Genomic DNA, 225,673 nt, shown 5'->3' on the forward strand with positions numbered 1-225,673 from the left:
ATCTACACCCAACGGGTTGGCAGTCACGGCCACGGGCGCTAATTGCAGCGTGGTGGAAGGTTTTGTGGTGTCATCTGCAGCATAAGCGTGGCTTGCAGACAGGGCTGGACTGAACGCCAAAGCGATAGCCATGAATAATTTTTTGCGTGCGCCAGGGCGCGCGGCAGGGGAGATCGGCAGCATGGGAAAACCTCAATTGCATAAACATGAGTGGAGTGTCGGCGACTAACCGGCACAGCGAACAATGGTTATGCAGCGGAGGGAGGAGCGCGCGCTGAGAAGTGGCTGGAAAATGCAGGATGGTACGGGGTGCTCTGGTCGTGCCAGGCCAACTCCGAAAACGGTACTACGGGGATAGCGTGGATAGCTGGCTGCAGGCCTGCTGCCAACTCGCCAAAGCTAAGGCATTTGTCACAGAAACCACCATGAGGCGAAGCATCCTGCTTTTGCGAAAGAATATCCGTGTAGTGCGATATTTCATGCACGGCGGCGCTCTGTTGGCCAAAGGCAAACAGGAACACGAGCGATACAGTGAGAAATATGCGACGCAACATAGTTGCAAGTTTAGCAGAAATTTACACAAGACGGACAGGGACCAAGCATCGCATACATTTGTGACACTAAAAATAACAAAAGGCCGCTATCGCGGCCTTTGTGTCTGCTAGCTTAATTGCTTAAGCGGCGAAGTTTGCCGAAGCAAAATCCCAGTTGGCCAGAGAAGCCAGGAAAGTCTCAACGAACTTGGGACGTGCATTGCGGTAGTCGATGTAGTAAGCGTGCTCCCATACGTCGATGGTCAGCAGCGCCTTGTCACCGGTGGTCAGAGGGGTGCCAGCAGCGCCCATGTTGACGATATCCACAGTACCGTCAGCCTTCTTGACCAGCCAGGTCCAGCCGGAACCGAAGTTGCCAACAGCAGAAGCCTGGAATGCCTTTTTGAACTCATCGAAAGAGCCCCATTTTGCATTGATGGCATCGGCCAGTGGGCCAGTAGGAGCGCCGCCACCATTTGGCTTCATGCTGCTCCAGAAGAAAGTGTGATTCCAGATTTGCGCGGAATTGTTATAAATGCCGGCTTTGGAATTCTTGATGATGTCTTCCAGGCTGCTGTTTTCGAATTCAGTACCTTTGATCAGGTTGTTCAGATTGGTGACATAGGCTTGGTGATGCTTGCCGTAGTGAAACTCAAGTGTTTCTTCAGAAATATATGGAGCAAGCGCGTTTTTGGCATAAGGTAAAGCAGGTAATTGATGTTCCATTGAGATTTCCTTTGAATAAATGAGGGGTGTGTGACGAAGCTTAGAGTTTTATTCTGCCATAAGAATTCGAGAATTCTCGTGCTGAGAATGATTCTCAAAAATAGAGAAACCGCCAAGCGCGAGCTGAGCAATGATGTGTAATCCGGGTTTGTCATTCTGAAAAACAGCTTGTCGAAACCTGTTTGGGAGATTCATGTAAGCAAGGCTGACGTGATGTCGTAGCCAAAATCCAGAGCCTTACTTTTTGCGTGCACGTGGATGAGCTGAATCGTAAACTTTGGCGAGATGGTGACAACAGGCAGGTTACTGCCTGTTGCGGTGGAGACTCATGCCAGCAAGGCTGGCGTGATGTCGTAGCCAAAATCCAGAGCCTTACTTTTTGCGGGCGCGTGGATGAGCCGAATCATAAACTTTGGCGAGATGGTGACAACAGGCAGGCTACTGCCTGTTGCGGTGGAGACTCATGTAAGCAAGGCTGGCGTGATGTCGTAGCCAAAATCCAGAGCCTTACTTTTTGCGGGCGCGTGGATGAGCCGAATCATAAACTTTGGCGAGATGGTGAAAATCCAGATGCGTATACACCTGCGTAGTACTGATGTTGGCATGCCCCAGCATCTCTTGCACGGCACGCAGATCGCCACTGGATTGCAGCACATGGCTGGCAAAGCTGTGTCTGAGCATGTGAGGATGCACGCGGATATTGATGCCTTGCCGGATCGCCCATTGCTGCAAGCGATATTGCACGGCGCGGCGACTCAGGCGTTTGCCGAGGCGCGACAGGAAAAGCGCCGAGGTATCCTGAATCGGCAAGCCGGATCGTATGGCTAGCCAGGCTTGCAAGGCATTCATGGCGTGTTGCCCTACGGGAACGATGCGCGTCTTGTTGCCTTTGCCGGTGACGGTAATAGTGCCTTCGCCCAGATTCAGGGCATCCAGATTTAGGTTAACCAGTTCGGCCAGGCGCAGACCGGAGGAGTAAAACAGCTCCAGCATGGCATGGTCGCGCTGGGCCAGGGTGTCTTCATCGTCTATGGAAACCAGTTGTACGGCCTGATCTGGTGACAAGGCGTGCGGTAATGATTTTGGCGATTTTGGCGCGCGTATACCTTGGCATGGATTGGCTGAAAAACCATGGCGCTGAATAAGGAACTCGAAAAATCCGCGCCATGCGGAAAGCATGCGGGCGATGGATCTGCCACCCAGATTGCGGCCATGCAGGGTGGCCACGTGGCGACGAATATGGGTGCCTGTCATATTCTGCAGCGGCACCTCACCATTCAACTCCAGCAGCACCTTCAGGTCGCGCTGGTAATTCTCGCGGGTCAGCGGACTTAAGCGCCGCTCATGGCTCAGATGGTCGAGATATTGGACAAGGTAATCGACCATCTGGCTTTAACTGTGCAAGCTAGCTGAGCGTGACATGGCGTAACAGAGCGGCGCTGACCAGCTCGCCAATACGCTTCAGGAAGAGGGTGCCCATTTCCGGATAAAAGCGATTGGCATCGTCGGAGGCTAATGCCAGCAGACCAAAGGCATGCTCGCTACGCAGGGCGATGAGGGCATAAGACTGCGGTGTCGCATCGGTGCCAAACCATTTGGCAAGCTCGAGTCCGGGCTGCTTGCCGCAATACGGTGTGAGCAGATTTTGGGTCCATTGGCTGAGCTCGGCATCCACTTGCTGATAGGCGTCATGTGCTGCGTGGGTGAGTTCCTGAGGCGTTGCCCACAGGCGAACCGCCACGTGCGGCACCTGAAAATCTTCACGCAGGCTGTGAATTAGCAGTTGCAGCAGAATATCAAACTCCTGCGCGGCGAGCAGGCCCAGGCTCAGGCGATGCACTTTCTCACTGATGGTGTCGTTTTCCTTGCCGTAGCTGAGAAGCTCCGCCATGCGTGACTCAAGCACGCGGATCTTGTCGCGTTGGGCAAGTTGCTGCCGCTCGGCCAGGGATACGGTCCCGATGCCATGCGGGCTGGGCAGATACATATCGGCCAGCAACATGGGGTGGCGTTCAAAAAACTGCGGGTTTTTTTGCAGATATTCAGCGACCTGATCGTCTGAAACTTGCAGTGTGACTTCCATGTAAATTCCTTGTGCTTGATGGAGAGGGCAGATGATATCCGCCCCGGATTTATAGATGAATGGCGCCGGTAAATACGGTGGCAGCAGGCCCCGTCATCCAGACCGTGCTATCGCCACCTGTCCAGGCAATGTTTAATTCCCCGCCGCGGGTGCTGACCCGGACCGGGGATACAAGATGACCTAACCGTATACCGGATACGACAGCCGCGCAAGCCCCGGTCCCGCAGGCCAGGGTTTCACCGCTGCCACGCTCAAATACGCGCAAGCGGATGTGATGCGGGTCGACAATCTGCATGAAGCCTGCATTTACCCGCTTTGGGAAACGTGGGTGTGATTCAATTTGTGGGCCTTGTTCGGCAACGGGGGCCGTGTCGACATTATCGACAAGCTGAACGGCATGCGGATTCCCCATGGACGCGATGGCTACTTCAACGGTTTCATGAGCCAGTTGCAGGGGATATAGCGATTGGATCGTTTCGGCTTCAAAGGGCAGGTCGGCGGGCAGGAAGCTGGGCGGCCCCATGTTGACCGTTACTTCCCCATTGTCTTCCAGGCGAGGATAAATCAGACCACGTGCTGTTTCGACGCAAATCTCGCGTTGCTTTGTCAGGCCCTGGTCATGCACGAATTTGACGAAACAGCGTGCACCATTGCCACATTGCTCGACTTCGCCGCCATCGGCATTGAATATCCGGTAGCGAAAGGCGGCTTCTGGCGTGGTGGCATGCTCAACAATCAATAGCTGGTCGCAGCCTACGCCAAAGTGGCGGTCGGAGATCGCGCGGATTTGATCCGGCGTCAGGGAGACGGGCTGGGAGTAAGCGTCAATGACGACAAAGTCGTTGCCGATGCCCTGCATCTTGGTAAATTCAAGTTTCATCATGGGTTGCCGTTGCTAAGTCTAAGCAGAGGAATACTCTGCATTATAAGTAGAGTCGCTGTTTGCCCCTAATTATGCAGCCGGTGTTGCGCTGGCCGGCTCTGCTTTACGGGACTGCGGTTGCTTGAAACGCCGATAGCTCCATAAATATTGTGCAGGATACTGCCGAACAAGTTGTTCAATTGCATCGTTAATATTTTGGGGTGATGCCTCGCCTTGCAAGGGCGTAATATGAATGGCAAATCCACGGCCCCATGACAAGCGCTCGCCAAAGGCCATGAGTACCACGGCGCCCGTGGCCTCCTGCAGCTTGCTGACGAGCGTCATGGTGTAGGCCGGATGATTAAAAAACTGTGCCCAGACGCCTTCACCATGCTCGGGCACCTGGTCGGGAAGTATGCCAACGGCTTCGCCTTTTTTAAGGGCTTTCAGCAGGCTGCGAACCCCGCTCAGGGTGGTGGGCGCCAGCTTCATCTGGTCATGCAGGCGACCTTGCTCCAGAACGCCGGATAGCCAGGACTTGCGGGCTGGGCGAAACAGGATGGTAATGGGATGCAAGGTGGCGTAAAAGCGGGCGGTGATCTCATAACAGCCCAGATGCGGCGTGAGAAAAATGATGCCTTTGCCGCTGGCAAGCGCCTGGTCGACGTGTTCCCAGCCGTGCCGGCGTTTGACCCAGCGCAGCATGGCGGGCCGTGAACGACCCCAGAGTGAGAGGGTCTCAAGGATTGACTTACCGGTCTCGGCCACATTGCGGCGTAACAGGCGACGAAAATGATAAGTGGTGTTGGTTAACCCGACCATGTTGAGATTTTTGCGGGTGCGACGAGAGAATTTCTTGTCCGTCCAGAAGGTGATCCAGCCTGCCACAACACCGACAAGATGCAGCAGTGGCAAGGGCCATGCAGCGAGGAAACGGAGTAGTACGTTGAGCATGTATTTCTTTTTGAACCAAGGGGATTTTGCTATTCTAGCAATCTTTTGCCGTCCGGCCCGTGACGACTTTAATCTTTAAAAATATCCACTACATAAAACCGAGAAGCGATGAGCGAATATCTTTTTACCTCCGAATCCGTATCTGAAGGTCACCCAGACAAGGTGGCTGACCAGATTTCAGACAGCATTCTGGATGCTATTCTCGAGCAAGACCCTACGGCACGTGTCGCGGCAGAAACGCTCACCAACACTGGCCTGGTGGTATTGGCCGGTGAAATCACCACATCTGCCAATGTGGATTACATCAAGGTAGCGCGTGAAACCATCAAGCGCATTGGTTACGACAATACTGACTATGGCATCGACTACAAAGGTTGTGCCGTGCTGGTGGCTTACGACAAGCAGTCTCCTGATATTGCCCAAGGTGTCGACAATGCCAATGATGATCCGCTGGATCAGGGTGCTGGCGACCAGGGGTTGATGTTCGGCTATGCCTGCGACGAAACCCCGCAATTGATGCCTTTGCCTATCTGGCTGTCTCACCGTCTCATGGAGCGCCAGTCGCAACTGCGCAAGGATGGCCGCCTGCCCTGGTTGCGTCCTGATGCCAAGAGCCAGGTCACGGTGCAATATGTGGATGGCAAGCCGCACAAGATTGATACCGTGCTGATCTCGACGCAGCACGCGCCAGAAAAGTCGCTGGACGAAATTCGTGAAGCCGTGATTGAAGAAATCATCAAGCCGACCTTGCCTGCGGAACTGATCAAAGGCGAAATCAAGTTTCTGGTAAATCCGACCGGTCGCTTTGTGATTGGCGGACCTCAGGGCGATTGCGGTCTGACTGGGCGCAAGATCATCGTGGATACCTATGGTGGCGCTGCGCCGCATGGTGGCGGTGCTTTCTCCGGCAAGGATCCTTCCAAGGTAGACCGTTCAGCAGCCTATGCCGGGCGCTATGTGGCCAAGAATATCGTAGCGGCGGGGCTTGCCTCGCGCTGTCTGGTGCAGGTTTCGTACGCAATTGGCGTGGCACGTCCGACCAGTGTCATGGTGGAAACCTACGGCACAGGCAAGGTGCCGAATGAAGTGCTGACACAACTGGTGCTGGATCATTTTGATCTGCGCCCCAAGGGCATTGTGAAGATGCTGGATCTGTTGCGGCCAATTTATGCCAAAACGGCTGCCTACGGTCATTTTGGTCGCGATGAACCAGAGTTCAGCTGGGAATCCGTAGACAAGGCTGCTGCCCTGCGAGCTGCTGTGTAATGTCCTTAACCGTATAAGAATAAACCGCGCTCAACATCTAGCCATCTAGTCGAAAGCCATTATGTTAAAGCGTATTGCTGTTACCCAGGTGCGCCTGGGTATGTACATCCAGGAGCTGGGAGGCTCCTGGATAGACCATCCATTCTGGCGCAAGTCTTTCAAACTGGAAGACCCCGCCATGCTGAAGGCCTTGCAGACAAGTCCGATCAAGGACCTTGTGATTGATGTCAGCAAGGGCCTGGATGTGTTGAATGAGTCGGGAAATGCCGAGGCCCATGAGGCGGAAGAGGCAGCGCCGCTTGCGCCATCAGCAGAAGCTGAAAGCCCACTCCCCGGTGCAGACGCTTCACCTGCGATCAAGCGCATCAGCGCGGAGCAGGAAAGGGCAAGGGCGAAAAAGCTCCTGAAGGCCTCCAAGCAGGCCATTACCTCCATGTTTAATGAAGTGCGCATGGGGCAAGCCGTTAATGCGGCCGATGCCATGCCGCTGGTCGAGGAGATCACCGCGTCTGTCTCGCGAAATGAAGGGGCGCTCATCAGTCTGGTGCGGCTCAAGCATAAAGACGATTACACCTACATGCACTCGGTGGCCGTCTGTGCACTGATGGTGGCCTTGTCCAGGCAACTTGGCATGGATGACAAGCAAACCAAGCAGGCGGGCCTTGCCGGCTTGCTGCATGACATCGGCAAGTCTGCCATCCCGCTGGACATACTCAACAAGCCAGGCAAACTGACCGATGAAGAGTTTGATATTGTGCGCGGTCATCCCAAGGCGGGTCATGAGATTCTGCTGGCCTCCAATGGGGTAGATGAGGTCGCGCTGGATGTCTGCCTGCATCACCATGAAAAAGTCGATGGCACGGGATATCCCCACAAGCTGCCAAACGATGAAATCAGCATCTTTGCCAAAATGGGTGCCGTATGTGATGTCTACGATGCCGTCACTTCCAATCGCCCCTATAAAGAGGGCTGGGAGCCGGGTGTGTCGCTGCAACGCATGGCGCAGTGGAGCAAAACGCATTTTGATGATCGGGTATTCAAGGCCTTTGTGAAAAGCGTGGGCATTTACCCCATCGGCTCCATGGTGATGTTGCAATCCGGGCGCCTGGGCGTGGTGGTGGATCAGAATCCGGTCTCACTGCTCAAGCCACTGGTGAAGGTGTTTTTTTCCACCAAATCTCGCACCCGCATTCCTGTAGAAGTATTGGACTTATCCAAACCAGCGGTGCAAGACAAGATCATGGGGCACGAAGACCCGATACTGTGGGGCATCGAGGATATCCACGAGCTATGGAGCCAGTAACTTGTTAACTACTGAATACCGCGTATAATCGCGAGAATTCCGAGGAGCGCTGCAAGTCCGCTTCGCCAGGCGAAGCCCTCCCAGGCTCGGAAAAATGCAGTAAACGGCGCTCACCTTACCAACCCGTGCCGGACACGGGATGAGGGTGAGCAGCGTCAACAGACCTCCCAACCCCCTTCCCTCCGGCCACAATTCAAAGGAATAGAAAATGAATTCTGTGGCTGATATCAAAGATTATGTTATTGCCGATATGAACCTTGCCGCCTGGGGCCGCAAGGAAATTGCCATCGCCGAGACCGAAATGCCTGGTCTGATGGCAATCCGCGAAGAGTACGCGTTAACCAAGCCTTTGCGTGGCGCCCGTATTACCGGCTCCCTGCACATGACCATCCAGACCGCCGTGCTGATCGAGACCCTGAAGGATCTGGGTGCTGAGGTACGCTGGGCTTCCTGCAATATTTACTCTACGCAGGATCATGCTGCGGCAGCGATTGCTGCGACGGGCACTCCTGTGTTTGCGGTCAAAGGCGAAACACTGGATGAATACTGGGATTACACCCATCGCATTTTTGAATGGACTGATGGTGGCTATTCCAACATGATTCTGGATGATGGTGGCGATGCCACTTTGCTGCTGCATCTTGGGACCAAGGCAGAAACCGATTCTTCTGTATTGAGCAGCCCAGGCAGTGAAGAAGAAATCTGCCTGTTCAATGCCATCAAGGCCAAGCTGGCCGTTGACCCTACCTGGTATTCCACCCGCCTCAAACATATCAAGGGCGTGACCGAAGAAACCACCACAGGTGTGCATCGTCTGTATCAAATGCACAAGGAAGGCCGTCTGGCGTTCCCTGCCATTAACGTGAACGACTCTGTCACCAAGTCAAAATTCGACAATCTTTATGGTTGCCGTGAATCGCTGGTGGATGGCATCAAGCGCGCTACCGATGTCATGATCGCTGGCAAAATTGCGGTGGTTGCCGGGTATGGCGATGTGGGTAAAGGCTCTGCGCAGGCACTGCGCGCCCTCTCTGCCCAGGTATGGGTAACCGAAATCGACCCTATCTGCGCTTTGCAAGCGGCGATGGAAGGTTATCGTGTGGTCACCATGGATTATGCTGCCGAGCATGGCGATATCTTTGTGACGGCGACCGGTAACTACCATGTGATTACCCATGAGCACATGCAAAAGATGAAGGATCAGGCCATCGTCTGCAATATCGGTCACTTCGATAACGAGATCGACGTCGCCTCGCTGGAAAAATATCAGTGGGATGAAATCAAGCCGCAAGTGGATCACGTGATTTTCCCGGACGGCAAGAAAATCATCCTGCTGGCCAAGGGGCGCCTGGTGAATCTGGGCTGTGGTACTGGCCATCCGAGCTATGTCATGAGCTCGTCATTTGCCAACCAGACCATTGCCCAGATTGAGCTGTTCACCCGTACCGAGCAATACCCGGTCGGCGTGTACACCTTGCCCAAGCATCTGGACGAGAAGGTGGCCGTATTGCAGTTGAAGAAGCTGAATGCCCAGCTGACCCGCCTTACCGATCAGCAAGCAGCTTATATCGGAGTATCGGTGGAAGGCCCATACAAGCCTGAGCACTACCGCTACTAAAAAACGCAAGGCCCGCGTTTCGTGGGCCTGTTTAAAGGAAATATGCCATGAAATTATTGCTGGTCTGGATAATGAACGCGCTGGCTTTGCTGGCGGTTACTTACCTGATGCCATCCATTCATGTGTCTGGCTTTGTCGCGGCCCTTATCGCGGCGGCGGTCATCGGGCTGGTCAATATGCTGATACGACCGATACTGGTATTGCTGACCTTGCCGGTTACCATCGTGACGCTGGGCCTGTTCATTCTCGTGATCAACGGTCTGTTGTTCTTGCTGGTTGGGCATGTGTTGCAAGGCTTTGAGGTGCATGGCCTGTGGGCAGGCATTGTCGGGGCATTCCTCTATAGCGTGATTTCATGGTTATTAAGCGCAATTGTGCTGCGCGATTGAGAAAGCGCAGACTGTGATGGATAAGCAAGAACTCATGATCAGTGTTGAATTTTTCCCTCCAAAAACTGAGGAGGGCATGGCCAAGCTGCGCGAAGCGCGTACACAACTGGCCAGGCTCAATCCCAAGTTTTTTTCGGTGACCTTTGGTGCCGGGGGCTCTACTCGCGACCGCACCCTGGATACGGTGCTGGATATTCAGGCGGCCGGATTTGAGGCGGCACCGCATATCTCGTGCATCTCGTCCAGCAAGCAGGAAATCCGTGATCTGCTGCAGCTCTACCAGCAGCACGACATCAAGCGGCTGGTGGCATTGCGTGGGGATATCCCTTCTGGCGAAGTCAGTGCTGGCGATTTTCGCTATGCCAATGAGCTGGTGGGGTTTATTCGCCAGGAGACCGGCGATCACTTCCATATTGAGGTGGCTGCTTACCCTGAATTTCATCCGGAAGCGGCATCGCCTGCAGCGGATCTCGCCAACTTCAAGCGCAAGGTGGATGCCGGCGCCAATTCCGCCATTACCCAGTATTTTTACAATCCGGACGCGTATTTCTATTTCCGGGATGAATGTACACGCCTGGGTATGGATATGCCGATTGTGCCGGGCATCATGCCTATCTATAACATTACCCAGCTGGCGCGTTTTTCCAGTGTGTGTGGCGCAGAAATTCCGCGCTGGCTACGCTTGCGCTTGCAGGATTACGGCGATGACCTCGCGTCCCTGCGGGCGCTGGGGCTGGATGTGGTAACGGGAGTGTGCGAGAAACTGCTGGCCGGAGGAGCCCCCGGCCTGCATTTTTATACATTGAATCAAAGCGGGATTATCACTACTCTGGCCGAGCGTCTTGGCCTTAAGACGGCCTGACGCTCAGCCTGTGCAACCCACCCTGCGTTGTTCAGTGCAGCGTAGGGTGGGCATCGCCGAAGACGGCGTCTTCCACAAACAGGTAATCCTTGGTTTTACCCTGTTTCCACAAGGCCATCAGCACGATCCAGCGTGTTTCATCAAGGCCGATGACCGGCTGTGGCAAGGCCAGCGCACGGTCCACGATCAGTTCGCGCTCGGTGGCGGTCAGCACTTTTGCCTGTTCAAGGAACATGATGAAGCTCAGGCTTTCACTGCTGATCTTGGTGGTTTCAGGTTCGCTGAAAATACGAAAACCCGAGGTGTTGAGTTCGGTGCCAGCCAGTTCCTTGGCAGTCATGGCCTCAAGGGCACTGAACCAGTCAAAGGCGTGATTAATGTCATCACTATCGAAACCTGCGGCGAATAATTCTTTGGCGAGAGTAGATTGGTCGGGACGGATATCTGCTTCAAAGTAATTCTCAAACATATATACCAGCACTTCGAACATATATATTCCCCTATGTGGATTCTTCTAAGAATTAAGCCTGACATCTTTATCTTTTAACGCCAGAATCAGGCCAAGCTTTAATTCTTAGAAGCAATCCCGCAAGCGCTGCAATCAGCTCATGCGCTGGTAGCGACCACCGGGAAGTGCCGCCACTTTATTTTCCAGCTCCAGTATCAACAGCATGGCCGAAAGGCTATCACTCGTCAAGCCACTTGATTGCTGTAATGCATCGATACTGATAGGGTCATAACCCATGCATGCGAGCAGTTGGGTGTGGGGCGTTTCCTCAGGATCGTGTCCTTCAAAAGCATCTTCCTGAGAGGCTTGCTGCTGTTGGGAATGCAGCGGTGCCATCTCCTGCACGATATCCTGTATGCAGTCGACCAGTTTTGCCCCTTGTTTGATCAACTCGTGGCAACCTTTTGAAACAGGAGAATGGATGGAGCCAGGAATGGCAAACACCTCGCGTCCTTGTTCTGCTGCCAGCCTTGCTGTGATGAGCGAGCCGCTTTTGGCATTGGCTTCCACCACCAGGCAGCCCTGGCTTAATCCGCTTATAAGGCGATTGCGCCGCGGGAAATTCTGCGGACGGGAGGGCGTGCCCAATGCAAACTCGGAAATGATCAGGCCCTGCTCCACTATCTGATGGGCCAGTGCGCGGTGTTTGGACGGATAAACAATATCAAGACCGGTGCCGACCACGGCGATCGTGATGCCTTTGGCTCGCAGGGCACCTTGATGCGCGGCGCCATCAATCCCGAGCGCCAGACCACTGATGACGCAATAGCCTTGCTCACACAGAGCCTGTGCAAAATCTGCCGCATTTTTTTCACCTTGGGGCGTTGCATTACGGCTACCGACAATCGCCATGCCTGGCAAATCAAACGCTGCCAATTGGCCTTTAGCGTAAAGCAAGGGAGGTGGGTCGGCAATTTCCAGCAGGGCGGGTGGGTAGCGGCTATCTGCCAATGTCAGCAGATGATTGTTTTCCTGCATCAGCCAATTGGCAGCGAAGTCGGTGGCTGCCAGATCAGGGCCAGCGGTAATGGCTTCGGCAACAGGTTCAGGGACAACTTGCCGCAGGGCATCATGAGGTGCTGCAAAAATCTGTTCCGGACTGCCGAATGCTTTGAGTAGCTGGCAGAACCGCTGACCGCCCAGGCCTGGAATCAGGCTCAGGGCCATCCAGAGGCGGGCTTCCTCTAAATCTGACGCACTAAGGGACATTCAGCTTCAGGGTGTATTGACGGTATCCAGCAGATTGACGGGCTCTGCTGCCTGCATGATCAAGCCGTAGGACACGCGATCAAACGTGCGGAATACCATCAGCAAGCCAATGCGCTCATCCGGTAGTTTGACCAGCGATTTGTCATTGGCGGGGTCTTTCTTCGGATCATATTTTTCGTCGGTTTTTGCCTGTGGCTTCTTGTTCTTCTCTTCGTTAGGGTCCACATCCTTGAAGCGGAACTCAGGCAGCTTGAATTTTTCTTCGGCCTTCTTCTCGGTGGGTTTACGGCTGACATAGGTGCCGGCGCGATTGATGCTCAATACATGGCCTTCTTCCAGGCCATCCAGCTTGCCCTTGTTGATCGAGATAATGGTGTTGGCACCTGCTTCCGCCACGCCGCCATAAATCGCCATGATGCGACCTTTGATATCGCTTTCCGGTGCATGCGGGATATAGTTGAATTGCAGTTTGTCCTCGACCTTTACCAGTCGGTCATCGCTGAAAATCTCTTCTTTGGCGCGGGTAATTTCACCGGTGGCAGGGTCGCCGAACTTGAGCACCTTGAGATCACCAAGGTACAGGGCTTCCAGGCCCAGTGGTTCTTTGGTTTCGGGGTCTACCATGATTTTACCGGGACGGTAGATATGCCAGACATTGCCTTGATCTTCCGGCAACTTGTCGATGTAGACCTTGTTGCCCGGGGCATAGGCCACGCGGTTTTGCGGGCCGGCGATAATGGTGGGGGAGTCTTTCAGCGAGTCAGCCTCGACGATCAGCGGGCGACTGAGGAAAGGCGCAATGGTGCTGGGCGAGATGCTGGGAACAGCTTCCCTATCCAGCGGCTCTTCACGTATTCCGGGTTGCAGGGTGACGGTTTCGCGCAGTAGGCGCAGCTGAGGTTCGCCACTGCTGGTATCCAGCACAACCACGTCGCCGGGATAGATCAGATGCGGATTCTTGATTTCCGCGCGGTTCATGTTCCACACCCTGGGCCACTTCCAGGGATCTTTGAGGAATTTGCCGGAAATAGCCCAGAGCGTATCGCCTTTCACCACAACGTAGCGTTCGGGTCGGTCAGGCTGTAGCTGCACATCATCCGCCGCGGCAGGTAAAGCCAGACAAGCCAATACGAGCGGCGTTATAATGTATCTCAACATATTCAAGACCTCGGCAATGATGCGGCATGAAATATCCGCGAACTTGCATTAAATTCTGCATGTAATTCATTCAACAATCAAGATTTATGGCAATTTTAGACATATTAAACTACCCCGATCCACGGCTTTATACGGTTGCCAAGCCGGTAAAGGAAGTGAACGCCAACATCCGTCGTCTGATCGATGACATGGCAGAGACCATGTACGCTGCTCCGGGCATAGGCTTGGCCGCTACACAGGTGGATGTGCATCAGCAGATTATTGTCATGGATCTGTCCGAAGCCAAGAACGAGCTGCGCGTGTTCATCAATCCCAAAATAACCGCGAAATGTGGCGCCCAGGATTACGAGGAAGGTTGCCTGTCGGTGCCGGGCATTTATGAAAATGTGACGCGCGCCGCCGAGGTCACCGTGGAGGCACTGGATCGCAATGGCGAGCCCTTTGTGCTGGAAGCACAAGGTCTGCTGGCTGTTTGCATCCAGCATGAAATGGATCATTTGCTGGGTAAGGTATTTGTTGATTACCTGTCGCCACTCAAGCAAAACCGCATCAAGACCAAACTCAAGAAACGTCAGCGGGATCGCTAACATGCCCGCACTCAAGATTATTTTCGCTGGCACGCCAGACTTCGCCGTGCCAGCACTAGCCGCCCTTGTGGCATCGCAGCACGAGGTTGTAATGGTGTTGACCCAGCCGGATCGCCCGGCGGGGCGGGGCATGAAGCTCAAAGCCAGTCCGGTCAAGGAGCTGGCCTTGCAGTACCAGATCCCGGTGTTGCAGCCCGAGACCCTGAAGGATGCCGACATACAGGCGCAGATTGCTGCGGTGGAAGCCGATGTCATGATCGTGGCGGCCTATGGCCTGATCATTCCGACCTCCGTGCTGAACATGCCTGCACTCGGTTGCTACAACATCCATGCCTCACTACTACCTCGCTGGCGCGGGGCTGCGCCCATACAGCGCGCGTTGCTGGCCGGGGATGCCGAAACGGGTGTGACGATTATGGAGGTGGTGCCCGCGCTGGATGCCGGCGCCATGGTTGAGAAAGGCGTGCTGCCTATTACTGAGCGCGATACCGCACAATCGCTGCATGATGGCTTATCTGCCATGGGCGCCCAACTGATGGTGAAGGCCATGGACACCCTGGCAACGCAGCGCAGTCTGCCTGCCGAGCCGCAAGACGAAACCTTGGTGACGTATGCCGCCAAGCTGCAAAAGGCCGAAGCCGGCATAGACTGGACGCAGAGCGCCGAGGCGATTTCACGCCAGGTGCGCGCGTTCAACCCTTTCCCTGTCGCGCAGGCCAAACTCAACGAGGATATCTGCCGTATCTGGATGGCGACGGCCATGGACGGTAACGCAGAGCCCGGTGTGGTGGTTTCTGTGGGGGATGCCATTGTGGTGGGCTGTGGTGAGGGTCTGCTGCGCATTGAAGAATTGCAGATGCCAGGCGGCAAGCGCTTGCAGGCGGCGCAGTTTATGGCAGGCCATGCACTCAAGCCGGGTGACCGCTTTCACTCGGTATTGCCCCAGGCTTGAATTTTTGCCGATCAGCCGCATCTAAGGGGCATCCTTCCCTTATTAATGAAAGACTTGAGGAATACACATGTTAGGTAACTGGTTGAAAACCTCCATTCTGATGGCGGGCATTGTGGTGCTGTTTGGTACCGTGGGCGCTGCGCTGGGTGGTGCCGGTGGCATGATGATCGCGCTGTTGCTCGCCGCGGCCATGAATGTTTACGCCTACTGGTTTTCCGACAAGGCCGTACTCAAGATGTACAACGCCCGCGAGGTGGACGCTGCCTCCGCTCCGCAGTTCTACAACATGGTGAAAGAGCTGGCGCAGAATGCCCAGTTGCCCATGCCCAAGGTCTACATCATTGACGAAGACCAGCCTAACGCATTTGCCACCGGGCGCGACCCGGAGCATGCAGCTGTCGCCGCGACCACGGGCATCATGCGTATCCTGACCGAGCGCGAATTGCGTGGCGTGATGGCGCATGAGCTGGCACACGTCAAACACCGTGACACACTGATCTCCACCATCTCGGCCACGATTGCCGGGGCTATCTCCTCGATTGCCCAGTTCGGCATGCTGTTTGCCGGTGGCCATGATCGCGAACGCAGTGTGCATCCTGCCGTAGCGATCCTGATCATGATTCTGGCACCGATTGCTGCCATGCTGATCCAGATGGCGATTTCACGTGCACGCGAGTTTGAAGCGGACCGTGGCGGCGCAGAAATCAGCGGCGACCCTACCGCGCTGGCTGCCGCGCTGAAAAAAATCCACGATTACGCCCATCAGATTCCGCTGGAAACGGCGGAGCAGCATCCCGAAACTGCCCAGATGATGATCATCAATCCATTGTCAGGCGAAGGGATCAAGGGACTGTTCAGCACACACCCGCAAACGCAGGAGCGGATTGCGCGCCTGATGGCTATGGCGTGACCCTCCGTCACAAGCGGCCGCAGACCTTAAGCTCTGCGGCTTTGTTTTTTTAGAATCCCCGAAAGGCCGTTTTGCAAATAGCTCAACAACTCGCCGCCGAAGCCGTGCATCAGGTGCTGACGGGCCGTAATCTTGGCGTCACTCTGGATGCCATGTTCAGCCGGCAACGCAGTCTGACCCCGCAACAGCGTGGCATGACGCAGGACCTCAGCTACGGCTGCCTGCGCCAGTATGGGCAACTGCAAGCGCTGCTGAATCAGCTTTTGCAAAAACCACTGCAGGATGAGCGCTTGCGTTGCCTGCTGCTGGTAGCGATCTATCAGTTGCAGCAGGCGCGTGCCGCCAGCCACACCATTGTGGATCAGGCCGTGCAGGCTTCGGCGCAATTCAAGAAGCCATGGGTCAAAGGCTTGACCAATGCGGTACTGCGTAATTTTCTGCGCCAGCAGGATGCGCTGGTAAAAAACATTGACCCCACTGACGATGTCGCCCGTTACTCCTATCCCCAGTGGTGGGTGAACAAGCTGCGGCATCAATATCCGCAAGAGTGGGAGGCCATGCTGCTGGCAGGCAACCAGCATCCGCCCATGACCTTGCGTGTCAATCGCCGCCACCTCAGCGTCGAAGCCTACAGCCAGCAACTGGCAGATGCCGGGATAGCCGCAAGTCTTCTTGGCGGCAGCGCGGTGACCTTGACCCAGCCTATCCCCGTCGAGCGTATCCCCGGATTTCTTGAGGGCGATGTTTCGGTGCAGGATGCAGGTGCGCAATGGGCGGCTCCCCTGCTTGATCTCGCCCCCGGCATGCGTGTGCTGGATGCCTGCTGCGCGCCGGGTGGCAAGACCAGCCATATTCTTGAGCTGGCTGATGTGGACCTGGTGGCCATGGATAGTGACGCTGGCCGATTGCGCCGTACGGAAGAAAACCTGCAACGCTTGAAATTGAAAGCCCAACTGGTGACGGGCGATGCGGCGGATGCTTCCGGATGGTGGGATGGCCGGCCGTTTGAGCGCATTCTGGCCGATGTGCCATGTACCGCGTCTGGCATAGTCCGGCGGCATGTGGATATCAAATGGCTGCGCCGCGAGGCGGATGTGGCGTCCTTCGTTCGCCAGCAGGCACTCATTCTGCCGCAACTGTGGCAGTGCCTGGCAAAGGGTGGTAAATTGCTTTACGCAACGTGCTCGGTTTTTCATGAGGAAAACCAACAGCAGATTGACCGGTTTCTGCAACAGCACGCCGATGCGAAGCAGTTGCCGCTGAGTCAGGATGCTTCGCCTCATGCTCGGCATGGACAACTTTATCCTTGTGCAGCACATGACGGCTTCTTTTATGCACTTCTACAAAAAAACTGATTTTCGTCGTTTATTTGCCACGCTGTTGACCGGCACTTTAGTTCTTTTCATGCTGACGATGGCATACGCTGCCGTTAGCAATCTCCATATCCGCAATGCCGAACTGGTGCCAACCGAAGATAGCTATCTGCTGAATGCCGATTTTGACGTCACGCTGAGCCCCACGGTAGAAGAAGCCCTGAACAAAGGCATTCCGCTGACCTTCCTGATTGAATTCCAGCTGACCTCGCCACGTCGCTACTGGTTTGACGATGAAATTGCCACGGTCAGTACCTATGTCACTCTGAGCTACCATGCCTTGTCACGGCAATATCTGGTCAATCTGAATAATCACCACCAGCGCTCCTTTGCTTCCTTGCAGGATGCCAAGCAGGAGCTTTCACGGCTGGAGCAGTGGCCAGTATTCGAGAAAGCGCTGCTGAAAAAAGGCGAAGCCTACAAGGCCGCCTTGCGCGTGCGTCTGGATCAAACCAAGCTGCCCAAGGCCTTGCAGGTCGATGTGATTGGCGGCTCCGAGGACTGGAATATGGTCTCCCAACGGTATCGTTGGGTACCCACGCTGTTTTAGCATGCCTTTGCATCAATGAAATACATCGTTTTTATCAGTGCCCTGCTAGGTGCGGTTTTGCTGTACCTGCTGTCGCATGCCAGCACCAATACAGCAGCATCAGGTAATTATTACACCTTGCTGCTGGTGCTGAATGGCGCCCTGGCGGTGGCCTTGATCGTCATGATCAGCATGCAGCTCTGGCGCCTGTTTCGCCAGATGCGCGCCCATGTCATGGGCAGTCGGCTTACCCTGCGCTTGCTGGGGGCCTTTGCGCTCATGGCGATTATTCCCGGTGTAATCGTATATGCGGTATCGGTCAATTTCCTGACGCGCTCGATTGAGTCGTGGTTTAACGTGAAAGTGGAAGCCGCGCTGGAAGGCGGTTTGCGTCTGGGGCAAAGTGCGCTCGACATCATGCTGTCCGATATTGAGGAAAAAGCCGAAAGCATGGCGGTGTCTCTGGCGTTTCAGCCATCGAATTCACACCTGAGCGTGTTGAATGACCTGCGCGAAAAAAGCGGGGTGGAAGATGCGGTGCTGTTGACCTTGCAGGGGCGCATTCTGGCGTTTTCCAGCAATAACCCGGCGACATTTCTGCCTGAGCTGCCCAGCATTCCCCAGCTGCGCCAGGCACGGCAACATGTGTATGGCACCATAGAACCTATTCCGGATAAAGGCCTCTATCTGCGGGTACTGGCCCCGATCGTGATGCCGGATCTGGCAGGGGAAACGCGTATTCTGCAGCTGTTGCAGCCGGTGCCCAAAAGCTTGTCCACCACCGCGGAATCCGTGCAGGATGTGTATCAGGATTATCAGGAGCTGTCGCTCAGCCGTGAATCACTGAAAGAAGTATTTGCGCTGACACTGACGCTGGTGCTGATGCTTGCCATGTTGTCAGCGGTGTCGATTGCCTTTGTGTTGAGCCGCCGCCTTTCTGCGCCGCTGGGCGTGCTGGCGGAAGGCACCCGCGCCATTGCCCGCGGCGATTACGGCACCATGTTGCCGGTGCATGGCAAGGATGAGCTGGGCATACTGGTGCAATCGTTTAACAGCATGACGAGACAGCTGGGCGATGCCACGCTGGCGGCCGAGCGCAACCGGGCACGCGTGGAAGCGGCGCGGGGTTATCTGGCAACCATTCTGGCGCACTTGTCGTCCGGCGTGCTGGCGCTGGATGATCGTGCGCAATTGCGTACCTGCAATATGGCGGCTTCCAACATTCTTGGCGTCAACCTGAGCAATTTTCTTGAGCAGCCTTTCCAGCAGCTGGGGCAGACCCATGTGGCGCTGGAGGCGTGGGTAGAGCTGATTCTTGCGCATTGTGGCGACGACGACACGGGCGAGTGGCAAGAGGAACTGGAGCTGGTGACCGCCCAGGGCAAGCGCATTCTGCTGGTGCGAGGCACGCGTTTGCCGCAAACGGCGGATAGTGGTTTCCTCATCGTGTTTGACGATATAACGGCCATGGTGCAAGCGCAGCGCGATGCGGCCTGGGGTGAAGTCGCACGACGACTGGCACATGAGATCAAGAATCCGCTCACGCCGATTCAGCTCTCGGCCGAGCGTCTGGAGCACAAGCTGGCGGCCAAGCTCGAAACCGACGATGCCGATATGCTACGGCGCGCCACCAATACCATCGTGACGCAGGTGGCTGCCATGAAAACCATGGTGAATGAGTTCAGCGAATATGCCCGCGCACCCGCGCTTAATCTGAGTGAGCTGGCGCTGAATGGACTGATCAATGATGTGCTGGCCCTGTATGAGCCAGCCGATATTCAGCTGGAAGTCAGCCTGACGGAAGGGTTGCCCTCCGTCATGGGCGACGCCACCATGTTGCGGCAAGTGCTGCACAATCTGCTGCAAAACGCCCAAGATGCGCTGGAAGGCAGAGCGGATGGCGTGATTCACATCATCACGACGGCTGAAACGGAAATGGTCAAACTGGAGGTACGAGACAATGGCACCGGTTTCCCGCTGGAAATTCTTAGCCGTGCGTTCGAGCCCTACATGACCAGCAAGCGCCATGGCACCGGTCTTGGCCTGGCGATCGTCAAGAAAATCATAGAAGAGCATAAAGGCCACATTCATATTGAAAACCTGGCAGAGGGGGGCGCAAGCATCACCGTGACTTTGCCAGCAAAAACGAAAAGGGTGGAGTAATCGTAATGACCGCAAGACATGTGCTAGTTGTCGATGATGAAATCGGCATACGTGAGCTACTGTATGACATTCTGCAGGACGAAGGCTATCAGGTGAAACTGGCCGAGAATGCGGCGGAGGCGCGTGTTTATCGTGAACAGATGCGTCCTGATCTGGTACTTCTGGATATCTGGATGCCAGATTGTGATGGCATAAGCCTGCTGAAAGAGTGGGGCAATAGTGGCCTGCTGACGATGCCGGTGGTCATGATGTCCGGCCACGGCACGATTGATACCGCAGTCGAGGCGACCCGCATCGGGGCGTTTGATTTTCTGGAAAAGCCGATTGCCCTGCAAAAACTGCTGAAGACCGTCAGCGCAGCGCTCAAGCATGGTGAGCAATTGCCACGTTCTGACATGACGCTGCTCAACCTGGGCAAAAGCCCGGTGATCAGCGAACTGCGTCAGCGCCTGGAACAGATTGCAGGTGTTAAGAGTCCGCTCTTGTTGATCGGCGAGCAAGGCAGTGGTGCCGAGCTGTGCGCCAAATTTTTGCATAATCCGGATACTCCATGGCTGAGCCTTACCGATTATGAACAGCTGGCGACAGCACCGCTAGATATTCTGGAGCAGGTGCAGGAGGGCATGCTGTTTATTCCTGAGGTGGCTGACCTCAGTAAAAACCAGCAGAAAGGCTTGCAGCTCTTATTGGCACGTGCCGACAAGTACGGCGCCCGCGTCGTCTGTGTCACGGCCAAAAGCCTGCCGCAGCTGGTGGTTGCCGGGCGATTTGATAACCTGTTACTGCAGTCTATCTCCGCTACCAGCCTGCGTATCCCCAACTTGTCAGATCACCGTGAAGACATCCCCGACCTGGCCCGTGCCATGGCCGCGCTGCTGGTCGACAGTGGCGAGGTGCTGTACCGGGAGTTTGACGTCGCGGCGCTGAATGCACTGCGCAATGCGGAATGGCCAGGCAATATTACCCAGCTGGATAGCGTGATACGTAATCTCATGCAGACCAGCCTGGGCGAGAAAATCACCCTGGCGGATGTGAATCGCGTGCTGGAGCAGTTTGCGGCATTCCAGGCGGCCTTGCCTATCGTCGAGACTTCTTCGGCCAGTGCAGGCCTGGCGGCCTTGAATATCGACAAGCCTTTGCGCGAAGCCCGCGATGATTTTGAGCGTCTGTATTTCGAGCACCATCTGGTCAAGGCCGGGCACAACATGAGCCGGGTGGCCGAAGCGGTGCAGCTGGAGCGCACCCATCTCTATCGCAAGCTGAAGCAGCTGGGTATCAAGGCGAAGTAAGCGAGGCAATCAGTCAGCCATGGCTGACTTTGCTTGCCCGTTTGCTGCTGCGTCGTGGTTTCAAAGGTTTGGTACGCAAGGCGGCTGCATAAGCCTTGCGTGCCCAGCTGGCTGCCAGGTCCCGATCTTCCAGGATAAAGTCTGGGGCTTGATAGTAGGGCAAGTCTATCCAGCGGCCCTGCTTTTCATAGCCAAAACGGGGCAAAGCCAGCGATTGAAAGTCCCCTGCATTTTCCGCATCGGCCTTGAGATACAAGGTCTCGTCAAATACCAGTCCAAAGGTCAGCCCCTGATGATAGAGCGCATGGCCGCCAAACATTCGCCGTATGCTGATGGGGCCTAACAGCGCAAATATATCGGGCAGATAGTCGGTGAATTCACTCATCGTTCACACATGCCATTCAGGTCTGAAGTCATACCATGCGGTTAGTTTGGCCAAGCTGTTCAATGCTATTCGGATAGCTCCAGTACCACCGGCGTATGATCCGATGGCCGTTCCAGCTTGCGTGGAGCCTTGTCTATCCAGCTGGCCTTGCAGGCGGCCAGCAATGGCGTGCTGACCAGTATGTGATCAATGCGCAGGCCAAGGTTGCGGCGGAACCCCGCCATGCGGTAATCCCACCAGCTAAAGCTGGCTTCTGGTTGCTCGAATAAACGGAACGTATCGTGCAGGCCCAAACCCACCAGCCCCTGAAACGCGGTGCGCTCGGGTTCGCTGACCAGCACCTGGCCTAACCAGGCTGCGGGGTCGTGTACATCGCGGTCCTCGGGAGCAATATTGTAATCCCCCAGCAAGGCCAGCTTGGGATGCGCTGCCAGCTCTGCCTGCAGGTGCGTGGTGAGCGAGGCCAGCCAGTTCAGCTTGTATTGATACTTGTCTGAATCCACGCTCTGCCCATTCGGAATATAGGCACAGACGATGCGTATGCCCTTGACTGTCGCGGCAATCAGCCTCTTTTGCTCATCGGCGAAGTCTGGAATGCCGTAGCTCGGCTGTTCCAGCACATGGCGACTGAGAATCGCCACTCCGTTATAGGTTTTCTGGCCGCTATGGATGGCGTTGTAGCCAATCGCGGTCAGTGCTTCATAGGGGAATTTGCTGTCCTCCTGCTTGGTCTCCTGCAGGCACAGCACATCGGGCTGATTGGCCGTGCACCAGTCCAGCACATGCGGCAGGCGTACATTGAGCGAGTTGACATTCCAGGTGGCGAGTTTCACGTAAAGCTCCTGTGGATGCGTGGGCGCATCTCTTGGTGGGTGCCGTTGACCGTGGTCGTGGCGTGGTTAAGTTAAGGGGATTTGGCTTCGGCAGCCGGTTGCTTGTCGGCGACCTTGGCCGCCTTGGACGGTTTCTTGAAGTCTGCCATGGGGTTGCTGCGCGGATAGCCGGCCTGATCCAGCGCGCTGTTCCAGGCGGACTCTTCAAACCCCAGGTGCGGGTTCTTGCCTACCATCAGGAAGGGCACTTGCAAGCGACCAGTCAGCTTTTGCAATTCCAGCTTGTCCTCGTCCTTGTTCTTCAGGGTATAGGGCGCGCCGCGCTTGTCCAGCAGGGCCTTGGCCTGATCACAGGGATTTCCGCATTCCTTGAAGACATACAGGGTGAGGGGATTTTTTTCGACAGCCACCTTGATTTCATAAGGCTCTTTGTCGGTTTCCACCACATTCAGGCTTTGCTTCAGTTTTTCTACCGAGCGGTTTTTCGTGGGGGGTGTATCGCCATAATTCACGCTTTCGGCATCGGTCCATTTGTATACATCCGCCAGACAGCTGGTGGCGCTACATAGGGCGATCAGGAGCAATGCACGAAAGCGCATCATGGTGGTGTTCCCTTTAGGTCGTCATGCCATTGTGGCGCAATAGCGCATCAATATCCGGTGCACGGCCACGGAATGCGACAAAGGATTCCAGTGCCGGGCGGGAGCCGCCCTGGGCCAGAATCTCATTCCAGAAACGGCGGCCCGTTTCTTCGGATAATACCCCGTTTTCTTCAAACAGGCTGTAGGCATCGGCAGACAGCACTTCGGCCCACTTGTAGCTGTAATAGCCAGCGCCATAGCCGCCCGCGAAGATATGCGAGAAGTTATTCGGGAAGCGATTCCATTTGGGTGGGCGCACCACGGCCACTTCATCGCGGACTTCCTCGATCAGGTCCAGCGAGGTCTTGCTGCCATTCGGGTCAAAGTCGCCATGCAGGCGCATGTCGAACAGAGAAAACTCGATCTGGCGCACGGTCTGCATGCCCGCCTGGAAATTCTTGGCGGCGATCATTTTGTCGAACAGCTCGCGCGGCAATTGCGCGCCGGTTTCCACATGCTTGGTCATGTGACGCAGCACATCCCACTCCCAGCAGAAGTTTTCCATGAACTGGCTCGGCAGTTCCACTGCATCCCATTCCACACCCTTGATGCCGGAAACGCCGTAATCATCCACCTGCGTCAGCATGTGGTGCAGGCCATGGCCGAACTCGTGGAACATGGTGATCACTTCGTCATGCGTAAACAGCGCAGGCTTGTCGCCGACCGGGGCAGAGAAATTGCAGGTGAGGAAAGCCACGGGCGTTTCAACACCATGCGACTTTTTACGGCGGGTAATCGCTTCGTCCATCCAGGCGCCGCCACGCTTGTTGTTGCGAGCGTACAGATCCAGGTAGAACTGGCCGACCAGTTTGCCCTGGTGGTCGGTGATTTCGTAAAACTCGGCATTGTCATGCCATACCGGCGCCTTTGACTTGCGCACATGCACACCGAAAATGGTCTCCGTGACCTTGAACAGGCCATGCAGCACTTGCTCTTCCGGGAAGTACTGTTTCACTTCCTGATCGGAGAAGGCATATTTTTCTTCGCGCAGTTTTTCCGACGCATAGGCAATATCCCATGCCTGCAGATCGGTGAGGCCGAGTTTGCTGGCGGCGTATTCACGCAGCTCCTGCATGTCGCGCTCGGCAAATGGTTTGGCGCGCTTGGCCAGGGTCTGCAGAAACTCTTCGACCTGTGCCGGGCTTTCCGCCATCTTGGTGGCCAGCGATTCTTCAGCGTAATTGCGATAGCCCAGCATCACAGCAGCCTCGTGCCGTAACTTGAGTATGCTGGAGATCAGCGCAGTGTTATCCCACTCTGGCTTGCCAAACTCCGATGCGCGCGTGGCATAGGCGCGATACAGCTGTTCACGCAAGGCGCGGTCGTCGGCATATTGCAGCACAGGCATGTAGGAAGGGAAATGCAGGGTGAATTTCCAGCCAGTCTTGCCGTCTTCACGGGCCGCATCCTGGGCGGCTTGCAAGGCATCTTGCGGAATGCCGCGCAGGGTATCGGCCTGATCGATATACATGCTGAAGTCGTTGGTGGTATCGAGCAGGTTTTCCTCGAACTTGGCAGACAGCGTGGATAGTTCTTCCTGTATGGCCTTGAAACGGGCTTTTTGCGCCTCTGGCAATTCGGCACCGCCCAGGCGGAAGTCGCGCAGCTCATTGTCGACAATCTTGCGTTGTGCCGGGCTTAAGCTTGTGTAGCCTGCACTCTCGCGCAAGGCGCGGAAACGGGCATACAAGCGTTCATCCTGCGAGAGGTCCGCATAAAACGCCGTCAGCTTGGGTAGGTTGTCGTTGTAGGCCTCGCGCAGTTCCGGGCTGTTGACCACGGCATTCATGTGCGACACCTGCGACCAGGCACGTGAAATCTGCTCTTCCATGTCTTCCATCGGCCGCACGAAGTTTTCCCAGGTGGGCGTTTCAGTGGCGCTCGCCAGTTGCTCCAGTATGGCGCGGCCCTGATCCAGCAAGCGGTCTATGGCCGGGGTGACATGGGCAGCTTTGACTTCATCAAAGCGGGGCAGGCCGGAAAAATCCAGCAGCGGGTTATCTTGCAAAGCCTTGTCGTTCACGTGAGCCATCCTTCTGGGTAATGCGGGTTAATCAAAAATTCCAGTAATAAAATTCAAGTTTCAAAATTCAAGTATCAGTTAATCAGGCGGAGCGTAAATGGGTAACGGTAAGTCTCTCCGCGGCTGGCCGTCACGGCAGCCAGAAAGCTGAACACAATATTCAGCAGCCAGACGATGCCCATGAGCAAAAACCCTACCAGGATGAAAATCAGCGCCGAGCTGATGGCCTGGGCAATCAGCACCGTGATCTGAAAATTCAATGCTTCACGCGATTGCTGGCTGATGTAGGGACTATCGTTGCGCTTCAGCAGCCAGACGATCAGGCTGGGGAAGACGGAAAACAGAATACCGCCCAGGTGTGTCAGCACCATGATATTTAGGTCGTCTGACGGAATCTCCTGGGGTTCACGCTCGTGTTCTAGGTCTGTCATATGGTTATCTCCTTTACTGGAGATTCAGTTTTTGCAGCAAAGGTTCAACCCGATCAATATCCTGGGTGCCCAGAATCTTGCGCGCTACCGGGGTGATCAAGGGTAAATCGCTCTGCAGGATTTGGCGTTTGACTGTCAGGATCTGCGATGGATGCATGGAGAATTGACGCAAGCCAAAGCCCAGCAACAACCGGGCAAGCTTGGCTTCGCCCGCCATTTCGCCGCAGACGGATACCGGCTTGCCCAGCTTGTTGCCCGCGCGTATGGTCATCTCCACCAGTTGCAGCACGGCAGGATGCAAGGGGTTGTAGAGATGCGAAACGGTATCGTCCGTGCGGTCAATCGCCAGCGAATACTGGATCAAGTCGTTGGTGCCGATGGAAAGGAAATCCAGCTCGCGGGCAAAGGCTTCGGCGCACAAGGCCGCTGCCGGGATCTCAATCATGCCGCCGACCTGGATGTCTTTGTCGTAATGCGCTTTTTCCGCATCCAGACTTTGCTTGGCGCGCTCAATCAGCGCGAGCGTTTGCCGCAGCTCGGTAATCGACGACAGCATGGGGATCAGAATCTTGATCTTGCCGTAATGCGAGGCGCGCAGGATGGCGCGCAGCTGCGTCAGGAAGATCGCCGGTTCTGACAGGCACAAACGAATGGCGCGCAGCCCCAGCGCCGGGTTGGTGCATGTGCGGGCGGTATCCGGATTCATTTCCTTGTCCGCGCCCAGGTCCAGTGTACGGATGGTGACCGGCAGGTCTTTCATGGCCTCGGCCACACTGCGATAGGCAGAAAACTGTTCTTCTTCGCCCGGCATCTCGCGCCGGTTCATAAATAGAAACTCGGTACGGTAGAGGCCGATGCCGGTGGCCCCCGCTGCTCTGGCATGGCTGACGTCTTCCGGCACTTCAATGTTGGCATGCAGTTCAATGCTGGTGCCATCCAGCGTCACCGCCTTGGTGAGCTTGAGGCGTTTCAGCTTTTGCTGCTCGATTTCCCATTGTTCCTGCCGCAGCTTGTATTCGGCCAGGGTGTCCTTGTCCGGATTGACAATGACCACGCCCTGGTTGCCATCGACGATGATCAGCTCGCCATCGCGTACCAGCGTGCGTGCCCGTTGCAAGGCAACGATGGAGGGGATATTGAGGCTGCGCGCTAGAATCGCTGTATGCGACGTAGCACCGCCGACATCGGTGATGAAGGCAGCAAACTGGTGCTGCTTGAACTGAATGGCATCGGCCGGGGAAAGATCATGCGCCACCAGAATGATGGCACTCTCCTGCGAGCGCAGGGGCACCTGGCTTGGATGGCCGAGCAGCACCTTGATAATCCGCTCGACGACCTGAATCACATCCTGTTTGCGCTCGCGCAGGTATTCGTCTTCAAATTTTTCGAACTGGGCAACCAGGTCTTCCATCTGCTGCTTCAGCGCCCATTCGGCATTGCAGCCTTCGGACTTGATCATCTGCTTGGGCGTTTCAGATAGCGCATGATCCTGCAGGATCATCAGATGCGTGCTGATAAAGGCGCTAAGCTCAGGCGGTGCTTTTTCCGGCAGCAGGCGGCGCACGGTTTCCAGGTCGTGCTTGACGGTTTTTACTGCTTTGTCAAAACGGGTGATCTCGTCGGCAATCAGGGCCTTGGGCACCTGAAAATGCACCACTTCAAGCAAGGCATGTGAGACGAGATGGGCATGACCGATGGCAATGCCGCTGGACACGCCAACGCCGTGGATGGAAAAACTGACTTTGGAAGCGGGGCTGGGGGCGGCCACGATGAATTTATTCCGGTTCGCCAAACTTGCCCGAGATCAGGGTCACCAGCGCCTGCATGGCGGCCTCTTCATCGGCACCATTGGTTTCCAGCACAATCTTGCTGCCTTTGCTGGCGGCCAGCATCATGACACCCATGATGCTCTTGGCATTGACTCTTCTACCGTTGCGCTCGATCCAGATTTCACTGCCAAACTGGCTGGCGGTTTGCGTCAGCTTGGTAGATGCGCGTGCGTGCAGGCCGAGCTTGTTGATGATTTCTATTTCTTGTTTAGTCATGATGCTTGCATGCTTCCTCAGTAAAATGGATAACGCCTTCGCTACCCCCGCTCAATGCTTTTTGTACCAATAGCTGAATATCCCCGTTGCGGTACGTCAGTGTGCGCACCAGCATGGGCAGGTTCACCCCGGCCACACCCTCCACCCGTCCCGGCTTCAGCAATTTGCCCACCATATTACATGGGGTTGCGCCGTAAATGTCCGAGAGGATGAGCACGCCATTGCCTTCATCCAGTTCATCCACCAGTTGCTGCGCCTGTGGCAGCATGGCGGCCGGATCATCGTGGGTGCCTATGCCCAGTTGCTTGAGCAGTGGCGGGCGTGTGCCCATCACATGGCTGGCGCAATGTATCAGGCTCTCACCCAATGTGCCGTGCGCAATAATCAGTATACCTATCATGAAAGCGTCCTGTTGCCGGGGCCCGGCATCGTGAATTTAAACAAGCCTGTCTACTCTAGCTCGCGGTGCCTGATCAGCACTTTTTGTTGTTTATCCTTGAAATACTGGCTCAGCTGCTCGACGAAAAACACCGAGCGATGCCGACCGCCAGTGCAGCCGATGGCGACGGTCAGGTAGCTGCGATGATCGCCATCAAAGCAGGGCAGCCAGCGCTCTACATAGCCGCGTATATCCTGCAGCATCTCCAGCGCCATGGGCTGTTGCCGCAAAAAGTCCTGTACCGGCGCATCTTTGCCGGTGAGCGGGCGCAATACCGGGTCGTAATGGGGGTTGGGCAGGCAGCGCACGTCAAACACAAAGTCGGCATCCAGCGGTATGCCATGCTTGAAGCCGAAGGAGACAAACAATAACGTCATGCCGGTGCTCTGCTGCACGACAAAATCGCGCACCCAGTTGCGCAGGGTGTTGGCGCTGAGGTTGCTGGTGTCGATGCGATGATCCAGATTTACCAGCCGGTTCAGTAGCTGCCGTTCGTATTCTATGCTTTCGGCCAGCGTGGTTTTTTCATCGCTGAGCGGGTGGCGGCGCCGTGTTTCGCTGAAGCGCTTGACCAAAGTTTCGGCGTTGGACTCCAGGTAAAGCACTTGCACCGAGATGCCTTTGTCGCGCAGTGCCTGGATGTTTTCCGGCAAGGTTTCCAGCGCTGCGCTGCGGGTGTCTATGCTGATCGCCACACGTTGCTGGGTGGCAGGTGCCAGATGTTCCGATATTTGCGGCAGCAGGGTGGCGGGCAGATTGTCTATGCAATAAAAACCGGCATCTTCCAGGGCGCGCAGCACAATGCTTTTGCCCGAGCCGGAAAGGCCAGTGACGATGATGAGCCGCATATTGCTGGTGGCCACGCTTAGCTCTCCACTTGCTGCTGGCGCTTCATGGCTTTGCTCATCTCGCGATGCTGGCGCTGCATGAACTGCTTGGTGCCATTAATACCGCGCAGTAATAGCATGTGGTTGCGCACGGCGACTTCGACCAGCACCGCAATATTGCGGCCGGCGGCCACGGGGATCATGACTTTGGGGATTTTCACGCCCAGTATTTTTTCGTGATGCGATTTGATCTTGAGCCTGTCCAGCAGTTGCGGCGCAAGAGTATCGGCCATCTCAAGCTGAATGATGAGGTCGAGCGGTTTGGTGGGCTTGACGGCGTTGTCACCAAACAGGGCACGGATGTTGAGGATGCCTAGGCCACGCACTTCAAGGAAGTCCTGCAGGATAGGGGGGCAGCGCCCTTCAAGCCGGTCCGGCGCAATGCGGTAGAAATCGACAATATCATCCGCCACCAGACGATGTCCGCGCGAAATCAGTTCCAGCGCGAGCTCGCTTTTACCAATGGCCGGGTTGCCCTTGATCAGAATGCCAAAGCCTTGTACTTCAATGAAAACACCATGGGAGCTCTCGGATTCGGCGACGGCTTGCGCCAGATAATGGCTCAGGACATCCATCAGCCCCGGGCTGCGCATGGGTGAAGTGAACAAGGGGGTTTGAAAATCATCCGAGGCGGCATTCAGCTCGGCGGGTGGTTTTTCACCATTGGCGACGACAACGGCGGCCAGGTCGGTGGAAAACAGATTGTGGATGGCTTTCTTGAGCTCTGGCTTGGGCAGGCTGCGCAAGTAATCCATCTCGGCACAGCCCAACACCTGCACGCGGTTGGGGTGTACAAAATTCAGGTGCCCGATCAGTGCCAGCGAGGGCTTGGTCACCGTTTCACTGGTGAGCAGGTTTTCACCGCCATTCAGCCCGGAAACCCAGGTGAGCTTGAGATTGCGGCGCATATCCCGGTAAAGCTGTGCAACACTGATGGTAGCCATATGATTACCTTATGTTCGGCAGGGACAAGGCAACTGGCGGTACGTAAGACAACACGCCTTTGCCTTGTCCCCGGTTTAGACCTTTATTCCGCAGCCGCCTGGTGCTTGAGGGCACCGTTGGCCTTGTGATGGTCGCTTACTTTTTCCTTGTGCTTCAGAACCTGGCGATCCAGCTTGTCAGCCAGCGCGTCAATCGCGCCGTACATATTTTCACCGCTGCTTTCGGCATGGATATCGTGACCCGGCACATGAATGGTGGCTTCCACTTTCTGCGCCAGCTTCTCTACGCTCATGGTGACTTTGACGTCAATCACATGGTCGAAGTGGTTACTCACGCGCTCAAGCTTGCTCTGCACATATTCGCGCAGGGCTGGGGTAACGTCGAGATGGTGTCCGGTGAGATGCAGGTTCATGATTTACTCCTTCAGGTAAAACGCAGATCAAAGCGATCTGCGCTGGTTGGCCGCGGGTATCTGCAAAGACTCGCGGTATTTGGCAATGGTGCGACGAGCAACCACGATGCCCTGTTTACCCAGGATATCCGTGATCTGGTTATCCGACAGCGGCTTTTTCGGGTTCTCTTCGCTGACCATTTGTTTGATCAGGGCGCGTATGGCAGTGGCGGAACAAGCGCCCCCGGATTCGGTAGCCACATGGCTGCCAAAGAAATATTTAAGCTCGTAAACACCGCGTGGGGTGAGCATGTACTTGCGCGTGGTGACGCGTGACACCGTGGATTCGTGCAGGCCCAGCTCATCGGCAATCTCGCGCAGCACCAGGGGGCGCATGGCGACCTCGCCGTGCTCAAAGAAATTGCGCTGGCGATCCACAATCGCCTGAGAAACGCGCAGGATGGTGGAGAAGCGCTGCTGGATGTTCTTGATCATCCACTTGGCTTCCTGCATCTGGCTCATCAGGTATTGGCTCGAGCTTTCGCGATTGCGCTTGAGGATGCCGGCATACAGCTGGTTGATGCGCAGCTTGGGCACGACTTCGTCGTTCAGATGGGCCAGCCAGACACCTTTGATTTTCTTCACCACGATTTCGTGCTGAATGTAATGATCAGACGTGATTTTGCTGAATTCACCACCTGGGCGGGGATTGAGTTGCAGCACCAGCTGTTGCACTTCGCGCAATACATCATCGTCGCAGGCCAGCAATTTTTTCAGTTTTGCGTAATCGCGGGCTGCCAGCAGGGGCAAGTGCGTTTCGGCAACCTTGATGGCGAGATCCACATAAGGCGTATCTGGTGGCAAGGCGCGCAATTGCAAGGACAGGCACTCTGCCAGATTGCGCGCGCCTATGCCGGGTGGGTCCAGGTTCTGGATATGCTTGAGCGCCGTCTGCAACTCCAGCATGTCGATTTCGAGTTCCGGCGGCAGCATGTCGGCCAGCTCTTCCAGCGACTGCTCCAGATAACCGTCGTCGGTAATGGTATCGACCAGCAGCATGGACAAGGTCTGGTCGCGCTCGGACAGTGGCAACAGCTTGAGCTGACCTAGCAGATGATCGCGCAGGCTGAGGCTGACCGCTTCCTGGTAGCTGAAATCATTGTCATCGTCATTGCCGGAGCTGCTGTCTTCCCAGCGGTTACTGCCGCTGCTGCTGCCGAATTCAAAATAGTCATCGCCACCAAATTCATCCTGGCGGGGAGCTTCCTCCGGTGTGGCGGCCACGCTGGGCTCAGGGGCTACTGGCGCTGCAATGAAGTTGTCGGGGATTTCCAGCGGTTCTTCGATCTTGTCAGCGCGTTCCAGCAATGGATTCGCCTGCAGCAGGGTTTCCAGCTCCTGATTGAGCTCCTGCGTGGATAGCTGCAACAAACGGATGGACTGCTGCAGTTGCGGAGTCAGCGCCAGGTGTTGCGAAAATTTGAGTTGTAAGCTTTGCTTCATACGTGGGGGCCGCCAAATGTGTGCTTAGAGGCGGAAGTCCTTACCAAGATACACTTCTCTTACGCTATCGTTGTGAATAATTTCGCTGGGCTTGCCTGCCGCGAAGACGCGTCCTTCATTGACGATATAGGCGCGGTCGCAAATACCTAATGTTTCCCGCACGTTGTGGTCGGTGATCAGCACGCCGATATTGCGTTCGGTCAAAAAGCGGATGATCTTCTGAATGTCCAGCACGGCGATGGGGTCGATGCCGGCAAATGGCTCATCCAGCAGAATGAAGCTGGGGTTGGTGGCCAGGCAGCGGGCGATTTCAACGCGGCGGCGTTCACCGCCGGACAGGCTGACCGCCATGCTGTTGCGGATATGCGTGATATGCAGTTCCTGCAGCAGCGATTCCAGCTGGTTCTCCATCTGTTCTGGCGCCAGTTTCTGCAACTCCAGAATCGCCATGATGTTTTCGGCCACCGTCATCTTGCGGAAAATCGAGGGCTCCTGCGGCAGATAGGCGAGGCCCAGGCGCGCACGACGGTGTATGGGCAGACGGCTCAGATCCTTGCCATCCAGCAGAATGCGCCCATCATCCAGGGCCACCAGACCTACCATCATGTAAAAGCTGGTGGTCTTGCCTGCGCCGTTGGGGCCCAGCAAGCCTACCACTTCGCCGCTATTGAGTTGCAGCGAAATATCCTGCACCACCGTGCGGGATTTATATTTCTTGCGCAGACCTTCTACGATTAATTGGCTCATGTTTACTCAGGTATATCGTGTTGCACGCCAGACTGACGGATTGTCAGCATGGCAGGTTAATTGGCCGTCGCGCCATCGGTGCCAGCCGGTTTTTTCTTGGGCTGAATAACGGCACGTACACGCCCGGTCGGCGTGGCAGGCGTTGCTGCCTGGCTACCACCGCCAATCACCTCGGCATATTCGGCATTGGCGTCATACATGATGTAGTCACCATGCACGATGTCATCGCCTTTTTTAACCCAGGCCTTGGTGTAGAGCTGTACCTTGTCCATACGTCCATCGTACTCGATACGTTGACCGCTGCCTTCCATATATTCGTTTTTACCTTCCATTTTTTGCTTGAAGGTGGAAGGCGTCTGCGGATTGCCGTAGGTCGTGCTGTGCTGAAAGCCTTCTTTGTCCTCGCGCACCACCAGCTTGTCGCCACGGATGATCAGCGTCCCCTGGGTGAGGATTACATTGCCGGTGTAGATGCTGGTCTTTTTGGCATCATTCACGGTGACGGCATCTGCTTCCAGATTGATGGGCTTGTCCTTGTCCGCCTTTTCGGCGTGTGCAGGCAGGCAGGCCATCATCAAAAGTAGCGGCAAAAAGCTACGGGGCAGGGTTGTCATATTTTCTCCGAATCCGGGCTTGGTTATTGGTACTGGTACTTCGTTTCGCCTGTGCTGCCTGTTTTTTAGCGGGGCTGGCGCTGGCCTTGGCATTTTTCTGTGGTGCCGCCTTGCTGGCTTTCGCTGACGAGCTGGCAGGAGCTTTGCCAGCGGCTTTTTTTGTCACGCTGGGCGAAAGGTAATGCGCCCGCACGCGGCCACGCAGGTTGACGGTCTGGTTTTTCTTGTTGAATACCATACCGTTGGCATGAATCACCGTTTCCGGTGCCTGAGTGATCACCACAGGTTTGTCTGTCACGGCCACTTCCTGCTTGGGGAACATCTTGAGGTACTGGGTACGTACCATCATTTCCCCTTTATCCTTGGATGCCTGCCGAATGACGATCACATTATCCATGAATTCCACGGTCTCGCCATCGCTGGAGACGTTGCCGCGCTGGCCTTCAATCTGCGTGTAAGGCTTGTTGACGGCATACTGCGTAAACCGGGGCCGTTCAAGTTCGGTGGTGTCATCATCCGGGTAATGCTTCATCTTTACCGCTGCCAGCACATAGGCCAGCGCACCGTTCACATTGGTCCGCGTCGTGACAAAGTTGTCCAGAATGTAATCCGGGTCATGGCGCAAATTGGCATCCGGCCGCCGTTCGGGAGGCTGAACACTGCGATCTATCCAGAACGTGAGCAGCGCCAGCAGGGCGAGCAGCACGAGCGGAAACACGACGGTTGGACGTCCCAATGTCAATCCTTACTTCAGGAACCGGGCCATCTGTGCGTCAAAGGTGCCTTGTGCTTTCATCAGCAGTTCGCACACTTCACGCACGGCACCGTGGCCCGCGGGGCGGCTGGTGATGTAATGCGCATACTCTTTCACCAGCGGCATGGCATGCGGCACGGTAATGCCGAGGCCACCATAACGAATCGGGGGGATATCAATGACATCATCGCCCATGAAGGCGCATTCTTCGCGGCTAAAGCCAAATTGCGCGCGGACTTCATCAAAGGAGGCCAGCTTGTCGTCCACCCCTTGATGAAAATGCAGAATGCCGACATTGGCGGCGCGCTTGACCACGACCTGGGATGTGCGGCCAGTGACGATCGCCATATGCACGCCGGTGGCTTTCAGCAATTTCATGCCTAGGCCATCATGCGAGTGGAAAAATTTGTATTCCTGACCGTCGTCGCCCAGTCCAAGGCCGCCGTCGGTCATGACGCCGTCGACATCGAATACCACGAGTTTGATGCGCTTGGCGCGTTCTTCTACGGACAACAATTCAAACCACCTTTGCAATAAGAAGATCGTGCATGTTCAATGCCCCGATCAGGGTTCCCTGCTGATCTGTGACCAACAGGCTGGTAATTTTTTTCTGCTCCATGACGGCAACCGCATCGACTGCCAGTTGCTCCGGGCGGATTTGCTGCGGCGATGTGTGCATCACATCCCGCATGTAGGTGCTGTTTATGTCCACGGCATTCTCGAATGCCCGGCGCAAATCGCCATCGGTAAATACCCCAACGGCATGCTGCTCCGCATCGACAATCGCTGTCATGCCGAGGCCTTTGCGCGACATTTCCAGCAAGCCTTCTTTCAGGCTGGCTTCAACTCCCACGCTGGGGATGGCATCGCCTGTGCGCATCACGTCGCGTACATGCAGCAACAATTTGCGGCCCAACGTACCACCCGGGTGCGACAAGGCGAATTCCTCGGCAGAAAATCCGCGCTGATCCATGACGGCAATCGCGAGGGCATCGCCCAGTGCCAGCGAGGCCGTGGTGCTGGCGGTAGGTGCCAGCGCCAGCGGGCATGCTTCTTCGGTAACGTGGGCATCCAGGCTCACATCTGCCGCTTTCGCCAGCGTTGATTGCGGATGGCCGGTGATGCTGATCAGCCGCGCGCCCATGCGCTTCAATGTGGGCAGTATCACGCGTAACTCATCTGCCTCGCCGGAGTTGGACAGGGCAATGACCACATCCTTGCCGGTAATCATGCCCAGGTCGCCATGGCTCGCCTCAGCGGGATGGACGAAAAAAGCAGGTGTACCTGTACTGGCAAACGTGGCGGCGATTTTGTTTCCGATATGACCGGATTTGCCCATGCCGGTCACCACAATGCGACCCTGGCATTGTAAAATGAGTTCGACGGCACGCGTGAAGCTGTCATCCAGCCTGCGGGCTAGTGCTTCCACCTCGCGTGCTTCAATTAACAGGACTTCCCTTGCCAGATCAATCGGCGTTTTGCTTGCACCGATTTTTCGTATTTTTGATGGTTCCATACCCGGCAAGTATAAAAGGGAATGTCCGACGAATAAAGGATTTATACGTAATCCGTGCCGACTTTTGATAAAGTCGGCATAAATTTTGCCTGTAGGTTTTTTCAAGGGGAGGCGTGCATGAAAAGGGTTGTGTCTGAGGATCAAGCCAGCTGCCGGAAGATATCGATTGACCGTCTATGCATGACGGTCGGCCTTGTCTGCTTTCTCTTGTCTTCCACTCCAGACAGACCTCTTTAAATGTTGAGTTCCTTCAAAGCTATTTTAATGCACGATACCTTACCCGCTATTCTGATCCTGCTTACCAGCTCGGTGCTGGCTGTTGCCCTGTTTCGTGCCTTGCGCCTGCCGGCCATGCTGGCTTACTTCCTGGTCGGGCTGGCCCTGGGGCCGCATACTTTCGGCATTTTGCCGGATACGGAAGCCAATCGTGAGCTGGCCGAGTTCGGTATTGTATTTCTGATGTTCAGTATCGGGCTGGAGTTCAGTCTGGCCCAGTTATATGCCATGCGCAAAACCGTGCTCGGCCTCGGCGGCATGCAGGTTTTGCTGACCATGCTTGCTGTCATGATGGCCTGCATTGCCTTTGGCCTCAGCTGGGAAACCGCATTTGTCATCGCCGGTGCCCTGTCCATGTCATCGACCGCGATTGTGTCGAAAATGCTGGTGGAAGGCCTGGAGCTGAATTCGCGCCACGGCCGTCTTTCCATTGGCGTGCTCTTATTCCAGGATATTGCCGTGGTGCCCATGCTGGTGCTGATTCCAGCGCTGGCCTCGCATGGTGGTGATCTCGGTCAGGTATTGCTGATCTCCCTGCTAAAAGCCGCGGTCATGCTGATCATCCTGTTTGTGTTTGGCAAGTCGCTGATCAACCCCTGGTTTGGTCTGGTGGCACGCCAGCGCTCGCGTGAGCTGTTTGTGATGAATGTACTCATGGTGACGCTGATGCTGGCCTTTGCCACCAAGCTCGCCGGGCTTTCCTATGCACTGGGTGCCTTTATCGCCGGCATGCTGATTTCTGAAACCCGCTATCGCTATCAGGTGGAATCCGATATCGCGGCATTCCGCGACATTCTGCTCGGCCTGTTTTTCATTACGGTGGGCATGCTGCTGGATGTGCATGAACTGGCAGCCAACCTGGGGCTGGTGTTGCTGGTCACGGCCGGATTCATTCTGTTCAAGGGCGTGCTGGTGGCGGTGCTGAGCCGGGCATTCGGTCACGAGCCGGGTGTCGCGATTCGTACCGGCATTACGCTGGCGCAAGCGGGCGAATTCAGTTTTGTTTTGCTGTCGCTGGGCCTGGGGCATGGCTTGATTGGCGGGCAGGCATTGCAGGTGGTACTGGCTGCTTCGCTGATCTCCATGGTAGTGGCGCCCTTTATCATTCAGCACAACGAGCGGCTGGGCGAGTTGCTGTCGCGCAGCTATGTGCGCAATCGTGAAAAGCAGATTCAGGATATCGAAAGCATAGGCAAGGAACTGGTCGACCACGTGATCATTTGCGGTTTCGGCCGCAGCGGGCAGTACCTGGCGCGCTTTCTCAGTGAGGAAAACATTCCGTTCATTGCGCTGGATATTGACCCTTCACGGGTGCGCGAAGCAGCTGCGGCCGGTGAAAACGTGATCTATGGCGATGCAGGCCGACGCGTGGTACTGGCGGCGGCGGGGGCGGCACAGGCCAAGGCGCTGATTATCAGTTATGACGATGCGCCATCTGCCATGAAGATTCTGCATGTGGTGGAAGACAATTACCCTAAGCTGCCGGTTATTGTGCGCACGGTGGACGATGCCAATATGGAAGGCTTCCGCAAGGCGGGCGCGGCAGAAGTGGTGCCCGAAGTGCTGGAAGGCAGCCTGATGCTGGCTTCGCATGCGCTGGTCTTGCTCGGTGTGCCGCTGAATCGGGTGGTGAAGCGTATCCGTTTGTTCCGCGAAGAGCGTTACAAGATGTTCCGCGGCTTTTTCCACGGTATGTCCGATCTGGACGAAGAAGCGCAGGAAACGCCACGCCTGAACTCGGTGCTGATTACATCGTCCGCCTATGCGCTTAACATGCGCCTGGGTGATATCAATTTCTCCGGACTCAATGTGGAGGTGAAGTTTATCCGTCGCCTCAACCTGAAGCCATGGGCTCCCACCTCGGAGTCCGTCTTTATCGAAGGCGATGTGGTCGTCCTGCTGGGCACGCCCAAGGATCTTGTCCTGGCGGAAAAAGCCTTGCTGCAAGGCCGCTAAAGTCCGACACTTTGTGATTTACATCCAATTTCAAATCTTATGAGCCGTAACATTATCGTAGCTGGGGGCGGCATACTCGGCTGTATGACCGCCATGTCCCTGATTCAACATGGCCATCAGGTCACCCTGGTGGAGCGCGGCCAGATTGGCGGACATGCGCAGGGCGAGGCTTCCTGGGCCGCGGCGGGTATTCTTTTTCCGCTGCTGCCGTGGGCCTATGTCGAGCCGGTGAACCGGCTGGCGGTGGCGAGCATGCGTGCCTATGGCGAGCTGTGCCAGCGCCTGCTGGAAGATACCGGCATAGACCCCGAATATCAGCAGGATGGCATGCTGCTGTTGCCGGATTACAAGCGCGAGCAGGCCTTGGCATGGGCAAGTCAGTATGGATTTGCCGAACATGCGGAGGCGCCTGCCCATAGTTTTGCAGCGGATCGTCAAAATGCGATGTGGCTGCCGGAAGTGGCGCATGTGCGGCCGCCCGTCTTGCTGGCGGCCTTGCGGCAATGGCTGCTGCAACAAGGAGCCACCATTCTTGATAACACGGAGCTGTTGCCGTTGGCTACCAATGAAGGGGCAGATCAGCTGACACGCTGGCCGACACGGGCAGGCGGCGAACTCGAAGCGGATGCGTTTGTACTGACGGCGGGCGCCTGGAGTGGTTTGTTACTGGGCAACCAGCAGCCACTGCCCATCAAGCCCATGCGTGGCCAGATGCTGCTGTATGCGCAACCTCAGCAGCAGAAGCTCACGCATATTGTTTTCCGTGAAGGCTTTTATATGGTGCCGCGGCGGGATGGCCTGATTCTGGCGGGCAGTTGTCTGGAAGATGTCGGGTTTGATCATGCGGTGACCGATAACATGGGCAGCCAGCTGGCTGCCAAAGCCGCAGCCCTGTTGCCCGAGCTGGCCGATGCGCCTGTGCTGGCACATTGGAGCGGTTTCCGTCCGGGGTCTCCGGATAATGTGCCTACCATTGCCGCGCACCCGCAGTATAAAAACCTCTATATCAATAGCGGTCATTTCCGTTACGGGCTGACGATGGCGCCTGCGAGCGCCGAACTGCTGGCGGCCCTGGTGCAAGGAAGTGCTTCTGAAAGTGACCTAACTGCTTACGCCTACCGCGCTGCCGAATAGGCGCGCGGGCAGGCGAGGTCAGGCTCGCGCTTATTTGAGCTGCTTGATGATCTTGTCGGTAATGTCGACGCGTTTACCGACATAAGCGGAGGTGTTGTAGAACACGATGTCGTAGCCTTCACTCTGCGCGACGGCGGTCACGGCTTTATTGATGCGATCCTGCAGACTGGCCAGCTCGTCTTTCTTGCGCTGCTCAAACTCTTCCTGCAAGGCACGCTGACGGCGCTCCAGGTCCACACGCTGGTTATTCAGATCGCGACGTTTGGTTCTCGCCACGCTCTCCGCCATGGTCAGCGAATCCTTGCTGAAAGCGGTTTCGCGGTCTTCCAGTTGCTTGTAGGCTTGCTGCAACTCAGCATTGCGCGGCTTGAATTCGGCTTGCAGCTTTTGACCCGTGGCCAGAAATTGCGGTGATTGCATGACAGTTTGCAGATGGACATAGCCGATCTTGATTTCGGCGCTGGCATGCATGGAGGCCAATGCCAGAGTGGCGGCGAGGGCAATGTGCTTTAATGTTTTCAAACGATCTCCTTGTGACGTGGCTCTTGAGCTGGCAATAGGATACCCCTTCATGCCGTCACCTCCAAATGGGCGCTTGGCCACGCTCTGATTTATGCCGGGGTTGTGGCCTGCCAGTGGCCGGATTTTCCACCCTGCTTTTCCAGTAGTTGCACATTGTCTATGATCATGCCGCGATCGACCGCCTTGCACATATCGTAAATCGTCAGCAAGGCGACTGTAGTCGCGGTCAGCGCTTCCATTTCCACCCCGGTACGGCCGACGGTTTCGGCAGTGACCGTGCAATGGATGACAGGCTGGCTGCTCTCAATCTCGAACTCCACCCCGACCTTGGTCAAGGCAATCGGATGGCAAAGCGGAATGAGATCAGCACAGCGCTTGCTGCCTTGAATCGCCGCAATCCGTGCAATGCCCAGTACATCACCTTTTTTGCTATTCCCCTCCTGAATCAGCGCCAGCGTGGCAGGCAGCATGCGGATGCTGCCTCGTGCCACAGCAATGCGCCTGGTTTCGGCTTTGTGGCCGACATCGACCATATGGGCCTGTCCGCTGGTGTCAAAATGGGTAAATTGCGTCATGGTGAAGCCTGCTCCGAAACGGTGAACTTGCTTGAGAATGCCGTTATCATAGCAACAATGAAGCTTGTTTATACCTCTGTCGTCGCCGTCATGGCGCTGTTTTTTGTACCCGTATCTCCTGCGGATGGCCTGCCCGATCTGGGCGATGTTTCCGCTACCGTGCTCTCCCCGCTGGATGAAAAGAAAATTGCCGATCAGATCATGCGCAGCGTGATGGCCAGTGATGATGTGGAGCGCGACCCTGAAATACAGGATTATGTGCAGCAACTGGGTATGCGCCTCGTCGCTGCCAGTTCGGACAAGCTCTTGCCCTTCCAGTTTTTTGTGGTGAAAGATAACTCCATCAATGCCTTTGCCATGCCCGGCGGTGTGGTCGGCGTGCATACCGGGCTCATCGTTGCTGCTGAAAACGAATCCGAGGTGGCCGGTGTGCTGGGCCACGAAATCGGCCATGTGGTGCAGCGCCATCTGGCGCGAATGATGGCGCAGCAGAAGCGCGACTCCATCATCAGCATGGCGACGATTGGGCTTGCGCTGCTGGCGGCGCGCGCCAATCCACAGCTTGCCAGCGGAGCTATGATGTCGGCCAGTGCCGGCTCCTTGCAGAAGCAGCTGGACTACACGCGCGAACACGAGCGTGAGGCCGATCGCGTGGGTTTGCAGATTATGGCTGATGCGGGATTTGATACGCGCGGTATGCCGGCTTTTTTTGAGATTCTGCAGCGGGGCACTCGGTTTATTGATGGCAGTGCGCCTTCCTTCCTGCGTACCCACCCGCTGACGACGGAGCGTATTGCCGATGTGCGCTCCCGCGTGGAGCAAGGGGCTTATCGGCAGGTGCAGGATAGTGCGGAATTTCAATATGTGCGGGCCAAGCTGCTCGCCAATCTGGGGCCTGCGCGGCAAGCCATGGAGCTGTTCAGGAATAACCTTGCCCAGCGCACTTATACCAACGAAGCTGCCCAGCATTACGGGCTGGCCATTGCCAGTTTGCGGGCCAATGATGTAGCGACGGCAGCCAGCGAGCTAATCTGGCTCAAGCAGAATGCCAGTCCGCACGCCATGTTTGCCAGCCTGGCAGCCAATATCGAAGTGGCGAAACAAAATACGGCCGCAGCCACACGCCTGTTCCAGCAAGGCTTGGAACATTATCCTCGATCCCGTGCTCTGATTTTTGGCTATGCCGAGCACTTGCTGCGGCTGGGGCAGACCGATGCAGCGCTTAATCTGGTGGCGGAAAACATCGACCTCTATCCGGATGATCCCTATTTTTATGAGTTGCGCTCAAAGGCGTATACCATGCAGGGCAAACGTTTGTTGCGGCATCAGGCACAAGGCGAAGCCTATGTGCGGAGCTATAACCTGCCGCGGGCGGTTGAGCAGATGGAGCTGGCAGCCAAGGCGGGCGATGGCGACTTTTACCAGCAATCGATTGTGGAGGCGCGTCTCAAGCAATTGCGCCTGCTGCTGAACGACCCCAAGGACAGGGGCTAGAGATAAAAGGACAGCCATGAAAAGACGCGGATTTATGATGATGACTGGTGCAGCATTGCTCAGTGGTTTGCTACTGCCACTGCGGGCGCTGGCGGCAGTGTGGAACAAAGCGGCATTTGAGGCGACGACGCTGGCTGGCGCCACTCAAGGGCTGCAGGTCGACAAGGAAACGCCCAGCGCCGACATCACGGTCAATGCGCCAGACCGCGCGGAAAACGGCGCTGTCGTGCAGGTGGAAGTCATCAGCCGCATTCCCGGTACGGAAGCGATTGCCATTGTGGTGGAGCATAACCCTACACCTTTGATTGCCAATTTCATGTTTGCCAAAGGGGCGGATCCTTATGTGGTCACCCGCATCAAAATGGCGGAAACCGCTGAAGTGAAGGCGATTGTGAAAGTGGGATCGCGCTATTTCACCGCGGGCAAGCAGGTTGAAGTGCTGGAAAACGGCTGCGGCTAGGAGGCAACATGGCAGATAACATCAAAATGCGGGCGCAACTCAAGGGCGACGTGACCGAACTGAAGGTGCTGATGACGCATCCGATGGAAACCGGGCGACGTAAAAACGATCTGGATGAGGTGGTGCCTGCGCATTTTATTCAGCTGGTGACTATCAGCCTGAATGGCAACGTGGTGACGGAAGCGCAATGGGGGACGGGTATTTCCAAGAATCCCTATTTGACCTTGCACTTGCGCGGTGCCAAGGTCGGCGACATGGTCGCCGTGGTCTGGCATGACAACAGGGGCCAGAGCGCCCGCCATGAAATTGCTGTCACGGCGGGCTAGCGGCTGGATTGATTTAGATCAACTGATTTAGAGATCAGCTTCCCAGGCATTGCCGTAGACTTTGCCATTCCGCGACAAAATCCACATCTGATACATGCTGGTAAACCACATGAAGGTCGAGGCAATGCTGTACCCCAGACCGCCGATGATGGTCAGCCAGGCAAAGCCAGGATTCAGCTTGGTCAGCCACCATGACAGCACATCCAGAATCAGGAAGGCGAATGGGAAGGCGATGGCCAGAATCTTCAGCTTGCGCGGCACATTGACCGCAAAGCTGAAAATCAGCGACATGAAGAAGAAGATGAACGCGATACCAAACAGGTGAATGTGCGAAACGCGCGTCAGGCTCTCGATGCTGGCGCCTTCATTCACCTTGGCCACTTTTTTGACTTCATCAAAATGCGTGAAGTTAGGGATGCCAGGCACGTTGCTGTGGCACATGACACAGTGCTGGGCGAACACTTGCTTGAAGTGGGGTTCCCATTCTGCCTCTGGGGCGCCTTCGCGCGCCCACTTGATGATGTCCAGGCGTACTTCAGGCGGTGCCTTGTCTTTCATGGCGCCATTCAGCATGCCTTCGAGGCGGCTGCCGCTGCGATCGCCATAGTAGCTGTAGACGATGTCGTCTTTTGACAAGCCGATTTTGCCGTCAGCCATGCCGTGGGTCAGCATGATCTGCAAACCTGCCATACAGAGGCCGACACCGATGACCAGCAAATAGCCGGAAAACAGAACCTTGACAGGGGTAGGGAGGTTGGGAAGGTTGAACCAGTCCATTGGTGATGTTGACTTCATTTGATTCTCATAAAGCAAGTTGAAAAAGCGGGATGACGGCTGCGTATTAACGTGGCGTTACATTGCTCGGCAAAGAGCTGTATCAGGCACAGCAGTTTCAACGAAAGAATACCTCAAACTTTGGCCCCTGCTACAAAATAAACAGCATTTTTATCCGGTGACAGGTTTTTTTGCATCGGTATCTTTCGGAAATGATGGAACAAATCGCGGCAGACAGGGTTTAATCAACATGCCGTTGCAAGTGCGGCATTATTACCACATCGATATGCAAAATATATCAAAAGTATTTAAACAATCAATTTTTATTATTATAAGACTTTCTCTATACTGAGCTTCGTTTCCAAACCAACCCAAAAGGAGATTTACATGAGCACCTTGATCAACACTGAAGTTAAGCCATTCAAAGCCCAGGCATTTCATAACGGCAAGTTTATTGAAGTGACCGATGCAGCTCTGAAGGGCAAATGGTCCGTGCTGATTTTCATGCCAGCCGCTTTCACCTTCAATTGCCCAACAGAAATTGAAGATGCTGCTGACAATTACGCTGAATTCCAGAAGGCGGGCGCCGAGGTGTATATCGTCACTACCGATACGCACTTCTCGCACAAGGTATGGCATGAAACATCGCCAGCCGTGGGCAAGGCACAGTTCCCGCTGGTAGGTGACCCGACTCACCAACTGACACGCGCTTTTGAAGTGCACATTGAAGAAGAAGGTCTGGCACTGCGCGGCACCTTCATCATCAACCCAGAAGGCGTGATCAAGACGGCTGAAATCCATGACAACGCCATTGCGCGTGATGTGAAGGAAACCGTACGCAAGCTGAAGGCAGCGCAATACGTGGCCAACAATCCTGGCCAGGTTTGCCCAGCCAAGTGGAAGGAAGGCGAAAAGACCCTGACGCCTTCTCTGGATCTGGTAGGCAAGATCTAAGGCGGGAATAGCGCCTTTAAACGTCCCTGCTGCGGCAGGGCGTTGAGCACAGGGCATGGAAGGCCAAACGCCAACCGTGTCCTGCCCTCGACGCGATCCCTGGAATAAACGTAACCAAGCCAGCGCCAAAAGCGCAAGGCGGGGGTGAACTCACCCCCAAACAACTGGAGAACACCATGCTTGACGATACACTCAAAACTCAACTTCAGACCTATTTGGGCATGCTGCGTCAGCCTATCCGGCTGATTGCTTCACTCGATGAGAGTGAAAAAGCCGCTGAAATGCGTGAGCTGCTGCAAGACATTGCCGCGCTGTCAGACAAGGTCAGCCTGGACCTGGCAGGCAGTGATGCCCGCAAGCCTTCGTTCGTGATTGCACGTGAAGGTGAGACCAGTGGCGTGCGCTTTGCTGCCATTCCGCTGGGCCATGAGTTTACGTCGCTGGTGCTGGCCTTGTTGTGGACCGGCGGTCACCCACCCAAGGTGGAAGCCGATGTGATTGAACAGATCAAGGCGCTGGATGGCGATTTCCGCTTTGAGGTGTACATGAGCCTGTCCTGCCATAACTGCCCGGACGTGGTGCAGGCAACGGCATTGATGGCCATTCTCAACCCCAAGGTGCAAACCACCGTGATTGATGGTGCCTTGTATCAGGATGAAGTAAATGGTCGCAACATCATGGCCGTCCCCACCACCTACATGAACGGTGAGCCATTTGGCTCGGGCCGCATGACGGTTGAAGAGATGCTGACCAAGCTCGATACCGGGGCTGAGGCACGCGAAGCGGCCAAACTGGACCAGAAGGCGCCTTATGATGTGCTGATCGTAGGCGGTGGACCTGCGGGCGCTTCGGCCGCTATCTATGCCGCGCGTAAAGGCATACGTACCGGTATCGTGGCCGAGCGTTTTGGTGGTCAGGTGATGGATACCCTGGGCATCGAAAACTTCATCTCGGTGAAGGAAACCGAAGGGCCCAAGCTGGTGGCCGCACTCGAAGAGCATGTGCGTAGCTACGATGTCGACATCATCAACCTGCAACGCGCCGAGTCGATTACGCGCGGCGAACTGGTTGAGGTGAAGCTGGCAGGTGGCGCAACGCTCAAGAGCAAGGCGGTGATTGCGGCGACCGGTGCCCGGTGGCGCGAGCTGAATGTGCCTGGCGAGAGGGAGTACCGCGGCAAGGGCGTGGCGTATTGCCCACACTGCGATGGTCCTTTGTTCAAGGGCAAGCGCGTCGCCGTGATTGGCGGCGGTAATTCAGGCGTAGAGGCAGCGATTGATCTGGCCGGTTTTGTTGGCCATGTCACCCTGATTGAATACGACACCAAGTTGCGTGCGGATGCCGTGTTGCAGAACAAGTTGTTCAGCTTGCCCAATGTGACTGTGATCATTAACGCGCAAACGACCGAAGTAACCGGCGATTCCCAAAAGGTCAATGGTTTGGTGTACAAGGACCGCGCCACAAGCGTGGATCATCATCTGGAACTGGAAGGTGTCTTTGTACAAATCGGTCTCTTGCCGAATACCGACTGGCTCAAGGGCAGTGATGTCGAACTGAGCAAGTTTGGTGAGATCAAGGTGGATGCGCATGGGCAGACATCAATGGCAGGTGTGTTTGCGGCGGGGGATGTGACGACCGTGCCTTACAAGCAGATCATCATTGCCATGGGTGAAGGTTCCAAGGCTGCGCTGGGCGCATTTGATTACCTGATACGCCAGTAAGCGTCACGCTGTACTTCCTTTTATGACAATCTCGGTTGCCATAAAAGGCCAGGGCCAGTGTTCTTTCCCGGGTAGGGGAGAACACTGGCCCTGAATTTTTTGGTTTTGCCGTTGTTACAGATCAAGCATTTTTGAGGTTTTTAAATGGCTTGAGAGATCACAAACGATGGGTATTGGTCAAAGAAGGTGACTCTGACGTTGAAACCCAGATCACGGGCCCGTTGTGCGAGCAGCGTGAAAATGTGCAGTTCATTCTTCAGCGGGATCAGGAACACATTGTCGGCAAATGCCTGGGTAGACTCCGACTTGTGCTGCTCCTTGTTCAGCTGAATGATGTTTTGACTGCTGGTGATGAAGGTTACCCAATTCTTGTTTTCATGATTGGGGTTCGGCCGGTCTACGATCAATAGTGCTGAGTGCATTTTATATCTCCTCGTTTTTATAAAAGACCTACAGTTTCCGTACTTAAAAAATCAAAAACCGTGAAACTAGCATTACAGGTCTCTACAAGAAAATCAATACTCGCAAGATGGATATAGCTTTAAATTTTTATGATTTTGCTGCCGAGGCCGTCATGACAGGCTTAGCAGCTGACGTAACAAAGGCAGTGTGACCGGGCGTTTGTAGCTGAGTGACCATTCATCCAGAGCATCCAGCGTGGAAACCAGGGTGGGCAGATCACGACGCAAGTGGCGCAGGCAATAATCCAGCACTTCATCCGGCAAGCGCATGCCACGGGCTGCTGCATGCTGGCGCAATGCCAGCGCTTTTTCTTCATCGCTAAGCGGATGCAGCTGGTAGCTGAGGCCCCACGCCAGGCGGGTGGCCAAGTCCTCCCGCAGCTGCATGGCGGTTGGCGCGGCGATGCCTGCCGCTACCAGCACGCCTTCGCCAGCGCGCAGGTGGTTATAGCTGTCAAACAAGGCAATCTGCTCTTCATTGCTGAGCAGGTGAACATCATCGGCGCAGATCACGTGCACGCCCAAGGCTTCGCCCGCACGGTTGCAGGCATGCAGCAGATGACTCTTGCCGCTGCCGGTTTCACCCCACAGGTAGATAAAGCGTTGCGCACTTTGCCCTTCCAGCGCGGCGCGCAGGCTATGCAGGGCCTCGGCATTGCGGCCTGGGACAAAATTGTCCAGGCTGGGCAAAGCCGATGGTTGAATGTCGAGCAGTAACTGTTTCATGGCATATAGCCGCAAAGCGGCAAGAGTGGGGCCTGCATTTTATGTGAACCTGATTAATGCAGGTAGATATCGCTATTGAGATAAGCGCGTTTGGCATGGCGCAGGCCAACGGCAATCGCGGCGCTGACAGGCAGCGCCAGCAAAATACCGGTAAAGCCGAACAGCTGGCCACCAGCCAGCAAGGCAAAAATCACCATGACCGGGTGCAGGCCGATACGGTCACCGACCAGCCAGGGCGTGAGCCACATGCTCTCCAGCATCTGGCCGATACCAAATACCGCGATGACAGGAACATACTGGGCGAAGGTGGTGAATTGCAATACCGAAGCCAGTGCCGCGAGCAGCATGCCAGTGCCGATGCCCAGGTAAGGCACAAAGCCAAGCAAGCCTGCAATCAAACCGATGGGCAGCGCGAGCTCCAGTCCGGAAAGCCAGAGGCCGGTGGCGTAAAATGCGCTCATCAACAGCATGACGGATAATTGCCCGCGTAAAAATTCTGCCAGCATCATGTCGACTTCACGGGCAATCTCTACGGTTTTGGCATACCAGCGACGTGGCAGCAATTGATCGAAGCGGTTGAGAATGTCGTGCCAGTCGCGCAGCAGGTAAAACAGCACAATCGGGATCAGCACCAGATTCGCCAGCCAGGCGAACAGCGCCAGCCCGTGATCGCTCAGTGCCAGCAAGAATTTGCCAACGAAATCACTGGCGGATTTCCAATTATTGGTAATCACCTGCTGCACCTTGGTGGCGTCAATATCGATCGCCACGCCGAAGTGCTGCAACAGCCAGGGCTCAATGCGCGTACGCAAGCCGGTAATGTAGGTCGGCAGCTTTTCCATGATCAGCATGAATTCTTTCTGCATCATGGGGATCACGATCAGCAGCAGGATGCAGATAATGGCGATCAGCATCAGCATGACCAGTAATGAGGCGACGGTCCGCCCCAAGGTGAACTGCCAGAGGCGCACCTGCGCCAGTCTGTCGACCAGCGGATTGCAGATATAGGCGAAAATGGCGGCAATCAGAAACGGCGCCATGATGGGCAGCAGCAGATATACCACCAGCAGGAACAGGCCGCCGAGCAGAATCACGCGGTAATCAGGCAACAGGTTTTCTCGTTTGGCGGTCATTTCGGGTAAAATTATATTTAATTACTGTAATTTATCTTGTGGAAAGCGAGAACTCAACTTGAATTCTGATCAAACCAACGGCGGTGCCGCACCAACTTCAATGAGCTATCGCGACGCCGGTGTCGATATCGAAGCCGGCGATGCGCTGGTCGAGGAGATCAAACCGTTTGCCAAGCGTACCATGCGCCCCGAGGTTTTGGGCGGAATTGGCGGATTCGGCTCGCTGTTCGAAGTCCCGAAAAAATTCAAAAACCCCGTGCTGGTTTCCGGTACGGATGGTGTGGGCACCAAGCTCAAGCTGGCATTTCAGCTGAACAAACACGACACCGTGGGTATTGATCTGGTGGCCATGAGCGTGAACGATATTCTGGTGCAGGGCGCTGAGCCCCTGTTTTTCCTGGATTACTTTGCCTGTGGCAAGCTCGAAGTTGGCGTGGCTGCCCAGGTGATCAAGGGCATCGCGCTGGGCTGTGAGCAGTCCGGCTGTGCGCTGGTTGGCGGCGAAACCGCTGAAATGCCTGGCATGTATCCCGCCGGTGAATATGACCTTGCCGGCTTTGCCGTCGGTGCAGTCGACAAGGAAGCCATTATTGACGGTACTACCATTGCGGCGGGTGACGTCGTGCTAGGTCTGGCATCCAGTGGTGCGCATTCCAACGGTTACTCGCTGATCCGCAAGCTGATCGAGAAATCCGGCATTGATATGGATAGCGATTTCCATGGCAAGCCCTTCCGCGATGTGGTGATGGCGCCTACCCGTATTTATGTCAAATCCCTGCTCAAGTTGCTGGCTGCCATGCCGGTCAAGGGCATGGCCCACATTACCGGTGGCGGCATCACGGAAAATATTCCGCGCGTATTGCCTGCCGGCCTGACCGCTGAAGTCCGCCGCGATAGCTGGACGCTGCCGCCTCTATTTCAATGGCTGCAGGCGCAAGGCAACGTGGCCGATGACGAGATGTACCGTACGTTTAACTGCGGTATCGGCATGGTGGTGATTGTGTCCGCTGCGCAAGCAGCAGAAGCCATCAAGCTACTGACAGAGGCTGGCGAGCAGGTGTGGCAGATTGGCCAGATTCGCGCCCAGCAGTCGGGTGAAGCCCCTACGGTCGTGGTGTAATTGCCGGAACGAAAAGCAGCGACTATCGTCAGATGGACATCGCCTACCTCAACTAGACATCATGCGCTCTCTTTCATTACGCCATTTCATGTTCACTGCGGGTTTACTGCTGGCCGCCTCGGTCGTGCATGCGGCTCCGCGCCAGGTGGAGCTGGTCTATGAGGCCACCCGCAACGGTCAGCCATTTGCCACGGTGACCGAGACCTTCAAGCAAGAAAATGGCCGCTACCGCATAGAAAGCGTGACACAGGGCATAGGGGTGTATGCCTTGTTTGGCAAGCGTCGCCTGTTGAGCGAAGGCGAAGTGACCGAGCAGGGGCTCAAGCCCAGCCATTTTGAACTGCATCAAGGTGACAATGATAAAAAATCCTTGCTGACAGATTTCGACTGGGCGCAGAACCAGCTCAATATGCAGGTGAAGGGCAAGACCGTTACCGCGCCGCTTGAGCCAGGTGCCCAGGATCTTGCCAGCTTCATTTACCAGTTCATGTTCCGTCCTCCAGTGGGTGAGGATGTGAATATGCCGGTGACGACGGGCAAAAAGCTGCGCAGTTATCACTACCGGGTGACGGAGCGCGATGTCCCGCTTGATCTGCCTGGCGGCCATTTCAAGACGCTGCATCTGGTCGATGCCACGCCGGAGGGCGAGGACGGCAAGGAATTCTGGCTGGCGACGGATCGTCATCACCTGCCGGTCCGTCTGGAAATGCGCGATGACAAAGGTGCCAAAATCGAGCAGATTCTGACCAGCGTGCATGCGGAATAAGCAAGACGAGCCTCAGCGCAAGTATTACCTCCGCTATGCCCTGGCCCTGCTGATTTCATTGCTGTTGCATGCGGTGTTGCTGGGAGGGCTGGATCTCAGGCTACCAGATTTGCCTTCTGCCCCCAGCACCATGCAGGTTGAGATGATGCCTGCAACGTTGCCCAAACCATTGCCCCCGGCTATCAAGCCCAAACCCAAAAAAGCGGCTCCGGCAGCCGTGCCGGCGACCCCGCAGGATGCTGCGCCCACTGTGGAGGCGCCAGCAGAGACTGCTTCATCAACACTTGCGGAGGCTGGTGATGCCGCTACCCCCGTACTCGAGGAAAACGAACCACCGGAAGAAGTGACCGAGGCCCTGCCAGGGCCTTCCAAGCCTGATCCGGTGAATTACGTGGAAATGGAGTACGAGGTCAAGCGTGGTGGTCAGGCTGGCACCTTGGGCCGTACCCATGTGCTTTTCAAGGTGCATGACGAAAATCGCTATACCCTAACCAGCGAAACCGAAGCGCAGGGCCTGGCATCGCTGTTTATCTCAGGCAAACTGGTGCAGCGCAGTGAAGGCCTGGTGACGGAACACGGCTTGCAGCCGCAGCATTTTTTTTATCAGTATGGCAACAACGAAGCCAAGGCCCAACGTGCCGAACTGGACTGGGATAACCATACGATTGCCATGCAAAGCAGCAAGGGACTGGTGACGCAGGCCCTGCCAGCGGGCACGCAGGACTTGCTGAGTTTCATGTACCAATACATGTATCAGGATCCGCTGGCCCAGATGCAGGTGGCAGTCACCAATGGCAAGCGCCTGCGGACATACAGCTATAGTTTTGAAGGGGAAGAGCAGGTGCAGACCCGCATGGGCGAGATACGTGCTCTCCATATTGCAAAATCCACTGGTAACGAAAAGACCGAGTTGTGGCTGGCGGTCGATTATCGTTACCTGCCTATTAAAATACGTAAAACAGACGAGGACGGTACAGTGCTTGAGCAGATTATGACCAGGCTGAATACCGATATCATGAAATGAAAAACATCCATCCCCAATTACTTCGCTTTGCAGGTACTGCGCTCGCTGACATCCTCGCGGGCACCGGTCCGGCCGATGCCGTGCTGGGCTCTTTTTTCCGTAATAACCGCGAGTTGGGTACCAAGGAAAGAGCCTTTGTCGCTGAGTCCGTGTATGGCGTGTTGCGCCGCAAGCGCCTGCTATCCTACCTTGCCGATGGCGATGATCCGCGCAAGCTGCTGGTGGCCTGGCTGGTGCGTGTGCAGGGCATGAGCCTGCGCGATCTGGAAGACACGCTCAACACCCAGCAGAAAGAGTGGGCACAGGAGATCAAGGCTAAAAGTACCGACAATCTCAGCCTGGCCATTCAGGCCGATATGCCGGATTGGTTATGGGAAAAACTCAGCGCCCAATATGGCGATGAGCAGGCACTCACTATTGCTCGCAGCATGCAGCAGCAAGCTATGATGGATTTGCGCGTGAATACCATCAAAGCCACGCGCGAAGACGTGCTGGCCAAATTCATCAGCGAAAATACCCAGCTGAACCAGGACACCATTGTCCCGACTCCGCTGTCACCGACGGGAATACGTCTGCCGCAGCGCCTCAACATCAGCCGGCATATTCTGTTTACCGAAGGCAAGGTGGAAGTGCAGGATGAAGGCAGTCAGCTGCTCGCACATCTGGTAGCGCCACGTCGTGGCGAGATGATTGCCGATCTCTGCGCAGGCGCGGGTGGCAAGACGCTTGCCATGGGCGCACTGATGCGCAATACCGGTCGCCTGTATGCATTTGATATATCCGAAAAACGCCTGACCAATCTGGGCCAGCGCCTCAAGCGCTCGGGCTTGTCCAACCTGCATAGCCAGCTGATCAGCAGCGAGCAGGATGCCAAATTGAAGCGCCTGAACGGCAAGTTTAACCGCGTGCTGGTGGATGCGCCTTGTAGCGGCCTGGGTACCTTGCGTCGCAACCCGGACCTCAAATGGCGGCAAACCCCGCAGGACGTGCTGGAACTCACCGGCAAGCAAACCTCTATTCTGGCGCGTGCTGCCAAGCTGGTAAAAGCGGGCGGCCGCCTGATTTACGCCACCTGCAGCCTGCTCTCGGATGAAAACGAAGCCATTGCCGATGCATTCCTGGCTGCGCACCCTGATTTCAAGCTGATTCCTGCCAACGAGGTTTTGGCGCAACAGCAGATTCCGGTCGATACCGGGGAGTACTTGAAGCTGTTGCCGCACTTGCACCAGACCGATGGCTTCTTTGCTGCGGTGTTCGAAAAGGCGGCGGCGAGTTCGGAACCTCCCTCCGCCTGATCTTGCTGGAGCGCTGATTCGGGTGGCATCGCGCATCCAATCAGCGCTAGGCAGAGTCAGGCCGCTACGGTAAAGTAATTTCATGCGGCTTTTGGCCGCATGTCTTTGTATCAACCCCTTAGCTGCCTGACTCCGAGGTTTCGATGAAGCTTAGTCTTAACACCCAGATTTTTACTGGCGCCGCCATCGGCGTGCTTGTCGGCATGGGCATCAGCCCGCTCGCGCAGGATAGCGAGCTGCGTGTGCAATCGCTGTATGCGCTTGGGCTCATCGGCAGTGTATTCATTGACCTGCTCAAGATGGTGTTGATCCCGCTGGTATTCACCTCGATTGTGGTCGGGGTAGCCAATCTGCAAGCGCATCGTCAGGTACACCGGGTGTGGACCAGCACCTTGGGGTTTTTCATCCTGTCCATGGCGCTGGCCATCGCACTTGCGTTAGCCGCGAGCAATATCTTCAAGCCGGGTGAGGGCATGCAACTGGCGATGTTCCAGGATGCCATGCAGAATTTCGAAGCTCACCGGCTGACCATGCCCGAGTTTTTCAAGCAATTTCTGCATGAGCTGTTCATGAATCCGTTTGCCGCACTCGCCAATGGCAAGGTGCTGGCCGTGGTGATTTTTGCCCTGTTCATGGGGATCGCACTGGTGGTGGGCGGCGAGCGCTACCAGAACATACACAAGCTGTTGCAGGAAGCCCAGGAACTGGTCATGCGCATTGTCGGCTGGATCATGCATCTGGCACCGCTGGGCATCATGGCCTTGCTGGCCCAACTGGTGGCCAATCAGGATCTGAGCCTGCTGCAGACCATGGGGAAATTTGTCACGCTCATCGTGGCGACGACACTTATCCATGGTGTCATCATTCTGCCGCTGTTGCTCTACTTGGTCACTGGGGTAACCCCCTTGCGCTTCTGGCGTGGCGCGCGCGAGGCGCTGATTACCGCATTTGCCACCAGCTCAAGTTCGGCGACTTTGCCGGTGACCCTGCGCTGCGTGGAAAACAAGCTGCATGTAAAACCGGAGATCGCCGGGTTTGTGGTGCCGCTAGGCGCCGCCATCAATATGGACGGCACTGCCTTGTATGAAGCGGCTGCTGCCTTGTTTATTGCGCATTTGGCGGGCATCGAACTGGGTACGGGCCAGCAGTTGGTGGTGTTTTTTACCGCCATGATTGCGGCCATGGGCGCACCTGGCATCCCCAGTGCAGGCATGGTAACCATGGTGATGGTGCTGCAGTCGGTAGGCTTGCCTGCGGAAGCCATCGCGATTTTGCTCCCGATAGATCGCTTGCTGGATACCTTGCGCACTACTGTCAATGTGGAAGGCGACATGGTGGGCAGTCTGATTGTGCAGAAGTTGGTGCAACGCTAGGTTGCCCGTTTTTCTTGGGAGCCCATCTGTCCCACATGCACTTGCATGTAGGAACATGGGACCTAGCCCGACGCATGCCAGTCTTTCAAGGCTGGCATTTTTAACTGCTTTATATGATAATAATTCTCATTAGCCAGCGATGTCCCGCAGAGAAAGCAGGGCTGTAAGCCAATATTTCCCTACTTTAGCTCAGTAAAAAGGACATTACCCATGCGTTTATATCATTCTCTCGCGCTTGTTATCGGCTTTGCTTCCAGTCATGCCATGGCCGCTGCCTGTAGTGTGGATATCGAAGCCAACGATGCCATGCAGTTCAATACCAAAGCCATCGACGTCAGCAAAAGCTGCAAGGAATTCACCGTCAATCTCAAGCACACCGGCACCATGGCCAAAGCCATGATGGGGCACAACTGGGTGCTCGCCAAAGCCAGTGATGAAAAAGGCGTGCTTGCCGATGGCGCGGCTGCCGGTTCGGCGAATGATTACGTCAAGGCGAGCGATGCCCGCGTGATTGCGCATACCAAACTGATTGGCGGCGGCGAAAAAGACAGCGTCAAGTTTGCTGCCAGCAAGCTCGCGGATGGGCAGGATTACGTCTTCTTCTGCTCTTTCCCCGGCCATGCCTTCATGATGAAGGGCAGCGTCAAGCTCGTAAATTAATCAGCAATTCACCAAGCTGAATTCAGGGCCGGGGGGCATTACCCATGCACACCGGCCTTGACCGGGCGATAGCGACGGCCGTATAGTGCCGCCTCCATGAAAAAACAAATAGCGATCATTTCCGTCATTAACCGCAAAGCGCTGTGGCTGCGTGCCACCCAGTGCTGCGGTTGCTATTTGTCCTGAATTTTTGCAACCGCGGGCTCTCCGCGGTTGACTACTGTCTATTCTCGTTGAGCCCATAACCTGGGCTCAACGATGTCTACGTTTATCAGTTCACGCTTTTCTTCTCCCATGGCGGGTATTGCCATGGTATTGCTCGCCTCGGTGGCAGTGTCCTCCAAGGCTATTATCGTCAAGCTGGCCTATGTGTATCCGGTGGATCCGGCCACACTGATTGCCCTGCGCATGGCGTTTTCGATTCCCTTCTTTGCAGCCCTGGCGTGGTGGTCTGCCAGGCAGGATAGCCTGGCAACACTGTCATTGCGCCAATGGATGGCGGTGCTGGGGCTGGGTGCCATTGGCGGCTATGGCCCCATGTGGCTGGACTTTGCCGGTCTCGCCTATGTCAGCGCTGGCCTGGAGCGCATCATCCTGTTTCTTTACCCCACCATGGTGTTGATGTTTTCTGCCTTGCTGTTCCGGCAGGCGGTCGGCCGGCGTGAGCTTTTTGCCCTGATTACGGGTTATGCCGGCGTCGGTTTGGTGGTGGGGCATGATATCGAGTTTGTGCATGGAACTGCGGATGCCACCCTCATGGGGGCTGCGCTGGTGTTCGCCAGTGCGGTGTTGTATGCCGCTTATCTGGTGTTGAGCGGCAAGTTGATTCCGCAGGTTGGTGCCTCGCGCTTTACCGCTTACACCATGCTGGTGGCGACCTTTACCAGTGGCATGCATTACGCCGGCAGTCAGCATGTAGTGAGCTGGTCGCAGTTGCCTGGTGAGGTCTATCTGCTGAGCTTGCTGATGGCGGTGGTGGCGACGGTGTTGCCGGCAGTGTTGCTCAATATCGGTATTCAGCGGCTGGGCAGCAACCGTGCGTCGCTTATCAGCTCCATCGGCCCGGTATCGACCATTTTTCTGGCCTGGGTGTTTCTTGGCGAACACATCACCTGGTTGCAGCTGGGGGGTACCGCGCTGGTCATGGCTGGCGTGCTGGCTGTGAGTCTGGGCCGCACACCGGCGTGAGAGATGGAATCGTGGGAAGAGGAGACTAGGCGATCCGAGACCAGTCAAAGCCGGGGCCGGGATCGGTTTTGCGACCAGGGGCGATATCCGAATGCCCGGCAATGCCTGCAATGGGGTAGCGTTTTTTAAGGGCGGCGATCAATTGCTGCAATTGCGTGTATTGGGCTTCGGTAAAGGTGTCGGTATCGCACCCTTCCAGCTCGATGCCTACGGAAAAATCATTGCAGCGCTCCCGTCCCTGCCACTGCGACACCCCGGCATGCCAGGCGCGAAGGCCACACGGAACAAACTGCAGCACGCTACCATCGCGCCGGATGAGAAAGTGCGAGGAAACCTTGAGCGTATAAATCTCGGCGTAATACGGATGTGCCGTCGGATCCAGCTGATTGGTGAATAGTTCGATAATGCCGTTTCCACCGTATTGTCCCGGCGGCAGGCTGATATTGTGGATCACAATCAGCTTCACCTCCGCCTCATCCGGCCGGGCGTCATGGTTGGGCGAGGGGATAAAAGTCCCCTGATTCAGCACGCCGTCTGCGTTAATTTCGAGCGCTGTCATGTTGGCGTTCATGTTATCCGATAAAATCCTGAAACTTGTCGCGTGCCACACGGGCCACGCACCTTGACCGATACTGAAGAAATGGATGCATAACCATGGTGTTTTTTGAATTGTTCCTCATGCTGATTGTGATTCTAATCGCAGCCGAGGTGTTTACCAATGCGCTGGAGCATCTGGGGGAAAAGCTGGGGATTTCGGAAGGGGTGACCGGCTCATTGTTTGCCGCTGTCGGCACGGCCTTGCCGGAAACCTCCGTGCCTTTGCTGGCCTTGCTGGCAGGCACGCAAAACCTGCAAACCAACGAAGAAATTGGCGTAGGCGCCATTCTCGGTGCGCCCTTGATGCTGGCAACCCTGTCCATCTCGCTGATGGCATTTGCCGTGCTCAAGAAGCGCGGGGCCTTTGGCCGTTTCCATCCGGAAAAAACCGGCTTGAGGCGCGATCTCGACTTTTTCATCGTGGCCTTCTCGTTTGCCGCGCTGGCCCTGTTCATTCCGCATACACAGGCGGCTATTCGTGGTGCGCTGGGTTTTGGCATGGTGCTGATCTATTTCATTTACATCCTGCTGACGATACGCGCTTCCAAGGATCTGGTGAGCAGCGGGCATGGAACCGAAGCTGAAGAGCCCATGTTCCTGTGCCGCATCGGCCTGCCCAATAACACCGTCGTGATCGTGCTGCAGCTGGTCCTGGGTCTGGGGCTGCTGGTGGCTGGGGCGAAAGGGTTTATTCATGGGGTGGAAGAGGCAGCGCAAATCATCGGGGTATCCACCCTGCTGCTGTCCCTGCTGATTATTCCTATTGCCACTGAGTTGCCTGAAAAGGTGAACAGCATCCTGTGGGTGCGCAAAGGCAAGGATACCCTGGCTTTCGGCAATATCACCGGTGCCATGGTGTTTCAGGGTACCTTGTTGCCCGCTATCGGCATCATGCTCACGCCGTGGGAACCCCGGGTGGAAGTGCTATCCGGCTTGGTGATTACGCTGGTGGCTGCCGTCTGGCTGCGCGTGCTGGTGGCACGCGGTGGCATCAAGATCTGGCATCTGTGGGTCAATGGCCTGATGTATCTGATCTACCTCGGCATCGTCTTGCTCTAAGTTTCAGCATTGGCTGAGTTCACGCCTGACTCAGCATCTCAACTTCAATCGGCCAGCCTGCGGTGACACTGCAGGCTGGCGCGATAATCAGATTAATCCTCGTCATCATCCCCATCGCTGTCTTTACCCAAGCCCAGCTTGGAAAGGCGATAACGCAGGGTGCGAAAGCTGACGCCGAGCAACTTGGCGGCAGCCGTCTTGTTATGGCCAGTTCTTTCCAGCGCGTTCAGAATCGCCTGCTTTTCTATGCTTTCCAGATAGTCTGGCAAAGGCAGGCCATTGGCTTCAATTTCCAGCGCAACCCGCTTGCTTTCGGTTTGCAGGCGCAGGTCAGTGGGCTGCAGACTGCGCCCATCATGCAAGGTGAGTGCACGTTCCAGTATGGTTTCCAGCTCCCGCACATTGCCCGGGTAATAGTGCTGTAGCAGCATTTGCTGGGTTTCGCGTGCGATCAGCGGAACATCTATCTTCTGGCTCTGGCACAAGCGTTTGAGCAGGTATTGGCTGATAGCGGCAATATCTTCCGGAATGTCGCGCAGGGCAGGCAGGTCCAGCGCGATCACATTGAGCCGGTAATAGAGGTCCTGGCGAAACTGGCCGCGCTCCATCATGGCGGTCAGGTTGCGCTGCGAAGCACTGATGATGCGGACATCGATGGTTTCTTCCTTGCGCTGTCCGGGGATGGAAATCGATTTGTCCTGAATGGCGCGCAGCAGGCGCACCTGGCTGGCCAGCGGCAGGGCGGCAATCTCCTTGAAGAAAAGCGTGCCACCGGAGGCTTTCTGCAGTGCGCCAGGTTCATCTTCGTCACCAAAGATTTCTTTTTCCAGCTGCTGCTCGGGGATGGCGCTACAGTCCAGGGTAATGAATGCGCCGCTCTGGCGCGAGCTGGACTGATGGATAAGACGCGCAACCAGCGATTTTCCGGTTCCGGCCTCGCCGCTGATGAAGACGGGCGCCTGATTGCGGGAAAGCTTGGTGATGGTGGCGCGTATCTGTTGCAGCGCCGTCGACTCCCCCACCAGACTGGGGCCGCTGACATTGCCGGCCGCATTCGGCAGGTTGAGCGCGGATTGCACCAGAGGTCGCAATTGTTGCAGCGAAATGGGTTTGGTAATGTAATCAAAGGCGCCTGCCTTGAGGGCGGAGACCGCATTATCGGCGCTGCCGTAAGCGGTAATCACCGCGACTGGCAACCCGGCATGGTGCTGATTGATATAGCGCACCAGGTCCAGCCCATTGCCGTCGGGCAGCCGCATATCGGTCAGGCACAGGGCGTAGGATTTTTGCCGCAACATGAATTTGGCATCGTCGAGATTGGCTGCACTATCGGCCTTGAGGCCCATGCGTGTCAGTGTCATGACGATCAGTTCGCGGATGTCGTGTTCATCATCCACGACGAGGCAGTTGAGAGGGTTAGCCATTTTTTATAGTCATCGTAAAGAGGCTGCCTTGCGGGGTGGAGCTGCATTCCAGCCGCGTATTGTTGGCCTGACACAATTCGCGGGCGATATACAGGCCCAGACCGGTTCCGGTTGCCTCGGTAGTGTAAAAGGGTTCAAACAAGTGTGGCATCACATCAGGCGCAATGCCTGGCCCATCGTCCCGAATGGCGATGCGTATCGCGCGCGAACGCGACGAACGGCGAATTCCCATGTGCAGGCTTCCCTCCTGCTTTCGCCCGTGGCGCCATCCATTACGGCAGATGTTCCACAATATCTGGTTGAGGTGCCTGTGGTCAAACATCACAACGTGGGCGCCGGGCTGGATATCCAGCACAAAGCCGCTGGGCGGGATGTTTTCGACCTGGCAGAACTGTTCATGAAACGCCTGCACAAAACTATCCAGCGCCACCGGTTGCTGTTGCGTGCGGTCGCGCCGGTTCAACTCCAGTACATCGGTGACAATGTGATCCAGCCTTTCCACATTATCGGCCACGATGCGCAATAACTTTTGCGAGCCGGGATCGGTAATGTCTTCCTGTAGTAGCTGATTGGCGTGGCTGATCGAACTCAGGGGGTTGCGGATTTCATGGGCGATGTTGGCGGTCAGCTTGCCCAGGGCGGCCAGTTTGATCTGATGTGCCTGGGTCTGGATCTGGCTCCAGTCCTCAATAAAGATGACAGCGCCCTGGTCACGTGCATGGTTGAGTGGCATGAAACGCAGGCGGAGGTCATGATGCGCACTCTGCAGTTTGAACACCGACTCCTGCCCGGTGTGATCATGTATCCAGTCCTGCATCAAAGCGGCAACCTCTGGCAAGGCATGCAGAGTGGTCGGTGCAGATGCCTCCGCGTCCATTCCCAGCAGGGTCAGGGCTTGCTGGTTGTGGTGGCGTAATTGCATCGTATGGTCGACGACCAATACCCCATCGTGCATTTCCTCAATGATCAGCGCATTGATCTGCGCCATGCTTGCCAGGTCTACGCCTCGTTCCGATGCCAGTTTTTCACTTTCGCGGGCACGCTTGGCCAGGCTGTGCGCCAGCCAGGCCGTCGCATAACAGCTGAGGCTCAGCATGACGGCATGCGAATAATCGACGATGCTTTCCTGCCAGTGCAGCAACTGATAGGTTTGCTCAAGCAAGAGGGCGATGGTGGCGAGCGAGGCATAAAACAGGGCAAGCCGTCCCCGGCTGATCAGACTGGCGGCGGCAATCGCCACTACCAGCAGCAGCCCCAGGCCATTGCGTATTCCGCCTGAGGCAAACATCAGCATGATGATGAAGCCGATATCCATCACCACCAGCGTGGTCAGCTGGGTTGAGAAGCCGGGTTTCTTCAGGCCGGTGAATACAATCGCCACCAGGCTGACGCCGAGATAGCCCAGCGAGATCTGAAAATACAGGGCCTTATTGAAGTTTTCCCAGAAGGGGAGGTCATCCAGAAACTGGAACGACACGACAAAGATGAGGGCAATGACCAGCCGGTAGAGATTGAACAATCCCATCGGCCGCCAGAAGGCGCGCTTCTCGATGATGGGAGACGCTTCCGGGCTACTGCTCATGATTGCGTGTTTGATCGGGACTGTGCAGCTGGGCATGCGCCAGGCTGCAGTAATCCGTTTGCGCCATGCGCACACTTTCACTCTGTGGGAGATGCACGCCGCAGTGCGCGCATTTCACCATTTTTTCTTCGCCAGAAAGACGCGTATCGCGGGTATCCAGGTTTCTTGCGTAGCGCTTGAGTATGCTGTAAACCAGCCATGCGGCCACGACGAGCAGTAATAGTTTTGCCATTGCGAATTTGCTACCTGATTGAGTGACTAATATCTTAATTGATTTTTACAATTCGACGGCAAGGATCGAAACTCAACTGTTATACTGCATTGGCCAAGAGCGACCGTGAATGCGGCCCAGGCCCATTCGATCGCTGTTTTATATCTCAAGACCATGCCCGTCTGTACCCACTACATTATGTCTGCAACCGCATAGAAAATGGCAACAGCTCAGGAACTTTCAACCTTTCTAGCCGAGGTCGAACGGCGCGCCTATCGGCAAACGGCTTATGCCGTGCGGGATGAGCACGCTGCACTCGATATTGTGCAAGATGCCATGCTCAAGCTTTCTGAAAAGTATGGCGCGCGGCCAGTGGAAGAATTCCCCATGCTGTTTCAACGCATACTGCAGAACACCATGCGCGATTTCTGGCGCCGTCAGAAAGTGCGCAATCTCTGGACCTCCTTGCTTTCCTCCTTTGGCGGCCACTCGGCAGAGGACGATGATGAGCATGACCCCCTAGAGACCATGGAAACCGGGCAGCGCAGCGAGGATGAGCCCGAGGCGCAGCTTGAGCGCAGTCAAACGATTGCTATAATTGAACGCGCGATAGAAAAACTACCAGCACGTCAACGGGAAGCTTTCCTGATGCGTTACTGGGAGGATATGGATGTCGCCGAAACTGCCGCCGCGATGGGATGCTCAGAGGGAAGCGTCAAGACCCATTGCTCCAGAGCAGTGCATGCGCTTGCAGCAACACTACAACACTATGGATTTAATCAACAGGGACTCAAGAAACCTGGAGCCGGATCATGAACCAGCAAGAATCTACCGTCAAACTCGTCGTCCAAGCCCTGGACGCCAGTGTCGAAGACCTGGATGAAGACGTCATTCGCCGTCTGGCCGTTGCCCGCGAGCGCGCCGTCTCGGCCATGCAGCCGCAATGGCAGGCGGCGGGCCACAATGGTGTATTTCACAACCTGGGCAATTATGTCGTGCATCATCGCCTGCTGACATCGGCGGCATTGCTGCTGGGAGCGCTGGTGCTCGGTTTTATCGTCACGCAGCATGTGATCGGCCAACATCAGCTGGAGCAGGGCGATGCATTTCTGCTGGGGTCCGAGTTGCCGCCTGAAGCATATCTGGATAAAGGGTTTGATACATGGCTGCAACAAAACGCGCGCTAGGCTTGCTGCTGCTGGTCCTGCTGAGTGGGCAGGCCTGGGCAGAAGATAGCAAGAGCGTGATGTTGAAGTGGTCGCAACTCACGGAAGATCAACGCAAGGTATTGAATCCGCTTTCCAAGGAGTGGGATACCCTGCGCCCCTGGCAACGCGAGAAAATGCTGGATATTGCCCGGGATTACCCCAAGATGAATGCCCAGCAACAGGCGCGTGTTCAGCAGCGCCTGAATGACTGGAGCCGCATGACGCCGTTCGAACGCGAGAATGCGCGCAAGAAATACCAGCAGTTCCAGTCCTTGCCGCCCGAAAAGCAGGAAGAATTGCGCAAGAAATGGCGCGAATACCAGAGCCTGCCTGAAGCTCAGCGTGAAGGCTTGCGCCGCGATCAGCCCGATCTTTACGACGCTAACGAACTTGATAACTAGCTCGCGCCAAATCTGGCCGGGCCCACTTTGCTCATGACGCTACCTGATTCCCCCCGCTGGCCACGCCGCCTTGCCGCTATGCTTTATGAAGCCTTGCTGCTGGTGGCCATCCTGTTTTTTGCTACCTTTCTGTTTGTCATCCTGCTGGGCAGCGCAACCGAGCCGCCGGCGCGCTATATTCTGCAGGGATATTTATGGCTGGTGGCGGGTGGGTATCTGGTCTGGTCATGGCGGCATGGCGGACAGACGCTGGCGATGCAGACCTGGCGCATTCGCGTCACCAATCGCGAGGGTGGGGCATTGGACTGGCGGCAGGCTTGCTTGCGCTATGTCATCGCCAGTGTGTTTTTCGGGGTGGGGTTTTTATGGGCCTTGTTTGATCGGGAAGGCCTGTATCTGCATGACCGCCTGACCGGGTGCCGTTTGCAACTGGAGCCACCCAAGCGGCCTGCCAAATAGAGCAGCTAACGGCGCTCCGCCATGAACAGCATGGTCAGGCCAGCCAGCAGGAAGAGCAATGTCGGTACCACCGCACTCATGAGCGGCGACCAGTCGTTGAGCAGCCCCAAGTGAACAAACACCCGGTTCAATACCTGATACACAATCCCCAGCATGATCCCGGCAAAAATCTTGGCACTGGCGCCACCCGAGCGCTGTTGCAAAAAGCCGAATGGCAGTGCCAGTACGACCATGACCAGCGAAGCCAGCGGATACACCATTTTTGACCAGAGAGCGATTTCATGCCGCGAGGTTTTCTGCTTGTTGGCGCTCAAGTGGTGGATATAGAAATACAGGTTCCAGGCGGACATTTTTTCCGGCACCACCAGCAGTACATTCAGCAGCTCCGGGCGGATGAGCGATTGCCATTGCGCCTGCGGGAAAAACTCGGATTTGACCGTTTTATCCAGAAAATGTGTTTGCTGCACATCCTTCAGATGCCAGTTTTCTCCATCAAAACGACCGGTTTTGGCGTCACTGATGGTGCGCAGGTGGAAGGTGTCATCAAATTCGTAAATGTGGATATTCATGAGCTCCGAGTCCGGCATCACTTCTTCCACATTGACGAAGCTGCGGCCATCCTTTACCCAAAGACCAGAGCGAAAATCCTGGGCCACCACAGAGTCCGTGGCCTGAATACGCAGGCGCTGTGCGGTTTTTTCACTATATGGTGTGACAAATTCGCCGACAAAGAAGGTGATGACAGCGAAAATCAGGCCGACTTTCAGTAGTGAGCGGGCAATGGTCGCAATCGAGATGCCACTGACACGCAGGATGATCAGTTCAGAGTGTCGCGATAGCTGGCCCAGCGCATACATGGTGCCGACCAGCACGGCGACGGGCACCACCTCATAAACGTGGCCTGGGGCGCTCAGCAGCACAAACATTAGCACCTTGTTCAAGCCATAGGTGCCTTTGCCTATGCTTTCCAGTTCCTGGATCAGGTCAAAAAACGAGAACATGGCGAGCAAGGCCACCATGATCAGCATGATGCTGGAAACGATTTCCTGCGTCAGGTAACGGTTAAGCAGTTTCATGACTTGAACCAGCTTAATTTCCAGAATGCCGGTATCAGTGGACGTTGCAGCAGACGGCGATAAAACATCCAGATAGTCAGCAGCAGGAAGAACACATGCACCGGCCACAGCCCGACAACGGGATTCAGTTTGCCTTGCGTGAGCCAGGCCTGCACGATGCTGAGCATGTTGTTGTAAATGATGTAGATCAGCAATGCCAGCATCATGTTGGCGGAGCGGCCGGAGCGGTTATCCACAAAACTCAGGGGAATGGCCAGCAAGACCAGCAGGAATGCGGAGATCGGGATGGCGAGACGCCATTGCAGTTCGGCATTGTTGGCGGGGTTATGGTTCTTCAGCAATTCCACGCTGCCGAGGGCGGCGGTGCCGGGCGGCTCTTCTTTCACTTCGTTGGGTTCAATGCGGATGGAATAACGCTCAAACTCGGTGGTGGAAAATTCCGCCGTATTCGGTTTGCCTTCGTAGCGGCGGCCATATTCCATCACCAGGAAGTTATCGCCATTGTCAGCCACAGTGCGATGTCCCTGGCTAGCGACGACTACGCCCAGGCGCTGATGCTGCACTGATTGTACGAAAATGTTTTTGACGACATTGCCCAGCTCGTCAAAGCTCTCGACAAAGAATACGCGATCGGCGTTGCGCGATTCCTTGAAGACGCCTGGGCTGATGGAAGCGAGCTCGTCGCGGCTTTTGAGCTGATCGCGGAATTCAGAACCTTTATTGGTGGCCCATGGCGTGACGAACAGGCTCAGCACCGCAATCACGGCTACTACCGGGATGGCGAATGTCAGCACAGGGCGTATCCAGCCAGCCAGGCCCATGCCTGAGCTGAACCACACTACCATTTCACTATCGCGGTGCCAGCGGGTCAGTGTCAGCAACACCGCCAGGAATATGGTGAGGGAAAGAATCATGGGCAGGAACTTCAGCATGCTGAAGCCCAACAAAGTATTGATGGCATCGCTTGCCAGGCTGCCTTTGGCGGCCACGCCAATATAGTAGGCAACGCGTTGCGCAATCACGATGCCAAACAGCACCAGGAAAGCGCCAATGGCGGTGCCCACAAGCTCTTGCAGCAGGGATCGTTTGAAGAGCATAGGCTTAATTAAATGGTCTTGTGATCAAGGATTTTGAGTTACAGCGAAAACGCAGGATAATCAAAAGAAGCTTAATAAAAAGGATAACTTGGAATGGAATTTAGCATAAAAACCGGCAATCCGGAAAAGCAACGTAGTGATTGCATCGTCGTGGGTGTATTTGATACGCGCAAACTGAGTGAAGCCGCGGTGGCGCTGGATCGTGCTGCCGAAGGTTATCTGACCACGGTACTGGCGCGCGGCGATCTCGACGGTAAGCTGGGTTCCTCCCTGATGTTGCATAGCGTGCCGGGTATCGCCAGTGATCGCGTATTGCTGGTTGGCCTGGGCAAGGCTACTGAATTCAAGGAACGCGAATATCGCCAGGCAGTGCGTGCTTCTTTCAAGGCGCTGAGTGGTACCAGCGTCAAGGCCGCCAGTACTTACCTTGCTGATCTGCCGGTGAAGAAACAGGATGCAGCATGGAAGGCAGCTCAGATCGCCGAGATCGGGCAAGACGTGGATTATCGGTTTGATGTCATGAAGGGCAAGGCCGCGCAGGAAGAAAAGGCAAAATCTGCCAAGCGTGTTGCCAAGGTCGCCGTGGCTTTTATCGAAAAATCAGAAGGCAAGCTGGCCGAGAGCGGTCTCAAGCAAGGTTTGGCATTGGCCGCAGGTGTAAGCCTGACCAAGGATCTCGGCAACCTGCCGCCCAATGTATGTACGCCAACTTACCTGGCCGATCAAGCCAAAGCCATGGGCAAGCAATATGGCTTGCAGGTGGAAGTGCTGGATCGCGACCAGATCGCCAAGCTGGGCATGGGTTCTTTCCTCGGTGTGGCGCAAGGCAGTGCGCAGCCACCTAAATTGATCGTGCTGCAGCACAAAAAAGGCAAGAAGAGCCAAAAACCAGTGGTACTGGTTGGTAAGGGCATCACGTTTGATACCGGCGGTATTTCGATCAAGCCTGGCGCTGAAATGGATGAAATGAAGTACGACATGTGTGGCGCCGCCAGTGTGTTGGGTACCTTCAAGGCGATTGCAGAAATGGATTTGCCGCTGAACGTCGTGGGCGTGATCCCGACCTGCGAAAATATGCCGGACGGCACCGCCATCAAGCCCGGTGATGTATTGACCAGCATGTCTGGCCAGACCATTGAGGTACTGAACACCGATGCCGAAGGCCGCCTGATTCTGTGTGATGCGCTGACCTATGCTGAACGCTTTGAGCCAGCCGCCGTGGTCGATATCGCTACCCTGACCGGTGCTTGCGTGATTGCGCTGGGTCACCATGCCAGTGGCTTGTTCAGCAACAATGACAAGCTGGCACAAGAGCTGCTGGCAGCTGGTGAAACGGCGCATGACCGTGCCTGGCACATGCCGCTGTGGGAAGATTACCAGCCACAGCTGGACAGCAACTTTGCCGATATGGCGAATATCGGTGGCCGTGCAGGCGGCAGCATTACCGCGGCCTGCTTCCTGTCGCGTTTCACCAAAAAGTACGAGTGGGCGCACCTGGATATCGCCGGTACGGCCTGGAAGTCTGGCAAGGACAAAGGCGGCACAGGTCGCCCCGTGCCTTTGCTGACCGAGTTTCTGGTGAAACGCGCTGCCAAGTAATCCGCATGACCCGTATTGAATTTTTCTTTAACGTAGGCAATAAGCTCGACAAGGTGGCTGAGCTTAGCCAGCGTGCGGTGTCCAAAGGGCGCCGCATGATGGTGTTCGGCCCCGACGAAGCGGTGCTTTCCGAACTGGAGCGCGTGTTATGGAGCGGGTCGGCCCTGAGTTTTGTGCCGCATTGCCGGGCCCAGCATCCGCTGGCGTCAGAAACCCCTATCGTGCTGGACTTTAAGGGTGAGCCACTGATACACGACGATGTGCTGATCAACCTGCAGCATCAGCACCCGCCGTTTTTCAGCCGGTTTCGCCGATTGATCGAGATTGTGGGCAAGGATGAGGCCGATAAGGCACAAGCACGCGTCAGGTATCGCTTTTATCGTGACCGTGGCTATGAAATTAGAACCTTTGATGAAAATGGAGCGGCATTGTGATGGAACCGGTTAATCGCCCAGGGGATGATCTGGCGGCTGTGCTTGGTCGTATCAGCTTGTTGACACAGCAGGCTGGAGTGCCGGCTGTGGATCCGGTGGAGACGGCCGATATTCCCATGCTGACAGATGTCTACGTGGGTTCCACCGTGCAAATGAAACCGGAGAGTATGCAGCAACAGGCATTGTCCATCCCGGGTGCCAGCACCACTGCATCGTATGAAGCTGTGCTGGACGACATGCTACCGCTGATACGGTCCACGATCAACAAAGTGCTTACGGAAAGCCTGGATCAACTGATCCCGGGTTTGCAAAACAAGCTCACGCAAGAATTGGCAGAGCAGGTGAGGCTGAAACTCATCAGCCTCGCTGTCAATAAGTCTGAATAGAAACGGCCCCATACGGGGCCGTTTTCTTGTCCACATGGCGAAAGCCAGCGCCGCAGTCTTTACTGCCCCAGCTGTGCTTCGTAGCCAGCGGCATCCAGTAATTTCTCCACATCGGCTGCGTTATTGGCCTTGAACTGGAATATCCAGGCTTCATAAGGTTTGTCATTGATGAGTTCTGGAGTGCCTTGCAGATCGGCATTGATCGCAGTCACGACGCCATCCAGCGGTGCATGCAGGTCTGAGCCAGTCTTGACGGACTCAACCAGCCCGCATGCCTGGCCTGCTTTAAGCTCAGTCCCGGGCTGGGGCGCCTCGACATAGACAATATCGCCCAGCAGATCCTGCGCATAATCCGTGATGCCTGCATTAAAAATCCCGGCTTGCTCCGTAGGGGAGACCCAGAGATGTTCGGCAGAATAATGCAGATTGTCCTTAATTTTCATGAGATCGCGCCGTTAGATGAGATATGGCTTATTTTCGCATAAGCTGACCGGCTCTGGCAGGTCCGCCGTGCGGATTTTTGCACCGCTGGAAAAACTCGGCATACAGCTAAACCAGCGCGTAAAGAATCTTCGCTATCTTGATGACAAATTGTGATTATTTGGATAATATCCAGCTAATCGTTTTAGAAGGACAGGCCGCAATGTTACGAAATTTTCTTATTATGGTGACGGCGTTCACCCTGTCCATGCCTCCCCTCGTGGTTGAAGCCGCTACGACACAAAAGTCTACCAAGCGCGTTGTAGCCAAGTCCAAGCCAGCCAAAACCAAAGTAAGTAGTCGCAAAATCATTCGCACCATTCGTGCTGATCGCAAATATCAGGTCCAGAAAGCCGCATACCACCCCGGTGTTTTTCAGGAAGATCATCCTTCCAACCTGCAGCTCGCTTCTTCCAAGGCACTGATTGTCAATCAGGAGACGGGGGAAGTGCTGTATGCCAAGAGCGTGGATCAGGCGACGCCCATTGCATCCGTTACCAAACTGATGACAGCGATGGTGATGCTGGATGCGCATCTGCCGATGGATGAACTGCTGACCATCAACGAGGCCGATGTGGACACCCTGAAAGGCACCAGCTCACGCTTGCGTCTGGGAACCACGCTGACGCGCGCCGAAATGCTGCATCTCGCCCTGATGTCATCCGAAAATCGTGCAGCATCGGCCCTGGGCCGCAACTACCCTGGTGGCTTGACTGCCTTTATTCGCGCCATGAATGCCAAGGCGTCCATGCTGGGCATGGCGCATAGCCAGTTTGTTGATCCTACCGGTCTGAACAGTGCGAACATCTCGACGGCGGAAGACCTGGTCAAGATGGTACGCGCAGCGTATCAATACCCTGAAATCCGCCAGGTCAGCACGTCTGCCTCTCAGGAGGTCCCGGTATATGGCTTGCGCAACCCGATCAACTTTGTAAATACCAATGTGCTGGTTCGTAACAGTGATTGGGTGATTGGCCTTTCCAAGACCGGCTTTATCAACGAGGCAGGCCGTTGTCTGGTGATGCAGGCGGAAATTGCTGGCCAGCCCATGATCATCGTGCTGCTGGATTCCTATGGCAAGTACTCACGTATTGGTGATGCCCAACGTATTCGTAAATGGATAGAGAGCAGCAACGTCTCTCGCCATATGAGCTAGTGTTTATAAGAGCGGCGTAAAGCCGCTGTGTAGTGCCGGCTAACCCCATCGAAAGATGGGGTTTTTTATTGGGTAAAGGCTGCTGGACGGCTAAAATTAGTAGGGGTATTAGCGCATTGAGGGGGAGAGGGGTGAAGCAGAGCAATGTGCCCCTTTCCAAAGGCAGAGGTTGATATGTGACATGGCAGCTACCTCCGCCAACGCTTGGGGAGAGTAGCTGCTGATCCGGTCTTAGCTTTCTGTCACAGCCGTTTTTTTGGCACGCGTGGCCGGTTTCTTGGTGGCCGTGGTTTTTTTGGTCGCCGTTTTTGCCGCTGGTTTTTTAGCAGCCGTGGTTTTTTTCTTGGCAGCGGGTTTCTTGGCCGGGGCTTCCTTGGCGGCTTTGGCTGCCAGCAGTGCCAGTGCTTCTTCCATGGTCAGCTCTTCTGGTGCCTCGCTGCTGGGCAGGGTGGCGCGCAATTTGCCATGCTGCACATAGGGGCCATAGCGGCCTGCATAAACTTCGATATTGCCGTCTTCCGTGGGGTGCTTGCCGAGGTCCTTGAGTGGCGCCGGGCCGGATTTGGCTTGGGCCAGCAGTTCGACCGCGCGCGGCAGATCGATATCGAACACGCTGTCCGAGCGAGGAATGGACTTAAACTTGCCATCGTGATTAACATACGGTCCAAAGCGGCCGATGTTGGCCACAATCTTCTTGCCGGTTTCTGGGTGTTGACCCAGATCGCGCGGCAAGGCGATCAGCTTCATGGCGACTTCCAGATCTACATTCGCCAGCGGAATTTCTTTGGGGATGCTGACGCGTTTGGGTTTCTTTTTGCTGCCTTCTGGCAGCCCCAGTTGCAGATAAGGGCCGTAAGGGCCGTTCAGTAGCAGGATATCCTTGTCGCTTGCCGGATCGTGGCCCATGATCACAGGTTCGCTGCTGGCGGCGGCGTTGCTGCCCGTATTGCGGATGTAGTCACATTCCGGATAGCCGGAGCAGCCGATAAACTTGCCGAAACGGCCAAGGCGGGAGTGCAATGGCTTGCCGCACTTGGGGCAGGCCTCGCCAATATCTTCCTGGGTGATTTCCGCGCGGTCGATATTGGCTTTTTCCAGCAACTGCTTGTTAAAGCCTTGCCAGAAATCATCCAGCACGGGGACCCACTCGCGTTCGCCTTCAGCGATATCATCCAGCTCGTTTTCGAGGTTGGCGGTAAAGCCGTAATCCACATAGCGAGTGAAATGCTCGGTCAGGAATTTATTGACGACGCGGCCCACGTCGGTTGGTGTAAAGCGTTTCTTGTCCAGCAGCACGTACTCTCTGTCCTGCAGGGTGGAGATAATGCTGGCGTAGGTGGAGGGGCGGCCAATGCCATATTCTTCCAGCACCTTTACCAGGCTGGCTTCAGAGTAGCGCGGAGGTGGTTCAGTGAAATGCTGGTCGCCAAAAATCTTGTTCACGTCCAGCACTTCGCCAGTTTCCAGGTGCGGCAGCTTGGCTTCAGCTTCTTCCTCGGCATCGTCCTGGCCTTCCATGTATACGGCAATAAAGCCGGGGAAAATCATGGTTTGACCGGTGGCGCGGAACAGGTTGGCATCCGAACCCACCGCCAGATCGACGCTGACGGCATCAAACTTGGCAGGTGCCATCTGACAGGCAAGGGCGCGCTTCCAGATCATTTCATAAAGGCGGAACTGCTCGGGCGTCAGGTAGTTTTTCAGGCTTTGCGGTGTGCGCGTGATATCGGTTGGACGTATCGCTTCGTGGGCTTCCTGGGCGTTCTTGGCCTTGGTCTTATACATGATGGGCGACTTCGGCAGATAGTCAGGCTCGAAGTTGCGCTTGATGTAGTCACGGATCTGCATGACGGCCTCGGCGGCCATGCTGAAGCTGTCCGTACGCATGTAGGTGATCAGACCCACGGTACCGTTACCAACATCAATACCTTCATACAGCTGCTGCGCAATGCGCATGGCGCGGCTGGTGGTGAACCCCAGTTTGCGCACGGCTTCCTGTTGCAGCGTGGACGTCGTGAAAGGCGCCGCCGGGCTGCGGTTTTTCTGTTTCTTCTCTACGCGGCTGACCGTGGTTTTGCCCGCGCTGGCGAGCAGCAGCTTGCCTACGATTTCGGCCTGCTGCGTTTCATTGGTCACCGTAAACTGTTCGACCTTGCTGCCATCCAGTTGCACCAGGCGTGCGTCAAACAGATGCTGATGTTTCTTGGATTCCAGATGGATGGTCCAGTATTCCTGGCTCTTGAATGCCTCAATCTCAAGCTCGCGCTCGACAATCAGGCGCAAGGCCGGACTCTGCACGCGGCCAGCAGAGAGACCACGGCGAATTTTTTTCCACAGCAGGGGCGACAGATTGAAGCCCACCAGGTAATCCAGTGCGCGGCGTGCCTGCTGTGCGTTGACCAGCGGCATGGAGATGTCGCGCGGGCTGGCAATCGCATTCTGCACTGCAGTTTTGGTAATTTCATGAAAGACCACGCGCTTGATCAGTTTGTCCTTGATCAGCTTTTTGTCTTTCAGGATTTCGGCAATATGCCAGGAAATGGCTTCACCTTCGCGGTCCGGGTCGGTTGCGAGGTAGATGGCATCAGAAGCCCGTACAGCCTTGGCGATGGCATCGACATGCTTGGAGTTGCGGTCGATGACTTCGTATTTCATGGCGTAGTCATTTTCCGGATCCACCGCGCCGTTCTTGGGAATCAGGTCACGCACGTGCCCATAAGAGGCAAGGACCTCAAAGTCGCTACCCAGATATTTTTTCAGGGTTTTGGCTTTTGATGGTGATTCAACAATCAGCAGTTTGGACATTGACGTGGGCGCAGACGATGGCAAGAGTGGCAGATAATAAGAGTAAATCCGTGACTAGACAAGGAAAGTCGCGTGTCAAGGGCTTGTCTCGCCACTATTTTGCAACTTTTATCTAGCCGTCGGCAAGTGCGCAAAATGGCGGGTTTACCCCTGATCAAGCTTCGATGTCGGCACTCAATCGATTTTCCGGACGGCGAAACTCAATGCGGGTACCTTCCTGACTAGCCATGGCAAGCGCGGGCTGCTCTTCCTTGGCGATGTCGCCAAACAAGGGGTCCTCATCTTCCAGCGATGCGCTGGTCAGGCCTTTGAAGTCGTATAAGTCAGTATCGGCCAGGTGCGATGGCTCGACATTGGTAATCGCACGGAAAATATTATTGATGCGGCCGGGCTGTTCGCGTTCCCACGCGTTCAGCATGTCCTTGATTTTTTGGCGTTGCAGATTTTCCTGCGAGCCACACAGGTCGCAAGGAATAATCGGGAATTCCATGCCCCTGGCGTAGGCGGCAATGTCTTTTTCAGCACAATAGGCCAGCGGGCGGATCACCATGAATTCGCCGCGATTGGTACTGAGCTTGGGCGGCATGGCTTTGAGCTTGGAGCCAAAGAACATATTCAGAAACAGGGTCTGCACAATATCGTCGCGATGATGGCCCAGGGCAATTTTATTGGCGCCCAGGGCTTTTGCCGTGCTGTAAATAATGCCGCGACGCAGGCGCGAGCACAGTGAGCAGGTGGTTTTGCCTTCGGGGATTTTTTCCTTGACGATGGAATAGGTGTCGGCTTCGACGATGCGGTATTCTACGCCCAGCTTTTCCAGATAGGCTGGCAGGACATCTTCCGGGAAGTTGGGCTGCTTCTGGTCCAGATTCATGGCGATCAGCTTGAAATCCACCGGTGCGCGTTCCTGCAGGGCCAGCAACAGCATCAGCATGGCATGCGAATCCTTGCCGCCGCTCATGCAGACCAGCACGGTGTCGCCGTCTTCAATCATGTTGTAATCACCAATGGCTTTGCCAGTGGCACTGATCAGGCTGTTGCGCAACTTCAGGAAGTTGGCGGAGACGTTGTCGGGATAATGTTTCATGCGGCTATTATAAAGTATGCATCCGGATTTGATGCATGGCTCACAAGTTAAGCGAGCGACCACCATCAATGGCCATCACGTGCCCGGTGACAAACGGCGCATCCTGAATCAGGAAGCGAACGGCTTTGGCCACATCGTCCCCCTCGCCTATGCGCTTCAGCAGGGTTTGCGAAATAACGCGTTGTCGATACACCTCGTCAAATTGCGGGTTGTCTTCCGGCCATAGCACGGGGCCGGGCGCCACGGCGTTAACGCGGACTTCTGGTCCGAGCTCATGCGCGAGCGATTTTGTCAGGGTGACCAGACCCGCTTTGGCCACGCTGTAGACGATGTAGCCTTTCTTCGGCCGTTCCACATGCATGTCGGTAATGTTGATAATGCAGCCGCTATTTTTGCGCAGCTCGGGCGCTGCTGCTTGCGACAGGAACAACGGTGCTTTGAGGTTGGAACCGACAAGGTCTGTCCAGGCGTCTTCGCTGATCTGGCCGAGCTCGGTGGCGTAGTAGCTGGAGGCGTTATTGATCAGCACGTCCAGTTTGCCGAACTGCTTGATCGTTTCCTGAATCAGGCTCGGCAGTACCGCGATATTCAACAGATCCGCCTGGATAATGGCGACTGAATTTGGCCGTTGCAGGTTGAGTTCGGATTGCAGGGCCCGGGCTTCGCTCGCCGAGCTGCGGTAATGGATCATCAGCTTTGCGCCGCCAGCATGCAGCAGGCGGCAGATGGAGGCGCCCACGCGCTTGGCTCCCCCGGTAATCAGTACTACTTTGTCATTAAGATTTGAATTCACGCCAGTTTCCGAAATAGTGCCCACTGCTGTTTATAATGCCGAGCTATCATGATCAATTCATTACCAAAACCAGATGCCGACGCGGCTGCCCACAGTCAGCAATTGAAGCTGCATATTGGCAGGCATATTGCAGAGGCGGGCGGCTGGCTGGACTTTGCACAATACATGGATTTGGTGCTGTATGCACCAAGCCTTGGGTATTACAGTGCCGGGGCCAAAAAGTTCGGTCCGGCAGGAGATTTTGTTACGGCTCCCGAGCTTTCTCCACTATTCGCCCGCACCCTTGCCACGCAGGCTGCCGACATACTCTCTGCAACTGCTGGGGATGTGCTTGAGCTGGGTGCCGGCAGTGGCCGGTTGGCGGCCGATTTGCTGCTGGAGCTGGATCGCCTGCAGCAGCTGCCATCACAATACCGCATTCTGGAGATAAGCGCTTACTTGCGGCAGGTGCAGAAGGATTACTTGCAGAAAGTTTTGCCCCCGCATTTGATGCAACGCGTGGAATGGCTGGATAGCCTGCCCGAGGCGTTTTCCGGCCTGGTGCTGGGGAATGAAGTGCTGGATGCCTTGCCCGTGCATATTGTCCATCAGCAGGCCGATGGGCTGTGGCAACGCGGCGTTGGGCTTGCGCCAGATGCTGAATTGCAGTGGGTTGATCGGCCAGCTGATGCGCTCATTCAGGCCGCATTCCGCGAGACTCGATTGCCTGAGTCGTACACCACCGAAATCTGTATGGCCGCTGGTGGCCTGATAGCCAGCCTTGCCAGCATGTTGCAACGTGGTGTCGTGCTGCTGATTGATTACGGGTTTCCTCGCCATGAGTATTACCACCCACAACGCCAGCAAGGTACGCTGATGTGCCACTATCGCCACCATGCGCATACGGATCCGTTTTTATACCCCGGCTTGCAGGATATTACGGCGCACGTGGATTTCACCCGGATTGCCGAATCTGCCATGCAACAGGGGCTGGCTGTCATGGGCTATGCCAGTCAGGCGCAATTCCTTATCAACTGCGGCATTACGGAGTGTCTTGCCGAGGTGTCCCCGCATGATGTCGCTGCATATGCACCGCTTGCTTCGTCTGCCCAGAAACTGCTATCCCCGGCGGAGATGGGCGAGCTATTCAAGGTGATCGCTGTTGGGCGCGGTGTTGATGAGCCTTTGCGTGGCTTTGGCCGCGGCGACAAACGACATACCCTGTAATCCAAATTCCCGCTGGGGCGCCATGCCCCCTCCGTTATAATGGCGGTTTAACGTAATTTGCATTGTGACCGGTATGGAACATAAAGAGCATGAGCTGCCCCCGGGTGAGCAGGACAATCCCAAGCATCGCCCCATTCGCAGCTTCGTATTACGGCAGGGGCGACTGACCGAAGGGCAGCGCAAGGCATTGGAGCAGTGGCTGCCAGTTTATGGCGTCGCGTATCAGCCGGAACCCATCGCGCTTGATCAGGTATTTGGCCGGGCGGAGAGTCCAAAAATTCTCGAGATCGGCTTTGGCATGGGGGATAGCACCGCAAAAATCGCCCAGTTACAACCCGATCGTGACTTTATAGGCGTGGAAGTGCATACCCCTGGCGTCGGCAGCCTGCTCAAGCTGGTAGGCGAAATGCACCTGGAGAATATCCGGGTGATTCAGCATGACGCCGTCGAGGTGTTGCAGCACATGATCCCGGATGCGAGCCTGGATGGCGTGCATATTTTCTTCCCGGATCCCTGGCATAAAAAGCGCCATCACAAGCGCCGCTTGATTCAGGCGGCTTTTGTACAGCTTCTGTGCAGCAAGCTTAAACCCGGCGCCTATCTGCATGTGGCGACAGATTGGCAGGAATATGCCGAGTGGGTGCTGGAGGTGTTGCAGGGGGAGCCGCAGTTGCGCAATACGGCGGATACGTATGCCGAGAAGCCGGATTACCGACCCTTAACCAAGTTTGAAAACCGTGGCATCAAGCTGGGCCACGGCGTCTGGGATATTATCTTCACCCGAAAATAGAGCCTTACTCCGCAGGGCTCTCGGAGGGTTCTTCTGTGGTGTGATCCTGTGGTGGAAACAGCCATTTGCCGATGACGGCTTCGGCTTCTTCCACGCCCTGTTTTTTCAGGCTGGAAAACAGCTGTACCGAGCAGTTGCCCCATGTGGTATTCAATTCTTTGCGCACGGCATTCAGGGTCAGCATGGCGGCACTTCTGGACAGCTTGTCCGACTTGGTCAGCAACACATGTATTGGCTTGCCGCTGGGGCCAAACCAGTCCAGCATTTGCCGGTCCAGCGGAGTCAAAGGGTGGCGGCTATCCATTACCAACACCAGTCCGTATAAGGATGAGCGGTGGTTCAGGTAATTGGAAAGCGTCATCTGCCAGTGCTTGCGCATGCTCTCCGGGACTTTTGCATAGCCGTATCCGGGCAAGTCCACCAGAAAACGATCTCCGCCCAGACTAAAGAAGTTGATCAGCTGCGTGCGGCCTGGCTGCTTACTGACGAAAGCCAGACGATTATGATTCGCCATGGTGTTGAGCGCGCTTGACTTCCCTGCATTTGAGCGGCCGGCAAAAGCGACCTCGATTCCGAATGGCGGAGGCAAGTCGCTCAGATGATGAGCGGAGATATGGAATGTGGCGTTTTGAAACAATGGCATAGATAGAGGCTTATTCAAGGACAGCAAGGGGCAAAAATGCTACCACGATAACGTAAATTTGGATAAAATGCGTGGCTAATGTTTAACCATATTTAAATCAGTAGTATTGTTTGAGGAGCTGGATATGAATTTCCGTCACATTGCGGTGCTTGCCCTGGGCTCAATGACCGCCATTTCTGCCTTTGCCGCAGGAGATGCCAGCAAGGGCGCTGCAACAGCGACCACCGTCTGCGCGGCCTGTCACGGTGCGGATGGCAATAGCATGGTGCCTATGTACCCCAAGCTGGCAGGTCAGCATCCGGAATACATTACCAAGCAACTCACCAACTTCAAGGCTGGCGATCGCAAGAACCCGATCATGGCTGGCATGGTGGCCAATCTGACCCCTGAAGACATGAGCAATCTGGGTGCATACTTCGGTTCGCAGACACCTAAACAAGGCACGGCCAAGAGCAATGGTGCTGGTTCTGTTGGCGAAAAAATCTTCAAGGGTGGTATTCCTGGCGTAGGTGTTCCTGCCTGTGCTTCCTGTCACGGTCCTGCTGGCGCTGGCATTCCTGTGCAGTTCCCACGTCTGGCTGGTCAGCATGCGGATTACACCGTGACCCAGCTGAAGGCATTCCGTGCTGGCGAACGTGCCAATGATGCTGCCAAGATGATGCGCATGGTGGCTGCCAAGCTGAGTGACAGCGATATGGCAGCGGTTGCTGACTATATTCAGGGTCTGCACTAAGCTAGTCCCATCGGGGCTGGTCCAATAGCTGTTTTAAAAAGTTAAGGGTGGCTGCAAGCCACCCTTAACTTTTTTGGCAACTCCTGCCAGTCTTGTTTGTCCTAAACGAACTCTTTCAGATTGATTACGCCTTGAAGCCTCAGTTCTCCAACTCCCGTCGACTATACGAGCTCCTTAGTTCCATGCGTTTTGCCGTGAGCTTGCTTACCGTATTGGGGATCGCGTCTATCATCGGAACGGTCCTCAAGCAAAACGAGCCTTATCCCAATTACGTGATCAAGTTCGGCCAGTTCTGGTTTGATCTGTTCGAAAAGCTGGGCTTGTATGACGTGTATCACAGCGTCTGGTTTCTGGTGATACTGGTGTTCCTGGTGCTGTCGACCAGCCTTTGTATTTATCGTAATAGCCCGCTGATGTTGCGGGAGTTGCGTGCTTATCGTGAGGGCGCGACAGAAAAATCCCTGCGGGCATTCAGTCATCGTGCTTCTTATACAGTTGCCGCTACTGCCGAGGCGCGTGCGCGTATCGTGCAGTTTTTAGGGCAGCGTGGTTTTCGGTTCAAAACTGTACAGCAAGCCGATGGCAGCGAGCTGATTGCCGCCAAGGCAGGCAGCTATCAGCGCCTTGGTTATATCCTGACGCACACGGCCATCGTCATCATTTGTGTGGGTGGCCTGATTGATGGCAACGTGCCCTTCAAGGTGCAAGAGCTGCTCGGCTACAAAAAGGTCGAAACGCTGGATATTCCCGAGAATGAAGTACCGGCCATCAGCCGCTTGTCTGTGCGCAATTTGTCTTTCCGCGCCAATATGACCCTGCCGGAAGGTGCCAGCTCCAATGTGTCTTTCATGCGCATTCGCGATGGTTATCTGGTGCAGGAGCTGCCATTCCGCATTCAGCTGAAGCAGTTCCGGATTGAGCATTACGCTACCGGTCAGCCCAAGTCCTTCGAGAGTGATCTCCTGATTATTGATCCTGACCTCAAGGAGCCGTTGGCGCACACCATCAGTGTCAATCACCCGCTGATTTATAAAGGCATTGCCATTTACCAGTCCGATTTTCAGGATGGTGGTACCAAGCTCAATTTCAATGCATATGGTTTGTTTGGCGCCAAAGATCAGCCGATCAAAGTGCAAAGCAATATCTTCAAGAACGTGACCCTGGGTGAGGGCGATCAGGCGCTGAAAGTTGAATTCAACGATTTCAGGTTGTTCAACATTCTTAACTTGTCTCCCGATGGCAAGGGCAAGCCACATAACGTCGGCCCCAACATCACCTACAAGGTGCGCGATGCCCAAGGTCAGGCACGCGAGTATGTGAGCTACATGCAGCCTTTGCAGCTTGATGGCCGCCGCTATTTCGTCACCGGCATGCGGGCAACGCCTCAGGATGAGTTGAAGTACCTGCGTATTCCTGCGGATGAGGATTACAGCTTGCAAGGGTTCATGCGGCTACGGGCCACCATGTTTGATCCCTCCCTGCACGAGGAAATTGCGCGTCGCTTTACTCAGGATGCCATGGGCGACAAAGCTGATCCTGACATGCGCAAGAAATTCCAGGCAAGTGTAGTGCAGTTGTTGCAAGGCTTTGATGCGGGTGGCTACACGCGGATTGCCAAGATGATTGAAGATGCCGTGCCAGAGCCGCAGCGCGAAAAGGCGGCGCAGACCTATCTGAAAATTATCTCTGGTGCGACGCTTGAGGCATACAAGCTGGGGCTTGAGCGTGCTGGACTCAAGGCCGGTGAGCCTGATTCCAATACGCAGATCTTTCTGCAGGAAAGTCTGAATGCCATGAGTGATCTGTTCTTTTATGGCGCCCCGTTTTATTTGCAGCTGGATGAATTCCAGCAACGTCAGGCCAGTGGTTTGCAACTGACGCGCTCCCCCGGCAAGAATCTGGTGTATGGTGGGTCTGTGTTGCTGGTGCTGGGCATCTTTGCCATGATTTATATCCGGGAACGCCGTATCTGGATGTTGATCAAACCCACTAATGAAGTGTTGTTTACCATGTCCGCCAATCGCAAGAATCGCGATCTGGATATGGAGTTCGAGCAGTACCGCGAACAGTTGCGTCGATTGTTGCAAAGCGAATAGCGCATGCTATCTAGCCAAGGATCAGGAAAAACCATGAATACCATTTTGTTTGAAGATCACCCTCAGCCGCTGTTGAAGCGTTTGCGCTGGCAGGATTGGCTGTATGCCATCATCCTCTGTGCGGGCGCGCTGTTTGCCTACCAGCAATATGGCGCTTACATGGATGCCTACGAAAAAACCTTTTTGATTGGGGCGGCGCTGGGCTTCAGTTATCTGGGCTGGCAGTGGAAACCCATGCGTCTTCTGATTATTGGCATCGGCATCATCAGCCTGTTTGCCATTCAGCTCTATCAGGCCGATCTGGCCCGCGCCGAGCATGCCTTCCTGTTGAAATTCCTTATCTCCAGCCAGTCCGCCATCATGTGGATGAATGTGCTGTTTGTGCTGGCTATGCTGACCTACTGGTTTGCCCTGTTCCGCCGTTCCGAATTCTCCGGCAAGGTGGCGACCAGCCTGACCTGGTCCGCCGTGCTGATGGGCTTTGTCGGCCTGATGGTGCGCTGGTATGAGTCCTATCTGATCGCCCCGGATGTTGGCCATATTCCAATCAGCAATCTGTATGAAGTATTTGTGCTGTTCTGCCTGATTACGGCACTTTTGTATCTTTACTATGAACGCCGCTATGAAACCCGCCAGCTGGGTGGCTTTGTCTTGCTGGTCATTAACGCGGCGGTAGGCTTCATCCTCTGGTACACCTTCGATCGTCAGGCCAATGCCATTCAGCCGCTGGTGCCTGCCTTGCAATCCTACTGGATGAAAATCCATGTGCCGGCCAACTTTATTGGTTATGGCGCCTTCTCGCTGGCAGCGATGGTGGGTAGCGCTTATTTGCTGGCTGAGCGTGGCATTCTGGCATCGCGCCTGCCCAAGCTCGAAGTGCTGGATGACGTGATGTACAAGGCGATTGCCGTCGGTTTTGCCTTCTTCACCATTGCGACTATTCTGGGTGCCATGTGGGCGGCGGAAGCCTGGGGCGGCTATTGGTCATGGGACCCGAAGGAAACCTGGGCCCTGATTGTGTGGCTGAATTATGCGGCCTGGCTGCACTTGCGCTTGGTTAAGGGCTTGCGCGGCAGCATGCTGGCCTGGTGGGCATTGGTAGGTTTGCTGGTGACGACCTTTGCCTTCCTCGGCGTCAATATGTTCCTTTCCGGCCTGCACTCTTACGGAACGCTTTGATGATTGGTGTTAGGCAGGCTGTTGCGGGCCTAGCGTAAACCAGACTGCACCTTCGCGATTTTCCTTCAACGCCAGCGTTAATCCGCTGGCGTTTGCCTGTTTGGCCGCCTGATACAAGCCTATGCCCAGCCCTTTGCCGGAGCTTACCTGTTTTTTGAACAGGTTCTCGGCGATAGTCGCGGGCATTGCGCTGCCGGTATCTCTTACCGCCACCGTATAGTGATGATCCCCACTGAGGCTGACATAAATGGCCAGCTCTGGCTGACTGCTGCGCTTGGCCAGGGCATTCTGAATCAGATTGTCCGTGACGCTATCCAGCACATCGCCATCCACTTCTGGGTTGGCGGAGATGGTGGTCTCGAAAATAATCCCAAGTTGAGGGTAATGCGCCTGAAAACTTTCCCACCACTGCAAGATGGGCAGCGTGTTACGTGTTTCGCTGGCAGGTGATTGCAGCTTGGTCAACGTTTTTGCCATGCGTTCATTCAGCAGGGGTAATTGCTTGCGGATCAAGGCAAGCAGTCGCTCCTGATCGCTTGCTGCGGTATGCTCGGCCGCGCTACACAAGGCGCCCATGGATTGGACCAGATTCTTGATGTCATGTGTCAGGCGGGCGCCGGTCTCATATACCGCCTGCATATAGGCATTCTGTGTCATGGTTTCTTCGCGGCGTTTGGCTTCGTAAAACTCAGCCACAATACGGGTCAGCAGTTTGACGTGTATCGTCAAGGCGGGTGTCAGCGGCCAGCGGCTATACAAGGTCAAATTCACATCATGAAACTGCAACTCATGCAGATGCATGCTGGGTTTCCCCAATTGCTGCTCGCTCTCACCGAGGCGCCATGTGGCGCCCTCAACCCACGGCAGCTGCGCAATGTCGGCAATGGCATGCGAAAGAAAGCTGGCTGGCGTGCGTTGCTGCTGGGCAAGCTCGGCGATACTCTGTATCCACTGTTCAAAAGGCAAGCCCACACTGAGCAGATAGCGCGAAAGTATCAGGCCAATCCCCGAGAAGCCTGCCCTGGGATTCCAGAACCAGCTCAAGGCCAGCAAGCCCGCCGCCAAGGCAAAAATCATCTTCAGCAATACTTCGGTGTAGCGTGCCTGTGTGGTCGTGGCGATGGCGAAGCATCCGAGCACCAGCGTGATGGTGATCATCAGCAGCATCAGCGTATAAAAAAAGTCCATGGCAAGCGCTTGCCGAGCATCGCCATGCTCAGCTTTGGTAAACAGTACGCCGACGGGCAGCAAAAGCAGCCCGTATTCAACGAGCACCATCAAGGCATCCGTATCGATATTTCTGGCGAGCAAACGCGGCACGACATGCATGGTCAGCATGGCCAGCAAATAGGTCGCGGCCAGCAGAAAGCCTGGGCGGGCAGATGTTTTTGCCAGCGAAAAAATACGTCCGCCCAGCAAGGAAAATAACAGGCAAAGCCAGAAAGCCATGAGCCACCAGCTCATGAACATGGTCATTACAATCCCACCGCCCAGCAGGATCAGGGCGGTTCGCAGGGTGAGGGGCTCCCTGCCATGCAGCACGGGCTGCCAAAGCAGAAAGCAACCATAATGAAAAAGTGCCCAGGCTGTTTGTAGCTCACTCCCTATGCCCCACACCAGCAACCCGTGCAATGAAAACAACATCAGCGCCAGCTGCCATTGCTGACGAGATGCCATGGCAAATCGCGAGGCTTGCATGGCAATCGATGTGGGGCTGGTAGGTGTCATTTTATTGTCAGAGATGATGATATTTTGACGCTGGGAAGATGATTTTAATCATATAAGCCCATAATCGTAATCAATTTAATTTCTGAACAAGAATTTCGCCTGTGGCACGCCAATTGCAATGTAGAATGCAACAAAAATCAGTTATTTCTGATGTTGGCAGGTAAAAAAATAACAGGGGTCATAAGGATAGCTTAATGAACAAACAATCTGGTTTTACCTTGATTGAGCTGGCAATTGTGCTGGTGATCATCGGCTTGCTGCTTGGCGGCGTGCTGAAGGGGCAGGAGCTGATTAACAGTGCCAAGGTAAAGAACATGGCATCTGACTTTAGAAACATTCAGGTTCAGGTATATTCCTATCAGGATAAATTCAAGGCATTGCCAGGGGATGACAAAGCCGCCATTAATCATGTGGGTGCAACCAGCAATGGCGACGGCGATGGCGTGATTGAAGGAGTCTGGAACTCGACAACCCAGACGGATGAAACCTACATTTTCTGGCAGCATTTAAGGCTGGCCGGACTGGCAACAGGCTCAACCACGCTGGGGGATGCGACTTACCAGCCGACCAACACCGAGGGTGGGGTGATTGGGGTGCAGTCCAATCCAAACAAGACGATTTCGGGGTTGAGCGGATCCTATGCCATATGCTCGACCGGCATTCTGGGCAAGTTCGTAAAACAGTTGGATGCCACCATGGATGATGGCAATACCGCGACTGGAGCCATGATGGCTGCCGAAGCGGTGAGTGGGACTGCAGCTGCAACTGCGGTTGTGTCCGCCGGGAGTAGTCCATCCATTGTGGATTCGCAGAAATACGTGGTGTGCATGGCGTTTTAAGGCAGTTAAATTGTTGTAAAAAAGCCCGCTTAGGCGGGCTTTTTTGTTTTTGTATTACGTGCGCAACACGAATTGATTTAAAATGGCAGGATTCCAAATTCCAAGACCGCTATGGCCGACAACATCGTCGAAATCGACAATCTATCCTTTGGTTACAAAGGGCGACTGCTGCATAAGGGCATTAATATGTCCTTTCCGCGTGGCAAGGTGATCGCCATCATGGGTGGCAGTGGAAGTGGCAAGACAACCTTGCTGCGCCTGATTGGCGGGCAGCTGGTGCCCACTCAAGGCGAAGTGCGTGTCGAGGGTCAGGTGGTCCACAAGCAGGATCGTCACGGCCTGTTTCAGCTGCGTCGCAAGATGGGCATGCTGTTTCAGTTCGGCGCCCTGTTTACCGATTTGTCGGTTTACGAAAATGTCGCTTTCCCCATTCGGGAGCATGCTGACCTGCCTGAGTCCATCGTCCGTGATCTGGTGATGATGAAACTGAATGCCGTTGGTTTGCGCGGTGCTCGTAACTTGATGCCGACGGAGCTTTCCGGTGGTATGGCGCGCCGCGTGGCTTTGGCCCGAGCGATTGCGCTTGACCCGTCCATTATCATGTATGACGAGCCATTTACTGGTCTCGACCCGATTTCCATGAGCGTCACCTGCAACCTCATTCGTAGTCTGAATGATGCCTTGGGGGCGACCTCCATACTGGTTACCCATGATGTGAAAGAAGCGTTTTCGATTGCCGATTATGTCTACATCGTGGCCAATGGAGTGGTTGAGGCGGAAGGTGCTCCTGACGAGTTGCGGCAGTCGACGCTGCCGTTTGTACATCAATTTGTGCATGGTGAAGTTGATGGGCCAGTGCCCTTCCACTATTCCGCGCCTGATTACCGGCGCGATATGCTGAGAGGGCAGGATGCTTAATCGTTTGGCTGAAGTGTTGCGTGGCATGGGCCACCGCATTATTGATCGTGTCTGGCGTCTGGGTTCAGGCGCGCGATTCTTTCTGTACACGCTGATTTATTCTGGCGAGAGTTTCAGGCGTATCCATCTGACCATCCGGGAAATTTACTTTACCGGCGTCATGTCCTTGCTGATCATTCTGGTGTCGGCATTCTTTGTCGGCATGGTGCTGGCGTTGCAGGGTTATAACACCTTGCAGAAATATGGCTCGTCAGAAGCGATTGGCGTGCTGGTGGCGCTTTCCCTGGTGCGCGAGCTGGGTCCTGTGGTCACGGCACTGTTATTTGCTGGTCGAGCCGGTACGGCCATTACCGCTGAAATCGGCCTGATGAAAACGACCGAGCAGTTGTCGGCGATGGAAATGATGGCGGTCAGCCCGATTGCCCGTGTAGTGGCTCCTCGCTTCTGGGCCGGTGTGGTTTCCATGCCTTTGCTGGCAGCTCTGTTCTCTATGGTAGGGGTATTGGGCGGTTATCTGGTGGCGGTTCCGGTCATCGGCGTGGATAACGGCGCTTTCTGGTCGCAAATGCAGGCCAGCGTTGATTTTCAGGCTGATATTGTGAATGGTGTCATCAAGAGTGTGGTGTTTGGCGTTGCTTGCACCATGATTGCCCTGTTTGAGGGGTTTGATGCTCCGCCTACTGCCGAGGGCGTAAGCCGGGCAACAACACGTACGGTGGTGAATTCGTCCCTGGCTGTGCTTGGCCTGGACTTCATCCTGACTTCTTTCATGATTGTGACTTGATTCGCTGATTGCGGGTGAGTAAGCCCTTGTGTAGGGCGCGAAATAAAATGCGTGATAACGCAAAGACTGGAGATTGAATGGAACGCACAACAATGGATTTATGGGTCGGCATTTTTGCCGTCGCTGGCGCTGCCGCCTTGTTTGGACTGGCGCTGAAAGTGGGCAATCTGACTTCCAGTAGCATCGGCGAAACTTACACGGTAACTGCTGCTTTTGAAAATATTGGCGGTTTGAAGCCACGTGCCCCGGTAAAAAGCGCGGGTGTGGTGATCGGCCGTGTCGACAATATTCAGTTCGATAGTAAAACCTTTGAAGCAAATGTGACTCTGAAGTTGGATAAGCGTTATCCATTCCCCAAAGACACGTTTGCCAATATTTATACGGCTGGCCTGCTGGGCGAGCAATATGTGGGTCTGGAAGCCGGTGGCGATGACCAGTCATTGAAAGATGGGGACAAGATTTCCCATACCCAGGATGCAGTTGTCCTGGAAAAAATGATCAGTCAGTTCTTGTATAACAAAGCCTCCGAAAGTGGCGATAGTAAAAAGGCGGAATAAACATGAAGTCTGTAATGAAATTCGTAGCAAGTATTGCCCTGATGGGCGCAATGCAGTTGGCTGTGGCCGATGTCGCCCCTGACGTGCTGGTGAAGTCGACTGCTGATGAAGTGCTGGCCATCGTCAAGAAAGACAAGGATATTCAGGCCGGCGATCAGAAGAAGATTTTTGCCTTGGCAGAAGAAAAGATTTTGCCCAATTTCGATTTTGATCGTGTGTCACGCATGGTGCTGGGCAAAAACTGGAGCCGCGCCAGCAAAGAGCAGCAGGATGCCTTCCAGAAGGAATTCCGCAGCCTGATGCTCCGTACCTATGCCACGGCGCTGGGTAAGTATCGTAACCAGACCATCAACTACAAGCCATTGCGCGCCGAGCCTTCCGATAAGGAAGTGACCGTCAAGACGGAAATCGTGCAGCCAGGTGGTCAGCCTATCGCTGTCGATTACAGCCTGGAAAAAACCGGCGAAGCCTGGAAGGTCTACGATATCGTCATTGAAGGCGTGAGCCTGGTGACCAACTATCGTGGTCAGTTCAGCAATGAAATCCGCCAGTCCGGCATGGATGGCCTGATTCAAAAGCTGGCCGACAAGAACGCTGGTTCTGCCAAATAACGGCAAGCAGAATGACGCAAATTATTTCTGAAGGGCAGCGCTGGCAGGTGCAGGGCGATATGACGATGCCACAGGTGAATAAGCTGCTGGCACAAAGTCAGGCCTTGCCTATGGCCGATCGTCTTGAAGTTGATCTTTCCGCCGTGTCTGATGTGGATACGGCGACGATCAGCGTGCTGTTTGAATGGCTGCGCCGTGCGCAGGATCAGAAGTGTGAATTGAAGTTCATCCATTTTCCCAAGAACCTGACCAGTCTGGCGACGCTCTATGGCGTGCTGGATCTGATCCCTCACGTCGCCGCTTAGGCATTCGGGCTTTGCCCGTTTCATGACCATGACCCCCGCAATCAAGATTGAGCAGGTAACCAAGGATTTCGGTGCCTTAAAGGCACTGAAGGGGATTGATCTGTCGATTGAGCAGGGGGAGTTCTTTGCCTTGCTCGGCCCCAATGGGGCAGGCAAGTCCACCTTGATCAACTTGCTGGCTGGCCTGCTGCGTCCAAGTAGCGGTAAATTGTCAGTGATGGGGCATGACGTAGTATCCCAATATGCGCAGGCCAGGCAGTTACTGGGCGTTGTCCCGCAAGAACTGGTGTTTGATCCATTTTTCAATGTGCGCGAAATGTTGCGCTTTCAGGCGGGGTATTTTGGTCGTGGGCCAGAAAATGACGCCTGGGTGGATGAAGTGATTGAGTCCCTGGGACTGACCGACAAGGCCCACGTCAATATGCGTCGCCTGTCTGGTGGCATGAAACGTCGGGCATTGATTGCACAGGCGCTGGCCCACAAGCCTCCCGTTATCGTGCTGGATGAACCAACCGCGGGCGTTGACGTGGAATTGCGCCAGACCATGTGGGCGTTCATCCAGCGCCTCAATCGCGAAGGTCATACCATCATTCTCACCACGCATTATCTGGAAGAGGCTGAAGTGCTCTGTTCGCGCGTTGCCATGATGAAGTCGGGCCAGATTGTGGCGCTGGACACCACGGCGAATCTGCTCAAGCAGATTCCTGGCAAGCAGCTGCGCGTCACCATGGCGCCTGGCAGTGTGCTGCCTGTTGGCATCGCTGCGCTGGTGCGTCATCGTGATGGCGATGTCTACACTTTTACATTGAATGATGTCGCCCAAGTGGCGGACGTATTGGCGGAGCTTCGCCAGTCGCAATTGACGTTTACGGATATGCAGCTGCTGGAAGCTGATCTCGAGGATGTATTTGTCGATATGGTGGGGCGCGCATGAGCAGTCTCATCTCAGCACGCATGCGCGGTCCCTGGACGTTGTTCAAAAAGGAGCTGCTACGCTTCTGGCGCGTCAGTTTTCAGACCGTCGCAGCCCCGGTCATGACTGCGCTGCTGTATTTGCTGATTTTTTCCCATGTGCTGGACAAGCATGTGCAGGTGTACGACGGCGTGGGTTACACCGCCTTCCTGATCCCGGGCCTGATCATGATGTCGGTATTGCAGAATGCCTTCGCCAATAGCTCATCCAGCCTTATCCAGTCCAAGGTGATGGGCAGTATTATTTTTGTGATGCTGACTCCGCTGTCTTACCTGGAGTTTTTCCTGGCATTCCTGGCGGCGTCCATCATTCGTGGCTTGGTGGTGGGGCTATGTATTTATCTGGTAGCGATCATTTTCATTGATCTGCCGATTGCGCATCCGGGGTTCATTCTGGCATTCGCGTTTCTGGGTAGTGCATTGCTGGGCGCGTTTGGCATTATCGCCGGCATATGGGCGGACAAGTTTGATCAGATGGCGGCATTCCAGAATTTTATTATCATGCCTCTGTCATTCCTTTCTGGCGTGTTTTACTCGATCCATTCCTTACCGCCGGTATGGCAGACGGTTTCCCATTTCAACCCGTTTTTCTACATGATAGATGGCTTCCGGTATGGGTTTTTTGGGCAAGGCGACATTTCTCCTGCCGTCAGTTTGCTGGTGGTCGGGGTCAGTTTCTTGCTGCTGTCATGGCTTGCGCTCAGAATGTTGAAATCCGGATACAAGCTCAGGGGCTAAAATGTTAAGCGCAGATGATGTAAAAACCTATATAACGCAAGGTCTGGCGTGTGATTACGTGCAAGTGCTGGGTAATGATGGCCAGCATTTTGAGGCGGTGATCGTGAGCGCTGCCTTTACAGGAAAGAATATGGTGCAGCAGCACCAGTTGGTTTATCAGGCTTTGGGCGATCGCATGCGCCAGGAAATTCATGCCTTATCGATGCGCACCTTCACGCCCGAAACCTGGGCGCAACGTGCTTCGACTTAAGCTCTTAAGGAGTTTGAAATGGATAGTACTCAAGAATTGATCAAGAATCAGGTCACGGCAAACCCAGTGGTGCTTTATATGAAGGGCACGCCTAAGTTTCCGCAATGCGGTTTCTCCGGTCTTGCCGTGCAGATTTTGCAGGCGAGCGGGGTCAAGGATTTCGTGGCGGTGGATGTGCTGGCTGATCCTGCTATTCGTGATGGCATCAAGGTTTATGCTAACTGGCCAACTATTCCCCAGCTCTATATCAAGGGCGAGTTCGTGGGTGGCGCTGATATCATGCGCGATCTGTTTCAACAGGGCGAGCTGCAAAAAATGCTGGAATCCGCTACTGCCTGAATCTTCGGGCAGTCGCTAGACAATAAACGTTAGGGATGGATTTTGGACAAGCTGGTTATTGAAGGCGGCATTCCGCTACAAGGGGAAATCACCATTTCTGGTGCCAAGAATGCGGCATTGCCGATTCTCTGCGCTTCGCTTCTGGCGGAAACCCCGCTTAAACTGAGCGCGGTGGCCAAACTCAAGGATGTGGGGACTACCATTACCTTGCTGGAGCACATGGGTGTTCAGGCCAGCCGATCCGAAGATCGTGTCGTCCTCGATGCTTCGCATATTCATACCCAGGAAGCGCCTTATGAAATGGTGAAAACCATGCGCGCTTCCATCCTCGTGCTGGGGCCTTTATTGGCCCGGTTTGGTCATGCCAGGGTGTCGTTGCCAGGAGGGTGTGCCATTGGTTCGCGGCCTGTGGATTTGCATATCAAGGGATTGCAAGCCATGGGCGCCGAGATCCATATCGAACATGGCTACATTGAGGCGCGTGCCAGCAAGCTCAAGGGAGCGCGCTATTTCATGGATATGGTCACGGTCACCGGTACCGAAAATCTCATGATGGCCGCGTGTTTGGCCGAGGGAACCACGGTGCTTGAGAACGCCGCCAAAGAACCCGAAGTGGTTGATCTGGCTGATTGCCTGATCAAAATGGGCGCGCGTATTGAAGGTGCTGGTACTGACATCATTACCATACACGGTGTGGAGCGTTTGCATGGCTGCGAACATCAGGTGGTATGCGATCGTATCGAGGCAGGAACCTATATGGTGGCTGCCGCCATGACCGGTGGTTGCGTCAAATTGAACAATGCACGGGCAGACCTGCTGGATGCCGTGATCGAGAAGTTGCGCGATGCCGGTGTAACAGTGGAAAGTGATGCAACTAGCATCACCGTGAAAAGTAACGGAAAATTGAAGGCTGTGAATATCCGCACAGCGCCGCATCCCGCTTTTCCCACGGACATGCAGGCGCAAATGATGGCCTTGAATACCATCGCGGATGGTGTGGCTAAAGTGACAGAGACTATTTTCGAAAATCGCTTCATGCATGTGCAGGAAATGCAGCGCCTGGGTGCCCAGATTGAAGTGGAAGGCAATACGGCGATTGTGCGAGGCGTGCCCAAGCTGGAAGGCGCTACCGTAATGGCGACTGACTTGCGCGCTTCGGCCAGTCTGGTGCTGGCGGCGCTGGTAGCCAGTGGCGAGACGATAATCGAGCGTATTTATCACCTGGATCGTGGCTATGAAAATCTCGAAGAGAAGCTCACAGCGCTGGGTGCCAAGGTCAAGCGTACTTCTTGATGCGCTTTGCCATTGAATGACCGTATTAACAGAGAACTGAATTCATGATCACCATTGCCCTATCCAAAGGCCGCATTTTTGAAGAGACCACCCCTCTGCTGGCGGCCGCGGGCATTCATGCCCTGGAAGCGCCAGAGGCTTCGCGCAAGCTGATTCTGCCGACCAACCGTCCAGACGTCCGCTTGCTGATTGTGCGGGCGACCGATGTCCCCACTTACGTGCAATATGGCGCGGCTGATCTGGGCATTGCTGGCAAGGACGTGTTGACTGAACATGGTGGCGAAGGGCTGTATCAGCCGCTGGATCTGCAGATCGCCCGGTGCAAGATGATGGTCGCCGTGCGTGAGGATTTCGATTATTTCGGTTCGATTCGTCGCGGTGCCCGTCTCAAGGTCGTGACGAAATATGTGAAAACGGCGCGTGAGCATTTTGCCAACAAAGGCATGCATGTTGATCTGATCAAGTTGTATGGTTCGATGGAACTGGGCCCATTGGTCGGCCTGGCCGATGCGATTGTCGACCTGGTGAGCACCGGCGGCACATTGCGCGCCAATCAGCTCAAGGCCGTCGAAGAGATTGCTGATATCAGCTCTCGCCTGGTGGTGAATCAGGCTTCGCTCAAGCTGAAGCGTGGCGAGCTGCAACCAATCATGGATTCATTTGCCCAAGCAGTGGCAGAAAATGGAAAGAAATAAGGCTACACAATGAATATTCGACGCTTTTCTACTCGCGATGCGAGCTTTGATGCGGATCTCAAAGCCTTGCTGGCATTTGAGACCGCTCAGGATGACCAGATTGATCTGGTGGTTGCCGATATCTTGCGCAATGTAAAACAACGTGGCGATGCCGCTGTGCTGGAATACACCAAGCGCTTTGATCATCTGGATGTGGCAGGTCTTTCCTCGCTGGAAATCTCCCAAGTAGAACTGCATGCCGCACTGGAAGCCCTGCCGGCTGCCCAGCGCGAGGCATTGCAACAAGCGGCCGAGCGCGTGCGTCTTTACCACGAGAAGCAGTTGATGTCGTCCTGGAGTTATACCGAGGATGATGGCACTTTGCTGGGCCAACAAGTGACTCCGCTTGATCGTGTGGGCTTGTATGTGCCTGGCGGCAAGGCAGCCTACCCTTCATCCGTGCTGATGAACGCCATTCCCGCCAAGGTGGCAGGCGTGGAAGAACTGATCATGGTAGTGCCGACACCCAATGGTGAGCGTAACCAGCTGGTGCTGGCAGCTGCGGCGGTATGTGGCGTAGATCGCGTGTTCTGTATCGGTGGTGCTCAGGCTGTGGGCGCCTTGGCATATGGCACAGAGACCGTACCGCAGGTAGACAAGATTGTCGGGCCTGGCAATGCCTATGTGGCCGCTGCCAAGCGTCGCGTATTTGGCGTAGTTGGTATTGATATGGTGGCCGGACCTTCTGAAATTCTCGTGATCTGTGATGGCAAGACCAATCCGGACTGGGTGGCGATGGATTTGTTTTCGCAAGCCGAGCACGACGAGCTTGCCCAGGCCATTTTGTTATCGCCCGATGCCGAGTTTCTCGACAAGGTCGCCGCCAGTGCAGCACGTCTGGTTGAAGAGATGCCACGCAAGGACATCATCAAGACATCGCTGCAAGGCCGTGGCGCGCTGATTGAGGTGAAGGATCTGGAAGAAGCCGCTCGCATAAGCAATTACATCGCCCCTGAACACCTGGAACTTTCACTGGATGATCCTCTGGCCTTCAGCAAGAAGATCAAACACGCTGGTGCCATCTTCATGGGACGTGATACCTGCGAAGCACTGGGGGATTACTGTGCTGGGCCTAATCACGTGTTGCCAACTTCACGCACGGCCAGATTTTCTTCGCCGCTTGGTGTGTACGATTTCCAGAAGCGCTCCAGCCTGATCATGGTATCGGCCGAAGGTGCGCAAAAGCTGGGCAAAGTGGCCGCTACCCTCGCGTATGGCGAAGGCCTGCAAGCACACGCCCGTTCTGCGGAGTACCGGCTTAAAAAATGAGTAAATACTGGAGCCAGGTAGTACACGGCCTCACCCCCTATACACCGGGTGAGCAGCCTAAAATTGCCAACCTCATCAAGCTCAATACCAATGAAAATCCGTATGGCCCCAGCCCTAAGGTGCTGGAGGCTTTGCGCGGCGAAGCTGCGGATAGTCTGCGCCTTTACCCGGACCCCAATTCAGACCGGCTGAAGCAGGCCATCGCTGAGTTTCATGGCTTAACGCCAGCACAGGTGTTTGTTGGCAATGGGTCGGATGAGGTGCTGGCACATGTGTTTCTTGCTTTGCTCAAGCATGATGCTCCTTTGTTATTTCCGGATATTACCTACAGCTTTTATCCGGTGTATTGCGGGCTCTACGATATTGATTATCAGACCGTGCCATTGACGCAAACCTTTGAAATCAATGTGGATGATTATCGCGTTGCGAATGGCGGGATTATTTTCCCCAACCCCAATGCGCCCACGGGGCGTGTGCTGGCGCTGAGCGAGATACGCCGGTTGCTGGATGCCAATACCGAGTCGGTGGTTGTCATTGATGAGGCCTATATTGATTTTGGTGGTGAATCAGCCGTAACGCTGGTTAATGCGTATCCGCAGCTACTGGTGACACATACCTTGTCAAAATCACGCTCCCTTGCTGGTTTGCGTGTCGGTTACGCGGTGGGTCATCCTGAGCTGATCGATGCCCTGCATCGTGTGAAAGATAGCTTCAACTCTTACCCCATCGACAGGTTTGCCAGTGCTGGAGCAGTGGCTGCGATGGAGGATGTTGCCTACTTCGATGCGATGCGCCAGCGCGTGATGGCTAGCCGCGAAAAGCTTGTGGATGCCATGCAGGCCTTGGGCTTTGAAGTATTGCCTTCCGGAGCCAATTTCATTTTTGCGCGTCACCCCCATCGTGACGCCTTGGGTCTGACGACAGCATTGCGTGAGCGCAGCATTATCGTGCGCCACTTTAAAAAGCCTGCCCGTATTGATCAGTTCATGCGCATTACCGTGGGAACTGATGAGGAATGTGAGGCACTGATTGCCGCTTTGAAGGACATTCTCTCCGCCACCTGAACTTAAAAGCGATTATGATGCTGCCTAATGATGCATTTGAGGTGCATCATGGCAAAATATTGCTAAAATTCAACCGATTTACCCTATTCACAAGAAAAAATGTATCATTACGGAGTGAGTAAATCATAACCCTGTAACTTAAGCGGAGGAAGTATCGTGGCACAACCATCAGTACAAATGGCATTGGATTCATTGGATTTCGATGCAACCGTAGCACTGGCTACCAAAGTAGCCCCCCATGTAGATATTCTTGAAATCGGTACCCCTTGTATCAAGTACAACGGTATCAAGCTGCTGCAAACACTGCGCGCTAAATTCCCGAACAACAAGATTCTGGTTGATCTGAAGACCATGGATGCTGGCTACTACGAAGCTGAGCCTTTCTACAAGGCTGGCGCTGACATTTGCACCGTACTGGGTACTGCCGATATCGGTACTATCAAGGGTGTAATTGATGTTGCCAACAAGTATGGCAAAGAAGCTCAAATCGATCTGATCAACGTAGCAGACAAAGCTGCACGTACCAAGGAAGTTGCAAAGCTGGGCGCGCACATCATCGGTGTGCACACTGGCCTGGACCAACAAGCTGCTGGTCAAACTCCATTTGCTGACCTGGGTCTGGTATCCAGTCTGAATCTGGGCGTTAAGGTTTCTGTTGCTGGTGGTATCAAGCCAGCTACTGTTAAACAAGTGGTTGATGCTGGTGCCAACATCGTTGTTGCTGGTGCTGCTATCTACGGTGCTGCTGACCCTGCTGCTGCTGCTGCAGAAATCAGCGGCCTGGCTAAAGGTTCGACTTCCAGCGGCGGCGTGTTCGGCTGGTTGAAGAAACTGTTCAGCTAAGACGAAATATCACGTCTGGAACTCAAACCGCCGCAGTCGCTGCAAAGGTCTGCGGCGGTTTTTAGTTTTTTGAAACTCAAGAAAGTAATGATCTTCCCATGCGTATTGCCGAAGTAAGTCGTAATACCCTCGAAACGCAAATCTCGGTGTCAATCAATCTGGATGGTACCGGCGTATCCAAGCTCGCCAGCGGTCTGGGTTTTTTTGATCACATGCTCGATCAGATTGCCCGTCATGGCATGATGGACATCACAGTGTCTGCCAATGGCGATTTGCATATTGATGCGCATCACACTGTCGAGGATATTGGCATTACCCTGGGTCAAGCTTTTGCCAAGGCAATAGGCGATAAAAAAGGGATACGTCGTTACGGTCACTCTTATGTACCGTTGGACGAAGCATTGTCGCGTGTTGTACTGGATATTTCCGGCCGCCCCGGCATGGAATTCGGCGTGGAGTTTACACGCGCCCGCATAGGCGACTTCGATGTCGACCTCATACACGAATTTTTCCAGGGCTTTGTCAATCACGCCCTGGTGACCCTGCATATCGATAATCTGCGTGGTGACAATGCGCACCATCAGGCAGAAACGATTTTCAAGGCTTTTGGCCGCGCTTTGCGTATGGCCGTGGAAGCAGATGACCGCATGACCGGCATCATGCCTTCGACTAAAGGCACTTTATAAGTTTTGGGTAGTCCCAATATTTCTGATTTTGTTAAGCACAGACTATGATCGATATTGCTGTTGTGGATTATGGCATGGGCAATTTGCGCTCCGTATCCAAGGCGCTGGAGCATGTGGCGCCCGGTAAACGGGTGGTCGTGACCAGTGATCCTGCCGACATTGTGGCGGCTGAGCGTGTGGTGTTTCCTGGCCAGGGGGCCATGCCTGACTGTGTCAGGGAGCTTGATGCCAGAGGCCTGCGCCAAGCGGTGATTTCTGCGGCTGCCGACAAGCCTTTTCTGGGCATCTGCATCGGGCTGCAGCTCCTGTTTGATCATAGTGAAGAAGGCAATGCCGCTGGACTAAGCATCTTGCCAGGGAATGTTAAGCGCTTTGCTGATGCTGATATGGTGGATGCAAACGGCGCACGGTTAAAAGTACCTCATATGGGCTGGAACGAGGTTTATCAGAGCCGTCCTCACCCCATATGGAACGATATTGCCGATGGCGAACGTTTCTACTACGTGCATAGTTACTATGTCGTTCCCGAGGACGCCGAGATTGAGGTGGGTTACAGCAATTACCCCAAGCGCTTTACCAGCTGTATTGCGCGCGATAATATTTTTGCGGTGCAGTTTCACCCAGAAAAAAGCCAGCACGCCGGCCTGAAGTTGTTATCCAATTTTGTTGCGTGGGACGGACGTCCTTAATTTCTATCTATTAAAAAAATATGCTGATTATTCCTGCCATCGACCTGAAAGACGGTCACTGTGTACGACTCAAACAAGGCCTTATGGAAGACGCCACTGTGTTTTCCGAGGATCCGGGTGCCATGGCGCGCCATTGGGTAGATAAGGGCGGCAAACGTCTGCATCTGGTTGACCTTAATGGCGCATTTGCAGGAAAGCCCGTGAATGAAGGCGCGATCAAAGCCATTGTGGATGCGGTTGGTGGAGAAATCCCTATTCAGCTCGGCGGTGGTATCCGTGATCTTGAGACCATTGAGCGTTATCTGGACGATGGTATCGATTACGTCATCATTGGCACAGCTGCTGTTAAAAATCCGGGGTTTTTACATGAGGCATGCTATGCCTTCCCTGGTCAGATCATGGTTGGCCTTGATGCCAAGGATGGCAAGGTGGCGGTAGATGGCTGGTCCAAACTCACCGGGCATGACGTGATTGATCTGGCACAGAAATTTGAAGGGTATGGCGTGGAAGCCGTGGTGTATACCGATATCGGTCGCGATGGCATGCTGAGCGGGGTGAACATTGAAGCAACCGTGGCATTGGCGCGAGCGCTGACTATTCCGGTCATTGCCAGTGGCGGCATTACCAATCTTGATGATGTGCACAAGCTGTGTGCCGTGGAAAGTGAAGGCATCATGGGAGCCATTACCGGTCGCGCCATTTATGAAGGCACGCTGGATTTTGCTGCCGCACAAGCATTGGCAGACGAGCTGAACGGATGAGCCTGGCCAAGCGCATTATTCCGTGCCTGGACGTGACCGATGGTCGTGTGGTCAAGGGCGTGAATTTCCTGGAGCTGCGCGATGCGGGTGATCCGGTTGAGATTGCCAAACGCTATGATGATCAGGGCGCAGATGAGCTTACTTTCCTGGATATCACGGCCAGTTCGGACAACCGCGGCTTAATTCTCAATATTATCGAGCAAGTCGCTTCCCAGGTCTTCATTCCATTGACGGTGGGTGGTGGCGTGCGCGAAGTTGACGATGTCCGCCGTTTGTTGAACGCCGGGGCCGATAAAGTCAGTATCAACACTTCCGCTGTCACCAATCCGCAATTGGTGGCAGACGCGGCAGGACGTTTTGGATCGCAATGCATTGTGGTGGCGATTGATGCCAAGCAGGTGGACGATCATTGGGAAGTGTTTACCCACGGTGGCAGAAAAGCCACGGGACTTGACGCTGTTGAGTGGGCAAAGAAAATGGTTGCGCTTGGTGCTGGTGAATTGCTGGTGACCAGTATGGACCGCGATGGCACCAAAATCGGTTTTAACCTGCCCTTGAATCGCGCGATCAGCGATGCGGTCAGTGTCCCTATCATTGCTTCGGGTGGCGTGGGCAATCTATTGCATCTTGTTGAAGGTGTACAAGAGGGCGGCGCTGACGCTGTGCTGGCAGCCAGTATTTTTCACTATGGTGAATTTACCGTACGCCAGGCAAAAGAATACATGCGTGACCATGGCATAGAGGTGCGATTGTGAGCGTAGCATGGCTGGATAAAGTGCAATGGACTGCGGATGGCTTGGTGCCGGTTATTGCCCAAGAGGTCGGTAGTAACAAAGTGCTGATGTTCGCATGGATGAATCGCGAAGCTTTGCGCCTGACTGCCGAAACCGGGCAGGCTGTTTATTGGTCACGCTCGCGCAACCGTCTCTGGCATAAGGGTGAGGAATCCGGTCATGTGCAAAAAGTGCATGAGATTCGCCTTGATTGCGATGAGGATGTGGTACTCATCAGTGTCGAGCAGGTGGGCGGCATTGCCTGCCATACTGGACGGCATAATTGTTTTTTCCAGAAGCTGACAGATACTGAGTGGGTGATAGACCAGCCCGTTATCAAAAATCCTGGGGATATTTACCACCGTGAGTGATGTACTTAACCGATTGGGCGAGTTGCTGGAACAGCGTAAACAAGCTGATCCGGCAGCCTCCTATGTGGCCAAGCTGTATGCCAAGGGTATGGATAGTATCCTGAAGAAAGTAGGCGAAGAGGCCGCTGAGACCATCATTGCCGGCAAGGGTGGCAACAAGGATGAAATCATTTATGAAACCGCCGATCTCTGGTTTCATACCTTGATCATGCTGGCGCATGCCGGGCTTGAGCCTCAGGATGTGCTGGATGAGCTTGCCCGCCGAGAAGGCCTCTCCGGGCTGGTAGAAAAAGCCCAACGCAAGGAGTAGCATGGAATGAGTGCTGATTGTATTTTTTGCAAAATTGTCGCGGGTGCCATTCCGTCCACCCAGATTTATGCAGATGACGACGTGGTGGTATTCAAGGATATTAATCCTCTGGCCCCCGTTCATTTTCTTATTGTTCCGCGAGCGCACATAGAATCATTGGCCATCTGCGACGAATCTCATCAGGCATTGCTGGGAAAAATGTTGCTGTTGGCTCCCAAGCTGGCCAAAGAGCAAGGCCTTGCCGGCTTTCGTACCATGATCAATACCGGGCGAGAAGGTGGCCAAGAGGTATTCCATATTCATGTTCATGTTTTTGGCGGCGGCACTACCCTGCCAAAAACCTAGCGCTAAAATTCAGGAGAGTTGAAATGGGTTCATTCAGTATTTGGCATTGGTTGATCGTGCTGGTTATCGTGGTGCTGATTTTTGGTACCAAGAAGCTACGCAATATGGGCAGTGATGTAGGTGGCGCGGTGAAAAACTTCAAGGATGCCATGAATGAAGGCGCGCAAAAGCCGGGCAGTCTGGATGATCGCGGAAACAGCAATACGGTCGAAGGCGAAGTGACCCAGAAATCCAAGCAGTAAAGCGGCCATCTGCCCGTGTTTGATATTGCTTTTTCCGAACTGCTAGTGATTGGCGTAGTTGCCTTGATTGTGATCGGCCCGGAAAAATTACCCAAGGTGGCACGGACATTGGGGTTACTCGCAGGCAAGTTGCAACGCTATGTTGCCAATGTAAAGTCTGATATTGATCGTGAGCTCCAATTTCAGGATTTGCAGAAGTTGCAGCAGGAAATCAAGCAGGGGGCTGATCGTCTCCAGGCAGATATGCATCAATTTCAGTCTCGCGCCAATGAGCAGCTCAATGAGGTCGAGAGAAGTATGATTCCTCCTCCTGAGTCATCACCCGAGGCCGTTACTCCCCCAGTGCAACCTGACACCCACAAGCCACAGTGACGACGACGGATACCTTTATTTCGCATCTGATTGAGTTGCGCAACCGGTTGTTGCGTATTGTCATCGGAGTGGTGCTGGTATTTATCGGCTTATTCCCCTTTGCCAATAAAATTTATACGCTATTGGCCCAGCCATTATTGAGTCATTTGCCGGCGGGCGGGCAAATGATTGCTACAGCGGTTACCACGCCTTTCTTTGTGCCCATGAAAGTGGCGATGCTGGCGGCATTTGTTATCTCTCTGCCACACACCCTTTATCAAGTCTGGTCATTTATTGCACCTGGCCTCTACACCCATGAACGGCGGTTCATGGCGCCACTGGTCGTGGCGAGCACGCTCTTGTTCTTCGCCGGGATGTGCTTTGCTTATTTTCTGGTGTTCCCAGTCGTGTTTGGCTTTATTGCCGGCACAGCGCCTGAGGGTGTCGCCGTGATGACCGATATCGGCAACTATCTTGACTTTGTTATCACGCTTTTCATGGCGTTCGGTATTGCCTTTGAAGTGCCGGTGGCTGTCGTGTTATTGGTATATTTTGGCCTGGTCAATATTGAGACACTCAAAGATATACGTTCCTATGTCATTGTCGGAGCCTTTGTCATTGGCGCCATTTTCACCCCTCCTGATGTCATATCCCAGATTATGCTGGCTGTCCCTCTGTGGTTGCTATACGAGGCCGGCATTCTTGTCGCAGGATTCCTGCGCGTCCGTACTGCTCAAGCTGATTAGTTTTTTACCTTAGCGTTGCAAAAATGCATACGACCATAATTTATTCATGGTTATTTAACCATATTTAAAAAAAGGTCTTTAAAAAGTTTTTTGCCAGGCGTAAGATCAATTTGCCTATAACAATGACAGGGTAAAAGGAGATTGAAATGCTGAAAGTACTGTTTGGATCCTGGGTTGGAATTGCTTCCATCATGACGATAGTGCTGACGATCGTGGTAGTTAGCTATTGGGTAGGGTATTGCGTGGTCAATGCGAACCGCGCCAAATAAGGCGCGGATATTCCCGGGCTTGTTGCCCGGGACTTACTCGGTAGGAACGACAGTTGGACGCGGGCGCTTGCCAATAAGAACGGGCACGGAAAATTCTTTCTGGTCGCGCGAGATTTTCAGTATGGCTTTTTTGTTTGGCTTCAAGCTGGAGATCAGGTTCAGCATGCTGGAACTGTCCTGAACCTGACGCCCATCAATCTCCAGAAGAATATCTCCGGGTCTCAAGCCGGCTCGCTCGGCAGGGCTGTCGCGCAATATGCCGGCAATCAGTGAGCCACGCACCTCTTTCAGGCGGAAAGACTCCGCCAGTTCTGGTGTGATGTCTTGAGCCTCAATGCCAATCCAGCCACGCGTTACACTGCCTTGACGAATGATCTGTTCCATAACCTGTTTGGCGAGGCTGACAGGAATGGCAAAACCAATCCCCATTGACCCGCCACTGCGGGAGTAGATGGCGCTGTTGACACCAACCAGATTGCCATCTGTGTCTATCAATGCCCCCCCGGAGTTGCCCGGGTTAATCGGCGCATCGGTCTGAATGAAGTTCTCAAAAGTATTAATGCCCAGGTGGCTGCGCCCAACCGCGCTAATAATGCCTTGCGTCACGGTTTGCCCGACGCCAAAAGGATTGCCAATCGCCAGCACCACATCGCCAACATTAATCTGATCCGCTTTGGCAAACGTAATCGCGGGCAGATTCTTTACGTCTACTTTAAGTACGGCCAAATCCGTCTCGGGGTCTGTGCCAACGACGCGTGCCGATACTGTTCTGCCATCAGCCAGTGCGACTTCGATTTCATCAGCAGATTCAATGACGTGGTGATTGGTCAGGATCAGCCCCTGGGTGCTGACGATAACACCAGACCCCAGGCTGTTCTCACGTTGTGGTTGCTCATCCTGCTGATCACCAAAAAAATGACGGAAAAGCGGATCATCCATGAAAGGTTGAGATGGATTTGCCTCAGCCTTTTTGCTGGTAAAGATGTTAACAACGGAAGGCATGGCCTTCTTTGCGGCAACACTGTAAGACCCGGGCGGTATGGATGAGGCTGGGGTGGCAGGTGCTTCATTGACAACCAGCGGTTTGGCGCTGTGAGTGAGCAAATCTGGATAAAATTGTTGAGCGACAAAAATGACAGCGAGACTGATGGTGACAGTCTGTGCAAAAATGAGCCAAAGTTTGCGCATGATCTAAATGAGTTTTTCCGAAAATGGATGCAGAAAAATGAAATTGAATGAGTTGTTAGATTATACCGGACAAATTCTTCAGGTAGCGCGGTTCAAGGATTATTGCCCAAATGGGCTGCAAGTGGAGGGGCGCTCTGAAGTCGCGCGCTTGGTGACAGGTGTGACGGCATCGCTTTCGCTGCTGGAGGCGGCCAGAGAGCAGGGGGCCGATCTGGTGATGGTGCATCACGGATATTTCTGGCGCAACGAAGATGCGCGAATCGTGGGAATAAAGCAAAAACGTATCAAGCTCCTGTTGGAAAGCGGGATGTCATTGGCAGCCTATCATCTTCCTCTGGACGCCCATCAGGAATTGGGAAACAACGCACAACTGGCGAGACAATTGGGATTTGTTGTCGATGGCTGGACCGGGGAGCAGGACCTGATTGCCTACGGCAGAACTGCGGTTGAGATGACGGGCAGCATGTTGCGGCAGCATATATCCCGCATATTGGATCGCGAGGCGATATTGTTAGGACCTGGCGAGAAACCGATTCGCAAGGTGGCGTGGTGTACAGGCAGTGCGCAAGGTTATATGGAACAAGCCATTGCATTGGGAGTAGACGCGTATATCAGTGGGGAGGTGTCGGAGCAAAACTTGCATCTCGCTAATGAGGCCGGGGTAGTTTATATTGGGGCGGGACATCACGCGACGGAGCGTTATGGCATTCAGGCCTTGGGCGCACATCTCCAAAATCGATTCAATCTGGAGCATCACTACATCGAAATCAATAACCCTGTATAAGCCGCGGTTTTAGGTTTAAGTTTTTCTCTGAACGCTGTAAAATGGCGCGCTAATTAACTGTATTAGAGCAAGTCGCATTAAATTTAAGGGAATGTGATGGCGAATCAACAAGTGGATCAGGGGAAGCGGCGCTTTTTAATCGCAGCGACTACCGCAGTGGGAGGTGTGGCAGCCGCGGCTGTTGCAGTTCCTTTTATTACAAGTATGTTGCCAAGCGAGCGAGCAAAGGCAGCGGGTGCTCCAGTCGAGGCTGACATCAGCAAGATCGAGTCGGGCGCCATGATCACCGTCGAGTGGCGCGGTAAGCCAGTATGGTTGATCAATCGTAGCCAGGAAATGATGGCCGCATTAACCCAGCATGATGACAAATTGTCTGATCCCAAGCTGGAAGTCACCACGCAGCAGCCTGCGTATTGCCAGAATGCTTCACGTTCGATCAAGTCGAATTTGATGGTGCTGGTGGGTATATGTACTCACCTGGGCTGTTCACCATCCCCCAAATTGCAAGCTGGCAACGAAATGGGCGCAGATTGGCCGGGCGGTTTTTTCTGTCCTTGCCATGGTTCCCGTTTTGATCTGGCGGGTCGTGTATTCAAAGGCTCTCCCGCACCTATCAATCTGGTGGTGCCTCCACACAAATACCTCAACGACAATCTGCTGTTGATTGGTGAAGACGACAAGGGGGCCGCGTAATCATGCAAAAATATTTAACTGGTTTGCTCGGGTGGGTGGATGACCGTTTTCCATTGACGGCCAACTGGAAAGCCCACCTCTCAGAGTATTACGCTCCCAAGAACTTCAACTTCTGGTATTTCTTCGGTTCATTGGCACTGTTGGTACTGGTGTTGCAGATCGTTACTGGCATTTTTCTCACGATGAATTACAAGCCTGATGCAGAGCTCGCCTTTGCTTCGGTGGAGTACATCATGCGTGACGTTTCCTGGGGCTGGTTGATTCGCTACATGCACTCAACCGGGGCTTCCATGTTCTTCGTGGTGGTCTATCTGCATATGTTCCGTGGTCTGATCTACGGGTCTTATCGGAATCCTCGTGAGCTGATATGGCTGTTCGGTGTAGGGATTTTCCTTGCGCTGATGGGTGAGGCATTCTTTGGCTATCTGTTGCCATGGGGGCAGATGTCCTACTGGGGTGCTCAGGTGATTATCAATCTGTTTACCTCTATCCCGTTTGTTGGGCCAGATATTTCACTTTGGCTGCGCGGTGATTACATGGTGTCTGACGCGACCCTTAACCGGTTCTTCGCGTTCCACGTAATTGCTCTTCCTTTGGTGCTGCTGGGTTTGGTGGCTGCGCATATCATTGCTCTGCATGAAGTGGGCTCTAACAACCCGGACGGTGTTGAAATCAAGAAACACAAAGATCCTGAAACCGGTATCCCACTGGATGGCATTCCATTCCATCCGTATTACACGGTGAAGGATATTGTCGGCGTGTCAGTTTTCCTGATCGTGTTTTCGGCCATTATCTTCTTTGCGCCGGAAATGGGCGGCTACTTCCTGGAAGCAAATAACTTCATTCCGGCTGACCCGTTAAAAACACCAGCGCACATTGCGCCCGTTTGGTATTTCACGCCTTATTACTCTATTTTGCGTGCGGTGCCGCCTATCATGAATTCGCAGTTCCCTGGCGTTGCTGCCATGGGTCTGTCTGTCGTGATTTTCGCCTTGCTGCCTTGGCTGGATCGTAGTCCCGTGAAGTCGATACGCTATCGCGGTTCTATCTACAAGGTGTGGCTGGCATTGTTTGTAGTGAGCTTTTTGATTCTGGGTTATCTGGGTACCGAGCCTTCGAATGTCTGGGGGGTGTTTGATCCTTCAACATTCTTCGTGGGCGGTGCTGACCGTGCAACGGTGGTGGCTAGAATTTTCACTGCAGTTTACTTTCTGTTCTTTATCTTGATGCCTTGGTATACCAGCATCGATAAGACCAAGCCAGTTCCAGAAAGGGTAACAGGATAATGAAAAAGGTATTATTGTTGGTCGGCCTGTTATTGCCTGCCTTGGTGATGGCAAATGAGAGCGTGCATCTTGATCATGCGCCTATCGATCCCAATAATCAGGCTTCGCTGCAGCGTGGTGCCAGGACATTTGTAAACTACTGCCTGAGCTGTCACAGCGCTGCCTATATGCGGTATAACCGGCTTAAAGATATTGGTTTGAGCGATGCTGAAATCAAATCAAACCTGATGTTTGCTGGTGAGAAGGTGGGCGACACGATGACTGTCACCATGCCTAAGCGGGATGCCAAATCCTGGTTTGGAGCAACACCTCCGGATCTCTCGGTGCAGGCGCGTGCATATGCAAACGGACCTGACTGGCTGTACAGCTACTTGAGGGGCTTCTATCGTGACGATACTCGTCCGACAGGCTGGAACAATACTGTCTATGACAAAGTGGCTATGCCGCACGTGCTATGGCAGTTGCAAGGTGAGCAAACCCTCAAGGTTCAGAAAACAGTGGATGAGCACGGTCATGAGGTCGAGAAGCATACGCTGGTGCTGACCAAGCCAGGCGTGCTTGAGCCTGCTCAGTATGACGCGATGGTCGCTGACCTGGTGAATTACCTAGTATTCATGAGCGAGCCTGCTAAAGGTCTGCGCCTGCAATTGGGATTAATCGTGATCCTGTTCCTTGGTTTGCTTTTCATCGTCGCGTACTATCTGAAAAAAGAATTCTGGAAAGATATACACTAACGTTCTATTCAAGGCGGGATTGCCTTTGCGGGCAATCCCGCTTTTTTGTTTTGTAAGGAAACAACATCATGATGACCTTGTATTCTGGAACTACTGATCCATACAGCCACCGCTGCCGCATTGTGCTATTTGAAAAAGGCATGGATTTCCAAGTGATCGACGTGGATCTTGCCAACAAGCCAGAAGATCTGGCCGTAATCAATCCGCACAATGAAGTCCCTGTCCTCGTTGAACGTGATTTGGTGCTGCAGCAAGCAAACATCATCAATGAATATATCGACGAGCGTTTTCCTCATCCTCAGCTTATGCCCGCTGATCCTGTCATGCGAGCGCGTGCCAGATTGTTTCTTCACAACTTTGAAGAGCAGTTGTTCAGTCATATCAAAGATATTGAGTCTGGCAATCAGAAGCTGGCTGATAAGGCGCGCTTGATTATTCGAGACAATCTGACGCAGATCGTGCCTTTGTTTAGCCGCCAGGAATATATTCTGGGCGACGAATTTTCCATGCTGGATGTGGCCATTGCACCGCTCTTATGGCGTCTTGGGCATTATGGAATTGAGCTGCCCAAGCAAGCTGCACCTTTACTTAAGTACGCAGAACGTATATTCTCTCGCCCGGCTTACATCGAGGCGATGACCCCTTCCGAAAAAGCAATGCGGAAGTAAGGTCATGGAAAATGTTTCATCCACTAAGCCCTACCTGATACGCGCCGTGCATGAGTGGTGCGTGGACAATGGATTTACGCCACATTTGCTGGTGGCGGTGGATGAAAATACCCGAGTGCCTATGGCATACGTAAAGAACGGCGAAATAGTGTTAAATATCAATTATTCAGCCACCAAGGACTTGGTGATTGATAACACTGCAATCAGTTTTTCAGCAAGATTTTCTGGTGCTTCGCAAAATATTTACGTGCCAATTGGCGCGGTTCGTGGTATCTTCGCTCGCGAAAATAGTCAGGGCATGTTTTTTGAGGCTGAGCCTGTTGAGGATAAACCTGATCAGGTAAGCCAGTCTGAAGCTGTTGGAAAGCCTCAGGCTCCTAAAGAAGTTAAAAAGCCTTCTCTGACGTTGGTTAAAAAAGATTAAATAAGTTTTACGCCGGATTAGCTCAGTTGGCAGAGCAGCGCACTTGTAATGCGAAGGTCGTCAGTTCGATTCCGACATCCGGCACCAGTTACCGCCCAGTTAGGGTTTGACAGTACGTGAAATTGTCAGCATAATCTCGGGTTCGGTTTGGAGGGGTGGCCGAGTGGTTAAAGGCGACGGACTGTAAATCCGTTCTCTCAGAGTACGAAGGTTCGAATCCTTCCCCCTCCACCAAATTTAAAGTTGGAGCCAGCGTTGATAACTGGCGAGGCGCGCGGGTGTAGCTCAGTTGGTAGAGCACTTGCCTTCCAAGCAAGATGTCGCGAGTTCGAACCTCGTCGCCCGCTCCAGTTTAAGTAAGAATTTAGTAAAGCGCCCATGTGGCTCAGTGGTAGAGCACTCCCTTGGTAAGGGAGAGGTCGCGGGTCCGATTCCCGCCATGGGCACCACTTCATTAACTTGATAAAGTCGGTTAAAGGAAACGGTAATGGCAAAAGGTAAATTTGAGCGGACGAAGCCGCACGTCAACGTAGGCACGATTGGTCACGTTGACCATGGTAAGACGACGCTGACAGCGGCGATCACGACAATTCTGTCGAAGAAGTTTGGTGGTGAAGCCAAGGCATACGACCAGATCGATGCGGCGCCAGAAGAAAAGGCACGTGGTATTACCATCAACACAGCGCACGTTGAATACGAAACTGCAACTCGCCACTACGCTCACGTAGACTGCCCAGGCCACGCCGACTATGTTAAGAACATGATTACCGGCGCTGCGCAGATGGACGGCGCGATTCTGGTCTGTTCCGCCGCTGACGGCCCGATGCCACAAACCCGTGAGCACATCCTGTTGGCACGTCAGGTTGGCGTACCTTACATCGTCGTGTTCATGAACAAGGCCGACATGGTGGATGACGCCGAGCTGCTCGAGCTGGTTGAAATGGAAATCCGCGAACTGCTCTCCAAGTACGACTTCCCAGGCGATGATATCCCTGTGATCAAGGGTTCCGCCCTGAAGGCACTGGAAGGCGACCAATCCGAAATCGGCGAACCTGCCATCTTCCGTTTGGCAGATGCGTTGGACAGCTACATCCCAACTCCAGAGCGTGCAGTTGACGGCACCTTCCTGATGCCAGTAGAAGACGTATTCTCCATCTCTGGTCGCGGTACTGTCGTTACTGGCCGTATCGAGCGTGGTATTGTGAAGGTTGGTGATGAAATCGAAATCGTAGGTATCAAGCCAACCCTGAAGACCACCTGCACCGGCGTAGAAATGTTCCGCAAGTTGCTGGACCAAGGTCAAGCAGGCGACAACGTTGGCGTACTGCTGCGTGGTACCAAGCGTGAAGAAGTTGAGCGTGGTCAAGTATTGGCCAAGACTGGTTCGATCAAGCCACACACCAAGTTCAGCGCAGAAATCTACGTGCTGGGCAAGGACGAAGGCGGCCGTCACACCCCATTCTTCAATGGCTACCGTCCACAGTTCTACTTCCGTACCACTGACGTAACTGGTGCAGTAGAACTGCCAGCAGGTACCGAAATGGTAATGCCAGGCGACAACGTATCCATCACCGTGGCACTGATTGCCCCGATCGCGATGGAAGACGGTCTGCGCTTTGCGATTCGTGAAGGTGGCCGTACCGTTGGTGCCGGCGTCGTCGCGAAAATTATTGAGTAATCGTTTCTGATCTGACTGGGGCTGCGCGATGTTCATCGTTGCAGCCCTTGTGCGTTCTCCAGAGTTTTAGGCCAGTAGCTCAATTGGCAGAGTATCGGTCTCCAAAACCGAGGGTTGGGGGTTCGAGACCCTCCTGGCCTGCCATTACAACATTAAGTGCGCAACATATATGATTGATAAAATTAAGCTTGTGCTTGCTTTGATACTTGTCGCTGCAGGCGTGGCAGGCTTTTATTTGCTGTCTGAGCATGCGCTGGTTGTGCGAATCCTGGCTGTGTTGGCCGGGATTATTGCTGCTGTCGTTGTTTTCTGGTCCACGCCTTTGGGGCGTGAGGCTTTTGCGTTTGTGCAAGATTCAGCTGCTGAAGCACGTCGCGTCGTTTGGCCAACGCGTAAAGAGACAATACAGACTACCGTTGCAGTCTTCGTGCTGGTAATGGTGATGGCGGTCTTTCTATGGCTGGTTGACATTGGCTTTTTGTGGGGTGTGAAAATGCTGATGGGAAGGGGCGCCTAAGATGAGTATGCGATGGTATGCAGTGCAAGCCTTTTCTGGCTTTGAAAAATCCGTTCAGCGTGGTCTGGAAGAGCGTATTGCTCGTTCAGATTTGCAGGATATGTTTGGTCAGATTCTCGTCCCTGTTGAAGAAGTGATTGAGATGAAAAATGGCCAGAAGGCCATTAGTGAGCGCAAGCTTTACCCTGGGTATGTGTTGGTTCAAATGCAGATGAACGACGATACCTGGCATTTGGTTAAGAGCACTCCGCGAGTGACAGCGTTTATCGGTGGTACCGCTCTCAAGCCCACTCCCATTAAGGATAAGGAAGTTGAGATTATCCTTCAGCGTATGGATGAGAGTAAGAGTAACCCCACCCAGAAGCTTACCTTCGAAAAAGGTGAGTCAGTACGAGTTATTGACGGACCCTTTAAAGATTTTTCTGGCAATGTTGAAGACATTAACTACGAAAAGAGCAAGTTGCGTGTCTCTGTCGTAATCTTCGGACGTGCCACCCCAGTAGAGCTTGATTTCGATCAGGTGGAAAAAGAAGTTTAAGATTTCAGGCTTGCCTTTGGCAGGCCTGTTTGCGTCTTTAAAAATGACGCAGTGGCTGTAGCGTAAGCTGCATTTATTGACGGGGAGCTTTGTAACTAAAGCGCTTGTACCCATTGAGGAGTTTAAAATGGCAAAGAAAGTTGTCGGCTATATCAAGCTGCAGATTCCTGCAGGCAAAGCCAATCCTAGTCCACCAGTTGGTCCAGCACTGGGTCAGCGTGGTTTGAATATCATGGAATTCTGCAAGGCATTCAATGCTGCTACGCAGAGTTTGGAGCCAGGTTTGCCAATTCCAGTGGTCATCACTGCATTTGCAGACAAGAGCTTCACCTTCGTAATGAAGACCCCTCCCGCTACCATTCTGATCAAGAAGGCAGCGAAGATTGATAAGGGTTCCCCACGTCCTCATACCGATAAGGTTGGCAAGATCACTCGCGCTCAAGCCGAAGAGATTGCTAAGACTAAAGCACCTGACTTGACAGCAGGTGATCTGGATGCGGCTGTTCGTACCATTGCAGGTAGCGCACGCAGCATGGGCATTGAAGTGGAGGGTGTGTAAATGGCTAACATTTCTAAACGTTTGCAGGCTCTGCGTGCCAAGGTTGACCGTAATAAAATTTACGCAGCCACCGAAGCCCTTGCTCTGGTAAAAGAAACCGCAACCGCCAAGTTTGATGAGTCGGTAGACGCTGTTATCAATCTGGGTATTGATGCACGTAAATCTGACCAACTGGTTCGTGGCGCTCTCGTATTGCCACACGGCACTGGTAAGACCAAGCGCGTGGCTGTATTTGCCCAAGGCGCCGCTGCTGAAGCAGCCAAAGCCGCAGGTGCAGATATTGTTGGTTTTGAAGATCTGGCTGAACAAGTTAAGGGCGGCATGCTCGACTTTGACGTTGCAATTGCGACTCCTGATGCTATGCGTATCGTGGGTGCCCTGGGTCAAGTGCTCGGTCCACGTGGCCTGATGCCTAACCCCAAGGTTGGTACGGTTACTCCTGACGTGGCTACTGCCGTCAAGAATTCCAAGGCAGGTCAAGTCCAATATCGTACAGACAAGGGCGGTATCGTGCACTGCACTATCGGTCGTGCCTCTTTCGGTGTTGATGCTCTGCAAGCCAACTTGGCTGCACTGGTTGATGCTTTGAACAAGGCCAAGCCAGCATCTTCCAAGGGTGTTTACCTGAAGAAGGTTTCGGTTTCCAGCACCATGGGTGCTGGTGTGCGTGTTGATCAGTCCAGCATCGCTTAATGTAAAACTTGCCAGCCTGGCTGGCATTAAAAGAACTTTGGGCCTGTGGCGGGAACATTCGTCACAGGGTTATCAAAGACCGTAGGAATCTCGCAAGAGATTTAATCGGGGCAGGCTTAAGTTGGTGGCTTGTCTATCCTACGCAGATGGCGTTACCCGAAACAGGATATCAACACAATGTGTACTCCTGATGAAAGGTCGCCGTGGGAAGGTGTTTGCGGGCAACTGCAAATGCTTAATTAACGGAAGGAGAAGACCTTGAGTCTTAATCTTGAGCAGAAAAAGGCAGTGGTTGCTGAGGTCAGCGAGCAAGTCGCAACGGCACAGGCAATCATTCTTGCTGAGTATCGTGGCATTGAAGTAGGGGATATGACTCAACTGCGTGCACAAGCCAGAAAATCCGGTGTGTATCTGCGTGTTCTGAAGAATACGCTGGTGCGTCGTGCTGTTGATGGCACCCCGTTTTCCGGTCTTGCTGACGCAATGGTCGGCCCTCTGGTATTCGGTATTTCTACCGATCCAGTTGCCGCGGCAAAGGTATTGAGTGATTTCGCCAAAGCTAACGACAAGTTCGTTATCAAGGCAGGTGCAATGCCTAACCAGGTCATGGATGCGAAAGCAGTTCAAGCCCTGGCGTCGTTGCCTAGCCGTGAAGAGTTGCTGGCCAAGTTGCTGGGCACCATGCAAGCCCCGATCGCCACTTTTGTACGTACGCTTAATGAAGTACCTACGAAGTTTGCGCGCGGTCTGGCTGCAGTACGTGACCAGAAACAAGCAGCTTAATCAAAATCAAATTATCAGGAGTATTACAAATGGCATTATCTAAAGCAGAAATTCTTGACGCAATCGCGTCGTTGACCGTTCTGGAACTGTCCGAACTGATCAAGGATCTGGAAGAGAAGTTTGGTGTATCCGCTGCAGCTGCTGCTGTAGCTGTTGCTGCAGCTCCTGCTGCAGGCGGCGCTGCTGCCGCTGAAGAGAAAACTGAATTCGACGTAATTCTGGTTTCCGCTGGCGACAACAAAGTGAACGTTATTAAGGCTGTTCGCGAACTGACTTCCCTGGGTCTGAAGGAAGCTAAGGACCTGGTTGACGGTGCTCCTAAGGCTGTTAAGGAAGGCGTATCCAAGGCTGATGCCGATGCTGCCGCCAAGAAGCTGGAAGAAGCTGGCGCTAAGGCCGAAGTTAAGTAATAAGCAATACTGTGGTGCACAGGCTGACGGGAGACCGTCAGCCTTCACCATTTTAAGAAGATATAAAACAGAGGGTTATTTTTAGCACTCTGTTTTCTACCTTCTACCCCCTCTCAGGAGATGCTATGAGCTATTCCTTTACCGAGAAAAAACGTATACGTAAAAGTTTTGCCAAACGTGAAAGCGTGCAGGAAGTACCTTACCTGCTCGCCATGCAATTGGAGTCGTATGCGGCTTTCCTGCAGGCTAATGTGCCCGTCGACAAGCGTGAAAATGCAGGATTGCAAGCCACGTTCAACTCGGTTTTCCCTATTGTTAGCCATTCCGGCAATGCCCGTCTGGATTACGTCAGCTATACCTTGGGTCAAGAGCCTTTTGACGTCAAGGAATGTCAGCAACGTGGCCTGACCTACGCCGCACCTTTGCGCGTCAAGGTCCGCCTAACAATCATGGATAAAGAAGCTTCCAAGCCTACCGTGAAGGAAGTCAAAGAGCAGGAAGTCTACATGGGCGAACTGCCCCTGATGACGGAGAATGGCTCGTTTGTTATCAACGGCACTGAGCGCGTTATCGTGTCCCAGTTGCATCGTAGCCCTGGCGTATTCTTCGAGCATGATCGCGGTAAAACCCATAGCTCGGGCAAACTGCTGTTCTCGGCTCGTATCATCCCTTACCGTGGTTCCTGGCTCGACTTTGAGTTTGATCCAAAGGACTACCTGTATTTCCGCGTTGACCGTCGTCGCAAGATGCCAGTGACCATTCTGCTGAAAGCCCTGGGCTTTACGCCAGAGCAGATTCTGGAAACGTTCTACGATCTGGACACGTTCCATATCAGCGCCAAGGGTGTGCAGTTTGAACTGTTGCCCGAGCGCCTGCGCGGTGAAGTCGCCAAGTTCGACATCATCGATGGCAGCGGCAATGTGATTGTTGCCAAGGATAAGCGCATTACCGTCAAGCATATCCGCGATATGGAAAAAGCTGGCATCAGCAAGATCAATGTGCCTGAAGAGTTTGTACTCGGCCGTGCATTAAGCTCCGGCATTATCGACAAGGAAACCGGTGAAGTTGTGGCGAATGCCAACGACGAAATCACCGAGTCTTTGCTTGAGAAGTTGCGTGAAGCCAAGGTTGGCAAGATTAATACTCTGTATGCCAATGACCTCGATCATGGTGATTACATTTCGCAAACCTTGCGCATTGATGAAATCCCTGACCAATACAGCGCACGCGTTGCGATCTATCGCATGATGCGTCCTGGTGAGCCACCTACTGAAGATGCAGTAGAAGCCCTGTTCGATGGCTTGTTCTTCAATGAAGAGCGCTATGACCTGTCGACCGTTGGTCGCATGAAATTCAACCGTCGTGCATTCCCTGAAAAGATTGAAGAGCGCACTGCTGCCTGGTTGCGTCGCTTCTATGAAAAATCAGGTGCACGTGGTGCTGAAGGTGCTCCGGTTCTCTCCAACGAAGATATTCTGGCCGTTATTGCGGTACTGGTTGAATTGCGCAATGGCCGTGGCGAAATTGACGATATTGACCATCTGGGTAATCGTCGTATCCGTTCCGTTGGTGAATTGGCCGAAAATCAGTTCCGTGCAGGTTTGGTTCGTGTGGAGCGTGCCGTTAAGGAGCGTTTGTCACAAGCTGAATCTGACAACCTGATGCCGCACGATCTGATCAATGCCAAGCCGGTGTCGAGCGCGATCCGTGAGTTCTTCGGTTCATCCCAGCTTTCCCAGTTTATGGACCAGACCAACCCGCTGTCGGAAATTACCCACAAGCGTCGTGTTTCTGCTCTGGGCCCAGGCGGTTTGACCCGTGAACGTGCTGGCTTTGAAGTGCGTGACGTACACTCGACCCATTACGGCCGTGTATGTCCGATTGAAACGCCTGAAGGTCCAAACATTGGTCTGATCAACTCGTTGGCGCTGTACTCACGCACCAATCAGTATGGTTTCCTGGAAACGCCTTACCGTCGTGTTGATGGCAACAAGGTAAGTGACAAGATTGACTTCCTCTCTGCGATTGAGGAAAGCCAATACATGATCGCCCAGGCTAACTCTGAGCTGGATAAGAATGGTCAGTTCAAGGAAGAGCTGATCTCTGCCCGGTACCACAATGAATTCACCATGGCACAGCCTGATCGCGTGCAATACATGGACGTGGCTCCTGGTCAGATTGTGTCGGTAGCGGCTTCCCTGATTCCATTCCTGGAGCACGATGACGCCAACCGCGCATTGATGGGCGCCAACATGCAACGTCAGGCAGTACCATGTCTGCGTGCTGAAAAAGCGATCGTGGGTACCGGCATTGAGCGTACCGTAGCGGTAGACTCCGGCACGACTGTACAAGCCCGCCGCGGTGGTATCGTGGATTACGTAGACTCTGGTCGTATCGTGGTGCGTGTGCATGATGCCGAAGCCGCTGCTGGCGAAGTCGGCGTGGACATTTACAACCTGATCAAGTACACCCGTTCCAACCAGAACACCAACATCAATCAGCGTCCGCTGGTCAAGATTGGTGACGTGCTGGCTCGCGGTGATGTGATTGCGGACGGCGCATCTACCGATATGGGTGAATTGGCGCTGGGCCAGAACATGCTGGTCGCCTTTATGCCATGGAATGGTTACAACTTCGAAGACTCGATTCTGATCTCCGAGCGCGTTGTGGCAGATGACCGTTATACCTCGATCCATATCGAAGAATTGTCCGTGGTTGCCCGTGACACCAAGCTGGGTGCAGAAGAAATTACACGTGACATCTCCAATCTGTCCGAGCGCATGCTTGGTCGTCTGGATGAGTCCGGCATCATCTACATCGGTGCGGAAGTGGAAGCAGGTGACGTGCTGGTCGGCAAGGTAACACCTAAGGGTGAAACTCAGCTGACACCAGAAGAAAAGCTGCTGCGCGCCATCTTCGGTGAGAAGGCTTCCGATGTTAAGGATACTTCCCTGCGCGTGCCTTCCGGCATGTCAGGTACCGTTATCGACGTACAAGTCTTCACCCGTGAAGGCATTGATCGCGACACGCGTGCACAGCAGATCATTGATGATCAGCTGGGTCACTACAAGCAGGATCTGGCTGACCAGATGCGTATTGTGGAAGACGATGCATTCGGCCGTATCCGTCGCCTGATCGAAGGCAAGGTAGCTACAGGTGGTCCTAACAAGCTGAAGAAGGGTGAGACCCTCACCGCTGAGTATCTGGAAAGCATTGGTCGTTATGACTGGTTTGATATTCGCCTGTCTGACGAAGAAGCTGCCCGCCAACTTGAGCAGCTGAAGGACAGTCTGGCACAAGCCCGCGTTGAGTTTGACAGCAAGTTCGAAGAGAAGAAGCGCAAGCTGACTCAGGGCGATGAGTTGCCTCCAGGCGTGCAGAAAATGGTCAAGGTTTACCTGGCTGTTAAGCGTCGTATTCAGCCTGGTGACAAGATGGCCGGCCGTCACGGTAACAAGGGTGTGGTTTCCAAGATTGTGCCAGTAGAAGATATGCCACATATGGCAGACGGTACCCCTATGGATATCGTGCTGAACCCGCTGGGCGTGCCTTCGCGTATGAACATCGGTCAGATTCTGGAAGTTCACCTGGGTTGGGCTGCCAAGGGCTTGGGCATGCGTATTGGCGCAATGCTGCAGGCAGAAACCAAGGCTAATGAAATCCGTAAGTTCATCGACCAGATTTACAACAACAGCAACGGCAAGAAAGAAGACATCAAGTCGCTGACCGACGAAGAAGTATTCGAACTTGCCCGCAATCTGGAACGCGGTGTGCCATTTGCAACGCCAGTGTTTGACGGTGCAACCGAGCAGGACATCCGCGACATGCTGGATCTGGCATTCCCGGATGATGATGCCCGCACACAGCAGCTGCAGTTTGCGGCTGGCAAAACCCAGGTCAAGCTGATTGACGGCCGTTCCGGTGAGCCATTCGAGCGCCCAGTGACGGTTGGCTACATGCACGTACTGAAGCTGCATCACTTGGTAGATGACAAGATGCATGCACGTTCTACTGGTCCATACTCGCTGGTTACTCAGCAGCCATTGGGCGGTAAGGCGCAGTTTGGTGGTCAGCGCTTCGGTGAAATGGAAGTTTGGGCACTAGAAGCCTATGGTGCTTCGTACACCCTGCAGGAAATGCTCACGGTTAAGTCGGATGACGTATCCGGCCGTACCAAGGTCTACGAGAACATCGTCAAGGGCGAGCACAAGATCGATGCCGGCATGCCGGAGTCGTTCAACGTGCTGGTGAAGGAAATTCGCTCGCTCGCTATCGATATTGACCTGGACCGTAATTAAGGAGAATCCGCGTGAAAGCTCTATTAGACTTATTTAAGCAGGTAACACAGGAAGAAGAATTTGATGCGATCAAGATCGCGCTGGCTTCTCCTGAAAAAATCCGCTCCTGGTCCTATGGCGAAGTTAAAAAGCCAGAAACCATCAACTATCGTACGTTCAAGCCAGAGCGTGATGGTCTGTTCTGCGCCAAGATTTTTGGCCCGATCAAGGACTATGAATGCTTGTGCGGCAAGTACAAACGCCTGAAGCATCGCGGTGTCATCTGCGAAAAGTGCGGCGTTGAAGTCACCTTGTCCAAGGTGCGTCGTGAACGCATGGCTCACATCGAGCTGGCTTCACCGGTAGCCCATATCTGGTTCCTGAAGTCCTTGCCAAGCCGTTTGGGCATGGTGCTGGATATTGCCTTGCGTGATATCGAGCGCGTGCTGTACTTCGAAGCATATATCGTGATTGATCCAGGCATGACCCCACTGACACGTGGTCAATTGCTGACGGAAGACGACTATCTGGCCAAGGTAGAAGAGCACGGTGACGAATTCAATGCTGTCATGGGCGCCGAAGCAGTACGCGAACTCCTGCGTACCATGGATGTACACACCGAAATTGAAAAACTGCGTCGCGAGCTGGGTGAAACCGGTTCAGAAGCCAAGATCAAGAAGATCGCCAAACGTCTGAAGGTTCTGGAAGCATTCCAGAAGTCTGGCATCAAGCCTGAGTGGATGATTCTGGAAGTGCTGCCTGTGCTGCCACCAGAACTGCGTCCGCTGGTTCCTTTGGATGGTGGCCGTTTCGCTACTTCTGATCTGAACGATCTGTATCGTCGCGTGATTAACCGTAATAACCGTCTGAAGCGCTTGCTGGAACTGAAGGCCCCTGAAATCATCGTGCGTAACGAAAAGCGCATGCTGCAGGAAGCGGTTGACTCGCTGCTGGACAACGGTCGTCGCGGCAAGGTCATGACAGGCGCCAACAAGCGTCCTCTGAAGTCCCTGGCCGACATGATCAAGGGTAAGGGCGGTCGTTTCCGTCAGAACTTGCTGGGTAAGCGCGTTGACTACTCCGGCCGTTCCGTGATCGTGGTAGGTCCACAGCTCAAGCTGCATCAGTGCGGTCTGCCAAAGAAGATGGCGCTGGAACTGTTCAAGCCATTCATTTTCCACAAGCTGGAAGTATTAGGTCTGGCCACAACTATCAAGGCCGCCAAGAAGAAGGTTGAAGAGGAAGGTCCAGAAGTCTGGGATATCCTGGAAGACGTGATTCGCGAGCATCCGGTATTGCTGAACCGTGCACCTACGCTGCACCGTTTGGGTATTCAGGCATTTGAGCCTGTGCTGATTGAAGGCAAGGCCATTCAATTGCACCCTCTGGTCTGCGCCGCGTTTAACGCCGACTTTGACGGTGACCAAATGGCGGTTCACGTTCCTTTGAGCCTGGAAGCGCAAATGGAAGCCCGCACACTGATGCTGGCATCCAACAACGTGCTGTCTCCAGCCAACGGCGAACCAATTATTGTGCCTTCGCAGGATATCGTGCTGGGTCTGTACTACATGACCCGCGAGAAAAAAGCCGCACGCGGCGAAGGCATGCGTTTTGCCAACGTTGCTGAAGTTCAACGTGTGTACGATGGCGGTCTGATCGATTTGCACGCACGTATCACTGTGCGTATCCGCGAATTCGACATGGAAGTCGATGGTCAGAAGCGCGAAAAGATCACCCGTTACGAAACCACGGTTGGCCGTGCTCTGCTGTCTGAAATTCTGCCAGCTGGCCTGCCATTCAGCGTGATTGACAAGGCACTGAAGAAAAAAGAAATTTCCAAGCTGATCAATGCCAGCTTCCGTAAGGTGGGCATCCGCGAAACCGTTATTTTTGCGGACAAGCTGATGTACACGGGTTACAGCTACGCAACACGTGCTGGTATTTCCATCAGCATCAATGACATGCTGGTTCCGCCTGAGAAAGAGCAATTGATCGCCGCTGCTGAATCCGAAGTCAAGGAAATCGAAGACCAGTATGTTTCTGGTCTGGTGACTCAAGGTGAGCGCTATAACAAGGTGGTGGATATCTGGGGTCGTGCTGGCGATAAGGTCGCTGACGCCATGATGAAACAACTGCGCGAAGAAACCGTGCTGGACGCCAATGGCGATGCAGCCAAGGATGAAAACGGCAAGGTTATCAAGCAAGAGTCGTTTAACGCGATTTACATGATGGCTGACTCCGGCGCTCGGGGCTCTGCAGCACAGGTGCGTCAGCTGGCTGGTATGCGCGGTCTGATGGCGAAACCGGATGGCTCCATCATTGAGACACCGATTACCGCCAACTTCCGTGATGGCTTGAACGTGTTGCAATACTTTATTTCAACCCACGGCGCCCGTAAGGGTCTGGCAGATACCGCGCTGAAAACAGCGAACTCCGGTTACCTGACGCGTCGTCTGGTGGACGTTACGCAGGATCTGGTGGTGACTGAGCTGGATTGCGGCACGACTGAAGGCCTGGTCACCAAAGCGCTGGTCAAGGGTGGTGAAGTAGTTGAGCCATTGCATGACCGTATTCTGGGTCGCGTAGCCGCGTTGGATGTGATCAACCCTGAAAATCAGGAAGTGGTTTACCCAGCAGGTACCTTGCTGACAGAAGATGAAGTTGAGCATATTGATGCCCTGGGCATTGATGAAGTCAAGGTGCGCACTGCACTGACTTGCGATACTCGTTACGGTATTTGCGCAAAATGCTACGGTCGTGACTTGGGTCGCGGCAAGCTGATCAACATCGGTGAAGCTGTCGGTGTGATTGCGGCGCAATCCATTGGTGAGCCTGGTACCCAGCTGACCATGCGTACTTTCCACATCGGTGGTGCGGTATCGCGTGCGGCTTCTATCAGTCAGGTAGAAAGCAAGTCGAACGGTATTGTCAGCTTCACTTCCACCATGCGTTATGTGACCAATGCCCGTAATGAGCAAGTGGTGATTTCGCGTAATGGTGAAGCCGTGATTCACGACGAAAATGGTCGTGAGCGCGAGCGTCATAAAGTGCCTTATGGTGCGACGCTGCAAGTGACAGATGGCAAGCAAGTGAAGGCTGGTCAGGCTCTGGCTACCTGGGATCCGCATACCCGCCCGATCATTACTGAATACGCTGGTCGTGTGAAGTTTGAAAACGTCGAAGAAGGTGTGACCGTTGCCAAGCAGGTAGATGAAGTCACTGGTTTGTCCTCTCTGGTGGTTATTGATCCCAAGCAGCGTGCTGGTCAATCCAAGGGCTTGCGTCCGCAGGTGAAGTTGCTCGATGCCAATGGTGTTGAAGTCAAGGTTGCCGGTGGCGATGCCTCTGTTAACGTGACATTCCAGCTGGGTTGCATCATTACCGTGAAGGATGGCCAGGAAGTAGGCGTGGGTGAAGTACTGGCGCGTATCCCGCAAGAGTCTTCCAAGACCCGTGATATTACCGGGGGTCTGCCGCGCGTTGCCGAGCTGTTTGAAGCACGTTCACCTAAAGATGCTGGCATGCTGGCGGAAGTTACCGGTACTGTTTCCTTCGGTAAGGACACCAAGGGCAAGCAACGTCTGGTCTTCACCGACCTGGATGGTGTATCCCATGAGTTCCTGATTCCTAAGGACAAGCACGTGACGGCGCATGACGGTCAAGTTGTGACCAAGGGCGAAAGCATTGTTGACGGTCCGGCAGATCCGCAGGATATCCTCCGTCTGCAAGGTCGTGAGGCATTGGCTCGCTACATCATCGATGAAGTGCAGGATGTGTATCGTCTGCAAGGCGTTAAGATCAATGACAAGCACATCGAAGTTATTGTGCGTCAGATGTTGCGTCGTGTACGTATCACCGATGCTGGCGATACCAACTTCATCATGGGTGAACAGGTTGAGCGTGCAGATGTGTTGTCGGAAAACGAACGCGTCATTGCCGAAGACAAGCGTCCAGCCAGCTATGAGTTTGTCTTGCTGGGTATTACCAAGGCATCGCTGTCGACAGATTCGTTCATTTCTGCCGCTTCCTTCCAGGAAACGACACGCGTACTTACCGAGGCTGCAATCCTTGGCAAGCGCGACGAACTGCGCGGTCTGAAAGAAAACGTGATCGTTGGTCGTCTGATTCCTGCAGGTACAGGGCTCGCATATCACGAAACACGCAAGCGTCAATCGGCCGGGGTGGATGCAGCACCAGCCGTTATCGAGGAAGCGATTACTGAAGTTGAACCGCAGCAAACACCAGCAGAAGAAGCCGCTGGAAATGTATAGTTGCTTGACAACCTATTGAACGCTAAATAAAATGCTATGTTTTCCGGGATGGCGCTTGTCGCCGTCCCGTAATTTTTAGCGAGCTAACAAATTTAAAGGCTAAAGAGTTATGCCAACCATCAATCAATTAGTGCGCAAGCCGCGCCAAAAAGTAGTGACCAAGAGCAAAGTTCCAGCTTTGGAAAGCTGCCCACAAAAGCGTGGTGTTTGTACACGTGTTTATACGACAACACCTAAGAAGCCTAACTCCGCTTTGCGTAAAGTGGCTAAGGTTCGCCTGACCAATGGCTATGAAGTAATTAGCTACATCGGCGGTGAAGGCCACAACCTGCAGGAGCACTCGGTTGTGCTGCTGCGCGGTGGTCGTGTGAAGGACTTGCCAGGTGTGCGTTACCACATGGTGCGCGGTAGCCTGGATACTGCCGGTGTTAAAGACCGTAAGCAGTCCCGCTCCAAATACGGCGCGAAGCGCCCTAAGGCTGCATAAGCTGATTTGCTTAGCGGTCACCAAGTTTAAGGAAAAACCATGCCAAGACGTAGAGAAGTTCCCAAGCGCGATATTCTGCCTGATCCGAAATTCGGTAGCCAGGAAGTATCCAAGTTCATTAACGTGCTGATGACTGGCGGCAAGAAGTCTGTTGCTGAGCGTATCCTGTACGGCGCATTTGATCAAATCGCCCAAAAGAGCGGCAAGGATGCTCTTGAAGTGTTCACAGTAGCTATCAATAACCTGCGTCCGGTTGTTGAAGTGAAGAGCCGTCGTGTGGGTGGTGCAAACTATCAAGTGCCTGTTGAGGTGCGTCCTGCACGTCGTAGCGCCCTCGCGATGCGTTGGCTGCGTGATGCTGCTCGCAAGCGTGGTGAAAAGTCCATGGGTCTCCGTCTGGCAGCTGAGCTGGTTGAAGCATCCGAAGGTCGCGGCTCTGCCATGAAGAAGCGTGAAGAAGTGCACCGTATGGCTGAAGCCAACAAAGCCTTCTCGCATTTCCGCTTCTAAACAAGTTCATTAGTAAAGGTAATAGCTGTGGCTCGTAAAACCCCCATTAATCGCTATCGTAACATTGGTATCAGTGCTCACATTGATGCTGGTAAGACAACGACAACCGAGCGTATTCTTTTTTATACCGGTGTGAACCACAAGATTGGTGAAGTTCACGATGGTGCTGCTACCATGGACTGGATGGAGCAAGAGCAAGAGCGTGGTATTACCATCACCTCTGCTGCGACCACCGCGTTCTGGAAGGGGATGGGTGGTAACTATCCTGAGCATCGTATCAATATCATTGATACCCCTGGGCACGTTGACTTCACGATTGAAGTTGAGCGCTCCATGCGTGTTCTGGATGGTGCCTGCATGGTTTACTGTGCGGTGGGTGGTGTGCAGCCTCAGTCTGAAACTGTATGGCGTCAAGCGAACAAGTACGGTGTGCCTCGTCTTGCCTTCATCAACAAGATGGACCGTACCGGTGCCAACTTCTTCAAGGTGTACGATCAGCTGAAGACTCGTCTGAAGGCGAATCCTGTGCCTGTTGTCGTGCCTATCGGTGCAGAAGATACATTTACCGGTGTGGTTGACCTGCTCAAGATGAAAGCGATCATCTGGGATGAGGCTAGCCAGGGCACCAAGTTCACGTATGAAGAGATCCCCGCAGACTTGCTCGCTGAATGCCAGAAGTGGCGTGAAAATATGGTGGAAGCAGCTGCTGAAGCCAATGAAGATCTCATGAACAAGTATCTGGAATCTGGCGAGTTGTCCGAAGAGGAAATCGTCAAGGGCTTGCGCGACCGTACAATCGCCAACGAAATCCAGCCTATGCTGTGCGGTACTGCGTTCAAGAACAAGGGTGTTCAGCGCATGCTGGATGCTGTGATTGATTTCTTGCCATCGCCAGTGGATATTCCTCCGGTGACCGGTGAGTTGGAAAATGGCACCCAGGCTGAACGTAAGGCAGATGATGCTGAGAAGTTCTCTGCGCTTGCATTCAAGATCATGACTGACCCGTTTGTAGGTCAGCTGATTTTCTTCCGCGTCTACTCTGGCGTGGTGAATTCGGGTGATACTGTTTACAACTCGGTGAAGGGCAAGAAGGAACGTCTTGGCCGTATTCTGCAGATGCACGCCAATCAGCGTGAGGAAATCAAGGAAGTTCGCGCTGGTGACATCGCGGCTGCAGTGGGTCTGAAGGATGCTACTACCGGTGATACCCTCTGTGATCCGGATAATGTGATTATCCTGGAACGCATGGTATTCCCTGAGCCAGTGATTCACGTGGCTGTTGAGCCCAAGACCAAGGCTGACCAAGAGAAGATGGGTATTGCCCTGAACCGCTTGGCCCAGGAAGATCCTTCTTTCCGTGTGCGTACTGACGAAGAAACCAATCAAACCATTATTTCCGGTATGGGTGAGTTGCACCTGGAAATTCTGGTGGATCGTATGCGCCGTGAATTCAACGTTGAAGCTAACGTTGGTGCGCCTCAGGTTGCGTATCGCGAAGCGATCAAGAAGAAAGTCGAAGTGGAAGGCAAGTTTGTTAAGCAGTCCGGTGGTAAGGGTCAATACGGTCACGTATGGATCACCATGGAGCCTAACGAAGCTGGCAAGGGTTACGAGTTCGTGGATGCCATCAAAGGCGGTACCGTTCCTCGTGAATTCATTCCTGCAGTTGACAAGGGTCTTCGTGAGACGATTCCTGCAGGTATTTTGGCTGGCTTCCCTGTTGTTGATGTCAAGGTAACCCTGTTCGATGGTTCTTACCATGATGTTGACTCGAACGAAAACGCCTTTAAGATGGCTGCTTCGATCGCGTTCAAGGATGGTATGCGTAAAGCAGATCCTATCCTGCTCGAGCCTATGATGGCGGTGGAAGTTGAAACACCTGAAGACTACATGGGTGATGTGATGGGTGACTTGTCCTCACGTCGCGGCATGATTCAGGGTATGGAAGACAGCCCGAGTGGCAAGATTATTCGCGCTGAAGTTCCTCTTGCTGAGATGTTTGGTTACTCGACTGTTGTGCGTTCTCTGTCACAAGGTCGCGCCAGCTACAGCATGGAGTTCAAGCACTACTCGGAAGCTCCAAGAAACGTCGCAGAAGCGATTATCAACAAGAAATAATTGAATATTAGTTGGATTAATAAAGGAAACGGTAATGGCAAAAGGTAAATTTGAGCGGACGAAGCCGCACGTCAACGTAGGCACGATTGGTCACGTTGACCATGGTAAGACGACGCTGACAGCGGCGATCACGACAATTCTGTCGAAGAAGTTTGGTGGTGAAGCCAAGGCATACGACCAGATCGATGCGGCGCCAGAAGAAAAGGCACGTGGTATTACCATCAACACAGCGCACGTTGAATACGAAACTGCAACTCGCCACTACGCTCACGTAGACTGCCCAGGCCACGCCGACTATGTTAAGAACATGATTACCGGCGCTGCGCAGATGGACGGCGCGATTCTGGTCTGTTCCGCCGCTGACGGCCCGATGCCACAAACCCGTGAGCACATCCTGTTGGCACGTCAGGTTGGCGTACCTTACATCGTCGTGTTCATGAACAAGGCCGACATGGTGGATGACGCCGAGCTGCTCGAGCTGGTTGAAATGGAAATCCGCGAACTGCTCTCCAAGTACGACTTCCCAGGCGATGATATCCCTGTGATCAAGGGTTCCGCCCTGAAGGCACTGGAAGGCGACCAATCCGAAATCGGCGAACCTGCCATCTTCCGTTTGGCAGATGCGTTGGACAGCTACATCCCAACTCCAGAGCGTGCAGTTGACGGCACCTTCCTGATGCCAGTAGAAGACGTATTCTCCATCTCTGGTCGCGGTACTGTCGTTACTGGCCGTATCGAGCGTGGTATTGTGAAGGTTGGTGATGAAATCGAAATCGTAGGTATCAAGCCAACCCTGAAGACCACCTGCACCGGCGTAGAAATGTTCCGCAAGTTGCTGGACCAAGGTCAAGCAGGCGACAACGTTGGCGTACTGCTGCGTGGTACCAAGCGTGAAGAAGTTGAGCGTGGTCAAGTATTGGCCAAGACTGGTTCGATCAAGCCACACACCAAGTTCAGCGCAGAAATCTACGTGCTGGGCAAGGACGAAGGCGGCCGTCACACCCCATTCTTCAATGGCTACCGTCCACAGTTCTACTTCCGTACCACTGACGTAACTGGTGCAGTAGAACTGCCAGCAGGTACCGAAATGGTAATGCCAGGCGACAACGTATCCATCACCGTGGCACTGATTGCCCCGATCGCGATGGAAGACGGTCTGCGCTTTGCGATTCGTGAAGGTGGCCGTACCGTTGGTGCCGGCGTCGTCGCGAAAATTATTGAGTAATTAATACTTGTCAGGCCGCAAGCTTATGCTTGCGGCCTTTTTGTTCTTTAGAAATATCGCTCTTTAAGGAAAGTAACATGGCTGCTCAAAAAATCCGTATTCGCCTCAAAGCATTTGACTATCGTCTGATCGATCAGTCCGCTCTTGAAATCGTAGAAACTGCAAAGCGCACCGGCGCAGTTGTCAAGGGCCCAGTTCCTTTGCCTACCCGTATTGAGCGTTTTGACTTGCTGCGTTCTCCTCACGTCAACAAGACTTCGCGTGACCAATTCGAAATTCGTACCCATCAGCGCTTGATGGACATTGTTGATCCTACGGATAAAACAGTGGACGCACTGATGAAGCTGGATCTGCCAGCAGGTGTTGATGTAGAAATCAAGCTGTAATTTGCAACAGTAAGTTGTGTTTGGTTGCAGGCTCGGATATAATCCCGGGCTTGCATTAAAAATCGGCCGATCAATTGTAATCGGCCTTTTAATTATTATAAGGAAATGATCATGAGCTTAGGGCTTATTGGTCGCAAGGTGGGTATGACCCGCGTATTTACCGATGAAGGCGAAAGCATTCCGGTAACTGTGCTGGAAGTTGTACCAAACCGTGTGACACAAGTTAAGACGCCGTCTAGCGACGGCTATGCTGGTCTCCAGGTTGCGCATGGTGAGCGTCGTGCTAGCCGTGTAACCAAGGCGCTGGCTGGTCACTATGCCAAGGCTGGCGTTGCTGCTGGTTCTGGTATCAAAGAATTCGCTGTTGCTGAAGATGTTCTGGCCAACTATGCCGTTGGCGGTCAGATCACCGTTGAGCTTTTCCAGGCTGGTCAGTACGTTGACGTTACTGGCGTTTCGCTTGGTAAGGGTTTTGCTGGTGCAATCAAGCGCCACAACTTCAGTTCTAACCGTGCCTCTCACGGTAACTCCCGTTCGCATAATGTTCCCGGCTCTATCGGTATGGCGCAGGATCCAGGTCGTGTATTCCCTGGTAAGCGTATGCCTGGTCATCTGGGTGCTGTGAAGACTACCGTTCAAAATCTGCAAATCGTTCGCGTTGATGCTGAGCGTAATCTGTTGCTGATTAAGGGTGCTGTTCCAGGATCCAAGGGTGGCGACGTAGTGGTTCGTCCCGCTGTTAAGGCAGGTGCATAATGGAACTCAAGTTAATCGATAAAAATGGTAAGCCGGCCAAAAGCGGCGTTGAAGTTTCCGAAGTAACCTTCGGTCGCGAATTCAACGAAGCCCTGGTGCATCAAGTAGTTGTTGCATATCAGGCAAATGCGCGTACTGCGACGCGTGCACAATTGGGTCGTGGCACAGTTAGCCACACTACCCATAAGCCATGGAACCAAAAAGGTACTGGCCGTGCACGTTCGGGTATGAGCTCCAGCCCAATCTGGCGTGGAGGTGGTCGCGCTTTCCCAAATAGCCCTGACGAAAACTTCAGCCACAAGGTTAACCGCAAGGTTTACCGTGCTGGTATGCGCTCCATCCTGTCCGAACTGGTTCGTCAGGATCGTTTGAGCGTGATTGAAGAGTTTGTGGTTGAGACTCCAAAAACCAAAGCTCTGGTCGAAAAGATCAAGGGTCTGGGTTACGGTGAAGGTGTTCTGGTGCTGGTGGATGGTTTTGATGAAAACCTGTACCTCTCCGCACGCAATCTGCCTAACGTTCTGGTTGTTGAAGCTCAATACGCTGATCCTGTTAGTCTGGTTCGCTTCCCAAATGTGGTGGCTACCAAGGCTGCAGTCAAGAAATTAGAGGAGATGCTGGCATGAGCGCAAATCTGAACCAGATCGCTACTCAAGATCGTTTGCTGCAAGTCATCCTGGCTCCGCAAATCACGGAAAAAGCAACTTATGTTGCTGACAAAAACCAACAGATCGCATTTAAGGTGCGTACTGATGCAACCAAGCCAGAAATCAAGGCTGCTGTTGAACTGGTTTTCAAGGTCGAGGTTGCTGCCGTTACTGTTGCCAATGTTAAGGGCAAAGTAAAGCGCGCAGGCCGTGTGCTGGGTCGTCGCAAGGACTGGAAAAAGGCTTATGTGAGCCTGAAGCCAGGCCAAGAAATTAACTTTGCAGCAGGCGAATAGGAGATATTATGGCACTGATTAAAGTCAAGCCGACTTCCCCTGGCCGTCGCGCAGTCGTTAAGGTTGTTACACCTGAGTTGCACAAGGGTAAGCCTTACGCGCCTCTGCTGGAGAAGCAAAGCAAAAAAGCTGGCCGTAACAACAACGGTCACATCACGACACGTCACCAAGGTGGCGGTCATAAGCAGCACTACCGTGTAATCGATTTCCGTCGCAACAAGGACGGTATCGTCGCCAAGGTTGAGCATCTGGAATACGATCCAAACCGTAGCGCACATATTGCGCTGCTGGTTTATTCGGATGGTGAGCGTCGCTACATCATCGCCCCTCGTGGCGTTTCTGCTGGTGCGCAACTGGTGAGCGGCTCTGATGCTCCAATCAAGGTGGGTAATGCATTGCCTTTGCGCAATATCCCTGTTGGTAGCACCATTCACTGCGTAGAAATCATGCCAGGCAAGGGTGCGCAAATTGCTCGCTCAGCTGGTACTTCAGTCCAGCTGTTGGCTCGCGAAGGCAGTTATGCTCAGTTGCGTCTGCGTTCTGGTGAAGTCCGCCGTGTTCACGTGGATTGCAAAGCAACCATTGGTGAAGTGGGTAACGAAGAGCATTCATTGCGTTCCATCGGTAAAGCTGGTGCGATGCGTTGGCGCGGTGTTCGTCCTACCGTTCGCGGTGTGGTAATGAACCCTGTTGATCACCCGCACGGTGGTGGTGAAGGTAAGACCGCTGCTGGTATGAATCCAGTAAGCCCATGGGGTACGCCTACCAAGGGTTATCGTACACGTAGCAACAAGCGCACCGACAACATGCGCGTAAGCCGTCGTCCGGCTAATAAGAGGTAAGGAAAATGGCACGTTCAATTAAAAAAGGCCCATTTATTGATGGGCACTTGGCTAAGAAGGTGGAAGTGGCTGTTGCTGCTCGCGACAGAAAGCCAATCAAGACTTGGTCTCGTCGCTCCACCATTCTTCCTGATTTTATTGGTCTGACGATCGCTGTGCACAATGGCCGCCAACACGTGCCAGTGCTGATCTCGGAAAACATGGTAGGCCACAAGCTCGGCGAATTCGCGCTGACCCGTACGTTCAAGGGTCACGCTGCCGATAAAAAAGCCAAGAAGTAGGAGATGACGATGCAAGTATCCGCAGTATTAAAAGGTGTTCATCTGTCCCCGCAAAAGGCTCGCTTGGTTGCTGACCTGATTCGCGGCAAGAAAGTTGATTACGCACTCAATATTCTGAATTTCACACCTAAAAAGGGTGCTGAGATCATCAAGAAGGTTGTTGAGTCCGCTATCGCTAACGCTGAACACAACGAAGGTGCCGATATCGATGAGTTGAAGGTCACTTCAATCTACGTCGACAAGGGCATCGTTCTTAAACGTATTCGTGCGCGTGCCAAAGGTCGTGCTGGACGGATTATTAAGCCTACATGTCACATCACAGTGACTGTTGGTAATTAAAGGAATCGTTATGGGTCAGAAAATTCATCCGTTTGGTTTCCGTCTGAGTGTCCAGAAAAACTGGTCATCTCGTTGGTACGCCAACAGCAAGAACTTCCCAGCTATGCTGAATAGCGACATCAAGGTACGTGACTTCCTCAAGAAGAAGCTCTCGCACGCTGCTGTCAGCAAGATCGTGATCGAGCGTCCTGCAAAGAACGCAAAGATCACCATTTACAGTGCACGTCCAGGTGTGGTGATTGGTAAAAAGGGTGAGGATATTGAATCCTTGCGCTCCAGCCTGCAAGGTTTGATGGGTGTTCCAGTTCACTTGAACATCGAAGAAGTGCGCAAGCCTGAAATTGACGCAACACTGATCGCTGAGAGCATTGCTCAACAGCTTGAGAAGCGTGTGATGTTCCGCCGTGCAATGAAGCGTGCAATGCAAAACGCGATGCGTCTGGGTGCTCAAGGCATCAAGATCATGAGCTCGGGTCGTTTGAACGGTATCGAAATCGCGCGTACTGAGTGGTATCGCGAAGGCCGTGTGCCATTGCACACTCTGCGTGCTGATATCGATTACGGCGTAGCTGAGGCTAAAACCACCTACGGTATCATCGGCATCAAGGTGTGGGTATTCAAGGGCGAAGTGTTTGGCACTCATGCCGAACAGCAAGCCGCAGTACCTGCTGAACCAGAAAAGAAAGTAAGAAAGTCGGGGGCGAAAAATGCTGCAGCCAGCTAGACAGAAATTCCGTAAACAGCAGAAGGGCCGTAATAAAGGCATTGCTACTACCGGTAACAAGGTGAGCTTTGGTGAGTTTGGTCTGAAAGCTGTTGGCCGTGGCCGTTTGACTGCGCGTCAAATTGAGGCTGCTCGTCGTGTGATGACGCGTCACATCAAGCGTGGTGGTCGTGTCTGGATCCGCATTTTCCCCGACAAGCCAATCTCCAGCAAACCTGCTGAAGTTCGTATGGGTAACGGTAAAGGTAGTCCGGAATACTTCGTTGCTGAAATTCAACCGGGCAAGATGTTATACGAGATGGATGGTGTGAGTGAGCAGTTGGCCCGCGAAGCGTTCCGCTTGGCGGCAGCTAAGTTGCCAATCGAAACTACTTTCACAACTCGTCATATCGGGAGTTAAAGATGAAAGCTAGTGATTTAAGAAACAAGTCTGTTGATGAGTTGAACAATGAGTTGATCGACCTGCGTCGTGCTCAATTCTCCTTGCGTATGCAATTGTCTACTCAGCAATTAAACAAAGTTGATCAGGTAAGCAAGGTTCGTCGCGATATCGCTCGTGTACGTACCGTGCTGGCTGAAAAAGCTAAGCAAGCTTAAGGTGAGTAGATGATGACCGATACACAAGCAGATAAAGTTGTACGCAGTCTGACTGGTCGCGTAGTCAGCGACAAAATGGACAAGACCGTAACCGTATTGGTGGAGCGCAAGGTTAAGCACCCACTGATCGGTAAGGTTGTTCGCCGTTCTAACAAGTTCCATGCACACGACGAAAACAATGAGTGCAAGGAAGGCGACCTGGTAGTGATTGAGGAAAGCCGTCCGCTTTCCAAGACCAAAACCTGGAAAGTCAGCAAGATTGTAGAAAAAACACGCAACATATAATTTATATTGCATCCCGTCTGGGATGCAATATATAATGACGGACTTTTTGGCGCCCATGCAAGCTGGCGCCCCAATACTGACCGTAGTGCTGTCGGCCGTGATGCTCGCGGCCGGTGTTGGTTTAACGGATTAAGTTGGAGATTATTCTCATGATTCAAATGCAATCTCGGCTGGATGTTGCCGATAATACTGGTGCGCGTTCCGTAATGTGTATCAAGGTATTGGGTGGCTCCAAGCGTCGTTACGCCGGTATCGGTGATGTGATCAAGGTCACTATCAAGGATGCTGCGCCCCGCGGTCGTGTTAAAAAAGGCGAGGTATATAGTGCCGTAGTGGTTCGTACCACTAAGGGTGTTCGTCGTCCAGATGGTTCTCTGGTGAAGTTTGATGGCAATGCAGCAGTATTGCTTAACAACAAGCTCGAGCCTATCGGTACGCGTATTTTCGGGCCTGTGACCCGTGAGCTTCGTGGTGAGCGTTTCATGAAGATCGTGTCTCTAGCCCCAGAAGTCTTGTAGGAGCGTTGAGATGAGTAAGATTCGCAAAGGTGACGAAGTAATTCTGAATACTGGCAAGGATGCAGGCAAGCGCGGTACCGTACTGCGCATTCTGGATTCTGGCAAAGTGGTAGTTGAAGGCGTTAATTTGGTTAAGAAGCATGCCAAGCCAAACCCAATGCGTGGTGTGGCTGGCGGTATAATCAGCAAGGAAATGCCTGTTGATGTATCGAATGTTGCTTTATTTAACCGCGCCACCCAAAAAGGTGATCGCGTGGGTTTCAAGACACTGGATGATGGCCGCAAGGTCCGTGTTTTCAAGTCCAGCGGCGAAGTTGTGGACGCGTAAGGGTTAATCATGGCTCGTTTAAAAGATTTTTATAAAGATACTGTGGTCAAGTCTATGACCGAGCAGTTCGGCTACACCTCGCCAATGCAAGTTCCACGCATTGAGAAGATCACTCTTAATATGGGTGTTGGTGAAGCGGTTGCTGACAAGAAGGTAATGGAAAACGCCGTTGGCGATATGGAAAAGATTGCTGGTCAAAAAGCGGTCATCACCAAAGCCCGTAAGTCCATTGCATCATTCAAGATTCGTGATGATTATCCTGTTGGCTGCAAAGTCACCTTGCGTCGTGAGCGTATGTATGAATTCCTGGATCGTTTGATTACAGTGGCTATCCCACGTATTCGTGACTTCCGTGGTATTTCCGCAAAGTCGTTTGACGGTCGCGGTAATTACAACATGGGTGTGCGCGAGCAGATCATTTTCCCTGAAATCGAGTACGACAAGATTGATGCTTTGCGTGGTATGAACATCACCATCACGACAACAGCAAAAACCGATGAAGAAGCGCGTGCACTGCTTGCAGCGTTCAACTTCCCGTTTAGGAACTGAGGCTAACAATGGCTAAAACCTGTTTGATTGAACGCGAACAAAAACGTCGCGATACAGTAGAAAAATTTGCCGCCAAGCGCGCTGAATTAACTGCTGCTATGAATAATGCTGCAGCGAGTCCTGAAGAGCGTCGTGCTGCACGCCTTAAGCTGCAAAGTCTGCCACGTAACTCCAGTCCAGTTCGCCTGCGTAACCGCTGTGCATTGACTGGTCGTCCTCGTGGTGTGTTTAGTAAGTTTGGTATTGCGCGCGGCAAGCTGCGCGAATTGATGATGCGTGGCGAAGTGCCAGGCGTTACAAAAGCCAGCTGGTAACGGAGGAATTAGACGATGAGTATGAGTGATCCGATTGCCGATATGCTGACGCGCATTCGTAATGCGCAGAGCACCAACAAGCAAACTGTTTCTATGCCTTCTTCCAAATTGAAGGGCGCTATTGCTAGCGTTCTGAAAGATGAAGGTTATATCGATGATTTTGCGGTGCAGTCTGTAGATGGCAAGCCACAATTGAATATCAGCCTCAAGTACTATGCTGGTCGCCCAGTGATTGAGAAGATTGAGCGCGTAAGCCGCCCTGGTCTTCGTATCTACCGCGGCAACCAGGATATTCCTGTGGTAATGAATGGTCTTGGTGTGACTATCGTGTCTACATCCAAGGGTGTGATGACTGATCGTAAAGCGCGTGCTGCCGGTGTTGGCGGCGAAGTGCTCTGCGTAGTAGCTTAAGGAGAATACTATGTCTCGTGTAGCTAAAAACCCAGTCGCTATTCCTGCCAAGGTTGAAGTTGCATTGACTGCAAGCAACATTGCAGTCAGCGGCCCTCTGGGTAAGCTGAATCAAGCACTGACTGGTGCAGTTAATATTGTTCGCGAAGGTGACAATCTGACATTCGCTGCAGCTAATGACAGCCAGCACTCGCGTGCAATGTCAGGCACTGTACGTGCCCTGGTGGCCAACATGGTGCAAGGTGTGTCGCAAGGGTTTACCCGCAAGCTTAATCTGGTTGGTGTGGGCTATAAGGCCCAGGCGCAAGGCGCTACTCTTAATCTGGATCTGGGTTTTTCCCATCCGATTAACCACAAGATGCCAGAAGGTGTGACCGTGCAGACGCCAACTCAAACCGAAATCTTGTTGACAGGTGTCGACAAGCAGGTTGTTGGTCAGGTGGCTGCCCAGATTCGTGCATATCGTTCACCAGAGCCTTATAAGGGCAAGGGTGTTCGTTATTCCGATGAAGTGGTCACTATCAAAGAAACCAAGAAGAAGTAAGGTTTAAGCCATGAATAACGTAAATTCACGCCTGCGTCGTGCACGTAAAACCCGTGCCAAAATCGCAGAATTAAAGGTAACGCGTTTGAGCGTTCATCGCAGTAATGGCCATATTTATGCCCAAATCATTGCGGAAACCGGTGACAAGGTATTGGCAAGTGCCTCTACTGTTGAGGTGGAAGTTCGCAAAGATATCAAGAATGGTGGGAATGTGGCTGCTGCTGCCGTGATCGGTAAGCGTATTGCTGAAAAGGCGAAGGCTGCCGGCATTACTTCTGTGGCTTTTGACCGTTCGGGTTACAAATACCACGGCCGTATCAAAGCGCTGGCTGATGCCGCGCGCGAAAACGGTCTGTCCTTCTAATTACGAGGTTGATGATGGCTAAAGATATTGAACAACAGCAAACCGATGGTTTGCGCGAGAAAATGATCTCGGTCAACCGCGTCACTAAAGTGGTTAAGGGCGGTCGTATCATGTCCTTCGCTGCACTGACAGTGGTTGGTGATGGCGACGGTGCCGTTGGCATGGGCAAGGGCAAGGCACGTGAAGTTCCAGTTGCTGTGCAAAAGGCAATGGATGAAGCACGTCGCGGTATGGTTAAGGTAAGTTTGAATAACGGTACGCTGCATCATGCAGTTACCGGTGTTCACGGTGCTGCCAAGGTATTCATTCAGCCAGCTTCTGAAGGTACCGGCATTATTGCTGGTGGCGCAATGCGCGCTATCTTTGAAGTGATGGGCATTACTAACGTGTTGGCTAAGTGCATTGGTTCTACCAATCCTTACAACGTGGTGCGTGCTACATTAAATGGCTTGCAGTCTATGAATACCCCGGCTGAAGTTGCTGCAAAACGCGGCAAGACCGTCGAAGAAATCAGAGGTTAATCATGGCTAAGGCAAAAAAAGCAGCAGCTACAGTAAAAGTGACTTTGGTAAAAAGTACCATTGGCCGTATTCAATCGCATCGTGCATGTGTTCGCGGCTTGGGTATTCGTCGTCTGCATCAAACCGTTGAAGTGCTGGATACCCCAGCAAATCGCGGCATGATCAATACAGTCGGCTATCTGTTAAAGGTTGAAGCATAATGAAACTGAATTCCATCAAGCCCGCTGAAGGCAGCAAGCACGCTAAGCGTCGTGTTGGCCGCGGCATTGGTTCTGGCCTGGGTAAGACTGCAGGTCGTGGTCACAAGGGTCAAAAGTCCCGTACTGGTGGTTTCCACAAGGTGGGTTTTGAAGGCGGTCAAATGCCTATACAACGCCGTCTGCCAAAGCGTGGTTTCAATTCCCTGACCAAGGCTGATACTGCTCACGTGCGTACCAGCGAACTGGACAAGGTTCAAGCTGACGTAGTGGATCTGCTGGCATTGAAGCAAGCCAATGTAATCCCTGGTTCTGCTCGTGCTGCAAAAGTTTATCTTTCTGGCGATCTTTCCCGTGCGATCACTGTGCAGGGTTTGTTGCTGAGTAAAGGCGCCAAGGCTGCAGTTGAAGCCGCTGGCGGCAAGATCGTAGAGTAATTGCAAGTTGGCTAAAGATAATATTTTAGGTGCGGTAAGCAAGACCAGTGAGCTGAAAAGCCGCTTGCTGTTTGTGCTTGGTGCCCTCGTTGTCTATCGCCTAGGTGCGCACATTCCGGTTCCAGGTATTGATCCGGATGTGCTCGCCAAGTTATTTGAATCGCAAAGCGGTGGCATTCTGGGCATGTTCAACATGTTCTCAGGTGGCGCTCTTTCCCGCTTTACTGTATTCGCACTGGGTATCATGCCTTATATTTCGGCATCCATCATCATGCAATTGCTGACGGTGGTTTCCCCGCGTATGGAACAGTTAAAGAAGGAAGGTGAAGCTGGGCGTCGCCAAATTACCAAATACACACGCTACGGCACTGTGTTCCTGGCTACTTTCCAGGCTTTGGGTATTGCGATTGCTCTTGAAGGTCAAGCAGGGTTGGTATTGGATCCTGGCCTGATGTTCCGATTCACAGCCGTGATTACCTTGGTAAGCGGCACTATGTTCCTGATGTGGCTGGGTGAGCAGATTACCGAGCGCGGAATTGGTAATGGTATTTCAATTATCATTTTTGCAGGTATCGTCGCTGGCTTGCCGCATGCGATTGGTGGAACATTGGAATTGGCGCGTACAGGTGCATTCTCCATACCTCTGGTGATCTTCCTGTTTGCCGCTGCTGTGCTGGTAACTGCATTTGTAGTGTTTGTAGAGCGTGGTCAACGCAAGATCACGGTGAACTATGCCAAGCGTCAAGTTGGCCGCAAAGTGTTTGGTGGGCAGACAAGTCATTTGCCATTGAAGCTCAATATGGCGGGCGTCATTCCTCCGATCTTTGCTTCAAGCATTATCTTGTTCCCTGCCACCATGGCTGGTTGGTTTGGAAGCAGTGAGAATTTTTCCTGGCTTAAGGATATTGGTACTACCTTATCGCCTGGTCAGCCGCTTTACATTATTTTCTTCGCTACAGCGATTGTGTTTTTCTGCTTCTTCTATACGGCATTGGTATTCAATCCAAAAGAAACAGCAGATAACCTGAAGAAGAGTGGTGCTTTTGTTCCAGGTATTCGTCCTGGTGACCAAACCGCCAAATATATTGATCGCATCATGGGTCGTTTGACTTTAGTGGGTGCTCTTTATATTACTGCCGTATGTTTATTGCCTGAGTTCCTGATATTGAAATGGAACGTGCCGTTTTACTTTGGTGGGACTTCGCTGCTGATTATCGTGGTTGTGACGATGGATTTCATGACTCAGGTTCAAGCGCATTTGATGTCCAATCAATACGAAGGCTTACTCAAGAAAGCCAATTTTAAAGGCGGTGCGGGTATTACTCGCTAAACAGGCGCAGGTAGCGGCATGGCAAAAGAAGACAGAATCGAGATGCAAGGCGAGGTTCTTGAGAACCTTCCGAATGCAACGTTTAGAGTTAAGCTGGAAAACGGTCATGTAGTGTTGGGTTATATCTCTGGGAAAATGCGTATGCACTACATCCGTATTCTTCCAGGAGACAAAGTAACAGTTGAAATGACCCCCTACGATTTATCGCGTGCGCGGATTATTTTCCGCGCCAAATAAAGTTTTTGCGAAGAGGTGAAATATGAGAGTTCGTGCTTCAGTCAAGGCGTTATGCCGTAATTGTAAAGTGGTTCGTCGCCGTGGTGTGGTACGTATTATTTGTACTGATCCACGTCACAAGCAGCGCCAAGGTTAATCAGGCAACGCAAATTAGTTGTGAAATCAGCGAATACGATTGTTAAAACTCGGACAAGCTGTTAAAATTTTGGGCTTTTTTGGCGATTTGTAAAAAAATTAAATGCGCCATTATTTTGGAGTAGGTACATGGCTCGTATAGCAGGGGTAAACATCCCAAATCATAAGCACACTGAAATCGCATTAACTTCGATTTACGGTGTGGGTCGTAACACTGCGAAGCAGATTTGCTTGGCTGCTGGCGTTGCTGGCACTGCCAAGATTAAAGATCTGAATGATGCAGAAGTTGAAAAGCTGCGTGACGAAGTCGCTAAGCTCAAGGTTGAAGGTGACTTGCGTCGTGAAGTTACCATGAACATTAAGCGTCTGATGGATTTGGGCTGCTATCGCGGTGTACGTCATCGCCGTGGCCTGCCAGTCCGTGGTCAGCGCACCAAGACCAATGCGCGCACACGCAAGGGTCCTATTAAGCCTATTAAGGCATCCAAGTAAGGAATAATGCAACATGGCTAAAGCTAACGTACGCGTACGCAAGAAAGTCAAAAAGAACATTGCCGAGGGCATTGCCCACGTGCATGCTTCTTTTAACAACACGATTATTACGATTACTGATCGTCAGGGTAATGCCTTGTCTTGGGCGACTTCTGGTGGTGCAGGTTTTAAGGGTTCACGTAAAAGTACTCCTTTTGCAGCGCAGGTTGCAGCTGAAGCCGCCGGCAAGGCAGCTCAGGAATGCGGCGTGAAGAACCTTGAAGTTCGTATCAAGGGCCCAGGTCCAGGTCGCGAATCTGCTGTTCGCGCACTGAACGCTGTTGGCTTTAAAATCACCAGCATTTCTGATGTGACGCCAGTCCCACATAACGGCTGCCGTCCACCCAAAAAGCGCCGCATCTAAGCCGCGCCTGATAGAACTAGGAGAATACCTTGGCTAGAAATCTTGATCCAAAGTGCCGTCAGTGCCGCCGCGAAGGCGAGAAGCTTTTCCTGAAAGGTGAAAAGTGCTTCACTGACAAATGCGCGATTGAAAAGCGTAACTTCCCACCTGGTCAGCATGGTCAGCGCCGTAATCAGCGCTTGTCCGACTACGGTGTGCAATTGCGTGAAAAGCAAAAAGTACGTCGTATCTATGGCATCCTCGAAGGCCAATTCCGCAGCTACTACGCTGAAGCTGATCGCCTGAAGGGCATCACCGGTGAAAACCTGCTGCAATTGCTGGAATGCCGTCTGGATAACGTTGCATACCGTATGGGTCTGGGTTCTTCCCGTACTGAAGCGCGTCAAATCGTTCGCCACAACAGTATTCTGGTTAACGGTAAGCGCGTAAATATTCCTTCATATCAGGTTCGTCCTGGTGATGTGGTGCAGGTTGCAGAGGCTTCCAAGTCGCAACTGCGTATCAAGGGTGCTCTGGAAGCTGCTGAACAGCGTGGTTTCCCCGAGTGGCTCGAAGTTGATGTCAAGGCTCTGAAGGGTACCTTCAAAGCCAAGCCTCAGCGTGATGAACTGCCTGCTACCATTAACGAATCGCTCGTGGTTGAACTTTACTCTAAGTAATCCAGGGCCGTAAGGAACATTATGCAAAACAGTCCTACCGAATATTTGAAGCCTCGCGTTGTTGACGTTGAAGTTATTTCGCCGGTGCGTGCACGGGTGACGCTTGAGCCGATGGAGCGTGGCTTTGGTTATACGCTGGGTAATGCGTTGCGCCGCGTATTGCTTTCTTCCATTCCTGGCTTTGCTATTACTGAAGTCAAAATTGATGGTGTGGTGCATGAATATTCCACACTGGATGGCGTTCAGGAAGATGTAGTGGACATTCTGCTGAATCTGAAGGGTGTTGCCCTGAAGTTGAACAGCAAGTCCGAAACCACTCTGACCCTGAAAAAGTCGGTTGAAGGTGTTGTTACTGCCGGTGATTTCGATACTGGCCACGATGCTGAAATCGCTAATCCAGGTCATGTCATTGCGCATCTGACCAAAGGTGGCAAGATCGACCTTGAAGTCAAGGTTGAAATGGGCCGTGGCTATCAGCCAGTTCCAGCTCGCCAGAAGACAGATGAAGACCGTGTGCTGGGTTTCATCATGGTGGATGCCTCGTTCAGCCCAATCAACAAGGTAAGCTACCATGTTGAAAGTGCTCGTGTTGAACAGCGTACGGATCTGGACAAGCTGATCATGGACGTTGAAACCAACGGCGTGGTTGAGCCTGAGCAAGCTATTCGTGATGCAGCGCGTATTCTGATGGGTCAGCTGTCTGTATTCGCTGATCTGGAAGGTGCTCCAACCGAAGTTGAAGTAAAGCACACGCCACAGGTTGATCCTATCCTGTTGCGTCCAGTTGATGATCTGGAATTGACTGTTCGCTCGGCAAACTGCTTGAAGGCAGAAAATATTTATTACATTGGTGACTTGATTCAGCGCGGTGAAAACGAGCTGTTGAAGGCACCTAATCTGGGCCGCAAATCTCTGAATGAGATTAAGGACGTGTTGGCTTCCAAAGGGCTGACACTGGGCATGAAACTTGAAAACTGGCCACCTGTTGGCCTGGAAAAAGCATAACAGCAAAGGTGTGAGGGTATCACTATGCGTCATCGCAACAGCAATCGTAAATTAAACCGCACCAGCAGCCATCGTCAGGCAATGTTGCGGAACATGGCCACTTCACTGCTGCGCCATGAAGTTATTAAAACAACCTTACCCAAGGCTAAGGAGTTGCGTCGTGTCGCTGAGCCACTCATTACTTTGGGCAAGAATGCTACTCTGGCAAACCGCCGTCTGGCATTTAGTCGCCTTCGTGACCGTGATATCGTTGGTAAATTGTTCAATGAACTCGGCCCACGTTATCTGACACGCAATGGTGGTTATTTGCGTATTCTGAAGTGCGGTTTCCGCGTTGGTGACAATGCGCCTATGGCACTGGTTGAATTGGTTGACCGTCCAGATCTGAGCACTGAAGCTGTTGTTGCTGAGTAATTAGTGACAACATAGCTGTAAAAAAGGCCGGTTTCCCCGGCCTTTTTTATTGGGCGCTCTCAATGAGATGTGTGATCTCATTGGCAGAAAATGGCCAGTACAGGCTGGTTTTATCGGCGAAGGTAAGAACGGGTATCTTGAGGCTGTAAGCATTCATTAATTCTTCGTCGTCGATAATATCGATGTAATGGAATGTGATATTGGCATATGGCAAAGTTGCCTCGGTTATCAATTCAAGTGCCTTATCGCACAAATGGCAACCTTCTGTACCGTAGAGTTTCAATTGAATCATGCGCTTGTATTCGTCATTGGGATGGAGTGGTGGCAGATTGCCTTGGGTAATGAATTTAAGGTTTTCGTTAACTTTAAAAAGCTCCATAATATCGAAGTTGCATGATGGACGCATAGGTTACCTGCATAGTGCAGGCTGGATTTTCCTGATGTATTAAGTATTTCTTGGCGGGCTTTAAAGAATGGCTGATATTCAAGAATCAAAAGAAAGCTTGCAGGAAAGTTTACAGCAGGTCATTACCCTGCTGAGCAAACATCGCTTGGTCGAAGACCTGATCCATAAGCAGGATATGCCCAAGCAGCAGCTGGTTGAGACTCTGGTTCACAAACAGAACCTGGCCGAGCTGCAGAAAAAACTGGATGCCCTGCACCCGGCTGACGTTGCATACATCCTTGAAGCCCTGCCTCTTGAGCAGCGTCTGGATGTATGGGAACTGGTCAAGGCTGAGCGTGATGGCGAAATCCTTCTTGAAGTATCTGATGCTGTCCGGCAAACCCTCATTGCCGACATGGACAGCGACGAACTGCTCGCAGCGGCTGAGCAGCTGGATACTGACGAGCTGGCCGATCTGGCCCCCGATCTCCCGAAAGATGTGCTGCAAGAGCTCCTGGATAGCCTGGACATACGCAATCGTGAACGCCTGCAGTCCGCGCTGGGTTACGAGGATGACACAGTAGGCGCGCTCATGGACTTTGATATCGTCACAATACGTGAAGACATCACCCTGGAAGTCGCCTTGCGCTATCTGCGCCGTATTGGTGGTTTGCCAGACCATACCGACAAACTGTTTGTGGTCGATCGCTATGACATCTTGCGCGGGGTCCTGCCGCTCAAGCGCATGGTGGTGAATGATCTTGATGCCGAAGTGGCCGACATCATGGCCGATGATGCAGTGGTGTTTCACCCGGAAGATGAAGCCGATGAAGCCGCGAAGGCGTTTGAACGCTATGACCTGGTCACCGCGCCCGTGGTGGATGCCAATAACAAATTGGTAGGGCGGCTTACGGTGGATACTGTCATGGATTACATCCGTGAAGAAGCGGAAAGCGACATGCTCTCGATGGCCGGTTTGCGCGAGGAAGAAGATCTGTTCTCTTCCGTGTGGAAGTCGGTGCAAAACCGTTGGACCTGGCTGGCCATCAATCTTGTCACAGCGTTTGTAGCTTCGCGCGTTATTGGCATGTTCGAAGATTCCATAGAGAAAATCGTAGCCTTGGCGGCTCTCATGCCTATCGTGGCTGGTATAGGTGGCAACTCCGGCAATCAGACAACGACGATGATTGTGCGCGGCTTGGCATTAGGCCAGATTGCTTCACACAATATGAAGTCATTGCTCAAGAAAGAGCTGGGTGTCGCCCTGCTCAATGGTCTTCTCTGGGGCAGTGTGCTTGGCGTGGTGGCGTATGCGCTTTATCACAACATTGCGCTCGGGCTGGTCATGACCGGGGCGATGACCTTGAATCTGTTACTGGCTGCCATCATGGGTGTCATGATTCCTCTGGTAATGACCAAGGTTGGCCGTGATCCCGCAGTGGGGTCAAGCGTATTGATTACTGCCATGACCGATAGCGGTGGCTTCTTTATTTTCCTGGGACTCGCGACGATTTTCTTGTTATGAATAGTGACATGCAGCAACTTTGGACGGAGTTTCTTGCCGATCTGGCGACTCCGGCATTTACCTGGCAAGTGGGTATTATCATTGCCGGCTTGCTTTTTGCGTGGTCCATGAATGGAGCCCTGCGGGCCTACGTCATGCGCAATGCCCCTGAAACCTGGAAAGTCGGCATTGGCGGCATCAACAGAGTGCTGTTCCCACTGACATCTCTGATATTCATTTACGTCAGTGAATTAATCCTGAAGCACTGGCAGCATACCAGCATGCTGTTGATCGCTATGAATCTGCTGGTGGCCATGGCCGTTATCCGGCTGGTGGTCTATGCCTTGCGTTATGTCTTTTCCCCCAGTGCCTGGGTAAGCACGATGGAAAATGCAATCTCGAGCACAGTGTGGTTGGTTCTGGCGCTTCATGTCAGTGGCATTCTGCCTGAAATACTGCACACGCTTGAAGATGTCAGTTTCAATATCGGCAAGAGCAAGATGAATCTGCTACTGCTGATACAAGGCTTGCTAACCGTACTGATCACCCTGTTTATTGCGCTTTGGCTAAGTCGCTGGCTGGAAAATCGGCTGATGCGGGCTCAGCAGATCAATATGAATGTACGCGTGGTATTGAGCAAGCTGATCAGAATAGGACTTTCGTTTATCGCTATCCTGATGGCGCTGTCAGCGGTGGGGCTGGATATCACATTGCTGTCGGTGTTTGGCGGCGCGCTTGGTGTTGGCCTCGGTTTCGGCCTGCAAAAAATCGCCAGCAATTACGTGAGCGGTTTTATCATTTTGCTTGATCGCTCCATGCACATGGGTGACGTGATTACGGTGGATGCCCATTATGGCGTGGTGAGTGAAATGCGCTCCCGTTACATGGTGCTGCGCAAGCTGGATGGCACCCAGGTGGTGATTCCGAATGAAACACTGATCACCAGTGCGGTTATCAATCACTCTTATAGCGAACGCAAGGCGCAGGTCAAAATGCCTTTGCAGGTGAGTTACGAGAGCCCGTTGGAAAGAGCCATGGAGATCATGCAACATGCTGCCATGGCACAAGATCGCGTGATGCAAGACCCGCTGCCGGATGTCAAGATTGCCGGCTTTGGCGAGAGTGGCATTGATCTCACCCTGACGTTCTGGATACCCGATCCTGAAGAGGGCTCTGGGCGGCTGCAATCCGATATTTACCTGGATATCTGGCGCGCATTCCAGAAGAACAGCATCAGTATTCCATATCCGCAGCGCGAAGTGCGTATACTGAATGCTGGGACGCCGACAATGCCTGCTGCTCAAGGATAAGTTCGCGTCCGTTCGCTAGTTGGTTATATAAAGGAAATCGTCATGACATTCTGGATGTTTGACTTGCCATGGTGGGGCTACATTCTGGTGGCCTTGGGTCTCACCCATATTACGATTGCTGCCGTCACCATTTACCTCCATCGTTGCCAGGCCCATCGGGCGCTGGATTTGCATCCCATCGTGAGCCATTTTTTCCGCTTCTGGTTATGGATGACCACCGGCATGGTGACCAAGGAGTGGGCCGCGATTCATCGCAAGCATCATGCGCATTGCGAGACGGTGAATGATCCTCACAGTCCGCAGATCCTCGGAATCAGGAAAGTGTTGCGCGAGGGTGCCGAGCTTTACCGCAAAGAAGCGGCCAATGAGGAAACCCTGCAGAAATATGGCAGCGGCACACCCGATGACTGGATGGAGCGTCATGTCTATAGTCGACACAGTGGCCTTGGCATACGCTTGATGCTGATCATCGACGTGCTACTGTTTGGCCCACTCGGACTGACGATCTGGGCGGTGCAGATGGCTTGGATCCCCTTAACCGCCGCAGGCATTATCAATGGGCTGGGCCACTACTGGGGTTATCGTAATTTTGCAGCGGCAGATGCCAGTACTAATCTCGTGCCTTGGGGCATCATCATCGGTGGTGAAGAACTGCATAACAATCACCATGCCTATGCCAGTTCCGCACGTTTATCCAGCAAGTGGTATGAGTTTGATATAGGCTGGATGTATATCCGCCTCATGCAGATGAGTCGCCTGGCCAAGGTCAAGAAAATAGCGCCCAAGGTCAAGTTTGACTGGGCCAAGACGCGTTGTGATCTCGATACCTTGCAAGCCGTCATTACGCACCGCTTCGATGTCATGGGCAAGTATGGCGTGATGCTCAAGCAGGCTTACAAGGAAGAGATCAGCAAGATTCGTCTGGCTTATCAGCAGCACGGCCACGAGACGACCGTACTTGAGCGTTTGCGTCACTGGCTGCATCTGGATGCCAAGGATCTCGAAGTGCAGGACAAGCAAGCACTGGAGCAGGCCCTGACACATAGCGCACGGTTGCAAACCATCTATCAGCTCAAACAGGAGCTGGCGCAGGTGTGGGCGCGCTCTACAGCCTCGCAGGAGCAATTGCTGAAGGGGCTTGAGGACTGGTGCCAGCGCGCCGAGAAAAGTGGCATAGCGGCGCTGGAAGAGTTCTCACGACGCCTGCGTTGCTATCGCATGGCGTAGATGTGTGGTGGGGTGCCATCATTGGTGCCCTTCCAAAGCCATGTAATGACGCTCGCTAAATGAAACGCCGACTGGTGGTATTACATGCGCCAGCCAATAAAAAAGCCCGCATAAGCGGGCTTTTTTATTGGGAACCGGGGCCGAATTACTTCAGCTTGGTTTCCTTGTACATCACATGCTTGCGAGCGACAGGATCAAACTTCTTGATTTCCATCTTTTCAGGCATGGTGCGCTTGTTCTTGGTCGTGGTGTAAAAGTGACCAGTACCAGCGCTAGATTCCAGTTTGATTTTTTCACGCATGATGAATCCTTAGATTTTTTCGCCGCTGGCGCGCAGATCGGCCAGAACGGCATCAATGCCGTTCTTGTCGATCGTACGCAAGGCTGCGTTGGTGATACGTAAGCTAACCCAGCGGTTTTCGCTTTCAACCCAGAACTTGCGGTTTTGCAAGTTAGGCAAGAAACGACGCTTGGTCTTGTTATTTGCGTGGGAAACGTTATTCCCAACCATCGGCTTTTTGCCGGTTACCTGACATACGCGTGCCATGGCGGACTCCGAAATTCGAAAAGACCGCATTTATACCATGAAACGAAGCGGCAATTCAAGTTAAATTGCTAGTTTTTAATGTTTTCCGGTACTGCCGAAGCCACCTTCGCCACGTTCACTTGTGGTGAAGTCCTGCACGATATTAAAGCTGGCTTGTATGACAGGCACGATCACCAGTTGGGCGATGCGCTCCATCGGGTTCAGCAGAAAAGCTTCCTTGCCACGGTTCCAGCAGGAGACAAGTAGCTGGCCCTGATAATCCGAATCGATGAGTCCGACCAGATTACCCAGCACGATGCCATGTTTATGACCGAGGCCCGAGCGTGGCAGGATCATGGCCGCATATCCCGGGTCAGCCAGATGGATCGCCATGCCGGTGGGTATCAAGGTGGTCTCGCCTGGATGCAGGGTTTGGGTATGCTCAATACACGCCCGCAAATCCAGCCCGGCAGAACCCGGGGTGGCATAGCCTGGCATCATGTGATGCAATCGATCATCAAGGATTTTCAAGTCAACTTGTAAGCTCATTCAGGGATACTCGCGTCATAAGTGGTTGAAGGAGGCAGCATGCCGGCCATATGTTGCAACAGCATGTGCGCCAGCATGGTTTTGGAGCCAGGAGGAAGCGGATGTTCACCATGATCATCTATCAGCACGATACGGCTATCGTCGCCCCCCATGGCTTCACTGACCAGGTTGGCCGCCAGCAAGGGGACATTTTTCTGCAGCCGTTTTTTGCGCGCATGTTCCAGCAACTGATCGCTCTCGGCAGCAAAGCCGACACAGAATGGCCGGTCAGGCAGGCTGCTCACCGCGGCCAGGATATCCGGATTACGCACCAATTCGAGCTGCAGGGTATCAGCATGTTTCTTGATCTTCTGGTTTTGCATTTCTCGCGGGCGATAGTCGGCAACGGCGGCCACCGCAATAAAGACATCCTGCCCACGCACTTCCGCCATCACGGCGTCATGCATTTGCTGGGCGCTGGTGACTTGAATGGTGGTGCAGTGCCTTGGTGCCGCCAGGGCTGTAGGCCCGCTGATCAGGGTAACATCCGCACCCATCTCAATGGCCGCCTGGGCAATCGCATAGCCCATTTTGCCAGAGCTGAAATTGGTAATGCCACGCACCGGATCAATAGCTTCGATGGTGGGCCCCGCCGTGACAAGAATACGTTTGCCTGCCAGCAAGTTGCTTGGGCATGTAACTTGCAGCGCATCCACTATGGATTGCGGTTCCAGCATGCGGCCCAGGCCGGTTTCGCCGCACGCCTGTTCGCCGCTATCGGGGCCAATCAGGCGTACGCCGTCTTGTTGCAGTTGTGCGACATTGCGCTGGGTCGCCGGATGTTCCCACATCTGGCGGTTCATGGCCGGGGCTACGATCAAGGGACAATCGCGTGCCAGACACAAGGTGGAAAGCAGGTCATCGGCAGCACCATGCACCAGTTTTGCCATGAAGTCAGCACTGGCAGGGGCGACCAGAATGGCATCCGCCTGGCGTGAAAGCTCGATGTGCGGCATGCCATTAGCAATGCGCTCATCCCACAAGTCGGTGTATACCGGGCGACCAGATAGAGCTTGCATGGTCAGTGGGGTGATAAAGCGCGTGGCTGCCGACGTCATTACCACGTCTACCTGTATGCCTTGCTTGACCAGCAGGCGCACCAGTTCGGCGGTTTTATAGGCGGCAATTCCGCCCGTCATGCCGACAACCAGATGTTGAATTGGACGAGTCATGATAAATTCTTGAATTAGTGGGCTCATTTTAATACAAATTACGGCAGCGCCAGTCTGCCGATTGCACGATTTAAACGGGGATGCAGGGTATGTGGCGAAAACTCAGGATATTTGTATTGCTGTTTGTGTTGGTGACCGTGGCCCAGCAAGCATGGCTGAAAAACGGGCAGCCGGACTGGCACCGCACGTTGTATGTCACGCTATACCCGGTGAATGCCGACCTAAGTGAAGCCTCCAATGTGGCAATCCGCCGGCTGAATCAGGCACAACTGACGCAAATTGAAGAATATTTTGCCGAGCAGGGCAAACGATACCATCTCGCGCAGGCACAGCCATTTGCCGTGCACCTTGGGCCTGTGGTTGCGGATATTCCACCGCCCCCGCCGCGCAATGCGGGCATGCTGTCTACCATGACCTGGAGCCTGCATTTTCGCTGGTGGACCTGGCGACATAGTCCGCCCACGCCGATAAAAGCCGATATTCGCCTTTATCTGCTCTATTTTGATGTGGCGGGTCATCCCACCTTGCCGCATTCCACCGCCCTCAGCAAAGGCCGTGTCGGGCTGGTGAACGTATATGCCGATCCCGGACAAACCGCGCAGAATAATGTGGTGATTGCCCATGAGCTGCTGCACACCGTGGGTGCCCGCGACAAATATGATCTGACGACTACACAACCGCATTACCCAGAGGGATACGCCGAGCCGGACCGGCAGCCCTTGTATCCGCAACGCTTCGCTGAACTCATGGCTGGACGCATTCCAGACAGCCAGCATGGCGCGCATATTCCGGCAAATCTGTCACAGACGTTGGTGGGGGACCTCACAGCCAGGGAAATCGGATGGCAACCATGAGGAAACATAACGTATGGCAATTATCGATTGGCCGGAAGGGGAGCGCCCGCGCGAAAAGCTGCTGACGCAGGGTAGTAGCGCATTGTCAGATGCTGAATTGCTGGCGATTTTTTTACGCGTAGGCGTGACTGGCAAAAGCGCCGTCGATCTGGCGCGCGAGCTATTGCAGGTGTTTGGCAGCCTGAATGGTATTTTTGCCGCCAGCCTGGAACAGATTTCCCGGATCAAGGGCATGGGCAGCAGCAAGTATGTGCAGCTGCAGGCGATTTTTGAGATGAGCCGGCGTGCGCTCACTGAAGAAATGCAGGCGCGCGATGTCATGAACTCGCCGCAACAGGTGCGCGATTTTCTCAGCCTCAAGCTGGGAGGGCTGCCGCGCGAAGTGTTTCTGGTGATATTTCTGGATGCGCAAAACCGCGTACTGGCACATGAGGAGATGTTTGCGGGTACGCTGACACAGACCAGCGTGCATCCGCGGGAAATCGTCAAGCGTGCGCTGTATTACAACGCGGGCGCGGTGATCCTGGCCCACAACCACCCCTCCGGTGTTGCCGAGCCTAGCCGGGCCGATGAAATGATCACGGCTCAGCTGAAGACGGCGCTGGATCTGGTAGATGTGCGCGTGCTGGATCATTTTGTCGTGGCGGGCAATACCACCTTGTCGTTTGCGGAACGCGGCCTGCTCTAGGATGGCGCCTCGCTGAAGCGGGCGAATTCTGCTCGATCAGTTCTGCTCGATGGGGGTCACGGTGACGCTGACATCCAGCTGCTGGGCGCCACCGCCCAGTACTACACCCCGCATGGGCGAAATATCGCTGAAATCGCGTCCCCAGGCGACGGTGATGTGATCCGTCTGCACCAGGCAGTTGTTGGTCGGGTCAAAATCCACCCAACCTGTATCCGGGCAGTAAACCGAGGCCCAGGCATGCGAGGCATCGGCACCAATCATACGCTCCTGGCCTTCGGGTGGGGTCGTGAGGATATAACCGCTGACATAGCGGCAAGCCAGGCCCAGGCTGCGCAGGCAGGCAATCATCAGATGCGCAAAATCCTGGCATACGCCACGGCGCCCGGCCAGCACGTCGGATAGAGGCGTAGAAATGCTGGTGGCCTGGTCATCAAACTCAAAATCCTGGTAGATGCGCTGGGTCAGGTCCAGCGCCGCTTCGAGCAAGGGCCTGCCGGGCGTGAAGCTGGGGGCTGCGTAATTTGCCAGCGTATGGTGGCGACCCGCCTTGGGCGAGCTGAACAGGAACGCCTGCGCCTCGATATGCGTGTTGTAGTGCTGGATCAGCTCTTCTTTCACAAACTCCCAGCTCGGGCTTTGGCTTAGTGAAGCGGGCAATACGCGCGGCAGCACCTCCACGGTGGATTCCGAGATGACAGACAAGGTCTGGTGCGGGCTGTAAATGGAAAAATACAGGCGAGAATTGCCGAAATAATCCAGCCGCTGCGAAGTCTCGCTGGGATTGGGGGAAATGGTGATCTGATGCGCCAGCGTGGTTTGCCATGCCAGTAGTCGCGGCGTCATGTGCAGCATGTGCTGCGACAGGGTCACATCAAAATCGTACTGATACTCGGTCTGGTGCTGGATGTGGTAGCGCATGGCGGCTTAGTTGGCGGTGGTGTCCGAGAAGCTGAAAAAGCGATGCCCCAACTGCGTAGAAATATCCACGCTGGCCTGATAGGTGTCGCTCAGCCATACCATCAACTCCGGGCTGTTGTGATGGAATGATGCATCCACATCAAACGCGCGCAGGCTTTCCATGCGCTCCATCATGCGTCCTTCGCCGCCACCGCCGTTGTAGGTGGACGATATCTGCGACAGGTATTTCACCAGTCCGCGTAACTGGAACATCATCGCATTCGGATTATTTTCATCAATCAGCAACAGATAAAGCACTGGCAACCACTCGGGCTGCGCGGCATAGCGTGCGCGATAGGTGACGATGGAATCGGTCAGTTCCAGCAGCCAGTCCAGGCTGCTTTCGGCCGGCATCGCCAACGCCTTTTGCAACAGGATGCACAGAAACTGCAGGCGTTCGATGCGGCGCCCCAGGGACAGGAAGCGCCAGCCCTGGTCACGCGTCATGCTGTCCAGCGTAAAGCCGGAGATGGTGACCAGAGAGGTATTGGTTTCATCCAGCACTGCCAGCGCCTCGCTCAGGGAGGCTTGGGCATCACGCTCGGCAAAACGCAGATGCAGCTGGTTGATCAGGCGCCAATGGTCGCCCGACAAGCGTTCGCGCAAACTGAAAGCCAGCTGGAAAAACTGGGTAATGTGATTGGCCAGGCTGGAGCTGTCATTGGCAAAAATGGCCGCAATCAGCAGGCACTCAATGGCGTTTTCATCTTCGGCAAACAGGGGGTAATTGCCGTCAGACTCCTCATCTTCAGGCGGCATGAGGTTATACCAGACACACATGGCTTTGACGGTAGGCCATTCCACAGCCCGATGCTCGGGCGAGAAATCCAGCAGGTAATGAATAGCCGTGCGCAGCAGTCGGGTGGCATGGTAGCTGCGCACCGAATGACGGCCAAACCAGAACAGGTTTTCAATGACGCGGCTGGAAAGGTGAATGTTGTCATGCACCAGCCCGGCACTGGAGGTGGTCTTGCGCAGCAGGCTGGGCGTGTTCGGCTTGAACTCGGGCGTGATCACCCAGGTATCCTTACTGCAGCCGCTGCCCTGCATGGTAATCACGCGTTTGCTGGCATTGCTGGCAACCCGTGTCAGGCCGCCTGGCATGACGATATAGCCATTGGGCGTGGCACAGGCAAATACCCGCAGCCCCACCGATTGCGCCTGCATCTGCTGCAGCTGGCTGTTCCAGACCGGCGCCTGCGATACCTTGACCAGCTCCTGCGCCAGGTAGTTTTCCGGATTGGCGCGCAGTTGCGCAATCAGCTCCTCGCGTGCTGCGCCATCCAGGTCCTGCCCGTAAATCATGATTTCGCGCGTGTGCAAAAAGGCGTTCTTGATCAGCAAGCGATCCAGATTGGCAATCACGGTCTCCAGGGCCTTTGGCTCACCGCACCACCACGTGGCGACGGAAGGCAACATCAAGGGTTGCTTGAGCAGATGCTGGCTGAGCGCGGGCAAAAAGCCCATCAGCGCGCCCGATTGCAGCACATTGCTGCCCAGGCTATTCGCCAGCAGCACATGGCCGCGACGCGCGACTTCGGTGAGCCCGGCAATGCCCAGCAGCGATTCGGCATTCAACTCCAGCGGGTCACAGTAAATATCGTCGAGCCGCCTGAGGATGGCATGCACAGGCTTGAGGCCTGCCAGTGTTTTGAGCCAGACCACGCCTTCGCGCACGGTCAGGTCGTTACCCTGTACCAGCGGAAAACCGAGATAGCCTGCCAGGTAGGATTGCTCGTGATAGGTTTCATTGAAGGGCCCCGCCGTCAGGATCACTGTAAGCGGCTGCTCGCTGGGGCTCAGCGGTGCGATGTTGGGGTTGGCTTGCGATTGTCGATAGGCACACTCACGTCCCCAATGGGCCAGGCTATCGCGCAGGCTGGCAAAAAATCCGCTCAGGCGCTGGATGTTAAGGTCACGGAACAGATCGGGAAACACGCTGGAAATCACCATGCGGTTTTCCAGCGCATAGCCTGTGCCCGCAGGCGCCTGCGTGCGGTCCGACACTACCCACCAGCGGCCATCGGCCGAGCGGGCGAGGTCTACGGCATACATGTGCAAAGCGACGCCATCCGGCTGCGGAATGCCATGACAGGGGCGCAGGAAACCGGCATTGCCGTGTATGAGGGCTGGTGGCAGCATGCCTTGCGCCATCAGTGTCTGTTCACCGTAAATGTCGCGCAACACGGTGTTGAGGATGGTGGCACGCTGAATGACGGCGGCTTCGATATGTGCCCATTCATCCTGCGGCAGGATAAAGGGCAGGGGGTCCAGATCCCAGGGCCGCTGCCCGCCCTGAGTGTCGGCGTAGGCGTTATAGGTCAGGCCGTTTTCGTGTACCAGTCGACGCACGTTTTCAACGCGCTTGCGCATCTCGGCTGGCTCTTCACCACTTAATGAATCTATCAGTGGCTGCCAGTGAGGGCGGGGCGTTCCGGGCGATTGCAGCAGCTCGTTATGAGAGTTTGCCGCAAACGGGTATTCGTTCAGTATCGAAGACAGCATGGCGCAATATTAAACAGCTTGCCACCGCAGGTCGAGCGTAAACGGGAATTTCGGGTTGCGCGGCTCTTCGGCAATCGATACCGCCCCCGGCGTGTGACCATGATCCCAGAAGCGCGTAAAGCGGCGCGCCTCGGCCTCAAAGGCATTGACCGGGAAGCTGTCGTAATTGCGCCCACCAGGATGGCTGACGTGGTAAGTACAACCGCCTATTGCCCGTCCGCTCCAGGTATCGACCAGATCAAACACCAGTGGTACATGCGGTGCGATGGTGGGGTGCAGGGCGGACCAGGGGCTCCAGGCGCGGAAGCGCACGCCCGCGACATATTCGCCGGCAATGCCGGTGGCTTGCAGCGGTAGAGGTCTGCCATTGCAGGTGACGATATGGCGGCCATCCGTGAGGCCGCGCACGCGCAACTGCATGCGCTCTACCGAGGAATCCACATAGCGCGAGGTGCCGCCGCCGCTCATCTCTTCGCCCAGCACATTCCAGGGCTCGATGGCCTGACGCAATTCCAGCTCCACGCCGTGGTAGTTGACCGTGCCGTAACGCGGGAAACGGAATTCAACAAAAGGATCAAACCAGTGTTTTTCAAAGGCATAACCCGCTTCGCGCAGGTCCGCCACCACATCGCCAATATCCTGCGCAATAAAATGCGGCAGCATCCAGCGATCATGCAGCTCGGTGCCCCAATGCACCAGCTTGCCCTGGTAGGGCTTGCGCCAGAAATGCGCCACCAGCGCCCGTAGTAGCAGCATTTGCAGCAGGCTCATGCGGGCATGGGGCGGCATTTCAAAGGCGCGGAATTCCACCAGGCCCAGACGGCCAGTCGGCCCATCAGGCGAATAGAGTTTGTCGATGGAAAATTCGGAACGGTGCGTATTCCCTGTCAGATCCACCAGCAGATTGCGCAGCAGCCGGTCGACCAGCCACGGGCGCTCACTCTCCGTGGTGTCTGGCAATACCTTGTCCATTTGCTGAAAGGCAATCGCCAGCTCGTAGAGATTGTCGTCGCGTGCTTCATCCACCCGTGGCGCCTGGCTGGTGGGCCCGATAAAGGTCCCAGAAAACAGATACGACAATGCCGGGTGGTTTTGCCAGTAGGTAATCAGGCTTTTCAGCACATCTGGTCGTCGCAGCATGGGACTGTCAGCCGGGGTGGCGCCGCCCAGGGTGGCGTGGTTGCCACCGCCGGTGCCTGTGTGGCGGCCATCCAGCATGAATTTCTCGGTGCCCAGCCGGGTCTGGCGGGCTTCTTCATACAGGGTGGTGACATTGCCCACCAGCTCCTGCCAGCTCGCTGCCGGGTGGATATTGACCTCGATCACGCCCGGGTCGGGCGTGACGCTGAGTGACTTGATGCGTGCATCGCGAGGAGGTGGGTAGCCTTCCAGCCAGAGCTTGAGCTGATGCTTGGCTGCGGTGGCTTCAACCGCCGCCACCAGGGTCAGGTAATCCTCAATGCGCGACACGGGCGGCATGAACACATGCAGTCGTCCGCCACGGACCTCCACGCACAGCGCAGTGTGCACTACCTCGCGCGCTTCCGGTTTTTTCAGGCTGGCCTTGCCGGGCTTGCTGCGGGCCAGAGGTTTTTCCGGCAAGTCTGCTCTGGCTTCAAAGGGATCCACCGCAAACTCGGGCTCGACATCGTCGGGCAATACCCATGGCAGCGAGGCTAAAGGCAGGCGCAGGCCCATGGGCGAGTCGCCGCTCAACAGGTAAAGATGCTCGCGGCGTAGCGGCCATTTGCTGGTGCGCCAGCTGGTGGTTTTGCTGGTGGATTCCGGCTTGAGTGGAATCACATAACCAGCGGCTTTGCCCAGGCCCACTTCCAGCAGTTGCGCCAAGCGTTTGCGTTCTTCGCTGGCAGCAAGGTCGGCCTGCAGGGGGTCAACATTGTCCGGCAGGCGTTGCTCCAGCAAGGCTTGCTGCATGACATCCTCATACGCTTCTATCATGCAGGCCGGGGGCAGACCCAATGTTTCCACCAGGCTGGTGGCAAAAAGCCTTGCCTCGGCTACGTCGTAATTCTCCGGCTGACCATCCCTGGAAAACAGCGAGGCATCGTTCCACATGGGCTGGCCATCCACACGCCAGTACATATTGATGGCCCAGCGCGGCAAAGGCTCGCCCGGGTACCATTTGCCCTGGCCATAATGCAGCAGCCCGCCCTGGCTGAAGCGCTCTTTCAGCCGCAGCGCCAGCTTGCCTGCGAGCTCACGTTTCTTGTCGCCATGTGCCTGGGTGTTCCACTCGGGGCCGTCCATGTCATCGATCGATACAAAGGTGGGCTCGCCGCCCTGTGTCAGCCGCACATCCTGCTTTTGCAGATCACGGTCTACCTGCTGACCTATCTGGTCTATCTTTTCCCAGTCTTCTTCACTATAGGGTTTGGTGACGCGCGGGTCTTCGTGTATGCGCGTGACACTCATTTCATGGTGAAACGTAACTTCTGCGATATCGGTAAAGCCGGTTACCGGCGCGGCCGAGGCGGGCATGGCGGTACACGCCAGCGGAATATGGCCTTCGCCTGCCAGCAAGCCGGAGGTCGGGTCCAGGCCTATCCATCCGGCGCCGGGGATATACACTTCGGTCCATGCATGCAGATCGGTGAAGTCCACCTCGGTGCCACTGGGCCCATCCAGCGCCTTGATGTCGGCGGTGAGCTGAATCAGATAGCCGGAGACAAAACGTGCCGCCAGGCCAAGGTGGCGCAGTATCTGCACCAGCAGCCAGGCGCTGTCGCGGCAGGAGCCACTGCGTTTTTCCAGCGTTTCTTCCGGCGTTTGCACGCCGGGCTCCATGCGCACCAGATAGCCGATATCGCCTTGCAGACGCTGGTTGATGGCCACCAGGAAATTGGCAATGCTGAGTGGTGCCCCCAATAGCTGGCTGCGCGTGTCGTCCAGCCACTTGGCCAGCCTCGGGCCTGCCGGTTCCGCTTTCAGGTAGGGCGCGAGTTCGTATTCCAGTTGTTCGGTATAGGCAAAAGGAAACTGCTCGGCGTATTTTTCCACGAAAAAATCGAAGGGGTTGATGACCGTCATATCGGCCACCAGCGTCACTGTGAAGTCCAGCTGGGTGACTTTTTCCGGGAACACAAAGCGTGAAATGTAATTGCCGTAGGGATCCTGCTGCCAGTTGATGAAGTGCTTTTCCGGGTTTACCGTCAGCGAGTACGACAACACCGGCGTGCGGGCGTGGGCCGCGGGCTTGAGCCGTACTTCATGCGGAGAGAGATTAACCAGGCGATCAAAGGTGTAGCTGGTCTTGTGGTGCAATGCAACGCGTATGGCCATGCGAATCCTTCACAACTGTTCTTAAGTTCACGAGTCTTGAGTCACGAATCTTTGGGTCATGAATCTTTGGGTCACGAACGTTCTTGGACTTATTCAGATGGCAGGCCAACATGACCTGCCACGGCCATGAATACCAGCATGAACCATGCCAGCAAACGACTGCTGAGCCTGTTTTCAGGCTGTGGGGGAATAGCGTGGTACTGCTTCAGCCCAGCGCACACCGGGAGTGAAGGCTAACTTGGCTTTTAGTATGCGCTGGATCGAGGAAATAAACCGTGCTCTTTAAAAAATGAACGCTATTTCAAAGAGCACCTATCAGGAATGGCTTAACGACCCTTGCCGCTCATGGAGCCGCGGTTGTAATCCTTGTCGCCTTGCGGAATGCAACGACCAAAGCCGAGGAAGCCGCCTTGCATATTAGATGGACAGCCCTGGTTTTCCGGGAACTGCTTGGCGATTTCCTTGGCTTCAGCTGCTTTTGCCGTATCCACGAATTCCCAGCGGCCGTTGGGGTGGAGCACGACTTTCTCGCCCTTGTCGGTGGTGCCGGTGATGTCTTGCGCCTCACTGTCGGCGGCATGGGCGAAAGGAGTGAGGGCGGCCAGCAGCAGGCCGATGTAAACGAATTTCATGGATTGTCCTTATGGTTAAGCGGCAGTTCTGCCGTGCAGTTGTACCAGTTTTTTCAGTTCGGGCACGCAGGAACCGCATTGCGTACCGCATTTCAGCTTGTTTTGCAGGGTAATGAAATCAGCGCCCATCTGTATGGTATCAATAATTTCGTTCTCTGCCACATTCAGACAATTGCATACAATCTTGCCGCGACTCCTCTGGCCGGTGGGTGGCGCACTCAATGGCGCCAGCGCCCAGCGCCTGAGCTCATCGCTGAACTGGCCTTCCGTCATGACTTCGCGCAGCCACTCGGCGGCCAGGGTTTCGCCTATCAGCCGCACACCGGCCACTTGCTGGCGACCGGTCGCGACGTCGGGCTCCACCAGAATACGCTTGCTGATACCGCGCCGTGCATCCTGATAATTCAGCATGGGTGCACCTTCTGTCATACCAAGCAGTGCATCCAGCGCATCTATCACCGCGGCATCGGGGGCTGCATGATGGGCGGCTTGCAGCACGACCATGCCGTTGCCGCGCCCATAAAGCCCACAACTCGCATAGTCGAAACCGGGCAGCAGGCGGCGAATCGCCTCCAGCAACTGCATATCGTCACAGTTGCGCATCACGGTCATCTGCCATGGCAGCTCGACTTTCTCCAGCTTGACCGCGGTGTGCTTGAGTTCGGGCTGGCGTGAGATTTTGTCAAACGCCGATGGCATCAGCGCATTGCAGCCCAGCCCGCTCATGAACTGGCTGCCCCAGTGCATGGGAATAAAACTCTGCGCCGGCTGGATCTCATCGGATGGTTGCGCCCGCAATGTCAGGCTGCCACGTTTGTTGCTGACCTTGACCAGGTCGCCGGGCTTGATCTGGCGCCGCTCCATGTCTTGCTGGTTGAGCGAAATCACTGGCTCATCCACATGGTTGAACAGCTGGGCCACGGTGCCGGTGCGGCTCATGCCATGCCACTGGTCGCGCAGGCGTCCGGTGAGTAAATGCAAAGGCTGCCGCGCATCGGTTTTGTCGGCGGTGGGCTTGTAATGCGCGATATGAAATTGCGCGCGGCCATCCGGTTTCGGGAAAATGCCATCACTATATAAGCGTTGTAAGCCAGTGCTTACCTTCTCGTTAAGCGGCCACTGTTGTGGGCCCTGCGTATCCAGAAGCTGATAACTGAGACCGGTAATATCGAGGTCACGGCCGCGGGTGGATTCGCGGTGCTCATTGAAGATCGTCTCGGGAACCAGGTAGTTGAACAATATGTTTGCCTTGCCCAGCCGCTGCTCCAGACGCTGTGCAAAGTCGACCACAATCTCCCAGTCATGGCGGGCTGCCCCCGGTTTGGCGACGGCTGGGGTGATATGCGTAATGCGCCGCTCGGAGTTGGTGACGGTGCCTTCTTTCTCGCCCCAGCTGGTGGCGGGCAGCACAACATCGGCATAGATATTGGTATCGGTATTGCCGTACGCATCCTGCAATACCACCAGTTCGGCATTCTCCAGCGCGGCTCTTACCTGGTTGAGGTCGGGCATGGAATGCGCCGGATTGGTGCAGGCAATCCAGATTGCCTTGATTTCGCCTGATTTCAGGGCATCGAACATCTCGACGGCGGTCTTGCCTGGTGTCGCGGGTACATCCTCCACACCCCACAGGGCGGCAACCTCGGCGCGATGCTCTGGATTATCCAGATCGCGGTGGCCAGATAGCAGATTCGCCATGCCGCCCACTTCACGTCCGCCCATGGCATTGGGCTGGCCGGTAAGCGAAAAGGGCCCGGCGCCCGGTTTGCCGATTTGCCCGGTGGCGAGGTGCAGATTGATAAGAGCGGCGTTTTTATCGCTGCCATGGATAGACTGGTTGAGCCCCATGCAATACATGGAAAGTGAGGGACCGCTACCAAACCACTTGGCGGCAGTCACCAGATCGGCTTCGCGGATACCGCAAATGTCCGCCACCATCTTCGGCGTGTATTCACGCACGGTTTCCTTCAGCGCATCAAAGCCGTTGGTGTGCTCACGGATAAATGCCTGATCCAGCATGCCCTCCCACAGCATGATGTGCAGCATGCCGTTGAACAGGGCGACGTCGGTGCCCGGCTGGATGGCGAGGTGCAGGTCGGCAAAGGTGGCGGTATCGGTACGACGTGGGTCGACTACCACGATTTTCATGTCCGGATTGCGGGCCTTGGCATCTTCAATGCGGCGGAAAATGATGGGGTGGGCATAGGCGGTATTCGAGCCCGCGATGAAAAGACAGGCTGTGTGATCGATGTCTTCATAGCAGGCGGGCGGAGCATCCGCCCCTAGCGTCAGTTTGTACCCACTCACGGCGGAACTCATGCACAGACGCGAATTGGTATCGACGTTGTTGGTGCCGATCAGGCCTTTAGCGAGCTTGTTGAAGACGTAATAATCCTCGGTCAGCAGCTGGCCGGAGATATAAAACGCCACGCTGTTGGGGCCATGCTCGCGTATGGTCTCGGCGAAGCGGTCTGCCACATGGTCGAGCGCCGTATCCCAATCAGTTGGCTGGCGCGGTGCATGACGGCTGGTGCGCATTTCGGGTTGCAAGACGCGCGTATCCAGCTTGGCCGTGAGGTGCAGCGTGGAGCCTTTGGTGCACAGGCGGCCGAAATTCGCCGGATGATCGGGATCGCCGCGCACGCCGGTAATGCGGTCATCTTCGCTGGTGATGATGACGCCGCAGCCAACGCCGCAATAACAACAGGTGGATCTGGTTTCTTTTAACATGATTCTGGGTACCGCTGGTTAAGGCCAACACGAGAGTAAAGGATAGACTGCGTCCCAGCATGACGGGCAAGTGACGCTGATCTTTCATATCCGTGTTGCATGATCAAACGCATGGGGCGGACTGCCTTCAGGACGGAATGTCCAGGAAGACCATGCCGTCTTCTACCTTGACGGCGAAGCAGGCAGTCTCGCCCACATCCGGCTCTTCGGCCTTGCCGTCGATCAGGCTGATTTTCCAGCTATGCAGCGGGCAGGCCACCTTGTCACCATACACAATACCTTGCGAAAGCGGGCCACCTTTATGCGGGCAGCTGTTGTTCAGGGCAAACACGCGGTCATCCTCAGTGCGGAATACGCCGATGTCGCCCTTGGCTGTGCGCACCACGCGCGAGCCCAGCTTGGGAATGTCAGTCAAAGGGGCAATTTTGGTCCAGGTACTCATAAAAAACTCCAAATCAAGAGATGACAACGCAACAACAAAAACACAAAACGTAGTAACACAAACTCAATAAGCCGCTGTCCTGCGCTTGCCTAAACCGGCAGCATTAGGAGACGATCAGCAAGTACAGCAGCATGAAATTCACCATCAGCGATACCAGCGCAATCCACTGCCATTTCACCAGTCGCGCCCTCGCAATCAGGGGTGTGCGCGGCGGCGGCAAAATCGGCCGGGTTTCGCCTATCTCCAGTGCCAGCAGCATTTCTTCCGCGGTTTCAAAACGGTGCTCGGGCAGACGGGCGACGGCTTTCAGCAAAATATTTTCCAGCCAGCGTGGAATCTCCGGCCGATAACGCGTAGGCGGCACCGGCTCGCCAAAGCGCGGATGCTGGAAAGGCTCAATCTCGCCATAGGGATATTTGCGCGTCAGCAGGTAATACAGCGTCACGCCCGCCGCATAAAGATCGCTGCTGACCGAGGCGCCAGCGCCATCAAACAGCTCGGGCGCCATAAAGCTGGGCGTACCGGGGTTATCCATGCTGGCAATATGGCCGGTGACCGGGCTCAAGGCCACGCCCAGGTCCAGAATGCGCAGACGCTGATCCATCGCCATGTGCAGATTGGCGGGCTTGATGTCGCGATGCAGTATCTGCAAGCGGTGCAGGGCGCCCAACCCGCGCAGCAGGGCAATGCCAATGCCGGTAATGCCAGCGGTGGTGAAGTGATGGCCGTTATCCAGCCGATGTTGCAGGGTGGCGCCCTCATGCCAGCTCATCACGTAATACAGCTGGCTGCGCTGCTCGGCGGTCAGTGGCAGCACTTGTGGCAGGTATTGCGATACCACGCGCTTGGCCAGCCATTCTTCATTAAGCAGGGCCTGGCAGCTGTCGCGGTCTTCCGCCAGCAGAGGTTGCAGGGTCTTGAGTACCCACAGCTGGTTGGTGATGCGGTGGCGTACCTTGTAAATAAGACTGGCGCGTGACTCATGCAAGACGCTCAGCACTTCAAACTGGTCGATGACATCGCCCGCTTTCATCTTGGGCGGCACCCGCAAATGGCGGTGTTCGGCCAAGAGGTCAGTGAGGGTTTCTTCCCCTAGCTGCACCACATGCGCCGCCAGCACGGTGGCATTGTCGTGACCGCCCTGGGCAATTGCGAGCCGGGTCAGCTCATCGCAGATTAACTGCGGGTTATCGTAAAGCCCCATGACATGATGCAGCGTCGCCTGGTCCAGCACATCCCACACGCCATCGCTCATCAGCGCGTAGACATCGCCTACCTGCAAAGCGCCATCGGCATAGTCGACCGACAAATGCTGGTCGAGGCCGATGGCCCGTTTCAGCACATGCCGCATATCGGGGCGTTCCCACACATGGTCGGTGGTGAGCTGTTGCAATTCACCATGGCGCAGGCGATAGATGCGGGTATCGCCCACATGCGCCGAGTAAAAGCGCTGGCCGCGAAACACCATCAACGACAGCGTGCTGGCCATGCCGGCAAAATCCTTATGCTGGGCGGCCTGCGCCAGCAGCCAGCGGTTGGCGGCGGTGATCACCTTGTCCAGCGCGCTATGCACTTCCCAGGTATCGGGCGTGGCGTAGTAGTCGGACAAGATGCTGCGCACGGTCATTTCAGCGGCCTCGCGCCCACCGGCATTGCCGCTGACACCATCGGCCAGGGCGATCAGCGCGCCCTTGGTCTGCAACTGCATGCCAACCGGCGTCACCATGCCCGCAAAATCCTCATTGCGTTCACGCGGGCCGGTGGCCGTGCTTTGGCCGAGCAGCAATTGTAGCGACATGAAAATCCTAGACCTTGGCCGACGTCACGGCGGCCGAGCCCCAGGTGGTGCGCCAGCGTTTCTTGACGCTGGTAAGGCCGATCACCGCCAGAATGGCAAGGCCAGCAAACACGGTCAGCCCGATCTGGTAACTGCCCGTGACCTGCTTGGAGTAACCCAGGCTTGAAGCCAGATAGAATCCGCCCACGCCACCGGCCATGCCCACCAGTCCGGTCATCACGCCGATTTCCTTGCGGAAGCGTTGTGGTACCAGCTGAAACACGGCGCCATTGCCCATGCCCAGTGCCAGCATGGCAGCGATGACGACAGCCAGGCCAGCCACTTGTTGCGCAGGACCAAAACTCAGCACGAACAGGAAAAATGCCGCGACGATATACATGACCGTCAGTGTGCGGATACCGCCGATGCGGTCAGCCAGATTGCCACCTAGTGGCCGCACCAGCGAGCCAGCAAATACGCAGGCCGCCGTAAAGTAACCGGCATGCACCGGTGACAAGCCATATTGATCGTGGAAATAAATGGTGAGCGAAGACGCCATGCCAACAAAACCGCCAAAGGTGACGCTGTAAAAAAACATGAACCACCAGGCATCGCGGTCTTTCAGCACCGCCACATACTGGCTGATGGACTTGGCGGCGGGGGCATCGGGCGCATCCTTAGCAAATATCAGATACACCACCAGGGCAAAGGCCAGAGGGATCAGCGCCAGGCCAAAGACATTATTCCAGCCATAGGCAATGGCAAGGCCCGGGGCGAACAGGGCGGCCAGCGCCGTACCCGAATTCCCCGCGCCGGCAATGCCCAGCGCTGTGCCCTGATGCTCCGGCGGATACCAGCGCGAAGCCAGCGGCAAGGCGACGGCAAAGGCGGCACCGGCAAAGCCGAGAAACACGCCCAGCAACAGGGTGTGCTGATAGCTGTGTATGCCATGCAACCATGCCACCAGTAACGCGGCGATGACAATCAGCTGGCCGATCAGCCCGGCTTTTTTCGGCTTGATCTGATCCACCAGCACGCCCATGGCAATGCGCAACAAGGCGCCTGTCAGCACGGGGGTGGCGACCATCAGGCCTTTTTGCGCTGGGGTCAGTTGCAGGTCGGCGGCGATCTGCACCGCCAGCGGACCCAGTAATACCCAGACCATGAAGCTCAGGTCAAAGTACAGAAAGGATGAAAACAGGGTGGGCTTGTGCCCGGCCTGCCAGAAACTTTTTTGCATGCGAATCTCCTCAGCAATGCCGGGTGCCAGCGCAGACTCAGGCTAGCACAAGTCTGAGTCGCACATGGCACGCGTTGCGTTAAACGGTAATGGTGTCGAATTCCTTGTGCGTTTCGCGCTGGTTGGCACGTTCCGCCCACGGGTCTGTGGCGCCCTGCAAGGCAAACATCAGCCGCTCGTAGGCAGCCTTGCGGCCTTCGGCGTCTTCCAGAATGCGCTTTTTCACATAATCCAGACCCACGCGTTCTATCCAGTGCACGGTGCGGTCCAGGTAGCGCGCTTCTTCGCGGTAAATCTGGATAAAGGCACCGGAATACTCGATGACCTCTTCCGCTGTTTTTACCTTGCACAGGAACTGCGCGACTTCGGTCTTGATGCCGCCATTGCCGCCGACATAAATCTCCCAGCCGGAATCGACGCCGATCACGCCCACATCCTTGATGCCGGATTCGGCGCAGTTGCGCGGGCAGCCGGAGACGGCAAACTTCACCTTGTGCGGTGCCCACATATGGTCAAAGGCTTTTTCGATATCAATGCCCAGCTGGGTGGAGTTTTGCGTGCCAAAGCGGCAGAACTCGGAGCCGACGCAGGTTTTCACCGTGCGGATGCTCTTGCCATAGGCATAGCCGGACGGCATGTCGAGGTCTTTCCACATATCCAGCAGGTCTTCCTTCTTCACGCCCAGCAAGTCTATGCGCTGGCCGCCGGTAACCTTGACCATGGGCACGGCATACTTGTCGGCCACATCGGCAATCTTGCGCAGCTGGTCTGGCGTGGTGACGCCGCCGTACATGCGCGGCACGACGGAATACGTGCCGTCTTTCTGGATATTGGCGTGAACTCGTTCATTAATAAATCTTGATTGCGGATCATCCTTGGCTTCGTGCGGCCAGGTGGAGATCAGGTAATAATTCAGCGCCGGGCGGCAGGTAGCGCAGCCATTCGGTGTGCGCCAGCCCATGCCCTTCATGGCATCGGGAATGCTGAGGTATTTGTGCTTGCGGATTTCATCGCGCACTTCTTCGTGGTTGAGATCGGTACAGCCACACACTGCCTTGGAGGTGGAAGGAGGCGCATAACCGCCACCCAGGGTGGAAGCCAGAATCTGCTCGACCAGCCCGGTGCAGGAGCCACAACTGGAGCCTGCCTTGGTCTGTTTCTTGACTTCATCTATGGTAAACAGGCCCTGGCTCTTGATCGCCTTGACGATGGTGCCCTTGCATACGCCGTTGCAGCCGCAGACTTCCATTTCGTCGGTCATGCTGGACGCTTTGTCCTGGCCCTGATGGCCGGTATTGCCCAGGCTATCCTGGCCGAACATCAGGTGATCGCGAATCTCGTGAATAGGCTTGCCATCGCGCAGCAGCTGGAAGTACCAGCTGCCGTCGGTGGTGTCGCCATAGAGCACGCTGCCGATGATTTTGTCATCTTTGATGACGAGTTTTTTGTAAACCCCGCCAACTGCATCGTGTAAAACAATTTCTTCGGAGCCTTCCGTCCCGCTGAAGTCGCCTGCCGAGAACAGATCAATGCCCGTCACCTTGAGCTTGGTGGAGGTGACCGAGCCCTTGTAGAGGCCGATGCCGAAATTGGCCAGGTGGGTGGCGCAGACTTTTGCCATCTCAAACAAAGGGGCAACCAGGCCATAGCTGATGCCACGGTGCGCCACGCATTCGCCCACGGAGTAGATACGCGGATCGTAGGTCTGCATGGTGTCATTGACCACAATGCCGCGGTTGCAATGGATGCCAGCCGATTCGGCCAGCGCATAGTTGGGGCGTATGCCCACGGCCATCACCACCAGGTCGGCGGCAATCTCGCTGCCATCCTTGAAACGTACGCCGGTCACGCGACCGTTTTCACCCAGAATCTGTTCCGTGTGCTTTTCCAGCAGAAAGCTGAGGCCTTTGGCTTCCAGCGATTTTTGCAGCATCTTGCCTGCGGTCTTGTCCAGCTGGCGTTCCAGCAGCCAGCTGCCAATATGCACCACGGTGACATCCATGCCCTGAATCTTGAGACCGTTGGCAGCTTCGAGGCCCAGCAAGCCGCCGCCAATCACCACCGCATGCTTGTGCGTTTTGGCGGTCTCTATCATGGTATCCACGTCTTTAATGTCGCGGAAACCGATCACGCCATCCAGCTCCTTGCCGGGAATCGGCAGCATGAACGGCGTGGAGCCGGTCGCCAGCAGCATGCGGTCGTATTCGGCCTCGGTGCCATCTTCGGCATAGGCGATGCGGCGCGTGCGGTCTATCTTCACAATGCGCTTGCCGGTATGCAGCGTGATGTTGTGCTCGGCATACCATTCGCGCGTGTTCAGGATGATGTCATCAATGGTCTGCTCGCCTGCCAATACGGGCGAGAGCATGATGCGGTTGTAATTGGGGTGCGGCTCATCGCCAAACACGGTGATTTCATAGAGATCCGGGGCTATCTTAAGCAGCTCTTCTACGGTTCTCATGCCAGCCATGCCATTGCCGACGACGACCAGTTTCATTTTTTTCATACTCATTCTCCTACCTCTTAAAAATCACGCAGCAGCAACGGCTGCCACGTCCAGGTTCAGTTGTGCCAGGCGTACCACATCGCCCACCACGATAATGGCCGGGCTACCCAGGCCCGCCTGCTTCACCGCCATGGGCAGCATGCCCAGGCTGGTGACGACTTGCTGCTGCTCCGGCAGGCTGCCTTGCTGGATCGCCGCTGCCGCTGTCTCTGCCGATAAGCCTGCTGCCAGCAGCTCGCTGACGATGCTGGCGAGATGCTTCATGCCCATGTAAATCACCAGCGTGGTGCCGCTGGCGGCCAGTGCCTGCCAGTTGGGTTGCTCACCATCGCGGGTATGGCCGGTCACCAGCGTGACGCCATGCGTATACTCGCGATGCGTTACCGGCACGCCAATCGCCGCCGCAGCGGCTATACCGCTGGTGATGCCGGGGATGATGTCGACCGCAATGCCCGCGGTACGCAGCTCCAACATTTCTTCGCCGCCGCGGCCGAACAGGAAGGGGTCGCCGCCCTTGAGCCGGGCCACGGTCTGGCCCTGCTCGGCGAGCGATACCATCAGGCGATTGATGAAGTGCTGCGGAGTCGACTTGCAGCCGCCGCGCTTGCCTACTTCCACAATGCGCGCCTGGGGTGCATGCGCCAGCAGGGCACGGTTCACCAGGTCATCCACCAGCACCACATCGGCTGCCTGTAATGCCTTCACCGCCTTGAGCGTAATCAGCTCCGGGTCGCCGGGGCCTGCACCTATCAAATACACTTTTCCTGCCATCGCATTCACCGTTTCAGTCCTGATACATTGTGTTCAAGGCCCACCGCATTAGCGCTGGGCCGACTTCATGGCGCTGACGATGAGTTCGTCCAGTTCGCCCGTAATGGTGGTGAGCACACCTGCCACCACCGAAAATTCCTTGCCTGCTTCACCCGCACGCGCCGCCATGATCTGCGCATTGACCGAGACGATCTTGGCCTGCTTGGCGATCTGCTGGATGTTGCCCATCAGCGCCCTGTGCTCTTTTTGCTGGGCGTGGGCGTGCTGCTTGGCTTCCGCCTCATATACCTGCGTGATCTGATTGAGCAGGTTGACCAATGGGGTGGCCTGTTTGCCCAGGGATTCCACCTCGGCGACGGCGGCTTGCGTGCCGAGCGCGCTGATGGCGGATCGTGCTTGAAGAATGAAGGCGCGGATGCGTTTGTCGGCCTGGGCCTCACCAAAATAAATGGCATGCAGGGCGGGGAAAAACACACCCGGCAATAGCGGGCTGCCATGCACCAGCTCGCCATGGCTGGTTTCAAACAGAGCGAGCGCCTGCTCGGCGACTGCTACCGCTTCTTCATGCTGTTGCGTTGCCAGAATCGCGTTGAGGATGATGCGTTGCGACAACATGCGCTGGCGCCCGGCCAGGTTGATCAGCGAGCTGAAAGTCTCGGAGCTGACGGTCTTGGGCTCGGCACGGTGCGGGCGGCGATGTTGTAAAACAGTATTCATGCATGCATCCATCTGGTTTTAGTTGCTAAACGGTATCTGCATCGGGCGATGCAGATACCACGGGTTGATGACAAGTCCTGGCGGATGTATCGGCCTAGAACGTGTACATCACGGTCAGCCACAACTTTTCGGTATCGCGAATCCGCCCGCGATTGCCAGCGGTGGTATCGGCTGCAGCCAGCAAGGTGTAATGGTCATCCTCGGTGTATTTGCCGTATTCCAGCTTGGTAACCAGGTGCGGGTTCACGTTGTAGGTCACGGCGGTATTCCACTCGGTGCCATACTTGTTGCCAAAACCACCGCCCACAGTGTTGAAGCGTTCGTCTGATTTCAGGACGTGGTAATCGGCAAAGAACAGGAAATCGCCCCATTTGTAGGTGGCGGTGACAAAGCTGTCCTGGATGCCTTCTACCGGCGTGGTCAGGAATTTATCGACCCAGCCCTGAAACAGGTGGTTGGTGCCAAATGGGGTCTGGAAGGCATACTGGCCGTTGTTGCTGGACAGCAGTTCCTGATCGGCGCGTATGCTGAAGTTATCAATGCCGACACCGCCACCCAGCTTGTAGTAGTGGGCGTCAATGCGAGAGTCACCGCCGCTGTAATCGGTCTGCTTGGCATATTCGGCGGTGTAGAGCGCACGCAGGTTGGGGTTGAACGGGTGCACGCCATCCAGCCGCAGACCCAGGATCTTGTTGCCCTGGTCAGCGTTCTGGTTGATGTTGCCATTCTTGCCCTGGGCGACCCCACCGGTACCGGCGGCATTGCCAAACCAGCCACGGCCATAGCCCAGGTCATCAAAGCCTGAGAAGTAGCCATAGCCCACCAGGAACTCGGTAGGCGACAGGCGGTATTTGGCATTCAGGATTTCCAGCGCGCCGTTGTCACGTGTTTCGGTGGTGATCTGCTTCACGCGCTCCATATGCCCCACGAAGACTTCGGTATTGGGGATGGTTTTGTTGAGCAGGCTGACACCATCAAACACCTGCATGACCTGACGGAAACCGATGTCGCCAATAAAGCGCACATTGTCGAGGTTGATCTGCTGGCGGCCCAGGCGCACGCGGTTGTTCTTGATGCCGGTCCAGTCGATATAGAGCTGGTTGATGCCGGTGTAGTCGGGGTCAACAATCTTGGCGTATTCGGCATGGCTGGTCTGGTTGGATACGCTGTTGATCAGGGTGCCGTTGGTGCTGTCGTTGTAGTCATCCTGAAACTTGGCGACATCGATCATCTGCGCCGCAAAGCTGAAATTCTTGTAAGGCGCGGTTTGCCAGCCGATCAGGCTGCGCAGGGTCAGGCCTTCGCCATCCTTGAGCGCGTTGTTGGCGGCTGATGTGCCGGCCGGGCCCAGGCCATCCTGATTCACGTTTTCATAACGCAGGCGAAAGCTGGTGAGATTTTTGCCGGTTTTGACCGCATCCATGAAGGTGTATTCGGGCAGCGTTTCTTCTGCCATGGCGATGGATGCCTGTGCGCTGCCCAAGGCCAGCAGTACGCAAATGCTGGCTTGACGCAAGGTGAAACTCGAATTACTTTGCATGTGTTGCTCCTTTTTTCTGATGAGGGGTAACTTGCTGTACCGGCCCGTCCTGACCGACGGGCCACTTTTTTGCCTGTTTGTTTAAATACTCGTATTGCCTGCTCAAGCCGCCTTCTTGGCGTGGCGTTCATACAAAAACTTCAGCACTTCACTGCGCAGATGGTTGTAGTGGCTGTCTTCTGCCAGCTCCAGCCGCTTGCGCGGGCGGGCCAGTTCCACGTCCAGGATTTCACCGATAGTGGCGGCCGGGCCGTTGGTCATCATCACAATGCGGTCTGAGAGCAGCACGGCCTCGTCCACATCGTGTGTCACCATCACTGCCGTGCAGCCGGACTTCGCCATGATGGCCATCAGCTCGTCCTGCAAATGGGCGCGGGTGAGGGCATCCAGCGCGCCAAACGGCTCATCCAGCAGCAGCACCTTGGGTTCCATGGCCAGCGCCCGGGCGATGCCCACGCGCTGTTTCATGCCGCCGGAGATTTCATTGGGGCGTTTGTCGGCGGCATGGGCCAGGCCCACCAGCTCGATCGCAGCCTGGGTGCGCTTTTTCAGCTGGTCCTTGGTTTCGGTGGCGCCAAAGACGCGTTCCACCGCCAGGTAAACGTTTTCACTGCAGGTGAGCCAGGGCAGCAGCGAGTGGTTCTGGAACACCACGGCGCGCTCAGGGCCCGGGCCAGCAATCTCGCGGCCCGCGCAAAACAGGTTGCCATTGGTGGGTTGCAACAGCCCGGCAATCAGGTTGAGTACGGTGGATTTGCCGCAACCGGAGTGGCCAATGATGGAGATGAACTCGCCTTCGCGTATGCTGAAGTTCACATCTTTCAGCGCTTCAAACGTGCCTTTTTTGGTGAAGAAGGTCATGTTCACGTTTTCCAGCTGCACGTACTTTTCTTGCAGGATTTTTTCCATGATGGGTTCCTTATTCGTAGCTGAAGCGGCGGGCGAGAGAGGTCAGTGCCAGCTCCAGCAGGAGGCCGACAATGCCGACAACGAAGATGGCGATGATGATGTGCTCCACATTGAGGTTGTTCCACTCATCCCACACCCAGAAGCCGATGCCCACGCCGCCGGTCAGCATTTCTGCTGCCACGATCACCAGCCACGCCACACCGATGGACAGGCGCACGCCGGTCATCATGTAAGGCAGCACGAAGGGGAACAGAATCTTGGTGACGATCTTCCATTCCGAGAGGTTGAGCACCTTGGCGACATTCATGTAGTCCTGCGGCACCTTGCTCACGCCGACGGCAGTATTGATGATCATGGGCCAGATGGCGGAGATGAAAATCACCCAGATGGCCGCCGGGTTGGCGGCCTTGAATACCAGCAGGCCGATAGGCAGCCAGGCCAGCGGCGATACCGGACGCAGGATGCCGATGATGGGTGCTGCCATGCGCGACATGAACTGGAAGCGGCCGATGATGAAACCCAGCGGTATGCCTACCAGCGCAGCCAGGCCAAAGCCCAGGCCCACACGTTCCAGCGACGCCAGGATATTCCAGCCTATGCCCTGGTCATTGGGGCTGTTGTTGTAGAACGGGTCGCTGAACAGCTCCACTGCCGAGTGCCAGGTGCTGACGGGACCAGGCAGGTTGGGTGATTGATAGGAGATCAGCGTCCATACCGCGATCATGGCCAGCACCCCGAAAACCGGCGGCAGCAGCCATTCAAAAAACGCACGCAGTTTCAGGGCGCGCGCACTGGGGCGCTTGCTCGGTGCCATGCGCGCGGCTGCGGGCTGGACAGCGGCTTTCACTGCCGTTGGGGTGGTTTGCTCATTCTGCATGATGGTCTTGATGCTTTCCTTGCTTATTCCGATTGCACTCATGATGATTTGCCTCGCATCACATGTCCGTGACTGGCGGCCCAGACTTCCGGGCCGCCGCTCGCCTTATCAGGCCTTGATCTTGAAACCGTTGGCATAGGCTTTCGGGTCCTTGCCATCCCACACCACGCCGTCGATCAGCTTGCTGCTGCGCATCGGGTCGCTTGGTACGGCGATGCCCAAGGATTTGGCCGCTTCGGTGTAGATGTCGATGCGGTTGACCTTTTTGGCGATGGCCAGGTAATCCGGATCGGTTTTCAGCAAACCCCAGCGCTTGTGCTGGGTGAGGAACCACATGCCATCGGACAGGTAAGGGAAGGTCACCTTGCCGTCGTTGAAGAACTTCATGTAGTTGGGGTCTTCCCATTTCTTGCCGATGCCATTGTCGTAATGGCCAAGGAAGCGGCCTTCTATGACTTCTTCCGGCGCATTCACATAGGCCTTGCCAGCAATCAGCTTGGCCACCGCGGGGCGGTTGGCGGTAGCGTCGATGTAGCGGCAGGCATCCAGAATGGCCTTGGTAATGGCCAGCGCGGTATTGGGGTTCTTGGCGACAAATTCAGCGGTGGTGCCCAGCACCTTTTCCGGATGGTCGGTCCAGATTTCCTGGGTGGTGGCAGCGGTGAAGCCGACCTTGTCGTAAATGGCACGTGCATTCCATGGCTCGCCCACGCAGTAACCATCCATATTGCCGATACGCATGTTGGCGACCATTTGCGGTGGCGGTACCACGATGGTTTTCACATCCTGGAAGGGGTGGATCCCGTAAGTCGCCAGCCAGTAGTAGAGCCACATGGCGTGGGTGCCCGTGGGGAAGGTCTGGGCGAAGGTGTAATCGCGGTTTTCATTGTCGAGCAGGCGTTTCAGCGTTGCGCCACCGGTGACGCCCTTGTCCTTCAACTGGTTGGCCAGCGTAATGCCCTGGCCGTTGTTGTTCAGCGTCAGCAGCACGTTCATGTCTTTTTGCTGACCGCCTATGCCCATCTGCACGCCATACACCAGGCCATACAACACATGCGCCGCATGCAGTTCGCCATTAACCACCTTGTCGCGTACGCCAGCCCAGGAAGCTTCCTTGGACGGCACGATCTTGATGCCGTATTTCTTGTCGAAGCCCATCTGGGCAGCCACAACGATAGGTGCGCAGTCGGTCAGCGGGATAAAGCCGATTTTGACTTCGGTGATTTCTGGAGCATCCGAGCCTGCAGCCCATGCCTGATTGCGCAAGCCTGCCGGTAGCATGTTCATCATGACGGCAGCGCCCACTGCGCCGGCGGCGGCGTTCTTGAAAAACTGGCGACGACTGGTGTCGACGTCAGGTGTAGCGTTATCTGCTGCAGTATCTGGTGTTTTTTTCATGTCTGCTCCCTAAAAATGATGCATCAAGTATCAAAATCAAAACCGCAAAAACAAAAAAGGCGTCCAGCCTGCAAACAGTTTCCTGTCTACATGCTGGACGCCTTTGTCCATATCCGTGGAAGCGCAATCGCTTCGTTTAATGTGCTGTTTGTTAACCTTTGCCTGCATTCAGCTGGGCTAGGTTACTGCTACTTGCAGAGGTCATTTCCTGGGGGATATGCCCTGCTGCATAAACGTTAGGCCGCCGTTGGCCTGACATTTTGTCTAGACATAAGCAAACCCTGTGCCAACTTTATTTTAAAAATTAAGTGATTGAATTTTAATGATTTTATAAATAGCGAAGCTGAAATTCAGCCGAGGCAACTTTGTGATGCATCGCACTTATTGTGTGCAAGTGCACCATGATATGAAGCGGACTATTGCCCTTGTGCGGATAGCGTGATGATGTTTTCGGCAATATCAATCAGCTTGCGATTTTGCTCCATCGCCGTGTTGCGCAGCATTTTGTAGGCTTCCATTTCGGATAAGCCCAGTTTGCTCATCAGCAAGCCTTTGGCGCGTTCAATACGCTTTCTTTCCGCCAGCGATTTTTTGGTTTCCGACAGCTCATTTTCAATTTCCGCCAGTTGCTGCGATTGCTGTTGCAGCAAGGCAATAATGGATTCCATGGGGTAGGGCGTGAGCTCGTCGTGGGCTAAAAAGGTAAATGCACTTTCCAGCGGAATCGCCAGATTGAAAAACGTGTTGTCGACATTGGATGTGGGCGTTTGCCTGGCTTTCAGCTCGCCCAGATGCAGGCGCGTGTTTTCCAGATCCCGTCGCGCCTGATCGCTCAAGCTGTTCAGGGTGTCGTGCATGGCGGCCACCAATTGGCACTGGATATGCCATATCTCCGTGAGCCTTGTGCTGCAAACGTCAAACCAGGCATCGCTATCAGCGCGCTGGAGTGTCTGCTGGTCTTTGGCGGCGGTCAACTTGCTTCTGTAAGCGCGCTGTCTGTGGTGTGCTTCGGTTTCCAGCGTGGTACGCCAGGCTTCGCGCAAGGCATCCGTGCCAAACTGGTTGAACAGCTCAAAATGCCGGTCCTGTTGCGCTATCAGCTCCAGCAGCTTGTGCTGGTGTTCCAGTTGCATGTAGCCCGAACCAAACAGATGCGAGCCGAGGGCGCGCTCCTGCCCCGCAAATTCTTTGCCTTGCACCAGGTTGTAGAGCGCGACCAGATAGCTCGAGATCTTGCTGTTGACGGTATTGTCGGTAATTTCAAAAATGAGCGAAATCAGACTGCCGATCAGCCGCGTGTAGGACTGTATGCAGTCGCTGAACGGAATCTTTAGTAAGGTGACTTGGTGGCGAAAGGGCAAGAGCTGCTCAAGCCCCAGCAAAATCCACGAGACCAGGGTCAGCTGTTTGGCATCTGCCGAGGTGTTGTGATGGAGGTAGCGTTGCAAGGCCTCTTTAAACGCCGACTCCGAAATCTGGTTCTGCTCAATGATGGCGCTGCGCTCTTTGGCGAAGCGGCTGCCAGCGGAGGCCAGATAAAGACAGCTGGCACCGCGCTCTGCCTGCAGCTGGTGCACCATCCAGCCTATGCTCTCGACAAACTGAATGCTGACGGAGAGCCGTTCCAGCTCTTCGATATGGCGCGTTTTGGCCAATAAAATCGTATTGTCAGGTGAAATATTCTGCATGATGAGTCAGTGCAAGCAAGAACAGTGCTCAATGCTTTCAGGCATGGGGCAGAGAACGGCGTGCACTTCAAGACGTAGTGAAGTGGCTGATGATTCGCCGAATTGTAGCTCAGCGAGGCGGCTATACAAACCGCCCGTATTTCTGATGCGGCATCCGGCGCGCTGGTGGGCGCTTCCCACCGCAGATTCGGCGGGTTCTGGAGTTAGCGAGGCTGTAGCTGGCAGCTGTGCAGGATGGATTGCTGGAGCGTATTGAAGCTGGAAAGTGCGCCGGTAGCCGTGGCATAAGGCTGTTGTTGCAGATAGATAATCAGAGCCATCTGGCGCGGCGGAATACTGGCCGATAACTGCTGCAGCCGGCACTGGCAGGCGGATGTCAGGTCGGTGGCCTGCCAGGCCTGGCGGCAGGCATGCAGCTGCGATTGTTGCAGGGCCAACGGCCAGGCTTGCTGATTTTGCTGGCCATCCGGGATATGAGCGCGCAGCTGTGTCAGCAGCTGATACATAAATTCCAGCCCCTGGTTCAGCGCTTTCAGATCGGTAGGGTGTGTGTCATTAACCGCGATGGTGACCACGCTTTCGGTCTGATCAGGGATGGCATAGCCTTGTGCACTCATGAGAATGCGTTTGGCCGGGTTCTGCTCCAGATATTGACGGGTTTGTTCCAGATCGGTGGCGGGGAGTTGCAGGCGTAATTCGGTGGCGCAGTCGGGCAGCGAGCGCAGTTCGACCAGAATGGTGCCATCTTCGCGACCTTGCTGGAATACCGGTGCAAGCTCGGCCAGCACGGCATTTTCTTCCGTTTGCCAGCGCTGCAGCACCGCATCGCAAGGCTGGGCCAGGGCTGGCAGGGCGGCGGCCAGCAACAAAGCCAGCAGCCAGCGGGAAAAGAAATGGCGCATTGTCATCATGAGCACTGGGAGCATGCAGCGCGGGCGCAAGTTCAGGCGCGCCCGCTTGCATTGCTTCAGGGCTTATTCATGAGCGAGGCTGGCTATATCGGGGACTGCAGGGGACGGGTTGCCAGAGGCTTCGGTATCGTGGAACTGCAGTTTGGCCAGACGCGCATAGAGCCCGCCCATCTGACGCAGTTCTGCTGGCGTGCCGGTTTCCACGATGCGCCCCTGATCCATGACGATAATCCTGTCCACCTGCTGCACCGTGGCCAGGCGGTGCGCGATGATGAGGGTAGTACGGCCTTGCATGGCGGCCTGTAAGCCTTGCTGCACCAGGATTTCGGATTCGGCATCCAGCGCGCTGGTGGCTTCATCCAGCAGCAGGATAGGGGCGTTTTTGAGGATTGCACGTGCGATGGCGATACGCTGGCGTTGCCCGCCCGACAGCCGCGTGCCGCGTTCGCCAAGGAAAGTATCGTAGCCCTTGGGCAGGCGATGGATGAACTCATCGACCTGGGCGGCCTTGGCGGCCATCAGCACTTCGGCATCGGTGGCATAGGGGTAGCCATAGCGGATATTTTCCATGGCATTGGCCGAGAAAATCACCGGGTCTTGCGGCACCACGGCGATCAGGCCGCGCAGGCTTTCCAGGCTTAGCTGGCGTATATCCTGCCCATTGATGGTAATGCTGCCAGCGCTGGTGTCGTAAAAGCGCAGCAGCAACTGGAACAGGGTAGTCTTGCCGGCACCGGAAGGGCCGACCAGCGCAATGTTTTCGCCAGCGGCGATCTCCAGTGTCAGCTCTTGCAAAGCGGGCTGGGTGGGGCGTGAGGGGTAATGAAAGCTGACATGGTGAAAGCCGATGGTGGCTTCCGTGGTTGACTTCAATGCCATGGGTTCTGCCGGTGCCTGAATGGCAGGCTCCGCCTGCAACAGCTCGAGCAGGCGCTCGGTGGCACCCGCGGCCCGCATGATGTCGCCCCAGACTTCGGCCATGGTCCCCACCGCCCCTGCCACCATGGCGGCATACAACACAAACGATGCCAGCTCGCCACCCGTCATGGCGCCATCACTGACCTGACGCGCGCCCAGCCACAGCACAAAGACGATGGTTCCCAGCACGGCGGTGATGATCAATGCGGTCAGCGCGGCGCGCACGCGAACGCGGCGGATGGCGGTTTCAAAGCTGAGTTCGGTGCTTTGCTTGAAGCGGCCAATCTCGCGCTGCTCCTGCGTGTAGGACTGCACGGTGGGCATCGCATTCAGGATTTCACCGGCCATGGCCGAGCTGGCGGCGATCTTGTCCTGCGATTCGCGCGAGAGCTTTTTGACAGAGCGGCCGATCAGCATGATGGGCAGTACTAGCAGGCACATCAGCCCGAGGTTGATGGAAAAGAGATAGGTGCTGGTGACGGCCAGCATCACCATGCCGCCGACAAACTGGAACAGGCTGCGCAGGCCCATGGAGGCGGAGCTGCCCACCACGGTCTGGATCAGTGTGGTGTCGGTGGTCAGTCGCGACAACACCTCGCCGGTCTGCAGGGTTTCAAAGAATTGCGGTGATTGCGTCAGCACGCGGCCGTAGACGGCACTGCGCAAGTCTGCCGTGACTCGCTCCCCCACCCACGAGACAGTGAAATAACGTGCCGCAACCAGCATGGCCCAGGCACAGGCCAGCCCAAACAGCAGCAGGAAGTGGCTGTTGAGATCGCCATTGGCACTCGGCCCCTGCTGCGGTGGTTTGTCAAAACCAAAATCCACCAGATCGCGGAATGCCAGGGGCACCGCCAGCAGGGTAGCGCTGGCAAGTGTCAGCAATAACAGGGCGAGCATGATCTGCCAGCGATAGGGGCGGAGGAAGGGCCAGAGCCGACTCAGTGCGGAAAGGCGTTTGGCAGGGGCAGCAGGCACGGGGGTTTCTGCGCTCATATCGGGGGAATCAGGCGTGGTTGTCATGTAAACGACAGACCTTGTTGGGGGTGGGAATGTTCCATGGATTGCATGGTACTCCAGAAATCGCCCGCACAATGCGCAAGGCGCGGGAGACTTCCCCGACTGGTAAAAGCCAACGCATAACTGTAAGCCTCCACTGACACCAGTATCAGACCTACCCCTATGCGCGTTGCGACCAAGCCCCTATACAGTGGAGCTGCGTGTCAAACAAACAAACGCTTAAACCAAGGAGGGAATTCTGATGATTAAATATTTTATTGCCTGGCTGCTGGGTGTACCGGCATTCCTGCTCATCATCATCTATTTTTTCATGCACTAAATTAAATGCACGCCTGCGCGTGCATGAATACCGTCGGCCTTTGGTCGGCGCCGCATCACAAATTACCCCATAACCAGAGCAGTTCAACTGTTCACTAATTTGAAGAAAAGAGGGAATTTATGTCCATCACGACCATTTTGCTTATCGTACTGATCCTGATGTTGCTGGGTGCGTTGCCGACCTGGGGGCACAGCCGTAACTGGGGCTATGCGCCAAGTGGCGGTTTGGGCCTGGTTGTCATCATTCTGTTGATCCTGCTGCTTACCGGCCGTATCTAGCCATCGTGCCAGCAAGTTAATAACTAAATAGCTTTAGGAGATAGACATGCAAATCCTCAATAAAACCTGGCGGGTGACCGGCATCGTGTTGACGGTGGCGTGTCTTTCCGCCTGTAGCAATATGTCCGCCCGGGACAAGAATACGGCCGTGGGTGCAGGTGTTGGTGCCGCGGCAGGCGCTGTGTTGACGGGCGGTAGTGCTGTCGGTACCGTCGGTGGCGCTGCCGTGGGCGGCATTATCGGGAATCAGGTTGGTAAAGATAAGAAATAGATAAAAGCAGGGAGGAGACCACCGAGTGCCTGGCACCAGGTGGTGATTGTGAGAAAAAGCCGGAGCATGATTGCTCCGGCTTTTTTATGTATCCCGATGGCTTCTGTTCCAGGCATGCCTCTTTCTATGCATCCGGCCTGCAGGTGTCATATCCATTCCAGCCTTCCCAAAGGTAGACACGGCATATCGCCCAGGTCTGTTTTATACTGTGAGCCCATTGCACATCACTCACGGTCATTATGAAAACTATCCTGAAGAATAGCGTGTGGCTGCTCGTTGCCATCCTGGGAGCGGCAGCGGTGGGAGGCATCGCCCTGCATCGCGGCGAGAGTATCAACTCCCTGTGGTTTATTGCCGCGGCATTATGTGTGTATGCCCTGGCATATCGGTTTTACTCGGCATGGATTGCCGCCCGGGTGCTGATGCTGGATGCCTCGCGGGCAACCCCGGCCGTGCGCCTGGATAACGGCCGCGATTTTGTGCCTACCAATAAATGGATCGTCTTCGGCCATCACTTTGCGGCGATTGCCGGACCTGGCCCATTGGTAGGGCCAACGCTGGCCGCGCAGTTTGGTTATCTGCCCGGTACCTTGTGGATATTGTTTGGTGCCGTGCTGGGGGGAGCCGTGCAGGATATGGTGACCTTGTTCCTCTCCACCCGCCGCAATGGGCGCAGCCTGGGTCAGATGGCGCGTGAGGAACTGGGGGCGATAGGCGGAACCGCCGCCCTCGTTGGCACCTTTGCCATCATGATCATCCTCATCGCCGTGCTCGGGCTGGTGGTGGTCAATGCCATGAAGCACAGCCCCTGGGCGACTTCTACCGTGGCGGCGACGATTCCCATCGCCATGATTGTCGGTTTGTACATGCGCCACTTCCGTGCGGGCAAGGTGCTGGAAGCGTCTGCCCTGGGCGTGATCCTGCTGTTGCTATCCGTCGCAGGTGGCGGCTGGGTGGATCATCATCCCACCTTGCGCGTGTGGTTTGACCATGAAGGCCTGACCCTGGCCTGGTGGATTATTGCCTACGGCTTTGCTGCCGCCATTCTGCCGGTCTGGCTGCTGTTGGCGCCACGCGATTATTTGTCTACCTTCATGAAGCTGGGCACTGTCATTGTGCTGGCGATTGCTATTCTGATGCTGCAGCCGGAAGTCAAAATGCCGGCACTGACGCAGTTTATTGATGGCACCGGCCCCATTTTTGGCGGCAAGCTGTTTCCCTTTGTGTTTATTACCATCGCCTGCGGGGCGATTTCCGGTTTCCATGCGCTGATTGCCTCCGGCACCACGCCCAAGCTGCTGGAAAACGAGCGCGACATCCGCATGATCGGCTATGGCGCCATGTTGCTGGAGTCTTTCGTTGCCATCATGGCGATGATTGCCGCCACCGTGCTTGATCCGGGCGTGTTTTTTGCCATCAACAGCCCGGCGGGCATCGTCGGCAAGGAAGCAGCCGATGCCGTTGCCACCATCAGCGGCTGGGGCTTCCCGGTCACCGTGGCGCAAATGGAGTCGCTGGCGCGCGAGATGGGCGAAGCTACGCTGTTTGCCCGTACCGGGGGTGCGCCGTCGCTGGCGGTGGGCATGGCCAGCATTTTTGGCAGTGCGTTCGGCCAGGGCCTGCTGGCGCTGTGGTATCACTTTGCCATCATGTTCGAGGCGATTTTCATCCTGACCACGCTGGATGCGGGCACCCGCGTCGGCCGCTTCATGCTGCAGGACATGCTGGGCAATATCTGGCCCAAACTGGGCGAGACTTCGTGGTATCCCTCGGTATTGTTTACCAGCGCGCTGGTGGTCGCCGGATGGGGCTATTTCCTTTACATCGGCGTGATTGACCCCAATGGCGGCGTCAATATCCTGTGGCCGCTGTTTGGTATTTCCAACCAGATGCTGGCGGCCATTGCTTTGTCGGTTGCCACGGGTATTTTTGTCAAATCCGGCCGCCTCAAATTTGCCTGGGTAACGGCACTTCCGCTCACCTGGCTGGTCATTATTACCAGTACCGCCGCCTGGCAGAAAATCATGAGCGATGATGTGCGCGTGGGCTTTTTTGCCGCTGCCAATGATATGGCGGCCAAACTGGCGGCAGGTGCTTTGCCACCAGAAAAAGCCGCCGTGGCACCACAGCTGATTTTCAACCAGCAACTGGATGCCTGGCTGACGCTGTTTTTCGTCGTCATATTGTGGGTGGTGATACTGGATATGCTGCGCGTGTGCTGGCGCTATCTGGCAGGCAAGAGTGTGAAGCCATCGACCGAGCACCCGCACGAACCAGCACCGCTGAATGCCCAATGGGTAAGGGATTAACTATGCTGAATAAGTTGAAAGCCTTCTGGCGCGTGGTGCGCCGCCTGTCTGGCGATGATGCCTACGAGCGTTATCTGCGACATCACGCCGAGCAGCACGTGGACGAGCCGCCGCTGACGCGCGAAGCCTTTTTCAAGCAATGGCAGGATGGCAAATGGAAAGGCGTGAAGCGGTGCTGCTAACTCGGGATACCGCTGAACCCACTATCTCCGGTCAGGAACTCAGTGCGGCGGATATTGGCCGGGTGATCGAAATGGCGTGGGAAGATCGCACGCCATTCGAAGCCATTGCATTTCAATTTGGCTTATCTGAAGCGGATGTGATTGATCTCATGCGGCGGCAGCTGCGCAGCTCCGCGTTCAGGTTATGGCGCAAGCGCATGCAGGGCAGATCTACCAAGCACGCCGCCCTGCGCAGCCCCGAGGTGGCGCGCCATCGTGCCCGGCATCGGGTGCCGCAGTTCTAAGGACGCGGCTGGCGGCACAGGTTAAACATCCCCAGCCCCGCAATCACCATGGGCAGGCTCATTCCCATCGATAACAATTCCAGATAACTATCCGTATTTTTACGCGCTCCAAGTGATTCTGCGTGGATGCCGACACATGCCTTTCAACCGCCAGATGTGTCAAGAAAGTCTCCACATGTTAACCTTTGAGGGGTTTGGGATGGCCTTGTTATGGAAGATAATCAAGCGCTTGATCTAATCCACATAGGCATTTTCTGTTCTGATACTATAGTTCATCATTTGGTTGCGATGCTGAGATCTGCTCAAGCAATTTTGGTGGATGACTGGCGCATTCCCCTTATCAGACATCATGGTGTGTGGTTCATTTATATATAAAAATTAAAGGTGCACTAAACAAACTCTATTCAATGATTTATATAGAGAACAACAATGATTAAATTACTATCATCCAGCCGCTTAACGGTATGCATAAAAAGGAACGCGCATGAATGAAGAAAAGGGTAAAGCAGGTTTGTGGGAATTGGTAAAAGCAATTTCTACAGTCATCTTGGTTGGCGTAACTGCATATAAAATATATTCAACACCGACAACCTTGACAGTTGATTTTCCTACACTGCTGTCGCTTCTCTTAGCGCTCTTCTCGGTCGGCCTAGCTGCACTTTTCTATTTCAAAGCGACTGAAACAAGCAATGCCTTCTACGACAACACTTACAAGTTTACAAAGGATATTGCCGAGTTATTGGTAAAAATCGAAAGCGGCTTTGGGGAGCGGCTGCGTAATTTAGACGAGGGGTACTCATCAATGCGTTCCTACTTGCAGAACATTCCAACCAAGCACGGCGATGCTGTCGAAAAAACCAAACAAAAACTGGAAACTGAACAACAAGAAATTGAAAAAGTCCTCGCTGAAAGAAACGAAATTGTCCAGCAATTGGTAGAGCGATCACATCTTGAACAGGAAGAAAAAGAAAAAGTGCTCGCAAAACTCAAAGCCAAAGAAGACGAGTTGATTGAAGCACAAAGAGAAGTTTCTAAGCTGAATAAAAGGCTGTTCATGGAGCGTATGGACAAAAAGCGTGATCGAAACATTCGCGATGATACTGGAATGGATCGCTTTACTAGATCTAATGTAATAGAAAAGATTGGACTCAAAAAAATTATTGAAGGAAGCCCCACTTCAATACGCAGACACTTCGATGAGCTCACGAATAATTTTCCCCATCAGTACATTGACGATTTGGAAAAACATGAATATTTCGATGGTGGACTAACCCCTTCTGGCATGCGGTACTTACGGGAAATTGCTCTAAAACTCCATGATGCATAAGCTGCCGTTCGAGAGGGGCGGCGCAAAAGCGCGCCACCCCTCAACTCTACGTTAAGCAAAAAGGAAAATTTATGGAATTTAATAAAGAAAACTACTCCACAATAAAAGAAGCCTGCACAAATCGCAAAGAAGTTGAGTTTTTCGCTCCAATTGCTGCCACTGCATTTGAAAATGGTAAAGCCCCTGATGATTGGACTGCTTATCCTCCTTGCATGCTTCCACCAGAAGGCTACGCTCAAGTCTTCGTTTATGCAGGAAGTGACGTTAAAGGCTCTCTAACAAAACTTGAACTTTTAATTCATCTTGATGGAGGCATGGTTTTATACAAAGCCATTGAAAACCAACAAGTTGCTATAAAAGTAACATGGCCTAATGCCTAACCCATAATCATTCAAGCGGGGGGCATAACGGCGCCCCTTAATTCAAATGTTAGGCCTTTACTAACACAGGAATCGCATTAAATGAAATGGCAAAATACATTAAAAACCGGGGGGGCTATTGCTTCTATCACTGGTGTATCGTTAGTATGGGTTAAAGCGCTGACACCAAATGTCACGTCTTTTAATTTGGTTTTTGGTCTCTTCGCATCGATTGTTGCTGCTCTTGTAACAGTTGGTCTCATCGCACTCACTATCGAGATACTACAATCTGGCGGGCGTCGATTGGAAGTTAATACGTCTAAACAAAAGCTCACAATTTACTGGTCGTTTAGCACTGCAGCAGCAATATTTGTTGGTGGCATGCTCTTGTTCCTTACTTGGGGGCTTGTTTCTATAGCCTGGATAATAAGGTGAGGCTCAGCTCATCCATCGAGCGGGGCGCGATAAAGCGCGCCGTTTATGCCAAACATTAGGCTTATCTAAATGGCTGCTCTAATTGAATGGCTTAAAGGTCTCGATGGTATTGCTACTTGGGGCGCAGTGCTTTCGACCATTCTCGCGGTCAGAGAGTATCGGAAGAACCGACTGCAAGTGGAGATCGGGTTCTCGATGGCGAGCATTGCTGATGTTGGAAACAAAATCATCATCAGAAATAACTCGAACAGACCAATCATCGTTACTTATTGGGAAATTGTGTTTAGACGGTTTTGGTTTCTTCCCTTTTTCGAATCTTTATGTGCTGGGCCGGATGAATACTTTACAGATTTTCAAATTCCGGAAAATAGTAGCAAAATTCTTGAGTTTTCGGCCCAGGACTATTTTGCTTGTAATCCAAAGGCGCTCAAGGGAAGAAGACTCTATTTCCGAATGCGCGTTTCCGGCAAACGGCTTCCTTTTGTGTCGTTTCTATATGCATAGCAGCCTAACCCGCCGTTCAACCCCGTTCGCTTCGCTCTCTGGCGCTGCTCTAGGAGTCTTATCTACGATGCTGCTGAACTATACGCGCCGAAACAAATGAAGGCGATCTGAAGGAATGGCTCAATGAAAAGGGTATTTCTGCAGCCACTTTAGGCGACGCTGTCAAGGAAATTAGGCTTAAGAAGATCGCTGATGCCAATGCCACGGAGTCACTGCATCAGTTCTACATTTACAGGAATCGCACGCCGAACCTCGGGCATGGAGGTGCAACTCTCTGTTACGCTACAGAACATGAGGCGTTGCTAAGAAATAAAATGGTTGCATCATTCATTAACTACTCCCACCGGAAGAGGAACTCCTGATCTTAGGTTCGAAGCGAACTGCGCAAAAAGCTGAGCAAGCAGCTTAACTTCACGTTAGCACTAAAGGGCACGGCTATGATTTCATTGCTACAAATAGTTGCAAAACTGCCAATACCAACTGAGTTGCGTTTGTCTTGGCAAAGAACATTGCTAGATAGAGCTTATGCAAAAGATATTTCGGCTGCAAGAAAACTTAAAGACAGAGACAAAGTTGAAAGCTTAGAGCATAACCATCGGTTTGAAGTTGACTTACACGATGAAGAGGAGGACGCCTATTTAACAAAAAAACTCCTCTCAAAAGCTCGTAAACTTCGTGTTCCCGTGCCTCACCGATTCAACGAAGATAAAACCGAGTCTGAACATTGGTACGAAGGGCACTACACGGGGCGCTGGTATTTAACAACCCGTGGGTTTTCCGCGCTTAGAGAGGAAATTCGCCGTGAAGTGAAGGCACGCCATGAAAGTCGTTCACATTGGGTCGTTTGGCTCTCCGCTCTAACTGGTGTTATTGGTGCAGCTACTGGGCTTATTGCTTTGTTAGTTCACAAGGCACCATGAAATATAGGGCTAACCCATCATTCCAGCGGGGCGCTTAACGGCGCCCCTTAATTCAAAGTTAGACCTAACGTCATGCGAACTGTAATTCGTACACAAGATTGGTTTCTCACTGACCCAAGGACGCGCAAATGGATCACTCAATGTGTGGTCTGTCAGCAGCACGGCAGAAAGGCCGATGCTCCAACAAATATTCCGAAAGTTAATTTTGAGGAAATGTTTCCTGTACAGGAACTCAATGAACTTGGTCTTTGTGAAACGTGCGCTCAACATGCTGGCAAAGTCTAACTCTTCGCTCTTAGTCCTGCGTTAGCTCTCTTTACGACAGAGTCACAAATGTTCTAGGCGCGCGGCTTCCGGCACAGGTAAAACATCACCAGCCCGGCAATCACCATGGGCGCGCTCAGCCATTGGCCCATGCTCAACCCCATCGATAACAGACCCAGGTAGCTATCCGGTTCGCGGGTGTATTCCGCCAGAAAGCGGAAGCTGCCGTAGCCAATCAGAAACAGGGCCGACACAGTGCCGCGTGGTCGTGGTTTGCTCGAGTAGATCCATAAAATCACGAACAGCACGACACCTTCCAGCGCAAACTCATAGAGCTGCGAGGGGTGGCGTACCACTTGATCGACCTTGGGGAAGATCATGCCCCAGGGCATGTCGGTGGCCCGGCCCCATAGCTCGCCGTTGATGAAATTGCCCATGCGCCCGGCGCCCAGGCCTATCGGTACCAGCGGTGCTACAAAGTCCATGATCTCCAGCCAGCGCTTGCCGGTTTTGCGGGCAAACAGCGCCATGGCCGCCAGTACGCCGAGAAACCCGCCGTGGAATGACATGCCGCCTTGCCACAGGTAAAGGATTTCATGCGGATGCTGGCTGAAGTAAGTGGGCTGGTAAAACATCACATAACCAAGTCGCCCGCCGATGATGACGCCCAGCGCTCCGTAAAACAGAATGTCATCGACATCGCTGACCTTCCAGCCAGAGTCGGGGTTGCGGCGTATGCGCCACTTGCCCAGCCACAGCAGGCTCAAAAAGCCCAGCAGGTACATGAGGCCATACCAATGGATGCCGAAGCTGCCGATATGAATGGCGATGGGGTCGAATTCTGGATGTATAAGCATGGTGGAAGCAGGCCTGCCCAAGTCGGCTAGCCCTTGGTTCTGTTGGTATTCATGATGTGCTATGGTAACCGAAAATAATGACAATCAGGATCGCGCAAGCAAATTGCCGATGTGCGATACCGGTTTTGGGAGGGTTACATGCAACACTCAGGGATGGAAACGTCCATGCAGAATCCGGGGGAGATCCCAGCTCAGCCCATTACCCTGGAAATGCTCTGCCGCTTTGCGGTAGCCATGTTTCAGCACACTAATGAAAAAATTGCCCTTTATAACCTGAAGGCCGAGACGCGTTATATCAACCCCGCGCTCAAGGCGATATTGCCCGATCACTTGGGCGGAACCGCCGATGTGGTGCTGCATCCTTTTTTCTGGAATTACCGCGAGACGCTGGAAGAGGTGATCCGAACAGGCCGACCGGGTGGCTGCGTGGCGCATTTCACCGTGGGTAGCCAGGAAATATTTGATCTCATCAGCTTCAGTCCATTGTCAGATGAACATGGCCAGATGATCGGTGTGCTGGCGATTGGCCGCCAGACCGACCAGCGCGATGCCGCGGAGACGCTCGAGATCCGCCGTCGCGAACAATATCAGCGTGCCGTGCTGAATACCTTTCCTTTCATGGTGTGGCTGAAAGACAAACAAAGCCGCTTTCTGGCCACCAACAAGACGTTTGCTGAAGTCCTGCAAATTGCGCATGACGAAGACATGCGTGGCAAGACGGATTTTGACTATTTCCCCCACGCCATGGCGGAGGGTTATGTGGCGGATGATCAAGAAGTGCTGGCTTCCGGCGCAGCCAAGATGCTGGTGGAGCCCATCATGAATCCAGACGGCGAGCTGCATTGGGCGGAAACCTACAAATCGCCGGTGGTAATTGATGGACAGGTCATCGGGACGGTGGGCTTTGCGCGGGACATCACAGCAGAGCGCCGGCTGGAAGCAGAAATCGCCCGCCGTGAGAATGAATATTCCATGCTGGTGCAAAATCTGCCGCTGACGGTGGTGCGCTATGACCGCGAGTGCCGCCGTGTGTTTGTGAACTCGTATTGCGCCATGCGCGAAAGCCTGCAGCAGCGTATCAGTGAGGTGATAGGCAAGACGCCGGCTGAGTATTGGAGCGGCAATATCATCAATATCACGGCCGAGGAGTACCAGAAACGTATTCTCGATGTGATGGCGACGGGCGAGTCCGATACGCTGGAGCTGATAACGCAGTATGGCGAGGAGCAACTGGTGCATCTGGTTCGAATCGTGCCGGAGCGCGCGTCCTCCGGAGAGGTGATCGGCGCCATGACGGTGGCGAGTGATGTCACGGAAAACAGCCGCTACCGCAAGCGGATCGAGCAGCTGGCTTACCACGATATCCTGACCGAGTTGCCTAATCGCTTGCTGTTCAATCAGCAACTGCAAATGCTGATTGAACAGACGCAAACCAACAAGCATGGCTTCTGCCTGCTGTTTATTGATCTGGATAACTTCAAGACCATCAACGACACCCTGGGCCATTCGGTCGGCGACAAGTTGCTGATCGAGGTATCGCGCCGGATCCGCCAGTTGCTGGGCAAGGACGACATGCTGGCGCGCATGGGCGGCGACGAATTTGCCATTTCCCTGCCGCATTGCCTGTCGCGTCTGGACGCCGCCTTGCTGGCAGCCCGCATTATTGATGCGCTGAATGTGCCGTTTGAAGTGTCCAGCATCAAGTTTTTTGTGTCAGCCAGCATGGGCATTGCCTTTTACCCTGAGGACAGCAGCCATCTGGATGATTTGCTCAAGCACGCCGATCTGGCCATGTACCACGCCAAACGGCAGGGGCGTAACAATTTCCAGTTTTACAACCAGGAGCTGACCGTCAATGCGGCCGAGCGTTTGCTCATGGAAAATCTGCTGCGGCAGGCGCTGGCAAAAGGTGAGCTGCAGCTGTATTACCAGCCCATCATTGAGCTGGCGACAGGCGAGATGTATGGCGCCGAAGCCCTGCTGCGCTGGAACAGTTTTGACCTCGGCATGGTGGGGCCGGACAAATTCATTCCCATTGCCGAGGAGCGGGGCATGATCGTCGAGATCGGCGGCTGGGTGCTGCGCGAGGGCTGCCGTACCGCCGTCGCGTGGAATGCGCTGCGCAGCCAGCCCTATGTGCTGGCCATCAATCTGTCTTCGCGGCAATTCATGCAGCAGGATTTCCTGACCACGATTACCGACTGCCTGCAGGAAACCGGATGTCATCCGCAATGGCTCAAGTTTGAAATTACCGAAAGCCTGCTGCTGCATGATAGCGACCATATACGCCAGACGCTGGAAGCGCTGCATTCCATCGGCATTGCCATTGCGATTGATGATTTTGGTACCGGGTATTCGGCGCTGGGCTATCTGAATAAATTTCCGGTGAGTCAGGTAAAGATTGACCGCTCGTTTGTCAGCGATATTGCTACCAATACCGAATCGGCGCTGCTGGTCAAAGCCATCATTGCCATGGCCGATAGCCTGGGCAAGGATTTGGTGGCCGAAGGCGTGGAAACGGCCGAGCAGGCCGAACTACTCAGCCAGCTTGGCTGCCAGTATGTGCAAGGCTATTACTACGGCCGTCCGGTGCCGCTGGAGACCTTCAACCAGTCGTTGCGTTGATGCAACGTCGTGGTCCGCTTGGACCGCTCAAATGATGCAAGATAGAGACATCTCACGTCCTCGGCGTTGATCTGGGTTAAAATTTACTTTTTTGATTCCACTCGGATTAACGCCATGCCTGAATACCGTTCCCGTACTACCACCCATGGCCGCAATATGGCGGGTGCCCGTGCCTTGTGGCGGGCTACCGGCATGAAGGAAGAAGACTTCACCAAGCCAATTATTGCGATTGCCAATTCCTTTACCCAGTTTGTGCCTGGCCATGTCCACCTCAAGGACCTGGGCCAGATGGTCGCCCGTGAAATTGAGCGTGCTGGCGGCGTTGCCAAGGAGTTCAACACCATTGCCGTGGATGACGGCATTGCCATGGGCCACGGTGGCATGCTGTACAGCCTGCCCAGCCGCGACCTCATCGCCGATAGCGTTGAGTACATGGTCAACGCCCACTGTGCCGATGCGCTGGTGTGCATCTCCAACTGCGACAAGATCACTCCCGGCATGCTGATGGCAGCACTGCGTCTGAATATCCCGGTGGTATTCGTGTCCGGCGGCCCGATGGAAGCGGGCAAGGTCAACTGGCAAGGTACGTTCCACAAGCTGGATCTGGTGGATGCCATGGTGGCCGGCGCTGACAGCAAGGTGAGCGATGCAGAGTCCGAGGCGATTGAGCGTTCGGCATGCCCGACCTGCGGTTCCTGCTCCGGCATGTTTACCGCCAACTCGATGAACTGCCTGACCGAGGCGCTGGGCCTGTCGTTGCCCGGCAATGGCTCCACACTCGCCACGCACGCTGCCCGCAAGGAGCTGTTCCTGAAGGCGGGTCGCCTGATTGTGGAGATCACCAAGCGCTACTACGAGCAGGACGACGAAAGTGTATTGCCGCGCAACATTGCCAATTTCAAGGCCTTTGAGAATGCCATGAGCCTGGATGTGGCCATGGGCGGCTCCACCAACACCGTGCTGCATTTGCTGGCCGCTGCGCATGAAGCGGGCGTGGATTTCACCATGGCCGATATTGACCGCATTTCGCGCAATGTGCCTTGCGTCTGCAAGGTAGCGCCTGCCACTGCCAAGTACCACATGGAAGACGTGCACCGCGCTGGTGGTGTGATGGGTATTTTGAGCGAGCTGAACCGCGCCGGAAATATCCACGCGGATACGCCTACCGTGCACAGCCCAACCCTGGGTGATGCACTGGCGAAGTGGGATATCACCACTACTACCGACGAAGACGTGAAGAAATTCTACCGTGCTGCGCCTGGCGGCATCTCCACCACCATTGCTTTCAGCCAGTCCATGCTGTGGCCTGAGCTGGATACGGACCGTGAGGAAGGCTGCATCCGCAACAAGGAGCATGCTTACTCGCAGGATGGCGGCCTTGCCGTGCTCTACGGCAACATTGCGCTGGATGGTTGTATCGTCAAAACTGCTGGCGTGGATGACAGTATCCTCAAGTTCACCGGCCGTGCCCGCATTTTTGAATCGCAGGATGCCGCCGTTGAAGGCATTCTCGGTGACAAGATCGTGGCGGGCGATGTCGTGGTCATTCGTTACGAAGGTCCGCGTGGTGGCCCTGGCATGCAGGAAATGCTGTATCCGACCTCCTATCTCAAGTCCAAAGGTCTTGGCAAGGAATGTGCTTTACTTACGGACGGACGTTTTTCTGGCGGTACCTCGGGTCTCAGTATCGGCCATGCATCGCCGGAAGCGGCTGAAGGCGGCGCCATTGGTCTGGTGGAAGAGGGCGATACTATCGAAATCGATATCCCCAACCGTACCATCCATCTGGCTGTGAGCGATGAAATCCTGGCGCACCGTCGTGCCGCCATGGAAGCGCGCGGCAAGGATGCCTGGAAACCACAGGCGCGTGAGCGTCATGTGTCACCAGCCCTGCGTGCCTATGCTGCCATGAGTACCTCGGCGGCCCGCGGCGCAGTGCGGGATGTCAGCCAGATCGAAAAATAATATTGTAAGGATCAAGAGTCGGATGCAATCCATACAGCAGTTGAATGCGCGTTACGGCGTTGGCCAGAAAATCCATTTCTATTCCGATCAGAATGGTCTGGTAACGGTTCATATTGAAAACCCCCATGCCTCGGCCAAGATTGCCCTGCAAGGCGCGCATGTCATGGAGTGGCAACCCCATCACTCGGAAGAGCCGGTATTGTGGCTGTCGGATCAGGCGCGTTTTGTTCGTGGCCGTTCGATTCGCGGTGGGGTGCCGGTCTGCTGGCCCTGGTTTGGTGCACATGCCACTGATGAATCCCTCTGTCCGCACGGTTTTGCCCGCGTGGCCCAGTGGAAAATCGTGGATACCGTCATTGATCCGGATGGCGCCACGCGCATCATCATGCAGCTCATTGAAACCCAGCAGCTCGGCAAGCAATGGCCGCATCACTGTGAAGTCACCCTCACGGTGATTGTCGGCTCTGCCCTGCGCATGCAGCTCACCACCACCAATACCGGTACCGCACCGTTTGTGCTGGGTGAGGCTTTGCATACCTATTTTCATGTCAGCGATATTGAAGTCATCAAGATCAGCGGGCTGGATAACACCCAGTATCAGGACAAGGTGGAAGGCTATGCCGTCAAGCAGCAGCAGGGCGACATCCGCTTTACGGAAGAAACCGATCGGGTCTATATCAATAGCGAGAACACCTGTGTGATTGAAGATCCGGGCCTGCGCCGTCGTATCACCGTGCAGAAATCCGGCAGCAAATCGACGGTGGTATGGAACCCCTGGGGACAGAAAGCCGCCGAGATCGGCGATCTGGGCAGTCATTCGGGCTGGCGCCACATGGTGTGTGTGGAGTCTGCCAATGCGACTGACAATGTCGTCACCGTCGCACCGGGCGAAGTCCATACGCTGGAGGTGGAATACAGCACCGAGTATTACCTCTAGCCTGCATGGCGAAGGGGTCGCCTGGCAGCTGGATTGAACGGCTGGCGGTCAGGCAAGTCAGAATGATGCATGTGCAAGTGATGCATGACAGGACACGGTCAACGTTCAGGCTTTATTGACGTTGATAAGGTGTAGGTGATGCACGAGATTGACAGGGTTAATAAAACGCTTAAGCACTTTCCAAGGCGAGGCAATCCTAGGTATCATTACAAGTTGTATTAACGTAGTTTTTACAAGACCGAGATGAAGGAGAAAGCATGAAAGGTTTATTAATGACGGTTGCAGCCGCCGGCACTTTGATGCTGGCTGGACAAGCAAGCGCAGCAGATGCTAAGGCCGCTGAAGCCCTGGCGCAAAAGAATGGCTGTCTGGCATGTCACAGTGTTGCCAACAAGGTAGTGGGTCCTGCTTACAAGGATGTTGCTGCCAAGTACAAGGGCGACAAGACAGCAGAAGCCAAGCTGATCGCCAAGGTCAAGGCTGGTGGTAGTGGTGTTTGGGGTCCTATCCCAATGCCGCCTAACAGCCCACACGTAAAAGACGAAGACATCAAGACTATCGTTGAATGGATTCTGACTCTGTAATTACGGATTACAGTTTTCAAACAAAAAAGCCGGTTCAAAAGACCGGCTTTTTTGTTGCCCGCAGTTCTCAATGCATGACGTTGAAATCGCGGTCGCAGGTGATGTTTCTGCCTATAGCTGGGCGGCTGTTATGACGATTTCAATCCGCCACTCTGGTCGGGCCAGTGCTGCCTTTACCGTCGCACGTGGGGGAGCCGCTCCGGCTGGCACCCAGGCATCCCACACTTTGTTCATGCTGTCGTAATCGGCCAGGTCTGCGAGAAAAATCTGCGCCATCAGGATGCGCGATTTATCGCTGCCAGCTTCTGCCAGCAAGTTATCGATCATGGTCAGCACTTCGGCAGTTTGGTCCTGGATATCCAGACTGCCATCGTTGGGGACCTGGCCAGCCAGGTAAATTGTGCCGTTAAAAATGGTGGCCTCGCTGTAGCGGGCACCGGGATATAAACGTTGAAGGTCGGACATGGTTTGCCTGTGAAAAGTGAGATCAAGCGCCGTGCTAAAGCAGCCCGGTCAGATATAGGAAAATCGCAACAATCGCCAAGGGTGAAATATAACGTATGGTAAAGCGCCATGCACGATAGGCTAGTGGTGAAATGTCCAGCTCTTCTGCCACATGGGAGGTCTTCATGTACCAGCCGGCAAACACGGCCATGCACAGTCCACCCAGTGGCAGCATGATGGTGGTAGTCAGTTTGTCCAGCGTATCAAAAATGCCGAGACCAAATAGCAGGCGAATGTCTTGCCAAAGATTGAACGAGAGCAGGACGGCGATGCCCAGCAGCCAGTCGGCAATGCCAATCAGCCAGGCTGACTGTTTGCGGTTCAATCGGCTGTTTTCCGTGATCCAGGCAACGGCGGGCTCCACCAGTGAAATCGCCGACGTCCAGGCGGCAAACGCGACCAGAACAAAAAACAGCACGCCCATGATTGTTCCCATGGGCATGCGGCCAAAGGCGATGGGCAGCGTCTGGAAAATCAGGCCGGGGCCTGCGCCTGGTTCCAGATGATTGGCAAACACCAATGCAAAAATGGCGATGCCAACCAGCAGGCCGACCAGCGTATCAGCCAGGGCAATATAGATGGAGGTACGGGCAATGGAAACATGACGTTGCAGATAGGAGCCGTAGACCATGACAGCGCCCATGCCCAGGCTGAGTGAGAAAAACGCATGACCAAGGGCAGAGAGCACCGCAGTGGGCGTGACTTTGGAAAAGTCGGGCGTGAACATGAAATGAAGCGCCGCGTGAAAATCCCCAACCGACATGCTGTAGCCCAGCAGCACCAGCAAAATGGCAAACAGGGAGGGCATCAGTATCTTGTTGGCCTGCTCCAGCCCGGCATTGACGCCACGTGCCACCACGCCCAGCGTCATGCCGATGAACATGGTATGCCAAAGCGCTAGCTCAACAGGCGATGCCAGAAACTGCTGAAAGGCGCTCGCTGCTCGCTCCCCATCCATGCCGATGAAGCTGCCGCGAGCCGCTTCCACCACGTAATGCAGAATCCACCCCGCAATCACACTGTAGAAAGCCAGTATCAAGATACCGGCGAACAGCCCCATGACGCCCACCCATTTCCAGTGCCTGCTGCTGCCAGCCTCCTGCGCCAGCGCATGCATGCCATCGATGGGGTTACGCTGGGCGCGGCGCCCCAACATGATTTCGCACATCATGAGCGGGATGCCGACAATCGCGATGCAGGCGAGAAATACCAGCACAAAGGCACTGCCGCCATTGACGCCGGTCATGTAGGGGAATTTCCAGATATTGCCAAGACCAATGGCAGAACCCGCAGTAGCCAGCATGAATGTCCAGCGATTTGACCAGTGACTGCGGGCTTGGCTCATCGTCTATGCCTTATCCCTTGAAGTAGCGATCTGTTTCCGCCTTGATCACCTTGGAAAGTACCAGCAGGCCGATCAGATTGGGAATCGCCATCATGCCATTCATCAGGTCCGAGAAATTCCACACCAGTTCCAGGCTGATGCTGGCACCCACGGCGACCGCCAGGGTGAACACCAGACGATAAATCTTGATACTGCGGAAGCCGAACAGGTATTCCACCGCTTTTTCGCCGTAGTAATTCCAGCCGATGAGGGTGGAGTAGGCAAACAGCGCGGTTGAAATGGCGACGATGTATTTGCCAGTGTCGCCCAGGGTTTCCGCCATGCTGATGCTGGTGAGCTGGCCTGCGCTGACGCCGTGCTTCCAGGCCGTGGCGGTGAGGATGATGAGGGCGGTCATGGTGCACACCACCAGCGTATCAATAAAGGTTTGCGTCATGCTCACCAGTGCCTGGCTGACCGGGTCTTTGGTGCGAGCGGCGGCGGCGGCAATGGGCGCCGAGCCGAGGCCGGATTCATTGGAAAACACGCCGCGGGCAATGCCATAACGCATGGCGGCGGCGACCGTGGCCCCGGCAAAGCCACCACCGGCGGCGGCCGGGCTGAAGGCATGATGGAAGATCAGATAAAACGCATGCGGGATTTCGCTAAAGTTGTAGGCCAGCACCACCAGGCCGCTACCCACGTACACCAAGATCATGAGTGGCACCAGATAAGAGGTGAACTTGCCGATGGACTTGATGCCGCCGATGATCACGAGGCCGGTCAGCACCATGAGGATAAAGCCGGTGAGCTCGGTGGGAATATGAAAGGTGGATTTGAAGATTTCTGCCGTGGCATTGGCCTGCGCCATATTGCCGATACCAAAGGCGGCACAGGCGGTAAAGAAAGCGAACAGGGCGCCAAGCCACGGCATGCCCACGCCTTTTGCCAGGTAGTACATGGGGCCGCCGCGCATGCCATGTGGGCCTTTTTCACGGTATTTGATGGCGAGGACGGCTTCTGAATATTTGGTCACCATGCCGACCAGGCCAGTCATCCACATCCAGAACACGGCGCCGGGCCCGCCCAGGGTAATGGCGGTGGCAACGCCGACAATATTGCCTATGCCCACGGTCGCGGCAAGCGCGGTCATCAGCGCTGCAAAGTGGCTGATATCGCCATCATGCCCGACTTCTTTTTTGAAAATCAGCTTGAATGCCAGTGGCAGGGTGCGGAACTGCAAACCCTTGAGCAGCACGGTCAGATAGAGGCCGGTGCCCACCAGCAGGATCAGCATGGGGGGCCCCCAGATCCAGCTGGATAATGTGGCGATGACGCTTTCAATGGTTTGCATTTATAACTCCCTTTTTACAGGGATTATAAGCACAAACCGCGCCGATCAAGCTAACCCAGCCAGTTTTTATCGATGAGGAAGTCGCTGTAGAGACGGGCTTCAGGCGAGCCTGCTTCGGGTTTCCAGTCATAGCGCCATTTGACGATGGGGGGCATGGAAAGCAGGATGGATTCGGTGCGGCCATTCGATTGCAGGCCAAACAGCGTGCCGCGGTCATACACCAGGTTGAATTCCACATAGCGGCCACGACGATAGGCCTGGAAATCGCGCTCGCGCTCGCCATACGCCATGTCTTTGCGGCGCTGCACGATAGGCATGTAAGCCTGAATGAAGGCATCGCCCACATTGCGGATCAGGGCAAAGCTCTGCTCAAAGCCCAGCTCATTGAAATCATCAAAGAAGATGCCGCCTATGCCGCGTGGCTCCTTGCGATGCTTGAGGTGGAAATATTCATCGCAATGCTGCTTGAAGGCGGGGTAATACTGGCTGCCAAATGGCGCGAGCGCTTCGCGGCAAAGGCGGTGAAAGTGAATGGCGTCTTCTTCAAACCCGTAATACGGCGTCAGGTCCATGCCGCCGCCAAACCACCAGATCGGCTCTTCACCGGGCTTTTCCGCAACAAAAAAGCGCACATTCATGTGCACGGTGGGGATGTAAGGGTTACGCGGATGAAACACCAGCGAGACGCCCATGGCTTTCCAGCTGCGGCCCGCCGCTTCCGGGTGTGCCACGCTGGCGGATGGCGGCAACTTGTTGCCAATCACATGCGAAAAGCCCACGCCTGCACGTTCAAACACATTACCTTCTTCCAGCAGGCAGGAAGTGCCGCCGCCGCCTTCCGGCCGCTGCCAGCTGTCGTTGAGGAAATTCTTGCCATCAATCAGCTCAATTGCCTCAACGATGCGGCTTTGCAGACCTTGCAGATAGTCATATACAGCGTCGGAATTCATGCGGTGCTCCGGTTTAGGGGCGCAAAATGCGTCCGGTGATGAGGTCTTGTATGGTCGATGGCTTGCGGGCGCCGCCGGTGAGTCCGGCGATGACGCGTACGCGCTGCCCGAAAAGCTGGCGGCATTTACGGGTGGTTTTGGCCGACGCATGACCCGCCTTGTTGGCACTGGTGGAGACCAGGGCCATGCCTGCCATGCGGCAAAGTCTCGCCGACAGAGGGTGTGCTGTCACTCGCACGGCAAGCGAGGGATGACGGCCATGCAGCCAGATGGGGCAGTCTTCGGCGTGCGGCACCAGCCAGGTATGCGGGCCGGGCCAGGTGGTGGCAACCCGTGCTTGCTGCTCGGGGCTTAAGGGTGCGATCAGGCGCTTGAAGCGCGTCTGCTGATCGCCAATCAGGATCAGCCCTTTGCGCTGCGGCCGACCCTTGAGACGCAGTATGCGCTGCACGCCCAGGCGGCTATGTGGATCACACCCCAGTCCGAAACAGGACTCGGTAGGGTAGGCAATGACCCCGCCATGACGCAGGTAATGCCGCAACTCGCGTGCATTCATCATCGCCGATTATCCTCAGGATTTGACGGCGCGGTAGCCGATATCCTTGCGCATCTGCGCGCCATCAAAGCGAATCTCTTCGGCGATCTGGTAAGCACGGCTTTGTGCGTATTTCACGGTTTCGCCCAGCGCGGTAACGCAGAGTACACGGCCACCGCTGGTCAGCACGCGGCCATCTTCCAGGCGGGTGCCGGCATGAAACACATGGGCATCCTGCAGATCACGCGGCAAGCCGGTGATTTCATCACCCGTGCGCGGGGTGTCAGGGTAATTGGCCGCTGCCATCACCACGCCCAGCGCGGTACGGCGATCCCAGTCCACCGTTGCCTGATCCAGAGTGCCGTTGACGGCGTGCTCGGCCAGACCCACGAGGTCTGTTTTGAGGCGCAGCATGATGGGCTGGGTTTCCGGGTCGCCCATGCGGCAGTTGAATTCCAGTGTCTTGACGTCGCCTTCAGGCGTAATCATCAGGCCTGCATACAAAAAGCCGGTGTAGGGGATGCCATCTTTTGCCATGCCTGCCACGGTGGGGGCAATGATTTCGCGCATCACCTTGGCGTGTATGTCAGGAGTGACCACAGGGGCGGGGGAGTAGGCCCCCATGCCGCCGGTGTTGGGGCCCTGGTCGCCATCCAGCAGGCGTTTGTGGTCCTGGCTGGTGGCCAGTGGCAGGATATTCTTGCCATCGACCATCACGATAAAGCTGGCTTCTTCGCCCGTCAGGAATTCTTCGATGACCACGCGGGCACCGGCAGCTCCCAGCTTGTTGTCGGCCAGCATGGCGTCAATGGCGGCGTGTGCTTCGTCTTCATCCATCGCTACCACCACGCCCTTGCCAGCGGCCAGGCCATCGGCCTTGATGACGATAGGCGCGCCTTGCTCACGCACGTAGTCATGGGCAGCGGCGGCATCGGTAAACGTGGCATAAGCCGCGGTCGGAATGCCATGACGAATCATGAAGGCCTTGGCGAAATCCTTGGAGCTTTCCAGCTGGGCAGCGGCCTTGGTCGGGCCGAAAATCTTCAGGTCATTGGCACGGAACGCATCTACCACACCCTGCGAAAGCGGGGCTTCCGGGCCGACGATGGTCAGGGCGATCTGCTCCTTGAGTGCAAACTCCAGCAGATCCGCTACCGAGGAAACAGGAACATTGACCATGTCCGGGTTAAGTGCGGTGCCTGCATTGCCCGGCGCGACATAGACGCGGCTGATATTGGGGTTTTGCGTAACTTTCCAGGCCAGTGCGTGTTCGCGGCCACCGCTGCCAATGACGAGTACTTTCATGTTGTTAACCCTGTGCTATGTGAACAATGCCCCGCGATCTGAGCAATGGGCATTCCGCATAATCGGAAAGCCCATCCAGATGCGCAGGGCATGGCATGTTTAGTGACGGAAATGACGAATGCCGGTGAGCACCATGGCGATGCCATGCTCATCCGCGGCAGCAATGACTTCTTCATCGCGAATGCTGCCACCTGGCTGAATAACGCAAGCAGCACCGGCTTCAGCCAGCACGTCCACCCCATCGCGGAACGGGAAGAAAGCATCGGAAGCCACGGCAGAACCTTGCAGGGACAGGCCGGCATTTTGCGCCTTGATGGCGGCGATTTTGGTGCTATCCACGCGGCTCATCTGGCCTGCGCCCACGCCCAGCGTCATGCCATTGCCACAGAAGACGATGGCATTGGATTTGACATACTTGGCCACGCGCCAGGCGAAGAGCAGATCTTGCAGCTGTTGCGGTGTAGGCTGTGTGCGGGTAACCACCTTGAGATCAGACAGGCTGAGCTCGTGGTTGTCCGCAGTCTGAATCAGCAGGCCCGAGCCCACGCGCTTGGTGTCATGCGAATTGCGGCCTTGCTCCCAGGCGCTGCTGCCACCGGGTGGTAATGCAATCTTGAGCACGCGCACATTGGCCTTGGCCTTGAAAATCGCCAGCGCATCGGCCGTGAAGTCAGGGGCAATCAGTACTTCAACAAACTGCTTGGCAACGGCTTCTGCCGCGGCAGCATCCACAGTCTGGTTGAAGGCGATAATGCCGCCGAATGCCGAGGTCGTGTCCGTCTGGAAAGCCTTGCTGTACGCTTCGAGCGCGGTCGCGCCTACGGCAACGCCACAAGGGTTGGCATGCTTGACGATCACGCAGGCGCCACTGTCAAAGCTCTTCACGCATTCCCAGGCGGCATCGGCATCAGCGATGTTGTTGTAGGAAAGCTCCTTGCCCTGCAACTGTTCGGCGGTGACCAGTGAGCCAGGTGCCGGGTACAAGTCGCGGTAGAACGCCGCCTGCTGGTGCGGGTTTTCGCCATAGCGCAGGTCTTGCACCTTGACGAAGCGGCCATTGGTTTGTGCAGGGAATGCGCTGCGGGTGCCATCGGTATTGATGGAAGAAAGATAATCGCTGATGGCGGCATCGTAGTTGCTGATGCGGTTGAACGCGGCGACGGACAGCGCAAAGCGTGTGGACTGGCTGGTGGCGCCACCCGTGCTCTTCATCTCATCCAGCACGGCGGCGTATTGCGATGCATCGGTCAGCACCACGACGTCTTTCCAGTTCTTGGCGGCGGAGCGCACCATGGCCGGGCCACCGATGTCGATGTTTTCAATCGCATCTTCCAGCGTACAGTCGGCCTTGGCAACAGTGGCCTCGAACGGATAAAGATTCACGCACAGCAAATCAATATTGGGGATGCCCGCTTCCTGCATGGCGCTTACATGTTCGGGCAGATCGCGACGGCCCAGCAGACCGCCGTGCACCTTGGGATGCAGCGTTTTGACGCGGCCATCCAGCATTTCAGGAAAGCCGGTGTAATCACTGACTTCAATCACCGGAATCTGGTGATCGCGAAACAGCTTAGCCGTGCCGCCAGTCGAGAGGATTTCGACGCCAAAGGCGTGCAGGCTTTGGGCAAATTCGACGATGCCTGCCTTGTCGGAAACGCTGATGAGTGCTCTTTTGATGATGGCCATGATGTCAGTTGATGTCTGTGTGGGTCAGTAAATATGCGTCGTTAAATTGAAGCGGGAAAAATAAAACAGGAAAACATGTAGCGCAGCAGGAAGCGGCCGTGGCCGCCTGGCGGTTATTCAATCTGGTAAAGCTGCATCTTCTTGCGCAGGGTGTTGCGATTGAGGCCGAGAATCTCGGCAGCCTTGCTCTGGTTGCCCCCGGCACGATGCAGCACGTATTCGAGCATGGGTTTTTCCACGCAGCCCATCACCATGTCATACACGGCGTGGGGCGGCTGGCCATCCAGGTCTTTGAAATATTCATCCAGGGCAGCCCGGATACAGGCGGCGACGTCTTTGTTACTCATATTCAGGCCGCCATCGCTTGGTCGTCGGAGGAGTCAGTCTCGGGGACATATTGCAGACGCTGGTCGTGCTGCAGCAACTGGCTGAAGAACTGGCTGATGGCTGCCTGTTGCTCGTCTACGGTTTGCAACTGATTCATGTGGTGGCGGAAATTCGCGGAATCCTTCAGCCCCTTGGTATACCAGGAGATATGCTTGCGCGCCACGCGCATGCCGGTCAGCTCGCCGTAAAAGTCATACAGGTCCTGCACATGGTCCAGCATCACTTGGTGAATTTCGCTTACTTCGGGTGGCGGCAGATGCTCGCCGGTTTCGAGGAAATGCGCAATCTCACGGAAAATCCAAGGGCGACCCTGCGCCGCACGGCCTATCATCACGGCATCGGCCTGGGTGTATTCCAGCACAAACTTGGCTTTTTCCGGGGTGGTGATATCGCCATTGGCGATCAACGGAATCTTGATGGCTTGCTTGACGGCGGCAATGGTGTCGTACTCGGCATCGCCGTTATACAGGCAAGCCCGGGTGCGGCCATGCATGGCCAAGGCTTGAACGCCGATGTCTTCCGCCATGCGCGCCACGGCCACAGCGTTGCGGTTGTTCTTGTCCCAGCCGGTACGGATTTTCAGGGTCACCGGCACATCCACGGCGGCCACCACTGCTTTCAGAATCTGCGATACCAGCGGCTCATCCTTGAGCAAGGCCGAGCCGGCCATCACATTGCAAATCTTCTTGGCCGGACAACCCATGTTGATATCGATGATCTGCGCACCGTTATCCACATTGTGCTTGGCGGCTTCCGCCATCATCTTCGGGTCTGCCCCGGCGATCTGCACCGAAATCGGCTCCACTTCGCCCTCGTGGTTGGCGCGGCGCAAGGTCTTGGCACTGCCATACAGCAACGAGTTCGACGTCACCATCTCGGAAACAGCCAGCCCTGCCCCCAGCTTCTTGCATAGCATGCGGAAAGGCCGATCCGTCACGCCTGCCATAGGCGCAACCACCAGATTGTTTTTTAGTTTGTATGGGCCGATTTGCACTGAAGCTGAAACCTTGGACAAAGTCCGTACGATGATTGTGGAAAAGCTGCCTATTTTATATGCAAACGGCAGGCGCGCAAAACGAAAAATTGTAATTAGTGGGCTTGACAAGAGTAAAAGCATGCCTCTGCTAGCTTGTTGATTCCCTTAATACTATCGAGATTGTCCCGTGCCCCGTCCCAGGGCAGAGTCAGGCAAAAACACTTACCTTGCTGAACCACATTTTCTGGCATCAGAATGCCTGAAAAGTGGGCTTCACGCGATGGATGCTTTATGCTGGCGCCACCCCGATACCATAAGCACATATCCCGATGAACATGCAGCCGACATCTACCCCTTCCACCACCCGCATCGCCTTTGCCAGCTTCATCGGCACGGCCATTGAGTTCTATGATTTTTACATCTACGCCATGGCGGCGGCACTGGTGATCGGGCAGGTGTTCTTCCCGGCGGAGGCGCCAGCGGCACAGTCGCTCAATGCCTTTTTGACCTTTGGCATTGCCTTTCTGGCGCGGCCGCTGGGGGCGGTGCTGTTTGGGCATTTTGGTGACAGGGTGGGGCGCAAGGTGACGCTGGCGGCATCGTTGCTGTTGATGGGGATTAGCACGCTGCTGATAGGCGTGCTGCCGGGCTATGCCGAATGGGGCGTGTGGGCGCCTGTGGTGTTGTGCCTGTTGCGCTTTGGTCAGGGCCTGGGGCTGGGCGGTGAATGGGGTGGAGCGGCCCTGCTGGCTACCGAACATGCGCCGGAGGGGCGGCGTGCCTGGTTTGGCATGTTTCCGCAGTTGGGGCCATCCGTGGGCTTTTTGCTGGCGACCTTGAGTTTTCTTGGTTTAAGCCTGTGGCTGACAGATGCTGAATTCAAGGCCTGGGGCTGGCGCGTGCCGTTTATTGCCAGTGCCTTGCTGGTGGTGGTAGGCTTGTATGTACGCTTTACGCTGGCCGAAACGCCGGCCTTTGCCGCCGTGCTGGCTCACAAAGCCACCCATACCCTGCCGGTGGGCGCCTTGCTGAAGACCCATGCGCGTGCCGTGCTACTGGGCGCACTGGCGATGGGCGTGTGCTACAACCTGTTTTACACCGCGACGGTGTTTTGCCTGAGCTATGGCACCGGCACGCTGGGCATATCGCGCCCGGTTTTTCTGGGCATGCTGTGCGTGGCGATTCTGGCGATGACGCTGGCGACGCCCTTGGCCGCTGCCTGGAGTGATCGTATCGGCCGTCGACCGGTGTTGCTGCGCGGAGCGCTGGCCGCCATGCTAGCGGGGTTTCTGCTGGCACCTGCGTTGCAGAGTGGTTCATTGTTGCTGGTGACGGCCTATCTCGCGTTGCTGTTATTCCTCATGGGCGTGACCTTTGCCCCCATGGGCGCGTTTTTGCCCGAGCAGTTCCCGGCTGCCATGCGCTACAGTGGCGCCGGGCTGGCATATAGCCTGGGCGGCATCCTCGGCGCCTCGCTGGCACCTGCCATTTCGCAAGCACTGGTGCAGCAGGGCGGATTGGCGTGGGTGGGCGGCTATGTGTCGGTGATGGCGGGGTTGAGCGCGCTGGCCGTGCTGGGGCTCAGGGCGCGGGCTGGGTAAGTTGTTCCAGTTCGCCTAGCCAGCGGATGGCGTGCTCGCGGCTGGTGCCGCACATGGCGGGTTCTGGTTGCAGGCCGCCGCAAAAGTGAGGGCGCTCGGGCTGGCCGAAGATGGCGCAGCGCAGGTCATCCGTTAATTGTATGCAGCGCACGCCGGCTGGTTTGCCATGCGGCATGCCGGGGATGGGGCTGGTGATGGAGGGGGCGATGCAGCAGGCGCCGCAGTCGGGGCGACAATCCATTACATGGCTTGCCAGGGGAAACCGGCTTGCGTCACGCCTTGCGTGATGTCGGCCATGGCAGCGGCCACCTGCTCAGCTGGGCCTTTGACCCCGAGCTCAATAGTGCGGCGCGTATCCAGCTTGGGCAGGCTGAACAGTTTCACCTCGGGATGGGTGGCGACGATGTGGTTCATGAGATCAATCAACTGGCTCTCACCGGCATCCCACACCACAATCGCTTGTTCGGTGATCACATGCTGGTGGAACAGATGGGCGTAGTGGGTACCCAGCACCCATTCCATCATCGGCCAGGCCATCTCGGGGAAGCCGGGCATGAAGTAATGCGAGCGCAGTGAAAAGCCCGCCACGCGGTTGACCGGGTTAGGGATCAGGTCAGCGCCCTGGGGAAAATCTGCCATCAGCACGCGCTTGGGATAGGCGGCCTCGCCAAAGCGTGCTTCGATTTCGGCTACTGCGCCAGCGTGGCGCTCAATCGGCAGGCCCGCGGCTTCGGCAGCGGCCTGGCGGGTAAAGTCGTCCGGCGTGGCGCCTATGCCGCCAAAGCTGAGCACGATGTCGCCACGGTCCATGCTGCGTTTGAGGCTTTGCGCGATACGGCTCTGGTCATCGCCCAGATACTCGGCCCAGCCGAGCTGCAAGCCGCGTGCGGCCAGGGTCTGGATGACCCGGGAAAGATGGGCATCCTGCCGTTTGCCGGAGAGGATTTCATCGCCGATGATGTAGGCACCGAAGGTTGGCATGGTGTGTGGACGTTATCGAAAATTGCATTATATCCTGCCCGGCAATGCAGGCTTGATGTGCTGGCGCTTGCAAGATACGACCTTATGCAAGGGCATAAACCCGGGCGCCATGTCATATACTTGGCAGCATATTTACCTTGATTCAGCTTATGACCACCGACAAAGACAACCCCGACAACGAAGTGCTATGCCACTGCAGCGGCACCAAGCGCGGCCAGATACGCGAGCTTTTTCTGGAAGGGCGCGATCTGGAGGGCATCTCGCGCTGGACGGGTGCGCTGACTGGCTGCGGCGGCTGTGAATGGGATATTGAGTGGTATTTGAAGGAGCTGAAGGAAGAGGGCGCGGGGGCTGCGCCCGTTTCTGCGGCCGAGCCAGATTCGGCCGAGCCGCCCGCGGGCGATAGTCCAGAGGCGCCGGCAGAGGAGTCTTAGGGCCGATCCGGCTTGACCTGCGAACATCTGCGGTGCTGAACGATCAGTGCGCTGCTTCCCAGTTACTCCCCACCCCGACTTCTGCCAGCAATGGCACATCCAGTTTTGCCACATCCTGCATCAGCTGCGGCAGTTTTTCCTTCACCAGCGCCAGCTCGTTATCCGGCACTTCCAGCACCAGTTCATCGTGCACTTGCATGATGAGTTTGGTGGCGAGCTTTTCGCTTTCCAGCCAGCCTTGCACGGCAATCATCGCGAGCTTGATGAGGTCGGCCGCGGTGCCCTGCATGGGCGCATTGATGGCGGCGCGTTCGGCGCCGGCGCGGCGTATGCCGTTGGGGCTGTTGATCTCGGGCACCCACAGGCGACGGCCGAAGAAGGTTTCCACATAGCCTTGGGCTTTGGCGCGCTCGCGCGTGTTTTGCATGTAATCGCGCACGCCGGGGTAGCGGGTGAAATAGCGTTCGATGTAGTTCTGCGCGGCCTGGCGTTCGATGCCGAGGTTTTGCGCGAGGCCGAAGGCGCTCATGCCGTAGATCAGGCCAAAGTTGATGACTTTGGCGTAACGGCGCTGCTCGCTGCTGACGGCGTCGCGCTCCACGCCAAAGATTTCCGCCGCGGTGGCGCGGTGAATATCCTCACCGGCGGCAAAGGCGGTCAGCAAGCCGTCATCCTGTGACAAGTGCGCCATGATGCGCAGCTCAATCTGGGAATAGTCGGCGGAGACGATGTGCCCGCCCGCAGGCGCCACAAAGGCCTCGCGGATGCGGCGGCCTTCGGCGGTGCGTACCGGGATGTTCTGCAGATTGGGGTCCGAGCTGGAGAGGCGACCGGTCACCGCCACGGCCTGACTGTAACTGGTATGCACGCGGCCGGTGGTCGGGTTAATCATGCGGGGCAGCTTGTCGGTGTAGGTGGATTTCAGCTTGGCGAGGCCGCGATATTCCAGCAAGACCTTGGGCAAGGGGTAATCCAGCGCCAGCTCCTGCAGCACATCTTCATCGGTAGAGGGCGTGCCGCTGGGGGTTTTCTTCAAAGGCTTGATGCCCAGCTTGCCGAACAGGATTTCCTGCAATTGCTTGGGCGAGCCCAGATTGAACGGCTGACCGGCCAGTTCGTAAGCCTGCTGTTCCAGCGCCATCAGCTTCTGGCCGATTTCATGGCTCTGGCGATTCAGCATGTCGCTGTCGATCAGCACGCCATTGCGCTCGATGGTGAACAGGATATCCAGCACCGGCATCTCGATCTGGCGATAGACGAATTCCAGCTTGGCATCTTCCGCTACCTGCGGATAGAGATTTTCATGCAGTTGCAGGGTGACATCGGCATCTTCGGCGGCGTATTCGCTGGCCTGCTCCAGGGCCACCTGGCTGAACGACACCTGCTTGGCGCCTTTGCCTGCCACTTGTTCATAGGTGATGGTCTGCACGCCGAGGTGGCGCATGGCGAGATCATCCATGCCATGGGTGCGATGGCTTTCCAGCACATAGGATTGCAGCAGGGTGTCGTGCGCAATGCCATTCAGCGCGATGCCGTGGTTGGCCAGCACATGCTTGTCGTATTTGAGGTTTTGCCCGACTTTTTTGATGGCGGGGTTTTCCAGCAGCGGCTTGATGCGCGACAGCGTGGCGGCAAACGGCAGCTGATCTGGCGCGCCGGGGTAATCATGCGTTAGCGGCAGATAAGCGGCTTCGCCCGCCTTGATCGAAAACGACATGCCGACCAGCTTGGCGGTGAGCGGATCCAGCGAGGTGGTTTCGGTATCAAAGCACACCAGTGCGGCGCTGCTGATCTTGTCCAGCCAGCGTTGCAGGCTGGCTTCATCGAGGATGGTCTCGAACTGGCGGGTAGTGACGCCAGCAGCGGCAAACAGATCCGCCGAGGTGCCTGCTGGCTGTGCCGCCATGGCGGGCAGCGGGGCTTGTGCAGCGGGAACAGCCAGGTCCAGTTCGCGGCGCAGGGTCTTGAATTCAAAACGGTCGAACAGCTCAATCAGCTTTTCGCGGTCCTGCGGACGTGGGGCCAGATCCTCCAGGCTCTCCTGTATGCCTACATCGCAGCGTATGGTGATCAGCTCGCGCGCCGTCGGCAGCCAGGGCAAGGCCTTGCGCAGGTTTTCGCCCACTACGCCGGTAATCTGGTCGGCATGCGCGACGATGTTTTCCAGCGAGCCATATTGCGTGAGCCATTTGACGGCGGTTTTCGGCCCGACTTTTTCCACGCCGGGCACATTGTCCGAGCTGTCGCCGATCAATATCAGGTAATCGACCATCAGGCTGGGTGGTACGCCAAATTTGGCTTCGACGCCTGCCGGGTCCAGCACTTCATCGGTTTTGCGGAAGGCATCGCGCATGGTGTTGACGACGGTGATGTGTTCATTCACCAGCTGCGAAATATCCTTGTCGCCAGTGGAGATGATGACGCGCATGCCTTCGCGCTCCGCCTGCTTCGCCAGCGCGCCGATGACGTCATCGGCTTCCACGCCGTCTTCCACAATCAGCGGCCAGCCCATGGCCTGGATGGCGGTATGCAATGGCTCTATCTGCAGGCGCAGATCGTCGGGCATTGAGGCGCGGTTGGCCTTGTATTCGGGGTAGATGTCGTCACGAAAGGTTTTGCCTTTGGCATCAAACACACAAGCGCTATAATCGGCCGGATAATCTTTATGCAGGCGGCGCAGCATGTTGAGCACGCCCTGAATGGCGCCGGTCGGCTCGTTTTGCTTGTTGCGCAAATCGGGCATGGCATGAAACGCCCGGTAAAGATAGGATGAGCCGTCAACCAATAACAATGTTTTCATAAGGTGCCTTCATAAACTGACTTCTGACGCATGCCGGATATTCAGGATGCCATGCGCCAGTCCCGCATTTTTCCAGGCCCTCAACACGCAAGGTTAAGCCCCATGTCTGCTGCAAAAAAAATCCCGAAACTGATGGACCCGGATCTGATCGAGCATCGACGTTCCTCGCACGAGGCCTGGCATGCACTCGAGATTATGTCAGAATTCGTCGATGCCACCGAACGCCTGAAACAGATTACCCCGGCCGTCTCGATTTTCGGCAGTGCCCGCACGGCACCGGATCATCCTTATTACCAGCTGACGGAAGAAATCGCGCGCCAGCTCTCCGAGGCAGGCTTTAGCGTGATTTCGGGCGGTGGCCCGGGCATCATGGAGGCCGCCAACAAGGGCGCGTTTTACGCCCGCTCGCCCAGCATCGGCCTCAATATCGAATTGCCGCACGAGCAAAAGGGCAACCAGTATCAGGATATCAGCCAGACCTTTCATCACTTTTTCATGCGCAAGGTCATGTTCGTCAAATACGCCTCGGCCTATGTGGTGATGCCCGGTGGCTTTGGCACGCTGGATGAACTGATGGAGGCGTTGACGCTGATACAGACTGGCAAGTCGCGCAAGATACCGATCATTCTGGTGCATGAGCCGTTCTGGAGAGGCATGCTGGACTGGTTCCGCAATACGCTGGTGGCCGAAGGCATGGTGTCGCCGGATGACATGGATCTGGTGCAGGTGATTGATCATCCCGCCGCCGTAGTAGAAGCCATCTTCAAGCACTATGAAACCCGTGGCTTCGAGTTGTCACCTGCCGAGCGCCAGATTCAGCTTTATCTGTGATTGGTGTACGACAAGTTCTGCATATCCATTTTCCCGGCTTGGGGTGGTTTTTGCTAGAATGCCTTCATCCCGCCGCTTTCGTTGTGAAGGCGGCTCAAAGCCTGAGGTGATTATGCGACTGCTTCGTCATTTAGTTGTTCTAGCACTGGTATTGCCATGGCTCGCCCATGCCGCGGACCTGCCCAAGAATCTTGAACCGTTGCCAGAGGCGCCACCGCCTCCAGGCTATGAAAACACACCTGAACCAGAAGTGACCATCACCAAGAAGGGTGAGGACACCATTGAAGAGTACCGCATGAACGGTGAGCTTTACATGATGAAGGTGACGCCTTCGCATGGCGTGCCTTACTATCTGACCAAGGATGACGAGCAAAGCGATTGGGCACGTTCCAATGGGCCAACCCCACCCATCTCCATTCCAAAGTGGGTATTGTTCCGATTCTAGAATCCCGGTGCGAAGAGTTCAGCTCTTCGCCATCTCACGATAAGCGTTATGTCCGTATTCACTACCGTTACTTTCGAGCAGCTCAGCCATTGGCTTGAAGCTTATCCGCTGGGCCAGCTGCGGGATCTGCAGGGCATCGCTTCCGGCATTACCAACACCAATTATTTCGTAACGACCGAGACTGGTCGTTATGTACTCACCCTGTTTGAAGAAAACACGGCGGAAGAGCTGCCGTTCTTTCTTGATCTTATGACCCATCTGGCCGAGCGCGGCATTCCGTGTCCGCACCCGGTCAAAAACCACGCGGGCTCCAGCCTGGGCGAGCTGAATGGCAAGCCAGCGGCGCTGGTGAGCTGCCTGCGCGGCAAATCCCTTGAACATCCTTCCGTTGAGCAATGTGCTGCAATCGGCCGCGTGCTGGCTGACATGCATCTGGCTGGGCTGAGCTTTCCTGCCGGCATGAAAAATCAGCGCGATGGTGACTGGCGGCAGAAGACCGCGGCCAAAGTGGCCCCTTTGTTGCGCCCGGCCGATAAAGCCTTGCTGGATGCACAGCTGCAATTTGAGGCCGAGGCGGATTCGGAATATCTGCCCAGCGGCGTCATTCACGCTGATCTCTTCCGCGACAATGTACTGTTTGATGGCAACGAGCTGGGCGGCATCATTGATTTTTACTACGCCTGCCAAGATGCTTTGCTCTACGACGTGGCCATTGCCGTGAACGACTGGTGCGTGCATGCCGATGGCAGCCTGGACCAGGCCAGAGTCATGGCGCTTATCGAGGCATACCACGCCGTGCGCCCATTGACCGCCGCCGAGATCGAGGCGTGGCCGGGCATGCTGCGCACAGCGGCCATGCGGTTCTGGTTATCGCGCCTGCATGACCTGCATTTCCCTAGTGCCGGGGAACTGACGCACGCCAAGGATCCAGACCATTTCAGAAATATATTGCACAAGCGCATGACGGAGCCGTCAGTGCTGGGGTCGCTACCCGCCTGAGGCGGCGGCCCAAAATCGTCTAAAGGGGAAAAGACATCATGTTCAAGCGTAGCGCCAAAGAAGCCTTCCACTGGGTGAAGGATTGTCTGAGTATCTTCCGGCAGAATCCTGCCATGTGGATGCTGGTGGCCCTGAGCTATGTGCTGCTGTTCATGGTGATTCCCGCCATGGTCTTCCTGCCGGTGATCGTCAAATTGCTGGTGGTGATCATGGGGCCGTTTTTCCTGGTGCTGGCGCTGACGCTTTACCGTGAAGCCGACCACGGACGCGATACCGAATTCAGTGACATCGTGGCGCAGGTAAAGCCGCAGATCGGCAAGCTGGTTGCCCTGGGCGGCGCTTGCATGGTCTATGGCATCCTCATCAGCTATGTCACCTCGGGCGATATGCAGGCACTGGATGACATGGTGAACGCCAAGGCTGATGCCGAAGCGCTGGCTACGCGCGCCGTGCCGCTGGCGATCAAGATGCTGGTGTTGATGACACCGATTTTCATGTCCACCTGGTTCGCCCCTATGCTGGTGGCGCATCACCAGTTCTCGGTCTGGAAAGCCATCAAGTCCAGTATTGCGGGCTGCCTGACCAGTGTGTTGTCGCTGACCTTTGCCTGGATATTGCTCACCGCGGGTCTGGCTCTTTGCATGATGGCGACCGGGATTGTGGTGGCGCTGGTGACCGCGATTATCAAACCGGTTGGCCTGATCCTGACTTCGCTGACACTGTTGGCATTTTTGCTGCTGGCCACCTCGCTGATGCTGGGGCTGCAATATGTCAGCTATCGCGACATCTTTGCCAAGAAGCTGGATGCCAAGGCGATGGAGCCTTCCGCTGCATAAAATAGGCGTGGCAACCCGCATCGTTTTGAGCGATGCTCTGCAAACAAAAGGCCCGATTATGCGGGCCTTTTGTTTTATACCTTTTCCAGCTTGGCGTATTCCAGCATGAGCCATTTCATGCCTTCGCTGCCAAAGTTCACCTGCACCCGCATGTCGTTGGCGTTGCCTTCGTAATTCACGACCACACCTTGCCCAAATTTGCTGTGTGCTACGGCCTGGCCTATTTTCCATGGCATGCTGTTTTTCTGTTCGCTGCTGGTGGCGGCTTGCGATACTGGCGACTCGCCATAGCCACCGCGGCCAGGGCTGGCGCGGGTATTCAGGCGCTTCAGCAAGGCCTCGGGTATTTCATCCAGAAAGCGCGATGAAATACCGTAGCGTACCTGACCATGCAGCATGCGGCTTTGCGCGTGGCTCAGGTAAAGACGCTGGCGCGCGCGCGTCACGGCCACGTACATCAGGCGTCGCTCTTCTTCCAGGCCATTCGTTTCATACAGGCTTTGCTCATGCGGGCACAAGCCTTCTTCCAGTCCGCTGATAAATACCGTGCGGAACTCCAGCCCTTTGGCGGCATGCACGGTCATTAGTTGCAAGGCATCGCGGCCGACTTCTGCCTGATGTTCGCCTGCTTCGAGGCTGGCAAAGGTCAGGAAGTCCGTCAGGGTGCCGGCATCCTGATTGTTATTGACGAAGGTAACGGCCGCCGAGATTAATTCATCCAGGTTGGCGATACGGTCTTCGCCTTCCTTTTCATTCTGGTAATGGGTTCTCAGGCCGGAGAGCGTGGTGGCAATCTCGGCCATTTCTGGCAGGGTGAGCCCGGTGGCTTCTTCCGCCATCTGACGGATCAACGCGACAAACCCTTCCACGCCCTTGCCTGGGCGGCCATTGCCCACTTTGTTGATGGCGGCCTGCCACAGGCTGCAGTCTTCGGCGCGTGCGGCTTCCTGCAATTGTTCCAGGCTGCGCGCACCTATGCCGCGGGTAGGGAAGTTGATCACGCGCAGCAAGGCGGTGTCGTCATTCGGGTTGGCGATCAGGCGCAAATAGGCCAGCGCATGCTTGATTTCGGCGCGTTCAAAAAAGCGCAGCCCGCCGTAAACACGATAAGGCAGACCAGCTGAAAACAGCGCATGCTCCAGCACGCGCGACTGGGCATTGGAGCGATAGAGCAGGGCGATCTCGCTCAGCTCGGTGCCTTCGCTGTGCAGGGATTTGATCTCGTCGACGATAAAGTTGGCTTCATCAATATCGTTATAGGCCTGATACACGCGTATCGGCTCGCCTTTGCCAGCCGAGGTCCACAGGTTCTTGCCCAGGCGGTTGCGGTTATGGGTGATGATGGCGTTGGCGGCATCCAGAATATTGCCGTGCGAGCGGTAGTTCTGTTCCAGCTTGACGATATTGCGTACATTAAAGTCTTGCTCAAAGTCGCGCATATTGCCCACGCGCGCCCCGCGGAAGGCATAAATCGACTGGTCGTCATCGCCCACGGCAAACACGCAATTGTCCGCCCCGGCCAGCAGCTTCAGCCACAGGTATTGCAGGCGATTGGTATCCTGAAACTCATCGACCAGGATGTATTTGAAGCGGCTCTGGTAGTGCTGGCGTATGCTGGCATCGCGGCTCAGCAGCTCATAGCAGCGCAGCAGCAGCTCGGCAAAATCGACCACCCCTTCGCGCTGGCACTGGCGGTCGTACTCTTCAAAAATCTCCCGCATGCGTTGGGAGTGCGCGTCATAGGCATCCACCGCATTTGCCCGCAGGCCTTCTTCCTTGCAGCTATTGATATAGCCCATGACCTGCTTGGGTGGAAACTTTTCATCATCCACATTCATCTGCTTCATCAGGCGCTTGATGCTGGATAACTGATCGGCGGTGTCCAGAATCTGGAAGGTGGCTGGCAGCAGCGCTTCGCGATGATGCGCCCGTAGCAAACGGTTGCACAGACCATGGAATGTACCTGCCCACATGCCGCGCACATTGATCGGCAGCATGGCGGAAAGCCGCGTCAGCATTTCCTTGGCCGCTTTATTGGTAAAGGTCACCGCCAGCAAACCATTGGGCGATACTTGTCCGGTCTGGATCAGCCACGCAATGCGGGTGGTGAGTACGCGGGTCTTGCCGCTACCTGCACCGGCAAGTATCAGTGCAGATTGGTGCGGCAGCGTGACCGCCTCAAGTTGCTTGTCGTTCAGGCCTTCGAGCAGAGAGGTAGAGGGGTGTTGTGCGTTCATGCGCTAATTATCGCAGGTCACACTGGGGAAGAGAACCTAAAACCGGAGGGGAAGGCTGGGAATGTTAAAAAATGAAAAATCGGGGATCATGTCTGACAATTTTAGAAATTGTCGGAACTAAACGCGAGTGACTTCGTCTTACTTTGCAGATGGCGCAAGTCATCTCCCGCTTCTCCTCCCTGAGCGGGAAGCCTTATCTGATGAGGCTGCTTGATCCCCGATTTTACTCCCCTTTAATCGGGGTTTTTTTTGCCTGTCGCTCTTGTAAATCCTTGCGGATTCTGGCGCGGAAGCGTTTCTGGAGCTGATTATACCTCGGGCGAGATTAAATTGTAAAAAAATGTAACAGAAAATTTGCCCCCAATACTGGCCTTTCTTTCAGGCGAGTATTGGGGCAAAGAATTCTTATTTTTACGCGGCAATGCTCCGGGTTTAATCCGTCACCACAATAATGCTCACCCGGCGATTTTCTGCCCGGCCCGCTACGGTGGCATTGCTCGCTACCGGGCTTTGTGAGCCCATGCCCCGAACAATGATGCCACTTTTGGGCATGCCGGATTGGATAAAGGCATCCGCCACCGCCCAAGCGCGCTGCTCTGACAACTCGACGTTATAAGACTCGCGACCCGTGGCGTCAGCGTGGCCTTCAATCCGCATCTTGTTCAATCCGACCGACTGCAGCGCTTTGCTTACCTTTTGAACAGCGCCGCGGCTTCTGTCATTGAGTACAGCCTGGTTGGTATCAAACAGCAATTTGTCGGCGAAGCTGAGCGCCCAGCCATCATCGGTATGCACGAAGCCTTGCTCTTTCAGCGTACGAATCTGCTTCTGCCGCAGGGTTTCCTGTGCAGGGGCCGCAGGCGTTGATTTACACGCGGAGAGGGTTAACGATAGGGTAAATGCCAGCAATGCATAACAAACAGTAGAACGAAATAATGAATACAATTTAAACCTCATACTTGGAATGTGGGGGAAAACCCTGTGTTGAATATCCCACGCTTGATGCTGAGCCTATGACTGGCTCTTGATGAAATCCTTGATTACAAACCGATGGCCCAACTGCCGCGCTCCTGGTCCTTGGCCCGATACATGGCTTCGTCTGCCGCCGCGAGCAACTCCTGTGCGGTACGCGCGTGGTCGGGGTAGAGGGCAATCCCGATGGTCACCGAGCAGGTGATCAGCTCCCCGTTGGGTAGCGTGATGGGGGATTGCATCTGATGGGCAATTTTCTCGGCAATATGCACCGCATCTTCGGCATGCTTGATGGGTTTGAGCAGCGCCGCAAACTCATCCCCACCCAGACGGGCCACAATATCGCTCTCACGTAACTGGCCACTGATGCGCAGCGCCATGATTTTCAGCACCTCATCGCCAGCCGCGTGTCCATAGGTGTCGTTGATTTCCTTGAAGTGATCGCCGTCCATGAACATCAACGCCACCGCGTTGCTGTGGAATCTGGCATCACGCACGGCGTGCTCCAGTTCGGATTCGAGCAGGCTGCGATTGCACAGGCCGGTCAGGCTGTCATGGTTGGCGCGATAGGCCAGGGTGTCGTGTTCACGTTTCACATGGCGTTGCCAGGTGGCAAGTTCATCCATCAGGGCATTGAAGTCCTGATTGAGTTGATTGAGCTCGGCGATATTGGCAGCAGGGGCGCGCAAGCCGAAGCTGCGATATTGGCGCACGCGGTGGGCGGTATCGGCCAGGATATTCAAGGGCCCGGAAATGCCAGCATGCATGCGGCGGGAGAGCGCCAATGCCAGCAAGGTACTGAAGGCCATGCAGGCAAAGACGCAGCTGATCCCGGTGACCATGTATTCCAGCAGCAGGCGGCTGTGAGGTACCAGACGGATACGGCCTATGGTCATATTGTCGTGCGTGACCGGGTAGTAGTAGGGCTCGGGCATGACGATGTTGGCCAGCCAGCTTTCCAGGTGGAAGAAGGCACCTGTCTCAGGGCGTTTCCAATTGGCCAATGGGATGCCATGGCGGCCGATGACGCGGATCTCGGCCACATCCTCGCGCTTGCCTACCTTATCCAGGGCCTCTTGCACCGCCAACTCATCGTTGAACAGCACAGCCGCTTCCACCGTATAACTCAGCGAGCGCGCTACCAGCTGCATGTTTTGCGTGGCATACGCCTGCAAGGCATACATGCCAGCGAGGGTGAGCGCAAGCCCGGAGGAAATGACGGCAATCAGCGCCACGCTCAGGTGCGCGCGCCGCAGAACCTGATCCAGCCTTGGGAGTGGTGAGCGAGGCGTGGTCATGGCGAAGCCTTGCGCTTTCCTAGCTGCAGTACATTGGGATGCACACGCAAACCGCTGCGCGCGATCGTATCAAGATTGACCTCGAAGTAGACATTGTCTTCACGGAACAAGAGGCAGAACATGCCCCCGGCGCTGCACGAAGGCGGAGGCTCGCTGATGATGAGCACGGGCTGACCGATGAGCTGGGCCAGCAGCGATTCACGTTCGCCATTTTCCATGGTGCCAAGGTAGGCAATCTGGCACTGGGCAACCGCTTCGGGGGTATGCAGGGCCAGCTGGCGTACCGTAATACGGGGATGCATGGGGTTGGGCGTACCGGCCATCAAGGCATCGGCATACCGCGTGTCGCCGGTGATGCAGAGCTGAAGTTCAGGAAAAGGCGCCGGCCAGCGCGTATAGCTGACGATACCGTACACAATTTGCGCCACCTGTTTGCCGCGCGCAATGTCATCGCTGGCGGCGGCGTGGCTGATCTGGCTCATTAGCAGCAGGCAGGCGAAACCCAGCCATGCCAACAGCAAAGAATCAGGACGGTAGCACTGCCTACCGGGAAATGGTGCGAAACGGTAAATTTAACAACCCCTAGTCAATCAAATATGACGAGTTACCCGCAAGCACCCGTTCTGTATTTATACGCGTAAGTATGGCCTGAAATGGATGAGCTGCATAGATATCGGGCTGTGCAGCCCATGTAAAGACATCGGGCTCTAAGGGTTTATTTTACGTGAATTGCGATATTTCAGCCCTGGGCAACCTGAGCTCGAACCGCATGGTGTGATCCTGGTAAAGCGCACGAATGCTGCCACCATGCGCTTCGATAATGGACTTGGTAATGGCAAGTCCCAAGCCTGTGCCTTCGCTCTCGCGCTGGCGCGATGGGTCCACCCGATAAAAGCGGTCAAATAGCCGCGCCAAGGCATCTTCAGGAACAGGCTCGCCGGCATTGTCCACCCAGACCGTGATCCAATGGCTATCGTCATAGTGGATGGTGATCGTGATGGTCTGCCCCACCGGGGTGTAGCGCACGGCGTTGGAGAGCAGATTGCTGAAAGCGCGGCGTATCATCAGGCGGTCTCCGGCCAGGGTGGCGGTGCCATGGCGGCTGACCAACAGCTGTTTTTCAGCCGCGAGCGCTTCGTAAAACTCAATGACGGCATCGATTTCCACGCCCAGATCCATGGTTTCGCGGTGCGGCACTAGCAAGCCATTGTCTGCCTTGGCTAGAAACAGCATGTCGGCAATCATGCGCGAGAGCCGTTCATACTCTTCAATATTGGAATAGAGAATCTCCTGATATTCGCCCGCCGAGCGAGCTTGGGAGAGCGCCACATGACTTTGCGTCATGAGGTTGCTGACCGGCGTGCGGAGCTCATGGGCAATATCGGATGAAAACTCGGAGAGCCGGAGAAAGGATTCCTGCAGACGCTGCAGCATGGCGTTGAACGACACCCCCAGCTCGACCAGCTCACGCGGTAGGGAGGTGACATCGATTCTTTCGCCCAGGCGGCTCGCCGAGATATTGCCCGCCATGCGCACAAAGTCGCGAATCGGCCGCAGGCCACGGCGGGCGGCGATCCAGCCGACCGCCACCAGAAACAGAATGCCGGTGGTGAGATAAAGCCACAAGGAGCGCTGAAAGTGATGGATGAAATGGTCATGGTGGCCAATATCTACCGCAATCGCGACATTCAAGGAGGGTCGCTGTGCGCTTGCCGGAAACTGCACCACCAGCCCGCGATAGGCGTGCCCGTTTTGCTGCCAGCGCTGCAGGTGTGCACTGTGTGGAGCGTAAGGCGCTGGATGCGGAAGTAGTAACTCCGCAGGGAAGCTGGCCTCCATGGAGCGGTAAACCAGCTGCTTGTCCGGGCGATACACCATGACAGAAAGGGCGTGATGCCCGATCAGCGCGTCGTTCAGACGCTGTGGCAGAGGTTGCTCTTCCTTTTCAGGCGCGGAATTCAATGCATGATGGATGAGTTCAAGCTTGCCTTCTATTTCGATCAGATCTTCTTCGGCAAAGTGGCTATCGACCGCGTAGCTGGCAATCGCCCCGATGGCGATCATGACCACCGTGGAGAGTGCCGCAAAAATCAGGGTGATGCGTGTGATGATGGAGGTGTGCATGTTCATGGTGCCTCGGGCACATCCAGTACATAGCCCATGCCGCGCACGGTGTGAATCAGCTTGGGCTCGAACGGATCATCAATCTTGGCGCGCAGGCGGCGCATGGCCACTTCAATGACATTGGTGTCGCTATCAAAATTCATGTCCCACACCTGCGAGGCAATCAGCGAGCGCGACAACACCTCACCACGCCGACGCACCAGCAATTCCAGCAGTCCAAACTCCTTGGCCGTGAGCTCGATTTTCTTGCCATCGCGCTGCACGCGCCGCCGTAGCACATCGATTTCCAGATTGGCAACTTGCAGCACATCGGCTTCGCGCGTTCTGCCGCGCCGCAGCAGCGTGCGTATACGGGCCAGCAATTCGGAAAAGGCAAACGGTTTGACCAGGTAGTCATCCGCGCCCAGTTCCAGGCCTTTCACGCGGTCTTCCACCAGGTCACGTGCCGTCAGAAAGAGCACCGGGGTATGCTTGCCCGCCTCACGCAGGGCAGCGATGATCTGCCAGCCACTGGCGCGTGGCAGCATGACATCCAGAACGATCAGGTCGTAATGTTCAGCCAGCGCCATATGTTGCCCATCCAGACCATCCTGTATCAGGTCCGTGACAAAGCCTGCCTCGGTCAGGCCTTTGCGCAGATACTCGCCGGTTTTGTGTTCATCCTCGACTACAAGAATTCGCATGGAGTGGTCAGGTGGTGGTGTAGACAGTGATTGTGCCGCAAACCATGCTGCCTGGCAGCAAGATGACAAAAATGTAATCTGGATGTCAGCTGGCTGTCGGGTCAGCCATGCCATGCTGGTCAGCATGAAACTTTCTCCGTCTATCCGCTCGCCCCGCGCTGACATGATATGCATGGCATATGCGCGGCTGTTGCTGCCACTGGTGCTTGTCAGCCTGTTGCCCGGCTGCGCCACGTTTTCGCGGGATGGCGGATTTGATCAGGTGGCTTCCACGGTGAAAGCCAAAACCGGTAAGGAGATACGCTGGGTCAAGTCTGAAGACGAGCGTCACGCTCTGGATGCGCGTATCGCGCAACTGTTGCAGCAGCCCATCAGCGTGGACGATGCCGTGCAGATTGCCTTGCTGAATAACCGTGGCCTGCAGGCATCGTATGCCGAGCTGGGTATTTCAGAGGCTGATCTGGTGCAGGCCGGGCGCTTGCCCAATCCGCGCTTTTCCATGCTGCGCGCCAGCCGCGACGGCGAATACAAGATCGAACAGGCGCTGACCTTCAATATTTTTTCGCTGGTGACCATGCCCAAGGCCACCGCCATCGAGCGCCGCCGCTTTGAGCAAACCCAGCGTCAGGTCTCGCTGGAGGTATTGCGACTGGCGACTGCTACCCGCAAAGCGTATTTCAGCGCGCTGGCTGCCGCGCAATCCGAACGCTACATGCAGCAGGTAATGCGGGCGGCCGAGACCAGTGCCACGCTGGCGCAGCGCATGAAGAAGGCAGGCAACTGGAGCACACTGGATGAGGCGCGTGAGCAAGGTTTTTATGCCGATGCCACCTTAGGCGCAAGCCGTGCCCGCCAGGCCAGCTTGCAGGCTACCGAGCAGCTCACCCGCTTGATGGGCCTGGATCACACGCACTACACTTTGCCCGAGCGCATGCCGGATTTGCCCGCGCATGCAGAAGACCCGGCCAATCTGGAGCAGACCGCTTTGCAGCAGCGCATGGATGTGCAGATGATGAAGCTGCAAACCGAAGCTCTGGCCGGGCAATTGGGCCTCACCAAAACCACGCGCTTCATCAATGTGCTGGAGCTGGGCCCTGCCCGCGTGCTGGAAGGACGACGCTCGGACCCCTACAAAAATGGCGTGGAGATTTCGTTGGAGATTCCCTTGTTTGACTGGGGCAGCACCCGCGTAGCGAGGGCGGAATCCACCTATATGCAGGCCGTGAACCAACTGGCGCAAGTGGCGGTGGAAGCCAGATCAGAAGTGCGCGAGGGCTATGGGCGTTACCGCGCCAGTTACGATATTGCCCGGCAGTATCGCGATAGTGTGGTGCCTATCCGTCAGAAAATCGCCGAAGAAAACCAGCTGCGCTATAACGGCATGCTGGTCAGCGTGTTTGATTTGCTGGCAGATGCACGGGCGCAGATTGCCAGTGTGAACAGCTACATCGAGGCCTTGCGTGATTTCTGGCTGTCGCAAAGCGATATGGAAATGGCCTTGATCGGCAAGCCGGATTTTTCTACGCCAGCTTCGGCGCTGACTGCCCAATAAAGCCAGCCCAACCCAGGCGCAAGTGATCAACAGGACAGGATAACGATATGGTGTCTAGGCGTGATTTTCTTAAAGGGGCCAGTCTGGCCGGGGTAGCCGCTACCGCGGCCACGGTCAGCAAGGTCGCCATGGCGGCGTTGCCGGAGATCATCTCGGTGAGCGATGCCGACACCCAGGCGCCGCACATGCCGGATACTGGCCGTCCATATAACCCGGTCGTCACTCTCAATGGCTGGACCTTGCCGTGGCGCATGCGCAATGGCGTAAAGGAGTTTCATCTGGTGGCCGAGCCGGTAGTGCGCGAATTGGCGCCCGGCATGAAAGCGCATTTATGGGGCTACAACGGTCAGAGCCCCGGCCCAACCATAGAAGTGGTGGAAGGTGACCGCGTGCGCATTTACGTCACCAATCGCCTGCCCGAGCATACTTCCATGCACTGGCATGGCCAGCGCCTGCCCAATGGCATGGATGGCGTCACTGGCCTGACCCAGCCAGGCATCAAGCCCGGCAAGACTTTTGCCTATGAATTTGTCGCGCAGCGGGCGGGCACCTTTATGTATCACCCGCATGCCGATGAAATGACGCAGATGGCGATGGGCATGATGGGCTTCTGGGTCACGCATCCGAAAAACCCCGCCACCATGGCGGTGGACCGCGATTTTGTGTTCCTGATCAATGCCTACGATATTGACCCAGGTGCTTACACACCGCGCATCAACACCATGCTGAATTTCAATCTGTGGACGTTTAACAGCCGGGTGTTTCCGGGGATCAGCCCCATGGTGGTGAATCAGGGCGACCGCGTGCGCATCCGCGTCGGCAATCTCAGCATGACCAATCATCCCATTCATATTCATGGGCACGAGTTCATGGTGACGGGTACCGACGGCGGCTGGGTGCCACCCAGCGCGCGCTGGCCCGAAGTGACAACCGACATTGCAGTGGGCCAGATGCGGGCGCTGGAATTCAAGGCCGATGCACCGGGCGACTGGGCGTTTCATTGCCATAAAAGCCATCACACCATGAATGCCATGGGGCATGACGTGCCCACCATGCTGGGCGTGGAGCAGCGCGATTTGAAGCAGCAGTTGCAAGGCTTGTTGCCGGATTACATGGCCATGGGTCAGCACGGCATGGCGGATATGGCCGAGATGCAAATGCCGCTGCCTGACAACACCTTGCCGATGATGTCGGGCCAGGGCCAGTTTGGCGGGGTGGAGATGGGCGGCATGTTTACCACCGTCAAAATCCGCAAGGGCATCGCCAAACATGATTATCGCGACCCCGGCCATTACCAGCACCCCGCCGGTACCGTCGCCTGGGAAGTGGAAAACGATCTTCCGCCGGTTGAGCGCCCCGCGGACACCGACGCCCACGGTGGCGTTGAAGTACAGGTGCGCAAACCCGGCGACCACATGCAGCATTAACCTGAATGGAAGTTACTCATGAGCAAACCCGGTATTCGTGTTTTATGGACTTTTAACCTGATCGGCATGATGGCCTTGCCGCTAACGGTATTCGCGCATGAAGGAATGACGCATGACGCCACGGCGACTGCTGCTGCAGATGCCGACATCAGCACCACCCAGGGCGAAGTGCGTAAGATCAATCTGGAGCAAGGCACCATCACGCTACGCCATGGCGATATCAAAAACCTGGGGATGCCGGGCATGACCATGGTGTTTGTCGCGCAGGATAAAGCAATGCTGAACGGCTTGGCAGAGGGCGACCCGGTGGTGTTTCGCGCTGAGCGGCTGAATGGGGTGCTGATGGTGATTGCCATCCAGAAACAGGGGGCGGCCAGTTCATCGTCAAATCCGGCGCCCTGAGTCAGCTTCGCGATGCAAGGCTGATGTCATGAAGATAGCGCGGCTGGACATGGCATTCAATTCATCGCAAAGACCATAAAAAAAGCCCCGGTTTCCCGGGGCTTTTTACTTGATGGCGAGGCTTGCAGCCTCTGCATCAGGCATTGATTACATCATGCCGCCCATGCCACCCATACCGCCCATGTCGCCGCCGCCCATCGCAGGCGCGTCTTCCTTAGGCAGTTCTGCAACCAGTGCGTCGGTTGTCAGAATCAGGGATGCAACAGAAGCTGCATTTTGCAGTGCGGAACGGGTTACCTTGGCTGGGTCCAGAACGCCCAGTTCAACCAGGTCACCGTAAGTGCCGTTGGCAGCGTTGTAACCATAGTTACCCTTGCCTTCCAGAACCTTGTTAACCACAACAGATGGTTCGTCACCAGCGTTAGCCACGATCTGGCGCAGAGGCTCTTCAATCGCGCGCAGCACGATCTTGATACCAGCGTCCTGATCAGCGTTGTCGCCCTTCAGTTCCTTGATGGCAGCGCGAGCACGCAGCAGAGCCACGCCGCCGCCAGCCACGATACCTTCTTCAACAGCAGCGCGGGTAGCGTGCAATGCATCTTCCACACGTGCTTTCTTTTCCTTCATTTCGATTTCGGTAGCCGCGCCAACCTTGATCACAGCAACACCGCCAGCCAGCTTGGCTACGCGCTCTTGCAGTTTTTCACGGTCGTAGTCGCTGGTAGCGTCTTCGATTTGCTTTTTGATCTGGTCAATACGGCTCTTGATGGTGTCTTCAACGCCAGCACCGTCGATGATGGTGGTGTTTTCTTTGCCCACTTCAATGCGCTTGGCTTGGCCCAGGTCGTTCAGGGTTACGCTTTCCAGCTTCAGGCCCACTTCTTCAGCAATCACGGTACCGCCGGTCAGGATGGCGATATCTTCCAGCATGGCCTTGCGACGGTCACCAAAGCCTGGAGCCTTGACAGCCACAGTCTTCAGGATGCCGCGGATGTTGTTCACTACCAGGGTAGCCAGGGCTTCGCCTTCGATGTCTTCAGCAATGATCAGCAGAGGACGGCCAGACTTCGCTACTTGCTCCAGGGCTGGCAGCAGGTCACGAATGTTGGAGATCTTCTTGTCGTGCAGCAGCACGAATGGATTTTCCAGCAGGGCGATTTGACGCTCTGGGTTGTTGATGAAGTAAGGAGACAGGTAACCGCGGTCAAACTGCATGCCTTCCACCACGTCCAGCTCGTTTTCCAGGCCGGAACCGTCTTCCACGGTGATCACGCCTTCTTTGCCTACCTTGTCCATGGCATCCGCAATGATCTGACCGATGTCAGCATCGGAGTTGGCGGAGATGGAACCCACTTGAGCAATTTCCTTGCTGGTGGTGGTTGGCTTGGAGATCGCCTTGATTTCTTCCACGATCGCCACAACAGCCTTGTCGATACCGCGCTTCAGGTCAGCTGGGTTGAAACCGGCAGCTACATATTTGAAGCCTTCACGTACGATGGCTTGAGCCAGTACGGTAGCAGTCGTGGTGCCGTCACCAGCGTTGTCGGAAGTCTTGGAAGCCACTTCCTTCACCAGTTGTGCGCCCATGTTTTCCAGCTTGTCTTTGAGCTCGATTTCCTTGGCAACGGATACACCGTCCTTGGTCACGGTAGGGGCTCCGAAAGAGCGCTCCAGCACCACGTTACGGCCTTTAGGACCCAGCGTTACCTTAACGGCATTTGCCAGAATGTTCACACCGTTAACGATTTTGGCACGTGCCTCATCGCCAAAAATTACTTGTTTTGCAGCCATTGTTAATTCTCCTGAATCTAGATTCGGTTAAGGGATGCGTCGCAATTAAGCTTCAACAACGCCCAGAATGTCTTCCTCACGCAGTACCAGCACTTCTTCGCCATTAACCTTCACAGCCTGGCCTGCATACTTGCCGAACAACACCTTGTCGCCCACTTTCACATCCAGAGCGATAGCCTTGCCGCTGTCATCTTTCTTGCCAGGACCAACAGCGATCACTTCGCCTTGATCGGGCTTCTCAGCAGCAGTATCTGGAATGACGATGCCGGATGCTGTTTTACGTTCTTCTTCCAAGCGCTTAACAATCACGCGGTCATGCAATGGACGAATTGCCATGAGTTACTCTCCTTGATTAAAGTCATTTTTTGACATTGGGTTGATCAGAATTCGGGTCGGGATGGATGCTGTTAGCACTCATGCCTATAGAGTGCTAATAATAAGGGCGGGGGTGGGTTTTTTCAAGAGAGGGGTGAGTCTTTTTCTTGCGGGGAGGCTAGCCATGGATCATGGCGATGCCATTTAGGTGCCATTTTACCGGGTTGCGGCGGCGTGATGGCACCCTGCTTTCTAAATCAGTGTCAGTTGAGCCTTGAGCTGCATGTAGGCCTTGGATTCATGAAAAACGGGCATGAAGGCTTCAAACGCTTCAATCGACAACGGCCGGCTGAAGAGATAGCCCTGGTATTTCATGCAGCCTTTATTCAGAAGGTAGTTCAGCTGCTCGGTGGTTTCCACGCCTTCTGCAATCAGCATCATGTTGAGGTTTTTGCTGAGTACGACCAGGGTTTCCACAATCGCTTTGTCGCTTTCGTTGGTCAGCAGGTCGCGCACAAACGATTGGTCTATTTTCAACTGTTCAAATGGCAGGTGCTTCAGGTAGTTGAGTGAGGAGTAGCCAGTGCCAAAGTCATCCAGTGACCAGCTGATGCCGAAGGCACGCAGGGCTTTCATCTTCTGGATGGTGGTGTCGACATCCTTCGCCAGCATGCTTTCGGTGAGTTCGAGTTTTAGCTGCGCTGGCGTGGCGCCGCTGCGCATCACGATCTCGATGACTTCCTGCACGAAGTCGGGCTGCCTGAGCTGCGATGCGCTGACATTCACCGAGATGCTGAGATGCGCCATGTTGGGGTCTTTAGACCACTTAACCAGTTGGGCACACGCTTCTTTCAGCACCCATGTGCCAATAGGCTGGATCAGGCCGGTTTCTTCGGCTGCGGCGATAAAGACGCCCGGGGGAATCATCCCGCGCACGGGATGTTGCCAGCGTAGCAGGGCTTCCGCCCCGAAAATATTGCCTACGGCATCCACCTGCGGCTGATAATGCAGGCGGAACTGGCCTTGCGCCAGCGCCGCACGCATATCGGCATACAGCGAATGACGCGTGGAAATGTCGGTTTGCATGACAATCAGCGCCACACCCAGAATCGCGAGTGCAGCCAGGTTGTTAATCCATGCTCCCAGCAGGCGAATCTCCTGATCGGCGATCAGCTCGGGTTTGACGATGCCGATATGAGAGCTCGCAAAAATCAGGCAGCACGCCAGCAAGGTAAATGGCAGCACCAGACGCAGATAGAGATTTTCCTTGCGAAATATCAGCGAGGCGCCCGCCGCCACCGGCAGAAAATACATATGAACCGAGCGGGGGACATCCTGCGTTGGCACATCCAGCCAGCAGATCACGCAAAGCATTACCAGCAACCCATGCGCCATGCTGATCGCCACCAAGCGCTCGCGCCCGGCGTTGATGAGAATGAGGGTGTAGATCCCCAGGGCAATCAGAATGGCATGGGACGCCATCAACACCCATTTGCCATGACACAGATAATAGGCGCCCCACATGCCGCAGAGCATGATCAGCGACCATCCGCCAATCGCCAGCAACATTCTTACCCGCAGGTTGTGCGGTTCCTGCGCATAGGGTGGAAGCTCATGTCGCAATAACTTGAACAAGAACCGTAATGGCATCGGCAGGCTATTCAGATGGGGCATGGCACATTGCCCCTGGCGAACGATACGGTCGCGATGGCATCCGCCTCCATCAGAAAAGCCGCCAGGCAATCTGCAGCGGGTCGAGGTCTCATTGCCAGTCTGGTAATCACTAACTACTTTCCGTTGAATTTATCTCCAGCCACGCCACGCAGGGCGATAGCCGCCTGACAGCCAAGCCTCAGCTCACGCTGGGCTCACATGTCTGATGCGGGTGATACATCATGGAAATTGCAAAGCGCCGAATACATTCACCCTTGCGGTAAACGGCAGTCCCGCTACCTTAGGCATGCGCCCTTAGGTCGGAAACTTTGCGTCCCTGCCTTTCAGCAGGTTTGCCTTTCAATAACGGCGCTAAGTTCATCAAACTTTGCTGGGGATGTCAACTGCGGAAGCCTTACATGCGGTACACCTGGCTGGAAGGCGGCAGTACAATTTAGGCATTACGGTTAGTTGCCGGCCGACCCTGCGGGCAGTCAGGCAACATATTATTAACGTTGCAGGCGGCGCATATCGTACAAGCCATCTTGCACCGAAAGGAGCATACACGCATGACAATCCAATCCAACGTCACTACCCTGCTCGAAAGCAAAGGCATCGCTTTCAAGATTGTCGAAATTCCGCTTAGCGAAGACAAAAAGCCCATCCGTAGTCTTGAGGAGTTGCTCTCTGCGCAGGGCTTGGAGCCGCAGTCGGTGGTACGTAGTGTGGTGTTCAAGGGTGAGCAGAGCGGGTTTTGCCTGCTGGCGGTGGCGGGTGGTGGTCGGGCGGACTGGGCGTTGTTGCGTAACTTTCTGGGGGAGCGCAAGTGCCGTATGGCGGAGTATGCCGAGGTGCCGGAAGCGACCGGGTATGTGGTGGGTGCGGTGCCGCCGATTGCCTTGCCTGAGGGCTTGCGGGTGCTGGTGGATACCAGTGTTTCTGCGTATGAGACGGTGGTGATAGGCAGTGGCGTGCTGGGTTATGCGCTGGCATTGAAGTCGGCGGATTTGCTGAGTCTGTTGCAAGATAAGCCGCAGGGCAGCTTCGTCAAGGTCGAGTAGTTTATCGGGGCGGTATCGCGGGCACGCCTCGTTCGCTTCGCGATACAATAAGGCCTCACGCCAGTGAGGTGGGAAATCGTGATCCCCTCTCGTCTGGTCCTCCACATTGCCTGACCCCACAAGGATGCAACATTAAGCTCGCTCCCAGCCTGGTCGTTTCCGAAAATCCCGCGGATCCGTTCCGGTACATTATTTCTGTGCGTGCCATGTGCGATCTGGTTGCCCGCCGCGGTGATCTGGATCAGCGCTTTACGCCTGCGCCCACGGCGCTGGAGGGGATGATGGGGCATACTTCGGTCACGTCCAACCGCAATGCGAGCTACGAGACCGAGATTGCGCTCACCGGCGAGTACCAGAATATTTTTGTGCGGGGCCGGGCCGATGGTTATGACCCGGAGTTGAACCAGCTGGAGGAGATCAAGACCTTCAAGGGCCTGCTGGAGCGCATGCCGGAAAACCATCGCTTCCTGCACTGGGCGCAGGCCAAGGTATATGCCGCGCTGCTGTCGCAGGAGCGTGAGCTGCACGAGATCAATACCACGCTGGTGTATTACAACGTATCGAGCAAAACGGAAGAGCCGCTAAGCGAGCTTTATACGGCGGAGGCGCTGGCGGCGTATTTCAACGCGCAGTGTGCCCAGCTGCGCACCTGGGCGGACCGCGAGGTGGCACATCGTTTGCGTCGCAACCTGCAGCTCACGGCCTTGCAGTTTCCGCATCCCACTTTTCGTACCGGGCAGCGCGTGCTGTCAGAATCCGTGTACAAAACGGCGAGCCTGGGCAAATGCCTGATGGCGCAGGCGACGACCGGCATCGGCAAAACGCTGGGCACGCTTTTCCCCCTGCTGAAAGCCATGCCGGAAAAGAAGCTGGACAAGATTTTCTTTCTTACCGCGAAAACCTCCGGACGCAAACTGGCGCTCGATGCCATTCATGTGATTCATGCGGCCAACCCGGACCTGAGCTTGCGCACGCTGGAACTGGTGGCGCGCGAAAAAGCCTGCGAACATCCCGACAAAAGCTGCCATGGCGATTCCTGCCCGTTGGCCAAGGGTTTTTACGATCGCTTGCCGCAGGCGCGCATACAGGCGCTTGAGCGTGGCATGATGGACCGCGAGGCACTGGCGGCGGTGGCGCGGCAACATCAGATCTGCCCCTATTACCTGGCGCAGGATCTGGTGAGCTGGAGTGATGTGGTGGTGGGCGATTACAACTACTACTTTGATCTCTATGCCGTGCTGTATGCGGGTACGGTGATGAATGAATGGCGCGTAAGCATCCTGGTGGATGAGGCGCACAACATGATAGAGCGCGGCCGCAAGATGTATAGCGCCGAGCTGGATCAGCAGGCGTTTGAGGTTATGCGGCAGGAAGCCCCTAAATCGCTGAAAACGCCGCTGGAAAAACTCAGCCAAGCCTGGAGCAGCATGGTGCAGCCGCAGGTGGCGCCGTATGAAGTCTATCCGGCGATTGAGGAAGACTTTGAGCTTTCGCTGCAGCGGGTGGTCACCCGCATTACCGATTATCTGGCGCTGCACCCGACCGATAATGCCGCCAGCCTGCTGAATTTCTATTTTGATGCGCTGCAGTTTGTCACGCTGGCCGATGCCTTTGGCCCGCATTCCATGTTTGATATCACGCTGAAAGAGGGCCGCGCTAATCTGTTGCAGGCAAACACGGTGCTATGCATACGCAATATCGTGCCTGCGCCATTTCTCAAGACGCGCTTTGACGCCGCGCAATCGGCCACGCTGTTTTCTGCCACGCTCAGCCCTTCGCATTTTTACAGTGACATGCTGGGCCTGCCGGATAAAACGCCGTTTATCGATGTGCCATCGCCATTCAGCCCGGAGCAGCTGGACGTGCGGCTGGTGACGCATATTTCCACGCGCTATCTGCGGCGGCGCCACTCGGTGATGCCGATAGCCCAGCTCATGGCCAAACAATACAAAGCCCGGCCGGGCAACTATCTGCTGTTTGTAAGCAGCTTTGATTATCTGCAGCAGGTATACGAGCTATTTACCGAGCGTTATCCCGATATTCCGGTGCGGCAGCAATCGCGCATGATGACGGAGCAGGACAGGGAAGCCTTCATCAATCGCTTTACCGAAACCTCGGAAGGCATTGCGTTTGCTGTGCTGGGCGGCGCTTTCGGTGAGGGCATCGATTTGCCGGGTGATCGGCTGGTGGGCGCCTTTGTCGCCACCATAGGCTTGCCGCAGATCAACGAGGTAAATGAGCAGATGCGGGAACGCATGGAAGAGATATTTGGCGCGGGCTATGAGTACACCTATCTCTACCCCGGCCTGCAAAAAGTGGTACAGGCGGCGGGCCGTGTGATTCGTACGCGGGAGGACACAGGGGCCATCTACCTGATTGATGACCGCTATTCGCAAGCCGAGGTGCGCGCCCTGCTGCCCACCTGGTGGGATATCCGTTAAGGCTTTCGGCCCGGGCTGCCTGGTGTTGAAGCAGCCCGATCCAGCCACTCAACCCTCGTCAGGCCGCTTCGCTTTTTCGTGCATCGGCTATCTGCCGTTGCAGCAAATGCAGCACATGCCGCTCAATGGCATCCAGCGCCCAGGGGGCATCCTTATCTTTGGTTTCCTGCTCCACGGCCTCCAATAATTTTCCCGCCATATAGGTTTCGATAATCAGCGGGTGCACATAACACTTGCGGCAGATGGTAGGGGTATTGCCCAGCTTGCGGGCGGCTTCGGTGATGGCCTGCACCACATTCTTTTTGGCCTGGGTCTGGTTTTCAAAGGCATCCAGCGTGGTGAGCGATTGAAAGGTATGCAAGGTGCCAGACCAGGTTCTGAAATCCTTGGCGGTATAGTCGCGACCGGTAATGCTTTTGAGATAGGCATTCACGTCCGATGAACTCACCGCATGGCGTTCGCCGGTGTCATCCACATACTGAAACAGGGCCTGCCCGGGCAGGTCTTTCATCTTGCGCACCAGTCTGGCCAGCCTGGCGTTTTGCAACTCGATGGCATGTTCCACCCGGCTTTTGCCACGGAAGTGAAAGGCGATACGGCCGCCCTGTACATCCACATGGCGGTTGCGCAGGGTGGTGAGGCCAAAGGAGCGATTGGTGCGGGCATATTCATCATTGCCGACCCGTATCATGGTTTTTTCCAGCAGGGCGATGACCAGTGCCAGCACTTTCTCCCGGCACAACCCTGGCTTGGCAAGGTCGGCATCTACCTGTTTGCGTATCAGCGGTAAATGCAAAGCGAAATCCAGCATGTGCGCGTATTTGGCTTCATCGCGGATGGCGCGCCACTCCTTGTGGTAGCGGTACTGCTTGCGACCCTTGGCGTCTATCCCCGTAGCCTGAATATGCCCATTGGCATACGGGCATATCCACACGTCTTGCCAGGCGGGTGGAATGGCGAGTGCCCGGATGCGCGCCAGATGCGTTTTTTCATGCAAGGGGCGGCCTTGCCGATCCACATAACGAAAGCCCTTGGCCGTGCGCTTGCGGGCAAAGCCGGGCGTGCCGTCATTCACATAACGCAGCCGTGCAGCTTCGGCAGAGAGCGCCATGTCGCCATGCAATTCGGCGCCAAGGGCGTCGTTGAGCTGTACCGTACATTCATCAAGCGGGGTATTGGGCATCGCATGCTTTCAACGGAGGGGTGTGTACTTGATGACCCGCCCAGGCGGCGAAAAGTGCCATAAGAAAAGTCGGGCCCTTGCATACAGCGAGCCGGGATAATGCATGAGAGTTGAGCGAGGCGAGGGTATCTGCTCCGGTTTTTTTTGCAGGAACTGCATCTGTTGGGGTTAGGCCCCCTGTTTTATGATGTGCCTTTCGTTGATAGCGGCTGGGGCAGACATGCAGATTGTGGCAGTAACCAAAAAAGATCAGGACTTGCTGTTTGCCTCGGGCAATACCTTGCGCATTTCGGTGGAGCGCATGTTTGAGGTCGGCATCTACGAAGGGGCGGCTGAAGTGGCGCGTATCCGCTTTGAAGCGCTGTCATCGCTCAATAATCTGGAGCTGCCACCTTTGTATCGCCTATCCGCCGCGTCGGTGACGGCCGCCATGCCGCGCGAGCAGCTGGCCGATGCCGGTCGCGCCGCCATTGCCTTGTTTCAGTACTACACCAATGGCAGCGTGCGCGTGCCGGATGACATGCAGGCGACGCTGGCGCTGGCCTGATCAGCGAATATGCTCGGGAATCAGTCTGGCCAGCGTATGCAGGGCCTGCTCGATTTCGCTGGTCCATTCATGGCCGTAATTCAGCCGTATATATTCTGAAAACTGCCGCTGCGCCGAGAACATGGGGCCGGGAGCAATGCTGATGCCCAGCTCCAGGCAGTGCTGATGCAGCGAGAGCGCATCGGTACCTTCCGGCAGTTTCAGCCATAGAAAATAACCCCCGGCCGGGCGCGTGAGCTGCGTGCCAGCAGGGAAGACCTGCTCAATGGTTTCAATAAAGCGAATCTGCTGCATCAGCAGGGTGTGCCGCAAGGCCCGCAGGTGCCGGTCATAGCCGCCCATGGCGAGATAGGCCGCCAGCGTTTGCTGCACCGGCGCCGGTGCGGCGAGCGTGGTGGTCAGCTTGATGCGCTCTATGGTTTTGGCAAAGCGGCCTGCCGCTACCCAGCCCACGCGGTAGCCCGGCGCCAGACATTTGGAAAACGACGAGCAATGCATGACCAACCCTTCGGTATCAAATGCCTTGGCCGGCTTGGGGCGCTGCTGCCCAAAATACAGTTCGCCATACACATCGTCTTCGATCAGCGGCACCTGGTAGCGCTGCAGCAAAGCCACCAGAGCCTGCTTTTTATCTTCCGGCATCAGGCTGCCCAGCGGATTCTGAAAATTGGTCATCAGCCAGCAGGCCGCTGGTTTGTGCTGTTCCAGCGCCGCCGCCATGGCATCCAGATTAACGCCGGTTTTGGGGTGGCTGGGGATTTCAATGGCATTCAGTCCGTTACGCTCAATGGCCTGCAACGCGGCATAAAAGGTCGGACATTCGATCAGGATGCTATCGCCGGGTTTGGAGACCGCGGCCAGGCAGAGATTCAGCGCTTCCAGCGCGCCATTGGTAATCACGATGTCATCGGTGGGTACACTGAAACCATCGATCATGTAACGCACGGCAATCTGGCGGCGCAGGTTTTCATCGCCCGGGCTCAAGTCGCGCACCGAGCTCCACGGGTCCATGTGCTGGGCGATGGAGGCCATGGTGCGTCCCAGTTTTTTCAGCGGAAACAGCAAAGGGCTGGGAAAGGCGGACCCCAGTGGCACCACCGTGCGATTGCGGGTGGCACCCAGGATATCAAACACCAGCTCGCTCACATCCACCGGCGTCAGATAAGGATGCGCCACCGGGTGCGCGGCCAGCTCCGGCAGGGTTGAACTGCCGCCGCTGACGTAATAGCCAGAGCGCTCTTTTACCGTAATCAGGCCGCGCGCTTCCAGCAGGTAATACGCCTCAAACACGGTAGACGCATTCACCGCATGGCTGGCGCTGGCCTGGCGCACCGAAGGCAATTTATCGCCCTTGCGCAACACACCGGTGCGTATGGATTCGGCAATCTCTTCCGCCAGTTTTTCGTATTTTTTCATGGCTGGGCCTTGCAGCTGATCATGCAGGCAGTATAAATCTGATATGGTTTTTTATATAGTTTCTGCATCTGTTTTATCTTGCTGGCGAGTTTTAACATGGCACACACTCAAATGAATGGAGCCAGCCATGCAAGCGGTTATTGCCGGTGCTGCCAAGCCCGCCAGAAAAATCATTCCCATCGTGCCGTATGCGGTCAAGGGCAAATATCGCAATCTCAAGACCGGGATTCTGCTCCTGGCCTACACGGTTTATTTTGGCCTGCCATGGCTCACCTGGCATGGCGCGGCGCGCAGCGGTCAGCCCTTGCTGTTTGACCTCGCCAATTCCCGCTTCTTTTTGTTTGATATCGTGATCTTCCCGCAGGACCTCATGGTGCTGATGGCGATCATGGTCATGGCGGCCACCATGCTGTTTGTGTCGGCGGCGCTGTATGGGCGTGTGTTCTGCGGGTTTTTCTGTTTTCAGACCCTGTGGACCGATGCCTTTCGCATGATAGAAGGCTGGGTGCAGGGCGAGGCGCAGGCCCGTATCCGCTTGACGAAACAACCCTGGGGCCTGGAGAAAATCGCCAAGCTGGGGCTCACCCACGCGCTCTGGCTTGT

239 protein-coding genes, 5 tRNA genes and 2 riboswitches (2 of these 246 only partly in view) are annotated in these 225,673 nt (G+C 55.0%); of the genes, 151 read left to right on the plus strand and 93 right to left on the minus strand.

What is annotated here, in order from left to right; all coding sequences use genetic code 11:
* The 7 genes from FNL37_RS11490 to FNL37_RS11520 all read right to left on the minus strand — a co-directional run.
* Positions 1-183, minus strand: partial view of a TonB-dependent receptor gene (locus tag FNL37_RS11490; protein WP_159356276.1) — the start only. 1,887 nt of this gene lie to the left of the window's left edge; only the first 183 of its 2,070 coding nucleotides appear in the window; it begins with the start codon at positions 181-183; its stop codon lies off the left edge, out of view.
* A gap of 65 nt (positions 184-248) precedes the next feature.
* Positions 249-554 carry a hypothetical protein gene (locus FNL37_RS11495; RefSeq protein WP_013440996.1) on the minus strand — a complete coding sequence of 102 codons (306 nt, stop codon included), beginning with the start codon at positions 552-554 and terminating at the stop codon, positions 249-251.
* Between the two features lie 120 nt (positions 555-674).
* Positions 675-1,259, minus strand: a complete 585-nt coding sequence (locus tag FNL37_RS11500; RefSeq protein WP_013440997.1) for a superoxide dismutase — start codon at positions 1,257-1,259, stop codon at positions 675-677.
* A gap of 507 nt (positions 1,260-1,766) precedes the next feature.
* Positions 1,767-2,645 (minus strand): tyrosine recombinase XerC, encoded by an 879-nt coding sequence (gene xerC / locus FNL37_RS11505; protein ID WP_159356277.1) that lies wholly within the window; start codon positions 2,643-2,645, stop codon positions 1,767-1,769.
* Positions 2,646-2,664: 19 nt separating this feature from the next.
* Positions 2,665-3,342 (minus strand): DUF484 family protein, encoded by a 678-nt coding sequence (locus FNL37_RS11510; RefSeq protein WP_159356278.1) that lies wholly within the window; start codon positions 3,340-3,342, stop codon positions 2,665-2,667.
* A gap of 49 nt (positions 3,343-3,391) precedes the next feature.
* Positions 3,392-4,222, minus strand: a complete 831-nt coding sequence (dapF, locus tag FNL37_RS11515; RefSeq protein ID WP_211371973.1) for a diaminopimelate epimerase — start codon at positions 4,220-4,222, stop codon at positions 3,392-3,394.
* Between the two features lie 72 nt (positions 4,223-4,294).
* Entirely contained in the window at positions 4,295-5,158 is an 864-nt protein-coding gene (locus FNL37_RS11520; protein WP_159356280.1) for a lysophospholipid acyltransferase family protein, read from the minus strand.
* A gap of 108 nt (positions 5,159-5,266) precedes the next feature.
* On the opposite strand from FNL37_RS11520, the gene metK reads away from it, so the two are divergent.
* The 5 genes from metK (at position 5,267) to metF (ending at position 10,596) form a co-directional block, all read left to right on the plus strand.
* Complete coding sequence (metK, locus tag FNL37_RS11525) at positions 5,267-6,424, plus strand: methionine adenosyltransferase (protein WP_013441002.1); 1,158 nt, start codon at positions 5,267-5,269, stop codon at positions 6,422-6,424.
* Between the two features lie 61 nt (positions 6,425-6,485).
* Positions 6,486-7,727 carry an HD-GYP domain-containing protein gene (locus FNL37_RS11530; RefSeq protein ID WP_159356281.1) on the plus strand — a complete coding sequence of 414 codons (1,242 nt, stop codon included), beginning with the start codon at positions 6,486-6,488 and terminating at the stop codon, positions 7,725-7,727.
* 35 nt (positions 7,728-7,762) lie between these two features.
* Positions 7,763-7,846: riboswitch (S-adenosyl-L-homocysteine riboswitch) on the plus strand.
* Between the two features lie 89 nt (positions 7,847-7,935).
* Positions 7,936-9,345 (plus strand): adenosylhomocysteinase, encoded by a 1,410-nt coding sequence (ahcY, locus tag FNL37_RS11535; protein WP_159356282.1) that lies wholly within the window; start codon positions 7,936-7,938, stop codon positions 9,343-9,345.
* A 47-nt stretch (positions 9,346-9,392) separates the two neighbouring features.
* Entirely contained in the window at positions 9,393-9,734 is a 342-nt protein-coding gene (locus tag FNL37_RS11540) for a phage holin family protein (protein ID WP_159356283.1), read from the plus strand.
* A gap of 16 nt (positions 9,735-9,750) precedes the next feature.
* Positions 9,751-10,596, plus strand: a complete 846-nt coding sequence (gene metF, locus FNL37_RS11545) for a methylenetetrahydrofolate reductase [NAD(P)H] (protein WP_159356284.1) — start codon at positions 9,751-9,753, stop codon at positions 10,594-10,596.
* A 31-nt stretch (positions 10,597-10,627) separates the two neighbouring features.
* Here the strand turns inward: metF and FNL37_RS11550 are convergent, their stop codons facing one another.
* The 3 genes from FNL37_RS11550 to FNL37_RS11560 form a co-directional block, all read right to left on the minus strand.
* Entirely contained in the window at positions 10,628-11,086 is a 459-nt protein-coding gene (locus FNL37_RS11550; protein ID WP_013441007.1) for a Smg family protein, read from the minus strand.
* 111 nt (positions 11,087-11,197) lie between these two features.
* Positions 11,198-12,313, minus strand: a complete 1,116-nt coding sequence (gene dprA / locus FNL37_RS11555; protein ID WP_159356285.1) for a DNA-processing protein DprA — start codon at positions 12,311-12,313, stop codon at positions 11,198-11,200.
* Between the two features lie 6 nt (positions 12,314-12,319).
* Positions 12,320-13,471, minus strand: a complete 1,152-nt coding sequence (locus FNL37_RS11560; protein ID WP_041361917.1) for a LysM peptidoglycan-binding domain-containing protein — start codon at positions 13,469-13,471, stop codon at positions 12,320-12,322.
* An 86-nt stretch (positions 13,472-13,557) separates the two neighbouring features.
* Between FNL37_RS11560 and def the strand changes: the two genes are divergently transcribed.
* The 7 genes from def (at position 13,558) to FNL37_RS11595 (ending at position 21,274) form a co-directional block, all read left to right on the plus strand.
* Positions 13,558-14,058 (plus strand): peptide deformylase, encoded by a 501-nt coding sequence (def, locus tag FNL37_RS11565; RefSeq protein WP_013441010.1) that lies wholly within the window; start codon positions 13,558-13,560, stop codon positions 14,056-14,058.
* Between the two features lies 1 nt (position 14,059).
* Positions 14,060-15,010 carry a methionyl-tRNA formyltransferase gene (gene fmt, locus FNL37_RS11570; RefSeq protein ID WP_159356286.1) on the plus strand — a complete coding sequence of 317 codons (951 nt, stop codon included), beginning with the start codon at positions 14,060-14,062 and terminating at the stop codon, positions 15,008-15,010.
* A 67-nt stretch (positions 15,011-15,077) separates the two neighbouring features.
* Complete coding sequence (gene htpX, locus FNL37_RS11575; RefSeq protein ID WP_159356287.1) at positions 15,078-15,920, plus strand: zinc metalloprotease HtpX; 843 nt, start codon at positions 15,078-15,080, stop codon at positions 15,918-15,920.
* A gap of 71 nt (positions 15,921-15,991) precedes the next feature.
* A complete protein-coding gene (gene rsmB, locus FNL37_RS11580; RefSeq protein WP_159356288.1) occupies positions 15,992-17,275 on the plus strand; it encodes a 16S rRNA (cytosine(967)-C(5))-methyltransferase RsmB in 1,284 nt (427 codons plus the stop codon).
* Positions 17,276-17,324: 49 nt separating this feature from the next.
* Complete coding sequence (locus FNL37_RS11585; RefSeq protein WP_244948289.1) at positions 17,325-17,843, plus strand: DUF4390 domain-containing protein; 519 nt, start codon at positions 17,325-17,327, stop codon at positions 17,841-17,843.
* A gap of 15 nt (positions 17,844-17,858) precedes the next feature.
* Positions 17,859-19,985 (plus strand): sensor histidine kinase, encoded by a 2,127-nt coding sequence (locus FNL37_RS11590; protein WP_159356290.1) that lies wholly within the window; start codon positions 17,859-17,861, stop codon positions 19,983-19,985.
* 5 nt (positions 19,986-19,990) lie between these two features.
* A complete protein-coding gene (locus tag FNL37_RS11595) occupies positions 19,991-21,274 on the plus strand; it encodes a sigma-54-dependent transcriptional regulator (protein ID WP_013441016.1) in 1,284 nt (427 codons plus the stop codon).
* 13 nt (positions 21,275-21,287) lie between these two features.
* Here the strand turns inward: FNL37_RS11595 and FNL37_RS11600 are convergent, their stop codons facing one another.
* The 17 genes from FNL37_RS11600 to FNL37_RS11680 all read right to left on the minus strand — a co-directional run bounded on the left by FNL37_RS11600 (position 21,288) and on the right by FNL37_RS11680 (position 35,428).
* Entirely contained in the window at positions 21,288-21,659 is a 372-nt protein-coding gene (locus FNL37_RS11600) for a TfoX/Sxy family protein (protein WP_159356291.1), read from the minus strand.
* Between the two features lie 65 nt (positions 21,660-21,724).
* The gene (xth, locus tag FNL37_RS11605) at positions 21,725-22,492 is read right to left on the minus strand and encodes an exodeoxyribonuclease III (protein WP_159356292.1); all 768 of its coding nucleotides are present in this window, start codon (positions 22,490-22,492) and stop codon (positions 21,725-21,727) included.
* A gap of 71 nt (positions 22,493-22,563) precedes the next feature.
* Entirely contained in the window at positions 22,564-23,094 is a 531-nt protein-coding gene (locus FNL37_RS11610; RefSeq protein WP_159356293.1) for a glutaredoxin family protein, read from the minus strand.
* A 13-nt stretch (positions 23,095-23,107) separates the two neighbouring features.
* Positions 23,108-25,156 carry a M3 family metallopeptidase gene (locus tag FNL37_RS11615; protein WP_159356294.1) on the minus strand — a complete coding sequence of 683 codons (2,049 nt, stop codon included), beginning with the start codon at positions 25,154-25,156 and terminating at the stop codon, positions 23,108-23,110.
* Positions 25,157-25,230: 74 nt separating this feature from the next.
* On the minus strand, positions 25,231-25,587 hold the full coding sequence (locus tag FNL37_RS11620; RefSeq protein WP_159356295.1) for a DUF4870 domain-containing protein: 357 nt from the start codon (positions 25,585-25,587) through the stop codon (positions 25,231-25,233).
* Positions 25,588-25,600: 13 nt separating this feature from the next.
* Positions 25,601-27,355, minus strand: a complete 1,755-nt coding sequence (gene ptsP, locus FNL37_RS11625) for a phosphoenolpyruvate--protein phosphotransferase (RefSeq protein WP_159356296.1) — start codon at positions 27,353-27,355, stop codon at positions 25,601-25,603.
* A 7-nt stretch (positions 27,356-27,362) separates the two neighbouring features.
* Entirely contained in the window at positions 27,363-27,632 is a 270-nt protein-coding gene (locus FNL37_RS11630; RefSeq protein WP_013441023.1) for an HPr family phosphocarrier protein, read from the minus strand.
* Complete coding sequence (locus tag FNL37_RS11635) at positions 27,625-28,032, minus strand: PTS sugar transporter subunit IIA (RefSeq protein ID WP_013441024.1); 408 nt, start codon at positions 28,030-28,032, stop codon at positions 27,625-27,627. Before FNL37_RS11635 ends, FNL37_RS11630 begins: the two co-directional genes overlap by 8 nt.
* Positions 28,033-28,082: 50 nt before the next feature.
* Positions 28,083-28,919, minus strand: a complete 837-nt coding sequence (gene rapZ / locus FNL37_RS11640; protein WP_170291293.1) for an RNase adapter RapZ — start codon at positions 28,917-28,919, stop codon at positions 28,083-28,085.
* 17 nt (positions 28,920-28,936) lie between these two features.
* Complete coding sequence (hprK, locus tag FNL37_RS11645; protein ID WP_013441026.1) at positions 28,937-29,902, minus strand: HPr(Ser) kinase/phosphatase; 966 nt, start codon at positions 29,900-29,902, stop codon at positions 28,937-28,939.
* An 83-nt stretch (positions 29,903-29,985) separates the two neighbouring features.
* A complete protein-coding gene (hpf, locus tag FNL37_RS11650; RefSeq protein ID WP_013441027.1) occupies positions 29,986-30,315 on the minus strand; it encodes a ribosome hibernation-promoting factor, HPF/YfiA family in 330 nt (109 codons plus the stop codon).
* A 27-nt stretch (positions 30,316-30,342) separates the two neighbouring features.
* A complete protein-coding gene (locus FNL37_RS11655; protein WP_015829204.1) occupies positions 30,343-31,797 on the minus strand; it encodes an RNA polymerase factor sigma-54 in 1,455 nt (484 codons plus the stop codon).
* Positions 31,798-31,821: 24 nt separating this feature from the next.
* Entirely contained in the window at positions 31,822-32,544 is a 723-nt protein-coding gene (gene lptB / locus FNL37_RS11660; protein ID WP_013441029.1) for an LPS export ABC transporter ATP-binding protein, read from the minus strand.
* A 56-nt stretch (positions 32,545-32,600) separates the two neighbouring features.
* Positions 32,601-33,158 carry a lipopolysaccharide transport periplasmic protein LptA gene (gene lptA / locus FNL37_RS11665; protein ID WP_013441030.1) on the minus strand — a complete coding sequence of 186 codons (558 nt, stop codon included), beginning with the start codon at positions 33,156-33,158 and terminating at the stop codon, positions 32,601-32,603.
* The gene (gene lptC, locus FNL37_RS11670) at positions 33,139-33,894 is read right to left on the minus strand and encodes an LPS export ABC transporter periplasmic protein LptC (protein ID WP_159356298.1); all 756 of its coding nucleotides are present in this window, start codon (positions 33,892-33,894) and stop codon (positions 33,139-33,141) included. Before lptC ends, lptA begins: the two co-directional genes overlap by 20 nt.
* A gap of 9 nt (positions 33,895-33,903) precedes the next feature.
* Positions 33,904-34,428, minus strand: a complete 525-nt coding sequence (locus FNL37_RS11675) for a KdsC family phosphatase (RefSeq protein ID WP_013441032.1) — start codon at positions 34,426-34,428, stop codon at positions 33,904-33,906.
* Between the two features lies 1 nt (position 34,429).
* Positions 34,430-35,428, minus strand: coding sequence for a KpsF/GutQ family sugar-phosphate isomerase (locus tag FNL37_RS11680; RefSeq protein WP_159356299.1), 999 nt, complete (start codon positions 35,426-35,428; stop codon positions 34,430-34,432).
* Between the two features lie 264 nt (positions 35,429-35,692).
* Between FNL37_RS11680 and FNL37_RS11685 the strand changes: the two genes are divergently transcribed.
* Together FNL37_RS11685 and thiO are read left to right on the plus strand one after the other, a co-directional pair.
* Positions 35,693-37,660, plus strand: a complete 1,968-nt coding sequence (locus FNL37_RS11685; RefSeq protein ID WP_041369883.1) for a cation:proton antiporter — start codon at positions 35,693-35,695, stop codon at positions 37,658-37,660.
* Positions 37,661-37,699: 39 nt separating this feature from the next.
* Entirely contained in the window at positions 37,700-38,794 is a 1,095-nt protein-coding gene (thiO, locus tag FNL37_RS11690) for a glycine oxidase ThiO (RefSeq protein WP_159356300.1), read from the plus strand.
* A gap of 30 nt (positions 38,795-38,824) precedes the next feature.
* Here thiO and FNL37_RS11695 read toward each other — a convergent pair whose 3' ends face one another.
* Both FNL37_RS11695 and moaC read right to left on the minus strand, forming a co-directional pair.
* The gene (locus FNL37_RS11695) at positions 38,825-39,316 is read right to left on the minus strand and encodes an OmpH/Skp family outer membrane protein (protein WP_159356301.1); all 492 of its coding nucleotides are present in this window, start codon (positions 39,314-39,316) and stop codon (positions 38,825-38,827) included.
* 89 nt (positions 39,317-39,405) lie between these two features.
* Positions 39,406-39,891, minus strand: a complete 486-nt coding sequence (gene moaC / locus FNL37_RS11700) for a cyclic pyranopterin monophosphate synthase MoaC (protein ID WP_159356302.1) — start codon at positions 39,889-39,891, stop codon at positions 39,406-39,408.
* 57 nt (positions 39,892-39,948) lie between these two features.
* Between moaC and FNL37_RS11705 the strand changes: the two genes are divergently transcribed.
* The 3 genes from FNL37_RS11705 to soxZ are packed head-to-tail and all read left to right on the plus strand — an operon-like array spanning position 39,949 to position 42,171.
* Complete coding sequence (locus FNL37_RS11705; RefSeq protein WP_159356303.1) at positions 39,949-41,385, plus strand: beta-barrel assembly-enhancing protease; 1,437 nt, start codon at positions 39,949-39,951, stop codon at positions 41,383-41,385.
* Between the two features lie 16 nt (positions 41,386-41,401).
* Positions 41,402-41,845, plus strand: a complete 444-nt coding sequence (locus FNL37_RS11710) for a thiosulfate oxidation carrier protein SoxY (RefSeq protein WP_159356304.1) — start codon at positions 41,402-41,404, stop codon at positions 41,843-41,845.
* Positions 41,846-41,853: 8 nt separating this feature from the next.
* Positions 41,854-42,171 carry a thiosulfate oxidation carrier complex protein SoxZ gene (gene soxZ, locus FNL37_RS11715; protein ID WP_015829212.1) on the plus strand — a complete coding sequence of 106 codons (318 nt, stop codon included), beginning with the start codon at positions 41,854-41,856 and terminating at the stop codon, positions 42,169-42,171.
* 27 nt (positions 42,172-42,198) lie between these two features.
* Here soxZ and FNL37_RS11720 read toward each other — a convergent pair whose 3' ends face one another.
* Positions 42,199-42,948, minus strand: a complete 750-nt coding sequence (locus FNL37_RS11720; protein WP_015829213.1) for a hypothetical protein — start codon at positions 42,946-42,948, stop codon at positions 42,199-42,201.
* A gap of 384 nt (positions 42,949-43,332) precedes the next feature.
* Here FNL37_RS11720 and ahpC point away from each other — a divergent pair, with 384 nt between their 5' ends.
* Positions 43,333-43,899, plus strand: coding sequence for an alkyl hydroperoxide reductase subunit C (ahpC, locus tag FNL37_RS11725; protein ID WP_013441042.1), 567 nt, complete (start codon positions 43,333-43,335; stop codon positions 43,897-43,899).
* 176 nt (positions 43,900-44,075) lie between these two features.
* Positions 44,076-45,620, plus strand: coding sequence for an alkyl hydroperoxide reductase subunit F (ahpF, locus tag FNL37_RS11730; RefSeq protein WP_159356305.1), 1,545 nt, complete (start codon positions 44,076-44,078; stop codon positions 45,618-45,620).
* Positions 45,621-45,760: 140 nt separating this feature from the next.
* Here the strand turns inward: ahpF and FNL37_RS11735 are convergent, their stop codons facing one another.
* The 3 genes from FNL37_RS11735 to FNL37_RS11745 form a co-directional block, all read right to left on the minus strand.
* Positions 45,761-46,042 carry a hypothetical protein gene (locus FNL37_RS11735; RefSeq protein WP_013441044.1) on the minus strand — a complete coding sequence of 94 codons (282 nt, stop codon included), beginning with the start codon at positions 46,040-46,042 and terminating at the stop codon, positions 45,761-45,763.
* 150 nt (positions 46,043-46,192) lie between these two features.
* The gene (locus FNL37_RS11740) at positions 46,193-46,807 is read right to left on the minus strand and encodes an HdaA/DnaA family protein (protein WP_159356306.1); all 615 of its coding nucleotides are present in this window, start codon (positions 46,805-46,807) and stop codon (positions 46,193-46,195) included.
* A 53-nt stretch (positions 46,808-46,860) separates the two neighbouring features.
* Complete coding sequence (locus FNL37_RS11745) at positions 46,861-47,940, minus strand: AI-2E family transporter (RefSeq protein ID WP_159356307.1); 1,080 nt, start codon at positions 47,938-47,940, stop codon at positions 46,861-46,863.
* A gap of 100 nt (positions 47,941-48,040) precedes the next feature.
* Here FNL37_RS11745 and purM point away from each other — a divergent pair, with 100 nt between their 5' ends.
* From purM to FNL37_RS11780, 7 genes are all read left to right on the plus strand, one after another.
* Positions 48,041-49,060: a phosphoribosylformylglycinamidine cyclo-ligase gene (purM, locus tag FNL37_RS11750; protein WP_159356535.1), complete on the plus strand. Its 1,020-nt coding sequence runs from the start codon at positions 48,041-48,043 to the stop codon at positions 49,058-49,060.
* Between the two features lie 61 nt (positions 49,061-49,121).
* Positions 49,122-49,826, plus strand: a complete 705-nt coding sequence (locus FNL37_RS11755) for a DUF3108 domain-containing protein (protein ID WP_159356308.1) — start codon at positions 49,122-49,124, stop codon at positions 49,824-49,826.
* The gene (locus FNL37_RS11760) at positions 49,816-50,850 is read left to right on the plus strand and encodes a DUF3108 domain-containing protein (protein ID WP_159356309.1); all 1,035 of its coding nucleotides are present in this window, start codon (positions 49,816-49,818) and stop codon (positions 50,848-50,850) included. Before FNL37_RS11755 ends, FNL37_RS11760 begins: the two co-directional genes overlap by 11 nt.
* Positions 50,847-52,145, plus strand: coding sequence for an RsmB/NOP family class I SAM-dependent RNA methyltransferase (locus FNL37_RS11765; protein ID WP_211371969.1), 1,299 nt, complete (start codon positions 50,847-50,849; stop codon positions 52,143-52,145). The genes FNL37_RS11760 and FNL37_RS11765 overlap by 4 nt, the downstream gene beginning before the upstream one ends.
* Positions 52,146-52,288: 143 nt before the next feature.
* Entirely contained in the window at positions 52,289-53,518 is a 1,230-nt protein-coding gene (locus FNL37_RS11770; protein WP_159356310.1) for a dicarboxylate/amino acid:cation symporter, read from the plus strand.
* A 210-nt stretch (positions 53,519-53,728) separates the two neighbouring features.
* Positions 53,729-54,178: an azurin gene (gene azu, locus FNL37_RS11775; RefSeq protein ID WP_159356311.1), complete on the plus strand. Its 450-nt coding sequence runs from the start codon at positions 53,729-53,731 to the stop codon at positions 54,176-54,178.
* Between the two features lie 258 nt (positions 54,179-54,436).
* Positions 54,437-55,366 (plus strand): DMT family transporter, encoded by a 930-nt coding sequence (locus tag FNL37_RS11780; RefSeq protein WP_159356312.1) that lies wholly within the window; start codon positions 54,437-54,439, stop codon positions 55,364-55,366.
* A gap of 25 nt (positions 55,367-55,391) precedes the next feature.
* Here the strand turns inward: FNL37_RS11780 and ampD are convergent, their stop codons facing one another.
* Complete coding sequence (gene ampD, locus FNL37_RS11785; RefSeq protein WP_369750492.1) at positions 55,392-55,925, minus strand: 1,6-anhydro-N-acetylmuramyl-L-alanine amidase AmpD; 534 nt, start codon at positions 55,923-55,925, stop codon at positions 55,392-55,394.
* 95 nt (positions 55,926-56,020) lie between these two features.
* On the opposite strand from ampD, the gene FNL37_RS11790 reads away from it, so the two are divergent.
* Positions 56,021-57,022 carry a sodium:calcium antiporter gene (locus FNL37_RS11790; RefSeq protein WP_013441056.1) on the plus strand — a complete coding sequence of 334 codons (1,002 nt, stop codon included), beginning with the start codon at positions 56,021-56,023 and terminating at the stop codon, positions 57,020-57,022.
* A 92-nt stretch (positions 57,023-57,114) separates the two neighbouring features.
* On the opposite strand, the gene FNL37_RS11795 is transcribed toward FNL37_RS11790, so the two are convergent.
* From FNL37_RS11795 to FNL37_RS11805, 3 genes are read right to left on the minus strand one after another with little or no spacing between them, the layout of a single operon-like run.
* Entirely contained in the window at positions 57,115-58,446 is a 1,332-nt protein-coding gene (locus FNL37_RS11795) for a sigma-54-dependent transcriptional regulator (RefSeq protein ID WP_041361924.1), read from the minus strand.
* The gene (locus FNL37_RS11800) at positions 58,439-60,028 is read right to left on the minus strand and encodes a two-component system sensor histidine kinase NtrB (protein ID WP_159356313.1); all 1,590 of its coding nucleotides are present in this window, start codon (positions 60,026-60,028) and stop codon (positions 58,439-58,441) included. Before FNL37_RS11800 ends, FNL37_RS11795 begins: the two co-directional genes overlap by 8 nt.
* Positions 60,018-60,260, minus strand: coding sequence for a PP0621 family protein (locus tag FNL37_RS11805; protein WP_159356314.1), 243 nt, complete (start codon positions 60,258-60,260; stop codon positions 60,018-60,020). Before FNL37_RS11805 ends, FNL37_RS11800 begins: the two co-directional genes overlap by 11 nt.
* 198 nt (positions 60,261-60,458) lie before the next feature.
* Here FNL37_RS11805 and FNL37_RS11810 point away from each other — a divergent pair, with 198 nt between their 5' ends.
* From FNL37_RS11810 to FNL37_RS11825, 4 genes are read left to right on the plus strand one after another with little or no spacing between them, the layout of a single operon-like run.
* Positions 60,459-61,055, plus strand: a complete 597-nt coding sequence (locus FNL37_RS11810) for an RNA polymerase sigma factor (RefSeq protein WP_159356315.1) — start codon at positions 60,459-60,461, stop codon at positions 61,053-61,055.
* Entirely contained in the window at positions 61,052-61,426 is a 375-nt protein-coding gene (locus FNL37_RS11815; protein ID WP_159356316.1) for a DUF3619 family protein, read from the plus strand. Before FNL37_RS11810 ends, FNL37_RS11815 begins: the two co-directional genes overlap by 4 nt.
* A complete protein-coding gene (locus tag FNL37_RS11820) occupies positions 61,402-61,848 on the plus strand; it encodes a DUF3106 domain-containing protein (RefSeq protein ID WP_013441062.1) in 447 nt (148 codons plus the stop codon). The genes FNL37_RS11815 and FNL37_RS11820 overlap by 25 nt, the downstream gene beginning before the upstream one ends.
* A 33-nt stretch (positions 61,849-61,881) precedes the next feature.
* Positions 61,882-62,307 (plus strand): RDD family protein, encoded by a 426-nt coding sequence (locus FNL37_RS11825; RefSeq protein ID WP_049821859.1) that lies wholly within the window; start codon positions 61,882-61,884, stop codon positions 62,305-62,307.
* Positions 62,308-62,312: 5 nt separating this feature from the next.
* Here the strand turns inward: FNL37_RS11825 and lptG are convergent, their stop codons facing one another.
* Together lptG and lptF are read right to left on the minus strand one after the other, a co-directional pair.
* Entirely contained in the window at positions 62,313-63,383 is a 1,071-nt protein-coding gene (gene lptG / locus FNL37_RS11830; protein ID WP_015829229.1) for an LPS export ABC transporter permease LptG, read from the minus strand.
* Positions 63,380-64,480, minus strand: coding sequence for an LPS export ABC transporter permease LptF (gene lptF, locus FNL37_RS11835; protein ID WP_159356317.1), 1,101 nt, complete (start codon positions 64,478-64,480; stop codon positions 63,380-63,382). The genes lptG and lptF overlap by 4 nt, the downstream gene beginning before the upstream one ends.
* Positions 64,481-64,573: 93 nt before the next feature.
* Here lptF and FNL37_RS11840 point away from each other — a divergent pair, with 93 nt between their 5' ends.
* From FNL37_RS11840 to FNL37_RS11850, 3 genes are read left to right on the plus strand one after another with little or no spacing between them, the layout of a single operon-like run.
* Positions 64,574-66,079 carry a leucyl aminopeptidase gene (locus FNL37_RS11840; RefSeq protein ID WP_013441066.1) on the plus strand — a complete coding sequence of 502 codons (1,506 nt, stop codon included), beginning with the start codon at positions 64,574-64,576 and terminating at the stop codon, positions 66,077-66,079.
* Between the two features lie 5 nt (positions 66,080-66,084).
* A complete protein-coding gene (locus FNL37_RS11845) occupies positions 66,085-66,513 on the plus strand; it encodes a DNA polymerase III subunit chi (RefSeq protein ID WP_159356318.1) in 429 nt (142 codons plus the stop codon).
* Positions 66,513-66,899 (plus strand): hypothetical protein, encoded by a 387-nt coding sequence (locus FNL37_RS11850; protein WP_013441068.1) that lies wholly within the window; start codon positions 66,513-66,515, stop codon positions 66,897-66,899. The genes FNL37_RS11845 and FNL37_RS11850 overlap by 1 nt, the downstream gene beginning before the upstream one ends.
* Positions 66,900-66,958: 59 nt before the next feature.
* On the opposite strand, the gene gcvH is transcribed toward FNL37_RS11850, so the two are convergent.
* A complete protein-coding gene (gene gcvH / locus FNL37_RS11855) occupies positions 66,959-67,342 on the minus strand; it encodes a glycine cleavage system protein GcvH (protein WP_159356319.1) in 384 nt (127 codons plus the stop codon).
* Positions 67,343-67,542: 200 nt separating this feature from the next.
* Between gcvH and pbpG the strand changes: the two genes are divergently transcribed.
* Complete coding sequence (gene pbpG / locus FNL37_RS11860) at positions 67,543-68,535, plus strand: D-alanyl-D-alanine endopeptidase (RefSeq protein ID WP_015829233.1); 993 nt, start codon at positions 67,543-67,545, stop codon at positions 68,533-68,535.
* A 231-nt stretch (positions 68,536-68,766) separates the two neighbouring features.
* Here the strand turns inward: pbpG and topA are convergent, their stop codons facing one another.
* The 3 genes from topA to FNL37_RS11875 form a co-directional block, all read right to left on the minus strand.
* Entirely contained in the window at positions 68,767-71,340 is a 2,574-nt protein-coding gene (topA, locus tag FNL37_RS11865) for a type I DNA topoisomerase (protein WP_159356320.1), read from the minus strand.
* Positions 71,341-71,494: 154 nt separating this feature from the next.
* The gene (gene ttcA / locus FNL37_RS11870) at positions 71,495-72,427 is read right to left on the minus strand and encodes a tRNA 2-thiocytidine(32) synthetase TtcA (RefSeq protein ID WP_041369889.1); all 933 of its coding nucleotides are present in this window, start codon (positions 72,425-72,427) and stop codon (positions 71,495-71,497) included.
* Positions 72,428-72,467: 40 nt separating this feature from the next.
* The gene (locus tag FNL37_RS11875) at positions 72,468-73,220 is read right to left on the minus strand and encodes a pteridine reductase (protein ID WP_013441074.1); all 753 of its coding nucleotides are present in this window, start codon (positions 73,218-73,220) and stop codon (positions 72,468-72,470) included.
* 48 nt (positions 73,221-73,268) lie between these two features.
* Between FNL37_RS11875 and FNL37_RS11880 the strand changes: the two genes are divergently transcribed.
* A complete protein-coding gene (locus FNL37_RS11880) occupies positions 73,269-74,426 on the plus strand; it encodes a class I SAM-dependent methyltransferase (RefSeq protein WP_159356321.1) in 1,158 nt (385 codons plus the stop codon).
* A gap of 73 nt (positions 74,427-74,499) precedes the next feature.
* Positions 74,500-75,216 carry a tRNA (guanosine(46)-N7)-methyltransferase TrmB gene (trmB, locus tag FNL37_RS11885; protein ID WP_159356322.1) on the plus strand — a complete coding sequence of 239 codons (717 nt, stop codon included), beginning with the start codon at positions 74,500-74,502 and terminating at the stop codon, positions 75,214-75,216.
* A gap of 4 nt (positions 75,217-75,220) precedes the next feature.
* Here trmB and yihA read toward each other — a convergent pair whose 3' ends face one another.
* Entirely contained in the window at positions 75,221-75,859 is a 639-nt protein-coding gene (gene yihA / locus FNL37_RS11890) for a ribosome biogenesis GTP-binding protein YihA/YsxC (RefSeq protein WP_159356323.1), read from the minus strand.
* Positions 75,860-75,983: 124 nt separating this feature from the next.
* On the opposite strand from yihA, the gene FNL37_RS11895 reads away from it, so the two are divergent.
* From FNL37_RS11895 to ccsB, 3 genes are all read left to right on the plus strand, one after another.
* Positions 75,984-76,592 (plus strand): c-type cytochrome, encoded by a 609-nt coding sequence (locus tag FNL37_RS11895; protein ID WP_013441078.1) that lies wholly within the window; start codon positions 75,984-75,986, stop codon positions 76,590-76,592.
* 182 nt (positions 76,593-76,774) lie between these two features.
* On the plus strand, positions 76,775-78,688 hold the full coding sequence (locus tag FNL37_RS11900; RefSeq protein ID WP_159356537.1) for a cytochrome c biogenesis protein ResB: 1,914 nt from the start codon (positions 76,775-76,777) through the stop codon (positions 78,686-78,688).
* 33 nt (positions 78,689-78,721) lie between these two features.
* A complete protein-coding gene (gene ccsB / locus FNL37_RS11905; RefSeq protein ID WP_013441080.1) occupies positions 78,722-79,867 on the plus strand; it encodes a c-type cytochrome biogenesis protein CcsB in 1,146 nt (381 codons plus the stop codon).
* A gap of 9 nt (positions 79,868-79,876) precedes the next feature.
* On the opposite strand, the gene FNL37_RS11910 is transcribed toward ccsB, so the two are convergent.
* The gene (locus tag FNL37_RS11910) at positions 79,877-81,595 is read right to left on the minus strand and encodes a sensor histidine kinase (RefSeq protein ID WP_159356324.1); all 1,719 of its coding nucleotides are present in this window, start codon (positions 81,593-81,595) and stop codon (positions 79,877-79,879) included.
* A 194-nt stretch (positions 81,596-81,789) separates the two neighbouring features.
* Here FNL37_RS11910 and FNL37_RS11915 point away from each other — a divergent pair, with 194 nt between their 5' ends.
* From FNL37_RS11915 to FNL37_RS12040, 26 genes are all read left to right on the plus strand, one after another.
* Entirely contained in the window at positions 81,790-82,434 is a 645-nt protein-coding gene (locus FNL37_RS11915; protein WP_015829242.1) for a prepilin-type N-terminal cleavage/methylation domain-containing protein, read from the plus strand.
* Between the two features lie 111 nt (positions 82,435-82,545).
* Positions 82,546-83,352 (plus strand): ABC transporter ATP-binding protein, encoded by an 807-nt coding sequence (locus tag FNL37_RS11920; RefSeq protein ID WP_013441083.1) that lies wholly within the window; start codon positions 82,546-82,548, stop codon positions 83,350-83,352.
* A complete protein-coding gene (mlaE, locus tag FNL37_RS11925; RefSeq protein WP_159356325.1) occupies positions 83,345-84,136 on the plus strand; it encodes a lipid asymmetry maintenance ABC transporter permease subunit MlaE in 792 nt (263 codons plus the stop codon). The genes FNL37_RS11920 and mlaE overlap by 8 nt, the downstream gene beginning before the upstream one ends.
* Positions 84,137-84,213: 77 nt before the next feature.
* Entirely contained in the window at positions 84,214-84,693 is a 480-nt protein-coding gene (mlaD, locus tag FNL37_RS11930) for an outer membrane lipid asymmetry maintenance protein MlaD (protein ID WP_015829244.1), read from the plus strand.
* Between the two features lie 2 nt (positions 84,694-84,695).
* Positions 84,696-85,304: an MlaC/ttg2D family ABC transporter substrate-binding protein gene (locus FNL37_RS11935; protein WP_013441086.1), complete on the plus strand. Its 609-nt coding sequence runs from the start codon at positions 84,696-84,698 to the stop codon at positions 85,302-85,304.
* Between the two features lie 11 nt (positions 85,305-85,315).
* A complete protein-coding gene (locus FNL37_RS11940) occupies positions 85,316-85,609 on the plus strand; it encodes an STAS domain-containing protein (RefSeq protein ID WP_013441087.1) in 294 nt (97 codons plus the stop codon).
* A 22-nt stretch (positions 85,610-85,631) separates the two neighbouring features.
* Positions 85,632-86,543: an ABC transporter ATP-binding protein gene (locus FNL37_RS11945; RefSeq protein ID WP_013441088.1), complete on the plus strand. Its 912-nt coding sequence runs from the start codon at positions 85,632-85,634 to the stop codon at positions 86,541-86,543.
* Positions 86,540-87,319: an ABC transporter permease gene (locus FNL37_RS11950; protein ID WP_013441089.1), complete on the plus strand. Its 780-nt coding sequence runs from the start codon at positions 86,540-86,542 to the stop codon at positions 87,317-87,319. Before FNL37_RS11945 ends, FNL37_RS11950 begins: the two co-directional genes overlap by 4 nt.
* A gap of 1 nt (position 87,320) precedes the next feature.
* Entirely contained in the window at positions 87,321-87,569 is a 249-nt protein-coding gene (locus FNL37_RS11955) for a BolA family protein (RefSeq protein ID WP_013441090.1), read from the plus strand.
* Positions 87,570-87,587: 18 nt separating this feature from the next.
* A complete protein-coding gene (gene grxD / locus FNL37_RS11960) occupies positions 87,588-87,908 on the plus strand; it encodes a Grx4 family monothiol glutaredoxin (RefSeq protein WP_013441091.1) in 321 nt (106 codons plus the stop codon).
* Between the two features lie 42 nt (positions 87,909-87,950).
* A complete protein-coding gene (gene murA, locus FNL37_RS11965; protein ID WP_159356326.1) occupies positions 87,951-89,201 on the plus strand; it encodes a UDP-N-acetylglucosamine 1-carboxyvinyltransferase in 1,251 nt (416 codons plus the stop codon).
* A gap of 44 nt (positions 89,202-89,245) precedes the next feature.
* Positions 89,246-89,896, plus strand: a complete 651-nt coding sequence (hisG, locus tag FNL37_RS11970) for an ATP phosphoribosyltransferase (RefSeq protein WP_013441093.1) — start codon at positions 89,246-89,248, stop codon at positions 89,894-89,896.
* Positions 89,897-89,905: 9 nt separating this feature from the next.
* The gene (gene hisD / locus FNL37_RS11975) at positions 89,906-91,204 is read left to right on the plus strand and encodes a histidinol dehydrogenase (RefSeq protein ID WP_159356327.1); all 1,299 of its coding nucleotides are present in this window, start codon (positions 89,906-89,908) and stop codon (positions 91,202-91,204) included.
* Complete coding sequence (hisC, locus tag FNL37_RS11980; protein ID WP_159356328.1) at positions 91,201-92,268, plus strand: histidinol-phosphate transaminase; 1,068 nt, start codon at positions 91,201-91,203, stop codon at positions 92,266-92,268. The genes hisD and hisC overlap by 4 nt, the downstream gene beginning before the upstream one ends.
* Positions 92,269-92,445: 177 nt before the next feature.
* Positions 92,446-93,111, plus strand: coding sequence for a 3-hexulose-6-phosphate synthase (hxlA, locus tag FNL37_RS11985; protein ID WP_013441096.1), 666 nt, complete (start codon positions 92,446-92,448; stop codon positions 93,109-93,111).
* 98 nt (positions 93,112-93,209) lie between these two features.
* Complete coding sequence (gene hisB, locus FNL37_RS11990) at positions 93,210-93,797, plus strand: imidazoleglycerol-phosphate dehydratase HisB (RefSeq protein ID WP_013441097.1); 588 nt, start codon at positions 93,210-93,212, stop codon at positions 93,795-93,797.
* Positions 93,798-93,841: 44 nt separating this feature from the next.
* Positions 93,842-94,486: an imidazole glycerol phosphate synthase subunit HisH gene (hisH, locus tag FNL37_RS11995; RefSeq protein WP_159356329.1), complete on the plus strand. Its 645-nt coding sequence runs from the start codon at positions 93,842-93,844 to the stop codon at positions 94,484-94,486.
* A gap of 20 nt (positions 94,487-94,506) precedes the next feature.
* Complete coding sequence (gene hisA / locus FNL37_RS12000; RefSeq protein ID WP_159356330.1) at positions 94,507-95,247, plus strand: 1-(5-phosphoribosyl)-5-[(5-phosphoribosylamino)methylideneamino]imidazole-4-carboxamide isomerase; 741 nt, start codon at positions 94,507-94,509, stop codon at positions 95,245-95,247.
* A complete protein-coding gene (hisF, locus tag FNL37_RS12005; protein ID WP_159356331.1) occupies positions 95,244-96,002 on the plus strand; it encodes an imidazole glycerol phosphate synthase subunit HisF in 759 nt (252 codons plus the stop codon). The genes hisA and hisF overlap by 4 nt, the downstream gene beginning before the upstream one ends.
* Positions 95,999-96,391, plus strand: coding sequence for a phosphoribosyl-AMP cyclohydrolase (gene hisI / locus FNL37_RS12010; RefSeq protein WP_013441101.1), 393 nt, complete (start codon positions 95,999-96,001; stop codon positions 96,389-96,391). The genes hisF and hisI overlap by 4 nt, the downstream gene beginning before the upstream one ends.
* A complete protein-coding gene (locus FNL37_RS12015) occupies positions 96,384-96,701 on the plus strand; it encodes a phosphoribosyl-ATP diphosphatase (protein ID WP_015829251.1) in 318 nt (105 codons plus the stop codon). The genes hisI and FNL37_RS12015 overlap by 8 nt, the downstream gene beginning before the upstream one ends.
* A 6-nt stretch (positions 96,702-96,707) precedes the next feature.
* On the plus strand, positions 96,708-97,046 hold the full coding sequence (locus FNL37_RS12020; protein WP_159356332.1) for a histidine triad nucleotide-binding protein: 339 nt from the start codon (positions 96,708-96,710) through the stop codon (positions 97,044-97,046).
* A gap of 23 nt (positions 97,047-97,069) precedes the next feature.
* Positions 97,070-97,288: a Sec-independent protein translocase subunit TatA gene (gene tatA, locus FNL37_RS12025; protein WP_159356333.1), complete on the plus strand. Its 219-nt coding sequence runs from the start codon at positions 97,070-97,072 to the stop codon at positions 97,286-97,288.
* Between the two features lie 15 nt (positions 97,289-97,303).
* The gene (gene tatB, locus FNL37_RS12030; RefSeq protein WP_159356334.1) at positions 97,304-97,660 is read left to right on the plus strand and encodes a Sec-independent protein translocase protein TatB; all 357 of its coding nucleotides are present in this window, start codon (positions 97,304-97,306) and stop codon (positions 97,658-97,660) included.
* Positions 97,657-98,385 carry a twin-arginine translocase subunit TatC gene (gene tatC, locus FNL37_RS12035; protein WP_159356335.1) on the plus strand — a complete coding sequence of 243 codons (729 nt, stop codon included), beginning with the start codon at positions 97,657-97,659 and terminating at the stop codon, positions 98,383-98,385. The genes tatB and tatC overlap by 4 nt, the downstream gene beginning before the upstream one ends.
* A 146-nt stretch (positions 98,386-98,531) precedes the next feature.
* Positions 98,532-98,654, plus strand: coding sequence for a DUF3149 domain-containing protein (locus tag FNL37_RS12040; protein WP_013441107.1), 123 nt, complete (start codon positions 98,532-98,534; stop codon positions 98,652-98,654).
* A gap of 33 nt (positions 98,655-98,687) precedes the next feature.
* On the opposite strand, the gene FNL37_RS12045 is transcribed toward FNL37_RS12040, so the two are convergent.
* Positions 98,688-99,842 carry a Do family serine endopeptidase gene (locus FNL37_RS12045; RefSeq protein ID WP_159356336.1) on the minus strand — a complete coding sequence of 385 codons (1,155 nt, stop codon included), beginning with the start codon at positions 99,840-99,842 and terminating at the stop codon, positions 98,688-98,690.
* 37 nt (positions 99,843-99,879) lie between these two features.
* Between FNL37_RS12045 and FNL37_RS12050 the strand changes: the two genes are divergently transcribed.
* The 53 genes from FNL37_RS12050 (at position 99,880) to rplQ (ending at position 136,508) form a co-directional block, all read left to right on the plus strand.
* Positions 99,880-100,626 (plus strand): Nif3-like dinuclear metal center hexameric protein, encoded by a 747-nt coding sequence (locus FNL37_RS12050; RefSeq protein ID WP_159356538.1) that lies wholly within the window; start codon positions 99,880-99,882, stop codon positions 100,624-100,626.
* 96 nt (positions 100,627-100,722) lie between these two features.
* Entirely contained in the window at positions 100,723-101,319 is a 597-nt protein-coding gene (gene petA / locus FNL37_RS12055; protein WP_013441111.1) for a ubiquinol-cytochrome c reductase iron-sulfur subunit, read from the plus strand.
* A 2-nt stretch (positions 101,320-101,321) separates the two neighbouring features.
* On the plus strand, positions 101,322-102,605 hold the full coding sequence (locus FNL37_RS12060; RefSeq protein ID WP_159356337.1) for a cytochrome b: 1,284 nt from the start codon (positions 101,322-101,324) through the stop codon (positions 102,603-102,605).
* Positions 102,605-103,339 carry a cytochrome c1 gene (locus FNL37_RS12065; RefSeq protein ID WP_013441113.1) on the plus strand — a complete coding sequence of 245 codons (735 nt, stop codon included), beginning with the start codon at positions 102,605-102,607 and terminating at the stop codon, positions 103,337-103,339. Before FNL37_RS12060 ends, FNL37_RS12065 begins: the two co-directional genes overlap by 1 nt.
* A gap of 68 nt (positions 103,340-103,407) precedes the next feature.
* The gene (locus FNL37_RS12070; RefSeq protein WP_013441114.1) at positions 103,408-104,007 is read left to right on the plus strand and encodes a glutathione S-transferase N-terminal domain-containing protein; all 600 of its coding nucleotides are present in this window, start codon (positions 103,408-103,410) and stop codon (positions 104,005-104,007) included.
* A gap of 4 nt (positions 104,008-104,011) precedes the next feature.
* Positions 104,012-104,431, plus strand: coding sequence for a ClpXP protease specificity-enhancing factor (locus FNL37_RS12075; protein WP_159356338.1), 420 nt, complete (start codon positions 104,012-104,014; stop codon positions 104,429-104,431).
* 11 nt (positions 104,432-104,442) lie between these two features.
* Positions 104,443-104,518, plus strand: a tRNA-Thr gene (locus FNL37_RS12080).
* 62 nt (positions 104,519-104,580) lie between these two features.
* Positions 104,581-104,665: transfer RNA gene (locus FNL37_RS12085), tRNA-Tyr, on the plus strand.
* 40 nt (positions 104,666-104,705) lie between these two features.
* Positions 104,706-104,781, plus strand: a tRNA-Gly gene (locus FNL37_RS12090).
* Positions 104,782-104,805: 24 nt separating this feature from the next.
* Positions 104,806-104,880, plus strand: a tRNA-Thr gene (locus tag FNL37_RS12095).
* Positions 104,881-104,918: 38 nt separating this feature from the next.
* A complete protein-coding gene (gene tuf / locus FNL37_RS12100) occupies positions 104,919-106,109 on the plus strand; it encodes an elongation factor Tu (protein WP_013441116.1) in 1,191 nt (396 codons plus the stop codon).
* A gap of 68 nt (positions 106,110-106,177) precedes the next feature.
* Positions 106,178-106,253: transfer RNA gene (locus tag FNL37_RS12105), tRNA-Trp, on the plus strand.
* A gap of 7 nt (positions 106,254-106,260) precedes the next feature.
* Positions 106,261-106,626, plus strand: a complete 366-nt coding sequence (gene secE, locus FNL37_RS12110) for a preprotein translocase subunit SecE (RefSeq protein ID WP_255348597.1) — start codon at positions 106,261-106,263, stop codon at positions 106,624-106,626.
* Position 106,627: 1 nt separating this feature from the next.
* Positions 106,628-107,164: a transcription termination/antitermination protein NusG gene (gene nusG / locus FNL37_RS12115; RefSeq protein ID WP_013441118.1), complete on the plus strand. Its 537-nt coding sequence runs from the start codon at positions 106,628-106,630 to the stop codon at positions 107,162-107,164.
* Positions 107,165-107,291: 127 nt separating this feature from the next.
* Complete coding sequence (rplK, locus tag FNL37_RS12120; protein ID WP_013441119.1) at positions 107,292-107,723, plus strand: 50S ribosomal protein L11; 432 nt, start codon at positions 107,292-107,294, stop codon at positions 107,721-107,723.
* A complete protein-coding gene (gene rplA / locus FNL37_RS12125; protein WP_211371970.1) occupies positions 107,724-108,416 on the plus strand; it encodes a 50S ribosomal protein L1 in 693 nt (230 codons plus the stop codon).
* A 258-nt stretch (positions 108,417-108,674) separates the two neighbouring features.
* Positions 108,675-109,199: a 50S ribosomal protein L10 gene (gene rplJ / locus FNL37_RS12130; protein ID WP_015829258.1), complete on the plus strand. Its 525-nt coding sequence runs from the start codon at positions 108,675-108,677 to the stop codon at positions 109,197-109,199.
* A 29-nt stretch (positions 109,200-109,228) separates the two neighbouring features.
* Complete coding sequence (gene rplL / locus FNL37_RS12135; RefSeq protein ID WP_013441122.1) at positions 109,229-109,609, plus strand: 50S ribosomal protein L7/L12; 381 nt, start codon at positions 109,229-109,231, stop codon at positions 109,607-109,609.
* Between the two features lie 125 nt (positions 109,610-109,734).
* Complete coding sequence (rpoB, locus tag FNL37_RS12140) at positions 109,735-113,907, plus strand: DNA-directed RNA polymerase subunit beta (protein WP_013441123.1); 4,173 nt, start codon at positions 109,735-109,737, stop codon at positions 113,905-113,907.
* An 11-nt stretch (positions 113,908-113,918) separates the two neighbouring features.
* Entirely contained in the window at positions 113,919-118,157 is a 4,239-nt protein-coding gene (gene rpoC, locus FNL37_RS12145) for a DNA-directed RNA polymerase subunit beta' (RefSeq protein WP_013441124.1), read from the plus strand.
* Positions 118,158-118,266: 109 nt separating this feature from the next.
* On the plus strand, positions 118,267-118,644 hold the full coding sequence (gene rpsL, locus FNL37_RS12150) for a 30S ribosomal protein S12 (RefSeq protein ID WP_015829259.1): 378 nt from the start codon (positions 118,267-118,269) through the stop codon (positions 118,642-118,644).
* A gap of 39 nt (positions 118,645-118,683) precedes the next feature.
* Entirely contained in the window at positions 118,684-119,154 is a 471-nt protein-coding gene (rpsG, locus tag FNL37_RS12155) for a 30S ribosomal protein S7 (protein WP_013441126.1), read from the plus strand.
* A 27-nt stretch (positions 119,155-119,181) separates the two neighbouring features.
* Positions 119,182-121,272 carry an elongation factor G gene (gene fusA / locus FNL37_RS12160; RefSeq protein WP_013441127.1) on the plus strand — a complete coding sequence of 697 codons (2,091 nt, stop codon included), beginning with the start codon at positions 119,182-119,184 and terminating at the stop codon, positions 121,270-121,272.
* A 34-nt stretch (positions 121,273-121,306) separates the two neighbouring features.
* Complete coding sequence (gene tuf, locus FNL37_RS12165; protein ID WP_013441116.1) at positions 121,307-122,497, plus strand: elongation factor Tu; 1,191 nt, start codon at positions 121,307-121,309, stop codon at positions 122,495-122,497.
* A gap of 77 nt (positions 122,498-122,574) precedes the next feature.
* On the plus strand, positions 122,575-122,883 hold the full coding sequence (rpsJ, locus tag FNL37_RS12170; RefSeq protein ID WP_013441128.1) for a 30S ribosomal protein S10: 309 nt from the start codon (positions 122,575-122,577) through the stop codon (positions 122,881-122,883).
* A gap of 111 nt (positions 122,884-122,994) precedes the next feature.
* On the plus strand, positions 122,995-123,639 hold the full coding sequence (gene rplC / locus FNL37_RS12175; RefSeq protein WP_013441129.1) for a 50S ribosomal protein L3: 645 nt from the start codon (positions 122,995-122,997) through the stop codon (positions 123,637-123,639).
* Positions 123,639-124,265: a 50S ribosomal protein L4 gene (rplD, locus tag FNL37_RS12180; RefSeq protein WP_015829260.1), complete on the plus strand. Its 627-nt coding sequence runs from the start codon at positions 123,639-123,641 to the stop codon at positions 124,263-124,265. Before rplC ends, rplD begins: the two co-directional genes overlap by 1 nt.
* Positions 124,262-124,582 (plus strand): 50S ribosomal protein L23, encoded by a 321-nt coding sequence (gene rplW / locus FNL37_RS12185; protein ID WP_015829261.1) that lies wholly within the window; start codon positions 124,262-124,264, stop codon positions 124,580-124,582. Before rplD ends, rplW begins: the two co-directional genes overlap by 4 nt.
* An 8-nt stretch (positions 124,583-124,590) precedes the next feature.
* Positions 124,591-125,424 (plus strand): 50S ribosomal protein L2, encoded by an 834-nt coding sequence (gene rplB / locus FNL37_RS12190; protein WP_013441132.1) that lies wholly within the window; start codon positions 124,591-124,593, stop codon positions 125,422-125,424.
* Positions 125,425-125,429: 5 nt separating this feature from the next.
* Complete coding sequence (gene rpsS / locus FNL37_RS12195) at positions 125,430-125,705, plus strand: 30S ribosomal protein S19 (protein WP_013441133.1); 276 nt, start codon at positions 125,430-125,432, stop codon at positions 125,703-125,705.
* Positions 125,706-125,714: 9 nt separating this feature from the next.
* Positions 125,715-126,044: a 50S ribosomal protein L22 gene (gene rplV / locus FNL37_RS12200; protein ID WP_015829262.1), complete on the plus strand. Its 330-nt coding sequence runs from the start codon at positions 125,715-125,717 to the stop codon at positions 126,042-126,044.
* 10 nt (positions 126,045-126,054) lie between these two features.
* Positions 126,055-126,768 (plus strand): 30S ribosomal protein S3, encoded by a 714-nt coding sequence (rpsC, locus tag FNL37_RS12205; RefSeq protein WP_013441135.1) that lies wholly within the window; start codon positions 126,055-126,057, stop codon positions 126,766-126,768.
* On the plus strand, positions 126,752-127,168 hold the full coding sequence (gene rplP, locus FNL37_RS12210) for a 50S ribosomal protein L16 (protein WP_013441136.1): 417 nt from the start codon (positions 126,752-126,754) through the stop codon (positions 127,166-127,168). The genes rpsC and rplP overlap by 17 nt, the downstream gene beginning before the upstream one ends.
* Before the next feature lie 2 nt (positions 127,169-127,170).
* On the plus strand, positions 127,171-127,365 hold the full coding sequence (gene rpmC / locus FNL37_RS12215; protein ID WP_013441137.1) for a 50S ribosomal protein L29: 195 nt from the start codon (positions 127,171-127,173) through the stop codon (positions 127,363-127,365).
* A 9-nt stretch (positions 127,366-127,374) separates the two neighbouring features.
* Positions 127,375-127,650, plus strand: a complete 276-nt coding sequence (rpsQ, locus tag FNL37_RS12220; RefSeq protein WP_013441138.1) for a 30S ribosomal protein S17 — start codon at positions 127,375-127,377, stop codon at positions 127,648-127,650.
* A gap of 149 nt (positions 127,651-127,799) precedes the next feature.
* The gene (rplN, locus tag FNL37_RS12225; protein ID WP_013441139.1) at positions 127,800-128,168 is read left to right on the plus strand and encodes a 50S ribosomal protein L14; all 369 of its coding nucleotides are present in this window, start codon (positions 127,800-127,802) and stop codon (positions 128,166-128,168) included.
* Positions 128,169-128,178: 10 nt separating this feature from the next.
* Positions 128,179-128,496, plus strand: a complete 318-nt coding sequence (gene rplX, locus FNL37_RS12230) for a 50S ribosomal protein L24 (RefSeq protein ID WP_013441140.1) — start codon at positions 128,179-128,181, stop codon at positions 128,494-128,496.
* 9 nt (positions 128,497-128,505) lie between these two features.
* Positions 128,506-129,045 carry a 50S ribosomal protein L5 gene (gene rplE / locus FNL37_RS12235; RefSeq protein ID WP_013441141.1) on the plus strand — a complete coding sequence of 180 codons (540 nt, stop codon included), beginning with the start codon at positions 128,506-128,508 and terminating at the stop codon, positions 129,043-129,045.
* 8 nt (positions 129,046-129,053) lie between these two features.
* On the plus strand, positions 129,054-129,359 hold the full coding sequence (gene rpsN / locus FNL37_RS12240) for a 30S ribosomal protein S14 (RefSeq protein ID WP_013441142.1): 306 nt from the start codon (positions 129,054-129,056) through the stop codon (positions 129,357-129,359).
* A 15-nt stretch (positions 129,360-129,374) separates the two neighbouring features.
* Positions 129,375-129,770, plus strand: a complete 396-nt coding sequence (rpsH, locus tag FNL37_RS12245; protein ID WP_013441143.1) for a 30S ribosomal protein S8 — start codon at positions 129,375-129,377, stop codon at positions 129,768-129,770.
* 10 nt (positions 129,771-129,780) lie between these two features.
* A complete protein-coding gene (gene rplF, locus FNL37_RS12250; RefSeq protein ID WP_013441144.1) occupies positions 129,781-130,314 on the plus strand; it encodes a 50S ribosomal protein L6 in 534 nt (177 codons plus the stop codon).
* A gap of 10 nt (positions 130,315-130,324) precedes the next feature.
* Positions 130,325-130,678, plus strand: a complete 354-nt coding sequence (gene rplR, locus FNL37_RS12255; protein WP_013441145.1) for a 50S ribosomal protein L18 — start codon at positions 130,325-130,327, stop codon at positions 130,676-130,678.
* A 14-nt stretch (positions 130,679-130,692) separates the two neighbouring features.
* Positions 130,693-131,199: a 30S ribosomal protein S5 gene (gene rpsE, locus FNL37_RS12260; RefSeq protein ID WP_013441146.1), complete on the plus strand. Its 507-nt coding sequence runs from the start codon at positions 130,693-130,695 to the stop codon at positions 131,197-131,199.
* Positions 131,200-131,201: 2 nt separating this feature from the next.
* Positions 131,202-131,399 carry a 50S ribosomal protein L30 gene (gene rpmD / locus FNL37_RS12265; RefSeq protein ID WP_013441147.1) on the plus strand — a complete coding sequence of 66 codons (198 nt, stop codon included), beginning with the start codon at positions 131,202-131,204 and terminating at the stop codon, positions 131,397-131,399.
* Complete coding sequence (gene rplO, locus FNL37_RS12270; RefSeq protein ID WP_013441148.1) at positions 131,399-131,833, plus strand: 50S ribosomal protein L15; 435 nt, start codon at positions 131,399-131,401, stop codon at positions 131,831-131,833. Before rpmD ends, rplO begins: the two co-directional genes overlap by 1 nt.
* A gap of 7 nt (positions 131,834-131,840) precedes the next feature.
* Positions 131,841-133,163: a preprotein translocase subunit SecY gene (gene secY, locus FNL37_RS12275; RefSeq protein ID WP_013441149.1), complete on the plus strand. Its 1,323-nt coding sequence runs from the start codon at positions 131,841-131,843 to the stop codon at positions 133,161-133,163.
* A gap of 18 nt (positions 133,164-133,181) precedes the next feature.
* A complete protein-coding gene (gene infA / locus FNL37_RS12280) occupies positions 133,182-133,400 on the plus strand; it encodes a translation initiation factor IF-1 (protein WP_011478668.1) in 219 nt (72 codons plus the stop codon).
* A 22-nt stretch (positions 133,401-133,422) separates the two neighbouring features.
* Positions 133,423-133,536 carry a 50S ribosomal protein L36 gene (gene rpmJ, locus FNL37_RS12285; RefSeq protein WP_013147060.1) on the plus strand — a complete coding sequence of 38 codons (114 nt, stop codon included), beginning with the start codon at positions 133,423-133,425 and terminating at the stop codon, positions 133,534-133,536.
* Positions 133,537-133,664: 128 nt separating this feature from the next.
* On the plus strand, positions 133,665-134,027 hold the full coding sequence (gene rpsM, locus FNL37_RS12290; RefSeq protein WP_015829265.1) for a 30S ribosomal protein S13: 363 nt from the start codon (positions 133,665-133,667) through the stop codon (positions 134,025-134,027).
* 13 nt (positions 134,028-134,040) lie between these two features.
* On the plus strand, positions 134,041-134,430 hold the full coding sequence (gene rpsK, locus FNL37_RS12295) for a 30S ribosomal protein S11 (RefSeq protein ID WP_011478671.1): 390 nt from the start codon (positions 134,041-134,043) through the stop codon (positions 134,428-134,430).
* 29 nt (positions 134,431-134,459) lie between these two features.
* Entirely contained in the window at positions 134,460-135,089 is a 630-nt protein-coding gene (gene rpsD / locus FNL37_RS12300; protein WP_013441151.1) for a 30S ribosomal protein S4, read from the plus strand.
* 21 nt (positions 135,090-135,110) lie between these two features.
* Positions 135,111-136,094 carry a DNA-directed RNA polymerase subunit alpha gene (locus tag FNL37_RS12305; RefSeq protein WP_013441152.1) on the plus strand — a complete coding sequence of 328 codons (984 nt, stop codon included), beginning with the start codon at positions 135,111-135,113 and terminating at the stop codon, positions 136,092-136,094.
* 24 nt (positions 136,095-136,118) lie between these two features.
* Positions 136,119-136,508: a 50S ribosomal protein L17 gene (gene rplQ, locus FNL37_RS12310; protein ID WP_015829266.1), complete on the plus strand. Its 390-nt coding sequence runs from the start codon at positions 136,119-136,121 to the stop codon at positions 136,506-136,508.
* Positions 136,509-136,554: 46 nt separating this feature from the next.
* Here rplQ and FNL37_RS12315 read toward each other — a convergent pair whose 3' ends face one another.
* Positions 136,555-136,887 carry a glutaredoxin family protein gene (locus FNL37_RS12315; protein WP_244948290.1) on the minus strand — a complete coding sequence of 111 codons (333 nt, stop codon included), beginning with the start codon at positions 136,885-136,887 and terminating at the stop codon, positions 136,555-136,557.
* Between the two features lie 94 nt (positions 136,888-136,981).
* Between FNL37_RS12315 and mgtE the strand changes: the two genes are divergently transcribed.
* The 3 genes from mgtE to FNL37_RS12330 are packed head-to-tail and all read left to right on the plus strand — an operon-like array spanning position 136,982 to position 140,934.
* Positions 136,982-138,418 carry a magnesium transporter gene (mgtE, locus tag FNL37_RS12320; RefSeq protein ID WP_013441155.1) on the plus strand — a complete coding sequence of 479 codons (1,437 nt, stop codon included), beginning with the start codon at positions 136,982-136,984 and terminating at the stop codon, positions 138,416-138,418.
* Complete coding sequence (locus FNL37_RS12325) at positions 138,415-139,707, plus strand: mechanosensitive ion channel family protein (protein ID WP_159356339.1); 1,293 nt, start codon at positions 138,415-138,417, stop codon at positions 139,705-139,707. Before mgtE ends, FNL37_RS12325 begins: the two co-directional genes overlap by 4 nt.
* Positions 139,708-139,749: 42 nt before the next feature.
* Complete coding sequence (locus tag FNL37_RS12330) at positions 139,750-140,934, plus strand: DesA family fatty acid desaturase (RefSeq protein WP_159356340.1); 1,185 nt, start codon at positions 139,750-139,752, stop codon at positions 140,932-140,934.
* A 145-nt stretch (positions 140,935-141,079) separates the two neighbouring features.
* Here the strand turns inward: FNL37_RS12330 and rpmG are convergent, their stop codons facing one another.
* From rpmG to coaBC, 4 genes are all read right to left on the minus strand, one after another.
* On the minus strand, positions 141,080-141,235 hold the full coding sequence (gene rpmG, locus FNL37_RS12335; RefSeq protein WP_013441158.1) for a 50S ribosomal protein L33: 156 nt from the start codon (positions 141,233-141,235) through the stop codon (positions 141,080-141,082).
* Between the two features lie 9 nt (positions 141,236-141,244).
* Positions 141,245-141,481: a 50S ribosomal protein L28 gene (gene rpmB, locus FNL37_RS12340; RefSeq protein WP_011478680.1), complete on the minus strand. Its 237-nt coding sequence runs from the start codon at positions 141,479-141,481 to the stop codon at positions 141,245-141,247.
* 75 nt (positions 141,482-141,556) lie between these two features.
* Positions 141,557-142,009 (minus strand): dUTP diphosphatase, encoded by a 453-nt coding sequence (gene dut / locus FNL37_RS12345; RefSeq protein ID WP_041361939.1) that lies wholly within the window; start codon positions 142,007-142,009, stop codon positions 141,557-141,559.
* Complete coding sequence (gene coaBC, locus FNL37_RS12350) at positions 142,006-143,220, minus strand: bifunctional phosphopantothenoylcysteine decarboxylase/phosphopantothenate--cysteine ligase CoaBC (RefSeq protein WP_159356341.1); 1,215 nt, start codon at positions 143,218-143,220, stop codon at positions 142,006-142,008. The genes dut and coaBC overlap by 4 nt, the downstream gene beginning before the upstream one ends.
* 89 nt (positions 143,221-143,309) lie before the next feature.
* Between coaBC and FNL37_RS12355 the strand changes: the two genes are divergently transcribed.
* Together FNL37_RS12355 and radC are read left to right on the plus strand one after the other, a co-directional pair.
* Complete coding sequence (locus FNL37_RS12355; protein WP_159356342.1) at positions 143,310-144,074, plus strand: hypothetical protein; 765 nt, start codon at positions 143,310-143,312, stop codon at positions 144,072-144,074.
* A gap of 13 nt (positions 144,075-144,087) precedes the next feature.
* Complete coding sequence (radC, locus tag FNL37_RS12360; RefSeq protein WP_013441162.1) at positions 144,088-144,762, plus strand: RadC family protein; 675 nt, start codon at positions 144,088-144,090, stop codon at positions 144,760-144,762.
* Positions 144,763-144,798: 36 nt separating this feature from the next.
* Here radC and FNL37_RS12365 read toward each other — a convergent pair whose 3' ends face one another.
* The 18 genes from FNL37_RS12365 to FNL37_RS12450 form a co-directional block, all read right to left on the minus strand.
* Entirely contained in the window at positions 144,799-145,680 is an 882-nt protein-coding gene (locus FNL37_RS12365; RefSeq protein ID WP_159356343.1) for a transglutaminase family protein, read from the minus strand.
* Between the two features lie 6 nt (positions 145,681-145,686).
* Positions 145,687-148,224, minus strand: coding sequence for a circularly permuted type 2 ATP-grasp protein (locus tag FNL37_RS12370; protein ID WP_159356344.1), 2,538 nt, complete (start codon positions 148,222-148,224; stop codon positions 145,687-145,689).
* Between the two features lie 9 nt (positions 148,225-148,233).
* Positions 148,234-151,524, minus strand: a complete 3,291-nt coding sequence (locus tag FNL37_RS12375; RefSeq protein ID WP_159356345.1) for a transglutaminase family protein — start codon at positions 151,522-151,524, stop codon at positions 148,234-148,236.
* Positions 151,525-151,850: 326 nt separating this feature from the next.
* Entirely contained in the window at positions 151,851-152,156 is a 306-nt protein-coding gene (locus tag FNL37_RS12380) for a hypothetical protein (protein WP_013441167.1), read from the minus strand.
* Positions 152,157-152,171: 15 nt separating this feature from the next.
* The gene (locus tag FNL37_RS12385; protein ID WP_159356346.1) at positions 152,172-154,886 is read right to left on the minus strand and encodes a nitrate reductase; all 2,715 of its coding nucleotides are present in this window, start codon (positions 154,884-154,886) and stop codon (positions 152,172-152,174) included.
* Between the two features lie 127 nt (positions 154,887-155,013).
* Positions 155,014-155,328 (minus strand): nitrite reductase small subunit NirD, encoded by a 315-nt coding sequence (nirD, locus tag FNL37_RS12390; RefSeq protein ID WP_013441169.1) that lies wholly within the window; start codon positions 155,326-155,328, stop codon positions 155,014-155,016.
* Positions 155,329-155,431: 103 nt separating this feature from the next.
* Entirely contained in the window at positions 155,432-157,126 is a 1,695-nt protein-coding gene (locus tag FNL37_RS12395) for a bifunctional protein-serine/threonine kinase/phosphatase (RefSeq protein ID WP_159356347.1), read from the minus strand.
* A 7-nt stretch (positions 157,127-157,133) separates the two neighbouring features.
* Positions 157,134-158,345 carry a nitrate/nitrite transporter gene (locus tag FNL37_RS12400; protein WP_015829279.1) on the minus strand — a complete coding sequence of 404 codons (1,212 nt, stop codon included), beginning with the start codon at positions 158,343-158,345 and terminating at the stop codon, positions 157,134-157,136.
* A gap of 79 nt (positions 158,346-158,424) precedes the next feature.
* On the minus strand, positions 158,425-160,851 hold the full coding sequence (nirB, locus tag FNL37_RS12405; protein ID WP_159356348.1) for a nitrite reductase large subunit NirB: 2,427 nt from the start codon (positions 160,849-160,851) through the stop codon (positions 158,425-158,427).
* Positions 160,852-160,875: 24 nt separating this feature from the next.
* Positions 160,876-161,622: a uroporphyrinogen-III C-methyltransferase gene (gene cobA, locus FNL37_RS12410; protein ID WP_159356349.1), complete on the minus strand. Its 747-nt coding sequence runs from the start codon at positions 161,620-161,622 to the stop codon at positions 160,876-160,878.
* A gap of 48 nt (positions 161,623-161,670) precedes the next feature.
* Positions 161,671-162,339: a type IV pili methyl-accepting chemotaxis transducer N-terminal domain-containing protein gene (locus FNL37_RS12415; protein ID WP_159356350.1), complete on the minus strand. Its 669-nt coding sequence runs from the start codon at positions 162,337-162,339 to the stop codon at positions 161,671-161,673.
* A 94-nt stretch (positions 162,340-162,433) separates the two neighbouring features.
* Positions 162,434-163,879 (minus strand): alginate export family protein, encoded by a 1,446-nt coding sequence (locus FNL37_RS12420; protein ID WP_013441175.1) that lies wholly within the window; start codon positions 163,877-163,879, stop codon positions 162,434-162,436.
* Positions 163,880-163,981: 102 nt separating this feature from the next.
* Positions 163,982-164,788: an ABC transporter ATP-binding protein gene (locus FNL37_RS12425; RefSeq protein WP_159356351.1), complete on the minus strand. Its 807-nt coding sequence runs from the start codon at positions 164,786-164,788 to the stop codon at positions 163,982-163,984.
* Positions 164,789-164,798: 10 nt separating this feature from the next.
* Positions 164,799-165,707, minus strand: a complete 909-nt coding sequence (gene ntrB, locus FNL37_RS12430) for a nitrate ABC transporter permease (protein ID WP_013441177.1) — start codon at positions 165,705-165,707, stop codon at positions 164,799-164,801.
* 66 nt (positions 165,708-165,773) lie between these two features.
* Entirely contained in the window at positions 165,774-167,063 is a 1,290-nt protein-coding gene (locus FNL37_RS12435; protein WP_159356352.1) for a CmpA/NrtA family ABC transporter substrate-binding protein, read from the minus strand.
* A 416-nt stretch (positions 167,064-167,479) separates the two neighbouring features.
* Positions 167,480-168,751, minus strand: a complete 1,272-nt coding sequence (locus tag FNL37_RS12440) for a nitrate regulatory protein (protein WP_159356353.1) — start codon at positions 168,749-168,751, stop codon at positions 167,480-167,482.
* A 203-nt stretch (positions 168,752-168,954) separates the two neighbouring features.
* Entirely contained in the window at positions 168,955-169,662 is a 708-nt protein-coding gene (locus tag FNL37_RS12445; RefSeq protein ID WP_244948292.1) for a hypothetical protein, read from the minus strand.
* A 63-nt stretch (positions 169,663-169,725) separates the two neighbouring features.
* On the minus strand, positions 169,726-171,603 hold the full coding sequence (locus tag FNL37_RS12450; protein WP_159356355.1) for an ABC transporter transmembrane domain-containing protein: 1,878 nt from the start codon (positions 171,601-171,603) through the stop codon (positions 169,726-169,728).
* Positions 171,604-172,038: 435 nt separating this feature from the next.
* Here FNL37_RS12450 and FNL37_RS12455 point away from each other — a divergent pair, with 435 nt between their 5' ends.
* The 10 genes from FNL37_RS12455 (at position 172,039) to FNL37_RS12500 (ending at position 178,788) form a co-directional block, all read left to right on the plus strand.
* Positions 172,039-172,197: a DUF3309 family protein gene (locus tag FNL37_RS12455; protein WP_013441183.1), complete on the plus strand. Its 159-nt coding sequence runs from the start codon at positions 172,039-172,041 to the stop codon at positions 172,195-172,197.
* Positions 172,198-172,243: 46 nt separating this feature from the next.
* On the plus strand, positions 172,244-172,468 hold the full coding sequence (locus FNL37_RS12460) for a glycine zipper 2TM domain-containing protein (protein ID WP_013441184.1): 225 nt from the start codon (positions 172,244-172,246) through the stop codon (positions 172,466-172,468).
* 239 nt (positions 172,469-172,707) lie between these two features.
* Positions 172,708-174,777 (plus strand): carbon starvation CstA family protein, encoded by a 2,070-nt coding sequence (locus FNL37_RS12465; RefSeq protein ID WP_159356356.1) that lies wholly within the window; start codon positions 172,708-172,710, stop codon positions 174,775-174,777.
* Positions 174,778-174,779: 2 nt separating this feature from the next.
* A complete protein-coding gene (locus FNL37_RS12470; RefSeq protein WP_190274883.1) occupies positions 174,780-174,959 on the plus strand; it encodes a YbdD/YjiX family protein in 180 nt (59 codons plus the stop codon).
* A complete protein-coding gene (locus FNL37_RS12475) occupies positions 174,932-175,243 on the plus strand; it encodes a TIGR03643 family protein (protein ID WP_159356358.1) in 312 nt (103 codons plus the stop codon). Before FNL37_RS12470 ends, FNL37_RS12475 begins: the two co-directional genes overlap by 28 nt.
* 484 nt (positions 175,244-175,727) lie before the next feature.
* On the plus strand, positions 175,728-176,570 hold the full coding sequence (locus FNL37_RS12480) for a hypothetical protein (RefSeq protein WP_159356359.1): 843 nt from the start codon (positions 175,728-175,730) through the stop codon (positions 176,568-176,570).
* Between the two features lie 71 nt (positions 176,571-176,641).
* Complete coding sequence (locus FNL37_RS12485) at positions 176,642-176,950, plus strand: hypothetical protein (protein ID WP_159356360.1); 309 nt, start codon at positions 176,642-176,644, stop codon at positions 176,948-176,950.
* Positions 176,951-177,031: 81 nt separating this feature from the next.
* The gene (locus tag FNL37_RS12490; RefSeq protein ID WP_159356361.1) at positions 177,032-177,364 is read left to right on the plus strand and encodes a hypothetical protein; all 333 of its coding nucleotides are present in this window, start codon (positions 177,032-177,034) and stop codon (positions 177,362-177,364) included.
* A gap of 69 nt (positions 177,365-177,433) precedes the next feature.
* Positions 177,434-177,868 carry a hypothetical protein gene (locus FNL37_RS12495; protein WP_159356362.1) on the plus strand — a complete coding sequence of 145 codons (435 nt, stop codon included), beginning with the start codon at positions 177,434-177,436 and terminating at the stop codon, positions 177,866-177,868.
* Positions 177,869-178,305: 437 nt separating this feature from the next.
* Entirely contained in the window at positions 178,306-178,788 is a 483-nt protein-coding gene (locus FNL37_RS12500; RefSeq protein WP_159356363.1) for a hypothetical protein, read from the plus strand.
* 338 nt (positions 178,789-179,126) lie between these two features.
* Here FNL37_RS12500 and lgt read toward each other — a convergent pair whose 3' ends face one another.
* Positions 179,127-179,909 (minus strand): prolipoprotein diacylglyceryl transferase, encoded by a 783-nt coding sequence (lgt, locus tag FNL37_RS12505; protein WP_159356364.1) that lies wholly within the window; start codon positions 179,907-179,909, stop codon positions 179,127-179,129.
* Positions 179,910-180,047: 138 nt separating this feature from the next.
* On the opposite strand from lgt, the gene FNL37_RS12510 reads away from it, so the two are divergent.
* The 4 genes from FNL37_RS12510 to FNL37_RS12525 all read left to right on the plus strand — a co-directional run bounded on the left by FNL37_RS12510 (position 180,048) and on the right by FNL37_RS12525 (position 186,020).
* Positions 180,048-182,534: a sensor domain-containing protein gene (locus tag FNL37_RS12510; protein ID WP_159356365.1), complete on the plus strand. Its 2,487-nt coding sequence runs from the start codon at positions 180,048-180,050 to the stop codon at positions 182,532-182,534.
* Positions 182,535-182,648: 114 nt separating this feature from the next.
* Positions 182,649-184,499 carry a dihydroxy-acid dehydratase gene (ilvD, locus tag FNL37_RS12515; RefSeq protein WP_013441194.1) on the plus strand — a complete coding sequence of 617 codons (1,851 nt, stop codon included), beginning with the start codon at positions 182,649-182,651 and terminating at the stop codon, positions 184,497-184,499.
* 22 nt (positions 184,500-184,521) lie between these two features.
* A complete protein-coding gene (locus tag FNL37_RS12520) occupies positions 184,522-185,436 on the plus strand; it encodes a D-hexose-6-phosphate mutarotase (protein ID WP_159356366.1) in 915 nt (304 codons plus the stop codon).
* Positions 185,437-185,693: 257 nt separating this feature from the next.
* On the plus strand, positions 185,694-186,020 hold the full coding sequence (locus tag FNL37_RS12525; protein ID WP_013441196.1) for a c-type cytochrome: 327 nt from the start codon (positions 185,694-185,696) through the stop codon (positions 186,018-186,020).
* Positions 186,021-186,131: 111 nt separating this feature from the next.
* Here the strand turns inward: FNL37_RS12525 and FNL37_RS12530 are convergent, their stop codons facing one another.
* From FNL37_RS12530 to dusB, 9 genes are all read right to left on the minus strand, one after another.
* Entirely contained in the window at positions 186,132-186,485 is a 354-nt protein-coding gene (locus tag FNL37_RS12530; protein WP_159356367.1) for a RidA family protein, read from the minus strand.
* Between the two features lie 34 nt (positions 186,486-186,519).
* Positions 186,520-187,869 carry a sodium-dependent transporter gene (locus FNL37_RS12535; protein WP_159356368.1) on the minus strand — a complete coding sequence of 450 codons (1,350 nt, stop codon included), beginning with the start codon at positions 187,867-187,869 and terminating at the stop codon, positions 186,520-186,522.
* A 10-nt stretch (positions 187,870-187,879) separates the two neighbouring features.
* Positions 187,880-189,202, minus strand: a complete 1,323-nt coding sequence (locus tag FNL37_RS12540) for an alanine/glycine:cation symporter family protein (RefSeq protein ID WP_159356369.1) — start codon at positions 189,200-189,202, stop codon at positions 187,880-187,882.
* Between the two features lie 50 nt (positions 189,203-189,252).
* A complete protein-coding gene (gene hemF / locus FNL37_RS12545; RefSeq protein WP_015829304.1) occupies positions 189,253-190,152 on the minus strand; it encodes an oxygen-dependent coproporphyrinogen oxidase in 900 nt (299 codons plus the stop codon).
* 13 nt (positions 190,153-190,165) lie between these two features.
* Positions 190,166-190,711, minus strand: a complete 546-nt coding sequence (gene tsaC, locus FNL37_RS12550; RefSeq protein ID WP_159356370.1) for an L-threonylcarbamoyladenylate synthase type 1 TsaC — start codon at positions 190,709-190,711, stop codon at positions 190,166-190,168.
* 12 nt (positions 190,712-190,723) lie between these two features.
* Positions 190,724-191,992 carry a phosphoribosylamine--glycine ligase gene (purD, locus tag FNL37_RS12555; protein ID WP_015829305.1) on the minus strand — a complete coding sequence of 423 codons (1,269 nt, stop codon included), beginning with the start codon at positions 191,990-191,992 and terminating at the stop codon, positions 190,724-190,726.
* A 99-nt stretch (positions 191,993-192,091) separates the two neighbouring features.
* On the minus strand, positions 192,092-193,678 hold the full coding sequence (purH, locus tag FNL37_RS12560) for a bifunctional phosphoribosylaminoimidazolecarboxamide formyltransferase/IMP cyclohydrolase (RefSeq protein WP_159356371.1): 1,587 nt from the start codon (positions 193,676-193,678) through the stop codon (positions 192,092-192,094).
* 113 nt (positions 193,679-193,791) lie between these two features.
* Entirely contained in the window at positions 193,792-194,025 is a 234-nt protein-coding gene (locus FNL37_RS12565) for a Fis family transcriptional regulator (RefSeq protein ID WP_013441204.1), read from the minus strand.
* A 2-nt stretch (positions 194,026-194,027) separates the two neighbouring features.
* Complete coding sequence (gene dusB / locus FNL37_RS12570) at positions 194,028-195,059, minus strand: tRNA dihydrouridine synthase DusB (RefSeq protein WP_159356372.1); 1,032 nt, start codon at positions 195,057-195,059, stop codon at positions 194,028-194,030.
* 311 nt (positions 195,060-195,370) lie between these two features.
* Here dusB and FNL37_RS12575 point away from each other — a divergent pair, with 311 nt between their 5' ends.
* Positions 195,371-196,642 carry an MFS transporter gene (locus tag FNL37_RS12575; RefSeq protein WP_159356373.1) on the plus strand — a complete coding sequence of 424 codons (1,272 nt, stop codon included), beginning with the start codon at positions 195,371-195,373 and terminating at the stop codon, positions 196,640-196,642.
* Here the strand turns inward: FNL37_RS12575 and FNL37_RS12580 are convergent.
* Together FNL37_RS12580 and FNL37_RS12585 are read right to left on the minus strand one after the other, a co-directional pair.
* Complete coding sequence (locus FNL37_RS12580) at positions 196,623-196,883, minus strand: YkgJ family cysteine cluster protein (protein ID WP_013441208.1); 261 nt, start codon at positions 196,881-196,883, stop codon at positions 196,623-196,625. The genes FNL37_RS12575 and FNL37_RS12580 overlap by 20 nt on opposite strands.
* Positions 196,883-197,623, minus strand: a complete 741-nt coding sequence (locus FNL37_RS12585) for a competence/damage-inducible protein A (RefSeq protein ID WP_159356374.1) — start codon at positions 197,621-197,623, stop codon at positions 196,883-196,885. The genes FNL37_RS12580 and FNL37_RS12585 overlap by 1 nt, the downstream gene beginning before the upstream one ends.
* Before the next feature lie 149 nt (positions 197,624-197,772).
* Between FNL37_RS12585 and FNL37_RS12590 the strand changes: the two genes are divergently transcribed.
* Positions 197,773-198,057 (plus strand): (2Fe-2S)-binding protein, encoded by a 285-nt coding sequence (locus FNL37_RS12590; RefSeq protein ID WP_159356375.1) that lies wholly within the window; start codon positions 197,773-197,775, stop codon positions 198,055-198,057.
* Between the two features lie 43 nt (positions 198,058-198,100).
* Here FNL37_RS12590 and polA read toward each other — a convergent pair whose 3' ends face one another.
* Positions 198,101-200,857 (minus strand): DNA polymerase I, encoded by a 2,757-nt coding sequence (gene polA / locus FNL37_RS12595; protein WP_159356376.1) that lies wholly within the window; start codon positions 200,855-200,857, stop codon positions 198,101-198,103.
* 102 nt (positions 200,858-200,959) lie between these two features.
* Here polA and FNL37_RS12600 point away from each other — a divergent pair, with 102 nt between their 5' ends.
* From FNL37_RS12600 to FNL37_RS12615, 4 genes are all read left to right on the plus strand, one after another.
* On the plus strand, positions 200,960-201,688 hold the full coding sequence (locus FNL37_RS12600) for an LOG family protein (RefSeq protein WP_159356377.1): 729 nt from the start codon (positions 200,960-200,962) through the stop codon (positions 201,686-201,688).
* A gap of 112 nt (positions 201,689-201,800) precedes the next feature.
* Positions 201,801-202,133, plus strand: coding sequence for a DUF2782 domain-containing protein (locus FNL37_RS12605; RefSeq protein WP_041361949.1), 333 nt, complete (start codon positions 201,801-201,803; stop codon positions 202,131-202,133).
* 48 nt (positions 202,134-202,181) lie between these two features.
* Complete coding sequence (gene thrB / locus FNL37_RS12610; protein WP_159356378.1) at positions 202,182-203,132, plus strand: homoserine kinase; 951 nt, start codon at positions 202,182-202,184, stop codon at positions 203,130-203,132.
* 38 nt (positions 203,133-203,170) lie between these two features.
* A complete protein-coding gene (locus FNL37_RS12615) occupies positions 203,171-203,968 on the plus strand; it encodes a BPSS1780 family membrane protein (RefSeq protein ID WP_159356379.1) in 798 nt (265 codons plus the stop codon).
* 74 nt (positions 203,969-204,042) lie between these two features.
* Here FNL37_RS12615 and uvrD read toward each other — a convergent pair whose 3' ends face one another.
* The 6 genes from uvrD to FNL37_RS12645 form a co-directional block, all read right to left on the minus strand.
* A complete protein-coding gene (uvrD, locus tag FNL37_RS12620) occupies positions 204,043-206,205 on the minus strand; it encodes a DNA helicase II (protein WP_159356380.1) in 2,163 nt (720 codons plus the stop codon).
* Positions 206,206-206,637: 432 nt separating this feature from the next.
* Entirely contained in the window at positions 206,638-207,150 is a 513-nt protein-coding gene (gene yfiB / locus FNL37_RS12625) for an outer membrane lipoprotein YfiB (protein WP_013441217.1), read from the minus strand.
* A 95-nt stretch (positions 207,151-207,245) separates the two neighbouring features.
* Positions 207,246-208,475 carry a diguanylate cyclase DgcN/YfiN gene (gene dgcN, locus FNL37_RS12630; RefSeq protein WP_013441218.1) on the minus strand — a complete coding sequence of 410 codons (1,230 nt, stop codon included), beginning with the start codon at positions 208,473-208,475 and terminating at the stop codon, positions 207,246-207,248.
* Positions 208,472-208,957, minus strand: a complete 486-nt coding sequence (gene yfiR / locus FNL37_RS12635; protein ID WP_244948293.1) for a regulatory sequestration protein YfiR — start codon at positions 208,955-208,957, stop codon at positions 208,472-208,474. Before yfiR ends, dgcN begins: the two co-directional genes overlap by 4 nt.
* 238 nt (positions 208,958-209,195) lie before the next feature.
* On the minus strand, positions 209,196-210,605 hold the full coding sequence (locus tag FNL37_RS12640; protein ID WP_159356382.1) for a heavy metal sensor histidine kinase: 1,410 nt from the start codon (positions 210,603-210,605) through the stop codon (positions 209,196-209,198).
* Entirely contained in the window at positions 210,602-211,282 is a 681-nt protein-coding gene (locus tag FNL37_RS12645) for a heavy metal response regulator transcription factor (protein WP_159356383.1), read from the minus strand. Before FNL37_RS12645 ends, FNL37_RS12640 begins: the two co-directional genes overlap by 4 nt.
* Positions 211,283-211,445: 163 nt before the next feature.
* On the opposite strand from FNL37_RS12645, the gene FNL37_RS12650 reads away from it, so the two are divergent.
* From FNL37_RS12650 to FNL37_RS12660, 3 genes are read left to right on the plus strand one after another with little or no spacing between them, the layout of a single operon-like run.
* Complete coding sequence (locus tag FNL37_RS12650; protein ID WP_159356541.1) at positions 211,446-212,834, plus strand: TolC family protein; 1,389 nt, start codon at positions 211,446-211,448, stop codon at positions 212,832-212,834.
* Between the two features lie 47 nt (positions 212,835-212,881).
* Entirely contained in the window at positions 212,882-214,261 is a 1,380-nt protein-coding gene (locus FNL37_RS12655) for a multicopper oxidase family protein (RefSeq protein ID WP_015829321.1), read from the plus strand.
* An 18-nt stretch (positions 214,262-214,279) separates the two neighbouring features.
* Positions 214,280-214,663: a copper-binding protein gene (locus FNL37_RS12660; RefSeq protein WP_015829322.1), complete on the plus strand. Its 384-nt coding sequence runs from the start codon at positions 214,280-214,282 to the stop codon at positions 214,661-214,663.
* Positions 214,664-214,810: 147 nt separating this feature from the next.
* On the opposite strand, the gene groL is transcribed toward FNL37_RS12660, so the two are convergent.
* The 3 genes from groL to FNL37_RS12675 all read right to left on the minus strand — a co-directional run bounded on the left by groL (position 214,811) and on the right by FNL37_RS12675 (position 218,443).
* The gene (gene groL, locus FNL37_RS12665; protein ID WP_013441225.1) at positions 214,811-216,454 is read right to left on the minus strand and encodes a chaperonin GroEL; all 1,644 of its coding nucleotides are present in this window, start codon (positions 216,452-216,454) and stop codon (positions 214,811-214,813) included.
* Positions 216,455-216,499: 45 nt separating this feature from the next.
* On the minus strand, positions 216,500-216,790 hold the full coding sequence (groES, locus tag FNL37_RS12670) for a co-chaperone GroES (RefSeq protein WP_013441226.1): 291 nt from the start codon (positions 216,788-216,790) through the stop codon (positions 216,500-216,502).
* Between the two features lie 231 nt (positions 216,791-217,021).
* Positions 217,022-218,443: a putative bifunctional diguanylate cyclase/phosphodiesterase gene (locus FNL37_RS12675; RefSeq protein WP_015829323.1), complete on the minus strand. Its 1,422-nt coding sequence runs from the start codon at positions 218,441-218,443 to the stop codon at positions 217,022-217,024.
* Between the two features lie 262 nt (positions 218,444-218,705).
* Positions 218,706-218,790: riboswitch (cyclic di-GMP riboswitch) on the minus strand.
* 201 nt (positions 218,791-218,991) lie between these two features.
* Here FNL37_RS12675 and FNL37_RS12680 point away from each other — a divergent pair.
* Both FNL37_RS12680 and FNL37_RS12685 read left to right on the plus strand, forming a co-directional pair.
* Positions 218,992-219,483 carry an aminoacyl-tRNA deacylase gene (locus FNL37_RS12680; RefSeq protein WP_159356384.1) on the plus strand — a complete coding sequence of 164 codons (492 nt, stop codon included), beginning with the start codon at positions 218,992-218,994 and terminating at the stop codon, positions 219,481-219,483.
* A gap of 206 nt (positions 219,484-219,689) precedes the next feature.
* Entirely contained in the window at positions 219,690-221,924 is a 2,235-nt protein-coding gene (locus FNL37_RS12685; RefSeq protein ID WP_244948294.1) for an ATP-dependent DNA helicase, read from the plus strand.
* 58 nt (positions 221,925-221,982) lie between these two features.
* On the opposite strand, the gene FNL37_RS12690 is transcribed toward FNL37_RS12685, so the two are convergent.
* On the minus strand, positions 221,983-223,107 hold the full coding sequence (locus FNL37_RS12690) for a DNA topoisomerase IB (RefSeq protein WP_159356386.1): 1,125 nt from the start codon (positions 223,105-223,107) through the stop codon (positions 221,983-221,985).
* A gap of 220 nt (positions 223,108-223,327) precedes the next feature.
* On the opposite strand from FNL37_RS12690, the gene FNL37_RS12695 reads away from it, so the two are divergent.
* Positions 223,328-223,654, plus strand: a complete 327-nt coding sequence (locus tag FNL37_RS12695; RefSeq protein WP_244948295.1) for a hypothetical protein — start codon at positions 223,328-223,330, stop codon at positions 223,652-223,654.
* On the opposite strand, the gene FNL37_RS12700 is transcribed toward FNL37_RS12695, so the two are convergent.
* On the minus strand, positions 223,655-225,070 hold the full coding sequence (locus tag FNL37_RS12700; RefSeq protein WP_159356388.1) for an aminotransferase-like domain-containing protein: 1,416 nt from the start codon (positions 225,068-225,070) through the stop codon (positions 223,655-223,657).
* Between the two features lie 127 nt (positions 225,071-225,197).
* On the opposite strand from FNL37_RS12700, the gene ccoG reads away from it, so the two are divergent.
* On the plus strand, positions 225,198-225,673 hold the start of the coding sequence (ccoG, locus tag FNL37_RS12705) for a cytochrome c oxidase accessory protein CcoG (protein WP_159356389.1). Its footprint extends 964 nt past the window's final position; the window shows 476 of its 1,440 coding nt (coding positions 1-476); its start codon is at positions 225,198-225,200; the stop codon falls past the right edge of the window.

Origin of the sequence: Methylovorus glucosotrophus, assembly GCF_009858335.1 — a bacterium.
GTDB classification, from domain to species: domain Bacteria; phylum Pseudomonadota; class Gammaproteobacteria; order Burkholderiales; family Methylophilaceae; genus Methylovorus; species Methylovorus glucosotrophus.

Coding starts and splice junctions, on each gene's coding strand:
- petA (WP_013441111.1), top strand. CDS start 100,723: ATGGCGAATCAACAAGTGGATCAGGGGAAGCGGCGCTTTTTAATCGCA.
- polA (WP_159356376.1), bottom strand. CDS start 200,857: ATGAAAACATTGTTATTGGTTGACGGCTCATCCTATCTTTACCGGGCG.
- FNL37_RS12045 (WP_159356336.1), bottom strand. CDS start 99,842: ATGCGCAAACTTTGGCTCATTTTTGCACAGACTGTCACCATCAGTCTC.
- FNL37_RS11610 (WP_159356293.1), bottom strand. CDS start 23,094: ATGATGCGCTTTCGTGCATTGCTCCTGATCGCCCTATGTAGCGCCACC.
- dut (WP_041361939.1), bottom strand. CDS start 142,009: ATGAGCTTACAAGTTGACTTGAAAATCCTTGATGATCGATTGCATCAC.
- FNL37_RS12500 (WP_159356363.1), top strand. CDS start 178,306: ATGATTTCATTGCTACAAATAGTTGCAAAACTGCCAATACCAACTGAG.
- fmt (WP_159356286.1), top strand. CDS start 14,060: ATGCCCGCACTCAAGATTATTTTCGCTGGCACGCCAGACTTCGCCGTG.
- hisH (WP_159356329.1), top strand. CDS start 93,842: ATGATCGATATTGCTGTTGTGGATTATGGCATGGGCAATTTGCGCTCC.
- rpsE (WP_013441146.1), top strand. CDS start 130,693: ATGGCTAAAGATATTGAACAACAGCAAACCGATGGTTTGCGCGAGAAA.
- FNL37_RS11795 (WP_041361924.1), bottom strand. CDS start 58,446: ATGGCTAACCCTCTCAACTGCCTCGTCGTGGATGATGAACACGACATC.
- FNL37_RS12615 (WP_159356379.1), top strand. CDS start 203,171: ATGTTCAAGCGTAGCGCCAAAGAAGCCTTCCACTGGGTGAAGGATTGT.
- FNL37_RS12700 (WP_159356388.1), bottom strand. CDS start 225,070: ATGAAAAAATACGAAAAACTGGCGGAAGAGATTGCCGAATCCATACGC.
- FNL37_RS12695 (WP_244948295.1), top strand. CDS start 223,328: ATGCAGATTGTGGCAGTAACCAAAAAAGATCAGGACTTGCTGTTTGCC.
- topA (WP_159356320.1), bottom strand. CDS start 71,340: ATGTCCAAACTGCTGATTGTTGAATCACCATCAAAAGCCAAAACCCTG.
- FNL37_RS12470 (WP_190274883.1), top strand. CDS start 174,780: ATGCTGAATAAGTTGAAAGCCTTCTGGCGCGTGGTGCGCCGCCTGTCT.
- rplQ (WP_015829266.1), top strand. CDS start 136,119: ATGCGTCATCGCAACAGCAATCGTAAATTAAACCGCACCAGCAGCCAT.
- ahpC (WP_013441042.1), top strand. CDS start 43,333: ATGAGCACCTTGATCAACACTGAAGTTAAGCCATTCAAAGCCCAGGCA.
- FNL37_RS11935 (WP_013441086.1), top strand. CDS start 84,696: ATGAAGTCTGTAATGAAATTCGTAGCAAGTATTGCCCTGATGGGCGCA.
- metK (WP_013441002.1), top strand. CDS start 5,267: ATGAGCGAATATCTTTTTACCTCCGAATCCGTATCTGAAGGTCACCCA.
- FNL37_RS11805 (WP_159356314.1), bottom strand. CDS start 60,260: ATGGCAAAACTATTACTGCTCGTCGTGGCCGCATGGCTGGTTTACAGC.
- FNL37_RS11540 (WP_159356283.1), top strand. CDS start 9,393: ATGAAATTATTGCTGGTCTGGATAATGAACGCGCTGGCTTTGCTGGCG.
- ahpF (WP_159356305.1), top strand. CDS start 44,076: ATGCTTGACGATACACTCAAAACTCAACTTCAGACCTATTTGGGCATG.
- FNL37_RS11745 (WP_159356307.1), bottom strand. CDS start 47,940: ATGACCGCCAAACGAGAAAACCTGTTGCCTGATTACCGCGTGATTCTG.
- FNL37_RS12525 (WP_013441196.1), top strand. CDS start 185,694: ATGAAAGGTTTATTAATGACGGTTGCAGCCGCCGGCACTTTGATGCTG.
- rplX (WP_013441140.1), top strand. CDS start 128,179: ATGAGTAAGATTCGCAAAGGTGACGAAGTAATTCTGAATACTGGCAAG.
- FNL37_RS12510 (WP_159356365.1), top strand. CDS start 180,048: ATGCAACACTCAGGGATGGAAACGTCCATGCAGAATCCGGGGGAGATC.
- rpsG (WP_013441126.1), top strand. CDS start 118,684: ATGCCAAGACGTAGAGAAGTTCCCAAGCGCGATATTCTGCCTGATCCG.
- FNL37_RS11755 (WP_159356308.1), top strand. CDS start 49,122: ATGCGCTCTCTTTCATTACGCCATTTCATGTTCACTGCGGGTTTACTG.
- lptB (WP_013441029.1), bottom strand. CDS start 32,544: ATGAGCCAATTAATCGTAGAAGGTCTGCGCAAGAAATATAAATCCCGC.
- FNL37_RS12385 (WP_159356346.1), bottom strand. CDS start 154,886: ATGTTAAAAGAAACCAGATCCACCTGTTGTTATTGCGGCGTTGGCTGC.
- hpf (WP_013441027.1), bottom strand. CDS start 30,315: ATGAACCTGCATCTCACCGGACACCATCTCGACGTTACCCCAGCCCTG.
- FNL37_RS11740 (WP_159356306.1), bottom strand. CDS start 46,807: ATGAAACAGTTACTGCTCGACATTCAACCATCGGCTTTGCCCAGCCTG.
- lptF (WP_159356317.1), bottom strand. CDS start 64,480: ATGCTCTTCAAACGATCCCTGCTGCAAGAGCTTGTGGGCACCGCCATT.
- FNL37_RS12640 (WP_159356382.1), bottom strand. CDS start 210,605: ATGAACATGCACACCTCCATCATCACACGCATCACCCTGATTTTTGCG.
- FNL37_RS11945 (WP_013441088.1), top strand. CDS start 85,632: ATGACCATGACCCCCGCAATCAAGATTGAGCAGGTAACCAAGGATTTC.
- FNL37_RS12535 (WP_159356368.1), bottom strand. CDS start 187,869: ATGAGCCAAGCCCGCAGTCACTGGTCAAATCGCTGGACATTCATGCTG.
- radC (WP_013441162.1), top strand. CDS start 144,088: ATGGCAATTATCGATTGGCCGGAAGGGGAGCGCCCGCGCGAAAAGCTG.
- FNL37_RS11630 (WP_013441023.1), bottom strand. CDS start 27,632: ATGACTAAACAAGAAATAGAAATCATCAACAAGCTCGGCCTGCACGCA.
- FNL37_RS12590 (WP_159356375.1), top strand. CDS start 197,773: ATGACCACCGACAAAGACAACCCCGACAACGAAGTGCTATGCCACTGC.
- rpsS (WP_013441133.1), top strand. CDS start 125,430: ATGGCACGTTCAATTAAAAAAGGCCCATTTATTGATGGGCACTTGGCT.
- rpmJ (WP_013147060.1), top strand. CDS start 133,423: ATGAGAGTTCGTGCTTCAGTCAAGGCGTTATGCCGTAATTGTAAAGTG.
- rplE (WP_013441141.1), top strand. CDS start 128,506: ATGGCTCGTTTAAAAGATTTTTATAAAGATACTGTGGTCAAGTCTATG.
- FNL37_RS12680 (WP_159356384.1), top strand. CDS start 218,992: ATGACAATCCAATCCAACGTCACTACCCTGCTCGAAAGCAAAGGCATC.
- FNL37_RS12370 (WP_159356344.1), bottom strand. CDS start 148,224: ATGCTGTCTTCGATACTGAACGAATACCCGTTTGCGGCAAACTCTCAT.
- FNL37_RS11620 (WP_159356295.1), bottom strand. CDS start 25,587: ATGACAGACCTAGAACACGAGCGTGAACCCCAGGAGATTCCGTCAGAC.
- FNL37_RS11530 (WP_159356281.1), top strand. CDS start 6,486: ATGTTAAAGCGTATTGCTGTTACCCAGGTGCGCCTGGGTATGTACATC.
- xerC (WP_159356277.1), bottom strand. CDS start 2,645: ATGGTCGATTACCTTGTCCAATATCTCGACCATCTGAGCCATGAGCGG.
- FNL37_RS11770 (WP_159356310.1), top strand. CDS start 52,289: ATGAAGCTTAGTCTTAACACCCAGATTTTTACTGGCGCCGCCATCGGC.
- rpsM (WP_015829265.1), top strand. CDS start 133,665: ATGGCTCGTATAGCAGGGGTAAACATCCCAAATCATAAGCACACTGAA.
- FNL37_RS12600 (WP_159356377.1), top strand. CDS start 200,960: ATGTCTGCTGCAAAAAAAATCCCGAAACTGATGGACCCGGATCTGATC.
- rplA (WP_211371970.1), top strand. CDS start 107,724: ATGGCTAACATTTCTAAACGTTTGCAGGCTCTGCGTGCCAAGGTTGAC.
- FNL37_RS11840 (WP_013441066.1), top strand. CDS start 64,574: ATGGAATTTAGCATAAAAACCGGCAATCCGGAAAAGCAACGTAGTGAT.
- rpsK (WP_011478671.1), top strand. CDS start 134,041: ATGGCTAAAGCTAACGTACGCGTACGCAAGAAAGTCAAAAAGAACATT.
- FNL37_RS11680 (WP_159356299.1), bottom strand. CDS start 35,428: ATGGAACCATCAAAAATACGAAAAATCGGTGCAAGCAAAACGCCGATT.
- hemF (WP_015829304.1), bottom strand. CDS start 190,152: ATGAATTCCGACGCTGTATATGACTATCTGCAAGGTCTGCAAAGCCGC.
- hxlA (WP_013441096.1), top strand. CDS start 92,446: ATGGCATTGGATTCATTGGATTTCGATGCAACCGTAGCACTGGCTACC.
- FNL37_RS12060 (WP_159356337.1), top strand. CDS start 101,322: ATGCAAAAATATTTAACTGGTTTGCTCGGGTGGGTGGATGACCGTTTT.
- soxZ (WP_015829212.1), top strand. CDS start 41,854: ATGGCAGATAACATCAAAATGCGGGCGCAACTCAAGGGCGACGTGACC.
- rplF (WP_013441144.1), top strand. CDS start 129,781: ATGTCTCGTGTAGCTAAAAACCCAGTCGCTATTCCTGCCAAGGTTGAA.
- rpsQ (WP_013441138.1), top strand. CDS start 127,375: ATGATGACCGATACACAAGCAGATAAAGTTGTACGCAGTCTGACTGGT.
- FNL37_RS12645 (WP_159356383.1), bottom strand. CDS start 211,282: ATGCGAATTCTTGTAGTCGAGGATGAACACAAAACCGGCGAGTATCTG.
- FNL37_RS11880 (WP_159356321.1), top strand. CDS start 73,269: ATGATCAATTCATTACCAAAACCAGATGCCGACGCGGCTGCCCACAGT.
- dapF (WP_211371973.1), bottom strand. CDS start 4,222: ATGAAACTTGAATTTACCAAGATGCAGGGCATCGGCAACGACTTTGTC.
- rplK (WP_013441119.1), top strand. CDS start 107,292: ATGGCAAAGAAAGTTGTCGGCTATATCAAGCTGCAGATTCCTGCAGGC.
- rplR (WP_013441145.1), top strand. CDS start 130,325: ATGAATAACGTAAATTCACGCCTGCGTCGTGCACGTAAAACCCGTGCC.
- FNL37_RS11780 (WP_159356312.1), top strand. CDS start 54,437: ATGTCTACGTTTATCAGTTCACGCTTTTCTTCTCCCATGGCGGGTATT.
- FNL37_RS12075 (WP_159356338.1), top strand. CDS start 104,012: ATGGAAAATGTTTCATCCACTAAGCCCTACCTGATACGCGCCGTGCAT.
- FNL37_RS11910 (WP_159356324.1), bottom strand. CDS start 81,595: ATGACACCTACCAGCCCCACATCGATTGCCATGCAAGCCTCGCGATTT.
- yihA (WP_159356323.1), bottom strand. CDS start 75,859: ATGCCATTGTTTCAAAACGCCACATTCCATATCTCCGCTCATCATCTG.
- rplO (WP_013441148.1), top strand. CDS start 131,399: ATGAAACTGAATTCCATCAAGCCCGCTGAAGGCAGCAAGCACGCTAAG.
- FNL37_RS11815 (WP_159356316.1), top strand. CDS start 61,052: ATGAACCAGCAAGAATCTACCGTCAAACTCGTCGTCCAAGCCCTGGAC.
- FNL37_RS12420 (WP_013441175.1), bottom strand. CDS start 163,879: ATGCAAAGTAATTCGAGTTTCACCTTGCGTCAAGCCAGCATTTGCGTA.
- mlaD (WP_015829244.1), top strand. CDS start 84,214: ATGGAACGCACAACAATGGATTTATGGGTCGGCATTTTTGCCGTCGCT.
- FNL37_RS12660 (WP_015829322.1), top strand. CDS start 214,280: ATGAGCAAACCCGGTATTCGTGTTTTATGGACTTTTAACCTGATCGGC.
- nusG (WP_013441118.1), top strand. CDS start 106,628: ATGAGTATGCGATGGTATGCAGTGCAAGCCTTTTCTGGCTTTGAAAAA.
- moaC (WP_159356302.1), bottom strand. CDS start 39,891: ATGACGCAATTTACCCATTTTGACACCAGCGGACAGGCCCATATGGTC.
- FNL37_RS11595 (WP_013441016.1), top strand. CDS start 19,991: ATGACCGCAAGACATGTGCTAGTTGTCGATGATGAAATCGGCATACGT.
- hprK (WP_013441026.1), bottom strand. CDS start 29,902: ATGGCTACCATCAGTGTTGCACAGCTTTACCGGGATATGCGCCGCAAT.
- thrB (WP_159356378.1), top strand. CDS start 202,182: ATGTCCGTATTCACTACCGTTACTTTCGAGCAGCTCAGCCATTGGCTT.
- rapZ (WP_170291293.1), bottom strand. CDS start 28,919: ATGCGGCTCATCATCGTCACTGGCCTTTCCGGCTCGGGCAAAAGCATT.
- FNL37_RS11920 (WP_013441083.1), top strand. CDS start 82,546: ATGGCCGACAACATCGTCGAAATCGACAATCTATCCTTTGGTTACAAA.
- purH (WP_159356371.1), bottom strand. CDS start 193,678: ATGGCCATCATCAAAAGAGCACTCATCAGCGTTTCCGACAAGGCAGGC.
- rpsH (WP_013441143.1), top strand. CDS start 129,375: ATGAGTATGAGTGATCCGATTGCCGATATGCTGACGCGCATTCGTAAT.
- FNL37_RS12425 (WP_159356351.1), bottom strand. CDS start 164,788: ATGGAAAAAATCCTGCAAGAAAAGTACGTGCAGCTGGAAAACGTGAAC.
- FNL37_RS12495 (WP_159356362.1), top strand. CDS start 177,434: ATGGCTGCTCTAATTGAATGGCTTAAAGGTCTCGATGGTATTGCTACT.
- FNL37_RS12375 (WP_159356345.1), bottom strand. CDS start 151,524: ATGGCCATACGCGTTGCATTGCACCACAAGACCAGCTACACCTTTGAT.
- coaBC (WP_159356341.1), bottom strand. CDS start 143,220: ATGACTCGTCCAATTCAACATCTGGTTGTCGGCATGACGGGCGGAATT.
- FNL37_RS12685 (WP_244948294.1), top strand. CDS start 219,690: ATGTGCGATCTGGTTGCCCGCCGCGGTGATCTGGATCAGCGCTTTACG.
- rplL (WP_013441122.1), top strand. CDS start 109,229: ATGGCATTATCTAAAGCAGAAATTCTTGACGCAATCGCGTCGTTGACC.
- mgtE (WP_013441155.1), top strand. CDS start 136,982: ATGGCTGATATTCAAGAATCAAAAGAAAGCTTGCAGGAAAGTTTACAG.
- FNL37_RS12020 (WP_159356332.1), top strand. CDS start 96,708: ATGAGTGCTGATTGTATTTTTTGCAAAATTGTCGCGGGTGCCATTCCG.
- azu (WP_159356311.1), top strand. CDS start 53,729: ATGCGTTTATATCATTCTCTCGCGCTTGTTATCGGCTTTGCTTCCAGT.
- cobA (WP_159356349.1), bottom strand. CDS start 161,622: ATGGCAGGAAAAGTGTATTTGATAGGTGCAGGCCCCGGCGACCCGGAG.
- FNL37_RS11710 (WP_159356304.1), top strand. CDS start 41,402: ATGAAAAGACGCGGATTTATGATGATGACTGGTGCAGCATTGCTCAGT.
- gcvH (WP_159356319.1), bottom strand. CDS start 67,342: ATGAAAATTAAGGACAATCTGCATTATTCTGCCGAACATCTCTGGGTC.
- FNL37_RS12050 (WP_159356538.1), top strand. CDS start 99,880: ATGAAATTGAATGAGTTGTTAGATTATACCGGACAAATTCTTCAGGTA.
- trmB (WP_159356322.1), top strand. CDS start 74,500: ATGGAACATAAAGAGCATGAGCTGCCCCCGGGTGAGCAGGACAATCCC.
- ntrB (WP_013441177.1), bottom strand. CDS start 165,707: ATGAGTGCAATCGGAATAAGCAAGGAAAGCATCAAGACCATCATGCAG.
- rpsJ (WP_013441128.1), top strand. CDS start 122,575: ATGGCTGCTCAAAAAATCCGTATTCGCCTCAAAGCATTTGACTATCGT.
- infA (WP_011478668.1), top strand. CDS start 133,182: ATGGCAAAAGAAGACAGAATCGAGATGCAAGGCGAGGTTCTTGAGAAC.
- FNL37_RS12520 (WP_159356366.1), top strand. CDS start 184,522: ATGCAATCCATACAGCAGTTGAATGCGCGTTACGGCGTTGGCCAGAAA.
- hisA (WP_159356330.1), top strand. CDS start 94,507: ATGCTGATTATTCCTGCCATCGACCTGAAAGACGGTCACTGTGTACGA.
- pbpG (WP_015829233.1), top strand. CDS start 67,543: ATGTTACGAAATTTTCTTATTATGGTGACGGCGTTCACCCTGTCCATG.
- FNL37_RS12040 (WP_013441107.1), top strand. CDS start 98,532: ATGCTGAAAGTACTGTTTGGATCCTGGGTTGGAATTGCTTCCATCATG.
- FNL37_RS11685 (WP_041369883.1), top strand. CDS start 35,693: ATGCACGATACCTTACCCGCTATTCTGATCCTGCTTACCAGCTCGGTG.
- rplB (WP_013441132.1), top strand. CDS start 124,591: ATGGCACTGATTAAAGTCAAGCCGACTTCCCCTGGCCGTCGCGCAGTC.
- FNL37_RS11900 (WP_159356537.1), top strand. CDS start 76,775: ATGCGTTTTGCCGTGAGCTTGCTTACCGTATTGGGGATCGCGTCTATC.
- grxD (WP_013441091.1), top strand. CDS start 87,588: ATGGATAGTACTCAAGAATTGATCAAGAATCAGGTCACGGCAAACCCA.
- rplP (WP_013441136.1), top strand. CDS start 126,752: ATGCTGCAGCCAGCTAGACAGAAATTCCGTAAACAGCAGAAGGGCCGT.
- FNL37_RS12440 (WP_159356353.1), bottom strand. CDS start 168,751: ATGCAGAATATTTCACCTGACAATACGATTTTATTGGCCAAAACGCGC.
- FNL37_RS11600 (WP_159356291.1), bottom strand. CDS start 21,659: ATGAGTGAATTCACCGACTATCTGCCCGATATATTTGCGCTGTTAGGC.
- FNL37_RS11560 (WP_041361917.1), bottom strand. CDS start 13,471: ATGTTGAGATACATTATAACGCCGCTCGTATTGGCTTGTCTGGCTTTA.
- FNL37_RS11585 (WP_244948289.1), top strand. CDS start 17,325: ATGCTGACGATGGCATACGCTGCCGTTAGCAATCTCCATATCCGCAAT.
- def (WP_013441010.1), top strand. CDS start 13,558: ATGGCAATTTTAGACATATTAAACTACCCCGATCCACGGCTTTATACG.
- ampD (WP_369750492.1), bottom strand. CDS start 55,925: ATGACAGCGCTCGAAATTAACGCAGACGGCGTGCTGAATCAGGGGACT.
- rplV (WP_015829262.1), top strand. CDS start 125,715: ATGCAAGTATCCGCAGTATTAAAAGGTGTTCATCTGTCCCCGCAAAAG.
- FNL37_RS11760 (WP_159356309.1), top strand. CDS start 49,816: ATGCGGAATAAGCAAGACGAGCCTCAGCGCAAGTATTACCTCCGCTAT.
- uvrD (WP_159356380.1), bottom strand. CDS start 206,205: ATGAACGCACAACACCCCTCTACCTCTCTGCTCGAAGGCCTGAACGAC.
- htpX (WP_159356287.1), top strand. CDS start 15,078: ATGTTAGGTAACTGGTTGAAAACCTCCATTCTGATGGCGGGCATTGTG.
- FNL37_RS12435 (WP_159356352.1), bottom strand. CDS start 167,063: ATGAAAAAAACACCAGATACTGCAGCAGATAACGCTACACCTGACGTC.
- metF (WP_159356284.1), top strand. CDS start 9,751: ATGGATAAGCAAGAACTCATGATCAGTGTTGAATTTTTCCCTCCAAAA.
- purM (WP_159356535.1), top strand. CDS start 48,041: ATGAGCTATCGCGACGCCGGTGTCGATATCGAAGCCGGCGATGCGCTG.
- tuf (WP_013441116.1), top strand. CDS start 121,307: ATGGCAAAAGGTAAATTTGAGCGGACGAAGCCGCACGTCAACGTAGGC.
- FNL37_RS11510 (WP_159356278.1), bottom strand. CDS start 3,342: ATGGAAGTCACACTGCAAGTTTCAGACGATCAGGTCGCTGAATATCTG.
- FNL37_RS12490 (WP_159356361.1), top strand. CDS start 177,032: ATGAAATGGCAAAATACATTAAAAACCGGGGGGGCTATTGCTTCTATC.
- FNL37_RS12480 (WP_159356359.1), top strand. CDS start 175,728: ATGAATGAAGAAAAGGGTAAAGCAGGTTTGTGGGAATTGGTAAAAGCA.
- rpmG (WP_013441158.1), bottom strand. CDS start 141,235: ATGCGTGAAAAAATCAAACTGGAATCTAGCGCTGGTACTGGTCACTTT.
- ttcA (WP_041369889.1), bottom strand. CDS start 72,427: ATGAAACATTATCCCGACAACGTCTCCGCCAACTTCCTGAAGTTGCGC.
- purD (WP_015829305.1), bottom strand. CDS start 191,992: ATGAAAGTACTCGTCATTGGCAGCGGTGGCCGCGAACACGCACTGGCC.
- FNL37_RS11845 (WP_159356318.1), top strand. CDS start 66,085: ATGACCCGTATTGAATTTTTCTTTAACGTAGGCAATAAGCTCGACAAG.
- FNL37_RS11820 (WP_013441062.1), top strand. CDS start 61,402: ATGGCTGCAACAAAACGCGCGCTAGGCTTGCTGCTGCTGGTCCTGCTG.
- FNL37_RS12475 (WP_159356358.1), top strand. CDS start 174,932: ATGGAAAGGCGTGAAGCGGTGCTGCTAACTCGGGATACCGCTGAACCC.
- hisF (WP_159356331.1), top strand. CDS start 95,244: ATGAGCCTGGCCAAGCGCATTATTCCGTGCCTGGACGTGACCGATGGT.
- tsaC (WP_159356370.1), bottom strand. CDS start 190,711: ATGATGAATGCACGCGAGTTGCGGCATTACCTGCGTCATGGCGGGGTC.
- FNL37_RS11790 (WP_013441056.1), top strand. CDS start 56,021: ATGGTGTTTTTTGAATTGTTCCTCATGCTGATTGTGATTCTAATCGCA.
- FNL37_RS11520 (WP_159356280.1), bottom strand. CDS start 5,158: ATGCTCAACGTACTACTCCGTTTCCTCGCTGCATGGCCCTTGCCACTG.
- rplC (WP_013441129.1), top strand. CDS start 122,995: ATGAGCTTAGGGCTTATTGGTCGCAAGGTGGGTATGACCCGCGTATTT.
- FNL37_RS11720 (WP_015829213.1), bottom strand. CDS start 42,948: ATGGACTGGTTCAACCTTCCCAACCTCCCTACCCCTGTCAAGGTTCTG.
- rplD (WP_015829260.1), top strand. CDS start 123,639: ATGGAACTCAAGTTAATCGATAAAAATGGTAAGCCGGCCAAAAGCGGC.
- FNL37_RS11500 (WP_013440997.1), bottom strand. CDS start 1,259: ATGGAACATCAATTACCTGCTTTACCTTATGCCAAAAACGCGCTTGCT.
- ccsB (WP_013441080.1), top strand. CDS start 78,722: ATGAATACCATTTTGTTTGAAGATCACCCTCAGCCGCTGTTGAAGCGT.
- lptG (WP_015829229.1), bottom strand. CDS start 63,383: ATGAAACTGCTTAACCGTTACCTGACGCAGGAAATCGTTTCCAGCATC.
- FNL37_RS11765 (WP_211371969.1), top strand. CDS start 50,847: ATGAAAAACATCCATCCCCAATTACTTCGCTTTGCAGGTACTGCGCTC.
- FNL37_RS11590 (WP_159356290.1), top strand. CDS start 17,859: ATGAAATACATCGTTTTTATCAGTGCCCTGCTAGGTGCGGTTTTGCTG.
- FNL37_RS12460 (WP_013441184.1), top strand. CDS start 172,244: ATGCAAATCCTCAATAAAACCTGGCGGGTGACCGGCATCGTGTTGACG.
- FNL37_RS12655 (WP_015829321.1), top strand. CDS start 212,882: ATGGTGTCTAGGCGTGATTTTCTTAAAGGGGCCAGTCTGGCCGGGGTA.
- FNL37_RS11800 (WP_159356313.1), bottom strand. CDS start 60,028: ATGAGCAGTAGCCCGGAAGCGTCTCCCATCATCGAGAAGCGCGCCTTC.
- groL (WP_013441225.1), bottom strand. CDS start 216,454: ATGGCTGCAAAACAAGTAATTTTTGGCGATGAGGCACGTGCCAAAATC.
- FNL37_RS12575 (WP_159356373.1), top strand. CDS start 195,371: ATGAACATGCAGCCGACATCTACCCCTTCCACCACCCGCATCGCCTTT.
- FNL37_RS11635 (WP_013441024.1), bottom strand. CDS start 28,032: ATGATAGGTATACTGATTATTGCGCACGGCACATTGGGTGAGAGCCTG.
- hisG (WP_013441093.1), top strand. CDS start 89,246: ATGATCACCATTGCCCTATCCAAAGGCCGCATTTTTGAAGAGACCACC.
- FNL37_RS12380 (WP_013441167.1), bottom strand. CDS start 152,156: ATGAAATTCGTTTACATCGGCCTGCTGCTGGCCGCCCTCACTCCTTTC.
- lptA (WP_013441030.1), bottom strand. CDS start 33,158: ATGACAACCCTGCCCCGTAGCTTTTTGCCGCTACTTTTGATGATGGCC.
- FNL37_RS12070 (WP_013441114.1), top strand. CDS start 103,408: ATGATGACCTTGTATTCTGGAACTACTGATCCATACAGCCACCGCTGC.
- mlaE (WP_159356325.1), top strand. CDS start 83,345: ATGCTTAATCGTTTGGCTGAAGTGTTGCGTGGCATGGGCCACCGCATT.
- rpsL (WP_015829259.1), top strand. CDS start 118,267: ATGCCAACCATCAATCAATTAGTGCGCAAGCCGCGCCAAAAAGTAGTG.
- FNL37_RS11940 (WP_013441087.1), top strand. CDS start 85,316: ATGACGCAAATTATTTCTGAAGGGCAGCGCTGGCAGGTGCAGGGCGAT.
- FNL37_RS11655 (WP_015829204.1), bottom strand. CDS start 31,797: ATGAAGCAAAGCTTACAACTCAAATTTTCGCAACACCTGGCGCTGACT.
- FNL37_RS12465 (WP_159356356.1), top strand. CDS start 172,708: ATGAAAACTATCCTGAAGAATAGCGTGTGGCTGCTCGTTGCCATCCTG.
- thiO (WP_159356300.1), top strand. CDS start 37,700: ATGAGCCGTAACATTATCGTAGCTGGGGGCGGCATACTCGGCTGTATG.
- rpmB (WP_011478680.1), bottom strand. CDS start 141,481: ATGGCACGCGTATGTCAGGTAACCGGCAAAAAGCCGATGGTTGGGAAT.
- hisD (WP_159356327.1), top strand. CDS start 89,906: ATGAATATTCGACGCTTTTCTACTCGCGATGCGAGCTTTGATGCGGAT.
- FNL37_RS11495 (WP_013440996.1), bottom strand. CDS start 554: ATGTTGCGTCGCATATTTCTCACTGTATCGCTCGTGTTCCTGTTTGCC.
- FNL37_RS11735 (WP_013441044.1), bottom strand. CDS start 46,042: ATGCACTCAGCACTATTGATCGTAGACCGGCCGAACCCCAATCATGAA.
- FNL37_RS12540 (WP_159356369.1), bottom strand. CDS start 189,202: ATGCAAACCATTGAAAGCGTCATCGCCACATTATCCAGCTGGATCTGG.
- ahcY (WP_159356282.1), top strand. CDS start 7,936: ATGAATTCTGTGGCTGATATCAAAGATTATGTTATTGCCGATATGAAC.
- rpoB (WP_013441123.1), top strand. CDS start 109,735: ATGAGCTATTCCTTTACCGAGAAAAAACGTATACGTAAAAGTTTTGCC.
- FNL37_RS12585 (WP_159356374.1), bottom strand. CDS start 197,623: ATGCCAACCTTCGGTGCCTACATCATCGGCGATGAAATCCTCTCCGGC.
- FNL37_RS11825 (WP_049821859.1), top strand. CDS start 61,882: ATGACGCTACCTGATTCCCCCCGCTGGCCACGCCGCCTTGCCGCTATG.
- rpmC (WP_013441137.1), top strand. CDS start 127,171: ATGAAAGCTAGTGATTTAAGAAACAAGTCTGTTGATGAGTTGAACAAT.
- FNL37_RS12365 (WP_159356343.1), bottom strand. CDS start 145,680: ATGCGCTACCACATCCAGCACCAGACCGAGTATCAGTACGATTTTGAT.
- FNL37_RS12690 (WP_159356386.1), bottom strand. CDS start 223,107: ATGCCCAATACCCCGCTTGATGAATGTACGGTACAGCTCAACGACGCC.
- FNL37_RS11705 (WP_159356303.1), top strand. CDS start 39,949: ATGAAGCTTGTTTATACCTCTGTCGTCGCCGTCATGGCGCTGTTTTTT.
- FNL37_RS12675 (WP_015829323.1), bottom strand. CDS start 218,443: ATGCCCCATCTGAATAGCCTGCCGATGCCATTACGGTTCTTGTTCAAG.
- lgt (WP_159356364.1), bottom strand. CDS start 179,909: ATGCTTATACATCCAGAATTCGACCCCATCGCCATTCATATCGGCAGC.
- rpsC (WP_013441135.1), top strand. CDS start 126,055: ATGGGTCAGAAAATTCATCCGTTTGGTTTCCGTCTGAGTGTCCAGAAA.
- FNL37_RS12305 (WP_013441152.1), top strand. CDS start 135,111: ATGCAAAACAGTCCTACCGAATATTTGAAGCCTCGCGTTGTTGACGTT.
- yfiR (WP_244948293.1), bottom strand. CDS start 208,957: ATGAGCCAGATCAGCCACGCCGCCGCCAGCGATGACATTGCGCGCGGC.
- dprA (WP_159356285.1), bottom strand. CDS start 12,313: ATGTCCCTTAGTGCGTCAGATTTAGAGGAAGCCCGCCTCTGGATGGCC.
- FNL37_RS12445 (WP_244948292.1), bottom strand. CDS start 169,662: ATGATGACAATGCGCCATTTCTTTTCCCGCTGGCTGCTGGCTTTGTTG.
- tatA (WP_159356333.1), top strand. CDS start 97,070: ATGGGTTCATTCAGTATTTGGCATTGGTTGATCGTGCTGGTTATCGTG.
- FNL37_RS12580 (WP_013441208.1), bottom strand. CDS start 196,883: ATGGATTGTCGCCCCGACTGCGGCGCCTGCTGCATCGCCCCCTCCATC.
- groES (WP_013441226.1), bottom strand. CDS start 216,790: ATGGCAATTCGTCCATTGCATGACCGCGTGATTGTTAAGCGCTTGGAA.
- rplN (WP_013441139.1), top strand. CDS start 127,800: ATGATTCAAATGCAATCTCGGCTGGATGTTGCCGATAATACTGGTGCG.
- FNL37_RS12395 (WP_159356347.1), bottom strand. CDS start 157,126: ATGTCGCTACAATTGCTGCTCGGCCAAAGCACGGCCACCGGCCCGCGT.
- FNL37_RS12355 (WP_159356342.1), top strand. CDS start 143,310: ATGTGGCGAAAACTCAGGATATTTGTATTGCTGTTTGTGTTGGTGACC.
- hisC (WP_159356328.1), top strand. CDS start 91,201: ATGAGTAAATACTGGAGCCAGGTAGTACACGGCCTCACCCCCTATACA.
- FNL37_RS12330 (WP_159356340.1), top strand. CDS start 139,750: ATGACATTCTGGATGTTTGACTTGCCATGGTGGGGCTACATTCTGGTG.
- ilvD (WP_013441194.1), top strand. CDS start 182,649: ATGCCTGAATACCGTTCCCGTACTACCACCCATGGCCGCAATATGGCG.
- FNL37_RS12485 (WP_159356360.1), top strand. CDS start 176,642: ATGGAATTTAATAAAGAAAACTACTCCACAATAAAAGAAGCCTGCACA.
- FNL37_RS12455 (WP_013441183.1), top strand. CDS start 172,039: ATGTCCATCACGACCATTTTGCTTATCGTACTGATCCTGATGTTGCTG.
- FNL37_RS12325 (WP_159356339.1), top strand. CDS start 138,415: ATGAATAGTGACATGCAGCAACTTTGGACGGAGTTTCTTGCCGATCTG.
- rplW (WP_015829261.1), top strand. CDS start 124,262: ATGAGCGCAAATCTGAACCAGATCGCTACTCAAGATCGTTTGCTGCAA.
- FNL37_RS12530 (WP_159356367.1), bottom strand. CDS start 186,485: ATGTCCGACCTTCAACGTTTATATCCCGGTGCCCGCTACAGCGAGGCC.
- rpmD (WP_013441147.1), top strand. CDS start 131,202: ATGGCTAAGGCAAAAAAAGCAGCAGCTACAGTAAAAGTGACTTTGGTA.
- nirB (WP_159356348.1), bottom strand. CDS start 160,851: ATGAAAAAAATGAAACTGGTCGTCGTCGGCAATGGCATGGCTGGCATG.
- FNL37_RS12565 (WP_013441204.1), bottom strand. CDS start 194,025: ATGAGTAACAAAGACGTCGCCGCCTGTATCCGGGCTGCCCTGGATGAA.
- FNL37_RS11850 (WP_013441068.1), top strand. CDS start 66,513: ATGGAACCGGTTAATCGCCCAGGGGATGATCTGGCGGCTGTGCTTGGT.
- FNL37_RS12065 (WP_013441113.1), top strand. CDS start 102,605: ATGAAAAAGGTATTATTGTTGGTCGGCCTGTTATTGCCTGCCTTGGTG.
- FNL37_RS11550 (WP_013441007.1), bottom strand. CDS start 11,086: ATGTTCGAAGTGCTGGTATATATGTTTGAGAATTACTTTGAAGCAGAT.
- FNL37_RS12400 (WP_015829279.1), bottom strand. CDS start 158,345: ATGCAAAAAAGTTTCTGGCAGGCCGGGCACAAGCCCACCCTGTTTTCA.
- FNL37_RS11955 (WP_013441090.1), top strand. CDS start 87,321: ATGTTAAGCGCAGATGATGTAAAAACCTATATAACGCAAGGTCTGGCG.
- FNL37_RS12415 (WP_159356350.1), bottom strand. CDS start 162,339: ATGAATACTGTTTTACAACATCGCCGCCCGCACCGTGCCGAGCCCAAG.
- FNL37_RS11915 (WP_015829242.1), top strand. CDS start 81,790: ATGAACAAACAATCTGGTTTTACCTTGATTGAGCTGGCAATTGTGCTG.
- FNL37_RS12450 (WP_159356355.1), bottom strand. CDS start 171,603: ATGACAACCACGCCTGATTCCCCCGATATGAGCGCAGAAACCCCCGTG.
- nirD (WP_013441169.1), bottom strand. CDS start 155,328: ATGAGTACCTGGACCAAAATTGCCCCTTTGACTGACATTCCCAAGCTG.
- dgcN (WP_013441218.1), bottom strand. CDS start 208,475: ATGACCACGCCTCGCTCACCACTCCCAAGGCTGGATCAGGTTCTGCGG.
- tuf (WP_013441116.1), top strand. CDS start 104,919: ATGGCAAAAGGTAAATTTGAGCGGACGAAGCCGCACGTCAACGTAGGC.
- FNL37_RS12650 (WP_159356541.1), top strand. CDS start 211,446: ATGATATGCATGGCATATGCGCGGCTGTTGCTGCCACTGGTGCTTGTC.
- FNL37_RS11950 (WP_013441089.1), top strand. CDS start 86,540: ATGAGCAGTCTCATCTCAGCACGCATGCGCGGTCCCTGGACGTTGTTC.
- FNL37_RS12605 (WP_041361949.1), top strand. CDS start 201,801: ATGCGACTGCTTCGTCATTTAGTTGTTCTAGCACTGGTATTGCCATGG.
- FNL37_RS11810 (WP_159356315.1), top strand. CDS start 60,459: ATGGCAACAGCTCAGGAACTTTCAACCTTTCTAGCCGAGGTCGAACGG.
- hisB (WP_013441097.1), top strand. CDS start 93,210: ATGCGTATTGCCGAAGTAAGTCGTAATACCCTCGAAACGCAAATCTCG.
- FNL37_RS12315 (WP_244948290.1), bottom strand. CDS start 136,887: ATGGAGCTTTTTAAAGTTAACGAAAACCTTAAATTCATTACCCAAGGC.
- rpsN (WP_013441142.1), top strand. CDS start 129,054: ATGGCTAAAACCTGTTTGATTGAACGCGAACAAAAACGTCGCGATACA.
- FNL37_RS11895 (WP_013441078.1), top strand. CDS start 75,984: ATGAATTTCCGTCACATTGCGGTGCTTGCCCTGGGCTCAATGACCGCC.